The sequence below is a fragment of the Mitsuaria sp. BK041 genome, from assembly GCF_014193085.1.
In the GTDB taxonomy this organism is placed as follows: Bacteria; Pseudomonadota; Gammaproteobacteria; order Burkholderiales; family Burkholderiaceae_C; genus Roseateles.
This window is the reverse complement of record NZ_JACHYT010000002.1, coordinates 110,896-338,784: the sequence shown is the minus strand read 5'-3', so window position 1 is coordinate 338,784 and position 227,889 is coordinate 110,896. Positions and strand designations below refer to the sequence as shown.

General features: G+C 69.8%; 195 protein-coding genes, 1 tRNA gene, 1 other RNA gene and 1 CRISPR repeat array (2 of these 198 cut by a window edge). Of the genes, 114 read left to right on the top strand and 83 right to left on the bottom strand.

Annotation, left to right across the window (positions count from 1 at the left end; translation table 11 throughout):
- Positions 1–3,379, top strand: the 3' portion of a protein-coding gene (locus FHT38_RS17365) for a DUF3683 domain-containing protein (protein ID WP_404935744.1). 524 nt of this gene lie to the left of the window's left edge; 3,379 of the gene's 3,903 nt are visible here — the last part of the coding sequence; the start codon falls outside the window, past its left edge; it ends in the stop codon at positions 3,377–3,379.
- Positions 3,380–3,537: 158 nt separating this feature from the next.
- Here FHT38_RS17365 and FHT38_RS17360 read toward each other — a convergent pair whose 3' ends face one another.
- The 4 genes from FHT38_RS17360 to FHT38_RS17345 form a co-directional block, all read right to left on the bottom strand.
- Positions 3,538–5,472: a Cache 3/Cache 2 fusion domain-containing protein gene (locus FHT38_RS17360; RefSeq protein ID WP_183492679.1), complete on the bottom strand. Its 1,935-nt coding sequence runs from the start codon at positions 5,470–5,472 to the stop codon at positions 3,538–3,540.
- A gap of 280 nt (positions 5,473–5,752) precedes the next feature.
- A complete protein-coding gene (locus FHT38_RS17355) occupies positions 5,753–6,790 on the bottom strand; it encodes a tripartite tricarboxylate transporter substrate binding protein (protein WP_147240916.1) in 1,038 nt (345 codons plus the stop codon).
- A 73-nt stretch (positions 6,791–6,863) separates the two neighbouring features.
- Positions 6,864–7,379 carry a hypothetical protein gene (locus tag FHT38_RS17350; RefSeq protein WP_183482040.1) on the bottom strand — a complete coding sequence of 172 codons (516 nt, stop codon included), beginning with the start codon at positions 7,377–7,379 and terminating at the stop codon, positions 6,864–6,866.
- A gap of 420 nt (positions 7,380–7,799) precedes the next feature.
- Entirely contained in the window at positions 7,800–9,836 is a 2,037-nt protein-coding gene (locus FHT38_RS17345; RefSeq protein WP_183492678.1) for a M13 family metallopeptidase, read from the bottom strand.
- 412 nt (positions 9,837–10,248) lie between these two features.
- Here FHT38_RS17345 and FHT38_RS17340 point away from each other — a divergent pair, with 412 nt between their 5' ends.
- From FHT38_RS17340 to ubiE, 3 genes are all read left to right on the top strand, one after another.
- Positions 10,249–12,057 (top strand): S8 family peptidase, encoded by a 1,809-nt coding sequence (locus FHT38_RS17340; protein WP_183492677.1) that lies wholly within the window; start codon positions 10,249–10,251, stop codon positions 12,055–12,057.
- A gap of 212 nt (positions 12,058–12,269) precedes the next feature.
- Positions 12,270–12,704, top strand: a complete 435-nt coding sequence (locus tag FHT38_RS17335) for a gamma-butyrobetaine hydroxylase-like domain-containing protein (RefSeq protein ID WP_183492676.1) — start codon at positions 12,270–12,272, stop codon at positions 12,702–12,704.
- Between the two features lie 70 nt (positions 12,705–12,774).
- Positions 12,775–13,506, top strand: coding sequence for a bifunctional demethylmenaquinone methyltransferase/2-methoxy-6-polyprenyl-1,4-benzoquinol methylase UbiE (gene ubiE, locus FHT38_RS17330; protein WP_183482032.1), 732 nt, complete (start codon positions 12,775–12,777; stop codon positions 13,504–13,506).
- A 109-nt stretch (positions 13,507–13,615) separates the two neighbouring features.
- Here the strand turns inward: ubiE and FHT38_RS17325 are convergent, their stop codons facing one another.
- Complete coding sequence (locus FHT38_RS17325) at positions 13,616–13,870, bottom strand: hypothetical protein (protein ID WP_091726258.1); 255 nt, start codon at positions 13,868–13,870, stop codon at positions 13,616–13,618.
- 63 nt (positions 13,871–13,933) lie between these two features.
- A complete protein-coding gene (locus FHT38_RS17320; RefSeq protein ID WP_183492675.1) occupies positions 13,934–14,998 on the bottom strand; it encodes a flavodoxin family protein in 1,065 nt (354 codons plus the stop codon).
- A gap of 362 nt (positions 14,999–15,360) precedes the next feature.
- On the opposite strand from FHT38_RS17320, the gene FHT38_RS17315 reads away from it, so the two are divergent.
- Together FHT38_RS17315 and FHT38_RS17310 are read left to right on the top strand one after the other, a co-directional pair.
- Positions 15,361–16,080 (top strand): PEP-CTERM sorting domain-containing protein, encoded by a 720-nt coding sequence (locus tag FHT38_RS17315; RefSeq protein WP_183492674.1) that lies wholly within the window; start codon positions 15,361–15,363, stop codon positions 16,078–16,080.
- Between the two features lie 22 nt (positions 16,081–16,102).
- Positions 16,103–18,577, top strand: a complete 2,475-nt coding sequence (locus tag FHT38_RS17310) for a CehA/McbA family metallohydrolase (RefSeq protein WP_183492673.1) — start codon at positions 16,103–16,105, stop codon at positions 18,575–18,577.
- A gap of 144 nt (positions 18,578–18,721) precedes the next feature.
- Here FHT38_RS17310 and FHT38_RS17305 read toward each other — a convergent pair whose 3' ends face one another.
- From FHT38_RS17305 to FHT38_RS17280, 6 genes are all read right to left on the bottom strand, one after another.
- Positions 18,722–20,242, bottom strand: coding sequence for a TolC family protein (locus FHT38_RS17305; RefSeq protein ID WP_183493579.1), 1,521 nt, complete (start codon positions 20,240–20,242; stop codon positions 18,722–18,724).
- An 8-nt stretch (positions 20,243–20,250) separates the two neighbouring features.
- Positions 20,251–21,135 carry an HlyD family secretion protein gene (locus tag FHT38_RS17300; RefSeq protein WP_183492672.1) on the bottom strand — a complete coding sequence of 295 codons (885 nt, stop codon included), beginning with the start codon at positions 21,133–21,135 and terminating at the stop codon, positions 20,251–20,253.
- 128 nt (positions 21,136–21,263) lie between these two features.
- The gene (locus FHT38_RS17295; protein WP_091726238.1) at positions 21,264–21,482 is read right to left on the bottom strand and encodes a DUF1656 domain-containing protein; all 219 of its coding nucleotides are present in this window, start codon (positions 21,480–21,482) and stop codon (positions 21,264–21,266) included.
- The gene (locus FHT38_RS17290) at positions 21,479–23,707 is read right to left on the bottom strand and encodes an FUSC family protein (protein WP_183492671.1); all 2,229 of its coding nucleotides are present in this window, start codon (positions 23,705–23,707) and stop codon (positions 21,479–21,481) included. The genes FHT38_RS17295 and FHT38_RS17290 overlap by 4 nt, the downstream gene beginning before the upstream one ends.
- A 25-nt stretch (positions 23,708–23,732) precedes the next feature.
- Positions 23,733–24,239, bottom strand: coding sequence for a MarR family winged helix-turn-helix transcriptional regulator (locus tag FHT38_RS17285; protein ID WP_255488841.1), 507 nt, complete (start codon positions 24,237–24,239; stop codon positions 23,733–23,735).
- A 202-nt stretch (positions 24,240–24,441) separates the two neighbouring features.
- Positions 24,442–25,800 (bottom strand): MFS transporter, encoded by a 1,359-nt coding sequence (locus FHT38_RS17280; RefSeq protein ID WP_091726230.1) that lies wholly within the window; start codon positions 25,798–25,800, stop codon positions 24,442–24,444.
- Between the two features lie 214 nt (positions 25,801–26,014).
- Here FHT38_RS17280 and cyoA point away from each other — a divergent pair, with 214 nt between their 5' ends.
- The 8 genes from cyoA to FHT38_RS17240 all read left to right on the top strand — a co-directional run bounded on the left by cyoA (position 26,015) and on the right by FHT38_RS17240 (position 33,337).
- Entirely contained in the window at positions 26,015–27,091 is a 1,077-nt protein-coding gene (gene cyoA / locus FHT38_RS17275) for a ubiquinol oxidase subunit II (RefSeq protein WP_183482017.1), read from the top strand.
- Between the two features lie 67 nt (positions 27,092–27,158).
- Positions 27,159–29,153 carry a cytochrome o ubiquinol oxidase subunit I gene (gene cyoB / locus FHT38_RS17270; protein ID WP_147241098.1) on the top strand — a complete coding sequence of 665 codons (1,995 nt, stop codon included), beginning with the start codon at positions 27,159–27,161 and terminating at the stop codon, positions 29,151–29,153.
- Positions 29,154–29,191: 38 nt separating this feature from the next.
- Complete coding sequence (gene cyoC / locus FHT38_RS17265; protein WP_147241099.1) at positions 29,192–29,800, top strand: cytochrome o ubiquinol oxidase subunit III; 609 nt, start codon at positions 29,192–29,194, stop codon at positions 29,798–29,800.
- A complete protein-coding gene (gene cyoD, locus FHT38_RS17260) occupies positions 29,797–30,207 on the top strand; it encodes a cytochrome o ubiquinol oxidase subunit IV (RefSeq protein ID WP_091726214.1) in 411 nt (136 codons plus the stop codon). Before cyoC ends, cyoD begins: the two co-directional genes overlap by 4 nt.
- Entirely contained in the window at positions 30,207–30,983 is a 777-nt protein-coding gene (locus FHT38_RS17255) for an SURF1 family protein (protein WP_183492670.1), read from the top strand. Before cyoD ends, FHT38_RS17255 begins: the two co-directional genes overlap by 1 nt.
- 10 nt (positions 30,984–30,993) lie before the next feature.
- Positions 30,994–32,406, top strand: coding sequence for an ATP-binding protein (locus FHT38_RS17250; protein WP_183492669.1), 1,413 nt, complete (start codon positions 30,994–30,996; stop codon positions 32,404–32,406).
- Entirely contained in the window at positions 32,393–32,965 is a 573-nt protein-coding gene (locus FHT38_RS17245) for a response regulator transcription factor (RefSeq protein WP_091731416.1), read from the top strand. The genes FHT38_RS17250 and FHT38_RS17245 overlap by 14 nt, the downstream gene beginning before the upstream one ends.
- A gap of 81 nt (positions 32,966–33,046) precedes the next feature.
- The gene (locus tag FHT38_RS17240; protein ID WP_183492668.1) at positions 33,047–33,337 is read left to right on the top strand and encodes a nucleotidyltransferase family protein; all 291 of its coding nucleotides are present in this window, start codon (positions 33,047–33,049) and stop codon (positions 33,335–33,337) included.
- Positions 33,338–33,513: 176 nt separating this feature from the next.
- Here FHT38_RS17240 and FHT38_RS17235 read toward each other — a convergent pair whose 3' ends face one another.
- From FHT38_RS17235 to FHT38_RS17190, 10 genes are all read right to left on the bottom strand, one after another.
- Complete coding sequence (locus tag FHT38_RS17235) at positions 33,514–33,981, bottom strand: glycine zipper 2TM domain-containing protein (protein ID WP_091726202.1); 468 nt, start codon at positions 33,979–33,981, stop codon at positions 33,514–33,516.
- A 264-nt stretch (positions 33,982–34,245) separates the two neighbouring features.
- Positions 34,246–34,806, bottom strand: a complete 561-nt coding sequence (locus FHT38_RS17230) for an HNH endonuclease (protein WP_091726197.1) — start codon at positions 34,804–34,806, stop codon at positions 34,246–34,248.
- A 213-nt stretch (positions 34,807–35,019) separates the two neighbouring features.
- Positions 35,020–35,745 carry a response regulator transcription factor gene (locus FHT38_RS17225; RefSeq protein ID WP_310737428.1) on the bottom strand — a complete coding sequence of 242 codons (726 nt, stop codon included), beginning with the start codon at positions 35,743–35,745 and terminating at the stop codon, positions 35,020–35,022.
- A 69-nt stretch (positions 35,746–35,814) separates the two neighbouring features.
- Positions 35,815–38,799: a response regulator gene (locus FHT38_RS17220; RefSeq protein ID WP_183492666.1), complete on the bottom strand. Its 2,985-nt coding sequence runs from the start codon at positions 38,797–38,799 to the stop codon at positions 35,815–35,817.
- Positions 38,796–39,935, bottom strand: a complete 1,140-nt coding sequence (gene cheB, locus FHT38_RS17215) for a chemotaxis-specific protein-glutamate methyltransferase CheB (RefSeq protein WP_183492665.1) — start codon at positions 39,933–39,935, stop codon at positions 38,796–38,798. Before cheB ends, FHT38_RS17220 begins: the two co-directional genes overlap by 4 nt.
- Complete coding sequence (locus tag FHT38_RS17210) at positions 39,932–42,097, bottom strand: response regulator (RefSeq protein WP_183492664.1); 2,166 nt, start codon at positions 42,095–42,097, stop codon at positions 39,932–39,934. The genes cheB and FHT38_RS17210 overlap by 4 nt, the downstream gene beginning before the upstream one ends.
- 36 nt (positions 42,098–42,133) lie before the next feature.
- The gene (locus FHT38_RS17205) at positions 42,134–43,594 is read right to left on the bottom strand and encodes a CHASE3 domain-containing protein (protein ID WP_183492663.1); all 1,461 of its coding nucleotides are present in this window, start codon (positions 43,592–43,594) and stop codon (positions 42,134–42,136) included.
- Positions 43,595–43,610: 16 nt separating this feature from the next.
- Positions 43,611–44,177 carry a chemotaxis protein CheW gene (locus tag FHT38_RS17200; RefSeq protein ID WP_183492662.1) on the bottom strand — a complete coding sequence of 189 codons (567 nt, stop codon included), beginning with the start codon at positions 44,175–44,177 and terminating at the stop codon, positions 43,611–43,613.
- Positions 44,174–45,544, bottom strand: coding sequence for a protein-glutamate O-methyltransferase CheR (locus FHT38_RS17195; protein ID WP_183492661.1), 1,371 nt, complete (start codon positions 45,542–45,544; stop codon positions 44,174–44,176). Before FHT38_RS17195 ends, FHT38_RS17200 begins: the two co-directional genes overlap by 4 nt.
- Positions 45,541–46,077: a chemotaxis protein CheW gene (locus tag FHT38_RS17190; RefSeq protein ID WP_183492660.1), complete on the bottom strand. Its 537-nt coding sequence runs from the start codon at positions 46,075–46,077 to the stop codon at positions 45,541–45,543. Before FHT38_RS17190 ends, FHT38_RS17195 begins: the two co-directional genes overlap by 4 nt.
- Positions 46,078–46,359: 282 nt before the next feature.
- Between FHT38_RS17190 and FHT38_RS17185 the strand changes: the two genes are divergently transcribed.
- From FHT38_RS17185 to FHT38_RS17155, 7 genes are all read left to right on the top strand, one after another.
- Positions 46,360–47,097, top strand: coding sequence for a TetR/AcrR family transcriptional regulator (locus FHT38_RS17185; RefSeq protein ID WP_310737397.1), 738 nt, complete (start codon positions 46,360–46,362; stop codon positions 47,095–47,097).
- Positions 47,098–47,148: 51 nt separating this feature from the next.
- On the top strand, positions 47,149–48,939 hold the full coding sequence (locus FHT38_RS17180) for an acyl-CoA dehydrogenase C-terminal domain-containing protein (protein WP_091726165.1): 1,791 nt from the start codon (positions 47,149–47,151) through the stop codon (positions 48,937–48,939).
- A gap of 165 nt (positions 48,940–49,104) precedes the next feature.
- Entirely contained in the window at positions 49,105–49,560 is a 456-nt protein-coding gene (locus tag FHT38_RS17175) for a DUF2147 domain-containing protein (RefSeq protein ID WP_091726161.1), read from the top strand.
- Positions 49,561–49,611: 51 nt separating this feature from the next.
- A complete protein-coding gene (locus FHT38_RS17170; RefSeq protein WP_183492659.1) occupies positions 49,612–52,008 on the top strand; it encodes a 3-hydroxyacyl-CoA dehydrogenase/enoyl-CoA hydratase family protein in 2,397 nt (798 codons plus the stop codon).
- A 26-nt stretch (positions 52,009–52,034) separates the two neighbouring features.
- The gene (locus tag FHT38_RS17165; protein WP_091726153.1) at positions 52,035–53,249 is read left to right on the top strand and encodes an acetyl-CoA C-acyltransferase; all 1,215 of its coding nucleotides are present in this window, start codon (positions 52,035–52,037) and stop codon (positions 53,247–53,249) included.
- A 149-nt stretch (positions 53,250–53,398) separates the two neighbouring features.
- Positions 53,399–54,250, top strand: coding sequence for an alpha/beta fold hydrolase (locus tag FHT38_RS17160; protein ID WP_183492658.1), 852 nt, complete (start codon positions 53,399–53,401; stop codon positions 54,248–54,250).
- A gap of 52 nt (positions 54,251–54,302) precedes the next feature.
- Positions 54,303–55,064 (top strand): enoyl-CoA hydratase, encoded by a 762-nt coding sequence (locus tag FHT38_RS17155; protein WP_091726146.1) that lies wholly within the window; start codon positions 54,303–54,305, stop codon positions 55,062–55,064.
- Positions 55,065–55,142: 78 nt separating this feature from the next.
- On the opposite strand, the gene FHT38_RS17150 is transcribed toward FHT38_RS17155, so the two are convergent.
- A complete protein-coding gene (locus FHT38_RS17150) occupies positions 55,143–56,483 on the bottom strand; it encodes a dicarboxylate/amino acid:cation symporter (RefSeq protein WP_091726141.1) in 1,341 nt (446 codons plus the stop codon).
- 173 nt (positions 56,484–56,656) lie between these two features.
- Entirely contained in the window at positions 56,657–57,112 is a 456-nt protein-coding gene (locus tag FHT38_RS17145) for an acyl-CoA thioesterase (RefSeq protein WP_183492657.1), read from the bottom strand.
- A gap of 109 nt (positions 57,113–57,221) precedes the next feature.
- Between FHT38_RS17145 and FHT38_RS17140 the strand changes: the two genes are divergently transcribed.
- From FHT38_RS17140 to pyrC, 8 genes are all read left to right on the top strand, one after another.
- Positions 57,222–59,078 carry an ABC transporter ATP-binding protein/permease gene (locus FHT38_RS17140; RefSeq protein ID WP_183492656.1) on the top strand — a complete coding sequence of 619 codons (1,857 nt, stop codon included), beginning with the start codon at positions 57,222–57,224 and terminating at the stop codon, positions 59,076–59,078.
- An 11-nt stretch (positions 59,079–59,089) separates the two neighbouring features.
- Entirely contained in the window at positions 59,090–60,019 is a 930-nt protein-coding gene (locus FHT38_RS17135) for a LysR substrate-binding domain-containing protein (protein WP_091726131.1), read from the top strand.
- Between the two features lie 151 nt (positions 60,020–60,170).
- Entirely contained in the window at positions 60,171–61,064 is an 894-nt protein-coding gene (locus FHT38_RS17130) for an amino acid ABC transporter substrate-binding protein (protein ID WP_091726127.1), read from the top strand.
- A 121-nt stretch (positions 61,065–61,185) separates the two neighbouring features.
- Positions 61,186–61,920: an amino acid ABC transporter permease gene (locus FHT38_RS17125; protein ID WP_183492655.1), complete on the top strand. Its 735-nt coding sequence runs from the start codon at positions 61,186–61,188 to the stop codon at positions 61,918–61,920.
- Between the two features lies 1 nt (position 61,921).
- On the top strand, positions 61,922–62,587 hold the full coding sequence (locus FHT38_RS17120; protein ID WP_091726120.1) for an amino acid ABC transporter permease: 666 nt from the start codon (positions 61,922–61,924) through the stop codon (positions 62,585–62,587).
- A gap of 10 nt (positions 62,588–62,597) precedes the next feature.
- On the top strand, positions 62,598–63,332 hold the full coding sequence (locus tag FHT38_RS17115; protein WP_183492654.1) for an amino acid ABC transporter ATP-binding protein: 735 nt from the start codon (positions 62,598–62,600) through the stop codon (positions 63,330–63,332).
- 296 nt (positions 63,333–63,628) lie between these two features.
- Positions 63,629–64,114 carry a hypothetical protein gene (locus FHT38_RS17110; protein ID WP_183492653.1) on the top strand — a complete coding sequence of 162 codons (486 nt, stop codon included), beginning with the start codon at positions 63,629–63,631 and terminating at the stop codon, positions 64,112–64,114.
- A 24-nt stretch (positions 64,115–64,138) separates the two neighbouring features.
- Positions 64,139–65,173 (top strand): dihydroorotase, encoded by a 1,035-nt coding sequence (gene pyrC / locus FHT38_RS17105; protein ID WP_183492652.1) that lies wholly within the window; start codon positions 64,139–64,141, stop codon positions 65,171–65,173.
- Between the two features lie 64 nt (positions 65,174–65,237).
- Here pyrC and tehA read toward each other — a convergent pair whose 3' ends face one another.
- From tehA to FHT38_RS17090, 3 genes are all read right to left on the bottom strand, one after another.
- Positions 65,238–66,218: a dicarboxylate transporter/tellurite-resistance protein TehA gene (tehA, locus tag FHT38_RS17100; RefSeq protein ID WP_183481975.1), complete on the bottom strand. Its 981-nt coding sequence runs from the start codon at positions 66,216–66,218 to the stop codon at positions 65,238–65,240.
- A gap of 69 nt (positions 66,219–66,287) precedes the next feature.
- Positions 66,288–67,919, bottom strand: coding sequence for a 2Fe-2S iron-sulfur cluster-binding protein (locus FHT38_RS17095; RefSeq protein WP_183492651.1), 1,632 nt, complete (start codon positions 67,917–67,919; stop codon positions 66,288–66,290).
- A 28-nt stretch (positions 67,920–67,947) separates the two neighbouring features.
- The gene (locus FHT38_RS17090) at positions 67,948–68,499 is read right to left on the bottom strand and encodes a carboxymuconolactone decarboxylase family protein (protein ID WP_183492650.1); all 552 of its coding nucleotides are present in this window, start codon (positions 68,497–68,499) and stop codon (positions 67,948–67,950) included.
- Positions 68,500–68,601: 102 nt separating this feature from the next.
- Between FHT38_RS17090 and FHT38_RS17085 the strand changes: the two genes are divergently transcribed.
- The 4 genes from FHT38_RS17085 to FHT38_RS17070 all read left to right on the top strand — a co-directional run bounded on the left by FHT38_RS17085 (position 68,602) and on the right by FHT38_RS17070 (position 74,582).
- The gene (locus FHT38_RS17085; protein WP_183492649.1) at positions 68,602–69,498 is read left to right on the top strand and encodes a LysR family transcriptional regulator; all 897 of its coding nucleotides are present in this window, start codon (positions 68,602–68,604) and stop codon (positions 69,496–69,498) included.
- 628 nt (positions 69,499–70,126) lie between these two features.
- Complete coding sequence (locus FHT38_RS17080; protein WP_183492648.1) at positions 70,127–71,320, top strand: DUF4236 domain-containing protein; 1,194 nt, start codon at positions 70,127–70,129, stop codon at positions 71,318–71,320.
- A 119-nt stretch (positions 71,321–71,439) separates the two neighbouring features.
- Positions 71,440–71,778 carry a hypothetical protein gene (locus FHT38_RS17075; RefSeq protein ID WP_183492647.1) on the top strand — a complete coding sequence of 113 codons (339 nt, stop codon included), beginning with the start codon at positions 71,440–71,442 and terminating at the stop codon, positions 71,776–71,778.
- A 224-nt stretch (positions 71,779–72,002) separates the two neighbouring features.
- Positions 72,003–74,582, top strand: coding sequence for an AAA family ATPase (locus FHT38_RS17070; RefSeq protein WP_183492646.1), 2,580 nt, complete (start codon positions 72,003–72,005; stop codon positions 74,580–74,582).
- Positions 74,583–74,850: 268 nt separating this feature from the next.
- Here the strand turns inward: FHT38_RS17070 and FHT38_RS17065 are convergent, their stop codons facing one another.
- Positions 74,851–77,658, bottom strand: a complete 2,808-nt coding sequence (locus tag FHT38_RS17065) for a TonB-dependent receptor (RefSeq protein ID WP_183492645.1) — start codon at positions 77,656–77,658, stop codon at positions 74,851–74,853.
- 490 nt (positions 77,659–78,148) lie between these two features.
- On the opposite strand from FHT38_RS17065, the gene FHT38_RS17060 reads away from it, so the two are divergent.
- The 3 genes from FHT38_RS17060 to FHT38_RS17050 all read left to right on the top strand — a co-directional run bounded on the left by FHT38_RS17060 (position 78,149) and on the right by FHT38_RS17050 (position 81,924).
- Positions 78,149–79,369 (top strand): cyanophycinase, encoded by a 1,221-nt coding sequence (locus tag FHT38_RS17060; RefSeq protein WP_147242874.1) that lies wholly within the window; start codon positions 78,149–78,151, stop codon positions 79,367–79,369.
- A gap of 105 nt (positions 79,370–79,474) precedes the next feature.
- Entirely contained in the window at positions 79,475–80,917 is a 1,443-nt protein-coding gene (locus tag FHT38_RS17055) for a serine protease (RefSeq protein ID WP_183492644.1), read from the top strand.
- The gene (locus tag FHT38_RS17050) at positions 80,905–81,924 is read left to right on the top strand and encodes an FHA domain-containing protein (protein WP_183492643.1); all 1,020 of its coding nucleotides are present in this window, start codon (positions 80,905–80,907) and stop codon (positions 81,922–81,924) included. Before FHT38_RS17055 ends, FHT38_RS17050 begins: the two co-directional genes overlap by 13 nt.
- A 13-nt stretch (positions 81,925–81,937) precedes the next feature.
- Here FHT38_RS17050 and FHT38_RS17045 read toward each other — a convergent pair whose 3' ends face one another.
- The 4 genes from FHT38_RS17045 to FHT38_RS17030 form a co-directional block, all read right to left on the bottom strand.
- Positions 81,938–83,035 carry an acyltransferase gene (locus tag FHT38_RS17045; RefSeq protein WP_183492642.1) on the bottom strand — a complete coding sequence of 366 codons (1,098 nt, stop codon included), beginning with the start codon at positions 83,033–83,035 and terminating at the stop codon, positions 81,938–81,940.
- Positions 83,036–83,165: 130 nt separating this feature from the next.
- Positions 83,166–83,633 (bottom strand): GNAT family N-acetyltransferase, encoded by a 468-nt coding sequence (locus tag FHT38_RS17040; RefSeq protein ID WP_183492641.1) that lies wholly within the window; start codon positions 83,631–83,633, stop codon positions 83,166–83,168.
- An 87-nt stretch (positions 83,634–83,720) separates the two neighbouring features.
- An RNA gene (gene rnpB / locus FHT38_RS17035) (RNase P RNA component class A) lies at positions 83,721–84,056 on the bottom strand.
- A gap of 153 nt (positions 84,057–84,209) precedes the next feature.
- Entirely contained in the window at positions 84,210–85,184 is a 975-nt protein-coding gene (locus tag FHT38_RS17030) for a Gfo/Idh/MocA family protein (RefSeq protein WP_183492640.1), read from the bottom strand.
- 206 nt (positions 85,185–85,390) lie between these two features.
- On the opposite strand from FHT38_RS17030, the gene FHT38_RS17025 reads away from it, so the two are divergent.
- The 3 genes from FHT38_RS17025 (at position 85,391) to FHT38_RS25670 (ending at position 89,781) form a co-directional block, all read left to right on the top strand.
- Positions 85,391–86,608: a multidrug effflux MFS transporter gene (locus FHT38_RS17025; RefSeq protein WP_091726045.1), complete on the top strand. Its 1,218-nt coding sequence runs from the start codon at positions 85,391–85,393 to the stop codon at positions 86,606–86,608.
- A gap of 130 nt (positions 86,609–86,738) precedes the next feature.
- Positions 86,739–87,704, top strand: a complete 966-nt coding sequence (locus FHT38_RS17020) for a carbonic anhydrase (RefSeq protein WP_183492639.1) — start codon at positions 86,739–86,741, stop codon at positions 87,702–87,704.
- A 256-nt stretch (positions 87,705–87,960) separates the two neighbouring features.
- On the top strand, positions 87,961–89,781 hold the full coding sequence (locus FHT38_RS25670) for a methyl-accepting chemotaxis protein (RefSeq protein ID WP_175538321.1): 1,821 nt from the start codon (positions 87,961–87,963) through the stop codon (positions 89,779–89,781).
- Between the two features lie 118 nt (positions 89,782–89,899).
- On the opposite strand, the gene FHT38_RS17010 is transcribed toward FHT38_RS25670, so the two are convergent.
- Positions 89,900–90,529: a TetR/AcrR family transcriptional regulator gene (locus tag FHT38_RS17010; RefSeq protein WP_183493577.1), complete on the bottom strand. Its 630-nt coding sequence runs from the start codon at positions 90,527–90,529 to the stop codon at positions 89,900–89,902.
- Between the two features lie 260 nt (positions 90,530–90,789).
- Between FHT38_RS17010 and FHT38_RS17005 the strand changes: the two genes are divergently transcribed.
- From FHT38_RS17005 to FHT38_RS16870, 28 genes are all read left to right on the top strand, one after another.
- Positions 90,790–91,905: an MBL fold metallo-hydrolase gene (locus tag FHT38_RS17005; RefSeq protein WP_183493576.1), complete on the top strand. Its 1,116-nt coding sequence runs from the start codon at positions 90,790–90,792 to the stop codon at positions 91,903–91,905.
- Positions 91,906–92,279: 374 nt separating this feature from the next.
- Positions 92,280–92,720 carry a division/cell wall cluster transcriptional repressor MraZ gene (gene mraZ / locus FHT38_RS17000; protein WP_233218122.1) on the top strand — a complete coding sequence of 147 codons (441 nt, stop codon included), beginning with the start codon at positions 92,280–92,282 and terminating at the stop codon, positions 92,718–92,720.
- Between the two features lie 5 nt (positions 92,721–92,725).
- Positions 92,726–93,733 (top strand): 16S rRNA (cytosine(1402)-N(4))-methyltransferase RsmH, encoded by a 1,008-nt coding sequence (gene rsmH, locus FHT38_RS16995; RefSeq protein WP_183492638.1) that lies wholly within the window; start codon positions 92,726–92,728, stop codon positions 93,731–93,733.
- A complete protein-coding gene (gene ftsL / locus FHT38_RS16990; RefSeq protein WP_221213850.1) occupies positions 93,730–94,050 on the top strand; it encodes a cell division protein FtsL in 321 nt (106 codons plus the stop codon). Before rsmH ends, ftsL begins: the two co-directional genes overlap by 4 nt.
- Positions 94,050–95,855, top strand: a complete 1,806-nt coding sequence (locus FHT38_RS16985) for a penicillin-binding protein 2 (protein ID WP_183493575.1) — start codon at positions 94,050–94,052, stop codon at positions 95,853–95,855. The genes ftsL and FHT38_RS16985 overlap by 1 nt, the downstream gene beginning before the upstream one ends.
- 13 nt (positions 95,856–95,868) lie before the next feature.
- On the top strand, positions 95,869–97,380 hold the full coding sequence (locus FHT38_RS16980; RefSeq protein WP_183492637.1) for a UDP-N-acetylmuramoyl-L-alanyl-D-glutamate--2,6-diaminopimelate ligase: 1,512 nt from the start codon (positions 95,869–95,871) through the stop codon (positions 97,378–97,380).
- A 56-nt stretch (positions 97,381–97,436) separates the two neighbouring features.
- Positions 97,437–98,873 carry a UDP-N-acetylmuramoyl-tripeptide--D-alanyl-D-alanine ligase gene (murF, locus tag FHT38_RS16975; protein ID WP_183493574.1) on the top strand — a complete coding sequence of 479 codons (1,437 nt, stop codon included), beginning with the start codon at positions 97,437–97,439 and terminating at the stop codon, positions 98,871–98,873.
- The gene (mraY, locus tag FHT38_RS16970; RefSeq protein WP_091726023.1) at positions 98,863–100,041 is read left to right on the top strand and encodes a phospho-N-acetylmuramoyl-pentapeptide-transferase; all 1,179 of its coding nucleotides are present in this window, start codon (positions 98,863–98,865) and stop codon (positions 100,039–100,041) included. The genes murF and mraY overlap by 11 nt, the downstream gene beginning before the upstream one ends.
- A gap of 16 nt (positions 100,042–100,057) precedes the next feature.
- Entirely contained in the window at positions 100,058–102,001 is a 1,944-nt protein-coding gene (gene murD, locus FHT38_RS16965; RefSeq protein WP_255488839.1) for a UDP-N-acetylmuramoyl-L-alanine--D-glutamate ligase, read from the top strand.
- A complete protein-coding gene (gene ftsW / locus FHT38_RS16960) occupies positions 101,998–103,275 on the top strand; it encodes a putative lipid II flippase FtsW (protein WP_183492636.1) in 1,278 nt (425 codons plus the stop codon). Before murD ends, ftsW begins: the two co-directional genes overlap by 4 nt.
- Positions 103,272–104,390, top strand: coding sequence for an undecaprenyldiphospho-muramoylpentapeptide beta-N-acetylglucosaminyltransferase (gene murG / locus FHT38_RS16955; RefSeq protein WP_091726016.1), 1,119 nt, complete (start codon positions 103,272–103,274; stop codon positions 104,388–104,390). Before ftsW ends, murG begins: the two co-directional genes overlap by 4 nt.
- Positions 104,387–105,817, top strand: a complete 1,431-nt coding sequence (gene murC / locus FHT38_RS16950; RefSeq protein WP_183492635.1) for a UDP-N-acetylmuramate--L-alanine ligase — start codon at positions 104,387–104,389, stop codon at positions 105,815–105,817. Before murG ends, murC begins: the two co-directional genes overlap by 4 nt.
- Positions 105,814–106,821 (top strand): D-alanine--D-alanine ligase, encoded by a 1,008-nt coding sequence (locus FHT38_RS16945; protein WP_183492634.1) that lies wholly within the window; start codon positions 105,814–105,816, stop codon positions 106,819–106,821. Before murC ends, FHT38_RS16945 begins: the two co-directional genes overlap by 4 nt.
- A 43-nt stretch (positions 106,822–106,864) precedes the next feature.
- The gene (locus FHT38_RS16940; RefSeq protein WP_091726003.1) at positions 106,865–107,701 is read left to right on the top strand and encodes a cell division protein FtsQ/DivIB; all 837 of its coding nucleotides are present in this window, start codon (positions 106,865–106,867) and stop codon (positions 107,699–107,701) included.
- An 8-nt stretch (positions 107,702–107,709) separates the two neighbouring features.
- Positions 107,710–108,939, top strand: coding sequence for a cell division protein FtsA (gene ftsA, locus FHT38_RS16935; protein WP_091726001.1), 1,230 nt, complete (start codon positions 107,710–107,712; stop codon positions 108,937–108,939).
- Between the two features lie 123 nt (positions 108,940–109,062).
- Positions 109,063–110,298 carry a cell division protein FtsZ gene (ftsZ, locus tag FHT38_RS16930; RefSeq protein ID WP_091725997.1) on the top strand — a complete coding sequence of 412 codons (1,236 nt, stop codon included), beginning with the start codon at positions 109,063–109,065 and terminating at the stop codon, positions 110,296–110,298.
- Between the two features lie 315 nt (positions 110,299–110,613).
- Positions 110,614–112,773 carry a sensor histidine kinase gene (locus FHT38_RS16925; RefSeq protein ID WP_175538320.1) on the top strand — a complete coding sequence of 720 codons (2,160 nt, stop codon included), beginning with the start codon at positions 110,614–110,616 and terminating at the stop codon, positions 112,771–112,773.
- A gap of 24 nt (positions 112,774–112,797) precedes the next feature.
- Positions 112,798–113,733 (top strand): UDP-3-O-acyl-N-acetylglucosamine deacetylase, encoded by a 936-nt coding sequence (lpxC, locus tag FHT38_RS16920; RefSeq protein WP_091725987.1) that lies wholly within the window; start codon positions 112,798–112,800, stop codon positions 113,731–113,733.
- A 19-nt stretch (positions 113,734–113,752) separates the two neighbouring features.
- Positions 113,753–113,938 (top strand): hypothetical protein, encoded by a 186-nt coding sequence (locus FHT38_RS16915; RefSeq protein ID WP_091725981.1) that lies wholly within the window; start codon positions 113,753–113,755, stop codon positions 113,936–113,938.
- A gap of 487 nt (positions 113,939–114,425) precedes the next feature.
- The gene (gene cas3, locus FHT38_RS16910; protein ID WP_183492632.1) at positions 114,426–117,134 is read left to right on the top strand and encodes a CRISPR-associated helicase Cas3'; all 2,709 of its coding nucleotides are present in this window, start codon (positions 114,426–114,428) and stop codon (positions 117,132–117,134) included.
- Positions 117,124–118,743, top strand: a complete 1,620-nt coding sequence (locus tag FHT38_RS16905) for a type I-E CRISPR-associated protein Cse1/CasA (RefSeq protein WP_183492631.1) — start codon at positions 117,124–117,126, stop codon at positions 118,741–118,743. The genes cas3 and FHT38_RS16905 overlap by 11 nt, the downstream gene beginning before the upstream one ends.
- Positions 118,736–119,293 carry a type I-E CRISPR-associated protein Cse2/CasB gene (locus FHT38_RS16900; protein ID WP_183492630.1) on the top strand — a complete coding sequence of 186 codons (558 nt, stop codon included), beginning with the start codon at positions 118,736–118,738 and terminating at the stop codon, positions 119,291–119,293. Before FHT38_RS16905 ends, FHT38_RS16900 begins: the two co-directional genes overlap by 8 nt.
- 26 nt (positions 119,294–119,319) lie before the next feature.
- Entirely contained in the window at positions 119,320–120,504 is a 1,185-nt protein-coding gene (cas7e, locus tag FHT38_RS16895) for a type I-E CRISPR-associated protein Cas7/Cse4/CasC (protein ID WP_183492629.1), read from the top strand.
- 1 nt (position 120,505) lies between these two features.
- Positions 120,506–121,231: a type I-E CRISPR-associated protein Cas5/CasD gene (gene cas5e / locus FHT38_RS16890; RefSeq protein WP_183492628.1), complete on the top strand. Its 726-nt coding sequence runs from the start codon at positions 120,506–120,508 to the stop codon at positions 121,229–121,231.
- Positions 121,228–121,992, top strand: a complete 765-nt coding sequence (locus FHT38_RS16885) for a type I-E CRISPR-associated protein Cas6/Cse3/CasE (RefSeq protein WP_183492627.1) — start codon at positions 121,228–121,230, stop codon at positions 121,990–121,992. The genes cas5e and FHT38_RS16885 overlap by 4 nt, the downstream gene beginning before the upstream one ends.
- Positions 121,993–122,007: 15 nt before the next feature.
- Positions 122,008–122,901, top strand: a complete 894-nt coding sequence (cas1e, locus tag FHT38_RS16880; RefSeq protein WP_183492626.1) for a type I-E CRISPR-associated endonuclease Cas1e — start codon at positions 122,008–122,010, stop codon at positions 122,899–122,901.
- Entirely contained in the window at positions 122,873–123,190 is a 318-nt protein-coding gene (gene cas2e, locus FHT38_RS16875; protein ID WP_183492625.1) for a type I-E CRISPR-associated endoribonuclease Cas2e, read from the top strand. The genes cas1e and cas2e overlap by 29 nt, the downstream gene beginning before the upstream one ends.
- 55 nt (positions 123,191–123,245) lie before the next feature.
- Positions 123,246–126,507: a CRISPR direct-repeat array (repeat unit 29 nt; unit sequence GGTTGCCCCGCGTGAGCGGGGATGGACCC).
- Positions 126,508–126,801: 294 nt separating this feature from the next.
- Positions 126,802–128,736, top strand: coding sequence for a serine protease (locus tag FHT38_RS16870; protein ID WP_183492624.1), 1,935 nt, complete (start codon positions 126,802–126,804; stop codon positions 128,734–128,736).
- A gap of 30 nt (positions 128,737–128,766) precedes the next feature.
- Here the strand turns inward: FHT38_RS16870 and FHT38_RS16865 are convergent, their stop codons facing one another.
- The 7 genes from FHT38_RS16865 to FHT38_RS16835 form a co-directional block, all read right to left on the bottom strand.
- Positions 128,767–130,554 carry an ABC transporter ATP-binding protein gene (locus FHT38_RS16865; RefSeq protein WP_255488836.1) on the bottom strand — a complete coding sequence of 596 codons (1,788 nt, stop codon included), beginning with the start codon at positions 130,552–130,554 and terminating at the stop codon, positions 128,767–128,769.
- Complete coding sequence (locus FHT38_RS16860; protein WP_091725969.1) at positions 130,541–132,292, bottom strand: ABC transporter ATP-binding protein; 1,752 nt, start codon at positions 132,290–132,292, stop codon at positions 130,541–130,543. Before FHT38_RS16860 ends, FHT38_RS16865 begins: the two co-directional genes overlap by 14 nt.
- A gap of 40 nt (positions 132,293–132,332) precedes the next feature.
- Positions 132,333–133,247 (bottom strand): anti-sigma factor, encoded by a 915-nt coding sequence (locus FHT38_RS16855; protein ID WP_183492622.1) that lies wholly within the window; start codon positions 133,245–133,247, stop codon positions 132,333–132,335.
- Positions 133,248–133,257: 10 nt separating this feature from the next.
- Positions 133,258–133,791: an RNA polymerase sigma factor gene (locus tag FHT38_RS16850; protein ID WP_183492621.1), complete on the bottom strand. Its 534-nt coding sequence runs from the start codon at positions 133,789–133,791 to the stop codon at positions 133,258–133,260.
- A 39-nt stretch (positions 133,792–133,830) separates the two neighbouring features.
- Entirely contained in the window at positions 133,831–134,208 is a 378-nt protein-coding gene (locus tag FHT38_RS16845; protein ID WP_183492620.1) for a hypothetical protein, read from the bottom strand.
- A 155-nt stretch (positions 134,209–134,363) separates the two neighbouring features.
- Positions 134,364–134,561 (bottom strand): type II toxin-antitoxin system HicA family toxin, encoded by a 198-nt coding sequence (locus FHT38_RS16840; protein ID WP_091725953.1) that lies wholly within the window; start codon positions 134,559–134,561, stop codon positions 134,364–134,366.
- A 5-nt stretch (positions 134,562–134,566) separates the two neighbouring features.
- A complete protein-coding gene (locus FHT38_RS16835; protein ID WP_217648438.1) occupies positions 134,567–134,845 on the bottom strand; it encodes a DUF1902 domain-containing protein in 279 nt (92 codons plus the stop codon).
- 156 nt (positions 134,846–135,001) lie between these two features.
- Here FHT38_RS16835 and FHT38_RS16830 point away from each other — a divergent pair, with 156 nt between their 5' ends.
- Positions 135,002–135,508, top strand: a complete 507-nt coding sequence (locus FHT38_RS16830) for a cupin domain-containing protein (RefSeq protein WP_091725949.1) — start codon at positions 135,002–135,004, stop codon at positions 135,506–135,508.
- A 16-nt stretch (positions 135,509–135,524) separates the two neighbouring features.
- On the opposite strand, the gene ruvC is transcribed toward FHT38_RS16830, so the two are convergent.
- The 10 genes from ruvC to FHT38_RS16780 form a co-directional block, all read right to left on the bottom strand.
- Positions 135,525–136,073: a crossover junction endodeoxyribonuclease RuvC gene (gene ruvC / locus FHT38_RS16825; RefSeq protein ID WP_091725944.1), complete on the bottom strand. Its 549-nt coding sequence runs from the start codon at positions 136,071–136,073 to the stop codon at positions 135,525–135,527.
- 11 nt (positions 136,074–136,084) lie between these two features.
- Positions 136,085–137,071 carry a phosphatidate cytidylyltransferase gene (locus FHT38_RS16820; protein ID WP_183481893.1) on the bottom strand — a complete coding sequence of 329 codons (987 nt, stop codon included), beginning with the start codon at positions 137,069–137,071 and terminating at the stop codon, positions 136,085–136,087.
- Positions 137,068–137,697, bottom strand: coding sequence for a 1-acyl-sn-glycerol-3-phosphate acyltransferase (locus tag FHT38_RS16815; RefSeq protein ID WP_091725938.1), 630 nt, complete (start codon positions 137,695–137,697; stop codon positions 137,068–137,070). Before FHT38_RS16815 ends, FHT38_RS16820 begins: the two co-directional genes overlap by 4 nt.
- Positions 137,698–137,706: 9 nt before the next feature.
- Complete coding sequence (locus tag FHT38_RS16810) at positions 137,707–139,350, bottom strand: GMC family oxidoreductase (protein WP_183492619.1); 1,644 nt, start codon at positions 139,348–139,350, stop codon at positions 137,707–137,709.
- Complete coding sequence (locus FHT38_RS16805) at positions 139,347–140,756, bottom strand: coniferyl aldehyde dehydrogenase (protein WP_183492618.1); 1,410 nt, start codon at positions 140,754–140,756, stop codon at positions 139,347–139,349. The genes FHT38_RS16810 and FHT38_RS16805 overlap by 4 nt, the downstream gene beginning before the upstream one ends.
- A gap of 210 nt (positions 140,757–140,966) precedes the next feature.
- A complete protein-coding gene (locus FHT38_RS16800; protein ID WP_147240250.1) occupies positions 140,967–141,488 on the bottom strand; it encodes a porin family protein in 522 nt (173 codons plus the stop codon).
- A gap of 361 nt (positions 141,489–141,849) precedes the next feature.
- The gene (purH, locus tag FHT38_RS16795; RefSeq protein ID WP_183492617.1) at positions 141,850–143,430 is read right to left on the bottom strand and encodes a bifunctional phosphoribosylaminoimidazolecarboxamide formyltransferase/IMP cyclohydrolase; all 1,581 of its coding nucleotides are present in this window, start codon (positions 143,428–143,430) and stop codon (positions 141,850–141,852) included.
- Positions 143,431–143,547: 117 nt separating this feature from the next.
- Positions 143,548–143,781: a helix-turn-helix domain-containing protein gene (locus tag FHT38_RS16790; protein WP_091725921.1), complete on the bottom strand. Its 234-nt coding sequence runs from the start codon at positions 143,779–143,781 to the stop codon at positions 143,548–143,550.
- Positions 143,778–144,872, bottom strand: a complete 1,095-nt coding sequence (dusB, locus tag FHT38_RS16785; RefSeq protein WP_183492616.1) for a tRNA dihydrouridine synthase DusB — start codon at positions 144,870–144,872, stop codon at positions 143,778–143,780. The genes FHT38_RS16790 and dusB overlap by 4 nt, the downstream gene beginning before the upstream one ends.
- Positions 144,873–144,958: 86 nt before the next feature.
- The gene (locus tag FHT38_RS16780; protein WP_183492615.1) at positions 144,959–145,861 is read right to left on the bottom strand and encodes an ABC transporter substrate-binding protein; all 903 of its coding nucleotides are present in this window, start codon (positions 145,859–145,861) and stop codon (positions 144,959–144,961) included.
- Positions 145,862–145,882: 21 nt separating this feature from the next.
- On the opposite strand from FHT38_RS16780, the gene FHT38_RS16775 reads away from it, so the two are divergent.
- A complete protein-coding gene (locus tag FHT38_RS16775) occupies positions 145,883–146,365 on the top strand; it encodes a YqaA family protein (protein ID WP_091725908.1) in 483 nt (160 codons plus the stop codon).
- Between the two features lie 86 nt (positions 146,366–146,451).
- Positions 146,452–147,948, top strand: coding sequence for a carboxypeptidase M32 (locus FHT38_RS16770; RefSeq protein ID WP_183492614.1), 1,497 nt, complete (start codon positions 146,452–146,454; stop codon positions 147,946–147,948).
- A gap of 134 nt (positions 147,949–148,082) precedes the next feature.
- On the opposite strand, the gene FHT38_RS16765 is transcribed toward FHT38_RS16770, so the two are convergent.
- A complete protein-coding gene (locus FHT38_RS16765; RefSeq protein ID WP_091725900.1) occupies positions 148,083–148,712 on the bottom strand; it encodes a PEP-CTERM sorting domain-containing protein in 630 nt (209 codons plus the stop codon).
- Positions 148,713–148,867: 155 nt separating this feature from the next.
- Positions 148,868–149,491 (bottom strand): phasin family protein, encoded by a 624-nt coding sequence (locus tag FHT38_RS16760; protein WP_183492613.1) that lies wholly within the window; start codon positions 149,489–149,491, stop codon positions 148,868–148,870.
- A 150-nt stretch (positions 149,492–149,641) separates the two neighbouring features.
- On the opposite strand from FHT38_RS16760, the gene FHT38_RS16755 reads away from it, so the two are divergent.
- Positions 149,642–150,727, top strand: coding sequence for a zf-TFIIB domain-containing protein (locus tag FHT38_RS16755; protein WP_091725892.1), 1,086 nt, complete (start codon positions 149,642–149,644; stop codon positions 150,725–150,727).
- A gap of 9 nt (positions 150,728–150,736) precedes the next feature.
- Here FHT38_RS16755 and FHT38_RS16750 read toward each other — a convergent pair whose 3' ends face one another.
- The gene (locus tag FHT38_RS16750; RefSeq protein WP_091725887.1) at positions 150,737–151,714 is read right to left on the bottom strand and encodes a hypothetical protein; all 978 of its coding nucleotides are present in this window, start codon (positions 151,712–151,714) and stop codon (positions 150,737–150,739) included.
- A gap of 245 nt (positions 151,715–151,959) precedes the next feature.
- Entirely contained in the window at positions 151,960–153,000 is a 1,041-nt protein-coding gene (locus tag FHT38_RS16745; RefSeq protein ID WP_183492612.1) for a zinc-binding alcohol dehydrogenase family protein, read from the bottom strand.
- A gap of 150 nt (positions 153,001–153,150) precedes the next feature.
- Here FHT38_RS16745 and FHT38_RS16740 point away from each other — a divergent pair, with 150 nt between their 5' ends.
- On the top strand, positions 153,151–154,089 hold the full coding sequence (locus tag FHT38_RS16740) for a LysR family transcriptional regulator (RefSeq protein ID WP_183492611.1): 939 nt from the start codon (positions 153,151–153,153) through the stop codon (positions 154,087–154,089).
- A 15-nt stretch (positions 154,090–154,104) separates the two neighbouring features.
- Here FHT38_RS16740 and FHT38_RS16735 read toward each other — a convergent pair whose 3' ends face one another.
- The 3 genes from FHT38_RS16735 to FHT38_RS16725 form a co-directional block, all read right to left on the bottom strand.
- Positions 154,105–154,596, bottom strand: a complete 492-nt coding sequence (locus FHT38_RS16735; RefSeq protein ID WP_091725875.1) for a copper chaperone PCu(A)C — start codon at positions 154,594–154,596, stop codon at positions 154,105–154,107.
- 52 nt (positions 154,597–154,648) lie between these two features.
- Positions 154,649–155,560, bottom strand: coding sequence for a class D beta-lactamase (locus FHT38_RS16730; protein WP_183492610.1), 912 nt, complete (start codon positions 155,558–155,560; stop codon positions 154,649–154,651).
- Between the two features lie 153 nt (positions 155,561–155,713).
- Positions 155,714–157,189: a hypothetical protein gene (locus FHT38_RS16725; protein ID WP_183492609.1), complete on the bottom strand. Its 1,476-nt coding sequence runs from the start codon at positions 157,187–157,189 to the stop codon at positions 155,714–155,716.
- Between the two features lie 142 nt (positions 157,190–157,331).
- Between FHT38_RS16725 and FHT38_RS16720 the strand changes: the two genes are divergently transcribed.
- Positions 157,332–158,372, top strand: a complete 1,041-nt coding sequence (locus FHT38_RS16720; RefSeq protein WP_175538319.1) for a hypothetical protein — start codon at positions 157,332–157,334, stop codon at positions 158,370–158,372.
- 156 nt (positions 158,373–158,528) lie between these two features.
- Here FHT38_RS16720 and FHT38_RS16715 read toward each other — a convergent pair whose 3' ends face one another.
- Positions 158,529–159,338, bottom strand: coding sequence for an alpha/beta hydrolase (locus FHT38_RS16715; protein WP_183492608.1), 810 nt, complete (start codon positions 159,336–159,338; stop codon positions 158,529–158,531).
- A 256-nt stretch (positions 159,339–159,594) separates the two neighbouring features.
- Here FHT38_RS16715 and FHT38_RS16710 point away from each other — a divergent pair, with 256 nt between their 5' ends.
- A complete protein-coding gene (locus FHT38_RS16710; RefSeq protein ID WP_147242549.1) occupies positions 159,595–159,873 on the top strand; it encodes an AbrB/MazE/SpoVT family DNA-binding domain-containing protein in 279 nt (92 codons plus the stop codon).
- Entirely contained in the window at positions 159,870–160,304 is a 435-nt protein-coding gene (locus FHT38_RS16705) for a type II toxin-antitoxin system VapC family toxin (protein WP_183492607.1), read from the top strand. The genes FHT38_RS16710 and FHT38_RS16705 overlap by 4 nt, the downstream gene beginning before the upstream one ends.
- A gap of 1 nt (position 160,305) precedes the next feature.
- Here FHT38_RS16705 and FHT38_RS16700 read toward each other — a convergent pair whose 3' ends face one another.
- From FHT38_RS16700 to FHT38_RS16680, 5 genes are all read right to left on the bottom strand, one after another.
- Positions 160,306–163,605, bottom strand: coding sequence for an error-prone DNA polymerase (locus tag FHT38_RS16700; RefSeq protein ID WP_183492606.1), 3,300 nt, complete (start codon positions 163,603–163,605; stop codon positions 160,306–160,308).
- Between the two features lie 13 nt (positions 163,606–163,618).
- Positions 163,619–165,112 carry a DNA polymerase Y family protein gene (locus tag FHT38_RS16695; protein ID WP_183492605.1) on the bottom strand — a complete coding sequence of 498 codons (1,494 nt, stop codon included), beginning with the start codon at positions 165,110–165,112 and terminating at the stop codon, positions 163,619–163,621.
- On the bottom strand, positions 165,060–165,929 hold the full coding sequence (imuA, locus tag FHT38_RS16690) for a translesion DNA synthesis-associated protein ImuA (protein WP_183492604.1): 870 nt from the start codon (positions 165,927–165,929) through the stop codon (positions 165,060–165,062). The genes FHT38_RS16695 and imuA overlap by 53 nt, the downstream gene beginning before the upstream one ends.
- A gap of 136 nt (positions 165,930–166,065) precedes the next feature.
- The gene (locus FHT38_RS25665) at positions 166,066–167,370 is read right to left on the bottom strand and encodes a HAMP domain-containing sensor histidine kinase (protein ID WP_175538318.1); all 1,305 of its coding nucleotides are present in this window, start codon (positions 167,368–167,370) and stop codon (positions 166,066–166,068) included.
- Positions 167,371–167,377: 7 nt separating this feature from the next.
- Complete coding sequence (locus tag FHT38_RS16680; protein ID WP_091725845.1) at positions 167,378–168,061, bottom strand: response regulator transcription factor; 684 nt, start codon at positions 168,059–168,061, stop codon at positions 167,378–167,380.
- A gap of 345 nt (positions 168,062–168,406) precedes the next feature.
- Between FHT38_RS16680 and FHT38_RS16675 the strand changes: the two genes are divergently transcribed.
- On the top strand, positions 168,407–168,997 hold the full coding sequence (locus FHT38_RS16675) for a GNAT family N-acetyltransferase (protein ID WP_183481848.1): 591 nt from the start codon (positions 168,407–168,409) through the stop codon (positions 168,995–168,997).
- 45 nt (positions 168,998–169,042) lie between these two features.
- Here FHT38_RS16675 and FHT38_RS16670 read toward each other — a convergent pair whose 3' ends face one another.
- Positions 169,043–169,699, bottom strand: coding sequence for a Crp/Fnr family transcriptional regulator (locus FHT38_RS16670; RefSeq protein WP_404932661.1), 657 nt, complete (start codon positions 169,697–169,699; stop codon positions 169,043–169,045).
- Between the two features lie 327 nt (positions 169,700–170,026).
- Between FHT38_RS16670 and FHT38_RS16665 the strand changes: the two genes are divergently transcribed.
- From FHT38_RS16665 to FHT38_RS16625, 9 genes are all read left to right on the top strand, one after another.
- On the top strand, positions 170,027–171,973 hold the full coding sequence (locus FHT38_RS16665; protein ID WP_183493572.1) for an AMP-binding protein: 1,947 nt from the start codon (positions 170,027–170,029) through the stop codon (positions 171,971–171,973).
- Entirely contained in the window at positions 171,973–172,881 is a 909-nt protein-coding gene (locus FHT38_RS16660; RefSeq protein WP_091725836.1) for an ABC transporter ATP-binding protein, read from the top strand. Before FHT38_RS16665 ends, FHT38_RS16660 begins: the two co-directional genes overlap by 1 nt.
- A gap of 24 nt (positions 172,882–172,905) precedes the next feature.
- Positions 172,906–173,835 carry a branched-chain amino acid ABC transporter permease gene (locus tag FHT38_RS16655; RefSeq protein ID WP_183492603.1) on the top strand — a complete coding sequence of 310 codons (930 nt, stop codon included), beginning with the start codon at positions 172,906–172,908 and terminating at the stop codon, positions 173,833–173,835.
- Positions 173,836–173,865: 30 nt separating this feature from the next.
- A complete protein-coding gene (locus FHT38_RS16650; protein ID WP_183492602.1) occupies positions 173,866–174,930 on the top strand; it encodes a branched-chain amino acid ABC transporter permease in 1,065 nt (354 codons plus the stop codon).
- Between the two features lie 100 nt (positions 174,931–175,030).
- The gene (locus tag FHT38_RS16645) at positions 175,031–176,374 is read left to right on the top strand and encodes an ABC transporter substrate-binding protein (protein ID WP_183492601.1); all 1,344 of its coding nucleotides are present in this window, start codon (positions 175,031–175,033) and stop codon (positions 176,372–176,374) included.
- 14 nt (positions 176,375–176,388) lie between these two features.
- Complete coding sequence (locus FHT38_RS16640; RefSeq protein ID WP_183492600.1) at positions 176,389–177,195, top strand: ABC transporter ATP-binding protein; 807 nt, start codon at positions 176,389–176,391, stop codon at positions 177,193–177,195.
- Positions 177,196–177,240: 45 nt separating this feature from the next.
- Entirely contained in the window at positions 177,241–177,531 is a 291-nt protein-coding gene (locus tag FHT38_RS16635) for a hypothetical protein (RefSeq protein ID WP_183492599.1), read from the top strand.
- Positions 177,531–178,814 carry a phenylacetate--CoA ligase family protein gene (locus FHT38_RS16630; protein WP_183492598.1) on the top strand — a complete coding sequence of 428 codons (1,284 nt, stop codon included), beginning with the start codon at positions 177,531–177,533 and terminating at the stop codon, positions 178,812–178,814. The genes FHT38_RS16635 and FHT38_RS16630 overlap by 1 nt, the downstream gene beginning before the upstream one ends.
- 139 nt (positions 178,815–178,953) lie before the next feature.
- The gene (locus FHT38_RS16625) at positions 178,954–179,919 is read left to right on the top strand and encodes a tripartite tricarboxylate transporter substrate-binding protein (protein WP_183492597.1); all 966 of its coding nucleotides are present in this window, start codon (positions 178,954–178,956) and stop codon (positions 179,917–179,919) included.
- Between the two features lie 75 nt (positions 179,920–179,994).
- On the opposite strand, the gene FHT38_RS16620 is transcribed toward FHT38_RS16625, so the two are convergent.
- The 3 genes from FHT38_RS16620 to FHT38_RS16610 are packed head-to-tail and all read right to left on the bottom strand — an operon-like array spanning position 179,995 to position 181,851.
- A complete protein-coding gene (locus tag FHT38_RS16620) occupies positions 179,995–180,378 on the bottom strand; it encodes a VOC family protein (protein ID WP_183493571.1) in 384 nt (127 codons plus the stop codon).
- Positions 180,379–180,430: 52 nt separating this feature from the next.
- Positions 180,431–180,868: a D-aminoacyl-tRNA deacylase gene (gene dtd, locus FHT38_RS16615; RefSeq protein ID WP_183492596.1), complete on the bottom strand. Its 438-nt coding sequence runs from the start codon at positions 180,866–180,868 to the stop codon at positions 180,431–180,433.
- Positions 180,865–181,851 carry a cation diffusion facilitator family transporter gene (locus tag FHT38_RS16610; protein WP_183492595.1) on the bottom strand — a complete coding sequence of 329 codons (987 nt, stop codon included), beginning with the start codon at positions 181,849–181,851 and terminating at the stop codon, positions 180,865–180,867. The genes dtd and FHT38_RS16610 overlap by 4 nt, the downstream gene beginning before the upstream one ends.
- A 113-nt stretch (positions 181,852–181,964) precedes the next feature.
- Between FHT38_RS16610 and argB the strand changes: the two genes are divergently transcribed.
- From argB to tatC, 12 genes are all read left to right on the top strand, one after another.
- On the top strand, positions 181,965–182,879 hold the full coding sequence (argB, locus tag FHT38_RS16605; protein ID WP_091725796.1) for an acetylglutamate kinase: 915 nt from the start codon (positions 181,965–181,967) through the stop codon (positions 182,877–182,879).
- A gap of 136 nt (positions 182,880–183,015) precedes the next feature.
- Positions 183,016–183,804 (top strand): response regulator transcription factor, encoded by a 789-nt coding sequence (locus FHT38_RS16600; protein ID WP_310732152.1) that lies wholly within the window; start codon positions 183,016–183,018, stop codon positions 183,802–183,804.
- Between the two features lie 170 nt (positions 183,805–183,974).
- Positions 183,975–184,613, top strand: coding sequence for a nucleoid occlusion factor SlmA (slmA, locus tag FHT38_RS16595; RefSeq protein ID WP_091725790.1), 639 nt, complete (start codon positions 183,975–183,977; stop codon positions 184,611–184,613).
- 56 nt (positions 184,614–184,669) lie between these two features.
- Positions 184,670–185,623, top strand: coding sequence for an ATP-binding protein (locus FHT38_RS16590; RefSeq protein ID WP_183492594.1), 954 nt, complete (start codon positions 184,670–184,672; stop codon positions 185,621–185,623).
- Positions 185,616–186,098 carry an NUDIX domain-containing protein gene (locus FHT38_RS16585; RefSeq protein ID WP_091725781.1) on the top strand — a complete coding sequence of 161 codons (483 nt, stop codon included), beginning with the start codon at positions 185,616–185,618 and terminating at the stop codon, positions 186,096–186,098. The genes FHT38_RS16590 and FHT38_RS16585 overlap by 8 nt, the downstream gene beginning before the upstream one ends.
- A 46-nt stretch (positions 186,099–186,144) precedes the next feature.
- Positions 186,145–186,537, top strand: a complete 393-nt coding sequence (hisI, locus tag FHT38_RS16580; RefSeq protein WP_091725777.1) for a phosphoribosyl-AMP cyclohydrolase — start codon at positions 186,145–186,147, stop codon at positions 186,535–186,537.
- Between the two features lie 5 nt (positions 186,538–186,542).
- Complete coding sequence (locus FHT38_RS16575) at positions 186,543–186,911, top strand: phosphoribosyl-ATP diphosphatase (RefSeq protein WP_183481827.1); 369 nt, start codon at positions 186,543–186,545, stop codon at positions 186,909–186,911.
- Positions 186,908–187,309 (top strand): hypothetical protein, encoded by a 402-nt coding sequence (locus FHT38_RS16570; protein WP_091725769.1) that lies wholly within the window; start codon positions 186,908–186,910, stop codon positions 187,307–187,309. The genes FHT38_RS16575 and FHT38_RS16570 overlap by 4 nt, the downstream gene beginning before the upstream one ends.
- A 67-nt stretch (positions 187,310–187,376) precedes the next feature.
- A complete protein-coding gene (locus FHT38_RS16565; protein ID WP_091725766.1) occupies positions 187,377–187,724 on the top strand; it encodes a histidine triad nucleotide-binding protein in 348 nt (115 codons plus the stop codon).
- Between the two features lie 190 nt (positions 187,725–187,914).
- Positions 187,915–188,145 (top strand): Sec-independent protein translocase subunit TatA, encoded by a 231-nt coding sequence (gene tatA, locus FHT38_RS16560; RefSeq protein WP_091725763.1) that lies wholly within the window; start codon positions 187,915–187,917, stop codon positions 188,143–188,145.
- Positions 188,146–188,156: 11 nt separating this feature from the next.
- Entirely contained in the window at positions 188,157–188,642 is a 486-nt protein-coding gene (gene tatB, locus FHT38_RS16555) for a Sec-independent protein translocase protein TatB (RefSeq protein ID WP_091725760.1), read from the top strand.
- Positions 188,639–189,433 (top strand): twin-arginine translocase subunit TatC, encoded by a 795-nt coding sequence (gene tatC / locus FHT38_RS16550; protein ID WP_091725756.1) that lies wholly within the window; start codon positions 188,639–188,641, stop codon positions 189,431–189,433. Before tatB ends, tatC begins: the two co-directional genes overlap by 4 nt.
- A 110-nt stretch (positions 189,434–189,543) precedes the next feature.
- Here the strand turns inward: tatC and FHT38_RS16545 are convergent, their stop codons facing one another.
- Positions 189,544–190,989 (bottom strand): S41 family peptidase, encoded by a 1,446-nt coding sequence (locus FHT38_RS16545; protein WP_091725752.1) that lies wholly within the window; start codon positions 190,987–190,989, stop codon positions 189,544–189,546.
- Positions 190,990–191,311: 322 nt separating this feature from the next.
- Between FHT38_RS16545 and FHT38_RS16540 the strand changes: the two genes are divergently transcribed.
- The gene (locus tag FHT38_RS16540; RefSeq protein WP_091725747.1) at positions 191,312–191,653 is read left to right on the top strand and encodes a cupin domain-containing protein; all 342 of its coding nucleotides are present in this window, start codon (positions 191,312–191,314) and stop codon (positions 191,651–191,653) included.
- Between the two features lie 71 nt (positions 191,654–191,724).
- On the opposite strand, the gene FHT38_RS16535 is transcribed toward FHT38_RS16540, so the two are convergent.
- From FHT38_RS16535 to FHT38_RS16520, 4 genes are all read right to left on the bottom strand, one after another.
- A tRNA-Arg gene (locus tag FHT38_RS16535) sits at positions 191,725–191,799 on the bottom strand.
- A gap of 125 nt (positions 191,800–191,924) precedes the next feature.
- Positions 191,925–196,223, bottom strand: a complete 4,299-nt coding sequence (locus tag FHT38_RS16530) for a translocation/assembly module TamB domain-containing protein (RefSeq protein WP_183492593.1) — start codon at positions 196,221–196,223, stop codon at positions 191,925–191,927.
- Positions 196,224–196,227: 4 nt separating this feature from the next.
- On the bottom strand, positions 196,228–198,159 hold the full coding sequence (locus FHT38_RS16525) for an autotransporter assembly complex family protein (protein ID WP_183481818.1): 1,932 nt from the start codon (positions 198,157–198,159) through the stop codon (positions 196,228–196,230).
- Positions 198,156–199,349, bottom strand: a complete 1,194-nt coding sequence (locus FHT38_RS16520) for a VWA domain-containing protein (RefSeq protein WP_183492592.1) — start codon at positions 199,347–199,349, stop codon at positions 198,156–198,158. Before FHT38_RS16520 ends, FHT38_RS16525 begins: the two co-directional genes overlap by 4 nt.
- Before the next feature lie 132 nt (positions 199,350–199,481).
- On the opposite strand from FHT38_RS16520, the gene FHT38_RS16515 reads away from it, so the two are divergent.
- On the top strand, positions 199,482–200,774 hold the full coding sequence (locus FHT38_RS16515) for an EAL domain-containing protein (RefSeq protein WP_255488834.1): 1,293 nt from the start codon (positions 199,482–199,484) through the stop codon (positions 200,772–200,774).
- A 30-nt stretch (positions 200,775–200,804) separates the two neighbouring features.
- Here FHT38_RS16515 and FHT38_RS16510 read toward each other — a convergent pair whose 3' ends face one another.
- The gene (locus FHT38_RS16510; protein ID WP_221213847.1) at positions 200,805–201,773 is read right to left on the bottom strand and encodes a non-reducing end alpha-L-arabinofuranosidase family hydrolase; all 969 of its coding nucleotides are present in this window, start codon (positions 201,771–201,773) and stop codon (positions 200,805–200,807) included.
- Here FHT38_RS16510 and FHT38_RS25095 point away from each other — a divergent pair.
- On the top strand, positions 201,734–202,039 hold the full coding sequence (locus tag FHT38_RS25095) for a hypothetical protein (RefSeq protein ID WP_221213993.1): 306 nt from the start codon (positions 201,734–201,736) through the stop codon (positions 202,037–202,039). The genes FHT38_RS16510 and FHT38_RS25095 overlap by 40 nt on opposite strands.
- A 90-nt stretch (positions 202,040–202,129) precedes the next feature.
- On the opposite strand, the gene FHT38_RS16505 is transcribed toward FHT38_RS25095, so the two are convergent.
- On the bottom strand, positions 202,130–203,347 hold the full coding sequence (locus tag FHT38_RS16505; protein ID WP_183492590.1) for a hypothetical protein: 1,218 nt from the start codon (positions 203,345–203,347) through the stop codon (positions 202,130–202,132).
- Between the two features lie 17 nt (positions 203,348–203,364).
- Here FHT38_RS16505 and FHT38_RS16500 point away from each other — a divergent pair, with 17 nt between their 5' ends.
- The gene (locus FHT38_RS16500; RefSeq protein ID WP_183492589.1) at positions 203,365–203,682 is read left to right on the top strand and encodes a hypothetical protein; all 318 of its coding nucleotides are present in this window, start codon (positions 203,365–203,367) and stop codon (positions 203,680–203,682) included.
- A 253-nt stretch (positions 203,683–203,935) separates the two neighbouring features.
- On the opposite strand, the gene FHT38_RS16495 is transcribed toward FHT38_RS16500, so the two are convergent.
- The 4 genes from FHT38_RS16495 to FHT38_RS16480 are packed head-to-tail and all read right to left on the bottom strand — an operon-like array spanning position 203,936 to position 207,851.
- A complete protein-coding gene (locus FHT38_RS16495) occupies positions 203,936–206,116 on the bottom strand; it encodes a S9 family peptidase (protein WP_255488833.1) in 2,181 nt (726 codons plus the stop codon).
- Complete coding sequence (locus tag FHT38_RS16490) at positions 206,116–206,724, bottom strand: GNAT family N-acetyltransferase (RefSeq protein WP_091725728.1); 609 nt, start codon at positions 206,722–206,724, stop codon at positions 206,116–206,118. Before FHT38_RS16490 ends, FHT38_RS16495 begins: the two co-directional genes overlap by 1 nt.
- Before the next feature lie 49 nt (positions 206,725–206,773).
- Complete coding sequence (locus FHT38_RS16485) at positions 206,774–206,998, bottom strand: hypothetical protein (protein WP_091725725.1); 225 nt, start codon at positions 206,996–206,998, stop codon at positions 206,774–206,776.
- Positions 206,999–207,008: 10 nt separating this feature from the next.
- On the bottom strand, positions 207,009–207,851 hold the full coding sequence (locus FHT38_RS16480) for a MoxR family ATPase (RefSeq protein ID WP_099861416.1): 843 nt from the start codon (positions 207,849–207,851) through the stop codon (positions 207,009–207,011).
- 99 nt (positions 207,852–207,950) lie between these two features.
- Here FHT38_RS16480 and FHT38_RS16475 point away from each other — a divergent pair, with 99 nt between their 5' ends.
- The 7 genes from FHT38_RS16475 to FHT38_RS16445 all read left to right on the top strand — a co-directional run bounded on the left by FHT38_RS16475 (position 207,951) and on the right by FHT38_RS16445 (position 214,528).
- The gene (locus FHT38_RS16475) at positions 207,951–208,652 is read left to right on the top strand and encodes a c-type cytochrome (RefSeq protein ID WP_404935743.1); all 702 of its coding nucleotides are present in this window, start codon (positions 207,951–207,953) and stop codon (positions 208,650–208,652) included.
- A 146-nt stretch (positions 208,653–208,798) separates the two neighbouring features.
- Positions 208,799–210,025 carry an HD-GYP domain-containing protein gene (locus FHT38_RS16470; protein ID WP_183492588.1) on the top strand — a complete coding sequence of 409 codons (1,227 nt, stop codon included), beginning with the start codon at positions 208,799–208,801 and terminating at the stop codon, positions 210,023–210,025.
- Between the two features lie 99 nt (positions 210,026–210,124).
- Positions 210,125–211,090, top strand: a complete 966-nt coding sequence (locus FHT38_RS16465; protein WP_183492587.1) for an SDH family Clp fold serine proteinase — start codon at positions 210,125–210,127, stop codon at positions 211,088–211,090.
- Entirely contained in the window at positions 211,083–211,325 is a 243-nt protein-coding gene (locus FHT38_RS16460) for a hypothetical protein (protein ID WP_183492586.1), read from the top strand. The genes FHT38_RS16465 and FHT38_RS16460 overlap by 8 nt, the downstream gene beginning before the upstream one ends.
- 52 nt (positions 211,326–211,377) lie before the next feature.
- Positions 211,378–212,976, top strand: a complete 1,599-nt coding sequence (locus FHT38_RS16455; RefSeq protein ID WP_255488832.1) for an ABC transporter substrate-binding protein — start codon at positions 211,378–211,380, stop codon at positions 212,974–212,976.
- Between the two features lie 70 nt (positions 212,977–213,046).
- Complete coding sequence (locus FHT38_RS16450) at positions 213,047–213,976, top strand: urease accessory protein UreD (RefSeq protein ID WP_183492585.1); 930 nt, start codon at positions 213,047–213,049, stop codon at positions 213,974–213,976.
- 147 nt (positions 213,977–214,123) lie between these two features.
- On the top strand, positions 214,124–214,528 hold the full coding sequence (locus FHT38_RS16445) for a GFA family protein (protein ID WP_183492584.1): 405 nt from the start codon (positions 214,124–214,126) through the stop codon (positions 214,526–214,528).
- A 124-nt stretch (positions 214,529–214,652) separates the two neighbouring features.
- Here FHT38_RS16445 and mdoH read toward each other — a convergent pair whose 3' ends face one another.
- From mdoH to FHT38_RS16420, 5 genes are all read right to left on the bottom strand, one after another.
- Positions 214,653–216,821 carry a glucans biosynthesis glucosyltransferase MdoH gene (mdoH, locus tag FHT38_RS16440; protein WP_183492583.1) on the bottom strand — a complete coding sequence of 723 codons (2,169 nt, stop codon included), beginning with the start codon at positions 216,819–216,821 and terminating at the stop codon, positions 214,653–214,655.
- An 11-nt stretch (positions 216,822–216,832) separates the two neighbouring features.
- Entirely contained in the window at positions 216,833–218,422 is a 1,590-nt protein-coding gene (locus FHT38_RS16435) for a glucan biosynthesis protein G (RefSeq protein WP_175538315.1), read from the bottom strand.
- Between the two features lie 164 nt (positions 218,423–218,586).
- Positions 218,587–219,948 (bottom strand): sigma 54-interacting transcriptional regulator, encoded by a 1,362-nt coding sequence (locus FHT38_RS16430; protein WP_183492582.1) that lies wholly within the window; start codon positions 219,946–219,948, stop codon positions 218,587–218,589.
- A 34-nt stretch (positions 219,949–219,982) separates the two neighbouring features.
- A complete protein-coding gene (locus FHT38_RS16425) occupies positions 219,983–220,588 on the bottom strand; it encodes a hypothetical protein (protein WP_183492581.1) in 606 nt (201 codons plus the stop codon).
- On the bottom strand, positions 220,546–222,006 hold the full coding sequence (locus FHT38_RS16420) for an ATP-binding protein (RefSeq protein ID WP_183492580.1): 1,461 nt from the start codon (positions 222,004–222,006) through the stop codon (positions 220,546–220,548). Before FHT38_RS16420 ends, FHT38_RS16425 begins: the two co-directional genes overlap by 43 nt.
- A gap of 77 nt (positions 222,007–222,083) precedes the next feature.
- On the opposite strand from FHT38_RS16420, the gene FHT38_RS16415 reads away from it, so the two are divergent.
- The 6 genes from FHT38_RS16415 to FHT38_RS16390 form a co-directional block, all read left to right on the top strand.
- Positions 222,084–222,974, top strand: coding sequence for a LysR substrate-binding domain-containing protein (locus tag FHT38_RS16415; protein ID WP_183492579.1), 891 nt, complete (start codon positions 222,084–222,086; stop codon positions 222,972–222,974).
- Positions 222,975–223,108: 134 nt separating this feature from the next.
- Positions 223,109–224,305: a CaiB/BaiF CoA-transferase family protein gene (locus FHT38_RS16410; protein WP_183481783.1), complete on the top strand. Its 1,197-nt coding sequence runs from the start codon at positions 223,109–223,111 to the stop codon at positions 224,303–224,305.
- A 10-nt stretch (positions 224,306–224,315) separates the two neighbouring features.
- The gene (locus tag FHT38_RS16405; RefSeq protein ID WP_183492578.1) at positions 224,316–225,347 is read left to right on the top strand and encodes a hydroxymethylglutaryl-CoA lyase; all 1,032 of its coding nucleotides are present in this window, start codon (positions 224,316–224,318) and stop codon (positions 225,345–225,347) included.
- Between the two features lie 97 nt (positions 225,348–225,444).
- Positions 225,445–226,422 carry a tripartite tricarboxylate transporter substrate binding protein gene (locus FHT38_RS16400; protein WP_091725673.1) on the top strand — a complete coding sequence of 326 codons (978 nt, stop codon included), beginning with the start codon at positions 225,445–225,447 and terminating at the stop codon, positions 226,420–226,422.
- A 628-nt stretch (positions 226,423–227,050) separates the two neighbouring features.
- Positions 227,051–227,809: a hypothetical protein gene (locus FHT38_RS16395; RefSeq protein WP_091725670.1), complete on the top strand. Its 759-nt coding sequence runs from the start codon at positions 227,051–227,053 to the stop codon at positions 227,807–227,809.
- Between the two features lie 51 nt (positions 227,810–227,860).
- Positions 227,861–227,889, top strand: partial view of a CS1 type fimbrial major subunit gene (locus tag FHT38_RS16390; protein ID WP_091725668.1) — the beginning only. It continues 463 nt past the right edge of the window; 29 of the gene's 492 nt are visible here — the first part of the coding sequence; the start codon lies at positions 227,861–227,863; its stop codon lies beyond the right edge, outside the window.

Sequence of the window (227,889 nt, the reverse complement as noted above, 5' to 3'; positions counted from 1 at the left end):
TGATGCGACCGACTGGCGCGTCGAGTACCCCTTCGTCGTGCTGACGCCCGACACCGAGGCCGAGATGGCCGCGCTGGTGGCGGGCTGCTTCGAGCTCGGCCTGACGGTGATCCCGCGCGGCGGCGGTACCGGCTACACCGGCGGCGCGGTGCCGCTGGTCTGGAACAGCGCGGTGATCAACACCGAGAAGCTCGAGGCCATGCGCGGCGTCGAGATGAAGACGCTGCCGGGCCTGGACCGCGAGGTTCCCACGATCTGGACCGAGGCCGGCGTCGTGACGCAGCGCGTGTCCGACCTGGCCGAGCTGCACGGCTTCGTGTTCGCGGTCGACCCGACCTCGGCGGAAGCCTCGTGCATCGGCGGCAACATCGCGATGAACGCCGGTGGCAAGAAGGCCGTGCTGTGGGGCACGGCGCTGGACAACCTCGCCTCGTGGCGCATGGTCACGCCGGACGCGAAGTGGCTGGAGGTGGTGCGCGTCAACCACAACCTCGGCAAGATCCATGACGTCGAGGTGGCGAGCTTCGATCTCCACTACTACGACGCGACCGGCAAGACGCTGGAGCGCACCGAGCGCCTGGACATCCCCGGCCGCACCTTCCGCAAGGAAGGGCTGGGCAAGGACGTCACCGACAAGTTCCTGGCCGGCCTGCCCGGCATCCAGAAGGAAGGCTGCGACGGCCTGATCACCAGCGCGCGCTGGATCGTGCACCGCATGCCGGCGCATGTGCGCACGGTCTGCCTGGAGTTCTTCGGCAACCCGAAGGAGTGCGTGCCGTCCATCGTCGACATCAAGGACTTCATGTTCGGCGAGATGAAGAAGCCGAACGGCGCGATCCTCGCCGGCCTGGAGCATCTGGACGACCGCTACCTGAAGGCGGTCGGCTACGCGACCAAGAGCAAGCGCGGCGGGCTGCCGAAGATGGTGCTGATCGGCGACATCGTCGGCGACGACGCCGATGAGGTCGCGCGCGCCACCAGCGAGGTGGTGCGGCTGGCCAATGGCCGCTCGGGCGAAGGCTTCGTCGCGGTCAGCGCCGATGCGCGCAAGAAGTTCTGGCTGGACCGCAAGCGCACGGCGGCGATCTCGAAGCACACGAACGCGTTCAAGGTGAACGAGGACGTGGTGATCCCGCTGCCCCGCATGGGCGAGTACACGCTGGGCATCGAGCGCATCAACATCGAGCTGTCGCTGCGCAACAAGCTGGCGCTGGTGGAGGCGCTGCGCGCCTTCTTCGCCGCCGGCAACCTGCCGCTGGGCAAGAGCGACGACGCCGGCGAGATCCCCAGCGCCGAGCTGCTCGAGGACCGCGTGCAGCAGGCGCTGGCGCTGTTGGACGAGGTCGGCGCGCAGTGGCGCACCTGGATGCAGGAGCTCGACGTCGAACGTGACGGCGAGCGCTCGTTCTTCGAGCAGCTGCAGGACTACACGCTGCGCGCGAGCTGGAAGCGGCAGATCCTCAAGCCGCTGCAGGACGTGTTCGCGGGCGCCTCCTTCGCGCCGATCCTGGCCGAGTGCAAGCGCATCCACAAGGAGGTGCTGCGCGGCCGGGTGTGGGTGGCGCTGCACATGCATGCCGGCGACGGCAACGTGCACACCAACATCCCGGTGAACTCCGACAACTACGAGATGCTGCAGACCGCGCACGAGGCGGTGGCGCGGATCATGACGCTGGCGCGCTCGCTGGACGGCGTGATCTCGGGCGAGCACGGCATCGGCATCACCAAGCTGGAGTTCCTCAACGACGACGAGCTGGCGGGCTTCGCCGGCTACAAGGCCAAGGTCGACCCGGAAGGGCGCTTCAACAAGGGCAAGCTGCTGCGGCCCGGCACCGGCGGCCATGGCAGCCAGCACACCTTCGCCGACCTGACCAATGCCTACACGCCCAGCTTCGGGCTGATGGGGCACGAGTCGCTGATCATGCAGCAGAGCGACATCGGCGCCATCAGCGAGTCCATCAAGGACTGCCTGCGCTGCGGCAAGTGCAAGCCGGTCTGCGCGACGCATGTGCCGCGCGCCAACCTGCTCTACAGCCCGCGCAACAAGATCCTGGCGACCTCGCTGCTGGTCGAGGCCTTCCTCTACGAGGAGCAGACGCGCCGCGGTGTGTCGATCAAGCATTGGGAGGAATTCGAGGACGTCGCGGACCACTGCACGGTGTGCCACAAGTGCGTGAATCCGTGCCCGGTGAAGATCGACTTCGGCGACGTCACGATGAACATGCGCAACCTGCTGCGCAAGATGGGCAAGAAGAGCTTCAAGCCCGGCAACGCGGCGGCGATGTTCATGCTCAACGCGACCAATCCGGAGACCATCAAGATCGCCCGCGCGGCGATGGTGGGCGTCGGCTTCAAGGCGCAGCGCGTGGCCAACAGCCTGCTCAAGCGCGTGGCGCGCAAGCAGACCAGCGCGCCGCCGGCGACGGTGGGTGTGGCGCCGGTCAAGGAGCAGGTGATCCACTTCATCAACAAGAAGCTGCCGGGCGGATTGCCGAAGAAGACGGCGCGCGCGCTGCTCGACATCGAGGACAAGAACTACGTCCCGATCATCCGCAACCCGCAGAAGGCCTCGGCGGACGCGGAGGCGGTCTTCTACTTCCCCGGCTGCGGCTCGGAGCGGCTGTTCAGCCAGGTCGGCCTGGCGACGCAGGCGATGCTCTGGCATGCGGGCGTGCAGACGGTGCTGCCGCCGGGCTACCTGTGCTGCGGGTATCCGCAGCGCGGGTCCGGGCAGTTCGACAAGGCCGAGAAGATCATCACCGACAACCGGGTGCTGTTCCATCGCGTGGCCAACACGCTGAACTACCTCGACATCAAGACGGTGGTGGTCAGCTGCGGCACCTGCTATGACCAGCTGCAGGGCTACAAGTTCGAAGAGATCTTCCCGGGCTGCCGCATCGTCGACATCCATGAATACCTGCTGGAGAAGGGCATCCAGCTCGATTCGAAGCAGGCGTATCTGTATCACGACCCCTGCCACTCGCCGATGAAGCTGCAGGAGCCGATGAAGACGGTGAAGGCGCTGGTCGGGCCGGAGGTGATGAAGAGCGAGCGCTGCTGCGGCGAGAGCGGCACGCTGGGCGTCACCCGGCCGGATGTGTCGACGCAGGTGCGCTTCCGCAAGGAAGAGGAACTGCGCAAGGCCGAGGCGCAGCTGCGCTCGGCGGGGAAGGTGGGGGCGCAGGAGAACCTGAAGATCCTGACCAGCTGCCCGTCGTGCCTGCAGGGCCTGAGCCGCTACGGCGGGGACCTGCAGAACGGGCTGCTCGAGGCGGACTACATCGTGGTCGAGATGGCCCGCAAGATCCTCGGCGAGAACTGGATGCCGGAGTACGTGGCCAAGGCCAACAACGGCGGGATCGAGCGCGTGCTGGTCTGACGCGGCTGGCGCGGCAGGACACGCCCGTCACCCCAACCCTCTCCCCGCAAGCGGGGAGAGGGAGAAGTTGCCGCCGGGGCTTGCAGCCAGCGCGCTCGCCCGATGACTCCCTCTCCCGCTTGCGGGAGAGGGCAGGGGTGAGGGCCAGCAACCGCTGATCAGACCCGGAACTGGCCGACCTGCTCCACCAGCCGATGCGCCTGCTCCCGCAGGCTTTCGGCGGCGGCCGTGCTCTCCTCGACCAGCGCGGCGTTCTGCTGCGTGCCCTGGTCCAGCTGCGCCACGGCGCCGTTGATGCGCGTCACGCCCTGCGACTGCTCGCGGGCCGCGGTGGAGATCTCGCCAATGATGTCGGTCACGCGCTTGACGCTGGCCACGATGTCCCGCATCGCCTCGCCCGTGTCGCCCACCAGCTTGGCGCCGGACTCGACCCGCTCGCCGCTGGCCGTGATCAGCGCCTTGATCTGCTTGGCGGCCTCCGCGCTGCGCTGCGCCAGCTGACGCACCTCCGCGGCCACGACCGCGAAACCGCGGCCCTGCTCGCCGGCCCGCGCCGCCTCGACGGCGGCATTCAGCGCCAGGATGTTGGTCTGGAACGCGATCGAGTCGATCGTGCCGATGATGTCGCCGATCTGGCGGCTGGCCGTGCTGATCTCGTCCATCGTGGTCACCACCTGCGCGACCACGTTGCCACCGCGCTGGGCGGCGCGGTCGGACTCGCCGACCAGCTGATGCGCCTGCGCGGCCGACGCCGCCGTCTGGCTCATGGAGCTGGCGAGCTCCTCGAGCGCCGACGCGGTTTCCTGCAGGTGGCTGGCCGACTGCTCGGTCCGCGAGGACAGGTCGCGGCTGCCGGCGGCGACTTCGGCGGAAGCCGTGCCGATGGAATCGCTGGCCTGGCGCACCTCGTTGATCGTGCGCGACAGCTGCAGCCGCATGCGCTCGACGCCCGCGGCGAGCGCGCCCAGGTCATCCTGCTGGCGCACGAGGACCGGCCGCGTCAGGTCACCATTGGCGACCGCGCCGACGGCCTCGTTCAGGTCGGCCAGCGGCTGGCCCACCCAGCGACCCAGCATCCAGGTCACGCCCAGGCCGAGCAGCACCACCGTCGCCAGCATCAGGCCCCACAGCACCCACAGCGTGGTGTTGTGCGCCGCCAGCGCCTGCGCGCGCGAGGCTTCGGCGATCACCCACCAGCCGGTGGCCTGCGACTTGCGCGCCACCGCGAACGCGTCCTGGTAGCTGTCGCCGTAGACCGCCTGGACCTCCTCCAGCACGCCGTCGGCGTCCTCGGTCACCGTCTTGACGTAGCGCTCGGCCTGGTCGGCCGGCATCAGCTCCGACAGCTTCTTGCCCTGGGCGCGCGGATGCGCGCGCAGCAGCGCGTCGGCCGGCGTCTTGCCCGGATCGAGCAGGTACAGACCGCCGGAGCCGTAGAGCTTGACCGCGTCGGCCATCTTGACCAGTTCCTGGTGCAGCCCGCGCATGTCGAAGCCGATGTACAGGATGCCGACGACCTTGCCGCCCGCGTCCTTGATCGGCGAGTAGCGCGTCATGTAGGGCACCTTGAACAGCGTCGCCGGCCCGACATAGGTCTCGCCGGCCGCGAGCTTGGCGTAGGCTGCGCCGGCGCGGTCCAGCGTCGTGCCGACCGCGCGCGAGCCGTCTTCCTTCTTCACCGAGGTGGTGATGCGGATGAAGTCGTCCGTGCCCTTGCGCGCGAAGATCGTCGCGTTGCCGCCGGTCAGGCGCGTGAAGCGGTCCACCGCGTCGAAGTTGCCATTGAGCTTCTGGCCGTTGAAGGCCAGTTCGCCGTCGCCTTCCAGCGTGAAGGCCCCACCGGCGAAGTCGCCCGCCAGCACGTCGTACAGCCGGTTGGCCGAGTCGCGCGCGGTGCGGTCCAGCGCGTCGGCGACGCGGGCGACCGACGAGGCCTCGGCCGACATGTAGTCCAGCGTGCGCTGCTGCGCCTGGTTGGTCAGCACCCAGGACAGGGCGCCGCAGATGACGATCAGCAGCACCGCGATCGCGGCGCTCGACCAGATGGAAACGCGACGGGCCACCGTCGCGCGAACGGCGTTGTTGTTGTTCATGACAGGACGGCCGCGTCGCCGCGGGCGGGAGTGAGGGGAGGTCTCCTGGCGCGTCGTTGTCGTTTTGTCTTTGCGCCCGGTCAAACTTTATTCCCCTTGAGCCGTGCCGCGCAGCTTCCTGTGACCGCACTTCAAGGGATAACCCGCAGCTATTCGATCCCCCCGTGAAGTAATGCGCGGCCGTCTTCCGAGGGGAGGACAGCGCTATCGCCCGCCCGACGGCGACCGACCGGGCGGTCGGCTTTTCCTGAAGATCGCCCCGCAGCGGCGCCGGCCGCCCTCACTCGGCGGAGATGCCGCGGCTGCGGATCAGCGCATGCCACTTCTGGGTCTCGGCCTGGATGAAGCGCGCGAGGGACGCCGCGTCGCCGGGCGCGACCTCCAGGCCGAAATCTTCGAGCCGGGCCTTCAGGTCGGGCTGGGCCAGCGCCTTCGCCAGCTCCGCGCCCAGGCGCGAGACGATCGCCTCCGGCGTGCCCTTGGGCACGAACAGGCCCTGCCAGGCGCTGACCTCCACGCCGCTGATGCCGGTCTCGTCGAAGCTGGGCACGTCGGGCAGCGCGGCGATGCGCCGCGGCGCGAGCACCGCCAGCGCCTTGAGCTTGCCGGCGCGCAGGTGGGGCAGCGCGGCGGCGGTGTCCAGGATGCCCATCGGCACCACGCCGGCGATCAGGTCCTGGGTCGAGAAGGCCGTGCCGCGATAGGGCACGTGGACGATGTAGCTGTGGGTGCGGTCCTTCAGCAGCTCCATCGCCAGGTGGTGCGGGCTGCCGACGCCGGGCGACGCGTAGCTGTACTTGCCGGGCTTGGCCTTGATGGTCTCGAGCCACTGCTTCGCGCTGGTGAAGCCGGCGCCCGGGTTCACCACCAGCAGCAGCGGGAAGCGGGCCATGAAGCCGACCGGCGCGAAGTCCGACGGCGCGTAGGGCAGCTTCTTGTAGAGCGCGCTGTTGAAGACCATCGCGCCGTTGTCGCCGGTCAGGATCGTGTAGCCGTCGGGCGGCGACTTCGCGGCGTTGTCGGTGCCGATGATGCCGGCCGCGCCGGGCTTGTTGTCGATGACCAGGGTCTGGCCGAGCGCCTTGCCCAGCACCGGCGCGAGCTGGCGGGCGAGGAAGTCCGAACCGCCGCCCGCCGGGTAGGCCACGACCCAGCGCACCGGCCGGCTCGGCCAGCTGTCCGCGCGCGCCGCGCCGGGCCAGCCGAGCGCCGCGGCGCTGGCGCCGAGGGCACCGGTGATCAGCAGGGAGCGGCGCACGGCATCTGTGGCCGCATCGGTGGTCGCATCGGTGGCCGCATCGGTCTGATGGGTGGGCATGAAGGAGCTCTCCGGGTGGCGATGGCGGCCATCCTAGCCAGCCCCGCGAGCGCCCCCTTGGGGGACAACCCCATCAGCGCCCGTCGACCGCGGCCGCACTCGCGGCGATGTCGGCGGCGCCAGCGGCGGGCGGGGCCAGTTCCATCATCGCCACGCGCTGGTTCATGTCGCTGCCGCTGTCCTGGTTGCGGAACGCGATCTGCATCACGTAGAGCGTGTCGCGCTCGGCGCCCTGGCAGGCCAGGCTGCGCACCGCGCGACGCACGGCGGCCGCGTAGACCCAGGGGCCGCGGGACTGGTGGACGTCCGAGATGGTGCTGCCGTTGAGGCGGAAGCTCACCGTGGCCAGGCCTTCCTTGCCTTCGATGTACTGCTGCCGGGCCAGCCGGTCGAACAGCGCCTGGTCGACGCCGGGGCAGGTGGCGCGCACGTCGGTGCGCGGGATCTCGCCGGGGCGCCGGCCGGAGATCTCCACGCGCTGCAGGTCGTCGGGCGCGGCCTGCGCGGCGCCGGTGGCCAGCACGGCGAGGAGCGCGGCGAACGCGGCGCGGGCGAGGGTCGTGTGGGAGGGGCGGGTGGTCGCTTGCATGTCGTGCTCCTGAAGACGGGGGGACCGTCGTGGCGCGCTTCCTGGCGTCCATGCGATCGGTCTTTTTTCAGCGTAGGCAGCGCGGGCAGCGCCACCAAGCGGCGGGCGACCAAGCGTTGAAGGCGAGGGCTGGAGCGCCGCTTTGCCGCGACGAAACGCAGGCCGGCGCGATGAGCCGCGAATCGACTTTCCCCCGTATCCATCGGGTCAAAAGTCATGCCTGGCTCGGTCATCGGTCGGCGTATCGATCGATGTGACACGCAGGTGGCAAGACCTGTCCCCGCGCCCCGGCCCCGGCGATCCATGACTTCCGCCCACCCGTCCCGGAAGACAGGGGTCCCGAACGGCACGGGGCCCGCCACGCCTCACGGCGCGCGGGCCCCGCGACCACGACCCGGCGGGCCGCGGCGGACCTGCCGGTCACCAGACCTTGATCGGATCCGCGGCGACCATCGCATCGCCCGGCTTGCAGTCGAAGGCCTTGGCGAACTCCGGCATGTTGGACATCGGCGCGAGCACGCGGTACTTGCCCGGCGAATGCGGATCGGTGCGCAGCTGGTTCAGCAGCGCGGCTTCGCGCGACTTGTTGCGCCACACCAGCGCGTTGGACAGGAAGAAGCGCTGCTCGGGCGTGAAGCCGTCGATCTTGTCGGTCTTGCCGCTGCGACGCAGCGCGTTCTGCAGCGCGTCGAAGGCGATCGGCATGCCGGCCATGTCGGAGATGTTCTCGCCCAGCGTCAGCCGCCCGTTGATTGGCGTGCCCTTCACCGGCTCGTAGCGACCGTAGAGCGCCACCACCCGGTCCGCGAGCGCCTGGTAGTGCTCCGCGTCCGAGGCGGTCCACCAGTCCCGCAGGCTGCCGATGCTGTCGAACTGGCGGCCGCGATCGTCGAAGTGGTGGACGATCTCGTGGCCGATCACCATGCCGATGCCGCCGTAGTTCACCGCGTCGTCGGCCTTGGCGTCGAAGAAGGGCGGCTGCAGGATGCCGGCCGGGAAGGTGATCTCGTTGAGGCCGCCCGCCTGCGCGTTGACGATGTGGGGCGACATCGTCCAGCGGGTGCGGTCGCTCGGGCGGTCCAGGTCCTTGATCTGCTCGCCGTGGAACCAGGCCGCCGCGCGCAGCTGGTTGCCGGCGAAGTCCTTCGGATCCAGCGCCAGGCCCTCGAACCGGGGCCAGGTCGGCGGCGCGCCGATCTTGGGCTGCATCGCCTCGAGTTTCTCCAGCGCCTTGAGCTTGGTTTCCGGGCTCATCCAGCTCAGGTTCTGGATCCGCGTCTTCATCGCCGCCTTCACGTCGCCGATCAGCAGCGTCGCGCGGCGCTGCGCCTCGGGCGAGAAGGCCTTGGACACGAACAGCTCGCCCAGCGCCAGCCCGAGCGGGCTGCCGCCGGTGCGGCCGCCGATCATCAGGATGACCTCCTCGTCGCGCGGCGCGTGCTGCTCGAGCCCGTTGATGGCGACGCCGCGGTAGTCGAAATCGGCGTCCGCGAAGGCCTGGGGCAGGCGCGCGGCGCTGTTCTCGAGCACCCGCACCCGCAGGTAGGTCTGCCAGGTCGCCAGCGGGATGTGCTCGGCCATCAGCGCGACGCGGGTCATGAAGGTCGGCTGTGCCACGATCAGGCGCTCCACGCCGCCGGCGCGGGTGTCGCTGCGGGTCAGCGCCTTCAGGTAGGCCTCCCAGGCCAGGCCTGGCGCCTTCTCGGCCAGCTCCGGCGTCGTCATCGGGTTGTAGACCTTGAGCGGATCGCGCAGCTGCGCCCGCGGCACCGTGGCCTCAGCCAGCTGGGACTCGAAGCCCATCAGCGCGTCCAGCACCGCCGGCGTCGCCTCGAAGCCGGCCGAGGCCAGCAGCCGCTGCGCATACAGCCGGTAGGCGGCGCGCAGCTTCTTGGCGATGTCGGTGTCCTTGAAGTAGTCGTCGCGGTCGGGCAGGCCCAGGCCCGCCTGGCCCAGCGTCAGCACGTTGACCCGGGTGTTCTTGACGTCCGCCCGGACGAAGCTGCCCACCGGCGCGGCGATGCCGACGCGGCCCAGCTGCGCCAGCAGGTAGGGCAGGTCCTGCGCCGACTTCATCGACGCGATGCGGTCCAGCAGCGGCTTCACCGGTTTCAGGCCTTGGGCCTCGATCGCGGCCAGGTCCATGCCGCTGGCGTAATAGGCGGCGACCTGCTTCAGGCCCGGCGTCTTCTGCAGCGCCGGCTGGGCGACCAGTTCCGCGAGCGCCTGGCTCAGCAGCCGGTCGTTGGCCACGCGCAGCGCGTCGAAGCTGCCGATGCGGGTGCGGTTGGCCGGCAGCTCGGTGCGGTCGATCCAGGGGCCGTTCACGTAGTCATAGAAATCGGCGCAGGGCGAGACCTCGGTGGAGAAGCTTGCGACGTCGAGCGCGCGGGCCGGCAGGGCGCTCAAGGCCAGGGCGGCACCGGCTGCGACGGCGATCAGGCGTAGAGGAAACATGGTTATTTGTCACCAATGTGTGGCGAAAACGACAAGCCGCACAGGCTAAACGAGCCCCTTTTGCCCCGCCATCGGCGCCGTCCCGCGGATGGCTTCCGGCACCCCGGGCACGCCGTTCGCGCAGCCTCGCAAACTGCGCGCAAACCTTACGAATCAGGGCTTTAGCCGTAAGAAAGGGGCGATTGGCGGATCAAAGTGAGCATTTCGACACAAAACGGTTATAGGGGTATTCCTTCCTGTTAACTGTTGCAGGGGGGGCGGTTGTCGCCCGATCAGCTTCCTACACTGCGCCGCACACCGCTCGGATTGGGCCGATCGGCGTGCCCCGCCAGAGGTGCCAACGCGCCAGGGCGTCGGGCTTGGCGGACGTCGGGGAACCTGGCGTCGTTGGAAAACTCTGGAGATGACAAGCATGTTGCGATTGAACAAGCTCAGCTGCGCGCTGGCTCTGGGTCTCGTCACGATGGGCGCGGCCCAGGCGGGCGTGTCGTCGGTGGATGTGGACAAGGCCCCGCGGGAACTGAGCAGCCAGACCGACCGGCTGATCGTGAAATACAAGGACGGCAGCACCGTCGTGCAAGGGCGCCTGGGCGCCGCCGTCCAGGCGCAGCCGCTGGCCAGCGACGCCATCGGCGCCCGCACCGAGCGCCTGCAGCAGCTGGCCGCGCCGCTGGGCACCCGGCTGTCGCTGGTGCGTCAGATGGGCACCGGCGCCCACGTGTTCCGGCTGGACCGCCGGATGAGCATCGAGCAGCTCCGTGAACTGGGCGAGCGCATCAAGGCGCAGGACGCCAACGTCGAGTACGTCGAGCCCGACCGCAAGATGTACGCGATGTTCACGCCCAACGACACGAGCTACAACTCGCAGTGGGACCTGTTCGACAGCGTCGGCGGCATCCGCGCCCCGGCCGCCTGGGACCAGGCCACCGGCACCGGCGTCGTGGTGGCGGTCATCGACACCGGCTACCGGCCGCATGCGGACCTGTCCGGCCAGATCGTCGCGGGCTACGACATGATCTCGGACACCGCCGTCTCGGTGGACGGCAACGGCCGCGACAACGACCCCAGCGACCCCGGCGACTACAGCGCCGCCAACGAGTGCCAGGCCGGCGATCCGGCCTCGACCTCGAGCTGGCACGGCACCCATGTGGCCGGCACGATCGCGGCCAAGACCAACAACGCGCTGGGCGTGGCGGGCATCGCCTTCAACGCCAAGGTCCAGCCGGTCCGTGTGCTGGGCAAGTGCGGCGGCTACACCTCCGACATCGCCGACGGCATCACCTGGGCCTCGGGCGGCAGCGTGTCCGGCCTGCCGGCCAACGCGACGCCGGCCAAGGTGCTGAACCTGTCGCTGGGCGGCGGCGGCGCCTGCGGCACCACCACCCAGACGGCCATCAACGGCGCCCGCTCGCGCGGCGCGAGCGTGATCGTCGCGGCGGGCAACGAGAACCAGAACGCCTCCAACTCCAATCCGGCGAACTGCTCCGGCGTGGTGGCGGTGGCGGCCACCGACCGCTACGGCGCCCGCGCGTACTACTCGAACTACGGCTCGATCGTGGCGCTGGCGGCCCCCGGCGGCGACGTGCGCTCCAGCGCCAGCAACGGCATCCTGTCGACGCTGAACGCCGGCACCAGCACGCCGGGCGCGGACAGCTACGCGTACTACCAGGGCACCTCGATGGCCACGCCGCACGTGGCCGGCGTCGCGGCGCTGATGTACAGCGCCAAGCCCACGGCCACGCCGGACGAGATCACGGCCGCGCTCAAGAGCAGCGCCCGCGCCTTCCCGGGCACCTGCAGCCAGTGCGGCAGCGGCCTGCTGGACGCCAACGCGGCGGTCACCGCGATCAAGGGCGGCGGTGGTGGCGGCGGCACGGTCGCCGAGGTCGAGCCCAACGACAGCCGCACCGCGCCGCAGACGATCAGCGCCCCGGCCACGGTGACCGGCAGCCTGTCGACCTCCGACACCAATGACTACTTCAAGATCACGCTCCCGGCCGGCAAGACCCTGAGCGCGACCTTGACGCCGGCCAGCGGCAAGGACTTCGACCTGTACCTGCAAAGCAGCACCGGCACGCAGCTCCGTGCCAGCGAGAACGCCGCCGGCGCGGTCGACAGCTTCACCTACACGAACAGCGGATCGACCTCGATCACCGTGTACGTGCGGGTCCTCTACTACTCGGGCACCAGCGGGACCTACTCGCTGGGCCTGGGCTGGTAAGGAGCCGCCAACCAGGTTTGCCACTCTCCTCGTTTGGTAAGCCGGGTGCCTCGGGCCCGAACGGGGCTCCCGTTGAATCCCGCCGGTGCAAGCCGGCGGGATTTTTTTCATTCCCCCGGCGGGGAGGAGGGGCGGCCGCTCCCCCGGAAGGGGCCGCTACACTGCGGGGCTTGACCTCCCGCGCGCTCGCCGCGCCGCACCGCGCTTTCCCTATGGCCGGCCTCGACTCCACCACCCCGCTCCCCACCGACATCGTCGTGCACCAGCAGTCCAAGGTGCTGGAACTCGCCTTCAGCGACGGCGCGCGCTTCCGCATCCCGTTCGAGCTGATGCGGGTGTACAGCCCGTCGGCGGAGGTCCAGGGCCACGGGGCCGGCCAGGAGACGCTGCAGACCGGCAAGCGCGAGGTGTCCATCGTCGCGGTGCAGCAGGTGGGCCATTACGCGCTGCAGCCGCTGTTCTCCGACGGCCATGAGAGCGGCCTGTTCACCTGGGCCTATCTCTATGAGTTGGGTCGCGACCAGGACCGCCTGATGCGCGAATACGAAGACAAGCTGGCCGCCGCGGGCCTGGACCGTGACGCGCCGATGCCGGCGAAGGCGGCCGGTGGCCATTCGCATGGCGGCGGCGCTTGCGCCAGCCATTGACCGGCGTCGACGACCGGCCGACCGCCTTGCCGGCATCGCCCCGACGCCCCCCATTCAGCAGGACATCCCCATGAGCTCCACCCATTTCGGCTTCGAGACCGTCGACGAGACCGCCAAGGCCCGGCGCGTGCGCGGCGTCTTCGACTCGGTCGCTTCGCGCTACGACGTCATGAACGACCTGATGTCGATGGGCCTGCACCGCGCCTGGAAGCGCTACACGCTGGCCGTGGCCAACCTCAAGCCGGGCGACCGCGTGCTGGACATCGCCGGCGGCACAGGCGACATGGCGCGGCTGTTCGCGAAGAAGGTCGGCGAGCGTGGCATGGTCGTGCACACCGACATCAACGAGGCGATGCTGCGCACCGGCCGCGAGCGCCTGATCGACGAGGGCCTGGTGCTGCCCACCAACCTCTGCGACGCCGAGGCGCTGCCCTACAAGGACGGCTCCTTCGACCTGGTCTGCGTGGCCTTCGGCCTGCGCAACATGACCCACAAGGACAAGGCGCTGGCCGAGATGAACCGCGTGCTGCGGCCCGGCGGCCGGCTGCTGGTGCTGGAGTTCTCGCAGGTGGCCGAGCCGCTGCGCAAGCCTTACGACTGGTACTCCTTCAAGGTGCTGCCGCGCATCGGGTCGCTGATCGCCGGCGACGCGGACAGCTACCGCTACCTGGCCGAGTCCATCCGCATGCACCCACCACAGGCCGAGCTCAAGGCGCTGATGAAGAGCGTCGGTTTCGGCCATGTCGACGTGCACAACCTGACCGGGGGCGTCGTGGCCCTGCATGCCGGCATCAAGTGCTGACCTGGCCTGGCCCGGCGCTGCGGCGCCATCGCCATCGCCATGAAGAGGGCCCCAATAGGGGCCCTTTGCTTTTGGGCTGCCGCCCTGGGGGCGCCGAGCAGCGCGGGCGTCAGCAGGGCGACTTCCACTCCCTCAATTCGGTGGCGAGGATGGGATGTCCGTCCTCCTCCGCGCGGCGGGCGAGCTCGTCGACGTTGCGGTCGTTGACGTATTCATGACCGACGCCCTTCACGAGCTGGCCGTAGACGCTGTCGAGGTCGTCGGCATCGATTTCGGCATCGGTGGTGGGAAAGGGCGGCACGTCGGCCGGCAGTTCGGGCCGGAGTTGCTGCGTCGATCGGGAGGGCGAGTGGGAAGCGGCCATCGGAGTGCTCCTTGAGTCCAAGAGGTCGTGGAAGGGGAGGTCGTGCGGAATGGCAAGCCGCCGTCATTTCGGGCGGACGGCCTTGCGATTGGAACGGGGCAGCTTTCCCTCCCGCAACTGCTTGACCGCGTCGCCGACGAGGTCGGCCACCAGCCGGACCTCGCGCTGCAGGGCCTCGTCGCGGTCCAGCGCCTCGTGGCTGTCGTAGTAGGGCGCGTAGTAGCCGAGGTAGCGGTCCAGCCGGGACAGGTCGCCGGCGTCCACCAGGCCCATCCAGTCGAGCCAGTCGCCCAGGTTGCGGCGCTGCGCCTCGACGCCGGCCACGTCGCCGTGGACGACCAGGCCGTAGACCCGGCCCTCGAGGTGCTTCGGGTAGTGCCAGCCGCGGGCCTCGATCGCCTTGGCCTCCTCGACACGCTTGCCGTGGGTGGAGGTCGGGTCCGGGTTGCCGCCATCGGCGCAGACCAGGCGGTCGATCATCAGCTTCAGCGCGCTGGGTGACTGATACCAATAGGTGGGGGTGAAGAGGATCACCCCATGGGCGGAGACCCAGCGCTCGTAGATCTCGTTCATCCAGTCGTTGGACTGGCCCAGCGCATGGTTCGGATAACAGCTGCAGGGCCAGTGGCACAGCGGCATCGCAGTGGAGACGCAGCCCTTGCAGGGATGGATCTCGCGCCCGTATTCCGACGTCATCAGGCTGAGGTCCAGCACGTCGACGATGAGGTCGCGGCGGCCGAGCTGTTCCTTCGCGAGCTGCGTCAGGCGCCAGGTCTTGGACATCTCGCCGGGGCAGGAGCCGTCGTTGCGGTCGCTGCCGCAGACCAGCAGCACCCGCGAGCGGGTGGCGGGGTCGGCCCAGCGCTGCTGGGCCTGCTTCAGCCGTTGGTGGGTGTCCAGCCACTCGACCGAGGCCTCGTAGTCCGGATCCTGGAAGCCGTTGCCGGCGCGCCGGGTGATCGGCGCCTTGCGGCCTTCCTTCATCGCCTGCCAGGCGATCGTCTCCAGTCGCGCGATGGCCTCATGCTCGACGCGGTAGGCCGGATCCATGAACCGCCGCATGAAGCGCTCGTGGAATTGCTCGCGGGTCAATTCCGCCGGCTGCTGGCCTTTGCGGATCTCGGTCATCGACGGTCCTGGAGTGACGATGCGCCCAGTATTCGAGGCCCGGCGCCGACCGCTCGTCGGACGAGCACGGGTTGTCAGGCGGGCCTCGTCCTACGCGTTGCCCACCTTGGGGCGAGTTGCACCGCCCCCCGGACAAGGCCGCGTGACCCGCACCGCGACCGTGCGGATACCCCCTCGAATGCGGGGTGCGGCATTCCCTCCTCCGGGCTTCCCCGCAACCTGCTTGTCACCAAGCGACCCTACGCTCCGCCCGTTCCATTGCTGCGCCAAGTCAAGCGCACAAGCTCACAGATTTGCTGACAAAGTTTTGCCGTAAACGTTTGCGCAAACATTTGTTTTAACTATTGACGTCGAGGGTCGCCATGCATCTGAAATCCATCCTGCTCGCCGCCGGGCTGTTGCTTGCCGGGGCGGCCCAGGCCGACACCGTCGCGCTGTGGGGCTTCAATCCCGACCGCACCGGCACGCCGACCACCAAGCCGACCTACACCGACCATGGCGGCGCGTTCTTCGGCACGGTGGGCAACGTCACCACCACCTTCGCCAGCCAGTCGGGCTCGTCCGACACCACCGCGAACAGCTCCGCGCTGAACACCTCGGGCTACGCGGCGCAGGGCACCGGCGACCGCACGACCGGCGTGCAGTTCTCGGTCGACACCTCCGGCTTCCAGGACATCGTGCTGACCTTCGACCAGCGCAACAGCGGCACCGCGTCCGCCTGGACGGCGTTGCGCTACACCATCGACGGCGAGAACTGGGTCGAGGCGACCACCTTCCGCATGGTGCGCGACAGCGTCTTCGTGAAGGGCCTGGGTTTCGACTTCTCCGACATCGCCGGCGTCGACGACAACGCCAACTTCGCGGTGCAGCTGGTCAGCATGTTCGCGCCCAATACGCAGGCCTATGCCGGCACCAGCAACAACTACGGCACCGCCGGGACCATCCGCTACGACATGGTCCAGTTCGCCGGCTCGCTGATCCCCGAAGTCGTGCCGGAAGTTCCGGAGCCCGCCTCGATCGCGCTGACCCTGGCCGCCCTGGGCGCGATGGGCGCCGTGGTCCGCCGCCGCAAGCAAGCCTGAACAAGACCAAGGAGCCTTCCCCATGAGAGTCCGTGCCCTGATTGCCCTGACCGGTCGCGCCGCGCTGCGCGTCACCACGCTGAGCGCGATGGCCGTCGTGCTGACCGCCTGCGGCGGCGGCCTCAACGGCGGCGACAAGTCGTCCGCGCAGCCGCAAGCGGCGGCGCCGGACGACCGTGCGACCGCGCAGGTCGCCGATCCGGCGGCCAAGTACCCCGACCACCACGAGTTCGACGCCGCCCTCGACGTGCCCTTCACCGGCGCCGAGGCCACCGGCGCGCGCGCCTTCAAGGTCCACCTGGACTACGTCGGCGCACCCGCGGGCACGCTGCTGGCCTATCGCGTCGAGCTGCGCGCCCCGGGCGGCGCGCTCGTCAAGCGCTGGAGCGGTGTCGAGTCCTATGCCGGCGACGTGCGCACGGTCACGCTGGACTGGGCCGGCCGCGGCGACGCCAGCCTGGCCGATGGCGTCTACACCGCGACGCTGACCGCGCTCAGCGCCAAGGCGGGCACGGCGCTGAAGGCCAGCGGCGCGGACGCGCAGTTCGCCGAGATCCTGGCCGCGCAGCAGTCGGGCGACAGCCACGGCCATGCGGTCGAGCAGAGCTGGAACTTCGCCGTCGGCAAGCCGGTCAAGGTCGCGATGGGCACGCTGCGTCCGCTGGCGATGGGCGCCACCGGCGAGGCCGACCAGCGCGTGCGCGCACAGTCGGCGGCGGTGGGCGCGGGCTCCTGGCCCTACACCATCTACTACGGCAGCTTCCACGGCCAGACCAACGACTCCGACGGCGGTGGCGCGATCGGCAGCTGCAACTCGTCGCAGCCGGCGCAAAGCGGCGCCTACGGCCCCGACGTCGCCTTCCCGTATGCGAAGGACGCCGGGCTGGACATCTTCGCCAACACCGACCACAACCACTACTACGACGGCTCGTCCAGCACCAACACCAGCGGCAGCGCCACCGCGGCCAAGGCGCGCTACCAGCGCGGCCTGCAGATCGCGGCGGATGTCACCGCGGCCAACCCCGGCTTCCTGGCGATGTACGGCATGGAGTGGGGCGTCATCAGCAACGGCGGCCACCTGAACATCTTCAACAGCAACGAGCTGTTCTCGTGGGAATACAACGCGCAGAACGAGCTCTTCGGCGATCGCTACATCGCCAAGAACGACTACGCGACGCTGTACTCGGTGATGCGCGCGCAGGGCCTGGTGGGGCAGTTCAACCATCCGGACTCGAGCGGCCAGTTCATCATCAACGGCACCGACATGGCCTACAGCGCCGACGGTGACGAGGTGATGGTGATGGCGGAGGTGATGAACACCTCGGCCTTCTCGTCCAACACGACCGAGAGCGAGACCTCGCGCAGCTCCTACGAGGGCTCGTGGAAGAAGCTGCTGGAGCGCGGCTTCCACGTGGCGCCGGCGACCAACCAGGACAACCACTGCGCCAACTGGGGCAAGTCCTACACCAACCGGACCGCCGTGCTGATCCCGACCGGCACCGCGCTGAGCAAGGCCGCGCTGGTCGATGCGCTGAAGGCGCGCCGCGTCTTCGCGACGATGGACAAGCAGTCGCAGCTGATCTTCAGCGCCAACGGCCGGATCATGGGCGAGCGCTTCGACAACGCGGGCGCGCTGGCGCTCAACGTCGGCTTCTACAACCCGAGCGGCCGCACGGTGGTGTCGACCGAGATCTGGGAAGGCGTGCCGGGCCGCAACGGCACGGTCACGCTGCTGGGCAGCAACCCGACGGCGACCATCACGCCGGCCAACGGCAAGCACTTCTACTACGCCAAGGTCACGCAGGACGACGGCAAGGTGCTGTGGTCCGCGCCGATCTGGGTCAACCAGGGCGTCAGCGGCGGCGACACCACGCCGCCCTCGGTGACCGCGGCGGTGAACGGCACCACCGGCACGATCACCTTCTCCGCCACGGCGAGCGACAACGTCGGCGTGACGCAGGTCGAGTTCTGGCTGGACGGCGCGCTGCGCGAGGTCGACGCCACGGCGCCGTATTCGATCGCGGTCAACTCGACGCAGCTGACCAACGGCACGCACAGCCTGGTGGCCAAGGCCTACGACGCGGCGGGCAACACGACGACCTCCGCGCCGGTGAGCTTCAACGTCAACAACGTGGTCGACGCGGCGGACGAGGTGGAGCCCAACAACACGATCTCCGCGGCCAACGCGGTCGGCAGCCGCAACCAGCTGACCGGCTTCATCGGCAGCGCCAGCGACGTCGACTTCTTCAAGGTCACGCTGGCCGCGAACCAGCGGCTGCGCGTCGACATGACCGGGCCGACCTCGTCGAGCATCGATTACGACCTGTACGTGGTGAGGTCGACGGGCACGGGCCTGGCGCGCTCGGAGGCGGTGGGCAGCACCGAGTCGCTGACGTACCAGAACGGCACGAGCGCGCAGACGGTCTACATCAAGGTGATGTCGTACGCCGGCTCGAGCACCACGTCCCCGTACAAGCTGACCATCAGCTATCCCTGACGCCGCGACGGGCGCACCGCCCGCCTTCCCGCCTTGAAGAGAGCAGCCGCACGCAGCGCTGCTCTCTTTTTCTTTCTCCCTCTCCCGCTTGCGGGAGAGGGCAGGGGTGAGGGCCAGCGGCCGATGAAGTGCAGCCGCCTTTCCCTACTGCGCGCTGGTCGACTCCTCCACTTCCCACCCGCCGCCCAGCGCCAGGAACAGCTGGACCTGCTCGTCGATCAACGCGGCCTCGGACGCCGCCAGCGCCGCATCGCTCGCGGCCAGCGCGCGCTCCGCGTCCAACGCCTCCAGATAGCCGACCTTGCCGCCCTGGTACAGCCGCCGCGCCTGCCCCGCCACCGTCGCCGCCTCGTCGCGCGAAGCCTGCAGCGCCGCGCGCCGGTCCAGTTCTCGCGCGTACTGATTGAGCGCCGTCTCGGTCTCCCGCAACGCATTCAACACGACGCCATCGAATCTGGCCGCCGCCTGCCGCGTCCCCGCCTCGGCCTGCGCGATGCGCGCATCGGCGACGCCGTTGCTCGGCATCGTCCACGAGATCAGCGGCCCGAGGCTCCAGCTCAGCGTGTCGCTCCTGCCGAACCCGGCCAGCGTGCCTGCCGAGCCCGCCGACACGCCCAGCGTGATCTTCGGATACCGGTCCGCGATCGCCACGCCGATGCGCGCCGTCGCCGCATGCAGCTCCCGCTCGGCCTGGCGGATGTCGGGTCGCCGGCGCAGCAGCGCGGCGCCATCCCCGACCGGGATCGTGCCGGCGACGCGCGGCGCGAGGTGGCATTCGGCCAGCCCGCGCGGGAAGTCGGCCGGCAGCTCGCCGGTCAACGTGGCCAGCCGATACAGCGCCGACTGCCGCTGCGCCAGCAGCGGCGGCAACGCCGCCTGCAGCTGCTGGAGCTGGCTGCGCGCCCGCGCCGCGTCGATGTCGCCGACCCGACCCGCGCGCTGCAGCCGCTCGGTGACCGACACGGCCTCGCGCTGCAGGTCCACCGAGTGCCGCGCCGACGCCAGTCGCTGCCCCGTCGCGCAGGCCTCGGCATACGCGCGCGCCGTGCCGGCGGCCACGTTCACCTTGACGAGGTCCAGCGCCGCGGCGGCCGCTTCGGTGCTGGCGTGCGAGGACTCGATGGCGCGCCGGATCTGGCCGAAGAGATCGAGCTGGTACGACAGCCCGACGCCCGCGCTGTAGCGGAAGGTGTCTGGCGGCACGTAGTCCTTCTTCAGCATCGAGAGGCCCGACGGATGGCCGAAGCTGGGCCCGCCGTTGACGCTGATCGCGGGCCGCGCGCCGCCGCGCGCCTCGGACTCGAGGGCCTGGACCCGCTCGAGGTTGGCCGCTGCCTGTCGCAGGTCGGTGTTGCGCGCGAGCGCCTGCTCGACCAGCGCGTCGAGCGTCTGGTCGTGGAAGAGCCGCCACCAGTGCGGCGGCAGTGGCGCGTTGTCGAATGGCGCGGGCTTCGCTCCCGCCCCGCCGCCGTCCTGACCCTGACCCGGATCGGAGACCTCGCCGGCCCCGGCGGCCAGCGCGGCGCGTTGCTGCTCAAGGAAAGGCGCCGCTGCTGCGGGCTTCATGACGACGGCCTCCGCGGGCACCCGATAGTCCGGCCCCTTCGGCGCGGTCGAGCACGCCGCTAGCGCCGCCGCGGCCAGGATCACCAGCGCGTGCTTCATCGGACCGCTCACGATTTCGCTCCCCCAAGCACCTGCACCGTGACCGTCTGCCCGGCGACGAGCCGCTCGCCCTGCGGCAGCGGATCGAGCTTGACCCGCACCGGCACGCGCTGCGGCAGGCGCACCCAGTTGAAGGTCGGATTGACGCTGGGCAGCAGGTTCGCGCTGGTGCTGCGGTCGCGATCGGCGATGCCGGCCGAGAGGCTTTCCACGCGCCCCGTCAGCGCGCGGCTCGCGCCCATCGGCTTGACCTCGACGGCATCGCCGATGTGGATGCGCGCGAGCTTGGTTTCCTCGAAGTAGCCCTCGACGTAGAGCGAGTCCGCGTCGACGAGCGCCAGCACCGGGTGGCCGGCGCTGGCGTAGGCGCCCTGGCGCAGGTCGAAGTTGGTGATCGTGCCGGAGGAGGGCGCGCGGATCTCGGCGCGCGCGAGGTTGAGCCGCGCCGCGTCCACCGCGACCTCGGCCTGCGCGACGGCGGCGCGCGCCTGGTCGGCGCGGCTGCGCGTCTGCTCGCGCGATTCCTGCGAGACCAGGCTGCCCAGGCCGCTGTTGCGCTCGGCCTCGCGCAGCGACTGCGCGAGCGCGACCTTCTGTGCGGCGAGCTGCGCCTGCGCCTGGCGCAGCGCGAGCTCGTACCGCGCGCGGTCGACCTCGAACAGCAGCGCGCCGGCGGCGACGCGCTGGTTGTCCTGCACCGGCACGGCGGTCACGAGGCCGGAGACGTCCGGCGCGATCTGCACGACGTTGGCGCGCACGCGGCCGTCGCGGGTCCAGGGCTGGAGCTCGTAGCGGTCCCAGAGCTGCTGGGCCGCCCACAGCGCGCCGCCGACGGCGGCCAGCGTGACGGCCATCGAGATCACGCGTCGCAAGGGAAAGGAGGAAGGCTTCATGTCGTCGGGGTCGGCCAGGCCGGCATCGTTGATTGGGAAAGGCCACGCCGCGGTGAGGCGATGCGCGACAGGGCGGTTTCAGCGGAGTCCGGACCGGTGGGCCCTGCGGCTCCTTGCTGCGGGCGTCGTCACCCGGGTCCGTGCAGCACGCGCAGCGAGGCGTTGCTCAAGCCCCAGAGGAGCAGCAGGTAGATCGCCAGGTCGAACAGCGCGGGATGCCAGATCCAGCGGTAGGCACCGACCCAGGCCAGCAGCCGCCGCACGGCGGAGAGCGCGATCAGCGCGAGCGCCGCGAGCGGCATCAGCCACGGCAGGTAGAGGCCGAAGAAATCCACGGCGCCGGTCATGGCCGGTCCTCCTTGTCGTTGTCCACGGTGCGCGGCGGCAGCGCCGGCACGGGCGCATCCGGGAACAGGTTGCGACGCAGGCCCATCAGCGCGCCGGCCGCGGGATGTGCCTCGGCGGGCAGGTCGCCGGCGCCGGCGTAGGCCTCGAGCAATCCGGCGAGCGCGGCGTCCAGGCGCTCCAGCAGCGATGCCGGCGGTGCGTCGAACTCGTCGAGCGCGCCGGGACGGCCGTCGATGCGCGCGCGCAGCCAGTCGACGAGCGCGCTCAGCAGCGGCCCCAGCGGGCGCTGCGCCAAGGCCGGCAGTTGGCCGCGCACGCTTTGCAGCGCGACGAGGTCCGCGCCGATGCGCAGGTCGCGCAGCGCGTCGTCGGTGGGCACGCCCGGCACCGAGCCGCCCGACTGCGCGACGCGCGGCGCCAGCAGCGCGATGCGGTCGACCATGCGCAGCAGGTAGGCCTGCCCGCGGCCCGCCGGGCGCGGCAGGCGCGCGAGGTCGTCGAGCTCGCGCCAGGTCGCGCGCTGGATGCGGCGGGCGCTCCAGTCGGCGCCGACCGACCGCATCAGCCGCGTGACGCGCGCCGCGACGAAGATGCCGGCCAGCTGGCCCGACATCGAGTTCAGGTAGCTGGTGAGATCCGCCTGCGCGGTGTCGTGCATGACCAGGGTGCCCATGACGCCGAACAGGAAGGGCAGCGCCGCGCCGACGGTCGCCGGGCGGCCGATGAAGGCGCCCAGGAGGAGGAAGACCGGCGCGCACACCGCCATCAGCGTCCACATGTCCTGCACCAGCGGCAGCAGCACCAGCACGTAGAGCGCGCCGAAGGGCATCGACCAGAGCGTCCAGGCGAGGAAGCCGTTGATGGCCGGCACCGGGTCGTCCATGGACGCGAAGAAGCAGCAGAAGATCGCGGCCATCATCGCGGCCGCCGCGCCCATCGGCCAGCCGGTGAGGATCCAGAAGGCGCAGCACACGAGGATCGCGATCAGCGCGGCCGCGCCGGACCACAACGCCATGCCCAGGTCCAGGTGCAGCTTGGGCCCGTCCGGCGCGGGCACGGGCCGCGCGGGCACCGGTGCACCGGACAGGCCGCGGTCGATGTCGGCGCGCAGGTGGACGCAGTGCAGCCAGCCGTCGAGCAGCTCGCCGAGCCGCTGCGCCAGCGCGACGCGGAGCAGCCGCGCCCAGGGATCGCCGGCCAGGCGGTCGCGCGCGTCCGCGCCGGTCAGCGCGTCGAGCTGCGCTCGCAACGCGGGCAAGCGCGCCTCGGCCTGATCGGCGGGCAGCGTCAGCCAGGGACTGAGGCGATCCAGCAGCGCGCGCACGTCGTCCGGCAGGCCGCCATGCGCTTCGAGCGCCCGCAGACGATCCTCCACGCCGGCCAGCAGCGGCGTCAGCGCGGCCACGTGGTCCTGCATCGCATGCACCGCGTCGGCGGTCCAGCGCAGGTGGCTGGTGTCGAAGGGGATGTGGGTCGACAGCACCCGCAGCTGGGAGATGTCGCCGGCGACACGGCGCCGGTCGGCGCCGCCATCGCGGCGCGCGGCGATGTCGGTCAGCCAGGCGCGGGTGTCGCCCAGCGTGCGATCCAGCAGCCCCAGCACCGAGCCCGCCAGGCTGTTGGGCAGCACCAGGCTGTGTACCAGCGTGGCCGAGAGCACGCCCAGGCCGATCTCCTCGAGGCGGGCGACGGCGGTGTCGAAGATCGTCAGCGGCGTGTCCACCGCCGGGAAGCCGATCAGCGCCACGGTGTAGCCCGCCAGCATGAAGGCATAGGCGCGCGGCGTGCGGTCGCGCAGCGACAGCACCAGGCAGCCCGCCACCCACAGCGCCAGGGCCAGGCTCAGCAGTTCAGGCGCATTGGCCAGGCTCGGGACCAGCAGCACCGCGGCCATGCCGCCGACCAGCGTGCCCGCGACGCGGAACACACCCTTGGAGCGCACCGCGCCCGCCATCGGGTGGGCCACGATGTAGGCCGTCATCAGCGCCCAGAACGGCCGCGGCTGGCCGGCCCAGCTCGCCAGGAAGACCGCCAGCATCGCCGCGGCGAAGGCCTTGATCGAGAAGATCCATTCGGCGCGCGTGAAGCGGGGCCGCAGCGCGGCCGGCAGCTTCGGCGGCGCGGGTAGCCGGATCGCCGGCAGCCGCAGCGTAGGCAGCCGCAGCGTGGGTAGCCGCAGCGTGGGCAGCCGGATCGCGGGAAAGGAGAGGGCGGGGAACTTCATGGTCGGTGAGGCGCGACGGGCACCCTCACTTGCGCCGCGGCGGCACGGCCGGCGTCGGCGCGCCGACGCGCTCCGCCAGCGTGGAGAAGACGCGCAGCGCGGCCTCGACGTCGGCGTCCGCGATGCCTTCGTAGAGCTCATTGCGCAGGTCGCGCAGCGTGACCTCGATCTGCTCGCAGGCGTCCGCGCCCAGCGCCGTCAGGTGCAGCGTCCTGGCGCGACGGTCGTCGGGATCCTCGTGGCGCTCGATGTAGCCGCCGGTGATCAACTGGTCCACCGAGCGCGTCAGCGACGGCCCCTCGATGCCCAGCAGCGTCGCCAGTTCGCCCTGGCGCATGCCGTCGCCCTGACGGCCGATCATCACCAGCGGCCAGGCCAGCGCCTGCGACAGGCCCACGTGCGCCATCGCCAGGTTGGCGCGGGCGCGGTACGCCCGCTCCAGCACCGGCAGCATCATCCCGACCGTCATCAGCGCCGCTTCCCGCGCGGTGCGCGTCAGCGAGCGGGCCGGCTTGTCCTTGGAGGTGTTCATGCCGGCGAGTTTAAATAGTTAGCTTGCTATCTATTTCGGTGGGGTTATTGGGCGAATGGCGGAAGCCGGGAGCGGCTGGCAGGACGAGGCACCGTCTCGAGGCAGAAAGCAGAACGGCCGGTCTTGTCGACCGGCCGTTGTTATTTCGCGTCGCGGGCTGTCAAGCCCATGTCGCGGGTTCGGGGCTCATCGGCCCCGGGGATCAGTCCTTGTCCTTCATCTGGAGCATGCGGTTGGTGCGCAGCGCCACCAGGGTGACGATCGCGCCCGACAGCAGGTAGGCGGTCACCGCCCACAGGCCGAACTTCGCCGACAGCCCCAGCGCCACCAGCGGGGCGAAGGCCGCGCCGATGATCCAGGCCAGGTCGGAGGTCAGCGCCGCGCCGGTGTAGCGGAAGTGGGGCAGGAAGTTGGACGTCACCGCCCCCGAGGACTGGCCGTAGGACAGGCCCAGCAGCACGAAGCCGACCAGGATGAAAATGTTCTGGCCCATCGCGCCGCTGTCCAGGAGGATGGGCGTGAACAGGCTGAAGATCCCGATCGTCGTGGCCAGGGTGCCCAGCGTGCTGCGCCGGCCGATGCGGTCCGCGATCATCCCGGAGATCGGCATCGCCGCCGCCGCCAGCAGCGCCCCGATGACCTGCACGGTCAGGAACTGGGTGACGTTCTGGTCACCGTACAGCAGCACCCAGGACAGCGGGAACACGGTGACGATGTGGAACAGCGCATAGCTGGCCAGCGCCGCGAACGCGCCGATGAACAGCGTGGTGCCCTGCTGGGCGAACAGCTCGTCGGTGTCGCAGGGGTCGAGCTCATGCTCCTCCATGTTCTTCTCGTACTCGTGCGTCACCACCAGGCGCAGCCGCGCGAACAGCGCCACGACGTTGATCGCGAAGGCCGCGAAGAAGGGATAGCGCCAGCCCCAGCTCAGGAAGTCGATCGGATCCAGGCTGCTCCACAGGTAGGCATAGAGCGCGGCCGCGATCAGGAAGCCGATCGGCGCGCCGAGCTGCCCCAGCATCGCGTACCAGCCGCGGCGGCCTTCCGGCGCGTTCAGCGCCAGCAGCGAGGGCAGGCCGTCCCAGGACCCGCCCAGTGCCAGGCCTTGTCCGATCCGGCAGGCGGCCAGCAGGGCGATGGCCGCACCGCCCCAGGTGTTGAAGCCGGGCAGCACCGCGATCGTGCAGGTGGAGATGCCCAGCAGGAACAGCGCCACCGTCAGCTTCACGCTGCGGCCGAAGCGCCGCTGGATGTCCATCCCCACCAGCGTGCCGATCGGCCGCACCACGAAGGCCAGCGCCAGCAGCGCGAAGGCGTACAGCGTGCCCTCCAGCCGCTCCATGTGGGGGAAGAAGATGGACGGGAAGACCAGCACCGAGGCGATCCCGTAGACGAAGAAGTCGAAGTACTCGGACGCCCGCCCGATCACCACGCCGACGGCGATGTCGCCGGGGGCGATCGCGTCCTGCTCCTCCTGCGTGGCGACCCCGCTGCCTCGCGGCAGCGGCTGGCCCACGGTCGAGAGGTGTTGCCCGGCTGTCGAAAGGGTGCTGCTGTTCATACGTCTCCTACCTGGGACAAAATGTCCAATAGTTGGTTTGAGTCAATCGGGCAAAATCTGCGCCCGGCGTGCAACGGTCGACAAGTGTCGTTTTCCCCTTTATCGCTTTCCCTCCAGAGGAAACCCCAGGTTTCGGACGGCGGGAACCCACTGCCAGGTGCGGTGGTCAAAGGGGGCTCCGCGTGAACTACGCCTGCTGGTCTGCTGAAGTCCCATGTACCTCAAAGCCTCTCCAAAAACAAGTCTCGCCCGCCCACTCGCCCGTCTCGGGCTGCTGGCCCTGGCGCTGCCCCTGTCCGCCTGCAACATGGTCGTGATGAAGCCATCCGGCGACATCGCGAACCAGCAGGCGCAGCTCATCGTCGCCTCGACGCTGCTGATGCTGTTGATCATCGTCCCGGTGATCATCCTGACGCTGGTCTTCGCGTTCCGCTACCGGGCGTCCAACACGCAGGCGACCTACTCGCCGGAGTGGGACCACTCGACGCGCCTGGAGCTGATCATCTGGGGCGCGCCGCTGCTGATCATCATCGCGCTGGGCGCGATGACCTGGATCAGCACCCACAAGCTCGATCCCTTCCGCCCGCTTGAGCGGCTGGACGCGCAGCGTCCGGTCCCCGCCGGCGTGCAGCCGCTGACCGTCGAGGTCGTGGCGCTGGACTGGAAGTGGCTGTTCATCTATCCCGAGCAGGGCATCGCCACCGTCAACGAACTGGCCGCGCCGGTGGATCGCCCGATCCACTTCAAGATCAGCTCGTCGACCGTGATGAACGCGTTCTACGTGCCCGCCATGGCCGGCATGATCTACGCGATGCCCGGCATGCAGAGCCAGCTGCACGCGGTGATCAACAAGCCCGGCGTGTATGACGGCTTCTCGGCCAACTTCAGCGGCGATGGCTTCTCGCACATGCGCTTCAAGTTCCACGGCCTGTCCAACGACGAGTTCTCCGCCTGGGTCGAGCGCAACAAGGCCGACGGCGTCGCGCTGACCAAGGAGCTGTACCTGGACCTGGAGAAGCCGTCCGAGCGCCAGCCGGTGCGCCGCTTCGCCAGCGTCGCGCCGGGCCTGTTCGACGCGGTCGTGAACCGCTGCGTCGACGGCACCAAGATGTGCATGGGCCAGATGATGGCCATCGACGCCGCGGGCGGCGGCGGCAAGGGCGCGATCGACGGCCTGGCCAGCAAGCCCTGGAGCAACGAGCAGAAGCGGATCTTCGTGGCCGCGCTGTGCACGCCTGACAACGCGGGGCAGTACGCGTCGCAATGGCAGGCCTCGGCCACCCGTAATTGATTGGCGTCCCCCGGCGCGACCGCGATGAATCGCCGCGCCGGGACCGCAAGCACTACCGAGATCCAAGATGATTGACGCTCAAAAGCTCATCTTCGGACGCCTCAGCCTAGAGGCGCTTCCGCTCCACGAGCCGATCCTGGTCGGCACCTTCGCGATGGTCGTCCTGGGCGGCCTCTTCGTCCTCGCGATGATGACGAAGTACAAGCTCTGGGGCCCCTTCTGGCGGGACTGGGTGACCAGCATCGACCACAAGAAGATCGGCATCATGTACATCGTGCTGGGCCTGGTCATGCTGCTGCGTGGCTTCGCCGACGCGCTCATGATGCGCGCCCAGCAGGCGATCGCCTTCGGCGACCAGCTCGGCTTCCTCCCGCCGCACCACTACGACCAGGTCTTCACCGCCCACGGCGTGATCATGATCTTCTTCGTGGCGATGCCGCTGATCACCGGCTTCATGAACTACGTGGTGCCGCTGCAGATCGGCGCCCGTGACGTGGCCTTCCCCTTCCTGAACAACTTCAGTTTCTGGATGACCACCGGCGGCGCCGTGCTGGTCATGATGTCGCTGTTCATCGGCGAATTCGCGCGCACCGGCTGGCTGGCGTATCCGCCGCTGTCGGGCCTGCTCGCGAGTCCGGGCGTGGGGGTGGACTACTACATCTGGTCGCTGCAGGTGGCCGGGGTGGGGACGACGCTCTCGGGCATCAACCTGATCGCCACCATCATCAAGATGCGGGCGCCGGGCATGACCATGATGAAGATGCCGGTCTTCACCTGGACCTCGCTGTGCTCGAACATCCTGATCGTGGCCTCGTTCCCGATCCTGACCGCGGCCCTGGCGCTGCTGTCGCTGGACCGTTACGCCGGCACCAACTTCTTCACGACGGACCTGGGCGGCAACGCCATGATGTACGTCAACCTGATCTGGATCTGGGGCCACCCCGAGGTCTACATCCTGGTGCTGCCGGCCTTCGGCATCTTCTCGGAGGTCGTTTCGACCTTCAGCCAGAAGAAGCTGTTCGGCTACGCCTCGATGGTCTACGCGACGGTCGTGATCACGATCCTGTCCTACCTCGTGTGGCTGCACCACTTCTTCACGATGGGCTCGGGCGCCAGCGTCAACTCGTTCTTCGGCATCACGACGATGATCATCTCGATCCCGACGGGCGCGAAGATCTTCAACTGGCTGTTCACGATGTACCGCGGTCGCATCAAGTTCGAGGTCCCGATGTACTGGACCGTGGGCTTCATGGTCACCTTCGTGATCGGCGGCATGACGGGCGTGCTGCTGGCGGTGCCGCCGGCCGACTTCGTGCTGCACAACTCGCTGTTCCTGATCGCGCACTTCCACAACGTGATCATCGGCGGCGTGCTGTTCGGCCTGCTGGCGGGCATCTCGTACTGGTTCCCCAAGGCCTTCGGCTTCAAGCTGGACCCGTTCTGGGGCAAGGCCTCGTTCTGGTTCTGGCAGATCGGCTTCTTCGTCGCCTTCATGCCGCTGTACGTGCTGGGCCTGATGGGCGTGACGCGCCGCATGAGCCACTTCGACGATCCCTCGCTGCAGATCTGGTTCCAGGTCGCCGCCTTCGGCGCGCTGCTGATCGCCGCCGGCATCGGCTGCTTCCTGATCCAGCTGGTGGTGTCCTTCCTCAAGCGCGAGCAGCTGCGTGACGTCGACGGCGACCCGTGGAACGGCCGCACGCTGGAGTGGTCGACCTCGTCGCCCCCGCCGCAGTACAACTTCGCGTTCACGCCGGTGGTCCACGACCACGACGCCTGGCACGACATGAAGACCCGCGGCCACCAGCGCCCGGTCGGCGGCTTCAAGGAGATCCACATGCCGAAGAACACCGGCGCGGGCGTGATCCTGGCCGGCCTGTCGACGCTGTTCGGTTTCGCCCTGATCTGGCACATGTGGCTGGTGGCGGGTGTCGCCTTCGCGGTGACCGTGATCGCCGCGATCGTCCACACCTTCAACTACAAGCGCGACTACTACATCCCCGCCGATGAAGTGGCCAGCACGGAGGACGCCCGCACGAAGGTGCTGGCCGCCCAGGCCTGATTCCGCAGCGAGCGATATCCAACATGCAAGCAACGACCATGACGAACAACACCGGCGCGCCGGTGTTCTACGACAACGGCGACCACCATCCGCAGCACGGCACGCTCCTCGGGTTCTGGATCTACCTGATGAGCGACTGCCTGATCTTCGCGGTGCTGTTCGCGACGTATGCGGTCCTGGGCCGCAGCTACGCCGCCGGCCCGTCGGGCGCCGACCTCTTCGACCTGCCGCTGGTGGCGCTCAACACCGGCTTCCTGCTGCTCTCGTCGATCACCTATGGCTTCGCCATGATCAAGATGCTGGGCAACAAGAAGTCCGGCACGCTGGCCTGGCTGGCGATCACCGGCGTGCTGGGCCTGTGCTTCCTGGCGGTGGAGCTCTATGAGTTCGCGCACCTGATCCATGAAGGCGCGGGTCCGCAGCGCAGCGCGTTCCTGTCCTCGTTCTTCACGCTGGTGGGCACCCACGGCCTGCACGTCACCTTCGGCTGCATCTGGCTGGTGACGCTGATGGTCCAGGTGTCCAGGTTCGGCCTGACCAAGGAGAACAAGCGCCGCCTGATCTGCCTGTCGATGTTCTGGCACTTCCTGGACGTGATCTGGATCGGTGTCTTCACCTTCGTTTACCTGATGGGAGTGCTGCCGTGAGCGCCGACCACAACCACAAGCATGACTCGCACGGCCACGACCAGGGCCACGGCGGTCACGACCATGACCACGACGACGTCGGCTACCACGCCACCGTCAAGGGCTACCTGATCGGCTTCCTGCTGTCGGTGATCCTGACGGCCATCCCCTTCTTCCTGGTGATGACCAAGTCGATCGCCTCGTCGCAGGCGATGGGCATCGTGCTGCTGATCTTCGCGGCGGTGCAGATCGTCGTGCACATGGTCTATTTCCTGCACATGAACTCGAAGGTCGAAGGCGGCTGGTCGATGCTGTCGCTGATCTTCACGATTGCCGTCGTGGTGATCATGCTGGCCGGCTCGATCTGGGTGATGTTCCACCTGAACAGCAACATGATGCCGGTCCACGACATGCGCAACATGCCCTGATGACCACCGTTCATCCGGAACCGCCGCGGCCGCGCCGCAGCACCGCCTTCTGGGCGCTGCTGCTGGGCGCGGCCCTTTTGTTTGCGGCCTTCCTCGCGCTGGGCGCCTGGCAGCTGCAGCGGCTGGCGTGGAAGGAGGACCTGATCGCGCGGCTGGACAAGCGCCTGGCCGCCGAGCCGGAACGCGCGCCCGGCGCCGACCGCTGGGACGCGATCACGAAGGCCGGCGACGAGTACCGCAAGGTCGTGCTCAACGGCACTTTCGACCACTCGCGCGAGACCCTGGTCGGCGCGAGCACCGAGCTGGGCACCGGCTACTGGGTGCTGACGCCGCTGCGCACCGTGCGCGGCGACTGGGTGCTGATCAACCGCGGCTTCGTGCCACCGGAATTCAAGACGCGCGCGTCGCGCACCGCGTCGGAGACGCAGGGCGAGGACCGCGTCGTCGGGCTGCTGCGGCTGAGCGAGCCCGGCGGCAGCCTGTTGCGCAAGAACGATCCGGCGCAGGAGCGCTGGTACTCGCGCGACGTCGAGGCGATCGCCCAGGCGCGCCGGATCGTCGAGGGGCCCGTGGCGCCGTACTTCGTCGACGCCGCCGCGGCGGACGACCGCACGCGCTGGCCGCGCGGCGGGCTGACGGTGGTGCGCTTCAACAACCATCACCTGCAGTACGCGCTGACCTGGTTCGCGATGGCGGCGATGACCGCCGGCATCGGCATCTGGCTGTGGCGGGTCGAGCGCCGCCGCGCGCTCGGCTTGGACGCGGCCGCGGACTGAGGCCGCGACCATGCCGCTGAGCCGTCCCGATCCGGACGACGACCACCCCGACGACAGTCGCTACCTGGACGGCGCCGCCGGGGCGCTGGGCATCGAGGAATCCTCCGGCGAGGGCCGTGCGCTGCAGGCCGGCCGCAACAACCTGCAGCAGCTGGTGCAGCTGCGCTGGCTGGCGGCGGCGGGGCAGTTCGGCACCGTGCTCTCGGTGCACCACGCCTTGCACATCCGGCTGCCGATGCCGGAGATGCTGACGCTGCTGGCGGTGCTGGTGCTCTTCAACCTGGCCTGCTGGCTGCGCACCCGCTGGGTGCCCAGCGTGCGCAACGCCGAGCTCTTCGCCGGCCTGCTCGTCGACATCGCGGTGCTGAGCGGCCAGCTCTACTACAGCGGTGGCGTCACCAACCCCTTCATCTTCCTGTTCCTGCTGCAGATCGCGGTGGGTGCGGTGCTGCTGCCCTCGCGCTACATCTGGTTCACCGTCGCGGTGACGGGGGGCTGCTTCGTCGCGCTGACGCAGTGGCACCTGCCGCTGCTGGTGCCCGACATGGAAGGGCTGTCGCTGCCGACGCACTACATCGGCGGCCTGCTGATCTGCTTCGCGATCAACGCCTCGCTGCTGGTGATCTTCATCCAGCGCATCGGGCGCAACCTGCGCCAGCGCGACGCGCGCCTGGCCGACCTGCGCCAGCGCGCGGCCGAGGAGGAGCACATCGTGCGCATGGGCCTGCTGGCCTCGGGCGCCGCGCATGAGCTCGGCACGCCGCTGGCGACGCTGTCGGTGATCCTCGGGGACTGGTCGCGGATGGCGCCCTTCGCCGGCGATCCCGAGCTGCGCGAGGAGATCGAGGAGATGCAGGTCCAGTTGCGGCGCTGCAAGGCGATCGTCAGCGGGATCCTGATGTCGGCGGGCGAGCTGCGCGGCGAGGCGCCGGTGGTGACGACGCTGCAGGCCTTCCTCGACGACCTGGTGACGCACTGGCGCGCGACGCGGCCGCACCATGGCCTGGACTACCTGCCGGACGCCGGCCTGCCGAAGGTGCGCATCGTGTCGGACGTCGGTCTCAAGCAGATGATCGACAACGTGCTCGACAACGCGCTCGAGGCCGCGCCGGGCCAGCCGGTGTCGCTGCGCGCGCTGGTCGAGGACGGTCAGCTGGTGCTGCGCGTCACCGATCGCGGCGCTGGTTTCCTGCCGGAGATGCTGGAGCGTTTCGGCAAGCCGTATCAATCGAGCAAGGGCCGGGCGGGCGGCGGGCTGGGGCTGTTCCTGGCGCTGAACGTCGTGCGCTCGCTGGGCGGGCGCCTGCAGGCGCGCAACCGGCTGGCGGAGGAGGGCGGCGGCGCGGAGGTCGAGATCCGCATGCCCCTGTCCGCGCTCGAGCCTCTAGGACTGCCTGACAATGCCGCTCATGACGCCGGATGACCTTGCCGCCGATACCGACCGCCTGCTGTTGATCGTCGAGGACGACGACGCCTTCGCGCGCACGCTGTCGCGTTCGTTCGAGCGCCGCGGCTACCAGGTGCTGCGGGCGACGACGGTGGAGCAGGTGCAGAAGCTGCTGGCCGAGCGAGGCCCCGAGGAAGCGCCGGAGTACGCGGTCGTCGATCTGAAGCTCGCCGGGGGGGGCTCCGGGCTGGCCTGCGTGCAGACGCTGCACGAGCACGATGCCGAGATGGTGATCGTGGTGCTGACCGGCTACGCGAGCATCGCCACGGCGGTGGAGGCGATCAAGCTGGGCGCGCGGCACTACCTGGCCAAGCCGGCGAACACCGATGACATCGAGGCCGCCTTCGCGCGCGCCCAGGGCGATGCCGAGGTCGAGGTCACCGAGCGCGCGACCACCTCCATCAAGACGCTGGAGTGGGAGCACATCCACGAGACGCTGGCGGCGACGGACTTCAACATCTCGGAGACCGCGCGGCGGCTGGGCATGCACCGGCGCACGCTGGCGAGGAAGCTGGAGAAGCAGCGGGTGAAGTGAGGCGCCCGCCGCTCGTTTCGAGCGCTGCGCAGCGGCCTTATCCTGATCGTGTCGCGGCACAACGATACGAAAGGAAGATCGATGAAACCCTCGCAGGCGCTCGCCCTGAAACGTGACCTGATCGGCTCGATCGTGGCGCGTTATCCCACAACGAACTTGCGAGTCTTCGGATCCGCGCTGCATGGGCGGGATCGCGAGGGCAGCGACCTGGACCTGCTCGTCGACGCCTTGCCGAGCGCCACCCTGATCGACCTCAGCGGTCTTCATCTGGAGCTGGAGGACCTGCTTGGAGTTCCCGTGCATCTGCTCACACCGGGGGACCTCTCTTCGAAGTTCCGTGGTGAGGTGCTTGCTGAAGCGCGTCCGGTATGAATGTGAGTTTCGACATCAACCTTGATGTGGTGTGGCGGACGGTGAAGGTCTGGGTCCCTGAACTCCTGGCGAAGCTGCCTGCCGTGCGGGCGGCCGCGGTTGCAGCGATGGGCAGGGCGGATTCGCCATGAGAAAGGGGCCGCAAGGGCCCCTGATCGCCCACGAGCGCAGCCCGCTCAGTACGTGCGGGTCGCCGCCGGCGCGCGCACCACGCGGGCCTTGCCGCCGGTGGTGACGATGATCACCGGCTCGCCGGAGACCCAGTTCTCGTTGCCCTGCGCCTGGACGATCGCGCGGCGCTCGCCGTTGCGCAGCTGCAGCAGGATCTCGACCGCCTGTTCCTTGGTCACGCCGCGCTCGACCGCATTGCCGAGCGCCGCGCCGGCCACCGCGCCGAGCACGCCGACGATCACGCCCTCGCGGCTGCCACCGACGCTGCCGCCGGCCACGCCGCCGACGACCGCACCCGTCACCGCGCCGGCGCCGCTCTGCGAACCGTCCACCGTCACCGGCCGCACGGACAGCACCGTCGCATCCTGCACCTGCGACAGACGCTGCGCGTCACCGCGCTGGATCACGTCCGGGTTCGTCGTCGAACAGGCGGCCAGGGCGGCCACCAGGGTGGCAATCAGCAGCTTCTTCATCTCGTCTCTCCAAATCGATGTGCCGGCCAACGACGACCGGTGACATTCCGTTGACCGCGCAACAAGTCTTTACCTCGGCGCCCTCGGGCTTCGCGCGCAGCAATGGCGCGTGGGTCCACTCTACCGGTGCCGCCTTTGAAGGCTCTTAAGCGCGGCATAACACCAGCATCGTCAGCGCGGGAAAGGCACTCCGCCGCTCACGACCGCCCATGGCCGAAGACCGCGGGACCCCGTCGATCGCCGTCCATCACCGCCCCGCCCGCGTCACGATGCGTACAGCCGCGACGACCTGGGCACGCTCGCCAGCAGGAACTCCATCTGGTCGGCCAGGATGCGCCGGCCGCGCAGGATCATGTCCTCGTGCAGGCTGGGCACGTAAGGCAGGTAGAGCAGCGCCATGCGCGCCTCCTCGGGCGTGCGGTTGCCCTTGCGGCCATTGCAGGCGCGGCAGGCGGTGATGCAGTTCATCCACGAATCCCGCCCGTTGCGGGACACCGGCTGGATGTGCTCGCGGGTCAGCAGGTCGGCGTGGAAGCGGTGGCCGCAGTAGGCGCAGACATGCCGGTCACGCGCGAACAGCTTGAAATTGGACAGCGCCGGCGCCTGGCGCCAGGCGCGGCTGGGAATGGCGCCGCGCACGGCCACGATCGGGTGCAGCTCGATGCGGGATTGCAGGCCGGACAGCCGCTGGTAGCCACCGCGCAGCACGTGGAAGGGCTCGCCCAGCGTCCACGCGATCGCGTCGCTGGCATAGAGCACCGCTGCTTCCTTGGTCGAGATCCAGGCCTGCGGGCGGCCCGAGATGTCCAGCTGCAGAACGTCCACGGTCGTTGACCTCCAGCGACAAAGGGTAATCCAGTCGCAGGGGGCAACTCAAGTGCCGGACGCGCAGGGAAGCGCCGCCAGGAACGATATTCAGGCTGTTCGCCCAACATAGGCGCCCGATTGCCGAGGTTCAAGGCGCCGACCGACCTCGATCGAGGGGCTCGTCCGGGCCAGGCGCCGCGTCGCACCGTGGTCAAACGGTGCGCAGCGTCCTCACGGCAGGCGGCCGAGCGCGCGCAGCTCCGCGAGCGTGACCAGTCCCCCCGCCGACAGCGCGTCGTCAGGCAGCTGCGCACGGCCCAGGCGCAACGCCGGTCCCTGGAGCTCGGCGCGGTCGGCCAGTGGCGGGGCGTCCTCGCCGTCGATCTGGGCGATGCAGAGGCGGCCGCCGTCCGAGGTGCCGAGCCAGCCCACCAGGTCGCCACCATCCAGGCCGGTGATCAAGCGCGCCGCCAGCGGTTGCAGCGCCTCGGCGCTGCCGGCGAGCACATGCACGACGAGGTCGGAGCCGTCCCGCACCGCCAGCCGCACCATCTGGTCGAGGCGCTCGTGCAGGGCCGCCGCGTCGACGGGGCGCGGCGGCGGCACCTCCGGCTGTCCGGTCAGCTGCCGCAGCATGAGCTCGAGCTCCTCCGCCTTGTCGAAGAAGCCGTCGGCGCCGGCGGCCAGCACCGCGGCGCGATAGGCCTCGGTCTGGTGGGACAGCACATGCACCTGGCCGCGGTAGCCCTGCTTGCGCAGCGCCTTGAGCACCGCGATGCCCGAGCCGCCCTGCGCGAGCGACAGGTCCAGCAGCACCGCGTCCGGCTGCAGGTAGCCGATCAGCGTCAGCGCGGTCGCCTCGTCGGCCGCCTCGCCGACGACGCGCAGCCCGGGCACCGTGTCGAGCCGCTGCAGCAGCTGCCGGCGGATGGTGAAGGAGTCCTCGACGAGGACCACGGTCAATGGTGTCGCATTCGCTTGCATCGTGCTGTCGCGTTTCCCTCGTGTTTCCCTCGTCAGGGAGTGTCAATCGTCCAAGGGGTCGAGGTCGCCCCAGCTGGTGCGGCTGATCGCGCGTTTCACCTCGTCCATGAAATGGCCCCGCGGCCCGGCCGGCGTGCGCGCGCCCGGCGGCGCCGGCACCGGCGCGCCGCCGGCCGCGGCCGCGGCGGCCGTCTCGCGGTTGACGGTGGCGCGCTGCACATGGCGGTTGAGCAGCTCGCGGTCGCGCGGCGTCAGCTGCGACGCCGCCACCACGATCACCGGGATCGCCGCGGTCAGCGGATCGCGCTGCAGCGCCTCGACGACGCCGATGCCGTCGACCTCCGCCATCAGCAGGTCCAGCACGATCAGGTCGGGCACGTGGCGCCGGGCCAGCTCGATGCCTTCCTTGCCGCCGGTGGCGCGCAGCACCGAGAAGCCGGGCTGCGACAGGTGGGCGCTCAGCGACTGCAGGTCGCCGGGCGCGTCGCTGATCGCCAGCACCAGGAACTTGCGCGTCGCGGTCGGCTTGAAGCCGAGCATCTCCAGCTCCTTGCTCAGCGCCTTGCGCGACACCGGCTTGTGCAGCACCGCGGAGGCGCCCAGCGACAGCGCCACCTCCTGCCCCGCGTCCACCGACACGACGACCACCGGGATGTGTGCCCACCCCGGCAGGTTCTTCAGCCGCGACAGCAGCTCCCAGCCGTCCAGTCCGGGCAGGTTCACCTCCAGCGTGATCAGCTCGGGCCGCAGGTGCGGGGCGAGCTCCAGCGCCGCCTCGGCCGAGGCGACGTGCCGCACCCGGAAGCCCGCCGCCTTGAGCTGCGTCTGCATCAGCGCCGCGGCCTGCTCGTTGTGCTCGATCACGAGCGCCAGCGGACGCTCGCCGGTCTCGTCGGGCAGGATGACGTCGGGGATCACCGGCTCGCGCCACGGCAGCCAGCACGTGAAGCAGCTGCCCTTGTCGGGCTGGCTGCTCACCGCCACCGCGCCGTCGTGCAGCTGCACCAGGCGCGCCACCGTCGCCAGGCCCAGGCCGGTGCCCTCCACCTTGTGGGTCAGCACGTTGCGGATCTGGTTGAAGGGCTGGAACAGCTTGTCCAGGCCGTCCGGCGGGATGCCGATGCCGTTGTCGGTGACGCTGATCTGGACGAACTCGGCGTGCTCGCTGTCGGGCAGCTCGGAGCGCCGCCCGTTGGGGAAGCCCGGCAGCGCCTCGCGCGCCCGCGCCCGGGGCACCCGCCGCGCCTCGAGCCGGATGCTGCCGCCCTTGGGCGTGAACTTGGCCGCGTTGGACAGCAGGTTGTAGATGATCTGCCGCAGCCGGCGGCGGTCCACGCACAGCCGCTGGTGGCCGCCGACGCCGAAGAAGCTCATCTCGATGCGGTTGAGCCGGGCCCGTTCCTGCACGATCGCGAGCGCGTCGCGCAGCAGCTCGTCGAGCTCGACCGGCTCGATGTCCAGGTCGACGCGGCCGGCCTCGATCTTGGCCATGTCCAGCAGGTCGTTGACCAGCGAGAGCAGGTGCTGCCCGGCGTTGTGGATGTGGCCGCAGAACTCGGCCTGGCGATCGCTGACCGGGCCGGCCGCGCCGTCGCGCATCAGCTGGGCGAAACCGATCACCGCGTTCAGCGGCGTGCGCAGCTCGTGCGACATCGTCGACAGGAAGGCGGTCTTGGCGCTGCTGGCGCGGCTGAGCTCGGCATTGAGCTGCTCCAGCGCGTCGTTGCGCTGCTGCAGCGCGGCCAGCAGCTCGGCGCGGCTGTCCGCCAGCTCGCGCGCGGCGCGCGCCTCGGCCGCTTCCATCGCGCTGTTGTGCAGCTCGGCGTGGACGCGCCGGGCCTCGTCCTCGAACTGCTTGCGACGCAGCTGCGCGCGCAGCCGGGCCTTGAGCAGCTCGACCTCGCCGTTGGCCTTGACGACGTAATCGTCGGCGCCGGCCTCCAGGCCGGCCAGCATCGACGCGCGGCCCTCGAAGGCGGTGAGCAGCAGCACCGGGATGTCGCGCAGCGACGGCGCCGACTTGATGCGCCGGCAGGTCTCCAGCCCGCCGATGCCCGGCATCTGCACGTCCAGCAGCACCGCGTCCACCGCCTGCACCGCGAGCAGCTCCAGCGCCTGCTCGCCGCTGGCCGCGGCGATGACGTCGTAGCCGTCGTCGCGCAGCAGCGCGCCGAGCTCGGCCAGCACGTTGGCGCTGTCGTCGACCAGCAGCAGCCGCTTGGGCCCGAGCAGGCTGGCGCCCTGCTCGGGCAGGCTGGCCTTGGCGCTGCGCAGCATCGCGGCCACGCGCGCCAGGATCAGGTCGACGTCGTCCTGCTTGCGGGCGAAGGCGTCGGCGCCGGCCTCCAGCGCGCGCAGCTCGGCCTCGGGCCCCTCGTCGGCGGTCAGCAGCAGGCAGGGCGTGTGGCGCAGCGCCGGATCCAGGCGCAGCCGGCGGATCACCGCCGCGCCGTCGATGCCGGGCATGTGCTGGTCGACGATCACCGCGTTGGGCCGCAGCGCGGCGGCCTGGCGCAGGCCCTCCTCGCCGTGCGCGGCGGTGTGGATGTCGTAGCCGTGCGGCTCCAGCGCGTCGCGCAGCGCCTCGCGGAAGGTCTCGCTGTCGTCGATCAGCAGCACCGAGGCCGGTTGCGGCATGGGCGTCGCCTGGCGGGCCTGGCGCTGGCGGACCAGCTCGCGCGCCCGGTCGATGACGTAGAGGCGGTCATAGGGCTTGCCGACGTATTCGTCGGCGCCATGGGCCAGGCCGCGCAGCCGGTCGCTGGCCTGCGAGGCGTTGGACAGGATCAGCACGACGCAGTCGCCGCCCTGCGGCGCGGCGCGCAGCTCGGGCAGCCAGGCGGCGCCGTCGCCGTCGGGCAGCAGGTTGTCCAGCAGCACCAGCGCGGGCACGCCCTGGGCCAGCGCGGCGCGGGCCTGGGCCAGCGTGGCGCACTCGACGCAGTCGAAGCCGGCGTCCTCGAGCGCCTCGCGCAGGTCCATCCGCACCGTGAGGCTGTCCTCGACGATGAAGGTTCTCTTGTTCATTTGTGGGCTCCTCCCCAGGCCATGCCGCTCAATCCCATCAGGGCGGGGCCGATGTCGGACAGCGGCAGGATGCGCTCGGCGGCGCCCAACTGGGCGGCTTCGCGCGGCATGCCGTAGACCATGGAACTGGCTTCGTCCTGCGCCAGCGTCGCGCCTCCCGCGCGGCGGATCTCGAGCAGGCCCTGCGCGCCGTCGCGGCCCATGCCGGTCAGCAGCGCGGCGGCGGTGCCCGGGCCGTTCTCGGCGGCCAGCGATTCGAACAGCACGTCCACCGACGGCCGGCACGAGTGGCGCGGCGGCGCGTGGCTGAGTTCGAGCACGCCGGCGCGCAGCACCAGGTGGACGTCGGGCGGCGCCAGCACCACCTGGCCGGCCAGGTCGCGCAGGCGCTCGCCGCCCTGGGCGTAGCGCACGCGATGCGGCGTCTGCGCGTCCAGCCATTCGGCGAAGCCGCGGCTGAACACCGCATTGATGTGCATCACGATCAGCACCGGCAGCGGCGCCGGCGCCGGCATCGACTGCAGCACCTTCATCAGCGCGCCCGGGCCGCCGGTCGACGCGCCCAGTGCGAGCAGCGCGCGCGCCGGCGCCGGTGCCTGGGCGGCCGGCCCGGCGACGGGGCGCCCGCCCAGGCGAGCGCGCACATGGGTGATGACGCGGATCCGCGCCACCAGCCGCAGCAGCGTCACGTAGCGGCGCTCCCACTCGCCCGCGGGCGCGTTCGCGTCCGGCTTCTCCAGCACTTCGACGGCGCCGGCGGCCAGCGCCTCGTAGGTGCGCAGCAGCTCGCCGCGATTGGTCGACGACGAGACGATGAGGATAGGCGTCGGGCAGTGGGCCATGATGGCCTCGGTCGCCGCCTGGCCGTCCATGCCGGGCAGCATCATGTCCATCGACACGACGTCCGGCCGCAGCCGCTGGCACAGCGCCACGGCCTGCGCGCCGTCGTGGGCCTCGCCGACGACCTCGATGTCGCCGTGCGCGGCGAGCACCTCGCGGATGTGCGCCAGCACCGTGATCGAGTCATCCACGACCAGCACCCGCAGCGGCCGGGCCGGTCCGGGGGCGGCCAGCGGCGCTGCGCCGCCCAGTCCGCCGATGCCGCCACCGCCGCCAACGCCTCCTGATGCGCTCATGCGGCGGGCTCCTCGACGGCCGCGTCGTCGTCGACCGTGCCGGCCGAGCGCGCCATCAGCTGCGCGACCTGCGCCAGGAACTCGTTCTGGGCGAACTCGCCCTTGACGATGTAGCCGTCGGCGCCCACCGCCTTGCCACGGGCCAGGTCCTCGGGCGCGTTGCGCGAGGTCACCAGCACCGCCGGGATGTGGCGCAGCGCCGCGTCGCCGCGGATGCGGGCGACGAACTCGAAGCCGTCCATGCCCGGCATCTCCACGTCCACCAGGATGAGCGCGTAGCGCTCGCGCTGCGCCGCCTCCAGGCCGTCCTCGGCGGACGCGGCCATGTGCACGCGGTAGCCGGCGGCCTCGAGGATGCTCTGCTCGAGCATGCGGGTGGTCAGCGAATCGTCGATGACCAGGATGGTGCCGGTGCGCGGCGGCGCCGGGACCGGTCGTGGCCGCGCCTGGCGCGCCGCGGCGATCAGGCCCTCGGCGGCCAGCACCGGCACCGGCTGCTGGGCCGCGTCCAGCGCCAGGCCGGCGATCAGGGGCGACGGCGGCAGCAGCGCCGGCGGCGGCCGCAGCACGACGCTGGTGACGCCGTCCAGCGCGTCCACGCCCAGCGCCGCGCGCTGTCCGCCGGCGCGCAGCACCAGCGCCGAGCGCGGCGCCGCCGCGGTGGCCTGGCCCGGCTGCAAGGCGTCGGCCAGCGGGAGGTGAGGCAGCAGCTCGTCGCCGACGATCAGGTGCGCGCCGTTGAGCACCGGCCGTTGCAGCACGCACTCGACCGCGTCCAGCGGCACCCAGGCGGCGACCGTGCCGGCGCTCACGCGGATCGCGCGCAGCGCGGCCAGCTGCAGCGGCACGCAGAGCTCGACGGTCGTGCCTTCGCCGCGCCGGCTGCTCAGGGTCAGGCGTCCGCCGAGGCGGTCGGCCGTGTCGCGCACCAGGTCCATGCCGACGCCGCGGCCGGCCAGCGCGTCCACGCGCCGCGCGGTGCTGAGGCCGCCGCGCAGCAGGCGCTCGATCAGCGCGGCGTCATCGAGCCGCGCCGCGCCGGGGATGCCCTTGTCGATGGCGGTGCGCCGCACCGCCTCGAGGTCGAGCCCGGCCCCGTCGTCGGCGCAGCAGAACAGCACCTCGCGGCCGCGGCGCTCGATCCGCAACTCGATCCGGCCCTGCGGCGGCTTGCCGGCGGCGATGCGCTCGGCCGGCGGCTCGATGCCGTGCGCGACGGCGTTGCGCACCATCTGCACCAGCGCGCCGGAGACGGCGTTCAGCAGCGCCGCTTCCAGCTTGACGTCGCCGCCGTGGCCGGTGAGCCGGGCCTGCTTGTCCTGGGAGCGCGCGGCGTCGCGCGCGGTCCGCTGCAGCGGCGCGAAGAGCTGCGCGGCGGGCAGCAGCCGCAGCTGCTCGGCGCCATCGCGCAGCGCGACCAGCTCGCGCGCGAGCTGGCGCGCGCCGCGCTCGATCTGGTCCTCGAGCCGCGCCAGCGGGCCGGCCAGGGCCTCCTGCTGGCCCTGCAGGCCGGCACGCAGCTCGCGCAGCAGCGCCGCGGCGCGCTCGATCGGCGCGAGGTGCCCCTGCGTGCGCGCGATGTCGGCGAGCAGGCCGTCCAGCTCCTCGGGCATCAACTGGGGAATGGTCAGCATGGCGCCGATCGGATCCGGGTCCGCGGCGTCGGCCGGGTCGGCGGCGCCGGCATCACCGGGCAGGCCCGCGAGGCCCGTGAGGCCGGCGTCGACGGCGCTCGCGCCGGCCTCGGCGGAGGGGTCGGGGACGCGCTCATACGTCGCGGCCGCCGAACCCGAACCAGTGCCAGTGCCAGTGCTCGCGGCCCGGGGCGGCGTCGGCGCGCCGGCCGCCGCCGGGGCGTCCAGCGCGGTGATCGCGTCGCCGGCGGCGTCGATCAGCGCCAGCAGCGCGTCGAGGTCGGTGCGGCCGGGGGCCTCGGCACGGTCGCGCAACGGCGTCAGCAGGTCCTCGATCGCGTGCGCCTGCGCCGCGATGCCGGGCTGTCGCACCACGCTGGCGGCGCCCTTGAGCGTGTGGGCCAGTCGCAGCAAACGCGGCGGCAGGTCGGGCGCCGGCGCCTGCTCGGCGGCGAGCACGGCCTCGCTCATCTGCCGCAGCAGATCACGGGCTTCGATGCGGAAGAAGCGGTAAGGGTCCTTGGCCACGGCGCGCGGGGTGTCCGGTTCTTGAAGGGGTCGGGCTCAGGTCGGCTGGGCCTGCACCAGGCGCAGCAGGTCGCGGGACATCTCCGCCAGCTCGGTGGCCGTCTGCGAGGTCTGGCCGGAGCTGGCCTCGGTCTCCCGCGAGGCCTGCGCGGTGTTGGACAGCGCGACATTGAGCTGCTCGACCGCGGTGGCCTGCTGCTTGGTGGACAGCTCGATCTCGCGCGCCGCGTCGGTCGTGGTCACGACCTGGCCGGCGATCTTGGCGAAGGTGGCGGCCACGTCGTCGAACTGGCGCGCGCCAGCGTCGACCGCCTTGGAGCCGGTCTCCGTCGCCATCACCGTGGTGTTGACCGCGCCGCGCACGTCGTCGATCTGCAGGCGGATCTCCTTGGTCGAGGCGGTCATGCGGTCGGCCAGCTTGCGGATCTCGTCCGCGACGACGCTGAAGCGCCGGCCCGCGTCGCCGGCCACGGTGGCCTCGATGGTGGCGTTGATCGCCAGGATGTTGGTCTGCTCGGCCAGCTCGCCGACCAGGTCCATCACCACCCCGATCTGCTGCGACTTGCGGCCCAGGTCCAGCATGTGGTCGACCACCAGGTCGATCTGCCGGCGCATCGCGGCGATGGTCTCGCGCGCCGCCTGCAGGGTGCCGTCGCCGCCACGGGCCAGTCCGGCCGTCTGCTCGGCGATGACCACGACGCGCTGCGCGCTGTCGGCGATCTGGCGCGAGGTGGCCAGCAGCTCGGAGATGGTGGTGGAGATCTCCGTCATCGAGGTGGCCGTCTCGCGGGCGCCGGCGGCCTGCTGGTTCGCGGCCGCCTGCAGCTCCGCCGAGGAACGCTGCACATGCTTGACCGCCGTGCCCACCTGGCCGCTGAGCGCGCGGTTCAGCGTCAGCGCCGCCGCCAGCACCAGCAGTGCGCCGGCGACGGTGCCCCAGACGATGGCCATGCGCACGCTGGCGGCGGCCGACTCGACCTCCTGCGCGCGCTGGCGCAGCAGGTCGTTCTCCTCCTCCTCCATCTGGGAGATCACGCCGCGCAGTTCATCCATGCGGCGCTTGCCCTCGCCCAGGCCCTGGACGCGCATGGCCGCCTCGGTGGTGGACGTGCGGCGCGACTCGATGCGCTCCTTGTGCAGCTGCATCAGGCCCTCGATCATGGCCGTGGCCTGGTTCAGCCGGGCCTGCTGCGCGGGGTTGTCGCGGATGAGCGGCTTGAGTTCGGCCAGCTGCCGCGGCAGGTTGGCCACGGCATGCCGGTAGGGGTCGAGGTAGGGTTCCTCGCCGCTCAGCAGGTAGCCGCGCTGGCCGGTCTCCGCGTCCTTCATCAGGCTCATCAGCCCCTCGACGTGGGTCAGCGCCGCATGGGTGCGGGTGACCTGGTAGCTGGTCTGCGTCATCAGCTCGACGCCGCGATAAGCCACGGTCCCGATGAGCAGCAGCAGCGCGAAGGACAGCGCGAAACCCATCGACAGCTTTCTTCCGAAGGTCCACATGGCACGGTGCTCCCTGTCATCGGCCGGCGGCGCCGGCGCTTGTCGTTGTGGTGAAGGATCCCGCCGGCGGCTCGCCGGGCTGGCTGCCCGCGATGGCGGCGATCAGGCCTTCCAGCTCGATCAGCGGGCGCAGCGCGCCGCCGCAGCGGACCGCCCAGCCGGTGCCGGCCGCGTCGCTCTGCTGCAGGCGATCGCCAGGCGTCAGGCGCCATTGGCCGTCGAAGCCCTCGAAGGCGAGCGCCAGCGGCGCGGCGCGCGCGATGGCCCACCAGCGCACCGCCGTCGCGGTCCCGCGGCCGATCAGCGCGCGCAGGTCGTAAAGCGGCAAGACCTGCCCCTGATGACCGGCGAGCCCGAGCAGCCCGGGAGCGGTGGCAGGGTAGGGCGCGGCGGGCATGGCGGGTTGCAGTCCGGCCAGGTCGGCCAAGTTCAGGGCAAACGGGTCGCCGGCAATCCGGATGCCCAGGACATCCAGAACAGCGTCGTCATCGCCCAGCCGTCGCGGCTCGGCGAACGAGCGGTCGAAGGCCGCCCGCCATTCGTCGAGCTGGCCCTCCAGCGGGTCGGAGCGGTCGGGCGTCATGCGCGGGCCTCCTGGATCTCGTCGCGGCACAGGCGCCGCAGGTCGTCGCGTTCGAAGCCGCCGCCGAAACGCCGCAGCCGCTCGGGCGACTCGTCGTCCAGCAGCGCCAGCGCCCGCCCCAGTTCGCGCCGCGCGGCGACGATCTCGCCGCGACGCCGGGCCAGCAGGCCCAGGCGCAGGTGGGGCAGGGCGAAGGCGGCGTCCTTGGCGGCGGCGCGCTGGTGGTGCCATTCCGCCGCGGGGAGCTGGCCGCGCTCCTCCATCGCCAGCCCTTGCAGGAACAGCACCTCGGCCTGCAGCGCGGCCGGCGTCTGCGGCGCGATCAGCCGTGCGCAGGCGCGCAGGCCGTCCTCGATCTGGCCGGCCTCGACCAGCTGCAGCGCCTCGTCGAGCAGGGCCTGGTCGGCATGGTGGGCGGACGACGCGGCCTCGAACGCCGGCGCGTGCGCCAGCGGGGCCGTCGCCGGCTCCGGCACGGGGGTCGGCCAGGGAAAGGGCCAGGCGGGCGCCACGTCCGCGCCTTCGCGGCGATAGAAGAAGCAGCCATGCGCCTGGCGCAGCGTCAGCCCCGCGGCCTGCGCCTCGGCCTGGCCGCGCAGTGTCTCCGCATGGCCCAGGAACAGCACGCCCCCCGGTGCCAGCGCGCCGACCAGGTGCTGGATCGCCTGGCGCAGCGCCGTGGGCGCCAGGTACATCAGCACGTTGCGGCAGAAGATGATGTCGAAGCGGTCCGGTGTCCAGAAGGCGGCGTCGGGCTGCCCCAGCTGGCGGGGCTCGAAGCGGACCCGCTCGCGGATCGCGGGCAGCGGCGTCCAGACGCCCGGTTCGACGGCGCGGAACCACAGCTCGCGCAGTTCCGGCGGCGTCGCGCGCAGGCTCCATTCGCCGTAGCGGGCGGCGGCCGCGCGCGCCAGCGCCGCCGGGTTCACGTCGACGGCCAGCACCTGCCAGTCGACGCCCTGCGCCGTCAGGCCGGCGCGATGCAGCGTGATGGCCAGGGTGTAGGCCTCCTCGCCGCTCGCGCAGCCGGCCGAGAGCGCCCGCAGGCCGGTGGACGTCGCGCGGCGCACCATCGACGGCAGCAGGTCCACGCGCAGCGCGTCGAACTGCTCCGGGTGGCGGAAGAAGAAGGTCTCGCCGACCGTCAGCTCGGCGGCGAGCGCATCGAGCCGGGCGCGCGTCGGCGCCTGCTCCATCTGGTCCAGGAAGCGCGCCGGACCGCCCGGCCCGGCCACCCGCGCCAGCGCGGCGGCGAGCCGGTCGTCCTGGCGGTCGTCGAACTGCAGGCCCAGGCGGGCGGAGAGCAGCGTCCGCAGGCGCGGCAGCAGCGAAATCAGGGCGGCATCGGACGGCGACGTCCGCGTCATGAGGCCGCCTCCTGGTGGCCGATGGCGTCGCCGCTGTCCGCTGGCGAGAGGGCCGCGGTCGGCGGCAGGTCATCCGGAAGCAGCCGGGCCTGGTCGAGCACGGCGATCAGTTCATCGTCGCGCTCGGCCAGCGCGGTGACCGCACCATGGTCGCGGTCGCGCAGCAGCGGGGGCAGGGCGCGAAGTTGCTCCGCCGCGAAGGTCTGCAGGCCCAGCACCTCGGCGACCGCCAGCGCCACCCGGCGTTCGCCGGCGCGGACGACGACATAGCGCCGGACCGGCGCCGCGCCGGGCGGCGGGGGCGCTCCGGCCGCGCCGGCGTCGGACAGGCCCAGCAGGCCGGCCAGGTCAACGACCGGCAGCCAGTCGCCGCGGATGCGCGCGAGCCCCTGGACGTGAACGGCCGGCGACATGAGCGGCCGCAGTGGCTGGGGCCGCAGCGTTTCCTCGACGGCGTCCAGCGGCAGGCCACATAGCCGGGATCGCGCCCGGCACACCAGAACCCGGAACACGCCATTCGATGGCTTGTGCATTCTTCTGGCTCCCTGTTTGCGCCAGTCTATGCCGGCGTCGGGCGGACGGGCGTTGCCGAAGGTCACTGGCCGGCGCGCCCGCGAGTCACCCAGCGTGGCAGAGAAGCGAACGCTTCGATGTCGGGTAAACCCTCGGATGTCGCCCGACCTCTCCCTGCCGACTCGGGCGAGCGGCCCAGCTTTTTTAGGTCTGCACCACTAAAAAGGGGTGGGCAAGGATTGCCTTTCCGACCCGGAACTGCTCAAAATAGAACGATCGTTCGTTTTATTATTCCGGGCATCGTGTCCACCTCTCCCGTCACCGCCGCCAAGTCCGCCGCCGTCGCGCGTCGTGGCGCCCGTTCGCTCCAGAAGGGCCAGCAGACGCGCGCCGCGATCCTGGACGCGGCGCTTGGGCTGGCCTCGCACATGGGGCTGGAGGGCCTGTCCATCGGCGCGCTGGCCGATGTGACGAAGATGAGCAAGTCCGGCGTCTTCGCGCATTTCGGCTCGCGCGAGGAACTGCAGATCGCCGTGGTGCGCGAGTATCACGCCAAGTTCGAGGAAGAAGTCTTCTATACCGCGATCCGCCAGCCGCGCGGCCTGCCGCGCCTGCGCGCGCTGTTCGAGCGCTGGGTGCACCGCACCTCGGTGGAGGTCGACTCGGGCTGCATCTACATCAGCGGTGCGGTCGAATTCGACGACCGGCCCGGCCCGGTGCGCGACGCCCTGGTCGGCATGGTGCGCGACTGGCACGCCGCGATCCGCAAGGCCATCCTGCTGGCGCAGGAGGTCGGCCACCTGGTGCCGGAGGCCGATCCGGATCAGGTCCTTTTCGAGATGCACGGCCTGATCCTGTCGCTGCATCATGACGCGCGTTTCCTGCGCAGCCCCGGCGCGCTCGCCCGCGCCCGCACGGGCCTGGAGCGCATCCTCGACAGCTTCGCCACGCCGGCCGGCCGCAAGGCCGATGCCCAGACGCGGCAGACGCCTCCTCACTCCGCCTCCGCGAGCCCGGCCCCGAGCCGCAAGCGCGCCTGAGCGGGGCGAGTCCCTTTCGATCCCTTCACAGAACCATTCAGGAGAGTCCTCATGCCTCAGTACACCCCGCCCCTGCGCGACATGAAGTTCGTGCTGCACGAGCTGCTGCACGCGGTCGACGAGCTGAAGCTGCTGCCCGCGCATGCCGAGGTCGACGAGGACACGATCAACGCGGTCCTGGAAGAGGGCGGCAAGTTCGCCGCGGAAGTGCTGACCCCGATCAACCTGTCGGGCGACCAGGAAGGCTGCACGCTGGACAAGTCCACCCATGAGGTGAAGGCGCCCAAGGGCTTCAAGGAAGCCTACGCGCAGTACGTCGAGGGCGGCTGGCCCGCGCTGTCGTGCGACCCGGCCTATGGCGGCCAGGGCCTGCCGGTGCTGCTGAACCAGTGCATGTACGAGATGATGAACTCGGCCAACCAGGCCTGGACGATGTACCCGGGCCTGAGCCACGGCGCCTACGAGGCGCTGCATGCGCACGGCACCGACGAGCAGAAGGCCACCTACCTGCCCAAGCTGACCTCGGGCGTGTGGACCGGCACGATGTGCCTGACCGAGCCGCACTGCGGCACCGACCTGGGCCTGCTGCGCTCCAAGGCCGAGCCGCAGGGCGACGGCACCTACAAGATCACCGGCCAGAAGATCTTCATCTCCGCCGGCGAGCACGACCTGGCCGAGAACATCGTCCACCTGGTGCTGGCGCGCCTGCCGGACGCGCCGGCCGGCTCCAAGGGCATCTCGCTGTTCATCGTGCCCAAGTTCAAGGTCAACGCCGACGGCTCGCTGGGCGAGCGCAACCCGGTCTACTGCGGCGGCCTGGAGCACAAGATGGGCATCCACGGCAACGCCACCGCGCAGATCGTGCTGGACGGCGCCGTCGGCACGCTGGTGGGCCAGCCCAACAAGGGCCTGCAGGCGATGTTCGTGATGATGAACGCCGCCCGCCTGGGCGTGGGCAACCAGTCGCTGGGCCTGACCGAGGTCGCGTACCAGAACGCCGTCGCCTACGCCAAGGACCGCATCCAGATGCGAGCGCTGTCGGGCCCGAAGGCGCCGGACAAGCCGGCCGATCCGATCATCGTCCACCCCGACGTGCGCAAGATGCTGCTGACCGCCCGCGCCTACGCCGAAGGCGGCCGCGCGCTGTCGGCCTACGTGGCGCTGCAGCTGGACAAGGCCCTGTCCAGCGACGACGCCGACGAGGCCAAGGCCTGCGAGGACGAGGTCGCGCTGCTGACGCCCATCATCAAGGCCTTCATCACGGACAACGGCTGGATCGCCACCTCGCACTGCATGCAGGTCTTCGGCGGCCACGGCTACATCCACGAGTGGGGCATGGAGCAGTTCGTCCGCGACGCCCGCATCAACATGATCTACGAGGGCACGAACACCGTGCAGTCGCTGGACCTGCTGGGCCGCAAGATCCTGGGCAACAACGGCGCGACGCTGAAGAAGTTCGGCAAGAAGATCGCCGAGTTCGTCGAGGAAGAGGGCACGAGCGAGGCGATGCAGGAGTTCATCAACCCGCTGGCCGACATCGGCGACAAGGTCACCAAGCTGACCACCGAGATCGGCATGAAGGCCTTCCAGAACCCCGATGAAGTCGGTGCCGCCGCGGTGGACTACCTGCGCGTCGTCGGCCACCTGTGCTTCGCCTACATGTGGGCGCGCATGGCCAAGCTGGCGCTGGAGAAGAAGGACTCGGGCGATCCGTTCTACACCGCCAAGCTGGCGACGGCGCGCTTCTACTTCGCCAAGCTGCTGCCGGAAACCGCGAGCCTGATCCGCACCGCCCGCGCCGGCCTGAACCCGCTGATGGAAATGGACGAGGCGCTGTTCTGAACGACAGCGTCGCGGGCGCCTCCTCGAGCGGGGCGCCCGCGTCCCCCTACGGCGGACCGGGTTCCGCCCGGCGCGATTGACGCGCCGCGACCCGGGCCCGCAACATCGCGCATCGACGCGTCCGGCACAGGGCGCGGCTGTACAGAAGAAACGGAGAGAGACACGATGAAACCGCTGTTCGCCACTGCCGTCGCCCTGGGCCTCGGACTGTCCGCCAACCTGGCGCTGGCCCAGGCCGCGACCACGCCGGTGGGCGTGTGGAAGACGATCGACGACGAGACCAAGCAGGAGCGCTCCACCGTGCGCATCAGCGAGGTCGGCGGCGTGCTCACCGGCAAGATCGAGAAGATCACCGATCCCACCAAGCAGACCGCCAAGTGCGACGAATGCGCCGACGAGCGCAAGGGCCAGCCCATCCTGGGCCTGACCATCCTGCGCAACGTCAAGAAGAACGGCAACGACGCCGAGCTCTGGGACGGCGGCGACATCCTCGATCCGGGCAACGGCAAGGTCTATCGCGTCCGCCTGCGTCCGATCGACGGCGGCAAGAAGCTCGAGGTCCGCGGCTTCGTCGGCATGCCGCTGCTGGGCCGCACCCAGACCTGGATCCGCGTCGAGTAAGCGACGCCAGAACCCCATCCCTACATCCCAGTGATGTCCATTGGAGAAACCATGAGTCGATTCCAAGTTCGCAAGGTCGCCGTGCTCGGCGCCGGCGTGATGGGCGCGCAGATCGCCGCCCATCTGGTCAACGTGAAGGTGCCGGTCGTGCTGTTCGACCTGCCTGCCAAGGAAGGCCCGAAGAACGGCATCGTCACCAAGGCCGTCGAGGGCCTGAAGAAGCTCAAGCCGGCGCCGCTGGGCGTGGCCGAGAACGCCGCGCTGATCCAGCAGGCCAACTACGAGGAGCACCTGGAGCTGCTCAAGGACTGCGACCTGATCATCGAGGCCATCGCCGAGCGCATGGACTGGAAGCTGGATCTCTACACGAAGATCGCTCCGTTCGTCGCGCCGCACGCGATCGTCGCGTCCAACACCTCGGGCCTGTCGATCACCAAGCTGTCGGAAGTCCTGCCGGAATCGATCAAGCCGCGCTTCTGCGGCATCCACTTCTTCAACCCGCCCCGGTACATGTACCTGGTCGAGCTGATCAACACGCCGACCACCAATCCTGAAGTCATCGACCAGCTCGAGAGCTTCGTGACCTCGGCCGTGGGCAAGGGCGTCGTGCGCGCCAACGACACGCCCAACTTCGTCGCCAACCGCGTCGGCATCGCCGGCATGATGGCCACGATGATCGAGGCCGAGAAGTTCGGCCTGTCCGTGGACGTCGTCGACGACCTGACCGGCAAGAAGCTGGGCCGCGCGTCCTCGGGCACCTTCCGCACCGCGGACGTGGTGGGCCTGGACACGATGGCGCACGTCGTCAAGACGATGCAGGACAACCTGAAGGACGACCCCTTCTATTCGACCTACGCCACGCCCAAGGTGCTGGCGGGCCTGATCGAGAAGGGCGCGCTGGGCCAGAAGGCCGGCGCGGGCTTCTACAAGAAGGTCGGCAAGGATATCCAGCGCCTGGACTTCGCCACTGGCGAGTACGTCGCCGGCGGCGGCAAGGCCGACGAGATCGTCGCCCGCATGCTGAAGAAGCAGCCCGCCGACCGCATCAAGCTGCTGAAGGAATCGAGCAACCCGCAGGCGCAGTTCCTGTGGTCCATCCTGCGTGACTCGTTCCACTACGTGGCCGTGCACCTGGACACCGTCGCCGACACCGCGCGCGAGATCGACTTCGCCATGCGCTGGGGCTTCGGCTCGCAGCAGGGCCCGTTCGAGCTCTGGCAGGCCGCGGGCTGGAAGCAGGTCGCCGAGTGGGTGCAGGCCGACATCGACGCCGGCAAGACGCTGTCGAGCGCGCCGCTGCCCAAGTGGGTCTTCGAGGGCCCGGTCGCCGAGAACGGCGGCGTGCATTCGAAGGACGGCTCGTGGAGCGCCAAGGAAGGCAAGTTCAAGCCGCGCGCCAAGCTGCCGGTCTACGAGCGCCAGGCCTTCCCCGAATCGCTGGTCGGCGAGGGCGCGGTGGAGCCGCTGAAGGCGGGCACCGAGGAGTTCAAGAACGACGAGGTCCGCGTCTGGTCGCTGGACGGCGAAGTGCTGATCGCCTCGATCAACTGCAAGCTGCACCTGATCAGCCCGACGGTCACCGAGGGCCTGCTCAAGGCGGTCGAGATCGCCGAGGCCAAGTACAAGGGCCTGGTGATCTGGTCGCCGGACGACGTGTTCTCCGCCGGCGCCAACCTGGAAGCGCTGATGCCGGTCTTCATGGCCAAGGGCGCCAAGGGCATCGCGCCGGAAGAGAAGAAGCTGCAGGACATGATGCTGCGCGTGCGCTACGCCAACGTCCCGGTCGTGGCCGCGATGCGCGGCCTGGCGCTGGGCGGCGGCTGCGAGCTGGCGGTGCACTGCGCCCGCCGCGTCGCGCACATGGAGTCGTATGTCGGCCTGGTGGAAGTGGGCGTCGGCCTGATCCCGGGCGGCGGTGGCCTGACCTACATCGCGCGCCGCGCGGCGGAGATGGCCTCGGCCGGCAACGCCAACGCGGATATCTTCGCCTTCCTGAAGGATGGCTTCACCAACGCCGCGATGGCCAAGGTGGCGACCTCCGCGCTGGAAGCGCAGAAGCTGGGCTACCTGCTGGACGGCGACGTGATCGTCCCCAACAAGGATGAGCTGCTGTTCGTCGCCACGGCGCAGGCCAAGGCGATGGCGGACTCCGGTTACCGCGCGCCGCTGAAGGCCAAGTTCCCGGTCGCGGGCCGTTCCGGCATCGCCACCGTGAAGTCCTCGCTGGCCAACATGCGTGACGGCGGCTTCATCAGCGCGCACGACTTCCATCTGGCCTCGCTGATCGCGGACGTGGTCTGCGGCGGTGAAGTCGAAGCCGGCTCGCTGGTGACCGAGGAATACCTGATGTCGCTGGAGCGCAAGCACTTCTGCTCGCTGCTGGAGCACCCGAAGACCCAGGAGCGAATCATGGGCATGCTGCAGACCGGCAAGCCCGTGCGCAACTGATCCGAGCGGCACACAAGGAATCAATCATGAGCAAGCAAGTTCAAGACGCCTACATCTGCGCCGCCACCCGCCTGCCGATCGGCAAGTCGGGCCGGGGCTACTTCAAGAACACCCGTCCGGACGAGATGCTGTCCCGCGTGATCCAGGCCGCGATGGCCCAGGTCCCGGGCCTGGACCCGTCGGTCATCGAAGACGCGATCATCGGCTGCTCCTTCCCGGAAGGGGAGCAGGGCATGAACATCGCCCGCGTGGCGGCGGTGCTGTCGGGCCTGCCGAACACGGTCGGCGGCGTGACGGTGAACCGCTACTGCGCGTCGGGCATCACCGCGCTGGCGATGGCGGCGGACCGCATCCGCGTCGGCGAGAGCGAAGTGATGATCGCCGGCGGCGTGGAGTCGATGTCGATGGTGCCGATGGGCGGCAACAAGCCCTCGTTCCCGCCGGCGATCTTCGAGCGCGACGAGAACATCGGCCTGGCCTACGGCATGGGCCTGACCGCCGAGAAGGTCGCCGACAAGTGGAAGGTGAGCCGGCAGGCGCAGGACGAGTTCGCGCTCGAATCGCATCGCCGCGCGCTGGCCGCGATCGAAGGGGGCTTCTTCAAGGACGAGATCACCCCATTCGAGATCAAGGACCGCCAGCCCGACCTGAACGGCGATGGCGTGATCGTCAAGTCGCGCACGGTCGACATCGATGAAGGTCCGCGCAAGGACACGTCGATGGAGGGCCTGGCCAAGCTCAAGCCGGTGTTCGCCGCCAAGGGCAGCGTCACGGCGGGCAACAGCTCGCAGACCTCGGACGGCGCGGGCGCGCTGATCGTGGCGTCGGAGGCGGCGGTCAAGCGCTTCGGCCTGACGCCGCTGGCGCGCTTCGTGTCCTTCGCGGTGCGCGGCGTGCCGCCGGAGATCATGGGCATCGGCCCGATCGAGGCGATCCCGGCCGCGCTGAAGCTGGCCGGCATCAAGGCCGAGGACCTGGGCTGGGTCGAGCTGAACGAGGCCTTCGCGGCGCAGTCGCTGGCGGTGCTGAATGACTTGGACGCGAAGGGCATCGTGTTGGACCGCACCAAGGTGAACCCCAACGGCGGCGCGATCGCCCTGGGCCACCCCCTGGGCGCGACCGGCGCGATCCGCGCGGCGTCGGTGATCCACGGCCTGCGGCGCACCGGTGCGAAGTACGGCATGGTCACGATGTGCGTTGGCGCCGGCCAAGGCGCGGCGGGCATCATCGAGCGTCTGTAAGCGCTACTGCGACGGGCGCTGGCCCTCACCCCCACCCTCTCCCGCAAGCGGGAGAGGGAGCAATACCGGTGGCAGCGCTCGCTCTTCTACCCCCTCTCCCGCTTGCGGGAGAGGGCAGGGGTGAGGGTCTTCGGGCTGGGGAGATCGTGATGATCAGTTTCCAAGCGGACGACGGATTCGAGCTCCAAGGCCATCTCTACGGTGACCCTGCGACGGCCAAGGCGGGCTTGCTGATCGCCCCCGCCATGGGCGTCGAACAGCGCTACTACGCCGCCTTCGCGCGCTGGATGGCGTCGCAGGGCTGGCTGGTGCTGAGCTTCGATTACCGCGGCATGGGCGCCTCGCGGCCCGAGTCGATGAAGCGCTCGCTGCGCGGCCTCGACGCCGACATCCGCACCTGGGCCGAGCATGACGCCGCCGCGGCGCTCTCGCATCTCAACAAGCTGCTGGGCGACGACCGCGAGATCCACTGGCTCGGCCACAGCCTGGGCGGTCAGATCCTGGGCCTGCTCCCCAACCGCTCGCGCGTCTCCCGCGCGGTGACGGTGGGCTGCGGCAGCGGCTACTGGCGCGAGAACTCGATCGGCCTGCGCCGCTACGTCTGGTGGCTCTGGTACGTCATCGTCCCGCTCGCGCTGCCCCTCTTCGGCTACTTCCCCGGGCGCAAGCTGCGCAAGGTCGGCGACCTCCCTCGCGGGGTGATGGCGCAGTGGCGCCGCTGGTGCCTGGACCGCGAGTACATGATGGGCGAGGGCGGCGACGCGCTGCGCGCGCAGTACGCCTCGCTGTCGGTGCCGATGCTCTCGCTCGCGTTCACCGACGACGAATTCATGTCCCGCCGCAACACCGAGTCGCTGCACGGCTTCTACGCCGGCGCGCATCCCGAGCTGCGCCGCATCGCGCCCAAGGACATCGGCGAGCGCCGCATCGGCCATTTCGGTTTCTTCCGCGATCGATTCGAGCGCAGCCTGTGGCCGCAGGTGAGCGCCTGGCTGGCATGATCGCGGCCATTCCCAACGGCATCAACGGCCTTACCCAGCAGGAGAGTGCTCCATGAGCATCAAGACCGCCATCGTCAACGGCGTGCAGACCATCGAGATCGCACGCCCCGAGAAGAAGAACGCGCTGACCCGCGCGATGTACCAGGAGATGGCCGACGCGCTGGTCGCGGCCAACGCCGAGAACAGCGTGCGCGCGGTGCTGATCCAGGGCCAGCCGCAGATCTTCACGTCGGGCAACGACATCGAGGACTTCATGGGCAGCCCGCCGCGGGACGAGGACGCGCCGGTGTTCCAGTTCATGCGCGCGATGATCGGCTGTGACAAGCCCATCGTGGCCGCGGTGAACGGCGCGGCGATCGGCATCGGCACGACGCTGCTGCTGCATTGCGACTTCGTCTACGTGGCCGACGACGCGCGCCTGGCGATGCCCTTCGTCAGCCTGGGCCTGGTGCCCGAATTCGGTTCCAGCCTGCTCGTGCCCAAGCTGATGGGCCCGCGCCGCGCGGCCGAGAAGATCCTGCTGGGCGACCCGTTCACCGGCGAGCAGGCGGTGGAATGTGGCATCGCGAACGCGGTGCTGCCGGCCGGCGAAGTGGTCGCGCAGGCGCGCCGCGTGGCCGAGCGCTTCAACAAGCTGCCGCCGAGCGCCGTGCGCGAGAGCAAGCAGCTGATGCGCCGCGCGACCAAGGAGCAGCTGCTGGAAACCATCCAGGCCGAGGCCGAGATCTTCGGCGCCCGCCTGCGCAGTCCCGAGGCGATGGAAGCCTTCCAGGCCTTCTTCCAGAAGCGCCAGCCGGACTTCTCGAAGTTCTGATCGAGAGCGGCAGCCAGGCCGCTCCAGACGACACAACGGGCGCCGCGGCGCCCGTTGTCGTTCATGCACCGAGTCCGCTCACGCCGTCTCGGCCGGCCCGGCCACGCGGATCGGCAGGTCGTCCGGGTCGATGGTCTTGCCCGACAGCGCCAGGTCCAGCGCATCGTGGTCCAGCGCGCGCTCCCACTTCGAGACCACGATCGTCGCCACCGCATTGCCGATGAAGTTGGTCAGCGAGCGGCATTCCGACATGAAGCGGTCCACGCCCAGGATCAGCGCCATGCCCGCCACCGGCACCTCCGGCACCACCGACAGCGTCGCCGCCAGCGTGATGAAGCCCGCGCCGGTCACGCCCGCCGCGCCCTTGGAGCTCAGCATCGCCACCAGCAGCAGCGTGATCTGGTGACCCAGCGTCAGCTCGGTGTTGGTCGCCTGCGCGATGAACAGCGCCGCCAGCGTCATGTAGATGTTGGTCCCGTCCAGGTTGAACGAGTAGCCCGTCGGGACGACCAGGCCCACCACCGTCTTCTCGCAGCCGGCCTTCTCCATCTTCTCCATCAGCGACGGCAGCGCCGACTCCGACGACGAGGTGCCGAGCACCAGCAGCAGCTCCGCCTTCAGGTAGCGGATCAGCTTGATGATCGAGAAACCGCACAGCCGCGCGACGATGCCCAGGATCACCAGCACGAACAGCAGCGCCGTCACGTAGAAGCTGCCCACCAGCATGCCCAGGTTGAGCAGCGAGGCCAGCCCGTACTTGCCGATGGTGAACGCCATCGCGCCCAGCGCGCCGATCGGCGCCGCCTTCATCAGGATGTGCACCATCCGGAACACCGGCGCGGTCAGCGCCTCGAAGAAGTTCAGCACCGGCTTGCCGCGATCGCCCACCAGCGCCAGCGCGATGCCGAACAGCACCGCGACGAACAGCGTCTGCAGGATGTTGCCGTCCGCCAGCGCGCCCACCAGCGACTTCGGGATCACGTCCATCAGGAAGCCGACCAGCGTCAGGTCATGCGTCTTCTCGACGTAGCGATGCACTTCCTTCTGGTCCAGGTCCGCGACGTTGACGTTCATGCCGTGACCCGGCTGCACCACGTTCGCCACCACCAGGCCGACGATCAGCGCCAGCGTCGAGAAGAACAGGAAGTAGGCCATCGCCTTGCCGAACACCCGGCCGACGCGGCTGAGCTGCGTCATGCCCGCGATGCCGGTCACGATGGTCAGGAAGATCACCGGCGCGATGATCATCTTCACCAGCTTGATGAAGGCATCGCCCAGCGGCTGCAGGGTGACGGCGAACTTCGGCTCGAAATGACCGAGCAGGATGCCGATCACGATCGCCACGACGACCTGCAGGTAGAGATGGCGGTACCACGGCACGGCGACGACCGGCGTGGCGGAGGCGGAAGGGGACAGCATGGGGACGGCTCCGGTTGAGGGCGCCGCTGGCGCCGTCACCGGCGTGGCTCGGCACCCAGGCGGCGCAGTATCCCACCCGCATCCCGGAGCCGGCTGCGGAATCTACGTACAAACCCTGGTGGCGGGACGCCCATTCGCACGCGCGGCCGCGGTCCCCCGCTCGCCGCGTCCGCCTAGGCTTCGCCGATGACCCGCGACTTGCCTTCGCGGTCGATCGCGACGTAGGTCAGGTTGGCCTCGGTCACCTTGACCACATGCGGATTGGCGGGGTTGCGCTCGGCGAAAACCTCGACATGCACCGTGATCGAGGTACGGCCGATGCGGGTGACCTGCGCATAGAAGCTCAGCAGGTCGCCCACCGACACCGGCTGCTTGAAGATGAACTCGTTGACCGCCACCGTCGCGATCCGGCCGCGAGAGATGCGCGCCGGCAGCACCGACCCGGCCAGGTCGACCTGCGCCATGATCCAGCCGCCGAAGATGTCGCCGTTGCCATTGGCATCGGCCGGCATCGGCATCACGCGCATCACCAGTTCGCGGGGGCCGATCGTCTCCGGGGAGAGCAGGCTGGAGGTCGAGGCGGGCGCGGTCGGCGCCGCGGGGGCATTGGGAACGGTGGAGTCGCTCATGATCGGCAAACGGTGACAATGGCCGGCATTGTCGTCCAGCATGTCCGGCCCCGCCAGCGCAGGCGCCGGACCCGAGGCCCGACCCCACGACAGTCCAGCCCCTTCGTCCATGCGCCGCTCCACGCTCGCCGGCACCTCCGCGCCGACCCCCGTCCCCTCGTCCTCCACCGCGCCCGAGTCCCGGGGCGACTGGCACACCATCGGCCGCCTGCTGCCCTATTTCTGGCGCTACCGCTGGCGCGTCGGCCTCGCGCTGGCCTTCATGATCGGCGCCAAGCTGGCCAATGTCGGCGTGCCGGTGCTGCTCAAGCAACTGGTGGACAGCCTCGACCTGCGGCCCGGCAGCGCGCAGGCGCTGATGGTCGTGCCGGTGGGACTGCTGCTGGCCTACGGGATGCTGCGCCTGTGCACCTCGCTGTTCACCGAGGCGCGCGAGCTGATCTTCGCCAAGGCGACCGAGGGCGCCTCGCGCAGCATCTCGCTGCAGGTCTTCCGCCATCTGCATGACCTGAGCCTGCGCTTCCACCTCGAGCGCCAGACCGGCGGCATGACCCGCGACATCGAGCGCGGCACGCGCGCCGTGCATGCGCTGATCTCCTACTCGCTCTACAGCATCTTCCCGACGCTGGTCGAGGTGGTGCTGGTGCTCAGCCTGCTGGCGCTGAAGTTCGACGTGCTCTTCGCCTGGATCACCGGCGCGGCGCTGGTGTTCTACATCGGCTTCACCATCGTGGTCACCGAGTGGCGCACCAAGTTCCGCCGCCAACTCAACGAGCTGGACTCGCACGCGCACAGCAAGGCGATCGACTCGCTGCTGAACTACGAGACGGTGAAGTACTTCAACAACGAGGACTTCGAGGCCGCCCGCTACGACCAGAGCCTGGAGCGGCTGCGCCGCGCGCAGCTGAAGTCGCAGACGACGCTGTCGCTGCTCAACAGCGGCCAGCAGGTGATCATCGCGGTGGCGCTGGTGGCGATGCTGTGGCGCGCGACGCAAGGCGTCGTCGCCGGGCAGATGAGCCTGGGCGACCTGGTCATGATCAACGCGTTCATGATCCAGCTCTACATCCCGCTGAACTTCCTGGGCGTGATCTACCGCGAGATCAAGCAGAGCCTGACCGACCTGGACAAGATGTTCGGCCTGCTGGCCCGGGAGCGCGAGGTCGCGGACGCCCCCGGCGCCCAGCCGCTGCGGGTGGCCGGCGCGTCGGTGCGCTTCGAGGACGTGCACTTCGCCTACGAGCCGCAGCGGCCCATCCTCAAGGGCGTCAGCCTGGAGATCCCGGCGGGGAAGAAGGTCGCGGTGGTCGGCCCGAGCGGCTCGGGCAAGAGCACCCTGGCGCGGCTGCTCTACCGCTTCTACGACGCGCAGTCCGGCCGCATCGCGATCGACGGCCAGTCGATCGCCGAAGTCACGCAGCACAGCCTGCGCCGGGCGATCGGCATCGTGCCGCAGGACACGGTGCTGTTCAACGACACCATCGCCTACAACATCGCCTACGGCCGCCCCGAGGCGACGATCGAGGAGATCGAGGCCGCGGCCAAGGCCGCGCACATCCACGCGTTCATCCAGGCGCTGCCGCAGGGCTACCAGACCATGGTGGGCGAGCGCGGGCTCAAGCTGTCCGGCGGCGAGAAGCAGCGCGTGGCCATCGCGCGCACGCTGCTCAAGGATCCGCCGATCCTGATCTTCGACGAGGCGACCTCGGCGCTGGACTCGCGCAACGAGCGCGCCATCCAGGCCGAGCTCGAGGCCGCCGCGCGCGACAAGACGGTGCTGGTCATCGCGCACCGGCTCTCGACGGTGGTCGATGCCCACGAGATCCTGGTGATGGAGCAGGGCGTCATCGTCGAGCGCGGCACCCATGCGGCGCTGTTGGCGCGGCGCGGCCGCTACGCGCAGATGTGGGCCCTGCAGCAGGACGGGCAGGACGCGGTGGCGGCGTCGGCGGCCCCTCACGGCTAAACTCCCGCGCCGTGGAAACCAAATGGCTTGAAGACTTCGTGAGCCTGGCGGAGACGCGCAGCTTCTCCCGCTCGGCCCAGCTGCGGCATGTCACGCAGCCGGCGTTCTCGCGCCGCATCCAGGCGCTGGAGGCGTGGGCGGGCGTCGATCTGGTCGACCGTTCGTCCTATCCGACGCGTTTGACCGCGGCCGGCGAAACCCTGCTGGGCCAGGCCGTGGACCTGCTCGGCAACCTGCAGGCCACGCGCAACATGCTGCGCAGCCACCAGTCGGCGGGGCAGGACATGATCGAGTTCGCCGTGCCGCACTCGCTGTCCTTCAGCTTCTTCCCGCACTGGCTGATGGAGCTGCGCCAGCGCTTCGGCGAGGTGAAATGCCGGCTCAACGCGCTCAACGTCCATGACGCGACGCTGCAGCTGAGCGAAGGCAACTGCGACCTGCTGGTCGTCTACCACCACCCCAGCCAGCCGCTGCAGCTCGATCCCGAGCGCTACGAATCGGTCTCGCTCGGCCACGAGACCCTGGCCGCCTATGCGAAAGCTGACACAGGCGGCGCGCCGATGTTCCGGATTTCCGGACACCCGGGCCAGAAGATCCCCTTCCTCAGCTACGCGTCCGGCGCCTACCTCGGGCGATTGGTGGAGCTGATCGTCAAGGACGCCGCGCAGCCGCTCAACCTGGAATCGGTCTTCGAGACCGACATGGCCGAGAGCCTCAAGGCCATGGCGCTGGAGGGCCACGGCCTGGCCTTCCTCCCGGCGAGCTCGGTGAAGAAGGAAGTGAAGGCGCGCCGCCTGGTGCGCGCGGCCGAGCCGGGCCAGTACGAACTGAACATGGAACTGCGGATGTACCGCGAGCGCCAGGGCTCGGCGCGCCGCGTGAAACCGGTCGCGCAGGCGCTCTGGAATTTCCTGACGCACGCCGCCGCCGGGCAGGCATGAAACCTGCATATGTAAGCCGTGCAACACCTCGAGATGCGTGATACTCCCTACCCTGCAAAGCAGCCGCTCATGGTCTGCTCTGCCGGTTGGGCGGCTCACCGGTCGAGCCTCCCTCGAATCCGCTTTTGAATCCGAACAAGCAGGAGCAACTATGAAGAAGGCATTGCTAGTCCTGGCCCTTGGCGCGGCGTTGGTTGGCGTGGCGCAAGCCGACACGCTGAAGAAGATCAAGGACACAGGCAGCGTGACCATGGGCGTGCGCGAGTCCTCGGGCGCGCTGTCGTACACGCTCGGCGACGGCAAGTACGTGGGCTACCACGTCGAGATCTGCCAGCGCGTGCTGGCCGACGTGCAGAAGCACCTGGGCCTGTCCAAGCTGGACATCAAGTACCTGCCGGTGACCTCGCAGAACCGCGTGCCGCTGGTGCAGAACGGCACCGTGGACATCGAGTGCGGCTCCACCACCAACAACATGACCCGCGCCAAGGACGTGGCCTTCGCCGTCACGACCTACGTCGAGGAAGTGCGCATCGCGGTGAAGGCCGATTCGGGCATCACCTCGATCGCCCAGCTCAACGGCAAGACCGTCGCGACCACCACCGGCACCACCTCCGTCCAACTGCTGCGCAAGCACGAGCGCGCCAACGGCGTGGACTTCAAGGAAGTGCTGGGCAAGGACCACGCCGACAGCTTCCTGCTGCTGGAGTCGGGCCGCGCCGACGCCTTCGTGATGGACGGCCAGATCCTGGCCGGCAACATCGCCAAGTCGCGCAATCCGGCGGGCTTCAAGATCGTCGGCGAAGTGCTGTCGGTCGAGCCGATCGCCATCATGATCCGCAAGGACGATCCGGCCTTCAAGAAGGCGGTGGACGACAGCATCAAGGGCCTGATGAAGTCTGGCGAGATCGCCAAGCTGTACGACAAGTGGTTCATGCAGCCGATCCCCCCGACCAACACCAAGGTGGGCCTGCCGGCGACGGCGGCGACCAAGGACGCCTGGGCGAACCCGAACGACAAGCCGGTCGAGGAATACGCCAAGAAGTAAGCACGGTTCCCTGAGCGCAAGGCGCCCCGCGGGGCGCCTTGTCGCAAGGGGGCGACCGGAGACTGGAAGGGCCGCGGCAGCGCATGCGGGCGGCCCTTCGCATTGATGGATGGAGCACGCCATGGCGAGCTGGGATTGGCAGTTGTACTGCACAGACATGGTGACCGAGGAGGTCGCGCCGAAGTGTTTCGGCGCCCCCGGTTATGAGACTTACCTGGACGCGATGATCCACGGCTGGGGCTGGACGATGTTCGTCTCGGTCCTGGGCCTGCTGGTCGCGCTGGTGGCCGGATCGCTGATCGGCATCCTGCGCACGGTGCCCAACAGGAAGCTGGCGATGTTCGGCGAGGCATGGACGGAGCTGTTCCGGAACATCCCGCTGATCGTCCAGCTCTTCATCTGGTATCACGTGATCCCGCGCCTGTTCCCGATCCTGGACCTGCCGCCCAGCGTGCTCGTCGTGATCGCGATCGGCCTGTTCACCTCGGCGCGGATCTCGGAGCAGGTCAAGGCCGGCATCCTGACGCTGCCCAAGGGCCAGCGCTACGCCGGCCAGGCGCTGGGTCTGACGCTGCCGCAGACCTATCGCCATGTGCTGCTGCCGATGGCCTTCCGCATCGTCATCCCGCCGCTGACCAGCGAGAGCATGAACATCGTCAAGAACTCGGCGGTGGCCTTCGCGGTGAGCATCCCCGACCTGGCGCAGTTCGCGCTGCAGGCCTCCGAGCAGTCGAGCTTCGTGCAGATCTTCCTGCCCGTGACGCTGCTGTACTTCATCTCGGCCTATGCGATCAACCGCCTGGCCAAGATGATCGAGTGGTACGTGCGCGTGCCCGGCATCCTGGGGGCGAAGTGACATGACGCAACTCGACTTTTCGTTCCTGACCTGGGAGGTCCTGTCCTCCTTCGTCGCCAAGGGGCTGTGGTTCTCGATCCAGCTGACCTTCTCGGCCATGATCGGCGGCATCGTGCTGGGCACGATCCTGGCGCTGATGCGGCTCTCGGGCAAATGGTGGCTGGAGCGGCCGGCGGCGATCTACGTCGACACGCTGCGCTCGATCCCGCTGGTGATGGTGATCCTGTGGTTCTTCCTGCTGATCCCCTACATCGCGGGGCCGCTGGGCGCGGAGAAGACGGCGCTGATCACCTTCACGCTGTTCGAGGCGACCTACTACTCCGAGATCATGCGCGCGGGCATCCAGTCGGTGCCCAAGGGCCAGGTCTTCGCGGGTTACGCGCTGGGCATGAACTACAAGCAGACCATGGGCCTGGTGGTGCTGCCGCAGGCCTTCCGCAACATGCTCCCGGTGCTGCTGACGCAGACCATCGTGCTGTTCCAGGACACGTCGCTGGTCTACGCGATCGGTGCCTACGACCTGCTCAAGGGTTTCGAGGTCGCCGGCAAGAACTTCAACCGGCCGATGGAGACCTACCTGGTCGCGGCCGTCGTCTACTTCGTGATCTGCTTCAGCCTGTCCATGCTGGTCCGCCGGCTGCAGAAGAAGATCGCCATCATCCGCTGAGGTCCGCCCCATGATTGAAATCAAGAACATCTCCAAGTGGTACGGCCCGTTCCAGGTGCTGACCGATTGCTCCACGACCATCCAGAAGGGGGAAGTCGTGGTGGTGTGCGGCCCGTCGGGGTCGGGCAAGTCCACGCTGATCAAGACGGTCAACGCGCTGGAGCCGATCCAGGCGGGCGACATCGTCGTCGACGGCACCAGCCTGACGGCGCCCAAGACCAACCTGCCCAAGCTGCGTTCGCGCGTGGGCATGGTGTTCCAGCACTTCGAGCTGTTCCCCCACCTGTCGGTGACGGAGAACCTGACGCTGGCGCAGGTGAAGGTGCTGGGCCGCAACATGGCCGACGCCAAGACCCGCGGCCTGAAGATGCTGGAGCGCGTGGGCCTGATGGCCCACAAGGACAAGTTCCCGGGCCAGCTTTCGGGCGGCCAGCAGCAGCGCGTGGCGATCGCCCGGGCGCTGTCGATGGACCCGATCGTGATGCTGTTCGACGAGCCGACCTCGGCGCTGGACCCCGAGATGGTGGGCGAGGTGCTGGACGTGATGGTCCAGCTGGCCAATGAGGGCATGACCATGATGTGCGTGACGCACGAGATGGGCTTCGCCAAGAAGGTCAGCCACCGGGTGATCTTCATGGATGCCGGCAAGATCGTCGAGGACTGCACCCGCGACGAGTTCTTCGGCAACCCGGACCAGCGCTCGCCGCGCGCCAAGGACTTCCTGGCGAAGATCCTGCAGCACTGATCGCGGGCGCCCGAGGGCGTCCCACGCACTGCCTCGAAGGCCCGCCCCGCAAGGTGCGGGCCTTCTTCATTCCGGCTGTCCACGACGCCTGTGCGGTGCTCACTCGTCCACGGCATGGATGTCCAAAAGACTCCTGGTCGAGGTCAGTGACGGCCGGCGAGGGGCTGCGAACAATCGGTCCCATCGCGATTCGGCCGGTGTGTGGCGAGTCGCACGAGGCGCGAGGTGATCCGTGCGGGAATCCGCCCGTGGGGTCAGGCCGTGCGTCGATCCACGAGTCGTCAGGAGGTCACCGGATGGGCGCACAGCATCGCAGCCATTTCAGCCATTCATCGCCGGGCTCCCAGGCGAAGAGGGCCCAGCGCTGGCCGAAGGAGGAGTACGTCCGGCGCGTGGAGTACGACGCGAAGAACGATGCATTGCTTCAGACGATCCGTGCCGACATCGCCGGCATGCGCAGCGAGATGCGCACGGAGCTTTCCGCGATGCGGGTGCAGATGGAAAGCCGCTTCTCGGCGCTGACGGTGGAGATATGCGCCGTGCGCAGCGAAATGCGGGCGGAGGTCGGTGAGCTGAAAGGCGAGATCAAGGGGCTGAAGGGAGAGATCGGAGGGATCAAGACCTCGATCAAGGTCATCATGGGCGTCCTCGCCCTGCTGGCGGGCATGGGGGCCCTGCAGCTCCATCCCGTGATCCGGGCCATGTCCGCCGCAGCCCCGGCGCAGAAGGCGCTCGCGATGTACACCGTGCCCGCGCCGATGACGCCGGCCAGTGCGCCGTGAGGTGGGGTGCGACAATCCCGCCCCATGAGCGAAACCCTAGTCCTGACCCGTCCCGACGACTGGCATGTGCACCTGCGCGACGGTGCCGCGCTGCAGAGCGTCGTTCCGTACACCGCGCGCCAGTTCGCGCGCGCGATCGCGATGCCCAACCTGAAGCCGCCGATCACGACGGCCGAGCAGGCGCAGGCCTACCGCGAGCGCATCCTCGCCGCCGTGCCCGCCGGCGTGGACTTCGAGCCGCTGATGACGCTCTACCTGACCGACCGCACACGCCCCGAGGAGATCGCCGCCGCGAAGGCGGCCGGCGTGGTCGCGCTCAAGCTCTATCCGGCTGGCGCCACGACCAACAGCGATGCCGGCGTCACCGACATCCGCAAGACCTACGCCACGCTCGAGGCCATGCAGAAGGCCGGCCTGCTGCTGCTGGTGCATGGCGAGGTCACCGACGGCGACGTCGATGTCTTCGACCGCGAGGCCTTCTTCATCGACCGCGTGATGACGCCGCTGCGCAAGGACTTCCCCGAGCTGAGGGTGGTCTTCGAGCACATCACGACCAAGGAAGCCGCGCAGTACGTGACCGCGGCGGACCGCTTCACCGGCGCGACGGTGACGCCGCAGCACCTGCTCTACAACCGCAACGCGATCTTCATGGGCGGGCTGCGGCCGCATTACTACTGCCTGCCGGTGCTCAAGCGAGAGGAGCATCGCCTGGCGCTGATCCAGGCCGCCACTTCCGGCAGCCCGAAGTTCTTCCTCGGCACCGACAGCGCGCCGCATGCGTCGGTGATGAAGGAGAACTCGGTGTGCGGCGCCGGCTGCTTCACCGCGCTGTCCGCGCTCGAGCTCTATGCCGAGGCCTTCGAAGCCGCGGGCGCGCTCGACAAGCTCGAGGCCTTCGCCAGCTTCCATGGTGCCGACTTCTACGGCCTGCCGCGCAACACGACGCAGGTCACGCTGCGCAAGACCGAATGGACGCTGCCCGAGTCCGTCCCCTTCGGCGAAGCCGCGCAGCTCAAGCCGCTGCGTGGCGGCGAGGCGCTGCGCTGGAAGCTCGACTGAGCGCGACACCGCGGTCCACCGCGGCGTCAGGACGCGCCGCGGCGCGCTGCTGATTCACCCCGAATCAACTGGCCGCCGGCGCCACCGGCGCGGGCGCGCTGGCGGACGCCGGCTTCGGCCGCAGCGCCCACACCACCGAAGCGATCGAGAGCCCGGCGATGACCAGGTTGCTCATGGTGAACAGCACCGGCGCGAGCGTGGTGAAGACCGGGTCGTGGCCGCGCTCGGCGAAGCGCATGGTGCCGGTGGAGATCGCGGTCGCGCCGAAGGTGAATCCCCAGTACGACAGCGTGAACGGCTGGCGGATCCACGGCATCAGCCGCAGCACCATCAGCGCCTGCACGATCGCGTAGCCCAGCAGCATGCGGGCGATGAGGTCCGGCGGGCCGACGGTGACGGCCGCGTAGGCCAGCAGCGCGACCGCCGGCGGCGCCATCTGGATGCCCACCGTCGGGCGCAGCGCCGGCGGCAAGGGATCGACGGTCAGCAGGCGGCCCAGGATGATGGACTCCTGGACGATCCAGGCCAGCACGCCGGCACCGAAGAACAGCTGCCCCCAACTCGGCCAGCCGAGCGCCGACAGCGCGATCGCGGACACCAGGTTGGCGCCGACCGTGGGCAGGTAGAGCACGGGCGTCGTCGTCTTCGGGTCGCGTCCGCCGCGCCACTGGCCGCCGTGGCGCCACAGGCCGAAGAGCAGCGAGGCCGCCGCGCCGAGCAGGATCAGCGCCGTCCCCACGCCGTGCGCATGCGGCAGCACGCCGATGCCGGCGAGCATGGTCGCCACCGGCACGAGTGCGATGAAGCAGCAGAGGATGGGATGGGCGGCCTCGGCCAGGGCCTCCTCGCGCGCGGCGATCCACTTGATCGCGAATCGGACCAGCAGCACCGCCCACACCGTCACCGCGACCGCCATGACCGACTCGCCGATCCAGGTGGGGAAGCCCCACAGTCGCGAGGCCACGCGCCAGCCGTTGCCCAGGCCGGTCAGGCCCAGCACCATGCTGAAGTAGGAGGCGGGGACCGCCCATCGGGATGCGTTCATCGGGGTGCTCCTGCGCGCGCTGCGGCCGGCGAGGTCATGGGACGAGCGGACTGTAGCCGTGAACATCGCTCAGAGCTCGAGCGTCAATTCATCGCCGTCCGCTCTCGAGACGCAGACGCACATCAACTGCTGATCTGCCTTCTGCGCGTCGGTGAGCACGTCGTCGCGATGCGCGGGCGTGCCGGCGACCACGCGCGTGGCGCAGGTGCCGCAGTTGCCGATGCGGCATGAGGCCGGCACTCGCACGCCCTGCGCTTCGGCGACCTCGAGGATGGAGCGGTCCTTCGGCACGAGCAGGTCCTTGCCGCTGCGGACCAGGTGGACGACGAACTCGCGGTCGCCGGGCTTGGCGCGGTCGGCACTGAACTTCTCGGCGTGAACGCGCGCGGCGCTGACAGCGGCCTGCCGCGCGGCCGCCGACACCGCGTCGATCAGGCGCGAAGGCCCGCAGACGTAGACATGATCGGTCTCGCCCAGGCCGAGCATCAGCGCCTCGACGTCGAGGCGCTGTCCCTCGTCCTTCGCGTGGACCTTCACGCGCTCGCCGAAGGCGTCGACCAGCTCACCCAGGAACGGTGCCTGCGCCCGCGAGCGCACGGCGTAGTGCAGCTCGAAGGCCGCGCCCCGCGCGACAAGCGCATGCGCCATCGCCTTGATCGGCGTGATGCCGATGCCGCCGGCGATCAGCACCGCTCGATGCGCTGTCTCGGCGAGCGAGAAGAGCGTCCGCGGCATCGAGGCGTTGAGCCGCAGCCCGAGCCGGAAGTCCTCGTGCACGGCCAGGGAGCCGCCGCGTCCCTCGGGCTCGCGCTGCACGGCGATCTCGTAGGCATCGGTGCGATGCGGGCTGGACGCGATCGAGTAGCTCCGGGTCGAGTCGGTGCCATCAGCCAGGCGCACGGGTAGGTCGAGGTGGGCGCCGGCGACCACCGCCGGCAGCGGCGATCCGTCGGCGGTCCTCAACTCGAAGGCCCGCACCGATGGCGTGAGCTCGCGCACGCCGGAGATCGTCAGCGCGAGCGGCCCGTCGCCAAGCGATGGCGGCGGCATTGACGCCGACGGCGCCTGCGAAGCGGCCAGCGCCGCCGCCTTGGCATCACTCAACTGCGCCTTCAGCTTCTGCACCTGCGCGCGCAGTGGGGCGGTGAGCGACGCAACCTCGGCCTCGGTGAAGCGCGGCGTGATGTGCTGCGGACAGTTCCAGTCCCAACCCTCGATGCGGATCAGGAAGGCGCGTTCGACGGTCGCGCCATAGGCCGGATCACTCACCGCGGCGATGGCCTCGTCGCCCTGCGGGCTGACGCCGGCCTCGACCAGCTCCACGCGTCCGAGCAGCTTCAGCCGGCGCCGATTCGGATAGTCCACGACGATCATCGAGAGGCGGTCGTCCTTGCGCAGGTTGCCGACGCTCAGGTACTGCACATTGCCGCGGAAGTCCGCGAAGCCGATGGTGCGCGAATCCAGCACCTTGAGGAAACCCTTCGGCCCGCCGCGGTGCTGCACGTAGGGCCAGCCGGTCTCGCTGACCGTGGCCTGGAAGAAGTGGTCGGCCTCGGCGAGGAACTGCGCCTCGCGGGGCGTCAGCGCCTCGCCGCGGTCGCTCATCGTGTCGAGGAAGGCGTACTGCTCGCGGCTGCCTTTCTCCGCCTGGACCTCGCGGACCGTCGGGGTGAAGGTGATGTCCGAATAGGCGCGTCCCATGATGAGCTCCCGGTGAGGATGCGGACCTTCAGGCCGCGGTCGGCAGTTCGAGCTTGACGCTCGGGAAATCGATCTCGACCAGGCTGGCCTTGCCCAGGATGTTGGTCAGGAAGTTCATGCCGACGTGCGTGATGATCTCGACGATCTGCGCCTCGTCGACGCCGGCGGCGCGCAGCTCGGTCAGTTCCAGCGCGGACACCTCGCCGCGCTTGTCCATCAGGCTGCGCGCGAATTTCAGGATCGCGGCGGAGGTGTCGTCGTCGCTGGTGCCGGCGCGGGCCGCGGCGATCTCCTCGGCCGACAGGCCGGTCTTGCGCCCGATCGCCGTGTGCGCGGAGACGCAGTACTGGCAGCCGTTCTGCTGCGCCAGCGCCAGGGCGATGCGTTCGCGGTCCAGCGGGTCCAGGCTGCCGCCGTTGGCGATGCCGTGCAGGCCGAGGAAGGCCTGCAATGCGGTGGTCGAGTTGGCGAAGACCTTCAGGAAGTTGGGGACCATGCCGAGCTGGCCCTGGATCGCGTCGAGCAGGCCTTTCTGCTCGGGCGTGGCGGTGGCGGGTTCGACGACGTGGATGCGGCTCATGGAGTTTCTCCGGTGGGTTGAGGGTGAGCGGATGGTGGCCCTCGCGGTCCGCGGAGAGAATCGGCGCGGCTGGGAAATGACTCTTTCTGGATCAGAAAAGATATGGACAAGCTCGATGCCATGGCCATCTTCGTGGCCGTCGTTCAGGAGGGCGGGTTCTCCGCGGCGGCGCGGCGGCTCGGCGTGTCCGCGCCGGTGGTCACGCGCGCGGTGAGCGAGCTCGAGGCGGCGATGAACGTGCGCCTGCTGCTGCGCACCACGCGCGTGGTCAAGGTCACCGAGGTCGGCGAGCGCTACGCGCAGGACTGCCGGCGCGTGCTCGGCGAACTGGAGGAGATCGAGCAGGCGGCGAGTGGCTCGCACGGCGCGGTGCGCGGCAAGCTCGTCGTCAGCGCTTCAGTGATGTACGGACGGCTCAAGCTGAACGAGGTGGTGCTGGCCTACCTGGCGCGTTATCCGGAGACCGAGGTCGAGTGCCGTTTCCTCGATCGCAATGTCAATCTGCTGAGCGAGGACGTGGACGTGGCGATCCGCATCGGCGACCTGCCGGATGCTTCCTTCCACGCGGCGCCGCTGGCCTCGGTGCGGCGCATCCTGTGCGCGTCGCCCGCGTACCTGAAGCAGCACGGGACGCCGAAGCAGCTGAAGGACCTCGCGAAGCACTCGGTGATCGCGGCGCTTGGGCTGGAGCCTGGATCGGAGTGGAAATTCCGTGAGGGCGCGGGCGTGGACGCGCCAACCGTCGCCGTGCCGATCCGCGCGCGACTCGCCACCAACAGCAATGACCACGCCATTGCCGCGGCGTGCGATGGGTTTGGCCTCACTCGTGTGCTGTCGTACATGGTCGAAGAGCAGATCGCTTCAGGGGCGCTCGTGGAGGTGCTCTCGAAGTTCGCACCGCCCGCCGTGCCGGTGCAGGCGTTGCAGCATCAAGGGAAGCGGGCGTCGCGCAAGGTGAGGGCGTTCATTGACCTGGCGGTGGAGCGGTTGAGGGGGTAGGGCGCCGCCGCGAGCGCGTCACGTGGACGACCGGTGGCTTGACCGGCGCGTAGCGGCGGGGCTTCCGCTCGATGAAAGGGGTGGACCGAGTCCTCGGTACGCTCACTTTGACGATCTGGGCCGAGTGGCCCGGGATGATGCGTGATCAGGCTTGCGTCCGCCTTCCAGACATTCCCGTACCGATGTGGTCTCCAAGCGAGAGCCTCCGAATGGCCGCGGCGCTGGGAGAAGAATCTGTTAGCGAATTCTGAACTGCCCGCGATTTCCAATGGATGGGCAACCCTCGAGTGGTGTGGCCAACGCCGGCTGGGGCGACCTCGCGGCTGAGGGCGTGAGGACGACCATCGAGCGCCAATCAGTTGCCTGGGTCGAAGAGAAGGCACCGGCTTGCTGCTTGGTGGACCGCCCTTCTCGAGCGCGGCGGCCCTACTGCTTGGCTCCGCGGCACACTGACTGGCCCCGCTTGGCTTCCTCCCCCCCTCTCTGAGCGGTTGCCTCTCCCCGCGCGCGTCGATATGGTCTAGCGCAATCTAGCGTTCTAGATGCCATTGCGCTACAGCGGTGGTTCGGCCCCCATGGGCCCATGGAGCGCTCACAAGGGTTCTTAGAGACCTGTCAGGGAGGCGCCATGACCTGGCGATTCAGGAAGAGCTTCGCCCCACTGCCCGGGGTGCGCGTCACGTTGTCCAAACGCGGCATCACTACATCGGTGGGGGCCGGACCGGTCAGGCTTTCGGCAGGACCGCGCGGCACGGCACTGGCCGTTAATGTGCCTGGTATTGGCGTTTCCTTCCGTCAGCCTCTGAAGACAGCGTCTTCCGAAGAGCCAAAGCGGCAATCCGCGCTCAGCGTGTCTAGCGGAATCGATTTGCCCGCATGGTCTCCGGAACCGATTGCTCCGCCCGATCCAATGCCTACGCTGCATGGCACTCCTACTATGGATGCGATTCAGAGCGGCAGTTCTTCGATGATGACGAGCCCGGGCCTCGCCGCATTCAAGGCTTCTCTCATGGGCGCCGAGGCCCTGTATGCGGCCACCGAGAGGGAACTGGTCGAGGCGAGGGGCGTGGAACAGAGCCTTGTCGAGCATTACGAGAGCTGGAATCGCGGCTGGTTTCTCAAGCGCGTAGCGAAGAAGCGGTTCGGGGAGCTTCGCGATGCCGCTGAAGAAGGCACGGCCCGGCGGGCGGAATTGGATGAGCAATTGCAACTGTCGCGGCTGAGCACACAGTTCGAAATGTCCGATGGAGTGGCCAAGGCATTCGAAGAACTGTGTCGGGCCTTCAGTACGTGCTCCTGTTCCCAGCGCATCTGGGACAACGTTGCGCACCGGGAAACCAACCGCGTAATGGAACGCACCACCGCCTCGCGTATCGTGGACCTGAAGCCAGTGAAGTTCCGACTCGGGAAGTGTTCCGTTATCGATGCGCCCATGGCGGTACCGCATCTGGAGAACGCCAACGGAGGCGACATCTTCCTCTTCCCCGGATTCATCCTTTATCACGCCGCGTCCACCAACTACGCGCTTGTGGAGTTCGGTGACTTCGAGCTGAAGGTGTTCGCGAGCAGGTTTCACGAAGAAGGGTCGGTCCCGTCGGACGCGGAGCAGGTCGGAACCACTTGGGCGAAAGCCAACAAGGACGGGTCACCGGACAAGCGATTCAGAGACAACTATTCCATCCCTGTAATGCGGTACGCGACGCTGACGTTACGCTCAAGCTCCGGGCTAAACGAAGAGTACATGCTGAGCAACGTGCAGTCCGCATCCGATTTTGAGATTGCTTTCGCGCGTCTGCGAACCGAGGTGGCAGCGACAGGGTGAAGTGGAAACTCGGATCGATGCCAACGCTGGCAGTGGGCAACCGGCTTGCACGCCGATCTCCACAAACCGCGGCGTCTTCGCCACCGGCTGCGGTGATACCTCCAACACGAACGGTGCTGATGCTGGACCACTTTGACCATCGTGCTGACCGCCATCGACCACTGCTGCTGGTCTTTACCGCGCTGCGGATCCTGGCCGGCGCCACTTGCGTTGCGCCCCAGCACTCCGGGCGATTCAGCATCGGCGCCGCTCTTGATTTGAGCCGCGGCTACTGCTTAAGGCTGGGGCGGTCGGTCGAGCCTTGCGTGACTAACAACAGCTTGATCGGGAATCGGTCGTTCGCTGCGCAGCAGCAGCTCGACGCGCAAGCACCATTCCGCCATGGCAGGCAGGATCACTATGGCCTTTCTTCAGCACGCCGCGAAAGTGCTGACGACCAGCATCGAAGAAGGCGGTAGCGGTACCTGACGGCCAGCGCGGTCTTGATGTTGCCCAGCCCCGGGTTTACCGCGATGGAAGAGCATTCTTGACTCTGGCCGCCGCCCCTGGTGACGTGCGGTTCATGCAGGCTCGCTCTGCGCATTTTCGATGCGCGTCGTAGAGAAGGCACCCCACATCCTTGACGCCGCATCGGCGGCGCCGGCTAACATGAATAGTGGGTGCCTCACCTAGGGAGATAACAATGAGCACGGTTCACGAGGACACGAAGGCTTGGCTGCTCAGTCAGCAGGATTGGCTTCAGGAGGCAGCAGACCGGCTGCTGAGTTCCGGCCAGCTCCACGAAGAGGACCTGAATGCGACCGCGGAGCTGATTAAGACTGAGGACGGGCGCAAGGTGACGAAGCACCATGCCTTTACATCGCTAACCCAGGCCCCCGTCGCGTCGGGCGAGCTTCGGCTCTTCGGTATTTCCGAGGTTGAAGGGATTGAGAACCTCTCGCCCAAGTCTCCGTTGGACTTCGGCAAGGGCAATCTCGTGGTCGTCTACGGCCACAACGGCTCTGGCAAGTCCGGCTACACCCGAATACTCAAGCGCGCGAGCGGCAAGCCGCGGGCCGCGGCACTGAAGGCCAACGTCTTCGGAGACCCGCCAAAGGTCCGCCAGTGCAAGATCGACTACGGGCAGGGAGCTAGCCCGGCATCTCTGGTGTGGCTTGCTGACAGTGATGCCGTCCCAGCCTTGCGGGCCGTCGACATCTTTGACAGCGACGAAGCGGTGCACTACCTCACCAAGGAGAGCTCGGCGGGCTACGTGCCGCCTCTGGTGCTGATGTTCGAGCAACTGGCAGCTGCGTGCGACGGCATTAAGGCAAAGCTGCAGACGCAGCAAGAGAAGCTGGTCAGTGCGCTGCCGGCAGTTCCTCAGGAGTACGCGGGGACGGTTCCCGCAGGTCAGTACACGAAGCTGCGGCACACGATGACGCAGGCGGATATCGACCAGCTCACGAGCTGGACGGAGGCTCAGGCCAAGACGCTCCAGGACCTGGTCGATAGGCTCAAGGTCGCCGACCCCGCGGCGGGCGCTACCCAACGCAGGGCCAAAAAGGCTCAACTCGAGAAGATCATCGCCGCTCTCGGCCAGGGAACTATTGCTTTCGGATCTGCAGGCGTCCAGAGCATCCGCACGCTTCATATGGCGGCAAAGGACAAGCGTCGAGTCGCTTCTGAGGCAGCGACAGTCAGCTCCGCGCTTCTAGACGGAGTCGGACAGGCAACCTGGCGTGCAATGTGGGATGCCGCGCGGGAGTACTCCCAGACGGCGTACCCGCAGAAGCAGTTCCCAGTGACCGACAAGGCGCGTTGCTTGCTTTGCCACCAAGAGCTTCAGCCCGATGCACAGCAGCGGCTTCAAGACTTCGAGCAGTTCGTTGGAAGCAAGCTTGAAGCTGAAGCCAAGACGGCTGAGAAAGCTCATGCCGACGCGATCACAGCTTTGCCAGTACCACCGACCGACGAGCAGCTCACGACGCAGTGCGCTGCTGCCGGGCTGGACGAAGCTGCGTGGCTGGATGAACTGAAGGTGTTCTGGGCACCCACACGCTCGACCTATGCAGCACTTGTGGCGAAGGAGGCGAATGGGGCGGCAGTGGCGGCTCCAGACGTGGCGCCTCTCGCAGCCAAGCTGCAGGCTCGAGCAAAGGGCCTTGGCGACGAAGCGCTCCAACTCGACAAAGACGCCAGAGAGTTCGACCGCGCGAAAGCTGCCAGGGAGAAGCTCGCGCTAGAGGCTCAGAAGTGGATCTACCAGCAGAAGGCCGCCGTCATCAAAGAGGTCGAGCGGCTGAAGTCCTGGCAGGACTTCGAGACCTGGAAGGGTTTCGCCAACTCGCGCAAGGTCTCGATGAAGGCTGGTGAGGTGACCGAGAAGATCATCACCGAGGCCTACGTCAAACGGTTCAACGCCGAGCTGGAAGCCCTTGGTGCGAAGCGAGTGCGTGTGAGCATCGTTAAGACCCGCATCGAGCGCGGCAAGGCCATGCACCAGCTCAAGCTCACAGGTGCGAAGAGCGGCGACGACCCCGTTGGAGTGCTCAGCGAAGGCGAGCGGCGCATCGTCTCCCTTGCAGCTTTCCTGGCAGACGTCACCGCCAAACCTCATGTCGCGCCATTTATCTTCGACGATCCCATCTCGTCCCTCGACCACGACTTCGAGTGGGCGGTAGCCAAGCGACTGGCAGAGCTCGCCAAGACCCGCCAGGTCCTAGTATTCACTCACAGGCTGTCGCTGTATGGCGCAATGGAGGATGTGGCTAAGAAGAACGGCGAACAGTGGAAGAAGGACCACCTGGTTCAGCGATGTATCGAGGCCTATTCGGGCTCTGCGGGCATTCCCGTGCCCGAGACTGTGTGGACACTCCGGACAGACAAGGCAAACAACCTGCTGCTCACTCGCCTTCAAGCCGCCAAAAGGGCCGGAGACGGTGGAGGTAGCGAAGCCTATCGGGCCCTGGCGCAAGGCATCTGCAGCGACTTCCGCAAACTGCTTGAGCGAACGGTCGAAGACGACTTACTCAACGAGGTCGTCAAGAGGCACCGACGGAGTGTGACGACGGAGAACCGACTATCCGCGTTGTCTGCAATTGAACCTGCCGACTGCGCGAAGATCGACGGCTTGATGACCAAGTACTCCTTTTATGAGCACAGTCAGTCGATGGAGGTTCCGGCCTTCATCCCCGACGAGCCCGAGCTACGTGCAGACATTGAAGCGCTCAAGGCATGGCGCGACGACTTCGAAAACAGGAGCAAGAAGGCTCTGGGCTAGGCGTCATATGAAACGACAAGGACGTTGCATCGCTAGTGTGGTGCGCGGAGCTGTTCTGCACTGTTCTTGAAGCTGCGACCAGCGCCGACTTTGCTCGCGTCGCTGCGCTCCGTCAGCTCACCTTGACGGGGCGCAAGGCCACTGTGCCGAATGTCTGCTTGGTGCCAGTCAGCGTGAGTTCGCCTGCTCGGATCGACGGGCAGCAATCGCTGCAGACCGGCCACCGCCTCAGCCAGTCTCGGCACCCCACACCTCACCCCATCCCCGCTCACCTGAACTGATACGACGCCGCCAGGTAAAAGAACCTCCCCCGCGGATCCGTATAGCTCGGGTCATAACCCGAGATGAAGAAGTAAGCCTGGTTCGAGAACGGCGGTGCCGTGTTGAACAGGTTCTTCACTCCCGCCCGGAGCGTGAGCGCGGCGGTCGCCTCCCAGCCACCCGACAGGTCCCACAGCGAATACGCCTTGACCTTGTTCTTCCCCACCACCAGCCCCGTGTTGGTATCGATCGCCGAGTTCTGGTCGTCGTAGCCGCTGTAGAACGAGTTCGCGAGGTTGACGCTCCACGGACCGCGCGACCAGTCGAAGTTGACCCGATGCCGCCACCGCTGCACGACGCCGTCGGTGACGAAGCGCCCGAGGTTGCTGATATAGGGATCGCCATCGCCGGTCTGCTTCTTCGAGCTCAGCGTCAACGTCCCCACCAGCTTGACGCCGAAGCGTCCCATCGCGGTCGCCGGCGAGCGGTACTGCAGCGTGATGTCCAGTCCGGACGCCTTCTGCTTGCCGCGGTTCTCCTTGCGCAACTCGATGAAGCAGATCTCGGAATCGTCCGGGTCGTAGTCGCAGCCCGCAATGCCTTCGTCCTCGTTGTAGCGGTGCACCAGCGGCTCGTACTTGTCGAGGTTGGCGAGGATCACGTCGTCGCCCAGCGTGCTGATCAGATCGCGCTTCTCGATGCGCCAGTAGTCCAGGCCGAAGCTCCATGCCGGCGTCGGATCCGCGAGCATGCCGATCGAGAACTGCCGCGACTTCTCCGGTTTCAGGTTGGCATTCGAATAGGTCCGCGTCTCCCAGTTGTTGGCGCAGAAACCCAGGTCGTTGTCGTTCTCGCGCATGCACACCGGATCGGGCAGCGTCGCCGTCTCTCCGGTCTTCACCGAGCGGTACAGGTCGTTCATCGACGGCGCGCGGAAACCGGTCCCGGCCGAAGCGCGGAAGGTCAGGTTGTCCAGCGGCGCATAACGCAGGCTGACCTTCGGATTGGTCGTGGCGCCGACCTTCTGGTAATGGTCGTGGCGCAGCGCGAATTGCAACTCCCACGCCTTGGTGATCGGCGCGAGCAGCTCGCCATAGGCCGCCCACACCTTGCGGGAATTGTTGGTGAACTGCGCGTCGCCCGGCGTCGGGTCGCCGACGATCTCGTCCGAGATCAGCAGGTCGCTCGCCGCCGACGAGGACTTCTCGCGCCGCAGTTCGCCGCCCAGCGCGATCGCCAGGTCGCCGCCGCCCAGCTTGACCAGGCTGCGGGTGAACTTGGCGTCGAGGCTGTCCATCGATCCGCGGGCGCGGCGCACTTCCTGGTTGATGTTGTTGTCCCGCAGGAAGGCCAGCCCGGCCTCGCTCGACGGACCGAAGGGATTGAGCAGGCCGTCCGCGAAGGCCTGCATCGTCTCGGTGTAGGGCAGGTAGCCGCGCACGTCGCGGTCGGACACGCGGTTGACGCTGTGGTTGTAGCCCCAGTCGTAGTCCCAGGCGCCGAGCGTGCCCGTCATGCCGACGACGATGCGGCTGCCGGTGCTGGTCAGTTCGCTCGCGCGCGGGCCGGCCTCCAGCATGCGCGTGCGCACGGTGATGAGCCGGTCGTCCGGCAGCGCGTCGCCCAGGCCGGTCGCCGCCAGCGCCGGGATCATCGAGACATCCAGGTCCGCGTCGATCCGGTTGCTGGTGCCGACGTACCAGCTCTTGCTGCGGGTGTAGGCCGCCTCGATGAAGGCCTCGTGCCGGTCGCCCAGCTTGAGCACGCCGCGGCCCAGGAAGCTGCCCTTGTCCGTCTTCGGATAGAGCTCCAGGTCGCGCATGTAGTCGTAGGTGCAGCCGTCGACGCCGCCGATGCCGTCGGGCAGGTAGAGGGAGTGCGGCGGCTGGCAGGTCGGCGCGCTCAGGTTGATCGTGCGCGTGGTGATGGGCCGGCCATTGATCGCGAAGCCCTGCGACTCGAGGTAGTCGCGCTGGTCGCCCGAGAGCCGGATGTTGCCGGGGAAGCTGGCCGAGGACAGCAGGTGCGGCAGTCGCTCCGGGATGCGCAGGTCGGAGATGAAGTCGCGCTGCGAGGTGCGCAGCGCGCCGGTCTTCTGCAGGTCCAGCACGCCCATCAGGTTGAAGCCGTCGCGCGCCAGGTCGCCATGGCCGGCGGCGATCGACGCGGTGCGCTTGCCGGCGCCGCCCTCGCCGGACTTGCCCGCGTAGACGTCCAGCTGCACGCCCCGGTAGTCCTTGCGGGTGATGAAGTTGATGACGCCGCCGATCGCATCGGTGCCGTAGATCGCGGACGCGCCATCGAGCAGCACCTCCACGCGCTCGATCGCCGCGGCCGGGATGTTGTTGAGGTCGACGCCGTTGTCGTCGCCCGGCGAGGCGAAGTTGGCCATGCGCCGGCCGTTCAGCAGCACCAGCGTCGACGAGGTGCCCAGGCCGCGCAGGTTGGCCGAATTGAAGCCCATCTGGTCGCGGAAGCCGCCGGTGCCGATGCTGACGCCGTCGGTGAGGTTGTTGCTGAGCGAGGAGACCGTCGCCATCAGCTCGGCCGCGGTGGTGACGCCGGCCTTGACGATGTCGTTGCGGGTCAGCACCTGCACCGGCAGCGCCCCCTCGTCGGCAATGCGCTTGATCGCGGAACCGGTGATCTGCACCCGCTGCAGCTGTTGCGGCGGGGCGGAGGCGGCGGCCTCGGGCGCGGCGACCTGCGCCTGCGCGAGGCCGCAGAGCGCGCCCAGCGCGGCGACCGCGCAGGCTCGCGGCAGGCTCGGTGGGCACGGCGGACGTTTGGCGACACGGGGGGAAGGGACGGTCATGGCGGGCTCCCTGAGGCCGTTGGGGGATGGCTCTGACGGACCAGTCTAGGGACCGGCCCGGCACCGGCAAGGGTGATCTCCCGGGACAGTCGCGACGAAGCAACTGCGGTGTGACCAACAGTCACCCGCCGGTGGGGACGCGACGCTATCGTTGCCCTCCTGCGCTCCCCCCTTCGTCCGATCCGCCCCGTCATGGGGCGGCTTCCTCCGGTTACGTGATGCCGCCGGTCCGCGGCGTGAGGCCTTGACGATGTTCGATCGCTGTTCCCTGCGTCGCGTAGCCGGCGCCCTCGGCCCGGTGCTGGTCCTGGCCGCGATGACGGCCCGGGCGGCCGCTCCCACCGCGCCCGGCGCGCCGACGCCCGCCAGACCGGCCGCGACCAGGCCCGCCCTCGTCGCTCCCGCGCCGGCAGCGCCCGCGGTGCCCGCGGCGTCCGTTCCCCAGGCAACGCCTGGCCCTGGCGCCGATGTCCCCATTAAAGGCCACGCGATGGCGATCGGCGGCGCCCTGAAGGCGGACAACGACGAGGTCTGGAACCGGCTGATCGCGCTGGCGGGCGGGCGCGGCGCGCGTTTCGTCGTCTTCGGCACGGCCGCCGAGGACCCGGAGGCCAGCGCCAAGCAGGTGGTCGAGCAGCTGCAGCGCCGCGGCGCGGTGGCCGAGGCGCTGCCGGTCGCGCCGAAGTTCTCGTGGGTCGACCTGAACAAGGTGGTGCGCGACGCCGCGCTGATCGCCAAGGTGCGCAACGCCAAGGGCATCTTCTTCACCGGCGGCTCACAGGAGCGCATCGTCGACGTGCTCTTCCCGGGCGGCCACTCGACGCCGATGCTCGATGCCATCTGGGACGTCTACCGCAAGGGCGGCGTCGTGGCTGGCACCTCGGCGGGCGCCGCGATCATGAGCACGGTGATGTTCCGTGACGCGCCCAGCGTGATCAGCATCCTCAAGGGCCAGTGGGAGGAGGGCAAGCAGATCGACCGCGGGCTGGGCTTCGTCGGGCCGGGGCTGTTCGTCGACCAGCACTTCCTCAAGCGTGGCCGCTTCGGCCGCATGGTGCCGCTGATGCTGGCCAAGGGCTACCAGCTGGGCCTGGGCGTGGACGAGAACTCCGCCGCCGTGATCCGCGGCGACGAGGTCGAGATCCTCGGCCACAAGGGGGCCTTGCTGGTCGACCTCAGCGAGGCGAGCTCGGATCGCGCGCTCGGCGTCTTCAACCTGAAGAACGCCAGGCTCACCTACCTCGATCACGGCGACCGCATGAACCTGCGCACGCGCGGCGTGACGCCGTCGGCGCTGAAGCTGCGCGGCCAGAAGCTGGAGCCCGGTGCGCCGGACTACAAGCCCTACTACACGCTGCCGCAGTTCTACACGGACATGCTGGGCGACTCGACCATCTCGACGGCGATGTCCATCCTCATCGACAGCGTGCAGCCGGAGTTCCGCGGCCTGAGCTTCGAGGCGGCGCCCAAGGCGGGCGATGCGCTGGCCGACCTCGGTTTCCTCTTCCGCCTCTACAAGGGCCCCGGCAGCATCGGCTGGAGCACCGACGAGCTCGGCCCCGAGGACTACACCGTGGTCAACCTGTACCTGGATGTCACGCCGGTGCGCATGCCGCAACCGCTGTTCGGCCCCTGGCCCGGCGACCGGCGCCCGCGGCAGTCCGCCACACCGGAGGAGCCGCCGGCCGGCGAGCGCCCGCAGCAGCCCTGAGGCGACGCAAAGCCGCTAGCATGCGGCGTTCGCTCATTCCTGGAGTCTGCTGCGTTGTCGCGAAATCCTCTCACCCTTGGGCGGGCCCTCGCCCGGGCGGCCACGTTGCTGGTCGCGGTGGCGCTCGGCCTGCCCGCCGCGGCGCAGACGCGCCCCGCGCCGGAGGCCCAGCCGGCGCCCTCGCCGCAGCGGCCGCCCTTGTCCGCACCGCCCGTCGTCGCGCCGTCCGTCGTTGCGCCGCCCGCCAGCGCCCCGCAGCCCGGCACGGCCGCGGCCAGCCAGGCGATGGCCTCGGCCCCGGTCTCCGCCAGCGCCCGCCGGCTCTATGACCGCAGCCGCGCCCAGCTGCTGCAGGTCCGCACGCTCTTCAACGGCAGCCAGGCCTCGGTGGGGTCCGGCTTCGTCGTCAGCGGGCAGGGCCACGTCATCACGAATTACCACGTGATCAGCCAGCATGCGCTCGAGCCCGAGCGCTACCGGCTGCAGTACCAGACGCCGGAAGGCGACGGCGGCGACATCGTCCTGCTCGACTTCGACGCCCGCCGCGACCTGGCGCTGCTGCGCATCGTCGCCAAGGGCGGCGATGCCAAGGCCGATCCCAAGGGCGTCGTCGCGCGCATGACGGCCACGCCGCTGGCCTTCCGCAAGGCCGACCAGCCGCTGGCCAAGGGCGAGCGCATCTACTCGATGGGCAACCCGCACGACGTCGCCTTCGCCGTGGTCGAGGGCACCTACAACGGCCTGGTCGAGCGCAGCTTCGATCCGCTGATCTACTACTCCGGCTCCATCAACCCCGGCATGAGCGGCGGCCCGGTGCTGGACGAGGACGGCGAGATCGTCGGCATCAACGTGTCGACGATGATCTTCGCGCAGCAGATGAGCTTCCTGGTGCCGGCGCAGCACGCCGCCGCGCTGCTGGCGCGCAGCCGCGACGCCGCGCCGATGAAGGGCGCGGCCTGGCCCAAGCTGCGCGAGCAGCTGATGGCCTACCAGGAGGAGCTGTCGCGCAACTTCCTGGCCCAGCCCTGGCGCACGCTGACGCACCCGCGCTACCGCTTCCCGATCCCGCAGGAGCAGTACATGCGCTGCTGGGGCAGCGGCACCTCCGCGGACGCGCAGGGCCTGCAGATGCAGCGCACGCAATGCCGGATGGAGCACGCGCTGTTCATCAGCGAGTCCCTGCAGACCGGCTACTTCGGCGTGACCGAGGAGGTCTACGACGGCAGCAAGCTGGGCGCGGTCCGCTTCTCGACGATCTATTCGGCCAGCTTCCGCAACGAGCGCCTGGGCGGTCCCGACCGCGACCGCACCGCGCCGTACTGCCGCGAGGACTTCGTCCAGCAGAAGGACGGCCCGCCGCTGCGCGCGGTCGCCTGCCTGCGCGCCTACCGCAAGCTCGACGGGCTGTTCGACCTGACGGTGCTGGTCACCAACGTCGACGCCGCGACCGAGGGCGCGCTGGGCCGCTTCGACGCCCGCGGCGTCAGCTTCGCGAATGCCACCCAGCTGACGCGTCATTACCTGCAAGGATTCGCATGGACGCGGTGATCGAGATCGTCGACCGGGACGGTCATTGCCGGGAAACCCACAAGGTGCGGGCCTGGCCGCTGCGCATCGGGCGCTCGCCCGACTGCGACCTGGTGCTGGCCGATCCGCACCTGGCCGGCGCCCATGCGCTGCTGCACTGGGACGACGCCGGGACGGACGCGGCGCCGGCCGCCTCGGGCCCGGTGCTGGAGCTGCTGCCCAGCCACAACGGCGGCTGGCTCGACGGCCACCGGATCGCCGCCGGCAGCCGCGCGGCCTGGCCGTCGTCGGCGCTCCTGCAACTGGGCACGACCCGGCTGCGGCTGCGCACCTCGCTGGACCCGCTGCCGGCGGAAAAGCCGATGAACCGCGCCGACGAGCCGGTGCGACGCGACGCCCGGCCGTCGTGGGCGCTGCCGGCACTGCTGGCGGTCTGGGCGCTGCTGCTGTGGGGCTCGAACTGGGCCGCCAACGACGGCAGCGCGACCTGGGTCGACACCGTCAGCGCGCTGCTGGCGCCGGTGGGCGTGGCGCTGATCTGGGCCGCGCTGTGGGCGCTGGTGACGCAGCTCTTCCGGCACTGGTTCGCGTTTGGCGCCCACCTGTGGCGGGCGCTGGTGGCGACGGTGGCGATGCAGCTCTTCGACCTGCTGCTGCCGCTGCTGGCCTACATGTTCAACCTGCCGCGCCTGCTGGCGCTGGAGACGCTGGTGATGTCGGTCGGCGCCGCGCTGCTGCTGTGGTGGCATGCGACGGTGGTGTGGCCGCGGGCGTCGCGGCGGCTGGCGGTGGGCATCGGCGCGATGTGCATCGTCGGCCTGGTGCTGACCGTCGGCCGGCGCACCGAGCAGCAGTACTGGCTGGGGCCGAATTACATGGCCACCCTGTCGCCGCCAGCCTTGCGCGTCGCCACGCCGCAGCCGGTGGACAGCTTCATCGACGGCATGGCGCGCCTGGAGGCACCGCTGCTGAAACAGGCGGAGAAGCGCAACGACCAGACGGGCGGCAGCGGCGACAACGAGGAGTGACGAGCGGCGTCGCTCAGGCCGCGATCGCGGGCGCGGGCACGGCCGGTGGCGAGCGCCGCCGCCGCAGCCACGCGACCACCGGCAGTTCGAGGCAGCGCCCGATCAGCCAGCCGCCGGTGACGGCCGCCAGGACCGCGATCGAGAAGACGAGCGCCTCGGGCAGCGCGTGATAGAGGCCGACCTTGGCCATCGACGCGAGCACGATGTTGATCAGCAGGCAGTGCGCGAGGTACAGCGAGTACGAGGCCGCGCCCAGCTGGACGAGCAGCGTCGGCACGCGCACCGGTCGGCGCCGCTCCATCGCGACCAGCGTCGCGAGCACCAGCGCCGAGGCCAGCCCCAGCGCCACGCGGCCGCCGAAGGCATGCGGCCCCTGCGGCCCGAGCCGTTCATAGAGCACCGCGGCGACGAAGGCCGCGGCCGCCAGCAGCCATTGCCCCCGCACCAGCGGCAGCGTCGCGCGACGTGCCATCAGCCCGGTGGCGACGCCCATCAGGAACTGCAGGCAGTGCGGATCGCCGAGCTTCCAGGGCAGGGCGGCCGGCAACTGGCCGAAGGCCTGCGCGACCACCAGCGCGGCCCACAGCGCGTACAGCGCCAGGCCGCCGCGCAGGTGCAGCAGCAGCACGCATAAGCTCAGGTAGAAGAGCACCTCGTACTGCAGCGACCAGGCCACGCCGACGTATTCCGGCGCGCCACCGCCGATCCACAGCAGCAGCGTGCCGGGGAGGTCGTCGGCGCCCAGTTCCGAGACCGGCGTGCGCCCGGTCGCCAGACGGGCCAGGATCGACGGGCCGGCGGTCATCGCCAGCACCATCCAGTAGATCGGGAACACGCGCACGAAGCGCTTCCACAGGTAGCCCGGGCAGCGCGCCGCGCCGCCGCCGAGCTCCGCGTGGTGGACGAAGGTGATGATGAAGCCGCTCAGGACGAAGAAGAAGTCGACGCCGGCATAACCGAAGTCGAACAGGCCGCCGAGCGCGACCTGGCCCGAGAACTGCGGCACCCGCATCAGGTGCGTCGCGTGCATCAGCACCACCGCCAGCGCGGCGATCGCGCGGGCGGCCTCGATGGAGGCGAGCTTGGGAGCGTGGCGGTCGGTCGGGGCCATCGGGCGGCGCTGCTGCGGGAAAACCAGGGCAGACCGCACGGTATGTCGACGCCGGCCCGCGTGGCCGTCGCCCGTCCCCCAGGGCGGGGGAACTCGTCGAGGGGACTAGGTTCTAGGGGGGAGGGCGGCCTCAGGCCGACAGGCGCTTTTCCATGAAGACGGACAGCGGGTCGTCGGTGTAGTCGCCGAAGGGAGCGCGGCGGTCATAACCCAGGCGCTCGTAGAGCTTGAGTGCCTCCGGCTGGTGCACGCCGGTTTCCAGGCGCGCCAGTCCGATGCCTCGTGCCCTGAGATGGGACTCGAGCTCTTCCATCAGCACCTTGGAAATGCCGCGTCCCCGGAAATGCGGTTGGACGAAGACCCGCTTGATCTCGCCGTATGGGCCGTCGGCATCGTCGTCGACGACCTTCACCGCCGCGCAGCCGGCCAGCCATTCCGCGAGCCAGACGCCAATGAAGCGCACCTGCGGCTGGGCCAGCGCCTGGGGATCCAAGAGGTGGTTGCTTTCGCCGGGGTAGAGGGCCGCCATGTACGCGTCCGACTGCGCCAGCAGGGACATCGCGGCGGGGCTGTGGGGGTCCAGGGGTTCGATCTGCATGCCTGCACGGTAGCAACCGATGTGCCCAGTGCGCGGGAAATCCCTGAAAGCCTTTGCAAGCCAACGTTCGCTTGCAAATCGTCATAAAGGTGAAGCAAGCCGATAGGCCGGATTCTGTGCGCGGCTCCTCTTGCGATTCGCCGCGTGACCGCCATTCATCTGGGCCGGGCATCACTGCCCGGCTCGGTGCCACCTACCCGCCAGCTCTGCGAGCCGCATCAACGCTGGCCTACTTGGTGTTGCTGCGCGTAGAGATTGCCCGTTTCACCCGAAACCGGCTTGCACCGGTCCCGACTCGTCTCTGTTGCTCTGATCCTCGGCTTTCGCCGGGCAGCCGTTAGCTGCTACGCCGCTCTATGCAGTCCGGACCTTCCTCCAGTGCCGTGTTTCCACGCTTGCACCAGCGGCGGTCTGGCTTGCTTCACGGGGCGAGAGTTTAACCGCGTGGCCGCCTCGGCTTCGCTTTGGGCGCCCCGCGTCGTTGCGAATCCTCACCATAGCTGAGCTATGGCTCCGGTTCGCGCCTAGCGGGGCATCCCAAAGCGAAACCGCTTCGGCCACGCGGTGCGTTTGGTGTCAGGACTTGCCTGCAAGGATCGCTTCGATGGTTTGCTGGACTGCGAGCGCTTCGGCGAAGCCGGGCAGGCTGTGCGAGCGGCCTTCCAACATCGCGGCCCAGTGACCGAGCTGGTCGGTCATGCCGTTCATGCGCAGGGTCTCGGCGTCGCCCAGGCTCTGCACACGCTCGCCCTGGCGCTGCTGCGTCACGCCGAACCAGTCCCGCAACTCGATCTCGCCTTCGCTGGCGCGCCACAGCATGCGGTTGTCGTCCGCGCGCTCGCCGCCGATGCCCGCGCTGATCATGACCGGCACGCCCGCCGCGCTCAGCTCCGCCTCGACGGACAGCTCCGAGCCAATGCCGTCCGCCGGATACACGACCTCGCTGCGCACGACGCGCGCCGGGCCCAGCACCCGCTGCAGCACGAAGATGAAATGCGACAGCACCTCGCGCGTGAAGCCGCCCTCGGCGCGCTGCGACAGCCAGGCGCCCGCGCCGGCCTGCCAGGGCCGCGGCCAGGCGGCGAAGCGCAGGTCGATGCGCACATCCAGCAGCGCTCCGAGCGGCCGCCGCGACGCCGCGCCGAAGGCCAGCTGCAACTGCGCCAGGCCGGTCGACGACGCGAGCGAATAGTTGACCGCGGCCCGGCGCCGCTCCTGCTCGATGCGCTCGATGCAGGCGCGGGCGGCGGCGAAGTCGGTGGTGAGCGGCTTCTCGCACAGCACCGGCAGCCCGGCGTCGAAGGCACGCTCGGACAGCGCGATGTGCGGCCCCGGCGGCGTGGCGATGTACAGGCCGTGCAGGCCGGGCTCGCGGATCAGCGCCTCGGCGCTGCTGGCGGCGCGCAGCATCGGGTCGTTCGCCAGCACCTGCGCCAGCACCACCGGGTTCTCGTCCCAGACCTGGGTGACGCGCAGTCGCGCATGCCCGGCCAGCCGCGCCAGCATCCGCTGGCCCATCACGCCCAGTCCCACCACCCCAATGCTCAACACGCCTGGCACCGCCGTCTCCGCCCGAAGTTCCGCAAAAGCCCCGCAGTGTAGGGGGGCCGCCACAGCGCGGGCCGCCGCTCGGCGGACCCGGGCGACTCGCGCACGCCCGTCCCGCAAGCGGTGTGCCCGGGCGGCATGACGGCCGGTGCGACAGGCCGGGCGGAGGTATCGTCGGCGGCTTCTCGCACGCTCGCATCGCCCCACGCATGAATCCCGAAGCCAGCCAACTGTGGCGCGCGCCACGCTGGGCCCTCGCCATCCTGCTGGCCGCGCTGGCCACGGTGGGGCCCTTCTCGATCGATACCTACATCCCGGCCTTCGCCGGCATCGCCAAGGCGCTCGACGCCACGCCGATCGAGATGCAGCAGACCCTGTCCGGCTACCTGCTGGGCTTCGCGGTGATGAACCTGTTCCACGGCGCGCTGTCCGACAGCTTCGGCCGGCGCCCGGTGGTGCTGTGGGGCATGGCGGTGTTCGCGCTGTCGTCGATGGGCTGCGCGCTCGCGGGCAGCATCGGCCAGTTGGTGTTCTGGCGCACCGTGCAGGGCCTGTCCGCGGGTGCGGGGGTGGTGGTCTCGCGCGCCATCATCCGCGACATGTTCCCGCCCTCCGAGGCGCAGCGGGTGATGTCCCAGGTGACGATCTTCTTCGGCCTGGCGCCCGCGATCGCGCCGATGATCGGCGGCTTCCTCTACGTCCACGCCGACTGGCACGCGATCTTCTGGTTCCTGGTCTTCGTCGGCGCGCTGCTGTTCGCCGTCACCTGGCGCCTGATGCCCGAGACGCTGCACCGCGACCACCGCCAGCCCTTCCACGTCGGCTCGCTGCTGCGCGGCTACCGCTCGCTGGTGGGCAGCCGCCGCTTCCTGCTGCTGGCGCTGGCCAGCGGCATCCCGTTCAACGGCATGTTCCTGTACGTGCTGGCCGCGCCGGTGTTCCTGGGCGAGCACCTGGGCCTGGCGCCCACGCAGTTCTTCTGGTTCTTCCTGTTCAGCATCGGCGGGATCATGGGCGGCGCCTGGCTCAGCGGCCGCCTGGCTGGCCAGATCGCGCCGCGCAAGCAGATCCGGCGCGGCTTCTTCATCATGGGCTTCACGTCCATCGCCAACATCGTCTGCAACCTGACGCTGCCGCACAGCGTGTTCTGGGCCTTCCCGCTGATCAGCAGCTTCGCCTTCGGCTGGGCGCTGATGGTGCCGGTGGTGACGCTGCTGGTGCTGGACCAGGCGCCCGAGCGCCGCGGCATGGCGTCTTCCCTGCAGGCCTGCATCGGCAGCGCCGCCAACGGGCTGGTCGCCGGCGTGCTGGTGCCGCTGGTGATGCATTCCATGCTGACCCTGGCCCTCGCCTCGGCCGGGATGATGTGCATCGGTCTGGTCGCCTGGACCTGGGTCAAGCGCGAGGTGTCCACGCCCGCGGCGTGACGTCCGCCCGCCGGTCACCCTCAAGAAGGCCGGCCATCCTCCGAAATAGGGAAGGTGCGCCGGACTCGCGTCCGGGCGCCGTCGCGCATCCCGCCGACGGCGGGCACACCGAAGTCCTGCGGAGCGATCCATGTCCCACCGTCCCGGCCTCGGCACCTGGTTGCCGGCCGTCCTGTGTCTGTCCCTGCTGTCCGGCGGCCCGGCCCTGGCCGCCGACGCGCCCGCGCCCAAGGCGGCCACCGCCGCCGAGGCGGGCGAGCCGCTGCGCGACCGCCTCGCGGAGCGCCTCAAGGACGATGCGGCCAGCCTCAAGCTGAACGCGAAGAAGGCGCCGGCCGACGTCCGCACGAACAACCCGGTCGACCAGCGCGCGCGCCGCGCGGCGGCCAAGCCGGCGGCGGCGGCCTCGGCCGCCCGGTCGACCACGCCCTGGGCCTACACCGGCGAGGGGGCGCCCGACCGCTGGGGCCAACTCGAGCCCGAATTCCGCCAATGCGCGATCGGCACCCGGCAGAGCCCCATCGACCTGCGCGACACCATCAAGGTCGACCAGGAGCGCATCCGCTTCGACTACAAGTCCAGCGCCTTCTCGGTGGTGGACAACGGCCACACGGTCCAGGTGAACGTGGCGCCGGGCAACTCGCTGCAGATCATGGGCCGGCGCTACGAGTTGCAGCAGTTCCATTTCCATCGCCCCAGCGAGGAGCGCATCAACGGCCGCCAGTACGACATGGTGGCCCACCTCGTCCACAAGGATGCCGAGGGCCGGCTCGCCGTCCTGGCGGTGCTGCTGGAGCGCGGCCAGGATCAGGCGCTGATCCAGACGGTCTGGAACCACCTGCCGCTGGAGCGCGGCGACACCTACAACGCGCCGGTGCCGATCGACCTCAACCAGCTGCTGCCCGCGGAGCGGGGCTACTTCTCCTACATGGGCTCGCTGACGACGCCGCCCTGCACCGAGGGCGTGCTGTGGCTGGTGCTGCGCCAGCCGGTGCAGCTGTCGACCCAGCAGATCTCGGTGTTCTCGCACCTGTACCCGATGAACGCGCGGCCGCTGCAGGCGCAGTCTGGCCGCCTCATCAAGGAATCGAACTGAGGGCCCGCGCCCTCGATGGCTGAGCCGTGGGAGCGTTGTCTCCCGCTTGGGCCGACGCCGTGACGAGCGTCACGGCGTCGGCCGTCTTCTTGGTGGAAACCCTTGGTTATCGCTGGCGCTCACCGCACAATCCCGGCCGCCGCGCGCCAGAAGCCATCACGCGTTTGATCTTGGTCATGGACGGCGCGGCCGGAACCTCAATTGCCCTTTCCCTCCGTGGAGGGGCGCCCCATCCCCCCAGGACACCCCCGCCGTGATGAAGACCATCAAGTCGCGCCTGATCGCGATCAGCATCCTGATCGTCGTCGCCGCCGTCGCGCTCGCCACCTTCGCCAGCTACTGGGCCGTGCGCGATCACGCCCGTCGCCAGGTGCAGGCCCAGTTGACCGACCTCGCCACCGCCAACGCCAACGGCGTTGCCGCATGGGTGAAGACGCAGAAGGACGTGGTCGCCGCGATGGCGCCGGCCGCGCAGCTCGAGGACCCCCGTCCGGTGCTGACGCAGGCGCTGCAGTCCGGGCGCCTGGATCTGGCCTATGTCGGCGGCGCTGACAAGCGGATGATCTCCATCCCCGACCGCCAGCGTCCCGCCGACTACGACCCGACCGGCCGCGGCTGGTACAAGCTGGCCTCCGCGACCGACCAGCCGGTGATCACCGCGCCCTACGTGGCGGCCTCCAGCAAGAAGCTGGTCGTGACCTTCGCCAGCGCGGTGCGCGCGGGCGGCGAGCTCAAGGCGGTGACCGGCACCGACGTGGCGCTGGACGACATCGTCGCGACGATGAAGTCGATCAAGCCGACCGCCAGCGGCTTCGCGATGCTGCTGGACAAGCAGGGCACCGTGATCGCCCACCCGGACGCGGCCCTGACGCTCAAGCCGGTGAAGGACCTGTCGGCGGCGATCGACGGCGCGCTGCTGACGACCGCGCACGGCGACGAGCCGACGCTGGCCGAGGTGGGGGAGCATCGCTTCTTCCTGAAGGCCGTGGATGTGCCCGGCACCGACTGGGTGCTGGTGGCCGCGGCCGAGCGCAACGAGGCGCTGGCGGCGCTGTCGGACGTGCTGCGCAACGCGGGCCTGACGATGCTGGTGGTGACGGCGGTGGCGGCGCTGGTGGCGGCCGCGGCCGTCGGCGCGCTGCTGAGCGGCCTGGCCGGCATCAAGCGCGCGATGAACGACATCGGCGCCGGCGAGGGCGACCTCAGCCAGCGCCTGCAGGTGCGCGGCGAGGACGAGATCGCCGACATCTCCCGTGGCTTCAACCAGTTCGTCCACAAGATCGAGCAGGTGATGCTGCAGGTGCGCGAGACCAGCCAGTCGATCGCGGTCGCCTCGCGCCAGATCGCCGCCGGCAACCACGACCTGAGCCAGCGCACCGAGGAGACGGCCAGCAACCTGCAGGAGACGGCCAGCTCCATGGAGGAGCTCAACAGCACCGTCGCCAACAGCGCCGCCAATGCCGACCAGGCGCGCCAGCTGGCTGACACCGCCAGCCGCGTCGCGCGCCAGGGCGGCGAGGCGATGGGGCAGGTGGTCTCGACGATGCAGGAGATCAGCACCAGCTCGCGCCAGATCGGCGACATCATCGGCGTCATCGACGGCATCGCGTTCCAGACCAACATCCTGGCGCTGAACGCGGCGGTGGAGGCGGCGCGCGCCGGCGAGCAGGGCCGCGGCTTCGCGGTGGTGGCGGGCGAGGTGCGGGCGCTGGCGCAGCGCTCGGCCGGCGCGGCCAAGGAGATCAAGTCGCTGATCACCGCCAGCGTCGAGCGTGTCGAGACCGGCACGCGGCAGGTCTCGACCGCCGGCGAGACGATGAACGAGGTGGTGGGCAGCGTGCAGCGGGTGGCGCAGATGATCGGCGAGATCAGCCACACCGCGCAGGAGCAGAGCCACGGCATCGGGCAGGTCAACGTGGCGGTGGCGCAGCTCGACCAGGTCACGCAGCAGAACGCGTCGCTGGTCGAGGAATCGGCCGCCGCCGCCGAGAGCCTCAAGGACCAGGCCCAGAAGCTGGCCGACGTGGTCGGCACCTTCCGCCTGAGTGCCGGTCAGTCCGGACCTACGGACTTCTGACCCACCCGCCAGCGTCGCCCACAAGCCCAGCCCCCTTCGAGGAACTCCCTCTCCCCGCCGGGCGGGGAGAGGGTAGGGGTGAGGGGTCTCCCCGGCGAACGCCCAAGAGGGGGGAACTTCAGCCCCCCGCTTCCACCGCGTAGAAGCACAGGAACATGTCAGCCGCCGAATCCGCGACCTGACGCTGCTGCGCCGCGTCCAACGGGAGCTGCCCCATGGTGATCTGCGGCCAGAACGCGAAGCCCTTGACCAGCGCCTGCAGCTGCGCCGCTGCGAAAGCCGCGTCGCCGGCCTTCAAGCGCCCGTCGGCCATCGCCGCACGGATCCACACGGTCAATCCCTCTTCGCGTCCCCCCAGCCGGCCCAACATGTCCCGCGCCCGCTGCGGCGCGTGGATCGCCTCGGCGATCAGCACCCGCGCCAGGTCGAGGAACTGCGGGTCGCCGCTCATCGCCAGCTTCTGGTCGATGAGCATCAGCAACTGCTCGCGCAGCGGGCGGTCGGCGCGGTAGGCCAGCGTCACCTGCGCCTCCGTCGCGGCCCAGAGGCGCTCCAGGATCGCGTCGAACAGCGCGTCCTTGCCGCTGAAGTGGTTGTAGACGGTGCGCTTGGACACCTGCGCCCGGCCTGCGATGCGGTCCATGTTCGCGACCTCGAAGCCATGCTCGCGGAACTCCGCGATCGCCGCGTCCACGATCGCCTGGCGCTTGCGGTCTGTCAGGCGCATCCGCTCGGCGTCGCCGCCCATCGCCTCGTCGGCAGGCGGCTCGACGGCAGGGCTGGGAGCGGGGAGAGGGGCGTCGGCAGTCATGGGGCGCAATCTTACACCGGGGAGTTTACTTTTCCGGCTCGCCTGCCTACACTCGCCAAAACTACACTGTGTAGTGCAAGTTTCAGATGAGCCTGACCCCCGTCCTCCGTTCGCTGCTGCCGCTGTCGCTCACCGCGCTGAGCGGCGTCGTCGCCGTCCTGATTGTTGGAGCCCTCGCCATGACCGCTTCCCGTGTGATGTCCTCGCCCACCCCGGTGCCCTCGAATGGGCCGTCCACCCCCGCGCCGGAGGGAGGCCAACCCTCCCGCGAGCAGTCGCCTCAATGGGCGCAGGGCCGGTTCCACAATCCGGCGGTCGAGCCCGAACAGGGCTTCTGGAAGATGCTCGGGATCTTCTGGGATGTCATGTTCCACAAGCCCGCCGGCACCGTGCCGGACCGGCCGATCGAGGTGCAGGCGCTGACCAAGGACCAGTTGCTGGCCGCGCCCGACCGGACGCTGTTCCGGCTGGGCCACTCGACGGTGCTGCTGAAGCTGCGCGGCCGCTTCTGGCTCACCGACCCGGTCTTCTCGGAGCGCGCGTCGCCGTTCTCGTGGATGGGGCCGAAGCGCTTCCACGCGCCGCCGATCGCGCTCGACGAGCTGCCTGAGATCGAGGCGGTGATCCTCTCGCACGACCATTACGACCACCTCGACCACGACACCGTGCTGGCGCTGGCGCCCAAGGTCCGCCGCTTCCTGACGCCGCTGGGCGTGGGCCAGCGCCTGATCGACTGGGGCGTGCCCGCGGCCAAGGTGCAGCAGTTCGATTGGTGGCAGGGGACGTCGATCGCCGGCGTGCAGTTGACGGCCACCCCGGCGCAGCATTTCTCCGGCCGGGGGCTGAGCGACCGCAACTCGACGCTGTGGGCCTCGTGGGTGCTGATAGACGGCGACCTGCGGGTGTTCTTCAGCGGCGACACGGGCTACTTCGACGGCTTCAAGGCGATCGGCGAGCGCTTCGGCCCGTTCGACCTGACCCTGATGGAGACTGGCGCCTACGACCCGCGCTGGCCCTACGTGCACATGCAGCCGGAGCAGACGATGCAGGCGCACATCGATCTGAAGGGGCAGCGGCTGCTGCCCATCCACAACGGCACCTTCGACCTGGCGATGCACCGCTGGCAGGACCCGTTCGAGCGCATCAGCGCGCTGGCGCGGCTGCGCAAGGTGGAGCTGGTGACGCCGGTGATCGGCGCGCCGATGGCGATCGAGCAGCCGGGACCGACGCCGGCCTGGTGGCAGGGCGGCGTGGTCGACGCGACAGCGACCGCTGCCACCCCGTCCCCCGCCGCGTCTTCGGCGATGCCGTGATCCCAGCGCTGCGGCGCGCTCCGACTGAACGAAAGCCCGGCCAGTGCCGGGCTTTTTCCTTTCTCCCACTTTGTTCCCCTTCCGGCGGCCGCCGGAGGGGTGGGGCGGCTCCGATCTCGCACCGATCGGGGAACCCGCGCCTTGCCGCAGCGGTGCCGGCGGCCACGGTTTCAAGCGGGTACGACTGCCGATTTCAGTTGATCCATCACTTCCACACCGTTTGTTAAGTCCTTCATTTAGAACGACTTTTATTTTGCGCAATGGCGTGAGAATGCTGGCTAAGTAATTGATTTGATTGGGAAAAACGCCAAATTTCCTTGACCGGCGCCGGTCTCGCCATTAAAGTGGGAGAAAGTGCAATTCGGTGGGGCAAAGTGGCGAATGTCGTGTTTCAGGGGGCGAGTGCCTTGGCGTTGGACGCCAAGGGGCGCTTGACCGTCCCTGCGCGGCACCGCGAGGTCCTGCAGGCGCTGTGCGGCGGCCAGCTGACGCTGACCAAGCACCCGGAAGGCTGCCTCATGGTCTTCCCCCGTCCCGCCTGGGAGCAGTTCCGCGACAAGGTCGCCGCGCTGCCGATGTCCGCCGCCGGCTGGAAGCGCGTCTTCCTCGGCAACGCGCAGGATGTCGAGATCGATGCCGCCGCCCGCGTGCTGATCGCACCGGAACTGCGCGCCTCGGCCGGACTGCAGAAGGACACCATGCTGCTGGGCATGGGCAGCCACTTCGAGCTCTGGGATGCCCAGGCCTATGCCGCGCACGAGGCCGCCATCATGCAGTCCGAGATGCCGGCCGTGCTCCAGGACTTCAGCTTCTGAGCCTCATGAGCGAGCAGTCCACCCCCGCCGCCTTCACCCACACGACCGTGCTGCTGCACGAGACGGTCGACGGCGCGTTCACGACACCCGCTGGCATCTACGTCGACGGCACCTTCGGACGCGGCGGCCATTCGCGGCTGCTGCTGTCGCGGCTCGGGGAGGAGGGGCGCCTGATCGCGATCGACCGCGACCCCGAGGCGGTCGCGGCCGCGACCTCCGGACCAACGCGGGTCGACGACCCGCGTTTCCACATTTGCCACAGCGCGTTCGCCGACATGGCCGCGCAACTCGACGCGCTGGGCGTCGGCCTGGTCGACGGCATCCTGCTGGACCTGGGCGTCTCCAGCCCGCAGATCGACAACCCGGAGCGCGGCTTCAGCTTCCGCTTCGACGGCCCCCTCGACATGCGCATGGACACGACGCGGGGCGAAAGCGCCGCGGACTTCATCGCCCGGGCGGAGGTGTCCCAACTCGCACAGGTGATCCGCGACTATGGCGAAGAACGGTTTGCTCTCCCGATTGCAAAGGCGCTTGTGGCTCGCCGGGAAGGTGGGCGTCCTGTCCGGACAACCGCCGAGCTTTCCCAAGTCGTGGCTGGTGCGGTCAAAACCCGCGAGCCGGGCAAGGACCCTTCAACGCGCACATTTCAGGCTCTACGGATATTCGTCAACGCCGAGCTTGAGGAACTGCAGCAGGGATTGAACGCGGCGCTGGCGCGGCTCAAGCCGGGCGGCCGGCTGGCGGTGATCAGCTTCCATTCGCTGGAAGACCGCATCGTCAAGAACTTCATCGCCTCGCACAGCAAGGAGGAGTTCGACCGCCGCGCCCCCTTCGCCGCGCCCAGGCCGCAACCGCTGCGCGCCATCGCCCGCGTCATGCCCAGCGAGGCCGAGGTGCAGGGCAACCCGCGCGCGCGCTCCGCGATCCTGCGCGTGGCCGAGCGCACCGAGGCGCCGATCCCGGCGCCGGCGCCCGAGTCCACCGGCAAGCAGAAGAAGGGAGGCCGTCGATGATCGGCCGTCTGAACCTGCTGCTGCTCGTCGCGGTGATGGTCTCCGGCATCTACATGGTGCGCAGCGCCTACGAGTCGCGCCGGCTGTTCACCGAACTGGACCGCGCGCAGACCGAGGGCCGCCGGCTGGAGGCCGACTACCAGAAGCTGATGGCCGACCGCCAGGCGCAGGCGACCAACCTGCGCGTGGAGCAGGTCGCGCGGGAGCGGTTGAAGATGCGGCCCATCTCGCCCGCGATCACCTTCAATCCGGACGCGCCGGCGATCGAAGCCAGCGGTGTGCGCGGCATGCGTGCCCCGCAGGGAGCGGCGCGGTGATCGGCAGACTTGGCAAGAAGCTCGGCCAGGGCGCGCGCGGCGCGGCCCGCAACGCGCCCACGCGCGGCGTCAGCTATTCCAGCAGCCCGCTGCTGGCGTCCAAGACGCCGCCGTGGCGGTCGCGCTTCCTGGTCGCGCTGGTGGGCCTGGCGTTCACCGGCTTGCTGGCGCGCGCCGCCTACATCCAGCTGATCGGCGAGGACTTCTTCCAGCGTCAGGGCGAGGCCCGCTACGCCCACAAGATGGAGCTGCCGGCCAGCCGCGGCAAGATCAGCGACCGCAGCGGGCAGGTGCTCGCCGCCAGCGTCGCGGTGCCGTCGATCTGGGCCTTCCCCAAGGAGGTCGACACCGATCCCGAGAAGCGCCGCCAGCTCGCCAAGATCCTGGACATGTCGCGCGCCGAGCTCGACAAGCGGCTGGATCCGAACAGCCGCTTCGTCTTCCTGCGTCGCCAGGCCGACGACGAGACCGCGCGCAAGATCAAGGAGCTCGGCCTCAAGGGCGTGTTCCAGGACCGCGAGTACAAGCGCCAGTATCCCGAGGGCGAGGCCGCCGCGCACATCGTCGGCTTCACCAACATCGAGGAAAAGGGCCAGGAGGGCATCGAGCTGGCCTTCCAGAAGGACCTGCAGGGGCGCGACGGCTCGCGCTCGGTCGTGCGCGACCGGCTGGGGCGCGTCGTCGAGGACATCGGCGAGCGCGTGCCCGAGACCAACGGCAAGGACATCGAGCTGTCGATCGACGCCAAGGTGCAGTTCTTCGCCTACCAGCGCGTGCGCGACGCGGTGGCCGAGAACAAGGCCAAGGCCGGCTCGGTGGTGGTGCTGGACGTGCATACCGGCGAGATCCTCGCGCTGGCCAACTACCCCAGCTACGACCCTGGCCACCGCCAGAATCTGTCCGGCGAGCAACTGCGCAACCGCGCGCTGACCGACGTCTTCGAGCCCGGCTCGACGATGAAGCCGTTCACCGCCGGCCTGGCGCTGGAGACCGGCCGCGTGCGTCCCGACACGATGCTGAGCACCGGCCCGCGCAGCGTGGTGATCTCGGGCTGGTCGCCCACCGATGCGCACCCGCACGGCGACCTGACCGTGCAGCAGGTGATCCAGAAGTCCAGCAACATCGGCGCGGCGCGGCTGGCGCTGATGATGCAGCCGCGCGAGATGCACGAGATGTTCACCGCGATCGGCCTGGGCCAGCGCCCGCAGATCGACTTCCCCGGCGCGGTGACCGGCAAGCTGCGGCCGTGGAAAAGCTGGCGGCCGATCGAGCAGGCGACGATGAGCTACGGCTACGGCCTGTCGGCCTCGCTGCTGCAGCTGGCGCGCGCGTACACGGTGTTCGCGCGCGACGGCGACATCATCCCGATCACGATGACCAAGCATCCGGCGGACCAGCCGGTGGTGGGCATCAAGGTCTTCAGCCCCAAGGTCGCCGCGGAGATCCGCGGCATGCTGCAGATGGCGGCCGGCCCGGGCGGCACCGCGCCGCAGGCGATGGTCCAGGGCTACAGCGTCGGCGGCAAGTCCGGCACCGCCCACAAGCAGGAAGGCAAGGGCTATGCGAGCCACAAATACCGTTCCTGGTTCGTGGGCATCGCACCGATTTCCAAGCCGCGCATCATCGTGGCGGTGATGGTCGACGAGCCGAAGAACGGCCAGTACTTCGGCGGCGCCGTCGCCGGACCGGTGTTCAGCCAGGTGGTGGCCCAGACGCTGCGCCTGCTGGGCGAGCCGCCCGACCTGGACGTCAAGCCGCAGATCGTGGCGCAGCAACGGCTGCAAGCCGTCGACGAGAGTTTCTGAGCGGGCACGAACCATGTTGATGCACCTGAAATCCCCTGAAGCCGCCGCCCGCTGGCTCCTGGAATGGACGCCCAGCGGCCAGCTGCGCACGGACAGCCGCGCCGTCGGCGCCGGCGACGCGTTCATCGCCTGGCCCGGCTACGCGAAGGACGCCCGCCAGTTCGTCGCCGGCGCGCTGGCCGCGGGCGCGGCGACCGCGCTGGTCGAGCACGCCGGCGCGGCCGAGTACGGTTTCACCGACGCGCGCATCGCGTCGCTGCCCGACCTCAAGGCCAACTGCGGCCGCATCGCCTCGGCCTTCTACGGCGAGCCCAGCCAGCGGCTGAGCGTGCTGGCCGTGACCGGCACCAACGGCAAGACCTCCAGCGCCTGGTGGATCGCGCAGGCGCTGACGCTGCTGGGCGCGCGCTGCGGCGTGATCGGCACGCTGGGCGTGGGCCAGCCGCCGGTGCCGGGCGCGACGACGAATGCTTCGATCGAGGCCACCGGCCTGACGACGCCCGATCCGGTGCGGCTGCAGGAAGCCTTCAAGCGCATGGCCGACGACGGTTTCGGCGCCTGCGCGATCGAGGCCTCGTCGATCGGCATCGAAGAACACCGGCTGACCGGCACTCACATCCAGGTCGCGCTGTTCACCAACTTCACACAGGACCACCTGGACTACCACGGCGTCATGGACGCCTACTGGGCGGCCAAGCGCAAGCTCTTCGCGTGGGAGGGCCTGAAGGCCGCGGTGCTGAACCTGGACGATCCCAAGGGCGCCGAACTGGCGGCCGAGCTGGGCGCCGCGGGCCGGCTGGACGTCTGGACCTACGGCCTGGACCGCGCCGACGCGCGCCTGAGCGCCACCGAGCTGCGCCATGACGCGCACGGGCTGGCCTTCACGCTGCGCGAGGGCGCCGCGTCGGTGCCGGTGCAGACCGGCCTGATCGGCGACTACAACGTGTCCAACCTGCTGGGCGTCATCGCCGGCCTGCGGGCGCTGGGCCATGGCCTGGACGACATCGCCCGCGTGGCGGCGCTGGTCACGCCGGTGCCGGGCCGCATGCAGCGGGTGGGCAGCGGCCGCGAGCTGCCGCAGGTGGTGGTCGACTACGCCCACACGCCGGACGCGCTCGAGAAGGCGCTGGGCGCGCTGCAACCGCTGGCCGCGGCGCGCGGCGGCGCCTTGCGCGTCGTCTTCGGCTGCGGCGGCGACCGCGATCCGGGCAAGCGTCCGCTGATGGGCGCAATCGCGGCGAAGCTGGCGGCGCAGGTCGTGCTGACCAGCGACAACCCGCGCACCGAGGATCCGCTGAAGATCCTGGCCGACATCGAGGCCGGCCTGCCGGCGGATGCGGCGCGCGAGGTGATCGCGGACCGCGCCGTGGCGATCGCGCACGCGGTGGACCAGGCGGGTGCGCGCGACGTCGTGCTGATCGCCGGCAAGGGCCACGAGGACTACCAGGAGATCCACGGCGAGCGCCGCGCGTTCTCCGACGTGCAGGCCGCGCGGGCCGCGCTGATCGAAAGGGCGGGGCTGTGAGCGACGCCACCACGACCATCGCCTCGACCGCGCCGGGCGCGCCGGCGGTTCCCTTCATGACGCTGGGCCGCGCCTTCGCGCTGCTGTCGCCGCTGCTGCCAGCGACCACGCTGGTCGGCGATCCGGCCACGCCGCTGCTGCGCGTGCACACCGACACCCGCACGCTGCGCGCCGGCGACCTGTTCGTCGCGCTGCGTGGCGAGCGCTTCGATGCCAACGACTTCCTGGCCCAGGCCAAGGCCAGCGGCGCCGCCGCGGCCCTGGCCGAGCGCGGCCTGGCCGAGGCCGGCCTGGACGGACTGCTGGTGCCCGACGCGAAGGTGGCGCTGGGCCTGCTGTCGCAGGCCTGGCGCGAGCAGCAGCACCTGCCCGTCATCGCGGTCACGGGCAGCAACGGCAAGACCACGGTGACGCAGATGATCGCGTCCATCCTGCGCGCCTGGCTGGGCGACGCGGCGATGCTCGCGACCGAGGGCAACTTCAACAACGAGATCGGCGTGCCGCTGACGCTGCTGCGCCTGCGCCAGAACGAGGTCGTGTGGCATCGCGCCGCGGTCGTCGAGCTCGGCATGAACCACCCGGGCGAGATCGCGCCGCTGGCCGCGATGACGCAGCCGACGGTAGCGCTGGTCAACAACGCGCAGCGCGAGCACCAGGAGTTCATGCACACGGTCGAGGCCGTCGCGCGCGAGAACGGCGCGGTGATCGGCGCGCTGGGCACCGCCGGCGTGGCGGTGTTCCCGGCCGAGGATCCCTGCGCGCCGGTGTGGCAGGAACAGGCCGCCGGCCGCGGCACGCTCAGCTTCGCCCTGCAAGGCCAGGCCGACGTGATGGGCCGCGCGCAGTGGGTCGCGCCGACCGAGGCGAGCGCCGCCGCGGGCGCCGCCGGCCACTGGGCGATCGAGATCCTGACGCCGGCCGGCACCGTGCCGGTGGCCCTGGCGATGGCCGGCCAGCACAACGTGCGCAACGCGCTGGCCGCGGCGGCCTGCACGCTGGCGGCCGGCGCGCCGCTGGCGGCGATCCGCGACGGGCTGCAGGCCTTCAAGGCGGTCAAGGGCCGCTCCGCGCTGCAGACGGCGGTGTGGCAGGGCCGCCGCGTCACGCTCATCGACGACAGCTACAACGCCAACCCCGACAGCGTGCGCGCCGCCATCGACGTGCTGGCCGAACTGCCGGGCGCGTCCTGGCTGATCCTCGGCGACATGGGCGAGGTCGGCGAGCAGGGCCCGGCCTTCCACCAGGAGGTCGGCGCGCATGCGGCGGACCAGGGCCTGTCGGCGCTGTGGACCGCCGGAGCCGCGGCGCGGGATGCCGCGTCCGCCTACGGCGCGGGTGCCCGCGCGTTCGACAGCGTCGCCGAGCTGATCGGCGCGCTGAAGGACGCGCCGCAAGTACAGAACATCCTCGTGAAGGGCTCGCGCTTCATGAAGATGGAACAGATCGTGGCCGCCTTGCAGTCCGGCGGCCCAGGAGACCCCCATGCTGCTTAGTCTGGCCCAGTGGCTGCAGACCTATTTCCCTGAACTGGGGTTCCTGCGCGTCTTCCAGTACATCACCTTCCGCGCGGTGATGGCGGCGCTGACGGCGCTGCTGATCGGCCTGGCCTTCGGCCCGTGGGTGATCCGCCGCCTGACCGAACTCAAGATCGGCCAGCCGATCCGCGAGTACGGCGTGCAGCAGCACCTGGCCAAGAGCGGCACCCCGACCATGGGCGGCGTGCTGGTGCTGATCGGCATCGGCATCTCGACGCTGCTGTGGTTCGACTGGTCCAACCGCTTCGTCTGGGTGGTGATGCTGGTGACCATGGGCTTCGGCCTGATCGGCTGGGTCGACGACTACCGCAAGGTCGTCAACAAGGACCCCGAGGGCATGCGCTCGCGGGAGAAGTTCCTGTGGCAGTCGATCATCGGCCTGATCGCCGCGATCTACCTGGCCTTCAGCGTCTCGGAGACCAGCTTCCTCGGCGTCGTGCAGCTGTTCTTCCGCTGGGTCACCAGCGGCTTCTCGACCGAGCTTCCGCCCAAGGCCGACCTGATGCTGCCGTTCTTCAAGTCGATCAGCTATCCGCTGGGCGTGTTCGGCTTCATCGGCCTGTCCTACCTCGTGATCGTGGGCACCAGCAATGCGGTGAACTTCACCGACGGCCTGGACGGCCTGGCCATCATGCCGGTGGTGATGGTGGGCTCGGCGCTGGGCGTCTTCGCGTACGTGACCGGCTCGTCGGTCTACAGCCGCTACCTGCTGTTCCCCTACATTCCGGGCGCCGGCGAGCTGCTGATCTTCTGCGCCGCGCTCGCGGGCGCTGGCCTGGCCTTCCTGTGGTTCAACGCGCATCCGGCGCAGGTCTTCATGGGCGACGTCGGCGCGCTGGCGCTGGGCGGCGGCCTGGGCACGCTGGCCGTGATCACGCGCCAGGAGATCGTGCTGGGCATCATGGGCGGCGTCTTCGTCGCCGAGGTGCTGTCGGTGATGCTGCAGGTGACCTGGTTCAAGTACACGAAGAAGAAGTACGGCGAGGGCCGGCGCATCTTCAAGATGGCGCCGCTGCACCACCACTTCGAGAAGTCGGGCTGGAAGGAGACGCAGGTCGTCATCCGGTTCTGGATCATCACGATGCTGCTGTGCCTGGTGGGCCTGGCCAGCCTGAAGCTGCGCTGATCGGGACGCGACGACGATGACCCCGATCCGCTTCCCCACCCTCTACCAGGACCGGCACGCGTTCGTGCTGGGCCTGGGTGATTCCGGGCTCGCGATGGCGGCCTGGGCCGCGCGCCTGGGCGCGCGCGTGACGGTGTGGGATAGCCGCGAGCAGCCGCCGCAGCTCGCTGCGCTGCGCGAGCGGCTGCCCGAGGCGGCCTTCGTGCATGGCGAGTTCACGCCGGAGCTGCTGGCCTCGATCGATCACAGCTGGGTGCTGCTGAAGAGCCCCGGCCTGTCGCCGCTGGATGCGCGGCTCAAGCCGCTGCTGGCACGCGCCGAGGAGATCGGCCTGCGCGTGCGCGGCGAGCTGGAGCTGTTCGCGCAGGCACTGGCCGAGCTCAAGACGCTGTACCGCTACGAGCCCGGCGTGCTCGCGATCACCGGCACCAACGGCAAGACGACGACCACCAGCATGACCGCGCTGCTGGTCGAGCGTGCGGGCCGCCGCGTGGCGATGGCCGGCAACATCGGCCCGACGCTGCTGGGCACGTTGAGCGACGCGCTCGACAAGGAGCCGATGCCGCAGCCGAAGGAGGCCGAGATCGAGGCCGTCGTCGACCTGGCGGTCGAGGCGGTGAGCGCAGCCCCGGGCTCGGACGCGGCCGAGGTGCCGAACGCCGAGGCGCTGCTGGCGCCGGTCGATGCGTCCGCCGAAGCCTCCACGGAAACACCGGCCGAGGCATCCGAGGAGGCGCTGCTCGAAGCGCCGATCGAAGCGACGGCCGATGCGCCGGTCGAAATGCCAATCGAGGCGCCGACGGAAGCGCCCGTCGAGACGCTGGCCGCGCAGGCCCCGGCCGACGAGCGCAGCGCGCTCGAGGCCGTGGCCGAGCTGCTCGACGAGCAGCCGCTGCCGATCAAGCCGCCACCGCCCAAGCCGGCGGAATTCGAGGTGCTGCCGCAGGTCTGGGTGCTGGAGCTGTCGAGCTTCCAGCTCGATGGCGTGAAGGGCTTCGAGCCCAGCGCCGGCGCGGTGCTCAACATCACGCAGGACCACCTGGACTGGCACGGCGACATGCCGGCCTACGCGCGGGCCAAGGGCCGCATCTTCGGCGAGCACGGCGTGCTGGTGATCAACCGCGACGATCCCGAGGTCGAAGCGCTGGTGCCCGCGCCGGTCGTGGTGAAGCAGGGCCGGGGCCGGCCCGCCAAAACCGTCGAGCGCGAGGTGGTCCGCTTCGGCCTGGACGCGCCGCGTCGCCCGGGCGACTTCGGCCTGCTGGTCGAGAACGGCATGGCCTGGCTGGTCCGCGCCCGCGAGCAGGAAGAGGAACTCAAGGGCCTGAAGCGCCGCAAGGACGACGAGGACGAACTGCTGATCCAGCGCCTGATGCCGGCCGACGCGCTGCGCGTGCGCGGCCGCCACAACGCGGCCAACGCGCTGGCGGCGCTGGCGCTGGCCTCGTCGATCGGCTGCCCGCTGGCGCCGATGCTGCACGGCCTGCGCGAGTACCGCGGCGAGCCGCACCGCGTCGAGTTCGTCACCGCGATCAAGGGCGTGGACTTCTACGACGACTCCAAGGGCACCAACGTCGGCGCGACCGTCGCGGCGGTGATGGGCCTGGGCGCCGACCGCGCGCCGGCCAAGCTGGTGATGATCCTGGGCGGCGACGGCAAGGGGCAGGACTTCTCCCCGCTGGCCACGCCGATCGCGCTGCATGCGCGCGCGGTGGCGCTGATCGGGCGCGACGCGCCGCAGATCGAGGCGGCGCTCCAGGACAGCGGCGTGCTCATGCATCGCCATGAGTCGCTCGAGGCGGCGACGCACTGGGCGCTCGCGCAGGCGCAGTCCGGCGACAGCGTGCTGCTGAGCCCGGCCTGCGCCAGCCTGGACATGTTCCGCAACTACGCCCATCGCGCCGAGGTGTTCATCGCCACCGTGCGCGAGCTGGCCGAAGACGAGGGCTTCGTCGGATGAGCGCCGCGACCGTCCTCGAGCAGCTCAACGAGCGCGTCCGCGCGCTGCTTTCGCGCCGCCCGGCGACCGCTGGCGGCGCTGGCGGCGTCGACGTGCCGGTGCGCGACTGGGTCTCGACCTCCGCCGGCCAGCCCACCCGCATCCTCGGCTTCGACCTGACGCTGGTCTGGGTCGTGCTGGCGCTGCTGGCGCTGGGCCTGCTGATGGTCTATTCGGCGTCGATCGCGCTGCCGGACAACCCCAAGTTCGCGAAGTACGCGCCGATGCACTTCTTCGTGCGGCAGAGCCTGTTCATCGCGATCGGCCTGCTGGCGGGATGGATCACCGTGATGGTGCCGGTGAGCTTCTGGGAGCGCCACGCGCCCAAGATCTTCGTCATCGCGCTGGCGCTGCTGATGATCGTGCTGATCCCGCATGTGGGCAAAGGCGTCAACGGCGCGCGCCGCTGGCTGCCGCTGGGCGTCATGAACTTCCAGCCCTCCGAGCTGGCCAAGCTGGCCATCGCGATGTACGCGGCCAACTACATGGTCCGCAAGATGGAGGTGAAGGAGAACTTCGTGCGCGCCGTGTGGCCGATGGCCGCCGCGCTGGCCTTCACCGGCATGCTGCTGCTGGCCGAGCCGGACATGGGCGCCTTCATGGTGATCGCGGCGATCGCGATGGGCATCCTGTTCCTGGGGGGCGTCAACGGCCGCATGTTCTTCCTCAGCGTGGCGGTGCTGATCGGCGCCTTCGTGCTGATGATCACCTTCAGCGACTTCCGCCGCGAGCGCATCTTTGCCTACCTGAACCCGTGGGACGAGAAGTACGCGCAGGGCAAGGCCTACCAGCTGACGCACTCGCTGATCGCCTTCGGCCGCGGCGAGTTCTTCGGCCAGGGCCTGGGATCCAGCCTGGAGAAGCTGCACTACCTGCCCGAGGCCCACACCGACTTCCTGCTCGCCGTCATCGGCGAGGAGCTCGGCTTCATCGGCGTGGCGATCGTGATCTTCGCCTTCTTCTGGCTGTCGCGCCGGCTGTTCCACATCGGCCGGCAGGCGGTGGCGCTGGACCGCGTCTTCGCGGGCCTGTATGCGCAGGGCATCGGCATCTGGATGGGCGGCCAGGCCTTCATCAACATGGGCGTGAACCTGGGCGCGCTGCCGACCAAGGGCCTGACGCTGCCGCTGATGAGCTACGGCGGCTCGGCCACCGTCCTGAACTGCATTGCATTGGCGATCTGCGTGCGAATCGATATCGAGAACCGACAGTTGATGCGAGGGGGGAGGGCATGAGTACTCGCCACCTCGTCGTGATGGCCGCTGGAACGGGCGGGCATGTGATCCCGGGGCTCGCGGTCGCGGCCGAGATGCAGCGCCGCGGCTGGACCGTCTCCTGGCTCGGCACCGAGGCCGGCATGGAGAACAAGCTGGTGCCGCCGTCGGGTCTGCCGATGGACCGGTTGTCCTTCGCCGGCCTGCGCGGCAAGGGCCTGAAGCACTCGCTGCTGGGCGTCGTGCGGCTGTTCAAGGCCTTCGCGCAGAGCGCCAACATCTTCGCCGCCCGCAGGGCCGACGCGGTGCTGGGCATGGGCGGCTATGTCTGCTTCCCCGGCGGCCTGATGGCCTGGGTGATGCGTCGCCCGCTGATGCTGGTGAACGCCGATGCGGCGCTGCTGCTGTCCAACAAGGCGCTGGCGCCGGTGGCGCGCAAGATCGCCTTCGGCTTCGACGGCCTGGCCGCCGCGCAGCAGAAGAAGAGCGTCGTCACCGGCAACCCGGTGCGCGCCGAGATCGAGGATCTGCCCGCGCCCGAGCTGCGCTTCGCCGACCGCAACGGACCGCTGAAGGTGCTGGTCGTGGGCGGCTCGCTGGGCGCGCGCGCGATCAACGACGTGCTGCCGCAGACGCTCGCGCTGTGGGACGAGCACCAGCGCCCGATGGTCACGCACCAGACCGGCGAGGCCAACTTCCCGCTGGTGCAGGCGGCCTACGCCAAGGCCGGCGTGCAGGCCGAGGTCGTGCCCTTCATCACCGACATGGCCACGCGCCTGGCCGAGGCCGACGTGGTGATCTGCCGCGCCGGCGCGGTGACGGTGTCCGAGCTGTGCGCCGCCGGCGTCGCCAGCATCCTGGTGCCGCTGGTCGTCAGCACGACCTCGCACCAGCGCGACAACGCGCAGTACATGGCGCAGCATGGCGCCGGCACGCACCTGCCGCAGGGCGAGCTGAGCGCGCAATCGCTCTTCGACCTGTTGCAGCAGCCGCGCGAGCACTGGCTGGCGATGGCCTCGAAGGCGCGCTCGCTGGCGCGTCCGCGCGCGGCCTCGCGCGTGGCCGATGAACTCGAGGCGCTGGTCGCCGCCAAGGGCGCCCGCTCCGGCGGCGCCGGGAACGGAGCGCGCGCATGAAGCACGCCATCCAGCACATCCATTTCACCGGCATCGGCGGTGCCGGCATGAGCGGCATCGCCGAGCTGCTGGCCGCGCAGGGCTACCGCGTCAGCGGCTCCGACCAGGGCGAGAGCGACACCACGCGCCGCCTGCGCGCGCTGGGCGTCGACGTGCAGATCGGCCATGCGGCCCAGCATGTCGGCGACGCGCAGGTGCTGGTCAAGTCCAGCGCCATCAAGGCCGACAACCCCGAGCTGATGGCCGCCCACCAGCACGGCATCCCCGTCCTGCTGCGCGCGCAGATGCTGGCCGAGCTGATGCGGCCGCGCCTGGGCATCGCGGTGGCCGGCACGCATGGCAAGACGACGACGACCTCGCTGCTGACCACGGTGATGCTGCAGGCCGGGCTCGATCCGAGCTACGCGATCGGCGGCCAGTTGCTGGCGGCGGGCGCGAACGCGGCGCTGGGCAGCGGGCCGCACATGGTGGTCGAGGCCGACGAATCGGACGCGTCCTTCCTGCACCTGCTGCCGCAGCTGGCGATCATCACCAACATCGACGCGGACCACATGGACACCTACGGGCACGACATGGCCCGTCTGCGTCAGGCCTTCGTCGACTTCCTGCACCTGATGCCCTTCTGGGGCGCCGCGGTGCTGTGCGGCGACGACGCCGGCGTGCGCAGCATCGTGCCGATGGTGTCGCGCCCGGTGGTCCTGTACGGACTGGGCGAGGACAACGCGGTGCGCGCGACCGAGGTGCGCGCCGAGGCCGGCGGCGGCATGCGCTTCACCGCGCTGCGCCGCGACCGCCAGGGGCGCGAGTTGCCCGCGCTGGACGTGCGGCTGCGCCTGAACGGGCAGCACAACGTGCTGAACGCGCTGTCGGTGATCGCGATGGCGATGGAACTGGGCCTGGACGATGCCGCGCTGCTGCAGGGCTTGGCGAACTTCGGCGGCGTGGGCCGGCGCTTCCAGTCCTATGGCGAGCTGCCGGTGGCGGCGGCCGATGGCGTCGCGGGCACCGCGCTGCTGATCGACGACTACGGCCATCACCCGGTCGAGATGCAGGCCGTGCTGCAGGCTGCGCGCGGCGCCTATCCCGGCCGCCGCCTGCTGCTGGCCTTCCAGCCGCATCGCTACACCCGCACCCGCGATTGCTTCGAGGCCTTCGCCGAGGTGCTGTCGCAGGCCGACGGCGTGCTGCTGACCGAGATCTATGCCGCCAGCGAGTCCCCGCTGCCCGGCATCAGCGGCGAAAGCCTGGCGCGCGCGGTGTCGGACCGCGGCACCGTGGCCGGCTTCGTCGGCGACTGGCAGGGGCTGCCGCAGGCGATCGCCCACCAGGCGCGCGCCGGCGATGTGGTGATCGTGATGGGGGCCGGCTCGATCGCCGCCGTTCCCGCGCGCACCGTTGAACTCATGACGAAGGGAGGCCGCGCATGACCGCAGCCCTCGACACCCACTCGACGCTCTCTCAGCAGCTGGCCATCGGCCGCATCGACGCCAAGGCGCTCGGCAAGGTGGCCGTGCTCTTCGGCGGCGACTCGGCCGAGCGCGAGGTCTCGCTGATGTCGGGCAGCGGCGTGCTGGCCGCGCTGCAGTCCGAAGGCGTCGATGCGCACGCCTTCGATCCGGGCGAGCGCAACCTGCTCGAACTCAAGGCCGAAGGCTTCCAGCGCGCCTTCATCGCGCTGCACGGCCGCCACGGCGAAGACGGCACGGTGCAGGGCGCGCTCGAGCTGATGGGCATTCCCTACACCGGCTCCGGCGTGATGGCCTCGGCCATCGCGATGGACAAGATCACGACCAAGCGCGTCTGGCTGGCCGACCAGCTGTCCACGCCGCGCTGGGTGAGCCTGCGGCGCGACGAGCTGCAGCGCGAGCGCGTGCGCACCGTGCCGGACGAACTCGGCCTGCCGGTCTTCGTCAAGCCGCCGCACGAGGGCTCGTCGATCGGCGCGACCAAGGTGATGGGGTATTCGGACATGCAGGCGGCGGTCGAGCTCGCGGCCAGGTACGACGCCGAGGTGCTGTGCGAGGAGTTCGTCGACGGCGCCGAACTGACCTGCCCGGTGCTGGGCGAGGGCGCCGGCGCCATCGCGCTGCCGGTCATCGAGATCCGGGCCGAAGGCGGCAACTACGACTACCAGAACAAGTACTTCACCGACACCACGCAATACCTCGTCGGCCAGTTGCCGCCCGAGGAGCAGGCCCGGGTGCAGCAGCTGGTGCTGGCCGCCTACCGCTCGCTGGGCGCGCGCGGCTGGGGGCGGGTCGACGTGATGCGACGCAGGTCCGACGGCCAGCTCTTCCTGCTCGAGATCAACACCTCGCCGGGCATGACCTCCCACTCGCTGGTGCCCAAGGCGGCCGCGGCCGTCGGCATCTCCTATCCCAAGCTGTGCCTGTACCTGCTGTCGCAGGCGCGGCTGGACAGCCAGGCCTGAACGCCGGCTGACAGGACACCCCCGAGCCACCGCCACCACCCCCATGGGCGCCACCTTCACCCACACCGCCAGCCCGCTGCCGCCGGACATCCGAGTGATGAACGGGGTGGCCGGCCTGCTGCTGCTCGCCGTGGCGCTGGCCGCGGCGGCGGTGGGGGTGCATTGGCTGGCGCGGCAGCCGGCGTTCTCGATCAAGTCCATCACCGTCGAGGGCGACGTGAGCCGCAACAGCAGCGCCTCGCTGCGTGCGAACGCGCTGCCGCGGCTGTCGGGCAACTTCCTGACGATGAACCTGCAGCAGGCGCGCGCCGCCTTCGAGGCCGTGCCCTGGGTGCGTCATGCGACGGTGCGCCGCGTCTGGCCGCTGCACCTGGTGGTGGCGCTCGAGGAGCACCGCCCCGCCGCCTATTGGGAAACCAAGGCCGAGAACGCCGATGCCGACAGCGACGCGGTCGTCGATACCCGGCTGGTCAACAGTTTCGGCGAGGTCTTCGAGGCGAATCTGGGCGATGTCGAGGACGAAGACCTGCCGACCCTGGCCGGGCCGGCCAAATCGTCGGCGGCGATGCTGGCGATGTGGCGCCAGCTCGATCCCATGACCCACGGGAAACTGGATGAAGGGGTGGCCCGGCTGGATTTGTCGGGTCGCGGTTCCTGGAAGGCCACGCTGGAAAAGGGAGCGGTCGTTGAACTCGGCCGGGGCAGCGAGGCTGAAGTCGTGGCCCGGTTTGGCCAGTTCATCGCCAGCATTCCGCAGATCACCGCCCGCTACCGCACGTCGCTGGTATCGGCGGACCTCCGCCACGAATCCGGATATGCGGTCCGGCTCGCCGGCGTGACGACGGTTACCACTGCGCCCAAGGGCGCCAAGAAGAATTGAGGACAGGCATGGCCAAGGAATACAAGGATTTGGTCGTCGGGTTGGACATCGGCACCGCCAAGATCATGGCGGTGGTGGCCGAGGTGATGGGGGACGGCCAATTGCGCATCGCCGGCCTGGGCGTGGCGCCCAGCCATGGCCTGAAACGCGGCGTCGTGGTGAATATCGACGCCACCGTCCAGTCCATCCAGCAGGCGCTGAAAGAGGCCGAAATGATGGCCGACTGCCGGATTTCGAGGGTTTACACCGGGATTACCGGCAGCCATATCCGCGGCCAGAACTCGACCGGCATGGTCATCGTGCGCGACAAGGAAGTGACGCCGGTGGATGTCGCCCGGGTGGTGGAAACCGCCAAGGCCATCAATATCCCGAACGACCAGCGCCTGTTGCTGGTGGAACCGCAGGAATTCGTCATCGACGGCCACGAGGTCAAGGAGCCGATCGGCATGAGCGGCGGCCGGCTGGAGGTCAAGGTCCATATCGTGACCGGCGCCCAGAGCGCGGCGGAAAACATCGTCAAGTGCGTCCGCCGCTGCGGGCTGGAGGTCGAGCAGCTCGTACTGAACCCGAGCGCCTCCAGTTTGGCTGCACTCACTTCCGACGAGCGGGACCTGGGCGTGGCGCTGGTCGACATCGGCGCCGGCACCACCGACGTGGCGATCTTCACCGGCGGATCGATCCGCCATACCGCGGTGATTCCGATTGCCGGCGACCTGATTACCAGCGATATCGCGATGGCGCTGCGCACCCCGACCAAGGACGCGGAGGAAATCAAGGTCGAGCATGGCGTGGCCAAGCAATTGCTGGCCGATCCCGCCGACCAGGTCGAAGTCCCGGGTTTGGGCGACCGGGCGCCGCGCATGCTTTCCAAACAGGCACTGGCCGGGGTGATCGAACCGCGCGTGGAGGAAATCTTCTCCCTCGTGCACCAGGTCATCCGGGATTCCGGCTACGAGGAACTGCTGTCCTCGGGCATCGTGCTGTCGGGCGGTTCATCGGTCATGCCGGGCATGGTCGAACTGGCCGAGGACATTTTCCTGAAACCGGTGCGCCGCGGAAATCCGACTTACGGCGGCGCGCTGTTCGACATGGTTGCCAATCCCCGTTCGGCGACCGTGATGGGATTGTTGGAGGAAGCGCGGCTCTCGCGCACACGGGGATTCAAGGCGGCGCAGCAGGCGGGTTCGGTGAAGACCCTGTTCGGCCGCGCGAAAGACTGGTTCCTGGGAAATTTCTAAGAAGCCGGAACTCATCGGCTCACGCTTTCTTTACGACGTTCGAGGGTTTTGCCCCCTAAAAAAGGGCCGATCCCACTTCTATTTTGCTGATGGCAACTGCACAATATGGACAGGAGGTTTGATATGGCGATCGAGATGATCGAAGAGTTTGATCAGGGCACCCAGATCAAGGTGATCGGCGTGGGCGGCGGCGGCGGCAACGCGGTCGAGCACATGATCAGCCAAGGTGTCCAGGGCGTGGAATTCATCGTGGCCAACACGGATGCCCAAGCCCTGAATCGTTCCAAGGCCGATCAACTCCTGCAACTGGGCCATACCGGCTTGGGCGCCGGCGCGAAACCCGAGGTCGGCAAATCGGCCGCCGAGGAAGCGGAAGCCCGCATCCGCGAATCCATCACCGGCGCGCACATGCTGTTCATCACCGCCGGCATGGGCGGCGGCACCGGCACCGGCGCGGCGCCGGTGATCGCGCGCGTGGCCAAGGAGATGGGCATCCTGACCGTCGGCGTGGTCACCAAGCCGTTCGAGTTCGAAGGCAACCGCCGTGGCAAGGCCGCGGACCTGGGCCTGCAGGAGCTCGAGGCGAATGTCGATTCGCTGATCGTCGTGCTCAACGACAAGCTGCTGGAAGTGCTGGGCGACGACGTCACGCAGGACCAGGCCTTCGCGCACGCCAACGACGTGCTGAAGAACGCGGTCGGCGGCATCTCCGACATCATCCACATGCCGGGTCTGGTCAACGTCGACTTCGAAGACGTGAAGACCGTGATGAGCGAGCCGGGCAAGGCGATGATGGGCACGGCCGTCGCGGCCGGTCCGGACCGCGCGACCAAGGCCGCCGAAGGCGCCGTGGCCTGCCCGCTGCTGGAAGGCATCGATCTGTCCGGCGCGCGTGGCGTGCTGGTGCTGATCGCGGCGAGCCGCAACAACTTCAAGCTGGCCGAGAGCCGCAACGCGATGACCGCGATCAAGCGCTACGCCGCTGAAGATGCGCACATCATTTACGGCACCGCCTACGACGAATCGCTGGGCGACCAGCTGCGCGTCACCGTGATCGCGACCGGCCTGAGCCAGCGTTCCGCGGCGCGCCAGCAACCGCAGCTCGTCGTCCAGCAGCCGCAGCTGCGCACCGGCACCGACAACATGCCGGTGCTGACGCAGCCGGTGGTGATGCCGGGCAGCGCCGCCGCTCAGGGCGCGCCGGCCGCCGCGCCGATGACGGCTTCGGACTTCGGCGGCATGAGCGTGCCGAGCGTGTGGCGCCACGGCCGCACCGCCGCCGCGAAGGTGGAGGCGCTGTCGTCCAACGGCATGGACGAGATCGAGATCCCGGCCTTCCTGCGCAAGCAGGCGGACTGAGACCGACCTCTTTCTCGAACGCCATCAGCTTGAAGGCCATGTCCCCTCGCGGGGGCATGGCCTCTTTTGCATTTCGGAAGGCGGAAGGACGGCGTCGCTGCGCCCCCATCCTTCGGGGGGAGGCTGTTGCAATTGAATGCTCGTGCCGCTGCGTGAACTTCGGCACACTGGCGCCCGATCACAAGACAGAGCGAATGCATGGTCCAGGGCGAGGATGGAATGTCGGCGGCGAGTGGGCCGGTCGCGCGGGTGCGGCAGGCATGGATGTCGCGTTCCTCGAAGCCGTCGATCCTGGCGTCGTCCATGGCGTCGTCCATGGCGCCGTTCCTCTTGCTCATGGTCTTCGCGCTGATGCTCGCGGCGCCGGTCACTGCGTGGTCTCAAGGGCGTGGCGCGAGTGGCGGTCAGATCGGTCCACCGGGCGATGCCGACAGCGGGACGCGAGCCGCACCGGGCGGCCCGGCCTCGAACGGGACGGCCTCGAGCTCGATGCCGCTCACCGGGGCGACGCGTGACACGCATGCCACGCGGGCGTCGCCCCTGGGGCCGGCGCGACCGGTGCCCGACAGCGGGCCGGCCGCTGGCGCCCAGCGCGCGACCGAGGCCGAGGTCGCGACCAGCGAGTGGACGCAGGACCAACTGAAGGCCTGGTGGCGCGCGCTGCGCGTGATGGACGGCCAGGATGGCGCGCTGCCGCAGGCGCTGCTGCCGCCGTCGGACCCCGCCGCCTGGCAACCGGTGCGGCTGCCTGAATTCCAGCAGCGCGAGGCGACCACCACCACCGGCGCCGCCCCGCGCTTCCAGATGCGCTGGTACCGCCTGCGCTACGCGGCGCCTAACGGGCGCTGGCCCACCAGCGTCGCGCTGTACATGCCGCGCCTGGTGGCGTTGGCCGCCGCCGTGCTGGTGAAGACCGACGACGGCTGGCGACCGGTCTTCGACAACCAGTCCGGCGCGCGCGAGCAATGGGTGCGGCCCTTGTGGGTGGTGCTGCCGGCGGCGCTGACCGAGATCCAGCAGGCGCGCGAGATCGAGGTGGTCATCGCCGTGCCGGTGATGCAGGCCGGTTATTACTCGGTGTCCAGCGTCTGGCTGGGCGCGCGCGAGGACCTGGAGCCGCGCCACGATCGCCGCTGGGTGCTGCAGATCGGCGTGCCGCAGGCGACCGGGCTGACGCTGGTGACGCTGGGGCTGTTCGCGCTGCTGCTCTGGTTCAAGCGCCGCGAGGATTCCTCGTACCTGCTGTTCTCGCTGGCCACCGTCGCCTGGCTGGTCCGCAACCTGCATTACCACCTGGACCTGCCGCGCACCCGCGACGCGCTCGAGTGGTTCTGGTGGGTGACCCATGCCTCGATGTCGTGGGTGATGCTGTTGACCTTCCTCTTCGCGCTGCGCTTCGCGCGGCAGCGCTTCGCGCGCTTCGAGCGCGGCATGGCGCTGTTCGTGCTGGTGTCCAGCCTGGCGTCGATGCCGCTATGGGGGCGCGGCTTCGACGCGCTGGTGCTGCTGCACATCTGCAATGCGGTGGTGGGCCTGGCGGGCACCGCCTTCGTGGCGAGCGTCGCCTGGCGCCAGGGCACGCGCGAGCTGCGGGTGATGGCGGCGGCGCTGGTGATCGGGGTGGCGCTCGGCGTCCATGACCTCGGCCTGCTGGCGGGCTGGTGGTGGCCGGAGCATGTCTACCTGATGCCGTTCGCGACGCTGGTGATCCTGGCGAGCTTCCTGTATGCGGTGCAGTACCGCTACATCGAGGCGCTGCGCCAGGTCGAGCGCGCCAACGAGGACCTGGCGCAGCGGCTGGAGGAGCGCAGCGTCGAGCTGCGCGCGCAGCACGACAAGCTGCGCGAGGTCGAGCGCCAGCAGGCGCTGCTGCTGGAGCGGCAGCGGATCATGCAGGACATGCACGACGGGCTGGGGTCCTCGCTGCTGTCGGCGATGGTCGCGGTGGAGCAGGGCACGATGCCGCAGGAGCAGGTGGTGGACGTGCTGCGCGAATGCGTGGATGACCTGCGGCTGGTGATCGATTCGCTGGAGCCGGTCGGCCACGATCTGGTGTCGCTGCTGGCGACGATGCGCTACCGGCTGGGCAAGCGGCTGCAGCTGGGCGGCCTCAAGCTGGAATGGGACGTGCACGACCTGCCGCCGCTGGAATGGCTGGAGCCGCCCGACGCGCTGCATGTGCTTCGCCTGATGCAGGAGGCGCTGACCAACGCGCTCAAGCATGCGCGGGCGTCGCGGGTGCGGGTGGTCACGCGCGACCTGGGCAGGCGCGTGGAGATCCGGGTCGAGGACGACGGCGAGGGCTTCGACGTCGGCACGATTTCACAGGGGCGCGGCCTGCGTGGCTTGCAGCGCCGGGCGAAGGTGCTGGGCGGGTCCCTGCGGGTGGACAGCAGCCTGGGGCACGGCACGGTGGTGACGCTGCGCTTGCCGGTGGCGCGCGCGGACCATGAGGCCGTCGTCCAGCAGGGTTGACCCCGATTTGGGAGAATGCCGCCCATGCTCAAGCAACGCACCATCAAATCGCTGACCCGCGCGGTCGGGGTCGGCATCCACAGCGGCCAGAAGGTGGAGATCACCTTGCGGCCCGCGGCGCCTGGCACCGGCATCGTGTTCCGTCGGGTGGACCTGGCCCAGCCGGTCGACATCCCGGTCAACACGCACAGCGTCTGCGACACGCGCATGGCCACGACGATCAGCCCCGGCGGCGATCCCGGCCAGCCCAAGGTGCAGACGATCGAGCACCTGCTGTCGGCTTGCGCGGGCCTGGGCATCGACAACCTGCTGATCGACATCAACGCCGACGAGGTGCCGGTGCTGGACGGGTCGGCGGCGAGCTACGTCTTCCTGCTGCAGAGCGCGGGCATCGAGCTGCAGAACGCGCCCAAGCAGTTCCTGCGGGTGAAGAAGCCGGTGGAGGTGCGCAAGGGCGAGGGCAAGAGCCTGATGTGGGCGAAGCTGGTGCCGCATCACGGCTACACGCTGAGCTTCCAGATTGAGTTCGACAACCCGGCGGTGTCGGCGACGGGCCAGCATTACGTGTTCGACATGGGCAGCGGCCAGTACAAGCGCGAAATCGCCCGGGCGCGCACCTTCGGCATGACCAAGGACATCGAGCTGATGCGCTCGCGCGGGCTGACGCTGGGCGGCAGCATGGACAACGCGATCGTGGTGGACGACTACCGCGTGCTGAATGCCGAGGGGCTGCGCTACGACGACGAGTTCGTGAAGCACAAGATCCTGGACGCGATCGGCGACATGCAGGTGGTGGGACATCCGCTGCTGGCGGCGTACACCTCGTTCAAGGGCGGACATGCGCTGAACAACCTGCTGCTGCGCGAGCTGCTGGCGGACGCGGAAGCGTACGAGATCGTGACCTTCGAGGACGAGCGCGACGCGCCCGCGGGGTTCGCCGAGCTGGCGCCGGCGTGGTGAGCGCACCGGACCCGCTCACATGCTGATCGTCCGCACCGTCATCGCGCTGCTGCTCGTGGCGGGGCTGCTGTGTTTCGCGCTCTACATCGCCACCAAGCGCCCGGTCTGGCGCCGCCGCGCGATCCTGCTGATCAAGTGGACCGTGATCGCGGGCATCGGCGCGTTCTCGGTGCTGATCCTGGAGCGGTTGATCCTGCTCGTTTGAGACGCATCACCGAAGCGGTGAGAGAAGCGCGATGGATCTCAGACGACCCATCCGTGTCCGCCGGTGGCGCATGGCCCCGCCGCTGCAACTTTTCTGCCGCTGGTCCTGACTCGGGAGCGGCAGCCATCTGTTCGCAATGTCAGACGCCGTGAGCTGACGCCGACCGCCGCAGATTGGCGTTTCCCCGATCACACCCACGTATCGCAGTCGTTAGATTGGCTTTGATCCGATAAGAGAACACGAGCGGATCGCATCGCGCCCGACTGAGGCGCGTCAGGGAGGAGCCATGACATCGAGGATGCGCCGTATCCATGGGGCGACAACGTCGACCCGTGTCATCTCTCATCGCGCGACGGCGGTGACAACGAGGCTTGTGGACCTGCCGCGATGTCTCGCATCGACGCCACAGATTCAGATTGAACCGGCAAGCGCAGCCTAGGCACTCGGCTTCGGTCGCTCATTTCGAGCAGATTCACGAGCCCGCCAAATGCCCTCGATGTTCACGCCCTGGGGAAAGCTGAGTCGAGCGTCGGACGGAACGGTGACAGCGCATTCGCTGCTGGACCACATGACCGACGTCGCGGCCGTCCTGGAGCAGCTCATGTTGCTGCCCGCGATATCGCGAGCACTCGAACGGACTGCCGGCCGGGCCCTTTCACCCGTGGACCGTGCCCGCCTGGCGGTACTGGGCTTTCTGCACGACATCGGCAAGGCCAATGCCGGCTTCCAGGGGCGCTACTGGTCAAGCACGGCTGAGCGGCCCTCGGGCTGGCATGCCGCTGCGTGCGGGCATGGCGGCCAGGGCTGGGCCATCTTCTCCGGCGCGCTTCATGAAGCCCCGCGTCTGCTTGCCGGACTGCCGATTTCTCGCATGGAGATGTGGGGGAGCACTGTGCTTCCGCTGCTTCATGCCAGCATCAGCCATCACGGGCGCCCAGTGGCGCCAGACAGCGCCGAGGCCATCTGGCGACCCGTGCAAGGCCAGGACGGCCCCGTCTATGACCCCGCGGAAGCAATCTCCGAGATGGGCCGCGCCATGCAGGCGCTGTACCCGGTGGCCTTCGAGCCTGACGGGCCATCGCTGCCGGACGCAGCCGCGTTCGGCCACCTGTTTGCCGGCCTCGTGCAACTGTCGGACTGGCTCGGCTCCGACACGCGAGAAGGCTTCTTTCCCTACAGCCGCCCCGGAGAGCAACGTGGTGAGACCGCGCCTCATCGCGCCCGCCACGCGCTGCGAGCCATTGGTCTCGACGTCGGCGATGCAGCCATGCGTCGTCGGGTCGTCCACGCTGACTTCACCCGGGCGTTCGGCGTTCCGGAGGCGAGACCCATGCAGGCCGCGATGGCGTTGGACGACATCGGCCCTGTGGTCGTGCTCGAGGCTGAAACCGGCAGCGGCAAGACCGAGGCCGCGCTCTGGCGCTTCCTGCATTTGTGGCGTGCAGGCGTCGTGGACGGGCTCTACTTCGCATTGCCGACGCGAGTCGCGGCGACCCAACTCTACGAGCGCGTGCAGGCCTTCGTGCAACGGGTCTGGGCCGAGGCGGCGCCTGTGGTCGTTCGCGCCCTGGCCGGCTATACCGCCGCGGATGGGCATACCTATGAGCCGCTACCGGGGTTCCGGGTGCTTTGGCACGACGAACCCGGCGATGCCGACGCGGAGCGCCGTTGGGCCGCGGAATCTCCAAAGCGCTACCTGGCTGCGACGGTCGCGGTGGGCACGGTGGACCAAGCCCTGCTCGGAGCCCTGCAGATCAAGCATGCACATCTGAGGCAGGCTCTGCTGGCTCGAAGCTTGCTCGTCATCGATGAGGTGCACGCGTCCGACGCCTACATGACACGCATGTCCGAGCACCTTCTGCGCGCTCACGTGGCTTGCGGTGGCCAAGCATTACTGCTTTCCGCCACGCTGGGCGCAGTGGCGCGCACGCGCTATCTGGATATTGGCGGCAGACCTCGAGGTTCCTGTGTTCCTCCGCTCGCTCAGGCCGTGGCACTCCCTTATCCCGCAATTGGCAGCGGGGGCGCCAGCGGTCCGGAACTTCGCGCGGTCACAGGCAATCCGCGCCACAAGACCGTGCATTGGGAAGCGCTGGACATCATTGACGAGCCGGATCGCGTCGCCGCGATAGCGGTGCGCGCCGCAGCCCAGGGCGCTCGTGTGCTGGTAGTACGCAACACCGTACCCGCCGCGGTGGCGACCTTGCGGGCTGTGGAGGGGCTCAATGCCGCCGAGGGGCTTGATTGCCTGTTCCGCGTCGGTGGCGTCAGCACCCTGCATCACAGCCGCTTCAGTCGGCAGGACCGACCGCTGCTTGACGGTGAGGTCCAGGCGCAGATCGGCAAGCGCCGCACGATTCCAGGAGGTCGCATCGTCGTGGGAACACAGACCTTGGAGCAGAGCCTGGACATCGATGTGGATCTGCTCATCACCGACTTGTGTCCCATGGACGTTCTGCTGCAACGGCTCGGTCGCCTGCACCGCCATGCGCGCCCCAGTCAGGACGCGCCAGACGATCGGCGGCCATCGGGCTTCGAGCAGCCCCGTGCTTGGATCCTGGTCCCAGCAGGGCATGACCTGTCGCCGATGCTTCGGCGGCAGCGTCATGGCATCGGTCCGATTCGCGCGAGGGGGCAAGCGATGGGAGGCGTCTACGTCGACCTCCGCGTGCTCGAGGCGACGCGTCGGTTGATCTCGGCGGCGCCGACCCGTGATATCCCTGCCGACAACCGCCAGTTGGTCGAACTGGCCACGCATCCCGAAGCCCTGGATGCGATCGCGCACGAATTAGGGACCGAATGGGTGGCGTTCGGCCAGGAGTACGAAGGAGCGCTGGCGGCGACTAAGACGGTGGCCAACCTGCACGCCGTGCCGTTCGACAAGCCGTTCGGGGATGTGCCGTTCCCGGAGAACGAGCTCGGCATCGGCAGCCGCTTGGGTGCGGCGGACCGGCTGGTCACGTTTGCGGAGCCGGTCCCGACCGGACCATTCGGCCACCCGGTGGACCAACTGGCCTTGCGGCATCACCAGGTCCCGCCGGGGCTTGCCCCGGACACGGCCGCCGAAGGCGTGCAGCACTTGCAGGATGAACCGGGATTCACCTTTCGTCTTGGCGAGGCGCGCTATCGCTACAGCCGACTGGGCGTCGAGCGATTGAAGCCGAACACCGAGGAGAACCTCCATCATGCGTCATGACTCGGCGACCTTTGACCTGCAGAGCTGCTTGCTGGAAGAGCCGCTCATCCGGTGGCGTTGCGTGGCGGACGGCAAGTTGCAACGCAGTACCCTTCCAGCGCTGATGGCGGCGATGGCTGCCGACCAGGTCCGGGACTTCCCGGCGCTGAGGCCGCATCAGCGCCATCCCTGGCACGCGTTCCTGACCCAGTTGGCCGCCATTGCGCTGCATCGGGCGGGGCGGACGCAGGGGTGGACGGATGCCGCGGATTGGCATCGGGGGCTGTTGGCCCTGACGCCGGACGATCCGGACGGCTCGGCGTGGTGTCTGGTGGCGCCGCCGGATGTGCCTGCTCTTTTGCAGGCGCCAGTGCCTGGCGAGCGTGTCGAGGATTGGAAGAATCTCCTGCAGGCGCCCGATGAACTCGACATGCTGGTCACGTCGAAGAACCATGACGTGAAAGGCGCACGAGCGCGGTCCGCCGAGGCCGACGACTGGCTGTTCGCGCTCGTCAGCCTGCAGACCCAGGAGGGCTTTCTCGGGGCCGGCAATTACGGGATCTCGCGCATGAATGGTGGCTTTGCCAGTCGACCGGGTGTCGGCATCGCGACCCGAGGCGCGTGGGGTCAACGATGGTTGTCCGATACCCAACGGCTGCTGGCTCAGCGAGCGCGGATTGCGGACGAGCAAGGGTACGCCTCGGATCACGGGCATGCGTTGCTCTGGTTGGTGCCCTGGGCGGGAACCACATCACTGGACATGTCGTCGCTGGACCCGCTTTATGTGGAGGTTTGCCGTCGCGTCCGACTGTTGAGTGCCAACGGCGCCCTCGTGGCACGCGTCACGGGAAGCAAGGTGGCCCGCGTGGCGGCGAAGGAGCGCAGTGGCGTCACCGGCGACGCGTGGACGCCGGTGGAGACGTCCGAAGGCAAGGCCTTGACCGTATCGGCCGCCGGTTTCGAGTACCGGTTGATGAGCGAATTGCTCAGCGGCGGCCGTTTTGCACACGGCGCGGCGTGGTCTTTGGACGAGTGGCCGGCGGATGCGGCGTTGGAGGTTGTGGCCCAGGCCACCGTGAGGGGGCAGGGCAAGACCGAGGGCTATCACGAGCGTCGCGTTCCGGTGTCGCCGAAGCTGCGTCAACTGTTGGCTGGACCGCAGCGCGTGGCGGTTGCCGAAATCGCGAAGCACCGGATCGCGGCGATTGCCGCGGTACGCAAGCTCGTATGGAGTTCGCTGTCGCTGTTGTTTGCCAACGGCGATGCGGACGTTCGCAATGACGGCATCAGCGAGCGCGCCAATCGCTTCGCGCGGCCGTTTGAGGCGCGGGAGGATGCACGCTTCTTCACTGACCTTGCTCTGGAGGTTGAGGCGGAGAACGAAGCAAGGTCGCCCGAACGTCTGCGGTGGCTGTTGGGGCTGGTGGACCGCGCGGAGGCCGTGCTCGTCGAGGCGTTCACTGCGGGCCCACGCAGCGGCATGCAGCGCTACAAGGCGCAGTCCGCCGCGCTGTCGCGCTTCCACGGGGCTCTGCGCGGCTCCAAACCTGTCCTGCCTGATCTGGCTCATCACTACGCGCAGCAGCGGCAGGTCGCCAGCCCGCGAGTGGAAGGAGAACGCCATGAATGAGCAATCCGTCGCTGCCGCCGTGGGGACGTCGGCAACGGTCCCGCCGATCGTGCCCCCGACGAATGCGCTCGGCGCATTGGCCACCTACGTCCAGCGTGCGGGTGCGGGCGAACGGGCCGCATTGGCTCGACTCACGCCGGACGCTCTGCGTCCGCACGAGATCGCGGCGCTATCACGAGCGCTGTTGTTCGCCGGTCTCGAGCCCGAGACATGGCGCGCTGAAACCTGGCCGCGTTGGGCACTCGTCGCGCACGGCATGGCGCTGTCCGGACACGACGGCCGGGGGCGACTGGGGGCCCAACTGGCCCAGGCCGGTGTTGCCGAGTCGCGCGTGACCAAGTTGCTGACGGCTCGTGGCGAGGCATTCCGTCAACTCGTGCCGCGCATGCTGCGCTTGCTCGCAAGCAAGCGCATCGCACCCAACTGGTTCGAGTTGGGCGAGCTTGTGCTCAAGGAGGGCAGCAGCGAGCGCGACGACCTTGAACGGGCAGAGCAACTACGGTTGCGAATCGCCAGCGCGTATTTCTCGGCGGAAGCCGCCAAGGGCTGAACCCCCACTCATCCATCGGAGAACCCATGATCGTGCCCCGCTTCATCCAGATTCACACGCTGCACAACTACCCTGCGGCCTTGCTCAACCGCGACGACGCTGGCCTTGCCAAGCGGCTGCCCTATGGCGACGCAATGCGCACGCGAATCTCCTCGCAATGCCTGAAGCGCCATTGGCGCGTGGCCGACGATGCCTTTTCGCTGAACCGGCTCGATGTGCCGATGGCCGTGAGGTCACGCGAGATACCACGCCTGATCCGCGACCGGCTGATGGCGAGCGGCCTCAGCGAAGCACTGGCCCAGACAGCCGTGGAGGGATTGCGCGCCGGTGGCCTGGTGGACAAGGCCAAGGACCTCAAGGGCCGGGAAGCGCTGGAAACGGGTCAGGCGGTGTTGCTGGGCCACGCCGAGATCGATTACCTGGTGAAGCGCTGCGCGGAACTCGCTGCGGAGCATGGCGAGGAGAAGGCGCTCAAGACCGCCGTCGCGGCCTTTCTCAAGGATGAGAAGAAGAACATCGAGGCGATGCGGCTGGGGAGCGGCCTGGAGTCGGCGCTGTTCGGCCGCATGGTCACGTCGGACGTCCTGGCCAGTCGGGACGCGGCGGTCTACGTGGCACATGCCTTCACCGTGCATGAGGCACAGGTGGAGAACGATTACTTCACCGTTGTTGACGATCTGCTTCGCGAGGCGGGCGAGTCGGGGTCCGCCGGCATCTTCGACACGGAGCTGGCCAGTGGGCTCTATTACGGGTACGTGGTGGTCGATGTCCCGCAACTGGTGGCCAACCTTGAGGGCGTGAGCATCCATGACTGGGCGGCTACCTCCGTCGACCAGCGCACATTGGCGGGCCGAGTCGTGCAAAACCTGTTGCACCTCGTCGCCACGGTCAGCCCTGGCGCGAAGCGCGGCTCCACGGCGCCATTCGAATGGGCCAAGTTCATGTTGGTCGAAGCGGGCGACTGGCAGCCTCGCAGCCTTGCCGGCGCGTTCCAGAGTGCGCTGCCGTTGACGCAGCCCGCGTTGCGGCAACGGGCGGTGCAGTGCATGGCCGACGAGATCGGGCGAATGGACGAGGCCTACGGTGCCGCCTTGGCTCGACGGTATCTGGCGCTGGACGACGTGTCGGTGCCCGGCGGCCGCCGCTTGCCGCTCCAGGGGCTGGCCGAATGGGCGCAGGCTGCGGTGATGCAGGCTGCCGTGGAGGTGTGACGTGCCGCGCCATCTTGTGTTGCGGCTCGCGTCCCCGCTGATTGCGTTTGGCGGCGAGGCCATCGACAACCGCGGTGTGATACGCGACTTCCCGGCGTTGTCGATGCTCACCGGACTGATCGCCAACGCGCTGGGTTGGGATCGCAGCGAGGGCGTCCGGCACGACGCGCTTCAACGACGGTTGCGGATGGGTGCGGCGCTGGAACCGGGCTCGCGTCGATTGCAGGACTTTCAGACAGCCCAGTTGGGCGCTGGCGACATGGGGTGGACAACGTCCGGGCAGCCGGAGGGGCGTGACGGCGGTGCCAACACCTATGCCGGCCCGCATCTTCGCTACCGGGATTACCACGCCGACCTGCGCGCGTGGGTGGTGTTGCAGTTGAGGCCGGCGGAGGAGGCACCGACACTGGACGACGTTGCGCTCGCGTTGGATCGACCGGTGCGGCCGCTGTTCATCGGCCGAAAGCCGTGCTTGCCGTCCGACCGTCTCGTGGCGGGCTGGCTCGAGGCGGATCACCTGCTGGGTGCGCTGCAAGCGGTGGTGGCCAGGCACGGTGCTCGGGCGGGCGATGGCTGGCGCGCTCAATGGCCTGATGGCGAAGAAGGCTCTGTCGCGTTGGGTCAACGCTCCGATGTTTGCGATGAGCGGAACTGGCGCAGCGGTTTGCATGGAGGTTGGCGCTCCGTGCGCGAGGCGGTGCTGAATCCTGCGGGAGGCGCTGCATGAGCGCGAGAGAACTGCACCTGCTGCATACGCGTCCCGACGCTCGGCTGCTGGCCGCATGGGTGGCGAGGCACCATGCCCGGCATGAGCGTCAGGCGGCGGATCTGGGTGATGCGTTGCACGGGCTGCTGCGTGCGGCCTTTGGCGAGGCGGCACCGCAACCATTTCGCTACCTGGATGAGGAGCGGGGGCTGCTCGCTTACACGCGGCTGGGCGCGGAGGAAATGGCGGCACAGGTGGCGCTGGCCGATCCCTTGGCGGCCGAGACCTTGGGGCTGGGAGCGTCCGCCCGGCATGAAGGCTACCGATTGCGAGCGTTCCCGACATGCTGGCGTGTCGGGCAAGTGCTTGAGTTCGAAGTGCGCGTGCGTCCTACGGTGCGCGGCGCGAAGGGCGAGCAGGACGCGTTCCTGCATGCCGTGTCCAAAGCGCAAGGCGCACCACTCCAGCGCGAAGCGGTCTACGAGCAGTGGTTGCGAGAACACCTCGCCGCGAGGCAGGGCGCATCACGCGAGATATGGCAGGACGCGGTCGCCCTGGAGGAGGTGCGGCTGGCGGGTTACCAACGTTTGGTCATCGTGCGGCGCTCGCAGGCGCCAGAGGGGGAAGCTCGACGTGCGCGAGCGATCGACGGACCGGATGTGCTGCTGCGAGGGCGACTGCGCGTGATCGAGCCGGATGGCTTCGCGCATCTGCTGGCCCGCGGGGTGGGGCGGCATCGATCGTTCGGATTCGGGATGCTGCTGCTGAGTCGGCCAAGCTGATCGCGGGGCCTCATCGTGCTCAAGGGCCGACTCGGACTCGAGACTGCGCGGATCCCACACGCAGACCGCCACGGGTTGCTGTGGCTCTCCCGCGGGGAACTGTGTGTGGTGGACGGGTGCCTGCACTTCCAGCGTGGACGGGACAGTCCGACCCCGACCGTGGAGCAGATCCCGCATCAGTCGGTGTCGATGATCCTGCTGGGGCCGGGCAGCAGCGTCACGCAGGATGCGCTGAGGCTGTTGGCACGGCATGGCACGTTGATGGCTGCGGTGGGGGAGGACGGCGTGCGCAGCTATACCGCCCTGCCATTGCTGCCCGACCGATCCGATGTGGCTCGTCGACAAGCCGAGTTGTGGGGCAATCCACGGCGACGCATCAGCGTGGCGAGGCATATGTATGCGCTTCGGCTGGGCGAAGTACTGCCGCACCGGGACCTGGACACGCTCCGGGGCATCGAGGGGGCGCGGGTCAAGAACTTCTACAAGCTGATGGCGGCGAAGCACGGTATTCGGTGGGAGGGGCGCCAGTACGACCGCGCTGATCCGAATGCCGCGGACCTGGCGAACCAGGCGATCAATCACGCGGCCACGGCGGTTCAGGCTGCCGCTGCGTTGGCGGTGCAATCGCTGGCTGCGTTGCCTCCACTGGGATTCATTCACGAGGATTCCGGTCAATCGTTCGTGCTGGACATTGCGGACCTGTTCCGCGACACGGTGACGTTGCAGATCGCCTTCGTAGCGGCCAAGCGCGCGGAGCAGGTGGACGAGACCATCGATCGGCTGGTTCGACGAGAAGCGGCGGCGGTGTTTCGCAAGCAGCAGGTGATTGGCGGAATGATCGATCGCATCAAGCAGGTGCTGCGGATGGAAGAGGCGGGAAATGGCGCTGGTGACGATCGTGATTCGTGATGCCGCTGACCGCGTCCACGGCTTCCTTTCATCCGTGATGCTGGAGGTAGCGACGAATGTGTTCGTTTCTCCTCGCATGAGCCCACGCGTGAGGGAACGAGTCTGGACCGTGATGAGCGAGTGGCACCTCCACGAACCTCGGGGGAGTGTGGTGATGGTTTGGCGAGATCTCAATGCTGTGGGTGGCGTTGGTGTCGCCAACCTGGGAGAGCCGTCCCGGGACCTCATCGAAGCCGACGGGATGTGGCTCGTACGGCGACGAACCACGGCGACGAAAACCGCTCTTTAAAATTTCGAGCGCATTTCGGACTTTCCTCTTTCGTGACCTGGAGTTACGCGAGAGAGGTTGCCCCGCGTGAGCGGGGATGGACCCTACTCGCACACCGGCGCGGCGGCCAAGCAAGTGGTTGCCCCGCGTGAGCGGGGATGGACCCTGACCGGCTTCAGTAAGACCACGATCTACCGCGGTTGCCCCGCGTGAGCGGGGATGGACCCGCTCGTCTCAGCCCGGTCACGTTCCCATCGCCGGTTGCCCCGCGTGAGCGGGGATGGACCCGATGCCCCGCTTCTCCAGATAGACGTCCACGGGGTTGCCCCGCGTGAGCGGGGATGGACCCTTCCAAGTCGTCTGGAATGGCGCACCCAATCTGGTTGCCCCGCGTGAGCGGGGATGGACCCTGCGAAGTTGCGGATGTTCGTTCGGTTCTTCGGGTTGCCCCGCGTGAGCGGGGATGGACCCCGCGTTGCTCACCCTCAAGCGCGCCGGCGCCCGGTTGCCCCGCGTGAGCGGGGATGGACCCGCTGGCCAGAAGGCGGAACGCTTGCCGGGCTGGGTTGCCCCGCGTGAGCGGGGATGGACCCGCGCGAGCGACATGCAGGTGCGCCGTTGGGACGGTTGCCCCGCGTGAGCGGGGATGGACCCACCCCCTGCGCGGTCAATCGCAGAAGAGCAGCGGTTGCCCCGCGTGAGCGGGGATGGACCGCAGACGCCGCTCGACTCGTGGACTGCTTCTCCGGTTGCCCCGCGTGAGCGGGGATGGACCCCAGTTCGAGGTCTCGCAGAGCTTCACCGGCACGGTTGCCCCGCGTGAGCGGGGATGGACCCGGCAGCGAGATCTGGTTCGGCGGCCTCGACGAGGTTGCCCCGCGTGAGCGGGGATGGACCCCGCCAGTCCACGCTGAGCATCCCCGGCTGGACGGTTGCCCCGCGTGAGCGGGGATGGACCCCGAGCTCCATTTGAGGCCGTTCTCCCCGTCGAGGTTGCCCCGCGTGAGCGGGGATGGACCCCATCCTGGCTGCGCGCCGCGCGCGCGGACATCGGTTGCCCCGCGTGAGCGGGGATGGACCGTGCCCGCCGACGGCATGGATCACGGTAGGAACGGTTGCCCCGCGTGAGCGGGGATGGACCCCGTGTGGGCCAGCTCGCGCTGCGCCGCGCGGAGGTTGCCCCGCGTGAGCGGGGATGGACCCGTCAAAGCCGTCGGGCCACTCAATCCATTGCCGGTTGCCCCGCGTGAGCGGGGATGGACCCTCCATGGACCTCCGCTCTTACACCGAAACACTGGTTGCCCCGCGTGAGCGGGGATGGACCGTGCTGCCGACACGGATGACCCAATAGGCCGGGGGTTGCCCCGCGTGAGCGGGGATGGACCCCAGTTGGTGGCATCGACTGCGGGGCTCATCAAGGTTGCCCCGCGTGAGCGGGGATGGACCCCACAGCCAGCGCGTGATAGCTGCCATCGGTCGGGTTGCCCCGCGTGAGCGGGGATGGACCCGGCGAGGTGCGGCACAACTCGTTCCAGAGCCAGGTTGCCCCGCGTGAGCGGGGATGGACCCCGGAGCAGTTCACGCGCAGCACCCACACCAGCGGTTGCCCCGCGTGAGCGGGGATGGACCCGCCGCAGATCGTGCACACGAAGCCATCGAGATGGTTGCCCCGCGTGAGCGGGGATGGACCTCGAACTGGCGGCCGGGCCAGCAAGAGGAGCGCGGTTGCCCCGCGTGAGCGGGGATGGACCCGTCCCCTACTACCAGTCGACGGAGCCAAGCCCGGTTGCCCCGCGTGAGCGGGGATGGACCGTCGACGTGGGGCCCGAAGAAGGAGCAGTACACGGTTGCCCCGCGTGAGCGGGGATGGACCCGCAGTAGCGGACGGTCGTTGGCCGCCACAGACGGTTGCCCCGCGTGAGCGGGGATGGACCCGTGACGAGCGCGTCCTCCATGCTCTTGGCCGCGGTTGCCCCGCGTGAGCGGGGATGGACCCGACTGGGGCGTCAAGCCGGGGACCTGGATCCCGGTTGCCCCGCGTGAGCGGGGATGGACCCGACACGACGGGCGCCTTCGTGGCGACCAAGACGGTTGCCCCGCGTGAGCGGGGATGGACCCGTGGCGTAGTCCGGGGTCATGGCTCGATCAGGGGTTGCCCCGCGTGAGCGGGGATGGACCCAGATGCGGATACTGCGCCGCCCGAATGGCATCGGTTGCCCCGCGTGAGCGGGGATGGACCGTGCGCGGCACGAAGGCGCAGCAGTTCCAAGACGGTTGCCCCGCGTGAGCGGGGATGGACCCGATCAGGCTGCTCGGCATGGCTTCCCCTTCAAGGTTGCCCCGCGTGAGCGGGGATGGACCCAAGGGACAGATGCTCACCCTTGACCAGCTCCGGGTTGCCCCGCGTGAGCGGGGATGGACCCGATGGTGATATCGGGTGCTCGCATGCGACCGTGGTTGCCCCGCGTGAGCGGGGATGGACCCACCATGAATGCAGCGTTGCGCGCCCTCGGCTTGGTTGCCCCGCGTGAGCGGGGATGGACCCCACGAGTAGCACTCCCACGGATGGCCGCGCTTGGTTGCCCCGCGTGAGCGGGGATGGACCCCATAGTGCAGCGCATCCTGTCTACTATGGTTCGGTTGCCCCGCGTGAGCGGGGATGGACCCACGGGACAGCCGCGGGCGCCCCTTATCCGAGCGGTTGCCCCGCGTGAGCGGGGATGGACCGCGCGCGGTGATCCAGGTCGAGCCGGAGCACTGGGTTGCCCCGCGTGAGCGGGGATGGACCCACGCCGCTGCTGTTGGTGGTCACGCCGGTCTTGGTTGCCCCGCGTGAGCGGGGATGGACCCATGCAGCTTTGCCTGAGGCCCGGTGATGGTGCGGTTGCCCCGCGTGAGCGGGGATGGGCCCAAGCAACTCGAAGGGTCTCTCAGCCGGCAAGCGGTTGCCCTGCGTGAGCGGGGATGGACCCACGTCCGACGAGCGCGAGAAGACGCCCATCGAGGTTGCCCCGCGTGAGCGGGGATGGACCCACGCCATACGGCCTGGTCCACGGAATGATCGAGGTTGCCCCACGTGAGCGGGGATGGACCACCGCGTAGCGCTACACCGCTGCCAATGGCTTCGGTTGCCCCGCCTGAGCGGGGATGGACCTCGACCAAGCTGACGCTGGGCCGCCTGGTGGAGGGTTGCCCTGCGGGAGCGGGGATGGCCCCTTCTTCGTGAGCATCGACAAGGCGGTGCTGCTTGTTGCCCCACGCGAGCGGGGATGGACACGCCGGTGAAAGCGCTCCAGCGCTCGCTCGCCTGGTTGCCCCGCGTCAGCGGGGATAGACCCTTCACGGTCAACGACACCGGCTCCGTGGAGGTGGTTCCCCCACGTGCGTGGGGAACGGATCCATGTGGCGGCAGCCTGCGGTCGATCCCCTTGCGCGGTTGATCCTGCTGGTGTGACCCCCTGACCGGCCGCCGCCCGCTGCTTCATCCTTCTTCACCCGCTCGACACCACCGGGCAGCTTGTCGACCTCAGCATCCCCCAGCGGCCGGGCCTTCCTCCGGTCGCCATACGGGGGGATGTATGAAAAGGGCACTGGCGGCAATGGTCCGCTTCGGCGGTGTTGGCATTCTTGGCTTGCAGTTCTGCGCTGGCGCCCTCGCGGCGCCGCTGGAGCCCGACATCCAGCGCCAGGTGCGCGAGGCCACCTTCGAGGTCGTCGTGCCCAAGCCGGCCGAGGAGTCCATCCGCTACGACAAGCCCTGGCACGAGCTGCTGCCCTATCAGATGCGCGCCGACAAGTACGTGTCGGTCGGCACCGCCTTCGCCATCGGCGACCACCAATTCGTCACCGCCATGCATGTGCTGATCGCCTCGTTCGGCGATTCGCGCGGCGAGCCGATGCTGCGCGACGCGGCCGGCAAGCTCTATCCGATCGCCCAGGTCACCAAGGGCTCCGTCGACCAGGACTTCGCGGTGTTCACGCTGGCGAATCCGCCGGACAGCGTCGCCGCGCTGCCGCTCAACGAGAAGCCGGTGCTCAACGGGACGGTCTATGCCGTCGGCAACGCGCTCGGCGAGGGCGTCGTCATGCGGGAAGGGAACTACACCTCCGACACGCCGGAGGAGGACAGCGGCCGCTGGTCGTGGATGCGCTTCTCCGCGCCGATCTCCGGCGGCAACAGCGGCGGACCGCTGGTCGACGCCTCGGGCCGCGTGATCGGCATCGTGCGGGCGATGCGCACCACCGAGAACACGCTCAACATCGCCGTCCCCATCGCGCTCGTGAAGCGCGCGCCCGACGGCGTGGTGAGCGCGGACACGCGCGGCGTCACCGGCTTCGCCGTCTTCGACAAGACGCGATCGGCACGCTTCAAGGTCGACATCCCCGCGCCCAAGCGCTTCGCCGAGCTGTCGCAGGCCTACATGAAGGCGGCCGACGAGTTCAATGCCGCCCAGCTGCGGGACCTGCTCGCCGAGAACGCCAACGACACCTTTCCTCGCGGCAGCGGCAGCGACCGGCTGCTGCATGGCTTCTACGAGCGCAGCGCGCCCGGCATCGTCGTGCAGAACGGCAACGGCGACTGGGTGATCACGCAGCCGCACTACACGCGGCTCGATCTCGGGCACGAGGGCTGGCAGGATTCGGCCGAGTTCAAGGGCTACCTGGTGTTCCACCGGCACCGGCCCGAGGGCATCGATCCGACCAAGTGGTATGCCGATCCCCGCATGGTCAGGGACCTGGTGCTCAAGGCGTCACCGGGCACCATCCACGTCAACGCCGAGACGATCAAGGTGGCCTCCTTGGGCAACCCGACCGAGGACACCCGCTTCACCGACGGCTGGGGCCGGGTCTGGCAGGTGCGGCTCTGGCACGTCACGACCTGGTTCGGTAGCGACTGGATGATGGCGTTCGACCTGCCGGTGCCGGATGGCTCGGTCGGTTTCGAGGCCCGGGCGGGCGCGCTGGGCCTGGCCGGGCAGATCGACCGGATGAAGCGGATGACCGGCTTCTTCGCGGCCTCCTACGAAGGCAAGCTGTCCGACTGGAACCGCTTCCTGCAGCAGGGGCCCCTGCTGCCGAAGCCGCTGGTGGAGCCGGTGCTGAAGGTCGACTACGGACGCAGCTTCGCGTTCGACGACCGCCGTCTGGCGTTCACCTACGGGCCCGAGCTGCAGAAGATCGAACCGGGTGGTCGGCTGCGGCTGGACCTCGCCTTCCAGCACGCGCCCGCGGGGGATGAACTCCGCATCGCCGGTGTCGTGGCCTACAACCCCGACGAGAAGACCGAGATCGATGTGTTCCGGCACGGGACGCCCGCCGAGTCCGGCAGCGAGGCGGTGAAGCGCGAGTGGAGCAAGCGCCTGCGCCACGCGCATCCCTATGACGGCGTCGCGGTGAGCGCGAACGACCGGCAGATCATCAGCGCGATCCCCGGCGTCGCGGACGCGCAGCCCGCGCCGGAGGTGCTCTACACCTTCCAGTACCGGGCGGAAACCGGCACGCCGCAGGACCAGATGAAGGCCAAGCTCGACCTGCTGATGCAGGCGGCGAAGGTCAGCGAGCATTGATCCGCGGGGCTGCATCCGGCCCCGCCCCGCTCACTCCTCCAGCGCCTGCAGCTGCACCAGGCGCTGGTAGATGCCGCCTTCGATCGCTATCAGCGCCTCGTGCGTGCCGCGTTCGGACAGGCGGCCGTGGTTGAGCACCACGATCTGGTCGGCATCGCGGATCGTCGACAGGCGGTGCGCGATCGCGATCACCGTCACGCGGCCGCGCAGCGCGCGCAGTGCCTCGCCGACCTGCGCCTCGGTCGCGCTGTCGATGTTGGCCGTCGCCTCGTCGAGCAGCAGGATGCGCGGATTCCCGGCCAGCGCGCGTGCCAGCGCGATCAGCTGCTTCTGTCCGGTGGACACCGCCAGCCCCCCGTCGCCGAGCCGGCTGTCATAACCCTGCGGCAGCGCGCTCAGGAAGTCATGCGCCCGCGCCGCGCGAGCCGCCGCCTCGAGCTGCTCGTCGGGGATCGCCCGGCCCATGCGGATGTTGTCGCGCACGCTGCCGGCGATCAGGTAGGGCTCCTGCGGCACCAGGCCGAGCGCCTCGTGGAAGGTCTCGTCCGGCAGTTGGGCCAGCGGCTGGCCGTCGATCAGGATGCGGCCCTGCTGCGGTTGATAGAAGCGCAGCAGCAGCGCCAGCAGCGTCGACTTGCCCGAGCCCGTGTGGCCCGCGATGCCGACGAAGCTGCCGGCGGGGATGTCCAGATCCAGGTCGCGCAGCACCGGCTGCTCCGGCGTGTAGGCGAAGTGCAGGTGCTCGAAGCGGATCGCGCCGGCGCCGACCACCAGGTCCGGTCGGTGCGAGCGCGGCTCGGACGGCTCGCGCAGCAGCGCGCGCACCCGCGATGCCGCCACCAGCGCCTGCTGCAGCTGGCTGAACTGCATCGTGATCTGGATCAGCGGCTCGACGACCCGGGCGATGTAGGCCAGGAAGGCGTAGAGCAGGCCGACCTCCATCCCCGACAGCTCGCGCTGCCCGAAGCCGTAGATCACCGTCACGATCAGCAGCACGTTGAGCAGGTCCAGCGCCGGCCTCAGCAGCCAGGCATTGGCGCGCAGTTCCTGCACGCGCGCCTGCAGCTGAGCCTGGTTGGCCGTCTCGTAGCGCGCGGCGAAGCGCTGCGCGGCGCCGGCCGACTGCAGCATCGCCATGCCGGCCATGCTCTCGGCCATCTGCGCGTTGAGCTCGGCCCGCAGCGCCCGCGCCTTCTGCACCGGGCCGCTGCTGGCGCGCTGGTAGAGCCAGATGATCCCGGAGCTCGCCGGCACCAGCGCCAGCACGATCAGCATCAGCCGCCAGTCCAGCCAGGCCATCGCGACCAGCGCGCCGGCCACGACGATGGTCGAGTCCAGCATCACGAACAGCACCTGCCGGTACAGGTTGTTGACCGCGTCCGTGTCGTTGGTGATGCGGCTCAGCAGCTGGCCGGTGATGCTGCGGTCGAAGAAGGCCATCGGCTGCGCCAGCACATGGGCGTAGACCTGCTCGCGCAGGCGCAGCACCGAGCGCTGCGCGACCGCCGCCATGCGCCGCAGCTGCGCGTAGCGCAGCAGACTCGCGGCCCAGCCGGCCAGCAGCATCGCGCCCAGCAGCAGCGCCATCGGGCCGAGCGAGAAATCGCGCGGCAGCACGTGGGCGTCGATGAAGTGCTTGCCGAGGATGGGCCCGATGGCCTCGAGCGCGGCCGCCACGACCAGCCAGCCCAGGCCCTTGGCCAGGCCGCGGCGCTCCGGTGCGGCGGCCTGCGCGAGCAGCGCCAGCGCCTCGCGCGGCGAGTGGCGGTCGGGCTGCGTCTTGCTGTCCGTGCCGGACGCGGTCTCAGGCGGCGTCAAGGCTGGCCTCCAGTTGTTGATAACGCCATTGGCCGGCGTACCAGCCGCCCAGGGCGATGAGGTCCTCATGCCGGCCGCGCTCGACGATCCGGCCCTGCTTCAGCACGACGATCTCGTCGGCCTCCATCACCGCCGAGAGCCGGTGGCTGACGATCGCCAGGCTGCGCTCCGGATGGCGCTCCCGCAACTCGCGCCAGTGGTCCAGGATCTGCGTCTCGGTGCCGCTGTCCACGGCCGACAGCGCGTCGTCCAGCAGCAGCACCGGCGCCTGCGCCAGCAGCGCCCGCGCGATCGCGACGCGCTGGCGCTGGCCGCCGGACAGCGTCACGCCGCGCTCGCCGACCAGCGTGTCGTAGCCCTGCGGCAGGCGCGCGATGTCGTCATGGACGGCGGCCAGCTCGGCCACCGCCAGGATCTGCTCGCGCGTCGCGTCCGGGCGCGCGAGCCCGATGTTGTCCGCCACCGAGGCCGAGAACAGGAAGGGCTCCTGCGGCACCCAGGCCAGCCCGCGCCGCAGTGCGTCGAGCCGGATCTCCGGCGCGGGCACGCCGCCCAGGCGCACCGCGCCGGCATCCGGTTCGTACTGCCGGAGCAGCAGCCGCAACAGCGTCGACTTGCCCGAGCCCGTCGCGCCGACGATGCCCAGCGTGCGGCCCGGCGGCAGCGTCAGCGTGATGTCCTCGAGCGCCGGCTGCGCCATGCCGGGATAGCGGAAGGACACGCGGTCCCAGGCGATGTCCGCCTGCGCGGGCAGCTCGCGCGTGCCGGTGTCGACGAGGCCGGCCGGTGCGTCGAGCACCGGCTGCAGCCGCGACCACGCGGCGCGGCCGCGCTCCAGCAGCGACAGCACCCAGCCCGCCGCGAACATCGGCCAGATCAGCTGGCCCAGGTACATCGTGAAGGCGGTCAGCTGGCCGATGGTGATCAGGTTTGTGCCGACCAGCCACGCGCCCACGCCCAGCGCGATCACCGTGGCCGCGCCCAGCGACAGGCCGACGGCGGGTTCGAACATCGCCTCCCAGCGCTGCGCCTGGTAGGCGGCCGCGCCGGCGTCGCGCGCGAGCTCGCCGAACTGCGCGCGGCTGCGCCGCACGAGGCCCAGCGCCCGCACGGTGCGCACGCCGGCGAGGCTGTCCTGCACCTGCTGGTTCAGCGCGGAGAAGCGCGTCAGCGAATCGGACCAGGCGACATGGACCTGCGTCGAGATGCGCCAGAACGCATAGGCCATGAAGGGGAAGGGCACCAGCGCGGCCAGGCCCAGGCGCCAGTCGACGCCGATCGTCATCATCCCGAGCACCAGGATCAGCGTCAGCGAGCCGTCGAAGGCGGCGAGCAGCGCCTCGCCGGCGGCCATCTCGATGGCGTCGACGTCGTTGGTGGCGAGCGCCATCAGATCGCCGGTGCGCTGGGCGTGGAAGAAGGCCGGACCCTGGCGCGTCAGTTGGGCGTAGAGGCGGGTGCGCAGCTGCCGGCCGAGTTCATAGGCGGTGCGGAACAGCGCCAGGCGCCAGCCCACGCGCAGCAGGTAGATCGCCAGGCCGGCGAGCACCAGCAGGCTCAACTGGGCGATCAGGTCCCAGCCGGCGAGGCGGTGCGCGACGAGCGCGTCCACGACATGGCCCACCTGACGCGGGATCCAGACCGTCAGGACGGCGATGGTGCTGAGCATCAGCGCGCTGGCGGCATAGGGCCGCCAATGGCCGCGGATGTGGCCGGCGATCAGGCGTGTGAGCGACATGGCGGCGCATTGTGCCCGCCGGACTTTTCATGCCGAAAGGTCAGGGCGATGAGGCCGCGCGGGCAATCATGCCCATGCGGGCATGGACCAGGTCGGCGAGCACGCGCAGGCGTCTCTCGTCGAAGTTGCCGCTGAGCGCGTAGGCCAGCTTGCCGTCGATCCAGTACAGGCTGCGCGTCGTGCTGCCGCCCTCGGTGCGCTGCGTCAGGCGGAAGGCGACCGGGGCTTCCGGTGATGCCGCGCCGGTGCTGACGTACAGCGTGAAGCGCTCGCCGGCGTCGTTCTCGTACATGAACTGCGCGCGGGCCAGCGCGCCGCCGACGGAGGGGTCGTCGCTCGCGGGCAGCAGGCGGCCGCCGACCAGCTTCCAGCCGTAATCGCGCAGCACCGGGGTGTACAACTGCGCGCCCAGGCGCTTGCTCAGCCATTGGACGAGGTGGTCCGCCTGGTCGGCACCGACCTCGACGGGGTGGCGCTTTTCCGGCTGGTAGACGGCGTGGGCGATGGCGGCGTCGCGGACGTATTCGGGGACGGTTGGATCGCGGCCCGCCGCACGCGCGGCGGCTTGGGCGGCGGCCTGCGCGGCGGCCTGCTGCTTGCCCTGCCACCAGCCGTGACCGCCCCAGCCGCCCGCGGCACCCGCGCCCAGGCCCAGCGCCAACAGCAGCGCGGCGGCCCAGGCGCGCGGCCAGGGGGGGGAGGGCGAGGCGACGACGGCGGCCGTGGCCGGCGGGTGCAGCGCGGCGCTCAGGCGCGAGGGCACCGGTTCGTCGAGCCAGTCGCGATGCAGCGCCTGCAGGGCTTCGCGTTGCTCGCGCCAGGCCAGTACCCGCTGTGCGGCGCGCGGCTGGCGCAGCAGCCGGTCGGCGACTTCGGCGGCGTGGGAGGGGTCGAGTTGCCCGTCCACGTAGGCGTGGAGCGTGGCGTCGTCGAGTTCGTGGTCGTCGTGCGTCATGGCGGGGCGCTCATTTCACCACTCGCAGCGGGGGCCGGGCCGGCGCGACGCCGTCCATCGACTGCCGCAGCCGCTCCCGCGCGCGGGACAGCCGCGACATCACCGTGCCCACCGGCACGTCCAGCACCTGGGCGGCGGCCTGGTAGCTGAGTTCCTCGACACAGACCAGCAGCAGGATCTCGCGCGAGGCGGCGGGCAGCGCGGCCAGCGCCCGCTCGAGGTCCAGGCGCAGGGCCACCTGCTGCTGCGGTTCATGGACCAGCGGCTGCGGCGTGTCCTCGTCGTCCAGCGAGTCGTGCAGGGCCTCGCGGGCATCGCGCCGCTGGTTCAGGTAGAGGCGATGCATCAGCGTCAGCAGCCAGTTGCGCAGCGCATCCAGGCGCGTGGGGCCGGGCTCGGCATGGAACAGCGCGCCCTTGCGGGCCGCGCGCTCGAGCGTGTCCTGGAGCAGGTCGTCCGCCCGCGCCGCGTCGCCGCACAGCAGCCGCGCGTGGCGGCGCAGGCGCGGCAGCAGCGGCAAGGCTTCGTCGAGGACGAGGGGCATGGGACGGACGGCCTGCGGTCGCGGAAACAGGGGAGCGGTTCAGGGCTTCGCCGTGTGCCAGACCTGGTTGATGCCGTCGCCGCTGCGGTCGCCGGGCTTGGCGTCCTTGACCCAGAAGTACAGCGGCTTGCCCTTGTAGGCCCACTGCTTGGAGCCGTCGTCTCGCGTGATGATGGACCAGTCGCCGCTGGCCTTGTCCTCGGCGCGGGCCATCAGCGGCGGCCAGTTGGTCGCGCAGGGCCCGTTGCAGACGCTCTTGCCGGAGCCGGCGGCGTCCTTGTCGAAGGTGTAGAGCGTCATGTCGTTGGCGCCGACCAGCGCGCCGTCCTTGGCCATCGCGGGAGCGGTCTGCGCGGTGGCGAGGCCGGCGGCGGCCATCAGCAGCGCGACGGCGGTGAGCTTGAGGGTCTTCGTCATGCGGGGTCTCCTGGGTTGGGATCAGGTGGGGGTATTGCATGAACACGGCAGGAAGGCCGGTTATTCCAACTGACTTTCGTCCTTCCGGCGAGGGATCGCCATGGTGGCGGCAGGCCATTGCGATCCGCACCGGGCGCGACGCCCGCGGGGCTGTCTCAGAAGTGCTTGGCCAGGCCGGCCTGGCGCAGGACCGCGTTGGCAAGGTGCCTCGACTTGATCTGGTGATCCACCGGGAAGCGGAGACGGCTCAGCGGGGAAAACCAGATGTCGTGATCGCCCTTGCCGCGGCGCTCGAAACAGCAACCTGCGGCGCGGAGCATCCGGACCAGCTCCGGCGTGAAGCTGGCGCCCATGGGACTCAGCGCAGGTGGATCGAGGTGCTGCTGACGCGCCGCGCCAGCACTTCCATCGACAGCTCCGGACCGTCGGGAAGATGGCCGTTCGCTTCCAGCAGTTCGGGCACGAGGACCTTCAGCTTCGCCTCGAGTGCCTCGAGCGTCTCCGCCTCGGTGGCCAACCCAGGCACGTCCTCCGACGTGGCGACCCAGACCGAGGCCTCGGGATCCCAGTCGGCTTGGATCTGCAGCGGGCGTTTCATTCGCGGATCGTACGCCACCGTCAGTTGGATCGAATGCATGGGTGAACTCCTGCGGTCAGTGGAGGAAGAGCCACATGCTAAGAATCCCTCGCGCTGGCGTCATTGACTTGGGTTTGCCGACGACGGGGGGACACGCTAGCCTGCGATCCCGGGTTCAAGTCAGCCCGCCCCGTCGTCGCGCAAGGAGACCCCCGCATGAACGATCGCGCCCAGGCGCTCGCCGCCCAACTGATCCGCAATTTCCATGAAGTCGAGCTGACCGCGTTCAAGCGGGAGCCGCTGTACGAGTCGCGCTTCGCGCGGCTGGCGCGCGGCACCGCCGCGAGCAAGCTCGGCGCGTCCTACGACATCGTCGAGCCGGGCAAGACCACCTGCCCCTACCACCTGCATCACGCGCAGGAGGAAATGTTCATCGTGCTGGAAGGCTCCGGCACGCTGCGCGTGGCCGGCGAGCGGCTGCCGATCAAGGCCGGCGACGTGATCTTCATCCCCGCCGGTCCCGAGTACCCGCACCACATCATCAACACCTCGGACGCGCCGATCAAATACCTGTCCATCAGCACGATGGAGCAGCCCGAGATCTGCGTCTATCCCGACTCCAACAAATTCATGGCCGAGGCCGGCATCGGCGGCGACCGCCCGTTCGAGGCGCTGCGCAAGGTCGGCGAGGGCGACCTCGACTACTGGCACGACGAGCCCTGAAGCGCCGCCCTGGGCCTCAGTAGGTGCGCGAGCCCTTGAACTGCGCGTGCTGGCGCCGCTGCAGCGTGGTCTGGCGGCTCATCGCGTCGAAGGACACCCGCGCATGCGCGTCCATGATCGCGATGCCCAGCGCGTCGGCCGCGTCCTTGCCCGGCTCGCCGGGCAGCGCCAGCAGCCGCGCCACCATCGCCTGCACCTGCGCCTTGGCCGCGCCGCCGTGACCGGTGATGGCCTTCTTCATCTGCACGGCGGTGTACTCCGACACATGCAGGTCGCAGGACACCAGCGCCGTCAGCGCCGCGCCGCGCGCCTGGCCCAGCAGCAGCGTCGACTGCGGGTTGACGTTGACGAAGATGATCTCCACCGCCGCGCAGGTCGGCTGGTAGCGCGACACCACCTCGCGGATGCCGTCGTAGAGGATCTTGAGCCGGCCGGGCAGGTCGCCGGTCGGCAGCGCGTTGGTCTTGATCGTGCCGCTGGCCACGTAGGCCAGGCGCGGCCCGTCCGCGTCGATCACGCCGAAGCCGGTCGTCTGCAGGCCGGGGTCGATGCCCAGGATGCGCATGGCGGATCTCCTCAGGTCGCGGCGCGGAAGTACCACCGCACCGAATGGAAGAACACCGGCGCCGCGAAGCACATGACCGCGATGCGGTCCAGCAGCCCCACCGCGCCGGTGATCGCGCTGCGGTTGCCCCAGGCATGGATGCCGGCGTCGCGCTTGAGCGCCTGCATCACGAAGACGCCGAAGCTGCCGCACCCGGCCGCGATGAAGGCCGCGATCGCCGCCTGGCCGGCCTTGAAGGGCGTGATCCAGTAAAGCAGCGCGCCGGCGACGGCGGCCGTGAACGCGCCGATCCACCAGGCCTTCATCGTGAACGAGCGGCTGATGCGGCGCGCCACCGGCCGCGCGCGGAAGCGGCTGGTCGCGACCGCCTGGGCGATCTGCCCGCAGGCCACCACCGCCACCAGGAAGAACAGCAGGAAGGCGCCGCGCCCCTGGTACTTGGGGATGTCCAGCAGCAGCAGCGCCGGCGCGTGCGACAGCCCGTAGACGCAGACCATGATGCCCCACTGGATCTTGGCGTTGCGCTCGAGGAAGCGGCCGGGATCGTCCGCCAGCGCGCTGGCCACCGGGATCGCCAGGAAGCCGTAGACCGGGATCAGCACCGAGAACAGGTCGAAGTGGCGCGTGCCCACCAGCACGTACTGCAGCGGCAGGATCACGAAGAAGGCCATGATCAGCCCGCGGTGGTCGGCGCGGCGGGTGTGCAGCAGGGTGATGAACTCGCGGAAGGCGAGGAAGGAGAACACGCCGAACAGCAGCGTTGCGCCGACCGGTCCCGACACCCAGGCGGCCCAGAACAGGCAGGCGCCGACCCACACCATGTTGAGTTCATGCCGGAACCGCGCCCAGCGCGCCTGCCAGGCTTCCTGCTCCTGCTCGGGCCGCTCGCGCAGCGACCACAGCACCGAGCCGATGCTCACCAGCAGCAGCGCGCCGAACAGCACGACGAACAGGAAGGCGACCTGCTCGCCGGTGTTCAATGACTTGAGCCACCTCATTCCTTCCACCCTCCCGGACGCAGCGCCATCACGGCGGCGCGGGCGCGTTCCAGGAACGCGCGCTTGTCCTCGCCGGGCTCGATGCGGATCGGCGCGCCGAAGGTGACGGTGCAGAGGATGGGCACCGGCACGACCTCGCCCTTGGGCATGACGCGCTGGACGTTGTCGATCCAGGTCGGGATCAGCTGCACCTCGGGGAACTGCTCGGAGAGGTGATAGAGGCCGGCCTTGAAGGCCTGCGGCGCGCCCTTGTTGGAGCGCGTGCCCTCCGGGAAGATGACCAGCGAGTCGCCGCCCTGCAGCGCGTCCACCAGCGGCTCGAGCGGATCCTCGTCCGGCGTGGCGCGGGTGCGGCTGACGTAGACGGCGTTGAACACGGCGGTGGTGAGCCAGGTCTTGAGCGCGGAGCTCGTCCAGTAGTCGCGCGCGGCGATCGGGCGGGTACGCGCGCGCAGTTCGCCGGGCAGCGAGGCCCAGATCAGCACCCAGTCGAAATGGCTCTGATGGTTGGCGAAGTAGATGCGTTGTTCCGACGTCGGCGGGCAGCCTTTCCAGTGTCCCTGGGCGCCGGTGATCAGGCGCGCCAGCCAGGACAGGAACAGGCCGGTGATTTCGGCAAGGACCATGGGGCGCGATTATCCCTGCTGGATCATCGCGGCCGCCTTCTCGGCGATCGCCACCACCGGCGCGTTGGTGTTGCCGCTGACGACGCTGGGCATGATCGACGCGTCCACCACGCGCAGCCCGTCCAGGCCGCGCACCCGCAGCCGCTCGTCCACCACCGCCAGCGCGTCAGCGCCCATGCGGCAGGTGCCCACCGGGTGATAGACGGTGTCGACGCGCGCGCGCAGCAGCGCTTCGATCGCCTGGTCGTCGTCGTTGCCAGAGCCGGAGCCGTTGCCCTTGCCGTGGTCGCCGACGTTGGCGCTCCACAGCTCGCGCCGCCACAGCGCCAGCATCGCCGGCGCGCGCATCAGGTCGCGCGTCAGCTTGTAGCCCTCGATCAGCTCGCGCACGTCCTCGGGGTGGTCGAGGAAGGCCGGATCGATGCGCGGCGCGGTCAGCGGATCGGCGCTCGCCAGCGTCAGGGCGCCGCGGCTGCGCGGACGCAGCAGGCACACGTGGCAGGACATCCCATGGCCCAGGTGCAGTCGCCGCGCATGGTCCTCCACCAGCGCCACCACCAGGTGCAGCTGCACGTTGGGCGCCGGCAGGCCGGGGCGCGTCGAGAGGAACCCGCCGCATTCGGCGAAGTTGCTGGTGACGAGGCCGCGCCGCTCGCGGCGGTAACGCCGGGCCTGCTGGAGGAAGGACCAGCCGCCGCGCAGCGACAGCCCGGCCAGTTCGAGCCGGTCCGAGGCGTAGCCGAAGACGAAGTCCGGATGGTCGTGCAGGTTGCGACCGACGCCCGGCAGGTGGTGCGCCACCGGCAGGCCCAGCGCCTGCAGCGCGGCGCCGTCGCCGATGCCCGAGCACATCAGCAGCTGCGGCGACTGCAGCGCCCCCGCGCAGACGAGCACCTCGCGCGCCGCGCGCAGCATCCGCCGCTGGCCGCCTTGCAGCACCTCCACGCCGATCGCGCGCCGGCCTTCCAGCACCAGCTTCAGCGCGCGTGCGCCGGTCTCCACGCGCAGGTTGGGCCGCTGGCCGAGGATCGGATGCAGGTAGCCGCGGGCGACGCTCCAGCGCTCGCCCTCGTGCTGCGTGACCTGGTAGACGCCCAGGCCCACCATGTCGTCGCCGTTGAAGTCCTCGCGCACCGGATGGCCGCATTCACGCGCGGCGGCTAGCCAGGCCGCGTGCACCGGGCTGTCGGTGCGCAGGTCGCCGACGCGCAGCGGGCCGTCCTGCCCGTGCCACGGCGCGCCGAAACGCGCGTTGCGCTCGGCCTTCACGAAGTACGGCAGCAGCTCGTCGTAACCCCAGCCCGGATTGCCCGCCGCCGCCCAGGCGTCGTAGTCGCTGCGATGTCCGCGCGTGTAGACCATCGCATTGATCGCCGAGGAACCGCCCAGCGCCTTGCCGCGCGGCTGGTAGCCGCGCCGCCCGTTCAGGCCGGCCTGCGGCACGGTCTCGAAGCCCCAGTTGTTGAGCTTGGCCGCGACCTGCAGCACGCCGGCGAAGGGCGTCCGCGTGATCCAGCCGTCGCCGCGGCTGCCGGCTTCCAGCAGCAGCACGCGGCAGGCGGGGTCCTCGCTGAGCCGGCTGGCCAGCACCGCGCCCGCGGAGCCGCCGCCGACGATCACGATGTCGGCGTCGACGCGGTCCGCGGCGCTCATGTGATCTTCTTCAGCAGGCCGAGCAGGCGGTCGAAGGTCCGGCCATAGGGCGGATGGAACAACCGGGTGCCGGCGAAGCGCGTCTGCAGGAAGACCGGCTTGAGCTTGCTGAAGGTGTTGAAGCCCCACACGCCGTGATACGCGCCCATGCCGCTGGCGCCGACGCCGCCAAAGGGCTGCTCCTCCTGGCCCAGGTGCCAGATGCAGTCGTTGACGGTGACGCCGCCGGCCACGGTGCGGGCCAGCACGTCCTCGCGCGCGGCCCGGTCCTCGCCGAACCAGTAGAGCGCCAGCGGGCGGTCGCCGGCGTTGACCTGCGCGATCGCCTCGGACACATGGCCGTAGGGCACGATGGGCAGCAGCGGGCCGAAGATCTCCTCGCGCATCACCGTCATGTCGGGCGTCGTGCCCAGCAGCAGCGTGGGCACGAGGCGGCGATCGGCCGGTGCCTCGTCGTGCGTCGGACGCAGCGTCGCGCCGCGGGCGCGGGCCTCGTCCAGCAGGCCGCGCAGCCGCGCATGGTGGCGCGGGCTGACGATGGCGGTGTAGTCGGGGTTGCCGTCGATGCGCGGATAGAAGCGCCGCACCGCCGCCACGATCGCGTCGGCCAGCGGCTGCACCAGCTCCTTGGGCGCCAGCACGTAGTCCGGCGCGACGCAGGTCTGGCCGGCGTTGAGCAGCTTGCCGAAGGCGATCCGCTCGGCGGCCAGCGCGAGATCGGCGCTGCGGTCGACGATCGCGGGCGACTTGCCGCCCAGCTCCAGCGTCACCGGCGTCAGGCGCTGCGCCGCGGCCTGCGCCACCAGCCGGCCCACCGGCGTCGAGCCGGTGAAGAACAGGTGATCGAAGGGCAGGTGGGTGAAGGCCTTGCCGACCTCGGCGTCGCCGGTGACGACGGTCATCTCGTCGGGCGCGAAGTGCTGGGCGACGAGCCGCGCCATCAGCTCGGAGGTCGCCGGCGTCAGCTCCGAGGGCTTGATCATCACGCGGTTGCCCGCGGCCAGCGCGGCGAGCGCCGGCGCCATCGCCAGGTAGTACGGATAGTTCCAGGGCGCGACGATGCCCACCACGCCGAGCGGCTGCGGCATCAGGCGGTTGGATGCGGGCAGGAAGTGCAGCGCGGTCGGCGCGCGACGCACGGCCATCCAGCGCTTGAGGTGCCGGATCGCGTGGCGTGCGCCGGACTCGACGGTGAAGAGGTCGGCCAGCAGGCTCTCGTGCCGCGAGCGGTGGCCGAAGTCCCGGGACATCGCCTCGGCCAGGTCCTGCGCATGCGTGGCGGTCATGCGCCGCAGCCGCTCCAGCCGGTCGCGACGCTGCGCGAGCGAGGGCAGGCGTTCACGGTCGAAGGCCGCGCGCTGCTGCTCCAGGATCAGGTGCAGGCGCTCGTGCAGGGCTTGGTCCATCGCGTGTCTCCGCCGGATGCTTGGAATGAGCCGAAGGCTATGCGCATTCGCGTGGCGGGCCAAGCGCGTCGACCCTGGGCTAGAGGGGCGCGACTAGCCGCGGCGGATCCGGTGCGTGCCGGCGCGCAAAAAGAAAAAGCCCGGCCGGAGCCGGGCTTTCAATTCGGGCCGATGAGGGCCCGGTCGGATCGCGCGAGGCGATCGCGACGATCAGAAGCGGTAGCCCACGCTCAGCGTGAAGCCGTCGGCCTTGACGTCGTCCTTCTTGTAGTAGCGCATGTAGTCCACGGCGCCGTAGAACGACTTGTCGAAGTTGTACTTCGCGCCCAGACCGTAGGCGAAGCTGCCGTCGCTGTCCGAGGCCGAGACGCCGGCTTCCGAAGCCTTGATCTTGCTGTCGGCGTAGCCCAGGCGGCCGAACACTTCGAACTGGTCGAAGGCGTACTTCGGGGTCACGAACAGGCCGACGCTGCGCGTGACCTTGTACTTCACGCCGTCGACGGTGTCGTCGGACGCGCCGAAGGCGAACATGCCTTCCAGGGCGACGTTCGGGTGCAGTTCGTAGCCGACGATCGTGCGGATCAGGCCCGGCTTGATCGACGCGCCGTCAGCCTTCAGCTTGATGAAGGTGTAGCCGACTTCGCCGTAGAACGGGTTGGCGGTCGCGGTTTGGGCTTGAGCGGCGCCGGCGGCCAGCAGGGCGGCGGCGACGATGGCGGAAATCTTGGTCATTCGAATACTTCTCTCTAAAGAAAAATCGCATCTCGGCGATGCGGGGGCGAAAGGTATCAACGCCGCACTTGGCCGGTCAATGGAAGAGGTCACGCTCCGGTAAAAAAGTGCATACGGAGTTGCAGGCCCGCGACGCAAATGAGTGGGTGCCTAGGTTCCGCATCCCCAATCAGAGTGGGTCCGCTCTGCAGAACGTACATGCATTGATGCAGTCTTAACGGCAGAGATGCGTCAGGGATGCGCCACCCGCGACGGCACCGGCGACGATGACGCGCCAAGCAAAAGGCCCGGCGCGAGGGCCGGGCCTGAAGCGGCGCGGAGTGCGCGCGGGGCGGGCAAGACCCGGCCCCGGCGCAGGCGCTCAATGGCGGAAGTGGCGCACGCCGGTGAAGACCATCGCGATGCCGCGCTCGTTGGCCGCGGCGATGACTTCGTCGTCGCGCATCGAGCCGCCCGGCTGGATCACGCAGGAGGCGCCCGCGTCGGCCAGCACGTCCAGGCCGTCGCGGAACGGGAAGAACGCATCGCTGGCCACCGCCGAGCCGGTCAGCGCCAGGCCGGCGTTCTCCGCCTTGATCGACGCGATGCGCGCCGAGTCGATGCGGCTCATCTGGCCCGCGCCCACGCCCAGCGTCATGCCGTTGCCGCAGAACACGATCGCGTTGCTCTTGACGTACTGCGCGACGGTCCACGCGAACATCAGGTCATCGAGCTGCTGCGCCGTCGGCTGCAGCGTGGTGACGACCTTCAGGTCGGCCTTGGACAGGAAGTGGTTGTCGGCGGTCTGCACCAGCAGGCCCGAGCCGACGCGCTTGACGTCCTGCGCGTTGCGGCCCTGGTCCCAGGGGCGCGCGCCGCCCGGCGGCAGCGCGATCTCGAGCAGGCGCACGTTGACCTTGCCCTTGAAGATCTCGCGCGCCTCGGCGCTGAAGGACGGCGCCATCAGCACCTCGACGAACTGCTTGGACACCAGCTCGGCCGCCGCGCGGTCCACCTCGCGGTTGAACGCGATGATGCCGCCGAAGGCGCTGGTCGGGTCGGTCTTGAAGGCCTTGGCGTAGGCGTCGGCGGCGTTCGCCGCGACCGCCACGCCGCAGGGATTGGCGTGCTTGACGATCACGCAGGCCGGCGTGTCGAAGCTCTTCACGCATTCCCAGGCGGCGTCCGCGTCGGCGATGTTGTTGTAGCTGAGCTCCTTGCCCTGCAACTGCTTGCCGGTCACCAGCGAGCCGGGCGCCGGATACAGGTCGCGGTAGAGCGCGGCGGTCTGGTGCGAGTTCTCGCCGTAGCGCAGGTCCTGCACCTTCACGAAGCTGCTGTTCATCTGCGCCGGGTACTCGGCCAGCAAGCCGTCGTCCAGGCGCGCGCTCAGGTAGTTGCTGATGGCCGCGTCGTACTGCGCGATGCGGTTGAAGGCCGCCACCGACGCGGCGAAGCGCGTCTTGTCGCTGGTCTTGCCGTGGGCCTTGAGTTCCTCGAGCACCTGCGCGTACTGCGACGCGTCGGTCAGCACCGTCACGTCCTTCCAGTTCTTGGCCGCGCTGCGGACCATGGCCGGGCCGCCGATGTCGATGTTCTCGATCGCGTCCTCCAGCGTGCAGCCGGGCTTGGCGACGGTGGACTCGAAGGGATAGAGATTCACCGCCAGGATGTCGATCGTGTCGATGCCGTGCTGCTGGATCGCGGCGACGTGCTCGGGCAGGTCGCGGCGCGCCAGCAGGCCGCCGTGGATCTTCGGATGCAGCGTCTTGACGCGGCCGTCCAGCATCTCGGGGAAGCCGGTGTGCTGGGCGACCTCGGTCACCGGCAGGCCGGCGTCGGCCAGCAGCTTGGCGGTGCCGCCGGTGGACAGCAGACGCACGTTCAGCGCATGCAGCGCCTGCGCGAATTCAACGATGCCGGTCTTGTCGGAGACCGAGATCAGGGCGGTGAGTTGGGCCATGAACATTCCTTCGATGCGGGGGGATTCGGGTGTGACCAAGCGGAACGCGGAGATCCGGCTTGGCCGGGCTCCTGCGCTCGCCCCTTGAGGGGCCGGCGGAAGCCGGTAGGGGTGGTCTTAGATCAACTTATGCTCGACGAGCTTGCGGCGCAGGGTGTTGCGGTTGATGCCCAGCCACTCGGCGGCCTTGCTCTGGTTGCCGTCGCTGTGCTGCATGACGACCTCCAGCAGCGGTTTCTCGACGAGCCGGATCAGCATCTCGTGCATCGAGTGCGGCGCCTCGCCGCCGAGGTCGCGGAAGTAGGCCTCCAGGTTTTCGCGGATGCAGGAGTCGATCGGTTTGGGCGTCATGCCGTGAGCCTTCTTTCTTGGTCTTCGTCTTGGTGTTGTCCGTCGTTCGCGGCGTCATCGGCGGCCGGCACGTAGGGCAGGCGCTCGTGGTGGGCCGCCAGCGCATCGAGCCAGTCGGTGAGCGCGCGGACCTGGTCGTCGCAGGTCTCGAGCGCGTTCATGCGGCGCCGGAAGTCTTCGCCGCCGGGCAGCGCCCGCACCGCCCAGCCGATGTGCTTGCGCGCGCTGCGCATGCCGGTGAGCTCGCCGTACAGCGCGTAGTGGTCGTGCAGGTGCTCGACCAGCCAGCGCTTGGCGTCGGCGACGCGGGGCGCCGGCAGTTCCTCGCCGGTGGCGAGGAAGTGCGCGATCTCCGCGAAGATCCAGGGCCGCCCCTGCGCCGCGCGGCCGACCATGATCGCGTCGGCGCCGGTGGCGGCCAGCACTTCGCGGGCCTTGCGCGGGGTGTCGATGTCGCCGTTGGCGACGACCGGGATGCGCAGCGCGGCCTTGACCGCGGCGATGGTGTCGTATTCGGCGTGGCCGGTGTAGCCCTGCTCGCGGGTGCGGCCGTGCACGGTCACCATCGCGATGCCGGCGGACTCCGCCGCCCGGGCCAGCGCCACCGCGTTCTTCTCGGCCTGGCACCAGCCGGTGCGCATCTTCAGCGTCACCGGCACGCCGCGCGGCACGCAGGCGGCGACCACGGCCTCCACGATCTGCAGCGCCAGCGCCTCGTCCTGCATCAGCGCCGAGCCCGCCCACTTGTTGCAGACCTTCTTGGCGGGGCAGCCCATGTTGATGTCGATGATCTGCGCGCCGCGGTCGATGTTGTAGGCGGCGGCCTCGGCCATCATGGCCGCGTCGGTGCCGGCGATCTGCACCGAGATCGGCGCCGGCTCGCCCTCATGGTTGGCGCGGCGGGAGGTCTTCAGGCTGTTCCACAGGTCCTTGCGCGAGGTCACCATCTCGCTGACCGCGTAGCCCGCGCCCAGCTTCTTGCACAGGACGCGGAAGGGCCGGTCGGTCACGCCCGCCATCGGGGCGACGAACAGACGGTTCGGCAGGACGAAGGAACCCAGCGTGAGCGTGCCGGGCAGCGGCGTGGACATCGGGAGCGGTGCGGAGGCTGCACAAAAAAGAGGCAGAAGTATACCGCTCCGGCTTCCCCTCCCGATCCCTCCGGCGGGTGGGGCCGTCAGGGCGACGGCTGCTTGCGCCAGAGCACGAAGCCCTGCTCGACCAGCCGGTTCATCACCCGTTCCTGCGACAGCTTGTAGACCGCGCGGGCGAGGCGGCCGCGCAGCTCGGGGGTGTTGCAGCGCGAGCGGTGGGACAGCGTCAGGTACAGGCCCTCGCGCGCGATCGCCGGCAGCAGCGGCTGGATCGCCGGCCCGCCGTTGCGCGCGACATAGGCCTCGGCCGGCGTGTCCTCGTAGATCAGGTAGTCGGCCCGGCCGCGCTGCAGCATCTGGATCGCCTGCTCGATGCTGGCGACCTGGCTGATCTTGAGCGACTGGCGCGCGTAGTTGTCGAACTCGACGCCGAAGCTGTTGTTGATCACCGTGACGCCCAGCTTGGGCGCGAGGTCGCTCCAGCGCTTGTACGCCACCGGTGCGGCGCTGCGGGTCCAGATCACGCTGCGCGTCTCGCGGAAGGCCGGGTGGAAGTAGTCCATGTACTCCGTGCGCGGCAGCGTGAAGAAGGCGCCCGCGATCAGGTCGATGCGGCCGGCGCGCATCTCCTCCTGCACCCGGCCCCAGGGGCCGACGTAGCGGGTCTCGACCGGGATGCCGATCTCGGCCGCGAGCCACTGCATCAGGTCGGCATTGGCGCCGACCAGCTTCTGCTCGTCGGCCGGGTCGCGCCACAGGTAGGGCGGGTACTGGGGGTTGCCCGAGGCCACCAGCAGCGGACAGCCCGGGATGGGCGGCAGCGGGTTGGCCGGACCGGGCGCCGCGCTTGCCTGTGCGGAAGCGGCCGGCGGGGCGGTCTGCGCCCGCGCGGTCGCGGCCGGGGACAGGCGGCCGTCGTGCCCCGGACCCGCGAGGGCCAGGCCGATCAGCGCGAACGACGAGACGGCAAGGCGGCGCAAGGACATGGTCTTCAGATAATCCCACGCATGGAAGCTTGGCTGCAACACATGATTCACCTGATGCTGGAGACCCTGGCTCTCCCGCAGGTGGGCCTGGGCGCGGTGTTCGTCGTGGCGCTGGTGTCGGCGACGCTCCTGCCGATGGGATCGGAACCGGTGGTGCTGCTGCTGGTGCATGCGAAGCCGGAGCTCTTCTGGCCGGCGATCCTCGTGGCCACGGTCGGCAACACCCTCGGCGGCGCGATCACCTGGTGGATGGGCTACGGCGCTGAGCGCGCCTACGAGGCGGCCGTGCATCACTCGCCGCGCGACCAGCGGGTGCTCGGCTGGCTGCGACGCTTCGGCGCGAAGACCTGCCTGATGAGCTGGCTGCCCATCGTCGGCGACCCGCTGTGCGCGCTGGCGGGCTGGCTGCGTCTGCCGTTCTGGCCCTGCGTCGGCTACATGGCGATCGGCAAGTTCGCCCGCTACCTGCTGATGACCTCGGTGGGTGTCGCGATGCTGGACTGAGCGCGGCGCCGCGCCCGGCCGGACGTGACTGGAGGGACCCTGCGCCGACGCTTGCACAATGCGGGGCACCGACAGGAGACCCCGCCATGAGCACCCCCCGCACCCCGGCCTATGACGCCTTGTGCCAGCGCCACCAGCGCATCCACCGTCTGTCCCACCTGCAGTCGATCGCGTCCTGGGACCAGTCCGCCTTCATGCCGTCGCGCGGCGCGCAGGCCCGCGCCCAGGCGCTGGCCGAGATGGACGGCTTGCTGCACCAGCTGGGCACCGACCCGGCGCTGAAGCAGCTGCTCGACGAGGCGGCGCAGGAGCCGCTGGACGATGTCCAGCGCGCCTCGCTGCGCGAGATGCGCCGCGTCTGGCGCTCGGCCAACGCGGTGCCGCAGCGGCTGGTCGAGGCGCGCTCGCTGGCCAACTCGCACTGCGAGCATCAATGGCGCCAGCAACGCCCGGCCAACGACTGGGCCGGCTACGTCGAGAACCTGCGCCCGGTGGTGCGTTACGCGCGGGAGGAGGCGCAGTACCTCGCCGACGACGCGGGCCTGAGCCGCTACGACGCGCTGCTCGACCAGTTCGAGCCGGGCATGCGCTCGGCGGAGGTGGACCGCGTCTTCGGCGACCTGCGCCAGTGGCTGCCGGGGCTGATCGGGCAGGTCATGGACCGCCAGGCGCGCGACAGCGTCATCCACCCGCAGGGGCCGTTCCCGGCGGCCGCGCAGCGGGCGCTCGGACTGGACGCGATGAAGCTGCTGGGCTTCGACTTCGAGGCCGGCCGGCTGGACGAGAGCGCCCATCCGTTCTGCGGCGGTGTGCCCGAGGACGTGCGCATGACCACGCGCTACCGCGACGACAGCTTCCTGCAGAGCCTGACCGGCACCATCCACGAGACCGGCCACGGCCGCTACGAGCAGAACCTGCCGCGCGCGTGGCTGGGGCTGCCGGTGGCCCGGGCGCGCTCGATGGGTCTGCACGAGAGCCAGAGCCTGTCCTTCGAGATGCAGCTGGCCGCGCATCCCGGCTTCGCCGGCCTGCTGCAGCCGCTGGTGGAGCGCCACCTGGGCCGTCAGCGCGGATTCGCCGCGGACAACCTGCACAAGCTGATGACGCGCGTGGCGCCGGGCTACATCCGCGTCGACGCCGATGAGGTCACCTACCCGGCCCACGTGATCCTGCGCTACGAGATCGAGCGCCCGCTGATCGAGGGCGAGATCGAGGTCGAGGACATCCCCGCGCTGTGGGACCGCAAGATGCAGGAGCTGCTGGGCCTGGACACGCGCGGCAACTACAAGGACGGCTGCATGCAGGACGTGCACTGGGGCTGCGGCCTCTTCGGCTACTTCCCCTGCTACACGCTGGGCGCGATGTACGCGGCGCAGTGGTTCGCGACGATGCGCCGCGAGCGGCCGACGCTCGACGAGGAGATCGCGCGCGGCGAGCTCGCGCCGGTCTTCGACTGGCTCAAGGACCGCATCTGGTCGCAGGGCAGCCGCTGGGAGACGCCGGAGCTGGTGCGACGCGCCAGCGGCGAGGCGCTGGCGCCGGCGCACTTCCGCCGCCACCTGGAGACGCGCTACCTGGGCTGAGGCGCCGGGCGCGCGCCATCGCGCCGCCCAAGAGAAAGGGCACCCCGTGGGGTGCCCTTGTCTCCGTGCGCGTCCGCGGTCTCTACCCCACGTCGCGCTCCCAACGAGTCGTCGAGGACCCGCTTGTCCTGGTGTCAGGCCTTGCCGCCCTTGCGGCGGCGGGCAACGAAGCCCATCGCGCCCAGGCCGGCCAGCATCAGCGCCAGGCTGTGCGGTTCCGGCACGGCGGAGGCGTTGCCGCCGGCGCTCAGCGTCGACACCACCACGTTGTCCAGCGAGGTGCCGTAGGAGTCGCTGCGGCCGGTCGCGCCGAAGCGCAGCGTCATCGGGCTGCCGGTGCCGGTGAAGGTGGTGCTGAAGGTCTGCCAGGTGGTGTCGGTGTTGTTGCCGACCTTGCCGCTCAGGTCGCCGATCTGCCAGGTCAGGCCGTTGCTCACCGCGCCCTGGTTGTCCGGGCGGTTGGTGTAGGCGAAGCTCAGCGTGTACGAGGCGCCGGCCACCGTGTTCAGCGTCTGGCTGATCCAGCTGTTGGTGGTGGTGTCCAGCTCGGTGAAGTTGCTGCCGTTGAAGGCCGAGCCGGCGACGTTGTTGCGGATTTCCAGCCCGTGCGGGCCGACGGTCCAGCCGACGACGCTGTTGACGATGGCATAGCTGCCATTGCCGATCACGGTCGACTCGAAGCTGCCGTTGTTGACCAGGTTGACGGGCGCGGCCAACGCGAACAGCGGAGCGGCGAGGAGGGAGGCTGCAATCAGACGCTTCATGGCGGCGGGACTCGGAAGTTCGACAAGGGGCGCGCAGGAGGTCTGCGCTTGTGTCGAATTGTTCGAGGCCGCCCGCCGCCTGCCATCCCCCTGTGCGCTGGGGATGCCGAAACGATTCGTGACGTTTCGCACGCCACGCGCGCCGCTTCAAGGGGTCAGGCGGTGCGTGCGCGAGGCTTGGCCGCCTTGGTCGACTTGGCCGCCTGGACCGTCCGGGCCTTGGGCGCCTTGGTCTTGGGCGATTCGGTTTTTGGGGATTCGGACTTGGCGGATTCGGCCTTGCGCGATTTGGCCGGTTTGGCCGGTTGGGCCTTCGCGCCCGGCGCTGCCTGGGCGCGCAGCATCGCGACCTCGGCGGCCAGCGCCTCGACGCGGGCCTGCAGCCGGGCGACCTCTTCCGCCGCCGGCATGCCCAGCCGGGCGAGCGCGCGCGCGACGCGGTCCTCGAAGATCGATTCCAGCTTGTCCCAGTGCTGGCCGGCGCGGCTGCCGACCTCGCCGGCCAGGTCGCTCATCCGGCGCGCGGCGCTGTCGAGCTTCTCCCCGGCGCCGCGCATCGGGTCCTGGGCCTTGGCGCTGTCGCCGGACAGCTTGTCCAGCATCGCGCCGCCCTGGTCCTGCGCCTTGGCGAAGGCGGCCAGGCCCGCCGACCAGATCTGCTGCGCCGAGGCCTTGACCTGCTCCGCGAACGGCGTGTCCGCGACCTTCGCCGAGGCGGCGTCCTTGCGGCGGCCTTTCGCCGGCTTCGGGGCGGCCGTCTTCTGTTGCTTCTTGACCATGGGCGTTCCTTGTCGTCGCGGGGCGGCGGCGTTGACCTCCGCCGCTCGTCGAGAACCGGACTATAGGGCGCGTGCCGCGCGTCACGATGACGCGCCTGACGTGCGCAACCCCCCATCGGGGCGAACGGCGCATGGACCAGAATCCCGGCCATGTCCTTGCCGACCACCACCCCAGGCCGCCGCCCGGGCGACGACTTCCCCGACACCGTGCCGGAGGCGCCCCCGCCGCTGCCGCCGTTGGCGATGGACCCCGACCTGCCGCTGCGCAAGGGCGCGCTGGTCGACTGCCCGCAGTGCCGGGCCCCGATGCGCCACCTGAGCCTGCCCGGGCATCACGCGCCGGCGACGGTCGACATCGACCACTGCGGCCCTTGCGGACTGGTGTGGTTCGACGCGCGCGAGTCGGTGCACCTGTCCCCGGCCGCCTGGATCCAGCTGCTGCGCGACCTGCACCGGCTGCGCCAGGCGGACGTGCCGCACGCGCCGAGCCGGGCCTGCCCGCTCTGCGCGAAGGCGCTGAAGGAGGTCCGCAATCTCACGCGCTACGGGCGCTTCCCGGTGCTGGAGTGCGGTGGTTGCGGCGGCCACCTGCACAGCCAGGCCGGCATGTTGGCCGAGCGCGGCTTGGTGCGGCCGCTGCTGCCCGCCGAGCGCGGCGCGCTGCAGGCGGAGCGGCGCCAGCTGTGCTGCCTGAGTTGCGGTGGCCCGGCCGACGGCAAGGGCGAGGACTGCCCGTGGTGCCGGAGCCCGCTGGTGATGATCGACATGCCGCGCCTGACGAACGCGCTGCGCCGGCGCTCGCCCTCGGAGCCGCTGCTGATGCCCAGCGGCGGCAAGCCGGTCGGCTGGGCCTGCCGCGGCTGCGGCGCACCGATGGATCCGACGCGCGAGACGCGCTGCGGGCATTGCCATCACGCGGTGGTGGTGCCGTCGCTGGAGGAACTCGGGCCCTTGCTCGATGCGCTCGAGCACGACGGGCGCGTCGCCGAGGACGAGGTGGAGCAGGAACGCCGCCGCCGGCTGGCCTCCTATGTCACTCCCAGCGATCCGGCGGGCGGCAAGCATGGCCACTTCTGGCGAGGCGACTACGAGAAACGCTACGACCGGGAGAACGCCCGCCGCGACCGCGGAGGCGCCCGCGAATGGCCGAGCTCCGGATGGCCCGAATCCAGCGGCGGCTCGCCGCCGACGCTGGTGGAGATCGCGCTGCGGATCGCCGCGCTGCTGCTGCGCTGAGCGGGCCGCTCAGAGTTCCAGCAGCCCGATCGGCTTGGTGCAGGCCGGCGGTGTGCCGCCACCGCGCACGACGAAGGGCAGCTCGCCCCACGGACCGGAGTCGCGCGGGCAGCCGTTGCGCAGCGTGCCGCCGGGGCAGGCGCAGCCCTTGGTCTTGACCAGCTTGTCCAGCGTCTGCGACTGCTGCGGATTGAGCTTGGGCAGGTCGTGGCGGAAGACCAGCTGCAGCGCCGTCGTCGGCGCCGGCGCGTCCAGCGTCGGCACCGGGCCCAGCAGCGTGGCCATAGCCTGGGTCTCCTTCAGCGCCGCCGCGGGCTTCATGCCCTTGGCTCGCCGCAGGTAGTTCAAGGCCACCTCCATCGCCGCGTAGCCGCGCGCGGCCGAGGCGGTGAAGGGCTTGCGGAAGGCCGCGCCGTAGGTGTTGGCCACCTGGTCCCAGCGGCCGCGGTCGACCGTCAGCACCGGACACAGCACCGCGTCCACGCGCTCGGACAGCGTCGCGTCGAAGTCCATCCAGCACGAGGTCCGCGCGCTGATCCGCAGCCCGGTCTGGCGGCGCAGGTCGGCGGCGATCTTCTCGCCGGCATTGAGCTCGATGCGGCCCAGCTGCAGCTGCAGGTCCTGGTCCTTGACCCGCTCGGCATTGCTGGAGATGAAAGGGATGCCGGCCGCCTTCAGCGCGTCGGCGCCGGCGTTGATCTCGCACCAGTTGCCCAGCACCAGGTCCACCTTGGCCTTGATGAATTCCTGGGAGATCGCGTCGGCCTTGCGGGCGTCGCAGCCGCTGTCCTTGATGACCAGCTTGGGCGCCGCGTCGCCGGGCCAGGTCTTGAGCGCGAGCGTCATGCCCAGCTGCAGTTCCTCGGCCTGCGCCGTGCTCGGGTAGCTGCCCGGCAGGATCACGCCGATGGTGGCGGCGGTGGCCGAGGCGCCGGCGCACAGAAGGGCCGCCGGCAGGACGGCGGCCAGGACCTTGCGGATGTTCATGACGATCCCTCGCTCTGCATGGCCGTGGTCGGCCGTTGTTGATTCGCCGGACGCGTCGTGGCGTCCGAGGCCGCAGGTATCGCCTGCGCGAGGCCGTCGCGCACTGGAGGTTTTCCCGAGCCGCGCGCCAATGAAAACGCCCCGGCGGGCCGGGGCGGTAAGACGTCACAACTGTGACGAGAAGTGCGGCATGCGCGCAACGCGGACCTCGCGGCCCCGACGTTCAGGCCGCGCTCAGGCCCCGTTCAGGCGGGCCAGCCCTGCAGCACCAGCTTGCCGCGCTGGCGCTGGCTCTCCTGCAGCGCATGGGCGCGCCGGAGGTGCTCGGCGGAGATCGGACCGACGACGTCGGCCAGCGTCGTGCGCAGCTGCCCCGCGTCGACCAGCGCCGCGACCTCGGCCAGCAGCCGGCCCTGGGCGGCGATGTCGTGCGTCACATGCATGCTGCGCGTGAACATCAGTTCCCAGTGCAGCGACAGCGACTTGCCCTTCAGTGCCATCACGTCGATGTCGCCCGGACCGAAGTCATCGATCAGCGCCAGCTTGCCCTGCGGTTCGAGGGCCTCGACCAGGCCTGGGAAGTGCTGCGGCGTGTGGGTCAGGCTGGTGACGTAGCGCAGCGGCGGCGCGCCGTCGCGCTGCAGGGCGGCGATTTGCGGCGCGATCGGCTCGCGGTGGTTGATCACGTGATGCGCGCCCAGCGAGCGCAGCCAGCGGCCGCCTTCGCCCTCCGGCTCGGAGCTGGTGCCGACGACGGTCAGGTGGGTCTGGCGTCGTGCCAGCTGGACCAGGATGGAGCCGACGCCCCCCGCCGCGCCGGTGACCAGCAGGCTGACCGGACGGTCCGCCTGCTGCTGCACCTGCAGGCGGTCGAACAGCAGTTCCCAGGCGGTGATCGCGGTCAGCGGCAGCGCGGCCGCCTCGGCGTCGCTCACCGTCGTGGGCGCGCGGGCCGCGATGCGGTGGTCGACGCACTGGAACTGCGCATTGCTGCCGGGGCGGGTGATGTCGCCGGCGTACCAGACCCGGTCGCCGACGGCGAAGCCGCTGACCTCGGGCCCGATCGCGCGCACCGTGCCGACCGCGTCCCAGCCCAGGATCACCGGCGTCGTGCCGTCGGCGCTGGCGCGGCGCACCCGGATCTTGGTGTCCACCGGATTGACGGCGACCGCGGCGACCTCGACCAGCAGGTCCTTCGGTCCGGGGGCGGGCAGGGGCAGGTCCAGGTCGAGCAGCGACTCGGACGCGGTAATGGGCAATGACTGGAAGTAGCCGACGGCTTTCATGAGACGACTCCTTTTAAGGATTGGGAGACAGGAAGAGGGGATGACGATCCGCAGGGGACGGATGGTGCGCGCTTGGGCAGAATCAATGAAGTCTGCTGAATGGCTATCAGTTTCAAGCCTGGATTGAAGATTCCCCGAGGAGGACGGCTCATGGACATCGAGAACACCGCCGAGCTGCGCCTGCTGATCGAGTGCGCGCGGGGCGGCAGCCTGACGGCGGCGTCGCGCGAGATGGGCATCACGCCAGCGGCGGCCAGCGCGATGCTGAAGAAGCTGGAGGCGCGGCTGGGCGTGCGGCTGGCCGAGCGCAGCACGCGGGCGCTGCGGCTGACCATGGCCGGCGAGCGGTTGCGGGACTATGCGCAGCGGGCGCTGGAGCTGCTCGACGAGGGCCTGGCGCTGGTGTCCGAGGGCGAGGGCCCGGCGGGCAAGGGCCGCGGCAGCCAGGCGGCCCTGCGCGGGCGCATCCGCCTGAGCGCGTCCAGCGACCTGACGCGGCGGGTGCTGCTGCCGCTGCTGGACAGCTTCCTCGACCGCCACCCGGGCGTCGAACTGCAGCTCAGCGTCGGCGACGCGCTGCAGGACGTGGTGCGCGACGAGGTGGACCTGGCGCTGCGGTATGGCGAGCTGGCCGACTCGCGGCTGGTGGCGCGCAAGCTCCATGACGGACGCCGGCTGCTGGTCGCGTCGCCGGACTACCTGAAGCGGGAGGGACGGCCCACCCATCCCGGCGAGCTGACGCAGCACGAATGCATCCGCTTCAAGATCGGCGACCGGCTGGAGCGCGAGTGGCGCTTCTGGCGTCGCGACGCGATGCAGGCGGCGCCGGTGGAGGTGTCGGTGCAGGGGCGGCGCACCGCCGACGATGGCGGCATCGCCCACCAGTGGGCCCTCGAAGGGCGGGGGCTCACCTACAAGAGCGACCTCGACATCCGCGACAGCCTGGCCAGCGGCGCGCTGGTGGAGGTGCTGCCCGAGTGGGTCGGCCGTCCGATGCCGCTGCATGCGCTGATGCCCAGCCAGCGCTTCCTGCCCTTGCGGCTCAAGGCGCTGGTGGATCACCTCGCGCAGGGGCTGCGGCGCCCCTGAGCCGCGGTCGCGCGCTCAGTGCTTGTGGTCGCCGTGGCCCGCGTGCGGGTCCTTGGCGTCGGGGGCGGTGACCGGGCCGGTCCGGGCCGGCGCCTGGACGGTGACGGTCGAGCGCGATTTGTCGGCGCCCTCGAAGACCAGCGTCAGCGGCACCGCGTCGCCGGTCTTGAGCGGGCCCTTCAGCTCCATCAGCATCACGTGATAACCACCCGGCTTCAGGTCCACCGGCTTGCCGGCCGGCACCGCCAGCGCGCTGACCGGCCGCATGCGCATCACGTTGCCGTCCATCGCCATCTCGTGCACCTCGGCCACGCCGGCGACCGGCGAGCTGATCGACACCAGCTTCGTGTCCGTCGGCGACTTGATCTGCATGAAGGCGCCGGTGGACTTCTGCTGCGGCACCGTGGCGCGGACCCAGGCGTCGCTGACGACGACCTGGGCCTGGGCCAGTCCGGCGACCAGCAGGAGGGGAAGGAGGGCGGCGCGGGCGAGAGCGGGGGACTTCATCGGGGGGCGTCCAATCGGGGTTGTCGGCGATCGGGCGAGTATCGGCGATCGCTCACGGCCTGGCGGGCTCCAGCGCGCCGAGCGCGCGCAGCACGCGCTTGGCGATCTCCTCGCGGCGCGGGGCGAAAGCCGCATCGGTCATGTCCAGGTTGAGCGCGAAGTAGACCGGCCGCGGGTCGCGGTCCTGCTCGACCCAGCCGACGAACCAGCCGATCGGCCGCGGCCGGGCGTCATCGGCCCAGCCGGTCTTGGCGTACATCCGCCAGCCGGGGCCCTGCTCGCGCAGCAGGACCTTGTGAGCGATGTCGTAGGTCCGGTCGGACAGCGGCAGCGCGCGGTCATGCACGCGGCGCAGGAATTCCACCTGGCCGACCGCGGAGATGCGCAGGTCGCCGTCGAGCCAGAAGCGATCGCCGACCGGGCCCGCGATCGCGTTGCCGTAGCGGAAGTCGCGCAGGAACTGCTGCACCGTCGGCTGGCCGACCTGCCGGGCCAGCGACTGGAACACCCACACCGCCGAGACCCGGTAGGCCGAGGCCAGCGTCTGGTCGCGGTTCCAGTCGGCGATCCGCCGTTCGGTGCCGTCCCACTTGAAGGGCTGCGTCTCGTCGACCGCGGCGCCGGTCTCCAGCGCGATCAGCGACATCGGGATCTTGAAGGTCGAGGCGGGCAGGAAGGTCTCGAAGGCGCGCACGCTGTCCGAGGCGATCCAGCGATGCGCGCGGGTGTCGAGCACGGCGATCGTGCCCGCGGTGCCGAGCTCGGCGAAATGGCGCTGCAACTCCGGGCGGGTCTCCCAGCGCTCGCGCTGGTCGGCGGGGACGACGGCCAGGGCGGCGGGCGCGGAGGTCGTGGCGGACGGGGCTGGAGTGGGCGTCGCGCCGCCCTGTGCGAACGAGGCGCGGCAGGCGGTGAGCGCGAGGCAGACGAGCAGGGCGCCGGTCGACAGACGGGACAGGGTCATGGAGGAACTCCGTGCGGTGATCGAGGCCGCCAGTGTCCGGAGTCCGCCGCGCGGCGCCGCGTCGAAGTGCGGTTACGGGCGTTGCGCCGGCAGCCTGCGACCTCGGCGCGGTCGATCCCGCGCTGCGCGGGCGCTGCGATGGATTGCTTCGGCTCAGGCGCGGCGGGTGCGCGGCATCAGCGTCTCTGCCTCGTCGAGGTAGCGGCGCCGCGCGTCCTCGTCGCGCAGCTTGCGGGCCTGCAGCCGGGCCTGGCGCACCAGGTCGGTGGCGCTGAAGGCGTCGCCTTCGTCGAGCGCATGGCGGGCCCACAGCAACAGGAAGGCGCAGCGCTGGTCGGCGGGGATCTGCGAGTGGCGCGCGCGGCAGGAGGCCCAGCGCTGGGCCGCGAGGTCGTTGAAGGAGACCGCCGGCAGCGGCAGGCCCTGCGCCGAAGCGAGGCGCTGGAGCGCGGCGAAGTCCAGCCGGCCCAGCGCCGCCAGGCGCAGCAGGAAGATGGTGTTCAGCAACGAACTGCGTCCGAGCTGCCAGCGCGCGCACAGCGCGTCGCTCAGCAGCAGCCAGCGCAGCGCGTCCTCGATGCCGGGGCCTGCGGCGGGCAGCAGGCCGGCCTCGACGAGCTGGCCCAGCGTGTTGGACAAATTGGCGGCGCAGACCTGCAGCGCGTCGGGCAGGCCGGCCAGCGAGGCGGCGCGCAGCGCGTCGCCCAGGCTGGCCAGCGACTGCGTCGCCAGCGCCGCGTCGCCGCGGGCCAGGGCGAGTTCGCGCAGCACGATGCCGCGCAGGTTGCCGTGATCGCAGCGCAGGGTGGAGTCGCTGGCGAGCGCCTCGGGGTCGACCTCGTCGAGCTTGTCCAGCGCCGGCGCGGCCTGGCCGAGGCTGCCGTACCAGTGCCAGGCCGCCAGGATCGCGACGCGGGCGCGCAGCTGCCGGCGTTCCAGCCTCGGCAGGCGGCCGTGGTTGAGGGCCTGGCCGAGTTCGCGCAGCTCATCCTGCAGCGCGGCCCAGTCGCCCAGGCGGCGCGCGATGCGGGCGCGGCGCAGGCCGAGCGCGGCGGCCGCGGCGTCGTCGCCCTCCGGCACGTGCGGCGCGGCTTGCTGGAGCGCGAGCCGGGCGGGGTAGAGCTCGCCGCGGTCGAGCAGGTAGTCGGCGCGCGCCAGCGCCTCGGCATAGGCCAGCGGCAGCAGCGGCGCGGCGGCCGGCGCGCGCACCGGGCGCTGCTGGCCGAGCCAGCGCGCGAGGGCTTCGCCGGCGGCGGGCTCGCCGTCGATCTCGACCTGGCAGCGCGCCAGCAGCGGGGCATTCAGCCAGAACGGACCGCTGCTGCGGGCGCTGGCTTCGATCAGCGCGGCCAGCGGGCCGTCGTCCAGCAGCGCCAGCGCGCGCCAGACCTGGGTGCGATGCAGCTCGGCCATGCCGGCGATGCGCTCGCGCAGCTCGGCGCGCGAGCAGGGACTGTCGACGCGGGCCAGGCCCTGCTCGTGCGCCTGCAGCAGCGCGGCCAGCAGGCGCGGCAGCAGGCGGTTGCGCAGCTCGGGCAGGCCGTCGATGCGCAGGCCGTGCGGCAGCAGCTGGAGGCGATGCGTGACGCCGTCGGCGACGGGCGCGGAGGAAACGATGGCAACAGTCATGGGTGGCGCATTCTGCGCGGGCCGCGCGGTCGGTGTGACGGCATCGGCGTAACGGGCGTTACGGCGGGACGTTACGGCGCCGGGTTACGGTCTCGGGTCCGCCCTTTGCCAGCAGACCTCATCACCACTCGAGGGGATTGCGATGGTCGCGAACGAAGCCTGGTATGCGGGCGAGAGCAGCGTCGGCGGAGCCTACCCCGCCCGGGGGACGGTCTCGGCGGTGTCGTGGGGCGCGGTGCTGGCCGGTGCGGCCGCGGCGGCGGCGCTGTCGCTGATCCTGCTGCTGCTCGGCGTCGGGCTGGGCCTGGCCGCCGTGTCGCCCTGGGGCGGCGATGGCGCCAGCGCCGGCACGCTCGGCGCGGCGGGCATCGCGTGGCTCGCCTTCACGCAATTGGCGGCGTCGGGGCTTGGCGGCTACCTGGCCGGACGGCTGCGGGTGCGCTGGCGCGGCACCGATGCCGACGAGGTCCACTTCCGCGATACCGCCCACGGCCTGCTGTCCTGGGCGGTGGCGACGCTGTTCACCGCGGCCACGCTGACGGCATCGGTGGGCGCGATCGCGGGACTGGGCGTGAAGGGCGCGGCGACCGCAGCCGGCGTCGCGACGGCCGGCGCGGCGGCGACAGCGACGACGGCGACTGCGGGGACATCGCCCGAGACCGACGGCACCCTGGCCGAGCGCGGCGCGGAGGGCCGGGCGGGCTCGGATCCGCTGGCTCGCGACGATCTCGGCTATTACGTGGACACGCTGCTGCGGCCCTCGCTCACCGCGACCGCCGGCGCTGCGCCGGCCGGGGCCAATCCGGCGACGCTGCGCGGCTGGCCGGACGCGTCGATGGCGCATGCGGACGAGCAGTCGTCCGCCGCGCTGCGACGCCTGGTGGTGCGGGCGCTGCGTCATGAGGGCCGCCTGTCCTCGGACGACACGCGCGCCGCCTCGCAGCTGGTGGCGCAGCGGACCGGCCTGACGCAGGCCGAGGCCGAGCGGCGCGTGACCGAGACGCTGCAGCGCGCCCGCGCCGAGGCGCAGGCGCTGGAAACGCGCGCCCGCGAAGCCGCGGATGCCGCGCGCAAGGCGACGCTGGCGGCGGCGCTGTGGATGTTCGTGGCGCTGCTGATCGGCGCCTTCACCGCGAGCCTGCTGGCCACCATCGGCGGCCGGCAGCGCGACCTCATCGATTGAACCAAGGAGAGCTCGCATGCGATCGCTGTTGCTGTACCTGCTGGGCGTGCCGATTCCGATCATCATCCTGATCGCCTTGATTCGGTAGCGCGTGGGGCGGCAGGGCGCCTCCCGGCGCCTGCCGCTCGCAGAGCGCTGCTCAGCGCTCAGCGCCGATCAGTTCAGCGACTGGACGGCGTGCGCGGGTTTCGCCTCGGTGGCGTCGCCGTAGGGGCGCCACGCGCCGGGCGCATGGGCGAGCCGGTCGGCGACCACCTTCAGCACCGCGGGATTCCACACCAGACCGCAGTGGCTGCCGTCGACCTCGACGTTCTCGATCATCGGATGGTCCTCGCGCTGCACGCAGGCCTGCCAGGCGACGACGCCGTCGCTGCGGCTGTAGATGGCGGTGGTCGGCACCTGGGGCGCGGCCAGGAGGCGCGCCTTGAAGTCCTCGTCCAGCACCGGCAGCGCGCCGTTGATCCAGCGGTAGAGCAGGCTGACGTTGGTCTGCGCCGCCTCGCCGGTGATCGGCGTGCCGATCGTGATGACCTGCCGGACGGGCAGCGCGATGCGCTTGGCGATCTCGCGCGCGTAGATGCCGCCCAGGCTCCAGCCGACCAGCGAGACCGCCTGCGGCTGGTCGGTGACCAGCGCCTCGATGTCGGCGGCGAGGGCGTCGAGCCAGCGGTCGATGTTCCCCACCGGCCCGGTGTTCAGGCCGCGGCCCCAGTCGCGCGCCGCGTAGCCGAGGCCGTGGCAGAAGCCCACCAGCGGCGCGATCGACTGCGCGTCGGCCGCCAGGCCGGGGAACACGATGACGGGATGACCGTCGCCGGGCGGATGACCGCTGCGGTCCATCAGGCGGCAGCTGGCGTATTCCATCGCGGCACGCAGCGGCTCGATGCCGAGCAGCGCCCAGGAGGGCGACGGGATGAGCGGCGCCGCGACGGGCAGCGCGCGGGCACGGACGGCGATCTTTTTCATGATGTCGGGGCCGGCCAGGCCATCGGGACGGGCGGGTCGGCATGAGGACCATTGAGCCGATCTTTCCGCAAGGACCGGCCCCTTGGGTACCCCCGGAGGACGCATTGCGCCGTCGGACGGAACCTACAGCCGAGGGATCCGCAGGGGGAGGCCGCGCGTTCTCTCCCACCGTTGACGGAAGTCAGGGGGAGAGGCGGTTTTTCGATGGCGTGCGGGGCTAGTCTTCCGGGTCCATCAACGCATTAGAGGGTTGTTCATGAGCATCGTGATGATCGATTTGCTGCCGATGACGGTGTCTCAGCGTCGTACGGTCAAGCTTGAACGGTTGGTGCTCGATCACCTGAAAGTCCGGCCAGGCGGAAAGATCGAGGTCGACCTGCTGCCCAACGGCTGCTGCGTTCTTCGAGGTGGACGGACCGGCGATATTCGAGACCTTCTTGGCATCCTTGCGGGAGTGCCGCGGGGGCGCCCAGGGGCGGTATCGATCGACGAGATGAATGAGACCATCGCGAACGGATGGGCCGGAGAGCCATGAAGGTGACTGTTGATACCAACGTGCTGGTCCGGATCGCCGTCATGGACGACCTGGATCAGGCTCGTGCCGCAATGCGATTGCTGGGTGACGCAGAGCTCGTGGTTGTCCCGGTGTCGTGTCTCTGCGAGTTCGCCTGGGTGCTTGGACGCTCGTACAAATTCGAAGCGGGCGAGATTGCCCAGGCGATTCGAACGCTTGTGGAGAAGCCCTGTGTCAAGGTCAACCTGTTTGCCGTTACCGCAGGGCTGGCGGTGCTCGACCTCGGGGGCGATTTCGCCGATGGGGCGATCGCCTGTGAAGGGCGTCTTTCGGGTGGAGAGGTGTTCATGACGTTCGACAGGGCTGCCTTCAAGAAGCTCAAGTTGCTTGGGGAGAAGGTAGCGTCGCCACGTGATGTGGTTTCCGTCGACGCGTCGGTGGCGTTCCAGTGATCTAGTGAAAATCCCGGCTCTCCGTCCTCAAGCGTCCCAGCATCGGGGTCAGGTCTTCCATGTGCCCGGCGATCAGGTTGCGGACCTCGCCGCTGCGCTGCCATTTGCCCTTCACCGCCATCAGCCGCGAATGCAGCATGACCTGGCGCTGCCGCTGCCACAGCGCGCGGTGCACGATGACCTGGATGTCCCCGGTCTCGTCCTCCAGAGAGATGAAGATCGTCCCCTTGGCCGTCGCAGGCTGCTGCTTGACCGTCACGATCCCGCAGCCGCGCGCCGGGCGGCCATCCGGCAACTCGTTCAGCTCCTGTGCCGACATCCAGCGCTGCTCGCGCAGCATCGGCCGCAGCAGCGACAGCGGATGCCGCCGCAGCGTCAGGCCCAGCGATGCGTAGTCGAAGACGATCTCCTCGCCCTCCGGCGCCTGCGGCAACGCCAGGAAGTCCTCCTGCACCGGCGCCGTCGACAGCAGCGGTGGCGGCGCATGCTGCGCGGCCGCGTCCCACATCTGCTGGCGCCGATGGCCGCTCAGGCTGGTCAGCGCGTCGCCCGCCGCCAGCATCGTCATCTGCTGCTGGTTCAGGCCGGTGCGGCGCGCCAGGTCTTCCGCGTCGTTGAACGGGCCGCGTCTGCGCTCGAGGCAGATCGCCGCCGCCGAGGCCTGCTGCAGGCCCTTCACCAGCCGCAGTCCCAGCCGCACCGCCACCGGCGCCGCGTCGATCGCCAGCGCTTCGTCCGACTCCAGATAGGGGTCGCCGTCCTCGTCCTGCGCGATGCCGTCCTGGTCCAGCGGCCGCGCATCGAGCGCCTCGGTGTCCTTGCCGCGACGCGTGGGCCGGATCACGCGGCCATCGGCACGCTCCAGCGTGCAGTCCCAGTCGCTGTGCATCACGTCCGGCGGCCGCACCTCGACGCCGCTGCGCCTGGCGTCCTGCACCAGCTGACTCGGCGAATAGAAGCCCAGCGGCTGCGCGTTCAGCATCCCCGCCAGGAATTCCGCTGTCCGGTGCTTCTTGAGCCAGCTGCTCGTGTAGACCAGCAACGCGAACGACGCGGCGTGCGACTCCGGGAAGCCGTACTCCGAGAAGCCCTTGATCTGCTCGAAGATCTGCTCCGCGAAGGACACCGGGTAGTCGCGCGCGCGCATCCCTTCGATCAGCTTCTCGCGGTATTTCCCCAGGTCGCCCTTGCGCTTCCAGGCCGCCATCGAGCGCCGCAGCTCGTCGGCCTCGCCGCCGGTGAAGCCGGCCGCGATCATCGCGATCTGCATCACCTGTTCCTGGAACACCGGCACCCCCAGCGTGCGGTCCAGCACCGATTCCAATCCGCTCGGATAGACCACCGGCTCCAGCCCCTGTCGCCGCTGCAGGTAGGGATGCACCATCCCGCCCTGGATCGGACCGGGCCGCACGATCGCCACCTCGATCACCAGGTCGTAGAACTTCTCGGGCTTGAGCCGCGGCAGCATGCTGCGCTGCGCCCGGCTCTCGATCTGGAACACGCCGATCGTCTCGGCGCGCTGGATCATCTTGTAGGTGGCCTGGTCCTCGGCCGGAATGTCCTTGACCTCGAAGGGAGCCCGCTGGCGCTTGCCGATGAAGTCCAGCGTCTTGCGGATCGCCGTCAGCATGCCCAGCCCCAGCACGTCGACCTTGAGCAGTCCGACCGCGTCGAGGTCGTCCTTGTCCCACTCGATCACGGTGCGGTCCGGCATCGACGCGTTCTCCACCGGCACCATGCGCGTCAGCGGTCCCTGCGTCAGCACGAAGCCGCCCGGATGCTGCGACAGGTGACGCGGGAAGCCGAGCAGCTCCGAGGTGATCTCCACCAGTTGCCGCACCGCCAGGTCATTCGCGTCCAGGCCCGATTCGCGCAGCCGCTCCGCGTCGATGGTCTGGCCGTCCCACCACTGGTGGTTGCCGCACAGCGTGTCCAGGGTCTCCGGCTCGAAACCCAGCGCCTTGCCGACGTCGCGCAGCGCGCTCTTGACCCGGTACGAGATCACCACCGCCGCCAGCGCCGCGCGCTCGCGCGTGTACTTGCGGTAGAGGTACTGGATGACCTCCTCGCGGCGCTCATGCTCGAAGTCGATGTCGATGTCGGGCGGCTCGTTGCGCTCCTTGCTGATGAAGCGCTCGAACAGCACCTGCATCCGCTGCGGATCGACCTCGGTCACGTGGGTGCAGTAGCAGACGATGGAATTGGCCGCGCTGCCGCGCCCCTGGCACAGGATGCCCTGCGAGCGCGCGAAGTGGACGATGTCGGCAACGGTGAGGAAGTAATGCTCGTAGCGCAGCTCCTCGATCAGCGCGAGCTCGCGTTCGATCTGCTCGCTGACCGCCGGAGGAATGCCGTCGGGCCAGCGCCGGCCCGCGCCTTCGTAAGTCAGGCGGCGCAGGTGGCTGGCCGGCGTCTCGCCGTCGGGCACGACCTCCGAGGGGTAGTGGTAGCGCAGTTCGTCGAGCTTGAACTCGCAGCGGGCGGCCACGCGCAGGGTCTCGGCCAGCAGTTCGGCGGGGAAGGCCAGCCCGAGCCGGCCCCGCGCGCGCAGGTGGCGCTCGGCGTTGCGGTCCAGCGCCTGGCCGCACTCGGTCAGCGGCCGACCCAGCCGGGTCGCGGTCAACACGTCCTGCAGCGGTTTGCGGCTGCGCACATGCATGGTGACGTCGCCGACGGCCACCAGCGGGATCTCGGTCAGCGCGGCCGCCTCGCGCAGTCGCAGCAGACGGCTTTCGTCGTCGAGCTCGCGGGTCTGGGTCACGCCCAGCCAGCAGCGGCCGGTGAAGCGCGACAGCAGCCAGCGCGACATCGCCAGCAGCGGCGCGGCCGCCGCATGCCGGTCCGCGCAGGCGATGACGACGCAGTCATCCAGTGCCTGGGGGCCGATGTCGTCGATCGTGCAGCGGTAGCTGCCCTTGTCGGCCGAGCGCCGCAGCCTTGAGATCAATTGGCACAGGTTGCCGTAGCCGTTCAGGTTGCAGGCCAGCGCCACCAGCGTGAAGGGGGCCGCCTCGTCCGGACCGGCGCCGTCGCGCGGGTCGATGCGGAACTGGCTGCCCACGAGCAGCTTCAGCCCATGCTGCTTGGCGGCCACGTGCGCGCGCACGATGCCGGCCATCGAGCATTCATCGGTGATCGCGAGCGCGCTGTAGCCGAGTTCCCTGGCGCGCTCGACCAGTTCCTCGGGCCAGCTGGCGCCCTTGAGGAAGCTGAAGTTGCTCAGGCAGCGCAGTTCGGCGTAGTCCGGCAGCGCGGGTGGCGCGGGCAGTGCGGCGGCGGGCAGGGCAGGCGGGGCGGTCATCGCTCGACCCCGTTCAGGCGTAGACGCCGTGCAGGAACCAGGCGCTGCCGCCATCGTCCAGCGGTTGCCGGAAGATGGCGACGACGCCGGCGCTGTCGTTGACCGCGATCCAGTAGTCGCGCACGACGTTGCGGTGGCCGACCGCCACCATCGCCGCGTCGTCCTGTGGCACGAGCGCGGTGAAGGGCGGCGCGGTCTGGTCCCGGGCGCCGGCACCGGTCCCAGTCCGAGTCCCAGTCCCAGTTGCCGCGTCCGCTGGCGCGCGCGCCGGCAGGCGGTCCCACCAGCCGCCCTCGACGCGGTCGGGACCGACCAGCAGTGTCAGCGCGCCCTGGTAATGCGGCCGGTGTTCGCGCAGCGCCAGGCGCAGCGGCGGCTCCAGCAGGAAGCCGGGTTCGGGCATGGACGGCGCGGGCCGCGTCGCCAGACGCCGGCGCCCCGTGCCCGAGGCGCCGGCGCGCTGGCCGTCGGTGGCGGGCTGCCAGCGCGTCATCCATTCGAGCCGGTGATCGTCGCCAGGCGCCGGCTGCATCACCCGCTCCGGGCCCAGGCGCGCGGCGATGCGCTCCAGCGTCAAGTAGAGCGTCTCGCCGGTGCGCACCGTGTCGGGCAGCAGCGAGGCGCTGTCCTCGGTCATGGCCTGGACGCCGATCGCCTCCAGCCGCAGTTCGCCCACCGGCGCCAGCAGCTTCGTCTTGGCCAGGTGCTCGGCCATCAGCCGGCAGAAGTGCTCGAGCGCGCGGATCGGCTCGGCGGTGCGGATCGTCAGCGATCCGCCATCGCCCGCGTCCTTGGCGCGCATCGAGTCGTGCACCCAGTGCAGCGTCACGCCGGTCGCGCCGGCATGGCGCGCCGCCAGCCAGCCGCACAGCCGCATCAGCAGCGGCCTCGCGCCCAGCAGCAGCGCCGGCGCGTGGTCCACGCGGCCGGGCAGCTCGATGCGGGCGTGGAAATCCTCCGGCAGCACTTCCCAGCGGTGCGCCTCCGGACGCAGCCCGTAGGCCTGGTCCAGCTTCGCCAGCAGCGCCGCGCCGAAGCGCCGGCTGATGCCGCCGCGCGGCAAGGCCCGCAACTGGCCCAGCGTGTTGATGCCGGCACGGCTCAGCGGCTCCGCATGTTCGGCGCCGGCGCTCAGCGCCTGCAGCGGGAGCGGATCCAGCACCGCCTGCAGCAGCCGGCCGCCCAGGTCCGGCACGCCGCAGCGCGCCAGCACCAGCGCGGCGGTGGCCGTCGGCGCCCAGCCGATGCCGACGGCGCCCAGGTCCGGCGCCTCGTCGGCGATGCGCGCCTGGAGCGCGCCCCGGCCGCGGAACAGCCGCAGGCTGGCCTCGACCTCCATGACGACGGCGTCCTCCATCAGCGCCACGCGCGGCGTGAACTGCAGGCACCACACGGCCAGCCCCGCCTGCGCCTCCGGACAGATCCCCCAGGGATGGTCTGGCGGCGCGGCCGGATCAGCGGACGGCGCCGGCGGACGAGGCGGCAGGATCAGGGCGACCCACAACATCGGTCAGCTCCGGGAACAGGGCGAGCGGCTGCGGCGCGCGCGAGGATTCGGACAAGGCGGCGGCGGACGCTGCGGCGGGCGCGGCTTCAGTCGCGGCGGGCATGACCGGCGCGAGTGGCGCGAGCGGCGCGACGGGGCGCATCGTGCTGGGCCGCATCACCCGGGGCGTCAGCACCCGCTCGAGCCCGCCCGGGATGGACGCCAGCCGCAGCGGCGTCTCATGGGCGGGGCCCTTGCGCTTGAGGATCAGGACGTCCAGCGCCCAGTCGACGTCGATCGTCACCTGCAGCCGCAGCGGCGCTGGCGAGGGGTCGTGGCGCGCGGCCAGCGGCCGGAACAGGAACACCGGCCCCTCGAAGGACTGCGCCAGCACCTGCAGCCGCCGCAGCTGTTCCGGCGCGGCCTGCGGCATCCAGGCCAGCACCGCGCCGGCGGCGTTGGACTTGATCAGCTGCTCGGCGCACCAGAGCCGCTCCGAGGGCGCGCGCGCGTCGATCCAGACCAGGTGGCGCTCGTCCAGTCCCAGGTGCATCAGGCCGGGCAGGTGCGGGCGCTTGGGCGGGCCGACCATCGCCACCGCGGCGCCGTCGGCGACCACGCGTCGCAGCGCCGGGCCGGCCAGCCGCCATTCGGCCAGCGAGAACTGCGGCAGCAGCAGTTCGGTCAGCTGGCGGCCGGGCCAGCCGCCGCCGGGCAGTTCCGCGTCCAGCGCGTCGAAGCCGCTGGGCCAGACCGTGTCGGTGCCGCGGCCCAGCGCGTCGCCGCGCCAGACGGCCTCGGCCACGGCGGGGGGAAGGGGCAAGGGCAGGGCGGACATGGCGGGGCGGTCGGCGGAACGATCAGCGAGACGGTCGGCGGAAGAGACGACAACGCCGGTCGTGACACCGGCGTTGGGAGCTGTATATGCATACAGTATAGGTGGGACGGCCGACCCGTCCAGCGGATGTCGCGCTTCAAGTGGGGAGAATGTCCCGCTCCCTGGACGCCTGCCCGAAGCTCAGCGCGAAGCGCGTCCCGCCGTTGGCGGGCGCCTCCAGGCTGACGGTCCAGCCCAGGTGCTCGGCCACGCGCTTGACGATGGCCAGGCCCAGCCCGGCGCTGCCGGCGCCGGCCGGGTCCACCTGCATGAAGCGGTCGAAGATGCGATCGCGCACCGCCGGCGGGATGCCGATGCCGGTGTCCTCGATGACGACCCGGCCGGCCTCGAGCCGGATGTCGACGCGGCCTTCCTCGGTGAACTGGCAGGCGTTGCGGATCAGGTTGCCCAGCGCGATCGCGGCGAGCTCGGGCCGCGCCGGCACTTCCAGGGCGGCATCGGCGGGAGCGGCATGCAGCGTCATCTCGACGGCCTTGCCCTTGAGCAGCGGCCGGCAGCGCTCCATCTCCTGGCGCAGCAGCGGCAGCACCGCGGTCGGCGGCGCGCCGATGCTGGCCGGATCGCGCGACAGCAGCAGCATCGCGACCACGCGTTCGCTGGTGTCGGCGGCGGTGCGGCGGATGCGCTCGGCCAGCTCGACCATGTCGTCCCGGCCGTGCAGGCGCGCCTTCAGGACCTCGGCGGCGCCCAGCATCACCGCCAGCGGGGTGCGCAGCTCATGGCTGACGTCGCCGGTGAACCAGCGCTCGCGGTCCAGGTAGCGCTGCTGGGCCTCGGTCTTGGCGGCGAAGGCGCGCGACAGCACGCCCAGTTCGTCGGTGGAATCCTGCAGCGGGTACTCGCGCGGCGCGGCGCCGGTTTCCACCGCGCGCGCCAGCGCGGTCACCGGCGCGACGATGCGGCTCGCGGTCAGTTGCGCCAGGAACAGCGCCAGACCCAGGCAGCAGACGAAGGCCAGGCCCAGCAGGCCGTAGACGCCCGCCTCGATCTTGGCGAAGTCCTCGTCGCGGTCGGTCAGCACGAAGACCGGGCCGAGGTCGTTCCGGACCAGCGCGCTGACCAGCTGGCCGTCCTGCGGCAGCGTGTACTTGCCGGGCGGCTTCCCGCGCAGCGGGGCCGGGATCTCCGTGCCGCGGTAGAGCGTGACGCTGGGCGGCAGGTCGGGCTCCAGGCCCTGCCGCTCGCGGGCGATCAGCTCGTCGGCGGTGCGGCTCAGGCGCTGGTCGATCAGGCGGTCCTCGATGCTCGAGGCGATGCGCACCGCCGCCACGGCGAAGGCGCCGCAGACCAGCAGGGTCAGCAGCAGGAAGGCCGCGGCGACGCGCGTGCGCAGCGTCGTCGGCGCGGCGGTGGAGCGCAGGCGCCAGGGGGCGCGGGTCACGCGGGGCTCATCCCGCATCGGGCGACACCAGCCGGTATCCGATGCCCGGATGGGTCTTCAGCAGCGGGACGGGGAAGGGCTTGTCCAGCGCCGAGCGCAGCGCGTGGATGTGGGTGCGCAGCGCATCGCTGTCGGGCGGGTCGTTGCCCCAGACCTCGCGTTCCAGGTCCTCGCGGCGGACCAGCTTGGGGGCCTCGCGCAGCAGGGCCGAGAGCAGCTTGTAGCCGGTGGGCGTGAGCTGCAGCGGCTTGCCGGCGCGGGTGGCTTCCAGCGTGTCGGGGTCGAAGCTGACATCGGCGTAGCTCACCGCCGAGCTCAGGTTCAGCCCGTGGGAGCGCCGCATCAGCGCCTTGAGGCGGATCTCCAGCTCGACCAGCGAGAAGGGCTTGACCAGGTAGTCGTCGGCGCCGCTCTCGAAGCCGGTGACCTTGTCGGCGATGGTGTCGCGCGCGGTCAGCATCAGGATGGGGGTCGGCCGGCGGAAGTCCTTGCGCAGGCGCCGGGCCACGTCCAGCCCGTCCAGGCCGGGCAGGGTCAGGTCCAGCACGATCGCGTCGTAGGAGCCGGCGGCGGCCTGCGCCAGCCCGCCCAGGCCGTTGCGGGCCACGTCCAGCTCGTAGCCCATCGGCTCGAGGTAGGCGAACAGGTTGGCGACGATGTCCGGGTTGTCTTCGATGACCAGCAGCTTCATGACGAGGCTCACGTTCCTGCGGCGCCGGGCGCCGCGTCGTCCTGGGGAGGGAGCCCGGATGGGGGGAAGTCCCCCGCCGGGCCCGCGGATGCCGGGAATGCTATGCGAGTCGGCCCGCGCCGACCTGTCGCTGGGCTGTCGCCCGGCGCGGCCGGGGTAACGGCCCCGGGAGCGGCCTTGGGATCGGCGCAAGCAGCGGGCGATCTGCGCGCAAGGGGCCAAAACTTCCAGGGTTCCAACGCCTTCGTCACCTTTCGTGACGCAAGTCCCGCTGCCGTCACCGACCGAGCGGTCGGGAGATGACTTGAAACGCGGCGCGGGCGCATAATTTGCGGGTTAACCCCTATGCTTGCCCCCCTCTTCTCCATCCCGGCCGTCGAGCGGCTCACCCACACGCCCCGGCTGACCCTGCGTCCGCCCGCGGCGGCGGACGCCCGGACCTTCCGCGACCTGCTGTGCGACCCGGCGAATCGTCGATTCGAATCCGGCGGTCCCGCCATGTCCGAGCGGCTGGAGCAATGGCGCGGGCTGTGGGCGCGCGACGGACTGGGGCCGTGGGCGGTCGCGCTGCGCGAGCAGCCTTCGCTCGGCGCGATCGGCTTCGGCGGCCTGAGCCGGGGACGGATCTGCGGCGCGCCGGCGCTGCTGCTGGAGTTCCACTTCCTGTCCGACCACTGGGGCCAGGGGTATGCGGCGGAGATGTCGCTGGCGGCGTTGGCGCTGGCCTTCGACAGCCTGCACGCGACCTCGGTGCAGGCGCTGCTGGCGCCGGGCAACACCGCGGCGCGCAAGACGCTGGAGCGGGTCGGGCTGCGGCTGACCGGCTCGGTCGCCGAGCATCCGGGCGAGGCGGCCAGCCTGCTCTACGAGATCAACGCCGCGCAGTACGCCGCGCACCCGCCGGCGCAGCCCGAGGCGACGCCGTTCGGCGCCTGAGGCCGGCCGGCCCCGCGCCCGCGGACCGACGTCACCCCGGCGCCGCTACTGCTGCGGATACACCCGCAGCCCCGCCAGGTCCAGCACCCGCAGTCCGCCATACTCGACCGCGATGAGCCGCTGCGCCTGCAGGTGGCGCAGGGCCTCGTTGACGCGCTGACGCGAGAGCCCCACCAGATGCCCCAGTTCCTGCTGCGTGATGCGCAGCAGCCCGTTCACGCCGGGGTACAGCTGGGGATGGAACAGCGCTGCCAGGTTGCGGGCGACGCGCAGGTCGGGATCGCTCTGGCGGTCGATCTCGCGTGCGGCGATGAACTGGCCCAGCCGCTCGTTGAGCTGGTTCAGCACGTAGCGGTTGAAGGCCAGGCTGGTCTCCAGCAGCTCATGGAAGCTGTCCAGCGGCAGGCCGGCGACGACGCTGCGGCGCAGCGCCTGGATGTTGTAGCGGTAGGCCTCGCGCTTGAGCAGGGTGCCCTCGCCGAACCAGCCGCCCGGCGGGACGCCGGTGAAGGTGACCTGGCGCGCCGCCGCCTCGTCGTTGCTCATCTTGAGCAGGCCGTCGATGACGCCGAACCAGAAATTGGCTTCGCGCCCGATGCGGCAGATGCGCTCGCCGACCTCCACCTCCGCCACCTGGATGCTGGCGGAGACCCGCTCGCGCAGTTCCGGCTCGATCGCCTTCAGCCAGGGAATGGCGCCCATCTCCTGCGCGCTCGCGGCCCGCGCCCGCAGCCGCAGCGGCTGCGTCGGCACGGCCCCCGACAGGGACGGGTGCAGGGGCGGCGGGGACGGCGAACCCAGCGCGGCGCGGACAGCGGTGTCGGTGATCGAGGCCATCCCCCGTTCATCGCGCCGGCGCATGACAACAGCCTGACGCGCCCCCCTGGGGAAAACGCTGCCCCGAACTCTCCCTAGGAATGTCGTCGCAACGACAACACGGCGTCAATGAGCCGGCCTACAGTCCATTCACCCCGCGGCATGAGCGCCTCCACCAGAGACGGCGACAGCGGGGACCACAAGGAGACGACGGTGGACCAGACCTTCCCCCGCTTGCTGCTCGCCCATGCACGGCAGCGCCCCGGCGCGCCGGCGCTGCGCGAGAAGGAGCTCGGCATCTGGCAGACGCTGGACTGGGCCGGGCTCGCGGCGCTGGTGCGTGATCTCGCGCACGGCTTCGCCGCCGCCGGCATGGTGCGCGGCCAGCATCTGGTGGTCATCGGCGAGAACCGGCCGCGGCTGTACGCGGCCATGCTCGCCGCGCAGTCGCTGGGCGCGATCCCGGTGCCGCTGTACCAGGACGCGGTGGCCGCCGAGTTCGTCTACCCGCTGCAGAACGCCGAGGTCGCCTTCGCCGTCGTCGAGGACCAGGAGCAGGTCGACAAGCTGCTCGAGATCCGCGACCAGTGCCCGGCGCTGCGCCGCGTCTGGTTCGACGATCCGCGCGGCCTGCGCCATTACGCGGCCGACGGCCTGGGCTCGATCGACGGCCTGTGCGACGACGGCCGCGCCCATGCGATGCGCCATCCCGGCTGGTTCGAGCGCGAGGTCGAGGCCGGCCGCGCCGAGGACGTGGCGGCGATGTTCTTCACCTCCGGCACCACCGGCCACCCGAAGGGCGTGGTCCACACCCATGCGACCTTGATCGACCGCGCGCAGGCGGGCGCGCGCTTCGACCGCCTCACCCACGACGAGGAGGTGCTGGCCTACCTGCCGTGCGCCTGGATCGGCCAGAACATCTTCAGCTACGCGCAATGGCTGGCCTGCGGCTACGTCGTCAACTGCCCCGAGTCGGCCAGCACCGTCAGCATCGACCTCAAGGAGATTGGCCCGACCTACTACTTCGCGCCGCCACGCGTCTTCGAGGGCCTGCTCACCAGCGTGATGATCCGCATGGAGGACGCCGGCGCGCTCAAGCGCTGGCTCTTCGCGCGGTGCATGGCGCTGGCCCATCGCGTCGGGCCCGCGCTGATGGACGGCCAGCCGGTCGGCGCCTGGGAGCGCTTCAAGTACCGGCTCGGCGACCTCGCCGTCTACGGGCCGCTGCGCAACGCGCTGGGCTTCTCGCGGGTGCGCGTGGCCTACACCGCCGGCGAGGCCATCGGCCCCGACCTGTTCAGCTTCTACCGCTCGATCGGCATCAACCTCAAGCAGCTCTACGGCTCAACCGAGACCGCGGTCTTCGTCTGCCTGCAGCCCGACCACGAGGCCCGGTCCGACACCGTCGGCGTGCCCATCGACGGCGTGGAGATCAAGCTGGCCGAGAGCGGCGAGATCCTGGTGCGCTCGCCGGGCCTGCTCAAGGGCTACTACAAGAACCCCGAGGCGACGGCCGAGGTGCTGGGCGCCGACGGCTGGTACCGCACCGGCGACGCGGGCTTCCTCGATGCCGGCGGCCACCTGAAGATCATCGACCGCGCCAAGGACGTGGGCCGCCTGCGCGGCGGCGCGCATGACGGCGCGATGTTCGCGCCCAAGTACGTCGAGAACAAGCTCAAGTTCTTCGCCTTCGTGAAGGAGGCGGTGGCCTTCGGCGATGGCCGCGACCGCGTCTGCGCCTTCGTCAACATCGACTTCGAGGCCGTCGGCAACTGGGCCGAGCGCCGCAACCTGCCCTACGCCGGCTACACCGACCTGGCCGGCAAGCCCGAGGTCTACGCGCTGATCCGCGACTGCGTGGAGAAGGTCAACGCCGACCTCGCGCAGGACGAGCGTCTGGCCGGCAGCCAGATCACCCGCTTCCTCGTGCTGCACAAGGAGCTGGATGCCGACGACGGCGAGCTCACCCGCACCCGCAAGGTCCGCCGCGGCGCGATCGCCGACAAGTACCGGGTGCTGATCGAGGCGCTCTACGACGGCCGGCCGTCGCAGTACATCGAGACGGCGGTCCGCTTCGAGGACGGCCGCACCGGCAGCGTCGCCGCCGACCTGCGCATCGAGGAGGCCCGCACCTTCTCGCCCACCCGGAGGGCCGCCTGATGAGCGCCATCGCCACCGCGCCGGGCTCGGCGCTGTTCCAGGATGCCCAGGCCGCCGCGGCCGTCGCCGATCCGGGCGCGCCCGCCGCGAGCGAGTCGCCCGCCGCGCAGCGCCGTGTCGGCGAGGTGATCCTGGAAGTCAGCAACATCACGCTGTCCTTCGGCGGCGTGAAGGCGCTCAACGACATCAGCTTCGACGTCCGCGAGCACGAGATCCGCGCCATCATCGGCCCCAACGGCGCGGGCAAGAGCTCGATGCTGAACTGCATCAACGGCGTCTACCAGCCGCAGCAGGGCCGGGTGCTGTTCCGCGGCGAGGACGTGCGCCGGCTGAGCCCGCGCACGCGGCTGCGCCGCATGGCCGAGATGGGCGTGGCGCGCACCTTCCAGAACCTGGCGCTGTTCAAGGGCATGAGCGTGCTGGACAACATCATGAGCGGCCGCAACCTGCGCATGCGCACCGGCCTGTTCGCACAGGCCTTTCGCAATCCGTGGTGGAGCCCGGCGGAGCGCGAGGAGATCGCGCACCGCGAGCACGTCGAGCGCATCATCGATTTCCTCGAGATCCAGCCGTATCGCAAGACGCCGGTGGGCCGGCTGCCCTACGGGCTGCAGAAGCGCGTCGACCTGGGCCGCGCGCTGGCGATGGAGCCCAAGGTGCTGCTGCTGGACGAGCCGATGGCCGGCATGAACGTCGAGGAGAAGCAGGACATGTGCCGCTTCATCCTGGACGTCAACGACGAGTTCGGCACCACCATCGTGCTGATCGAGCACGACATGGGCGTGGTGATGGACATCAGCGACCGCGTGGTGGTGCTGGACTACGGCCGCAAGATCGGCGATGGCCGGCCCGACGAGGTCCGCGCCAACGAGGACGTGATCCGCGCCTACCTCGGCGCCTCGCATTGACGGCAGGACGCAGGAGCGATCGACATGGGCTTCTTCCTCGAAACGCTGATCGGCGGCCTGATGACGGGCATGCTGTATTCGCTGGTGGCGCTGGGCTTCGTGCTCATCTTCAAGGCCAGCGGCGTCTTCAACTTCGCGCAGGGCGCGATGGTGCTGTTCGCGGCGCTGGCGATGGCGCGTTTTGCCGAATGGATCCCGCGCTGGACCGGCCTGAGCGGCAAGCTCGCCGTCAACCTGCTGGCCTTCCTCGTGGCGATGGCGCTGATGGTGGCCGTCGCCTGGCTGATCCAGAAGCTGGTGCTGTCGCGCCTGGTGAACCAGGAAGGCATCACGCTGCTGATGGCCACGCTGGGCATCACCTACTTCCTGGACGGCTTCGGGCAGACGTTGTTCGGCTCGGACATCTACAAGATCGACGTGGGGCTGCCCAAGGACCCGGTGTTCCTCATGGAGCAGAGCTTCCAGGGCGGCGTGATGGTCAACCAGGAGGACCTGGCGGCCGCGCTGATCGCCGCGGTACTGGTCGCCGCGCTGTCGCTGTTCTTCCGCTTCACCGGCACCGGCCGGGCGCTGCGCGCGGTGGCGGACGACCACCAGGCGGCACAGTCGATCGGCATCCCGCTGTCGCGCATCTGGGTGATCGTGTGGAGCGTGGCGGGCTTCGTCGCGCTGGTGGCCGGCATCATCTGGGGCTCCAAGCTGGGCGTGCAGTTCTCGCTCTCGCTGGTGGCGCTCAAGGCGCTGCCGGTGGTGATCCTGGGCGGACTGACCTCGGTGCCGGGCGCGATCATCGGCGGGCTGATCATCGGCGTCGGCGAGAAGCTGTCGGAGATCTACATCGGTCCGTCGCTGGGCGGCGGCATCGAGATCTGGTTCGCCTACGTGCTGGCGCTGGTCTTCCTGCTGCTGCGGCCGCAGGGCCTCTTCGGCGAGAAGATCATCGACCGCGTCTGAACGGCCCGAACGCCTGAAACGGAGAACGACATGCTCTATCGCGAGAACGGCCAGTTCAAGACGAGCTACGGCGCGGACCAGCAGATCTTCCCGATCGCGCAGGACCGCGTGGCCATGGGGCTGCTGCTGGCGCTGGCGCTCATCGTGGTGCCGGGGCTCGCGAGCGAGTACCTGCTGCGCGCGATCCTCATCCCCTTCCTGATCCTGTCGCTGGCGGCGCTGGGCCTGAACATCCTGGTCGGCTACTGCGGGCAGATCTCGCTGGGCACCGGCGGCTTCATGGCGGTGGGGGCCTACGCGGCTTTCAACTTCCTGGCGCGGGTGGACGGCATGCCGGTGGTCGCCGCCATCCTGCTGGGCGGGCTGTGCGCCACGGTGGTGGGCGTGCTCTTCGGCATCCCGTCGCTGCGCATCCGCGGCCTGTACCTGGCGGTGGCGACGCTGGCCGCGCAGTTCTTCTGCGACTGGGCCTTCCTGCGCATCAAGTGGCTGACCAACGATTCGCCCTCGGGCTCCGTGGGCGTGTCGGGGCTGTCGGTGCTGGGGCTGCCGGTGGAGACGCCGGTGCAGAAATACCTGTTCTGCCTGGCCTTCGTGCTGGTGTTCGGGCTGATCGCCAAGAACCTGGTGCGCGGGCACATCGGCCGCAGCTGGATGGCGATGCGGGACATGGACGTCGCCGCCGCCGTCATCGGCATCCGGCCGATGGCGGCCAAGCTCAGCGCCTTCGCGGTCAGCAGCTTCATCGTCGGCGTGGCCGGCGCGCTGTGGGCCTTCATCCACCTGGGCTCGTGGGAGCCGGCGGCGTTCTCCATCGACCGCAGCTTCCAGCTGCTGTTCATGGTGATCATCGGCGGGCTCGGCTCGATCGCCGGCGCCTTCTTCGGCGCCGCCTTCCTGGTGGTGCTGCCGATCGTGCTGGACAACCTGCCGTACTGGTTCGGCATCCCGATCGACACGGCGCTGGCCTCGCACCTGACCACGATGATCTTCGGCGCGCTGATCGTGTTCTTCCTGATCGTCGAGCCGCACGGCCTCGCGCGGCTCTGGCAGATCGCCAAGGAGAAGCTGCGCCTGTGGCCTTTCCCACATTGAAAGCCGCATTGATTCCGCATTGATTCCGCAGTTCCCCCGCAGTCCTTCCGGTTCCGACACATTCAACAAGGCATCACGAGTGCCACCAGGAGACAGACCGATGAAGCCGAACAAGACCTCGACGATCGCGGCGCGCGCCGCGCTGATGCTGGCCGCCGCGGCCAGCCTGCTGGGCGGCTCGGGCGCCGCGCTGGCGCAGGCCAAGGAGCAGTTCATCCCGCTGCTGGTCTACCGCACCGGCCCGTATGCGCCCAACGGCACGCCGTGGGCCAACGGCAAGCAGGACTACCTGAAGCTGATCAACGCGCGCGACGGCGGCATCAACGGCGTGAAGATCACCTTCGAGGAATGCGAGACCGGCTACGCCACCGACAAGGGCGTCGAGTGCTACGAGCGGCTCAAGGGCAAGGGCGCATCGCTGTTCGATCCGCAGGCCACCGGCATCACCTTCGCGCTGACCGACAAGGTGCCCACCGACAAGATCCCGCTGGTGACGCTGGGCTACGGGCTGTCGGCCTCGCAGGACGGCAATGTCTTCAAGTGGAATTTCCCGATGATGGGCAGCTACTGGACCGCCGCCGACATGCTGATCCAGCACCTGGCGAAGAAGGAGGGCGGCTTCGACAAGCTCAAGGGCAAGAAGATCGCGCTGGTCTATCACGACTCGCCCTTCGGCAAGGAGCCCATCCCGCTGCTGGAGGAGCGGCAGAAGATGCATGGCTTCGAGCTGGTGAAGATCCCGGTGACGGCGCCCGGCGTCGAGCAGAAGTCGGCCTGGCTGCAGGTGCGCCAGCAGCGTCCGGACTACGTGCTGCTGTGGGGCTGGGGCGTGATGAACTCGACCGCGCTGAAGGAGGCCCAGGCCACCGGCTATCCGCGCGAGAAGATGTACGGCGTGTGGTGGGCCGGCGCCGAGCCCGACGTCAAGGACGTGGGCGAGGGCGCCAAGGGCTACAACGCGCTGGCGCTGAACGGCTCGGGCCAGCAGGCCAGGGTCATGCAGGACATCCTCAAGTATGTCCATGAGAAGGGCCAGGGTAGCGGGCCCAAGGACGAGGTCGGCTCGGTGCTGTACACGCGCGGGATGATCATCTCGATGCTCAGCGTCGAGGCGATCCGCCGCGCGCAGGAGCGCTTCGGCAAGGGCAAGGTCATGACCGGCGAGCAGGTGCGCTGGGGCCTGGAGAACCTGTCCATCGACCAGAAGCGGCTCGACGCGCTCGGCCTGGGCAACCTGATCCGGCCGATCTCCACCTCCTGCCAGGACCACATGGGCTCCACCTGGGCGCGCGTCCACACCTGGGACGGCAGCAAGTGGAACTTCTCCTCCGACTGGCTGCAGGCCGACGAGCAGATCATCAAGCCGATGGTCAAGGCGGCGGCGGACAAGTACGCCAGCGACAAGAAGGTCACCCGCCGCACCCCGGCGGACTGCCAGAGCTGAGCCCGGAGCGCGCCATGACCAAGGTCCTCCTGAACGTCAACGGCATCGAGGTCATCTACAACCACGTGATCCTCGTGCTCAAGGGGGTCTCGATGCAGGTGCCGGAAGGACGCATCGTGGCGCTGCTCGGCGGCAACGGCGCCGGCAAGACCACGACGCTGCGCGCGGTGAGCAACCTGCTCGCCGGCGAGCGCGGCGAGGTGACCAAGGGCTCGATCGAGCTGCGCGGCGAGCGCATCGAGCGCCTGTCCACCTCCGCCATGGTCGACCGCGGCGTCATCCAGGTGATGGAAGGCCGTCACTGCTTCGCGCACCTGACGATCGAGGAGAACCTGCTGACCGGCGCCTACACCCGCAAGGACGGCAAGGCCGCGGTGGCCGAGACCCTCGAGAAGGTCTACGCCTACTTCCCGCGCCTGAAGACGCGGCGCGGCTCGCAGGCGGCCTACACCTCCGGCGGCGAGCAGCAGATGTGCGCGATCGGGCGCGCGCTGATGGCCAATCCCAAGATGGTGCTGCTGGACGAGCCCTCGATGGGCCTGGCGCCGCAGATCGTGGAGGAGGTCTTCGAGATCGTCCGCGACCTCAACCAGAAGGAGCGCACCACCTTCCTGCTGGCCGAGCAGAACACCAGCATGGCGCTGCGCTACGCCGATTACGGCTACATCCTCGAGAACGGCCGCGTCGTCATGGATGGCGAGGCCCAGGCGCTGCGGGACAACGAGGACGTGCGCGAGTTCTATCTCGGCATGGGCGGCACCGACCGCAAGAGCTTCCGCGACGTCAAGAGCTACAAGCGCCGCAAGCGCTGGCTGGCCTGAGGCCCGCCAGCGCGCCCTGACCGGAGATCCAAGGGAGAGCAGTTCATGGACAACGACTTCTTCGCGCCACCGCCGTTCAAGGTCGAGGAGGCGCTCGTGCAGCTCCGCCGCGCGCTGCGCGACCTGCGCCAGCTCACTGAGCGCGGCGACAGCTGGAGCTTCGAGGGCAGCGAGGTCCTCCGGCTGTCGGCCGGCGACGGCCAGATCACCGCGCAGTTGGCGAAGAAGCCGATGCGCAGCCCCGACTGGGAGACCCGTGCCTGCCGCAGCGCCGCCGACGTGCGCAAGCTCCAGGACGACCTCAAGCGCCGGCTCGCGCAATGGGCGGACGAGTGATGGCCGCGGAGTTCTACGACACCCTCGAGGCCCGCGACCCCGCGCTCCGCGAGGCCGCCCTGATGGCGGCCCTGCCGCACCAGATCGCCAACGCGCGGCAGCACACCGAGGCCTTCGCCGCGCTGCTGGCCGAGGTCGAGCCCGACCAGGTCCGCAGCCGCGCCGCGCTGGCCCGGCTGCCGGTGACGCGCAAGTCGGAACTGCTGGCGCGCCAGCAGGCGGTGCGCGCCGACGGCGGACGCGGCGCCTTCGAGCCCTTCGGCGGTTTCTCGACCATCGGCTGGCGCGGCCTGAAGCGCGACACCGGCGCGCGCCGCGTGTTCCAGTCGCCCGGCACGATCTACGAGCCCGAAGGCCTGGGCCGCGACTACTGGCGCGTCGGACGCGCGCTGCACGCGGCCGGGCTGCGCGCCGGCGACCTGGTCCACAACTCCTTCAGCTACCACCTCACCCCCGCCGGCGCCATGATGGAAGGCGGCGCCGAGGCGCTGGGCTGCACGGTCTTCGCCGGCGGCGTCGGCAACACCGAACTGCAGCTGCAGGCGATGGCCGAGCTGCGGCCCCATGCCTACGTCGGCACGCCCAGCTTCCTGAAGATCCTGCTCGACAAGGCGGCCGAACAGGGTCAGCCGCTGTCGGTGCGCAAGGCGCTGGTCAGCGGCGAGGCCTTCCCCGCCGCGCTGCGCGACTGGTGCGTCGAGCGCGGCGTGACCGGCTTCCAGTGCTACGCCACCGCCGACCTGGGCCTGATCGCCTACGAGACCTCGGCCCGCCAGGGCCTGGTCGTGGATGAGGGCGTCATCGTCGAGATCGTCCGCCCCGGCACCGGCGACCCCGTGCCCGAGGGCGAGGTCGGCGAGGTCGTCGTCACCACGCTCAACCCGGATTACCCGCTGATCCGCTTCGGGACTGGCGACTTGTCGGCGGTGCTGCCGGGCACCTGCCCGACCGGGCGCACCAACCTGCGCATCAAGGGCTGGATGGGGCGCGCCGACCAGAGCGCCAAGGTGCGCGGCATGTTCGTGCATGCCGGCCAGGTCGCCGAGGTGCTGCGGCGCTTCCCGCAGGCGCGGCGCGGGCGGCTGGTCGTCGAGGGGGAGATGGCGCAGGACCGGATGACGCTGCGGGTGGAGACCGACGGCGCCGTCCCCGAGGGCCTGGCGGACCAGCTGGCCGTCGCCTTGCGCGAGGTGACCAAGCTGCGGGGCGAGGTGGCCTTCGTCGCCGCGGGCGCGCTGCCCAACGACGGAAAAGTCATCGAGGACCTGCGCAAGTTCGACTGATTTCCCGCTGTTTCGCGGCAGATGCCCGGGTCCCAGGCCCCGGGGGATCCCGGCTTACGTAGTTTCCGAAGGTTGCAGGGAAGGGCGGCGACCTAGCATCCGCGCCATCACCCACACCTCCATCGAGGAAGAGACAGCCATGAAGAAGACCTTGCTCGCCTGTGTCGCGTTGCTGAGCGTCGGCGCCGCCTGGGCCGAATATCCCGACAAGCCGGTGACCATCGTCGTTCCGTTCGCCGCCGGCGGCCCGACCGACAAGGTCGCCCGCGACCTGGCCGAGGCGCTGCGCAAGCCCCTGAACGCGACCATCGTGATCGAGAACGTCGGCGGCGCCGGCGGCACGCTGGGCGCCACCAAGGTGTCCAAGGCCGCGCCGGACGGCTACACCCTGCTGCTGCACCACATCGGCATGTCGACCGCGCCGGCCCTGTACCGCAACCTGCAGTACAAGACCCTGGACGACTTCGAGTACCTCGGCCTGATCAACGAAGTGCCGATGACGCTGATCTCGCGCCCGAACCTGCCGGCCAACAACTACGCCGAGCTGCAGAAATGGCTCCATGCCAACCAGGGCAAGATCAACCTGGCCAACGCGGGCCTGGGATCGGCCTCGCACCTGTGCGGCCTGCTCTACATGAGCACGATCAAGATCGACATGACCACCGTCCCCTACAAGGGCACCGGCCCGGCCATGACCGACCTGATCGGCGGCCAGGTCGACATCATGTGCGACCAGACCACCAACACCACCTCGCAGATCGACGGCGGCAAGGTCAAGGCCTTCGCGGTCTCGACGCCCAAGCGCCTGGGCGGCTCGCTGGCCAAGCTGCCGACGCTGGACGAATCCGGCGTGAAGGGCTTCAACGTGTCGATCTGGCACGGCATGTACGCGCCCAAGGGCACGCCCAAGGCGGTGCTGGAGAAGATCAATACCGCGCTGAAGACGGCGCTCAAGGACGCCGACTTCCACAAGCGCGAGGAAGCGCTGGGCGCGGTGATCGTGACCGACAACCGCGTGAACCCGGCCGAGCACAAGAAGTTCGTCGAGGCCGAGATCAACAAGTGGACCCCGGTCATCAAGGCGGCCGGCCAGTACGCTGACTGATCGTCGATTGATCGCCGACTGATCGCCCCGCAAGCCCGCCTCCTGGCGGGCTTTTTCATTGCGGCGGGCGCCGCGTCACGCCGGCGAGCGGCAGACCACCGACAGCTTGTTGCCGTCCAGGTCGCGGAAGTAGGCCGCGTAGAAGTTGGGCCCGTAGCTCTCGCGCAGGCCGGGACGGCCTTCATCCCGGCCGCCGCCGGCCAGCGCCGCCGCGTGGGCCGCGTCGACCTGGGCCCGCGTCGAGGCGGCCAGTCCCAGCATCGTGCCGTTGCCGGCGGTCGCGTCCAGGCCGTTGAACGGCTGCACTATCCACAGCTGGGTCTCGCCGCCCTCGGGGCCGTAGCCGACCATCTCGTCGTCCGCGTAGCCGGGCTTGAGCCCCAGCGGCGCGAGCACCGCGTCGTAGAAGGCCTTGGCCGCGCGGCGGTCGTTGCTGCCCAAGGTCACGTAGCTGATCATCGTTGGCTCCCCCTTCATCGGGTGGTCGTTCAAGTCGTCGCTCGGAGGTCTGTCACATCCGCATCGGAATGGTCACCGGCCCGTCGTTGACGAGGCTGACCTGCATGTCGGCGCCGAATTCGCCAGTGTGCACGACCGGATGCTGCGCCCGGGCCGAGCGCACCAGGTGGTCGTAGAGCCGGCGGCCGAGCTCGGCGGGCGCCGCGCCGGTGAAGCTGGGCCGGTTCCCGCCGGAGGTGTCCGCCGCCAGCGTGAACTGCGAGACGACCAGCAGCCCGCCGCCCACGTCCTGCAGGCTGCGGTTCATCTTGCCGGCCTCGTCGCTGAAGATGCGCAGCTTCAGGATCTTCTGCAGCAGCTTGTCGGCCACCGCCTCGTTGTCCTGCGGCTCGGCGCAGACCAGCAGCAGCAGGCCCGGCCCGATGCGTCCGGTGCAGCGGTCGCCGACATCGACCCGGGCTTCCTTCACGCGTTGGAGCAGCGCGATCATGCCTGTCCTTCCTTGGGGGTGGGCGGGGTGAGGGGGGAGGGGGCGCCGGGGGCGTCCTTCGGGGTGTCCTCCTGCGCCTGGGCCTGGACCTGGGCCTCCCGCGCGGCCTGCTCGGCGAAGCGCGTCTCGACATTCACCGGCAGCAATTGGATGCTGGCGCGGATGCCGGGCAGCGCGCGCATCAGCGCCTGCTCGACCTCGCCGCGCAGCCTCGCGGCCTCGCCCAGCGTCCAGCGCGCCGGCACGTGCAGGTGGAAATCGACATAGCGGCGCTGCCCGGCCACGCGAGTGGCGACATGGTCGAAGCGCAGCTCCGGCGACGCGAAGCCCTTCAGCACGGCGGAGATCGCCTGCTGGTCCTCGGGTTCGAGCGCCATGTCCATCAGGCCGGCGGTGGAGCGCCACATCAGGTGCATCGCCTCGCGCAGGATGTTCAGCGCCACCAGGATGGCCAGCACCGGATCCAGCCAGGTCCAGCCGGTGAGCAGCACGCCGACCAGCCCGGCCACGACGCCGACCGAGGTCCAGACATCGGTGAAGAGGTGGCGCGCGTCGGCTTCCAGCGCGATCGAGCGGTGCTCCCGCGCCGCCCGCAGCATCTTCCAGGCCAGCGCGCCGTTGATCGCGGTGCTCACCAGCGACAGCACCATGCCCACGCCCAGCGCCTCCAGCGGCTGCGGCGTGCGCAGCCGCTCGATCGCGGCCCAGCCGATCCCCAGCGCGGCCACCAGGATCAGCGCGCCCTCGAAGGCGCTGGAGAAGTACTCCGCCTTGTGGTGGCCGAAGGGGTGGTCCTCGTCGGGCGGGCGGCGGGCGATGGTCACCATCGCCAGGCCGAAGAGCGCGCCGGCCAGGTTCACCCCCGATTCGAGCGCGTCCGACAGCAGGCCCACCGAGCCCGTCCACCACCAGGCGGCCGTCTTCAGGGCGATGGTCAGCACTGCCACGAGGACCGAGAGCTTCAGGTATTGCTGCACTTGCATGGCGTCGATTTTGCCGGTCCTAGAATGGCGCCCGTTCGACTTGCGCGCCCTCCCTGGAGCGCTCCCCCCACCACCCCTTCCGCCACCCCCTTCCGCCTCTTCCGGACAGCACCATGAGCAACACCCCGCCCGTCCACGACGCCGACCTCAGCCACATCCCGCCACGCGACAAGGCGGAGCTGCTGTCCCAGGCGCTGCCCTACATCCGCAAGTACCACGGCAAAACCATCGTCATCAAGTACGGCGGCAACGCGATGACCGATCCGGCGCTGCAGCAGGACTTCGCCGAGGACGTGGTGCTGCTCAAGCTGGTCGGCCTGAACCCGGTGGTGGTGCACGGCGGCGGTCCGCAGATCGAGGATGCGCTCAACAAGCTCGGCAAGAAGGGCCACTTCATCCAGGGCATGCGCGTCACCGACGAGGAGACGATGAGCGTCGTCGAATGGGTGCTGGCCGGCGAGGTGCAGCAGGACATCGTCGGCCTGATCAACGTCGCCGGTGGCAAGGCCGTGGGCCTGACCGGCCGCGACGGCGGCATGATCCGCGCCAAGAAGCTCAAGCTGATCGACAAGGACGATCCGGCCAAGGAGCACGACGTGGGCTCGGTCGGCGACATCGTCGCGATCGACCCCAGCGTCGTGAAGGCGCTGCAGGACGACCAGTTCATCCCGGTGATCAGCCCGATCGGCTTCGGCGAGAGCAACGAGAGCTACAACATCAACGCCGACGTCGTCGCCGGCAAGCTGGCCGAGGTGCTCAAGGCCGAGAAGCTGGTGCTGCTGACCAACACCCCCGGCGTGCTCGACAAGCAGGGGAAGCTGCTGACCGACCTCTCGGCCCGCGAGATCGACGAGCTCTTCGCCGACGGCACGCTGTCCGGCGGCATGCTGCCCAAGATCGCCTCGGCGCTGGACGCGGCCCGCAGCGGCGTCAAGGCGGTGCACATCATCGACGGCCGCGTGCCCCACGCGATGCTGCTGGAGATCCTCTCCGAGCAGGCCTACGGCACGATGATCCGCTCGCATTGAGCTGAGTTCGTGCTCTGGGGGCGTCCCCGGCGCTCCCCCAGAGGGGCGGAATTCCCCACCGAGCCCCCTCCGAACGAGGGGGCTCGGTCGTTTCCGGGAGCGTGCTTTGCCCTCGCGTAACGCTCAGGAGTCGGGGATGGTCGAAGGTCATACCACTGCAAGCTGGGGATTGCCGCTGAAAGACGCGACATCCCAGAATGCGCCCCGCAGCGGCTCCATAGCCGTGAGGGATTGCATGTCACTGTTCAGCGTCTTGATCGTCGAAGATCAGCTTCGCTTCCGCGAAGCGTTCGCCCATGCCCTGGAAAAAGCGCCGGACATCCGTCTGGTGGGCATGGCCACCGATCTCCAGCAGGGGCGGAAGATGTTCGACCAGACGCGTCCCGACGTGTTGCTGGTCGACCTCGACCTGCCCGGCGGCAGCGGGATCGAACTGATCCGCCATGCCGCGCATGTCGCGCCGGAGTGCGAGGTGATGGTCATCTCGGTCTTCGGCGACGAGCAGCATGTGCTCTCGAGCATCGAGGCCGGCGCGACCGGCTACCTGCTCAAGGACTCGCTGGCGCTGGACCTGCCCGGCCAGCTGCGCTCGCTGCGCGCGGGCGGCAGCCCGATCTCGCCGGTGATCGCGCGCCGCCTGCTGCTGCGCCTGGCGCCGCAGGGCGCGGGCGCCCATCCGCGCGGCTTCGGCGAGTCGGCCCCGATGCCACTGGTCGACGAGCAGGTCGTGGCGCTGTCCGAGCAGGAATCGCGGGTGCTGCACCTGGCCGCCAAGGGCTTCACCTTCGACGAGATCGCGCAGTTCATGAATGTGTCGCCGCACACGATCATGACTTACGTGAAACGCACCTACCGCAAGCTGCAGGTGCGCTCCAAGGTCGAGGCCATCTACGAGGCGCGGCGCTTGGGCTGGCTGCGCGACTGACCGGACCGGGGTCGCGCCCGCGGCCAGCGCAGCGGCTCGACGCGTGGCCGTGCAGTCGCATCCTGGCGTCGGGCCGCTGATCGCCGACCGCCGGCCCGTACGGCGTCCGTTATCGGCGTCAAGGCGGTGTTCGGGCTGTGCCAGAATCGCCGCACACTTCGGCCCCTCCCATGCACACCAGCCCCCCGGATACCTCGGACTCCGCCGCCGCCAAGCCGGCCGAGCTGCCACGCAAGCGGCTCAAGCCGGGGGAGCGTCGGGTGCAGATCCTGCAGACGCTGGCCAGCATGCTGGAGCAGCCCGGCGCTGAGCGCGTCACCACCGCCGCGCTGGCCGCGCGGCTGGAAGTCAGCGAGGCCGCGCTCTACCGGCACTTCGCCAGCAAGGCCCAGATGTTCGAGGGCCTCATCGAGTTCATCGAGACCAGCATCTTCTCGCTGCTCAACCAGATCGCCGAGCGCGAGACGGATGGACTGGCCCAGGCGCAGCGCATCGTCGCGGTGCTGCTGCAGTTCGGCGAACGCAACCCGGGCATGGCCCGCGTGATGGTCGGCGACGCGCTGGTCTACGAGAACGAGCGCCTGGTCGCGCGCATGAACCAGTTCTTCGACAAGGTCGAGTCCTCGCTGCGCCAGGCGCTGCGTACCGCGGCCGAGGCCTCGGGCTCGAGCACCCCGACGGTCGAGGCCCAGGCGCAGGCCTCGGTGCTGGTGAGCTTCATCATCGGCCGGCTGCAGCGGTATGCGCGCTCCGGCTTCAAGCGGCTTCCCACCGAACAGTTGGATGCCGCAATGCGAATGCTCGCCTGAGTCCGGCCGCCGCCCAGCGCCCGCCGACCGGGGGCGCGGCCCCTACACTCGGCCCCATGTCCGACGCCCTTGATGCCCTGCTGCGGCGCGCCGACGCGCTGCTGAGCCGCCTGGAGGCCGTGCTGCCCCAGCCCCTGACGCCGCCCGACTGGGAGGCGGCGGTCGCCTTCCGCTACCGCAAGCGCGGCGCGAGCGCGCGGCTCGAGCCGGTGCGCCACCTGTCGACGATCCGCCTGGCCGACCTCAAGGAAGTCGAGCCGCAGAAGGAGCGGCTGCTGCGCAACACCCGCCAGTTCGTGCAGGGCCAGCCCGCCAACAACGTGCTGTTGACCGGCGCGCGCGGCACCGGCAAGAGCTCGCTGATCAAGGCCTGCCTGAACGAGTTCGCCGGCCAGGGGCTGCGCCTGATCGAGGTCGACAAGGCCGACCTGGTCGACCTGCCGGACCTGGCCGACCTGGTCGCCGACCGGCCGGAGCGCTTCGTGATCTTCTGCGACGACCTCAGCTTCGACGAGGGCGAGGCCGGCTACAAGGCGCTGAAGTCGATGCTGGACGGCTCGGTGGCCGCCGCCACCGACAACCTGCTGATCTACGCGACCAGCAACCGCCGCCACCTGCTGCCCGAGCAGATGAAGGACAACCTCGGCTACACCCATTCGGAGCGCGACGGCAACGTCGAGGTGCATCCGGGCGAGGCGGTCGAGGAGAAGATCTCGCTGTCCGAGCGCTTCGGGCTCTGGATCAGCTTCTACAGCTTCAGCCAGCAGGAATACCTGGCGATCGTGGCCCAGTGGCTGTCGCACTTCGGCCTGGATACCGCCCGCATCGAGGCCGCGCGCCAGCCGGCGCTGGTCTGGGCGCTGGAGCGCGGTTCGCGCTCGGGCCGCGTCGCCTACCAGTTCGCCCGCGACCTGGCCGGCCGCGGCGGTGCCGATGAAGGCATGGCGCCGGTCGCGTCCGTCGCTGCGACCGCGGACCGCGACGCACCGGAGGGCCTCGACCATGTCTGAGCCGCAACAGGCCAATCCGCACAGCCCGTCCGCCGCCACCGACCGTGTGCCGGTGGACGTTGCCGTCGGCGTGCTGGTGCGCCGCGAGGCGGGCGGCCGGGAGACCGAGTTCCTGCTGACCTCGCGCCCCGAGGGCAAGGTCTACGCCGGCTACTGGGAGTTCCCGGGCGGCAAGCTCGAGGCGGGCGAGACGGTGGAGCAGGCGCTGCGCCGCGAGCTGCACGAGGAACTCGGCATCACCATCGGCGCGGCCCACCCCTGGAAGATTGAGCTGATGGAGTACCCGCATGCCAAGGTGCGGCTGCACTTCTGCAAGGTCTACGAATGGACCGGCGAGTTCGAGATGCGCGAAGGCCAGGCCATGAGCTGGCAGCACCTGCCGGTGCAGGTCCAGCCGGTGCTGCCGGGCACGATCCCGGTGCTGCAGTGGTTCGCGGCGGAGCGCTTCCATGTCGGGCTCACCCATGTCGTCTGAGGGCGCGCGACCGGCGGCGTCGGCAGGGCCGGACTACACTGCCGCGATGGACTGGCTCGATCAGATCAAGTGGGACCGCGACGGCCTGGTGCCCGTCATCGCGCAGGAGCAGGGCTCCGGCGACATCCTGATGTTCGCGTGGATGAACCGCGAGGCGCTGGCCCGCACCGCCGAGCGTGGCGAGGCGGTGTACTGGAGCCGCTCGCGCCAGAAGCTGTGGCATAAGGGCGAGGAGTCCGGCCATGTGCAGCAGGTCCACGGCATCCGCCTGGATTGCGACAACGACGTGGTGCTGCTGACCATCACCCAGCACGGCCATGAGCCCGGCATCGCCTGCCACACCGGCCGCCACAGCTGCTTCTTCCAGAAGCTCGAGCAGGGTCGCTGGACCACCGTCGAGCCGGTCCTCAAGGACCCGGCCACCATCTACAAGGCCTGAGCGCGATGAGCACCGACAACACCGCCGCCGGCGCGTCCCTCTCGCGGGACGTGCTCGCGCACCTGGGCGACGTGGTCGCGCAGCGCCGCGCCGAGGGCGATCCCGACAAGAGTTATGTCGCGAAGCTCTTCGCCAAGGGCCTGGACCAGATCCTCAAGAAGGTGGGCGAGGAAGCGACCGAGGTCGTGATCGCCGCCAAGGACGGCGCGCCCGACAAGTTGGTCTACGAAGTCGCCGACCTGTGGTTCCACTCGATCGTGGCGCTGGCCGCGCTCGACGTGCGGCCCGAGCGGGTGCTGGCCGAGCTCGCCCGCCGCGAAGGCCTGTCCGGCCTCGAGGAATTCGCCAGCAGACAAGCACAGGAGCGCCCATGACCGAGTCGTTCGATCCGCCACCGCCGTCCGTTGCCCTGGATCCGCAGCGCGAGGCCAGTCTGCGCACCGTCGGCATCATCAGCTACGTGCTGCACGCGATCGTCGCCATCGGCGCACTGCTGCCCGGCGTGCAGGCCAGCATCGTGCTGCTGATCGTCGCGGTGATCGTCGACCTGGTGAAGCGCGACGAGGCCGTCGGCACCTGGCAGGCCACCCACTTCTCCTGGCGCCTGCGCAGCGTGCTGTGGTGCGGGATCCTGTACGTGGTGACGATCCCGCTGTGGCTGCTGTTCATCATCCCGGGCTGGATCGCCTGGTGCCTGATCTCGATCTGGTTCCTGTACCGCATCGTGCGCGGCTGGCTGGCGATGAACGACCGCCGGCCGATGCCGACTTGAGGCAGCGCCTCGCCGCGCCCGCCCTCCGCCTGATTCCGGTTCGCCGCAATTCCCGACCGCCGCCACCATGAGCCACGACCCCAACTGCATCTTCTGCAAGATCGTCCAGGGCCAGATTCCCGCCAGGAAGGTCTACGAGGACGACGACCTGATCGGTTTCCACGACATCCACCCGTGGGCGCCGGTGCATTTCCTGCTGATCCCCAAGCAGCACATCGCCAGCATGGCCGACCTGCAGCCCGAGCATGCGCCGCTGCTGGGCAAGATGTCGGTGCTGGTGCCGCGGCTGATGAAGGAACTGGGCGTCACCAACGGCTTCCGCACCGTGGTCAACACCGGGGCGGACGGCGGTCAGGAGGTGTTCCACCTCCACATGCATGCGATCGGCGGGCCTCGCCCCTGGTCGAAGGGCTGAACGCCGCCCGTTTCGCCCGCAACCGCCCCGGAAAGCCAGCGCCGGCCGCTCGATATACGAGGGGTTGCGTTCGCCCAGCGGGTAGGGTGAGGCGCATAAGCCGCTGATGCGGGCAGGGAGGGGCGCAGATCGCCGGTATGGCTGTCATGAGCGCCCCTTAGAATTTCGACTTCCGACTCTGGAGAATGTCATGGGTAGTTTGAGCATCTGGCACTGGCTGATCGTGCTGGTGGTCGTCATCGCCGTGTTCGGCACCAAGAAGCTGCGCAACGTCGGCGGCGACCTGGGCGCCGCGGTCAAGGGCTTCAAGGACGGCATGAAGGACGGCACCTCGTCCGACGCGCCGCCGCAGCAGGTGGCCAACACCAACAAGGCGGCCGATCCGAACACCGTCGACGTCGACGCCAAGACCCGTAGCTGAGTGCGACCCGCATGGTCGATTTCGGCTTCGACAAGCTGATCCTGATCGGCGCGGTGGCGCTGGTCGTGCTCGGTCCTGAGCGCCTGCCGCGCGTGGCCCGCACGGTGGGCACGCTCCTGGGCAAGGCGCAGCGCTACGTCGCCGACGTGAAGGCGGAAGTGAACCGGTCCATCGAACTGGAGGAACTCCAGAAGATGAAGGGCCAGTTCGAGACCGCCGTCAGCGACGTGCACGCCAGCGTCCAGGAGCAGGTGGATTCCGCCAACCAGGCGCTGCAGTCGACCTGGTCCGACCTGTCCGTCGACGGCACGTCGGCGGATGGCTCGATCGGCGGCTACGCGTCGCCGGTCCCGGTCTACGCGCATCCGAAGAAGAACTGGCGCCTGAAGCGGGGCGCCACGCCGCTCTGGTACAAGCAGCGGCTGGGCGTGAAACGCCATGCCCAATCCGGCGCGGCCCGCGTGGCGCGCTTCCGTCCTCCTCGCCGAGCCTCATGAGCAGCCCCCAAGAAGACGAACTGGCCGGCACCGAACAGCCCTTTGTGTCCCACCTCATGGAGCTGCGCGACCGGTTGATCCGGGCGCTGCTGGCGATCGGGGTGGCCTTCGGCCTGCTGTGCGCCTGGCCCGGCCCCGGCGGCCTGTTCGACCTGCTGGCCGTGCCGCTGGTGTCGCACCTGCCGCAGGGCAGTTCGATGATCGCGACCAACGTGCTGTCGCCCTTCCTGGTGCCGCTGAAGATCACGCTGCTGGCGGCCTTCCTGCTGGCGCTGCCGGTGGTGCTGTACCAGGTCTGGGCCTTCGTCGCGCCGGGCCTGTACTCGCACGAGAAGCGGCTGGTGATGCCGCTGGTGGTGTCCAGCACGCTGCTGTTCTTCGCGGGGGTGGCGTTCTGCTACTTCTTCGTGTTCGGCAAGGTCTTCACCTTCATCCAGAGCTTCGCGCCCAAGAGCATCACCGCCGCGCCGGACATCGAGGCCTACCTGGGCTTCGTGATGAACATGTTCATCGCCTTCGGCGCCGCCTTCGAGGTGCCGGTGGTCGTCGTGGTGCTGGCCCGCATGGGCATCGTCACGGTGGCGCAGCTCAAGCAGTTCCGCGGCTACTTCATCGTGCTGGCCTTCGTCATCGCGGCCGTGATCACGCCGCCGGACATCGTCTCGCAGCTCGCGCTGGCGATTCCGATGTGCCTGCTGTACGAAGTCGGCCTGTGGGCCGCCGGCGCCTTTGCCCGCTACACCCGGGCGCCGGACGATACCGAAGAACACAAGGGCACGACGGCCGGTTGAGACGGCACGAGCCCTCAGCCAGGACCCCAAACAAGAACGCCCGGTGCACTGCACCGGGCGTTTCTCATTGGGGGCGGGAAGGCGGCTCGTCGGCCGCCGGCCGATGCGGTTCACTCCGTCTTGGCTTCCGCCTTGCGTTCCTGGGCCACCTTGGAGACCGCCACCGGCTTGCCCTGCAGCTGGTTCAGCGCCTGGCGCAGCGGGAAGTCCTCGCTGCTGCCGAACTCGGGCAGCGGCTTGGGCGGCTCGGCGCGCTTGGCGTAGTCGGCCTCCAGCTTCTGGCGGCGCTCCTCGCGGATCTTCTCGAGTTCCTTCGAGCGCGCTTCTTCCGTCTTCTCGTCGGCGCTGTGCAGGTGCTTCTCGAGGTCGGCCTCGCGCATGCGCAGCTCGGCGAAGACGTTGCCCTCGGCGGTCTCGTCCAGCGGGATGTCCGGCACGATGCCCTTGGCCTGGATCGAGCGGCCGCTCGGCGTGTAGTAGCGGGCGGTGGTGAGCTTGACCGCGGTGTCCGGGCCGAGCTGGCGCACCGTCTGCACCGAGCCCTTGCCGAAGGTCTGCAGGCCCATCACCGTCGCGCGCTTGTGGTCCTGCAGCGCGCCGGCGACGATCTCGCTGGCCGAGGCGGAGCCTTCATTGACCAGCACCACCAGGGGCACGCTCTTGAGCGCCTCGGGCAGGCGGCGCAGCGGGTCGCCGGAGCCGCGGCGGGCGTAGAAGTCGGGATCGGCGCGATAGCTGGCCTTGGACTCGGCGAGCTGGCCGTTGGTCGACACCACTTCCACGCCCTTGGGCAGGAAGGCCGCGGAGATGGCGACGGCGCCTTCGAGCAGGCCGCCCGGGTCGTTGCGCAGGTCCAGCACGACGCCCTTGATCTTGGGGTCCTGCTTGTAGAGGTCGGCGAGCTTCTGGGTGAAGTCCTCGACGGTGCGGTCCTGGAACTGACTGACGCGGATCCAGGCGTAGCCCGGCTCCACCATCTTGGCGCGCACGCTCTGGACGCGGATTTCCTCGCGCGTGATCGTGATGGGGAAGGTGCGGCTCTCCGACTTGCGGTAGATCGACAGCGTGACCTTGGTGGCGGGTTCGCCGCGCATCTTCTTGACCGCCTGGTCGAGCGTCAGGCCGCGGACCGCGGTGTCGTCGATCTTGCTGATCAGGTCGCCGCTCTTGAGGCCGGCGCGGAAGGCGGGGCTGCCTTCGATCGGCGAGACGATCTTGACCAGGCCGTCCTCCATGCCGATCTCGATGCCGACACCGACGAACTTGCCGGAGGTGCTTTCGCGGAATTCCTTGAAGCTCTTCTTGTCGAAGAACTGGGAGTGGGGGTCCAGGCCGCTGACCATGCCGGAGATGGCATCGTTGATCAGCTTCTTCTCGTCGACGGACTCGACGTAGTCGGACTTCACGATCCCGAAGACGGCGGCGAGCTGCTGCAGTTCCTCGAGCGGAAGGGGGCTGGTCGTGCTGCGCGCATTGGCTTGCAGCTGCATCGTCGTCATGACCCCGGCCATCGCTCCCAACGCGACCCAGCCCGCGACTTTCAGTTTGGCGCCCATGATGAAAAACCTTGAATCAGTACAGCCTGGCTGCTTGGCGCCGCTTGTTCGTCCCCGTTGCGCGGGACGGAACAAAGGCGTTCCCAGTATATGCGTCGGGCAAAAAGGCGGCCCGGCATGAAAAGTCGGTTTACCCCGCTTTTACGCGTACCGCGCGCAATCCTGGCGCTTTGCCGATCCCGTTCGTCACGGGGGGCGATGACTTCGGGCAGGGGAGGGCCGCGCCGGGGGTGCGCGTCGCGCCGGTCGGTGCCATGATGGCCCGATCGCCAGCCGCGGCGCGGACCCGCGCCGCCGTCGTCAGCCCTTCAGGAGCAGAGCCATGGCCTTGCCGCATGCCGCCCCCGCCCAGCCGATCGATGTCGCGCCGCTTGGCGCCGCCTTGTCCGGGACACCGTCCTCCGCGCTGTTCAAGTCGGAGGGCCTGGAGGTGATGCGGGTGGTGCTGCCGCGGGGCAAGTCGCTGCCACCGCACAAGGTGGACGGGGAAATCACGCTCCATTGCCTGGAAGGCGAGCTCGAACTGAGCGTGCTGCGCGACGGCGCCGAGCAGCGCCAGCGCTTGCGCGCGGGGCAGCTCTGCTATCTGGAGGGCGGGGTGGTGCACGGCGTGACCGGCGTCGTGGACGCGTCGGCGCTGGTGACGATCGTGCTGAAGCGCTGAATGGTGCGGAAGCGCTGGAGCCGCTGAAGCGCCGGCGGCGTGGGAGCGACGCGAGACCGGCGCGAGGGCGCTGGTCCCTCCGACAGGAATCGAACCTGTATCTGCCGCTTAGGAGGCGGCCGTTCTATCCATTGAACTACGGAGAGCCCACGCAGCGCCCGGGCGGGCGGCTGCGCGAAAGCGGCGGATTCTCGCATGGAAGGAGCGCCTGGCACGCGGCCGCTCGGCCTCGGCCGCGCCACAGGTTTGCTACAGGCCCGCTACAGCCCCGCTACTCCCACTTCCATTGCCAGATCACGTCCAGCCCCTGCTGGTACTCGCTGGCCTGCGCCCGCAGCGTGAAGCGCTGCGCGAGCTTGTAGATCACCTGCCAGGAGCCGGTGGTCGCGTTCAACCCGCGCTCGTAGGCGACGAAGACGTTGCGGCTCACCTGCTTGCCCAGCCGCACGACGGTGCCCCGCGCGTCGTCGCCCTCGCCGCTGAAGGACAGCTCGTCCAGGCCGATGTTGTGGATCAGCTTGTCGCTGGCGCTCTCGCCGTCGCCGCTGATCAGCGCCATCGCGGCGCGCTGCATCAGCGCGGTGTCGCTGCGGCCGAGGTTGTCCGGCGAGCGGCCCAGCACCAGCCAGGACAGCTTGTTGGTTTCGCTCATGTCGGGCTCGGAGTAGAGCCGGATCCGCGGGCTGTTGGCCGTGCCGGTCACGGTCACGCCCACGCGCACGTCCTCGTTCTCCATGCCGGGGCGGATCGCCAGCACGTCCAGCCGCGGGTTGTCCAGCGGCCCGACGAAGCTGAACACGCCGCGCTCCACCACCAGTTTCTGGCCGTAGGCGTTGAAGGTGCCGCCTTCGCTGCGGACCTCGCCGGTCATCTGCGGTCTCGGCTGGCCGTCCTGCGCCACATGCAGCAGGCCGCGCAGGCGCGTGTCGATGCCGTAGCCCTTGAGCTGCAGCCGCCGGCCGAGGTCCAGGTCGAGGTCCAGCTTGAGCCGCATCGGCTTGCCGCTGCCGTCCACCGCCTTGGGCGGCGCGCTCTGGCGCACGACCTGCACGTCGCTGTCGAGCTGCGGCGCGTCGCCACGGGAGAAGTCGAAGAGGCCCTCGACGACGACGAACTGGCCCTTCAGGTCCAGCAGCTGTGCGCTGGCCTTGAGCTGCGCGGCGCCAGTGGCGACGACGCGCCGGTCCACGCGCTGCAGCAGCGCGAAGGTGTCCGCCTTCAGCGAGAGCTCGGCGCTGGGCTGGGCGCCGAAGCGCAGCGTGCCGTCCATGTTCACCGTACCGTTGCCGGCCCGGGCGCTGAACTTCTCCAGTCGGGCCTCGCGGCCGCTCATGGTCAGCGCCAGCTCGCCCTGCTGCATGTCCACGCCCATCAGCGGATTGCGCAGCGAGAGCTTCTGCGCGCCGGCCTGGCCGCGGATCTCGGGCGCGCCCAGCGTGCCGCCGAAGCTCAGCGTCGCCGCGAGGCTGCCGCCCAGGCGCCAGCCGGCGGGCAGCCACGGGCCCCAGTTGCCCATGTTGTCGACCTTGGCCTCGATGCCGCCTTCGAGCTTGGCGCCCGGCGTCGGCAGCGCATGCGCGTTGGCGGCGCGGAAGCTCAGGGCGCCGCCGACGGCGCCCATGTTCTCGCCGGCCACGCCCTGCACCAGGTGCCACACGCCCTGGTCGGCGATCACGCCCAGGCGCAGGTCGGTCAAGCCCAGGCGCTGGGTGCTGACTTCGTCGGTGACGGTCAGGTCGCCGCGGGTGCGCTCGATCATCGCGTCCACCGTCAGGCCGCGCGCGTCGCGTCGCGACTTGAAGCGGCCTTCGATCTGGAGGTCGCCGCCCCAGCCGAAGTCCGGCTGCAGCTTGTTCAGCACCGGCGCCGCGGCCAGCGGCTCCAGCGCGGCCTGCACGTCCCATTCGCCCGAGGGCAGGTCGGACCGCGACGAGCTCTGCCAGTTCATCCGGTCCCAGCGCAGGCCGGCGCCGAGCAGCTCCATCCGCCCCGGCGCCAGCGCCGCCTGCCGCGGATCGAGGCCGCGGTCGAGCCGCAGCGCCAGTGCCAGCGGCCCGGCCTTGAGCAGCGGCGTCGGCTGCTGGCTGGCTTCCAGCGCGAGCGCCAGGTTGCGGGCCTGCCAGTTCGCGCCCTGGCGCCAGGCCTGCAGCGGATCGGTGTCCAGCGCGCCCTCCAGCGCGAGCCGGGCGCGAGCGCCCTGCGGGTCCAGCGGCACGGTCTGGGCGAGGGTGCCGCCCGCGCCGCTCGCGGCCTGCGCGCGCGCGACCACCTTGGTCGCGGTGGGCTGCGTCAGCACCGGCGGCAGCGGGACCTGGCCCTGCGTGGTCAGGGTCAGGCGATGCTGGGCCCAACTGCCCGACAGCTCGAGCTGCAGGTCGTCCAGCCGCGTGCTCTGCTGCGGCAGGCGCAACTGGCGGAGTTGCGTCGTCCAGGCGAGGCGGGCGTCCTTCAGGCTGGACAGCGACCACTGGCCCGAGGCGGCATCGAGCTGCAGCGCCGGCCGGCTGCCGGAATTCGCCGGCAGGCCCGGCACGCCGGACAGGCCCAGGCCCTGCAGCTGCCACTTGCCGTCGCTGCCGTACTGCACCTGGCGGGCGCCGGGCTGGACCAGCACGACGCTGGCCTGCGCCTGGGCGCTGCCGACGATCGTCGCCTGCGGGAAGCGGGCGCGCAGCATCGGCTGCAGGCTGGCGAGCTTCGGCGCGTTCAGCTCGATCGAGAGGTCGACCTGTTCGCGACGGGCCGAGGCGTTGATGCGGCTGCGCGCCTGCAGCGTGGCGTCCGCCAGTTTCAGGTCGGCGAACAGGTCCGGCGCGGTCGCGCCGTTGCGGCTGTAGCGAAGCTGGCCGCTCAGCGGCAGGCCTTGCCACTGGCTGGGCTGCAGGTCGAACTCGGCCTTGCCTTGCGGCCAGAGGCTGCCGCGCACCGATTGCAGCGTCGCCTGCAGGCGGCCGTTGAGCGCCTGCGGCAGTGCGCCTTCAGCCAGAGGCTCCGCGCTCAGGCGGCGCGGATCCAGCCCCTGCACCGAAGCCTCCAGCCGCGTCTTCCAGCCCTCGGCGAGGGAAAGTACCTCGTTGAGGGTGAACTCGCCCTCGGCCTTCAGCGTCGCCGGGCCGGAGCGGGCCTGCAGCCGCTGCAGCGCGACGGACCGCTGCCGAAGCTCGGCCGCCAGCGTCATTTCCAGCGGCGCTTGCAGCTTGCCCTGGCCCAGAACGCCGGCCAGGTCGCCCTCGACCGTCAGGACCGGGTCGGCGCCCCGTGCGGCCAGGCTTGCCGGGGTGCCCAGCTTCAGTTCGCCGCGGGCCTGGACCAGCGGCCATCGTGCATCGATCTGGCGGCTGTCCAGGCCGGTCAGGCGCAGCGTCAGCGCACTGCCGCCCGACTGGCTGGTCTGGCCGACGGCCTGCAGTCGTCCGCCGCCGGCCAGCTGCGCATCGAGCCGCGGCAGGCGCAGCCGGGTCCAGTTCGACGGGTCCAGCAACAGGTCCAGCTGGAGCGCGCGCAGCGGCAGGCGGTCCTGGTCGAGACGGCCGGCCGCGCCGTTGTCCAGGTCGGCCTTGACGCTCAGCGACCGGTCGGCGTTCGGCGTCATCGTGACCAGGCCGGTCAGGCCGGTGCGCGGCACGCCGTCGGTGCCGGGCAGCAGCGCGGCCAGATCCAGGTCCTGCGCTCGCGCCTGCAGCTGGGCGACGGGGAAGGGCGCGAAGGCCTGCAGCCGCGCCTGCACCTGCAGCCGCTGCCTTGCCGCCTCGAGCGAGCCCTTCAGCGTCAGGTCCGCGAGCGGTCCGTCCAACTGGAACGGCGCCGTCCACGGCAGCTCGCCGGTGGGCTGGCTCAGCGTCCAGCGGCTGGCGAGCTTCAGGTCGTCGCGCGTCGCGATGCGAGCCTCGCCGGCGAGGGTCAGTCCTTGCCAGGCCAGCGACCTGACCGTCAGCGCGTGCTGCTGGCCGCCGTCGCTGCCCAGCGCCGCGCTGCCGCGCAGGCCGCGCAGGGGCTGGTCGAGGCCGGGCGCGAAGAGCTCGCCGATCTCGAGGTCGGCGATCGTGATGGCCACCGGCGACAGCAGGCTCAGCGGCGGCTTCGCCGGCTCGGTCGACGCGCTGGGCGCCATCTGCACCCGCAGCCGCGCGACGGCCAGCCGGTCCGCCCGGACCTCGCCCCACAGCAGCGGCGACCGGTTCCAGGCCAGCCGCACATTGCGCCACTGCAGCTGCTCCAGGACGATGCGGTCCTCGGTGCCGGGCAGCACCAGCTCGGCGCGGTCGACGTCGAAGTCGCCCAGCAGGCGACCACGCGCCTGCTGCAGCGTCAGCCCCGGCACCTTCGCGAGCACGTAGGCCGTGCCGCCTTCGGTCTTCAGCGCCCAGACCAGCGCCAGCAGCAGCAGGCCGACCAGCACCGGCACGGCCAGCAGCACCCACAGCAGGCCGCGGCCGCGTCGCCGACGGCGCAGCCGTCGGGCCGCGTCGCCGTCGTCGGTCGGGTTGGTGGGGCCAGCAGGCGCGGGCGCGGCGGCGGGCGTCGCGCCGGAGGGCGCGGGCGGCGGGAGATCGTCGCGGGGATCGCTCATCGGATTACAGGCTGATCGCCACGCTGAAGTGCAGGCGCCACTTGTCCACCAGGTTGCCCTTGGCGAAGTCGAAGCGCAGCACGCCGACCGGGCTGCGGTAGCGCAGGCCGGTGCCGTAGGCCCAGGCGGGGTGGTAGTCACCCCAGTTCTGCGCGGCCTGGCCGGCGTCGAGGAACAGCGCGCCCATCAGCTGCGGGATGCGCGGCGTGAGGGGGTGCGAGACCTCGACGCTGCCGTTGAGCAGCACGCGGCCGCCGGTCTGCGCGCCGGTGGAGTTGACCGGGCCCAGGTCGTTGTAGCCGTAGCCGCGCACGCTGTCGTCGCCGCCGGTGCGGAAGCGCAGCGCCTCGGGCAGGCCCAGCTTGCCCTTGGCCAGGATCTGGCCGCCTTCCAGCCGGGTCGAGAACAGCCAGCGGCCCGACAGCGGCGTGTACCAGAACACCTTGCCGGTGGCGCGCGCGAACGGCCCGTTCTTCTCCGACGAGCTGTCGGCCCAGCCGCCGCCCACCGTCATCGTCGCGCTCCAGCCCTTGGTCGGCAGCACCCGCGAGTCCAGCCGGCGCCAGGTCATCTGCTGGTTCAGCGAGACCGCGCCAGCCACCGTCGTCGGGATGTCGGGCTTGTGCTCCCAGGCGCGCAGCACCTCGATGTAGGTCAGCCGGTCCTCGGGCTCGGTCTCCTTGGCGTAGCCGAGCCGGGTGCTCAGGTTGAGGTTGACCTGGTCGTTGTCGTCGATGCGCTCGACCTTCACCAGCGCCAGGCTGCGCTGCATGTTGGGCTGCGGGTGCGAGCTGATCTCGGTGTCCAGCGCCTGGCGCACGCGCGAGAGCTCGAGCTTGCTGCGCTCGCGGATGTTCAGGCCGAAGGGCTTGCGGTGCGTGTATTCGATGCTGGTGCTCGGGCCGTCGACGGTCCGGTAACCGACGCCCAGCGTCACCTGCTGGCGCGCCGCCTCGCGGATCTTGACGGTGACCGGCACCTCCACCGTCTCCGCGCCGGGCGGCGGCGTGACGCTCTCGGGCTGGATCTCGACGCTGGCGCTGTCGAACAGCTGCGTGCCCAGCAGCCGCTCCTGGAAGTCGAGCAGCAGCTTCTCGTTGTAGGGCTGATGCAGCTTGTAGCCGGCCAGGCGGCGCACGCTGTCCTCGGGCTGGTGCTTCAGGCCCTCGACCGTCAACTCGCCCAGCGTGAACAACGGCCCGGTCTCCAGCGTCACGGCGATGTCGACCTGGTTGTCGTCGGCCTGCACGACGGCCTCGCTGTGCGTCATCCGCGCCAGCGGATACCCCTGCGCGCGGGCGCGGGTCAGCAGCGCGTTCTTGGCGGCCGCCCAGTCGCCCTGGCTGAAGCCGGTCTGCGGCTGCAGCAGCCAGCTCTGGGTCAGCGTGCGTTCGAGCGCGCCGGCGAGCTTGTCGCCGCGCTCCGCGGCGATCTTGAGCGGTCCCTCGATGCGCAGGTCCATCTGGCGCACCAGCGCGCGCGGGCCGGTCTCGACGATCAGGCGCAGGTTGCGCACGCCGTCGTTCAGGTCGCCCACTTCCTCGGTCCTGACCTTGGCGTTGAAGTAGCCGGCGGTCTCCAGCAGCTTGGTCGCCTGCTCGGGCGCGACGGCGGCGAGCCGGCGCAGCTCGGCGGCGGTCAGGCGCATGTCCTCGGGCGTGTCGCGGAAGCGCGCCAGGTCCAGGTGCTGCATCAGCAGCGCGCGCAGCTCCGGTGGCGCCTCGACGGTCAGCTCGTAGGCGGAGATCCGGCGCCGCGTGACGTTGGGATTGGCCTCGTCCGGCTCCTCGGTGGCGGCGACCTTGAGTTCGGCCTTGCGGTCGGTGGGCAGCAGCGAGCAGCCGCCCAGCATCGCGCCCGCCGCGCCGATCGCCACGATCGGCAGCAGGCGCCGCAGAAGCCGGAGGAACGAGGGCGTCGGTAGCGTCGCCGTCATCGGTTGAGCACGCGCATCGCCTGTTCGAGGCCGCCCATCGTGAGCGGCATCATGCGTTGCTGCATCAGCTGCTGGATCAGCGAGATGCTCTGGCGGTACTGCCAGACCCCGGCCGGCTCGGGGTTGATCCAGACGTGCCTGGTGAAGTGGCTGGTCAGCCGCTGCAGCCATTCGGCGCCGGCTTCCTCGTTGTTGTATTCGACGCTGCCGCCGGGCTGCAGGATCTCGTAAGGGCTCATCGTGGCGTCGCCGACGAAGATCAGCTTGTAGTCGCGGTTGTACTTGTGGATCAGGTCCCAGGTGGAGGTCTTCTCGCTGAAGCGGCGCCGGTTGTTCTTCCAGACGAAGTCGTAGACGCAGTTGTGGAAGTAGAAGAACTCCAGGTGCTTGAACTCGCTCTTGACCGCGGAGAAGAGTTCCTCGACGCGATGCACGTGCTCGTCCATCGTGCCGCCGACGTCCATCAGCAGCAGCAGCTTCACTTTGTTGTGGCGCTCCGGAATCATGCGGATGTCCAGCATGCCGGCGTTGGCGGCGGTCTTGTGGATGGTGTCGTCCAGGTCGAGCTCCAGCTCCGAGCCCTCGCGCGCGAAGCGGCGCAGCCGCCGCAGCGCGACCTTGATGTTGCGGGTGCCCAGCTCGATGCCGTCGTCGTAGTCCTTGTAGGCGCGCTGCTCCCAGACCTTGACCGCGCTGCGCTGGCCGCCCGGGCCGCCGATGCGGACCCCGCGCGGGTTGACGCCGCCGTTGCCGAAGGGGCTGGTGCCGCCGGTGCCGATCCAGCGGCTGCCGCCTTCATGGCGCTCCTGCTGTTCCTCCAGGCGCTGGCGCAGCGTGTCCATCAGCTCGTCCCAGTCCAGGGCCTTGAGCTGGGCGAGCTGCTCGGGCGTGAGCTCGCGTTCGAGCTGCTTGGTGAGCCATTCCTGGGGCAGCGCCTTGAACAGGTCGCCCATCAGTTCCACGCCCTTGAAGTAGGCGGCGAAGGCACGGTCGAACTTGTCGAACAGGGCCTCGTCCTTGACCAGCGCGGTGCGGGCGAGCGCGTAGAACTTGTCGACCGTCGGGCCGCTGCCGCCCTCGGCGCGGTCGTCGAGCACGCCGGCCTTCAGGGCTTCGAGCAGGGTCAGGTACTCCTTGACGGAGACGGGCAGCTTGGCGGCGCGCAGCGTGTAGAAGAACTGGATCAGCATGGGCCTCCCCCTGAACTCCGGGGCATCCGGGCATTATCCATGCCGGTTGACCGGTCCGCGGGCGTAGCATCGGCGGCACGCACGGGTCCGCGGCCGCGGGACCGCGGAGCTTCCAACGTTGGGATCGGGTGCATGGATCACGGTCAAGGCCACGGCGACGACAACGCCGAAGTCGAGGCGATGCTGCAGGCGCTGTACGGCGCGGTGCGCGAGGAGCGCGGCCGCTGGGTCGGCAGCTACGAGAACTACCGGCTGACCAGCGCGTTCCAGCCGGTCTACGGCTATCCGCACCGCCGGCCGGTCGGTTATGAAGGCCTGATCCGCGTCGAGGACGACCGCGGCCGGCCCATCACGCCGGTCACCGCCTTCGACGGCGTCGGCAATTTCGACCAGCAGGTCTGGCTGGACCGCCTGTGCCGGCTGCTGCACGTCCACAACTTCGTCGCGCAGCGGCAGCCGGACTGCTGGCTGTTCCTGAACATCCACCCGGCCGTCTTCAACCATGCCGCGCTGCAGGTGCGGATGCTGGCGCGGGCGGTGGAGGTGGTGCATCAACTGGGACTGCCCACGCACCGGCTGGTGTTCGAGGTGACCGAGGACGTGATGGCGCGCGACGACTCCTTCGAGGACGCGGTCGAGGCGGCGCGCGCGACCGGCTGCCTGCTGGCGCTGGACGACTTCGGCGTCGGCCATTCCAACTTCGACCGCATCTGGCGCATCCGTCCGGAGATCGTCAAGCTGGACCGTTCGCTGCTGGTGCGCGCGCGCGGGTCGCGGCGCATGGCGCGGGCGCTGTCGCAGATGGTGGCGCTGCTGCATGACTGCGGCTCGCTGGTGCTGCTGGAGGGCATCGAGACCACCGAGGACGCGCAGATCGCGATGGATGCGGACGTGGACCTGGTGCAGGGCTTCGCCTTCGGGCATCCGGCGCCGTTCCTGCGCGACGAGGAGGGCGTGTCCGCGCTCGAGGACGTCTGGGGCCTGTTCAACGAGCGCCAGGCGCGGCGGCAGCGGGAACACCAGGACCGGCTGACGCCGTTCCGCAGCGCGCTCGCGCTGGCGCTGGGACCGCTGCAGCAGGGCCGGTCGCTGGCCGAGGCGTGCCAGGCCTTCCTGCGGCTCGAAGGCGCGCAGATGTGCTACCTGCTCGACGAGGAAGGTCGCGAGCTCGGCCCGCGCGCGGTGCCGGCCACCGGGCCGGCCGGGATCGATCCGCGCTTCCTCCCGATGGCGCGCGCCGGCGACGCGCGCTGGGCGCGCCGTCCCTATTTCCGCCGCGCGGTCGAGACGGTCGGCGAGATCCAGGTCACCCGCCCCTACCTGAGCCTGCACGGCGCCCGGATGTGCGTGACGGTCTCGGTGGCGTACCGGCAGGACGGCCGGTTGCGGGTGCTGTGCGGGGACGTCGACTGGAACGAGGCGTGAGCGGCGCGGCGTCGCGTTGCGGGGGCCGGTTCATCGCGCCTTGAGCACGCCCAGCCGATACGGCAGCCGGTCGTAGTCCGCCGTCGACGTTGCCGATGCCGGGTCGACGCCTTGATACAGGTACTGCATGTTGCAGGCGTTGATGGTCAAGGTCTCGTCGTGACCGGCGCGGATCATTTCGCCGTGGCTGATGTCGTTGGTCCAGCGCGGGCCGTCGAACGACACATTCGCGGCGCCTGCGAACGGGGCCGACTGCTTGTCCGCCAGCGCCGTCCACGGGCCATCGAGGCTGGTCGATGTCCAGGCGCGGAAGTAGCGCGGCCCGTAGGCCTCGACCAGCAGCAGGTACTGGTTGGTGCCTTCCACCTTGTAGACGTTGCTCGCTTCGAACAGGCGCGGCGCCTCGTCCGACATCACCGTCTCGTAGCCCGAGAAGTTGGGGAAGTTGCCGATGGGGGTCTTGGAGCGATACAGCTTGCCGTTGTCCGCGGAGAAGAACAGGTGGCAGTTCTCGCTGTCGCAGATGACCCAGTAGTCGAGCGCCTTGGGCGGTCCGCCGCTGAGCAGGGGCTGGGGCGCGGCCCAGCCGTCGGGATTGGCGATGTCGGTGTTGGTGGAGTACTTGGCGCCCCACTGCGAGATCAGGTACCACTTCTTGTGCGGCCGGAAGTAGAAGACCTGCGGCGCGACGGCGTCGCCCACCGGCTTGCCGGCCAGCGGCACCTGCACCGCGCTGGCGGCCTTGGAGAAGTCGCTGAAGTTCAGATAGACGGCGCTCCAGGCGTTCCTGGACGTATCGAAGACCGTGGCGAAGACGTGATAGAGATCGTTGTAGCGGACGATCGTCGGATCCTTGATGGACACGAAGCTGGCCGACTGCGGCGCGATCAGGGGCTGCGTGGAGGTCCATGAGAACGAGGACGGCAGGGCGCAGGGAGCGGGCGCCGGCGCAGACGGGGGTGCTGGTGCCGGATCGGGCGCAGGAGCAGGAGCAGGCACCGGTGCAGGAGCGGGCGCAGGCGCAGGCGCAGGCGCTGGTGCTGGTGCTGGTGCCGGTGCAGGTGCAGGTGCAGGTGCCGGTGCAGGTGCAGGTGCAGGTGCGGGAGCAGGCGCTGGTGCCGGTGCCGGTGCCGGTGCCGGTGCCGGAGTGGGCGAAGCCGCGGGAGCGGGGGCTGGGCTGTTGGCGGTCGGCGGATTGGTCGGGTTGCCGTCGCTGCCACCACCACAGGCCGTCAGCAGGAAGGGCACCAGCGCCCAGCCCCTGACGAACGCCGACAGGATCCGGGTGGTGCGGGGCGGTTCAACCTTGCATGCGCGAGAAATCATGGCGGCGGGGCGGTTGATCGAGAGAAGGGTCAGTTCGTTTTCCCGACGAAGGTCGTCACGCCATACGCGATCGGCGCGGTGAACCGGCCCTGCGCCACCGGGATCGATGCCGGCACCTGCTTGGACGCCGACCCGAGCGACAGGTTGCCGTCCGTGCCGATGGCGCCCAGGGCCGTGTCGGCCGTCACGTAGGCCGACACGGCGCTGCCGTCGGCGCCGGGGACGGCGAAGGTGCGTGTCGTCGCGGCGCCCGCGTTGATGGCGACGACGGCGAACTCGCCGGTGGCGGGGTTCTTGAAGGCGGTGATGAGGAGTCCCCCAGCACTGCCGTCGACGCCGATCCGCACCCACCCCGGGCGCACGAAGCGCGAATAGTTGCCCAGGGCGAAGAGCCGCTTGGTCAGCTGGAAGTCGCCCTTCTTGCCGATCAGTCCCTCGTTGTCGTCGTTGATGCCGTTGAGCCACCAGTAGTGCCAGGCGGTGACGTTGCCCGAGACGATCGCCTCGTTGATCCAGCCGCCCACCTTCAGCGCATTGGCGATGGAAGGATCGAAGGCCTCGAAGGAGGACTGCTCGGTCTCCCACAGCGGCTTGTTCAGCGGCTGGTACTTGCCGACGCCGCCGTACTGGTGGGTGGCGTAGATGCCGACGTAGCCGCGGGCCGTGGGGTCGGCGTCGATGGCCGAGGCATAGCTCCAGAGCTTGTCCCAGGACGCCGATTCGGGCGCCAGGATCCGGGGCGGCGAGGGCAGGTTCAGCGCGGCGACCGCCGCCCCGAGCCGGCCGACGAAGGCGGCCATGTCGGGGAAGCTGTACAGGCACATGTCGTAGAGGCCCTTGGTGTCGAAGTCCGGCTCGTTCTGGGCGGAGATCGCGTACAGCGGAGTGCCGACGTTGCCGTTGAAGTTGGTCACGAACGACGCGAGGGTGGTGGCCCAGGTGGCATAGGCGTCGCTGCGCAAGGAGCCGGAATTGAGGTCGCCCGTCGTCTTCAGGCTCGCCGGCGGCGACCAGGGGGAAGCCCACACCTTGGCGCCCCGCGCGATGGCGAGCTTCGCGTTGTTCCAGGTGGAGAAGGTGCCACCGTCACGATTGATGCCCATGCGCAGCAGCGACAGCCCGATGCCGGAGGACGTGCTGAAGTACAGGTCCGCCTGCGCGCCGGTCAACGGGCCATGCCAGGCATCGGAGGCGCCGAAGCCGTCCATGGTCTGGTGAAGCTCGGTCCACTTGAGGGTGAAGTCCACCGCGGAGGCTGGCGCTGGTGCTGGTGCTGGTGCTGGTGCCGGAGCTGGTGCCGGAGCTGGAGCCGGAGCTGGAGCCGGAGCTGGAGCTGGAGCTGGAGCTGGAGCTGGAGCTGGCGCGGGAGCAGGTGCCGGAGGCGGAGCTGGTGCGGGAGCAGGTGCCGGAGGCGGCGCTGGTGCCGGTGCCGTGGAAGGTCCGGGTGCGGGGGAGCCGGAAGTCGACGGTGTCGGGGCGGCGCTGTCGCTCCCCCCGCCGCCGCACGCCGCCAGCGTGGAAGCAACCAGGAGGCTCAACAGGGCGAATTGCGAGGACGCGCGGCCAGTGCTTGCGGACATGACGAATCAGGCGGGGAAGACGAGACGCGCGGATTCTTGCGGACACGTCGCGTTCGTCCCACCGTGGGCGTCACGATCACCGGCGCGATCGTTTCATTGCCATGGCCCCGCAGCGACATGGGCGAGGACGCCCCAACGCGGGCGAAGGCCGCGCGAAGCGGCTTGCCGTCGAGCAGCGGATGAGGCTGCTCACGCCATCAAAACGAATTGGTGATGATTTGGTTGGATCCGACTGGCGCGGGCGCGACACGTCTCTTACGCTCTCTTGCGTCTTGCACGTGGCGCGTCCGCCTCGCCACCAGTCAGCGAGGCCTTTCGGGGCTGGTCATGCCGCTTCAGCCAGTCGAAGAACTCCCCGTACCAGAGCTTCGAGTTCCGCGGCTTCATGACCCAGTGGTTCTCGTCCGGGAACCACACCAGCCGGGCGGCGATGCCCTGCGCCTTCAGCGTGTTGTAGTAGGCCAGACCCTGCGCGTCGGGCACGCGGTAGTCGAGCTGGCCGTGGATGACCAGCGTGGGCGTGTTGAAGTGCTGCGCGTAGCCGATGGGACTCTGCGACGCGACCTTGGCCGGATCCTTCCAGTAGGCCGTGCCCAGCTCCTTCGCATGCCACAGGTAGGCGTCGTTGGCGAACATCGCCGTCCAGTCGTAGCAGCCGGCATGGCAGACGTAGGCCTGGTAGCGGCCGGCCGGCACATGGCCGTTCATCCACGCGACCATGTAGCCGCCGTAGCTGCCGCCCGTGGCGAAGACCCGCTTCGGGTCGGCCCAGGGCTGCTGGAGCAGCAGGTCGGTCGCGCGCTCGACGTCCTCCAGCTCGAGCTCGCCCCAGCGGCCGGTGATCGAGTCGGCGAAGCGATTGCCGAAGCTCGATGAGCCGTGGTAGTTCACGCAGGCGACCACGTAGCCCGCCGCCGCCATCGCCTGGTGGTTCCAGCGCCAGTGCCAGCTGTCGCCCATCGCGGTGTGCGGGCCGCCGTGGATCAGGTGCATCAGCGGCGCCTTGGTCTTGCGGCGCGGGTCGAATCCCGGCGGATAGTAGAGCCACATCTGCACCGGCTCGCCGAGCGCGCCCTCGTACCAGCGCTCCTCGACGGCGCCGAAGGCCAGCGTCGACAAGGCCTCGTCGTTGAAGGACTCGATCCGGTGCAGCACCTGTTCCGCGGCATCGCCTTCCCGGTCGACGACGGACAGCCGCGGCGGGAAGCTCGCGCTGTCATGCAGGACGACCAGCGTGCCGGCCTCCAGCGCGAAGGCGCCGACATGGCCGCCCTCGCACAGCGGGAAGGCGTGCAGCGTCTTGACGTCGAAGCGGTAGAGGTGGCGGCGGCCGCGCTCCTCGGCGCAGAAGAGCACGCCCAGGTCGTCCTCGTCCCAGCGCAGCGGCGCGGCGACCTCCTGGTCCCAGTCCTCCGACAGCACCGCCCAGTGGCCATGGGTGTCCAGCACCGCCAGCTGCTGCGGCATCGTGTGCTTCAGCCCCTGGTGACAGGCGACGAACGCGATGTGGTGCCCCGCATGGCTGTACACCGGCGCGACCAGGTCCCAGGCCGGCTCATGCAGCAGCACCTGGACCCGGCCGGAGCGCACCTCGACCTCGGCCAGCGCGTTGCGGTGCTCCAGCGTCTTGGGCGTGTTGGGGTCGAAGCTGAAGACGATGCGGCGGCCGTCGGGCGAGATGTCGAAGCTGTCGGCATCCGGCTCGGCGCGGCTCAGTTCGTAGTCGGTGCCCTCGAAGAGGTCGCGCACCTGGCCGCTGTCCAGGTCGACGACATGCAGGTGCGGCACGCGGCCCATCGGCAGCGCATGGTCCCAGAAGCGGTAGAAGCCTTCCTCGGTGACATAGGCCGAGTCCTTGCGATCCTTCTCGGCCTGGCGGCGCTGGGCCTGCGCGGCCTGGCCCTTGAGCGCGGGATCGACCCAGGACACGAAGGCCAGGCGCCGGCCGTCCGGGAACCACTTGAAGGCCTCGACGCCGAACGGCATCTTCGTCACGCGGCGCGCCTCGCCGCCGTCGGGCGGGATCACGTACAGCTGCGGGGAATCGTCCTTGTCGCCCTGCTGGTCGCGGCGCGCGACGAAGGCGACGAGGTCGCCCTGCGGGCTCCAGCGCGGCTGGCCGTCCTTCTCGCCGGCGGAGGTCAGCGGACGCGCATCGCCACCCAGCGTGGACAGCAGCCACAGCGAGGTCGCGCCCTGGTTCTTCTCCATGTCGAAGCGCGTCACCGGCACCACGGCCTGGGCGCCGTCCGGCGACAGGCTGGGCGCGCCCAGTCGCGCCAGCGACCACAGCGCGTCGACGTCCAGGGCCTTGAGCGCCATCGTCGCGCGGGCGCGCTTCGTGGTGGCCCGCTTGGCGCGCTTGGCGGTCTCGCCCTTGGCCGTGTCTCGCTTGGCGGTGTCTTGCTTGGCGGTGGTTTTCCTGGACGTGGCCATCAGGCGCTCCGGGGCTTGTCGAGTTGCCATTGCAGGTGGTTGCGGACCGTCGGCCATTCGGCCGCGGTGATGCTGTAGACGCAGGTGTCGCGCAGCGTGCCGTCGGGCATGCGCAGGTGCGAGCGCAGGATGCCGTCGAGCTGCGCGCCCAGCCGCTCGATCGCGCGGCGGCTCTGCGTGTTCAGGCGATGGGTGCGGAACTCCACCGCGATGCAGTCGAGGGTCTCGAACGCATGCTGGAGCAGCAGCAGCTTGCACTGCGTGTTCAGCGCGCTGCGCTGGCAGGACGCGCGCGTCCAGGTGGAGCCGATCTCGACGCGGCGGTTGGCCGCATCGATGTTCATGTAGGTCGTCATGCCGGCGGCCCGGCCCTGCGCGTCGAAGACGGCGAAGGGATTCATCGTGCCGGCGTCGCGCAGGCCCAGCCGGCGCTCGATCTCGGCGGCCATGCGCTCGGGCGCCGGCACGGTCGTGTACCAGAGCTTCCACAGCGCGCCGTCGTCGGCGGCCTCGGCGAGCGCCTCGCGGTGCGCGGGCGACAGCGGCTCGAGCCGCGCGTGCGGGCCGGCCAGGGTGACCGGCGCGGTGAAGGGAGTGGATGCGGTCATGCGATCGGGCCGACCCCGCGGCCGGCGGTGGAGGGAAGGAGTGGGGCGCTCAGCCCTTGCCGCCGAGCAGCAGCCGGCGCAGCAGCCAGCGGCAGCCGCCCATGCCGGCGAGGATGGTGAGCAGGCCCAGGATCTGCGTCGTGCCCCAGCCGGGCGCGCCGATGAATTCCCAGCCCAGCGCGCGGCCGACCAGCAGGCCGATCACGCCGCCGCCCACGAAGCCCAGCGCGTCCGCCAGCGCGGCGCGCCAGGCGGCATTGAAGTCCTGGCTCATCGCGGCGGCCTCAGCGGTTGCGGCTCTGCATGTAGACGAGCTTCTCGAACAGGGTCAGGTCCTGCTCGTTCTTCAGCAGCGCGCCCACCAGCGGCGGGATCGCGACCTTGTCGTCCTGCGTCTGCAGCGCCTCGGCCGGGATGTCCTCGGCCAGCAGCAGCTTGAGCCAGTCGATCAGCTCGGAGGTCGAGGGCTTCTTCTTCAGCCCCGGCAGCTTGCGCACGTCGTAGAAGGTCTTCAGCGCCGCCGCCAGCAGCTCCTTCTTGAGGCCCGGGAAGTGGACGTCGACGATGGCCTGCATCGTGTCGGCCTCGGGGAACTTGATGTAGTGGAAGAAGCAGCGCCGCAGGAAGGCGTCCGGCAGTTCCTTCTCGTTGTTGGAGGTGATGAAGACCAGCGGCCGGTGCTTGGCGCGCACCCACTCGCGGGTCTCGTAGACGTAGAACTCCATCCGGTCGAGCTCGCGCAGCAGGTCGTTGGGGAACTCGATGTCGGCCTTGTCGATCTCGTCGATCAGCAGCGCCACCGGCGTGTCCGAGGCGAAGGCCTGCCACAGCGTGCCCTGGACGATGTAGTTCGAGATGTCGCGCACCTTGTCGTCGCCGAGCTGGCTGTCGCGCAGGCGCGAGACGGCGTCGTACTCGTACAGGCCCTGCTGCGCCTTGGTCGTGCTCTTCACATGCCACTGCAGCAGCGGCAGTCCCAGGGACTTGGCGACCTCCTCGGCCAGCAGCGTCTTGCCGGTGCCCGGTTCGCCCTTGACCAGCAGCGGCCGCTTCAAGGTGATGGCCGCGTTGACCGCCAGCATCAGATCCGGCGTGGCGACGTAGTCCTGGGAACCTTTGAATTTCATGAGGGGTTTCTCTAGCGCAGCGGTGAAAACCAGTATATAGGGCCCCCCCTATAATCGCGCCGCCCCAAATCCTCGAAGATCGGGACCATGAGAAGACAACTGCAGATCTCCCTCGCGTTGATGCTGGCCGGAAGTGCGTTTGTTGTATCCGCTCAGTCCAACGCCCCTTCGTCGCCCGCGCCGGGACAAGCGCCGGCCGCGACCCCACCCGCCGCGGCAACACCTGGCCCCCAGGCGCCGGTGCAGGCCAAGGTGGCCATGTGCATCGGCTGCCACGGCATCCCGGGTTACCAGGCCACCTTCCCCGAGGTCCACAAGGTCCCGATGATCGCGGGCCAGAACGCCAAGTACATCGCCTCCGCGCTGACCGCCTACGCCAAGGGTGACCGCAAGCATCCGACGATGCGCGGCATCGCGCTGCCGCTGGGCGACAAGGACATCGCCGAGATCTCCGAGTACTACGCCGGCCTGGCCCAGGTCGAGGCGGTGCCGGCGACGGTCGAGGCGCCCGCCGACGTGAAGAAGCTGCTCGACAAGGGCGCCTGCGCCAGCTGTCATGGCGCCAACTTCAGCAAGCCCATCGACGGCACCTATCCGAAGATCGCCGGCCAGCACGCCGACTACCTGTACGTCGCGCTCAAGTCCTACCAGATCCAGGGCAAGCCCTATCACGGCCGCAGCAACGCGGTGATGGCGGGCCAGGTCAAGCAGTTCACCCACGCGGAACTCAAGACGCTGTCCCAGTACCTGGCCAGCTTGCCGTCCGAACTCCGTACAGTCCCGCAGTCCCGGTTCCGCTGAACCGTGGCACGCTGAGGCCGGGCTCCCGGCCGCGGCGCGAAGACAATCACGAACCGCCCCGAGGGGCGGTTTTTTTCATGGTCGCCTGACTGTGCGAGCGCCGGGGAGGGCGCCATACTGTGTTGTCCTGGACGAAAACGCCAGTCATGCTGAAGAAGATTCCGACGTCGGATGTCAAGCTGGGCATGTTCCTGCAGGGGATGGAGGGCTCGTGGTTGTCCCATCCATTCTGGAAGACCAAGTTCGTCCTGACGGATCCCGAGGACCTGAAGGCCTTGAAGGCGAGCGGCGTGCCTTTCTGCTGGATCGACGCCTCCAAGGGGCTGGACGTGGCGCCCCCGGCGGCGGCCCAAGGCGCGGCGCCGGCCGCGCCCGAGGCTCCGGCGGTGGTGCAGGCCGCGCCCCGGCTGGAGCTCGGGACCGCGCCGGCGTCGATGGGCGAGGAGCTCGAGCGCGCGTCGCAGGTCATGCAGCGCTCCAAGCGCGCGGTGATGAACCTGTTCGGCGAGGCCCGGCTGGGCAAGGCGATCGACGCCGAGCAATGCCTGCCCCTGGTGGCCGAGGTGGCCAGTTCGGTGGAGCGCAATCCGTCGGCGCTGATCAGCCTGGCGCGGCTCAAGACCAAGGACGACTACACCTACATGCATTCGGTGGCGGTGTGCGCGCTGATGGTGTCGCTGTCCCGCCAGATGGGCCTGGACGAGGCGCAGACCCGCGAGGCCGGCCTGGCCGGGCTGCTGCACGACGTCGGCAAGATGGCGATGCCGCTGAACGTGCTGAACAAGCCGGGCGCGCTGACCGATGCCGAGTTCGCGATCATGCGCGACCATCCGACGCGCGGCCACGAGATGCTCAAGGAGGGCACCTCGGTGCCCGAGGCGGCGCTGGACGTGGCGCTGCGCCACCACGAGAAGATGGACGGCAGCGGTTACCCCGGCAAGCTCGCGGGCGAGCAGATCAGCCTGCTCTCGCGCATGGGCGCGGTGTGCGACGTCTACGACGCGATCACCTCGAACCGGCCCTACAAGAACGCCTGGGATCCGGCGTCCTCGCTGGCGCGGATGGCGCAATGGACCGGCCACTTCGATCCGCGCGTGTTCCAGGCCTTCGTCAAGTGCGTGGGCATCTACCCGGTCGGCACGCTGGTGAAGCTGCAGTCGGGCAAGCTCGCCGTGGTGCTGGAGCAGAACGCGACCGCGCTGACGGCGCCGCGGGTGCGGGCGTTCTATTCGACCAAGTCGCAGATGCCGATCCCGACGCAGGTCCTGGACCTGTCCTCGCCCGGGGCGACGGACCGCATCATCGGCCGCGAGGATCCGGCCACCTGGGGCTTCCAGAAGCTCGATGAACTCTGGCAGACGCCGGCGGGGTGAGCGTCGGCGCAGGCGCCAACGGCATGTCTCGGTAGGCGGACCAGACTCGATTGAGTGGAGGGCTCCGAGTTTCGAGGCGAAGGTCTCCTAGTCAGGGTCATGGTCCTTCCGAACGCGCCGCTCGAAGATGCGGACCTCGCGCCGATGTCTGGCGCTGGAGGGCATCCGATGGCAGTGAGTTGGAAGGATGAAGCGGACGGCGTGGAGAACGATGTCGCCGGGCCGGCGGAAGAGAGCGCGGAACCCGTGTCGCCTCTCATGCCGCCCTATGACGTGGTGACCTACACCGGTGAGGTATCAGTTGCCGGCTATGAACGACTGAGCTCCCTGGTTGAGACCGGGAAGACGCACGACGATGTGCTGCTCGTGCTCGAGACGGCCGGCGGTGACCCGGATGCTGCGTTTCGAATCGCACGGGCATTGAGCCACCACTATCGGCAGATGCATGTGCTGATCCCCCGCTATTGCAAGAGTGCGGGGACGCTGATCGCGTTGGGTGCCTCGGCGCTTTACATGGACGACAGGAGCGAACTGGGCCCGCTTGACGTTCAGGTCTTTCGTGGCGACGAGCTGGGTGTGACGAGTTCAAGCCTTGAGCAACTGACGGCGGCCAACATCCTCTTGGCCCAGTTCATGACGGCCTTCCAGGTGTCCTTGCTGGACCTGTCCGAACGTGGCCTCTCCACACGCGTGGCGTCCGAGATTGCCGCGGACATCGCGGCGAAGCTGCTGCGGCCAATGGCGGAGCAGGTGAACCCGCAACGATTGGCCGAGATGCATCGTGCAATGACGATCGCGCATGCCTATGGCCGGCGTCTTGCAGAACGAGGGCGCAACGTCGAGCCGGGCGGTCTGGCCGAGCTGGTTGCTGGCTATCCGTCCCACTCCTTTGTCATCGATCGGAAAGAGGCGCGGCGACTGCTGCGCAACGTCTGGCCCGTGGACGAGGGACTTCGGGCCATCGTGGACCGATGCCGCACTCGCCCACTTGACGACCACGACGGTGGCCCCGTCGTCTCGGTTCATGGTTTCCCATTTGCATTCGAGGGGTGCATCCATGTATGAACGACTCAATCCACTTGATCTGCTGATCCACAGCAAGCGGGAAATGCTCAAACAGATCCTCACCTTGTATCCCGGCCTTTTCGACCTGGATCGCAAGCCGGGGTCGCCGCTCGCCGCGCGGCGGCAGGAGGAGCGGTGGGCCTCATATTCGCAGGAAGGGGCCAGCCCCTGGAGTGCGCGACGCGTTGTTGCGGCAATCCGAGAACCGTCCGGAAAGACCCCGACCACCCGCTGACCACTGCCTGCCTACACTCGGCCGACATTCACAGAGTCGTCGGGAGACCGGGATGACGCGCATGCTCATGCTGCTGGCGCTGTGCGCCGGCGTGGTCGGTGGGGCGGTCGGCGCGGCGTCGACCGCCGCGGCGCAGACGCTGCGCTGGGCCAGCCAGGGCGATGCCCAGACCATGGACCCGCACTCGCAGAACGAGAGCCTGACCAACGGGATGAACTCGCAGGTCTATGAGCGCCTCACCGCCCGCGACCGGCAGCTCAACATCGTGCCGGGTCTTGCCACCGAATGGACGCAGATCGGCCCGCTCGTCTGGCGCTTCAAGCTGCGGCCCAACGTCCGGTTCCACGATGGCTCGGCCTTCACCGCGGACGACGTCGTCTTCTCGCTGCAGCGCGCCAAGGCGCCGACCTCCCAGCTCGCGGTCTACGCCAACGCGGTCGGTACCGCCCGCAAGATCGATGAGCTCACCGTCGAGATCACCCAGCCGCGCTTCAATCCGATCTTCCTGCAGCACCTGGACCTGCTGTTCATCATGAGCAAGTCCTGGAGCGAGCAGCACAAGGTCACGCGCCCGCTCAGCTTCAAGGACAACGAGGAAAGCCACGCCAGCTTCAACGCCAACGGCACCGGCCCCTTCATGCTGGTGCGCCGTCAGCCCGGCATCCGCACCGTCTACAAGCGCAACCCGAACTGGTGGGGCCGCTTCGAGGGCAACGTGCAGGAGGTCCAGTTCACGCCGATCTCCAACGACGCGACGCGGCTGGCCGCACTGGTGTCGGGCGAGATCGATCTGCTGCTGGACCCCGCGCCGCGCGATGTCCCGCGGCTGCGCGCCACGCCCGGCGTGCAGGTGCTGGAGGGGCTCGAGAACCGCCTCGTCTTCATCGGCATGGACCAGGCGCGCGACACGCTGGTGTACGGCCGCGCGCCGGGCGGCAGAAACCCGTTCCAGGACCTGCGCGTGCGCCGCGCGATGTACCAGGCCATCGACATCGAAGCCATCCACAAGCGCCTGATGAACGGGCTGTCGCAACCCACCGGCGGCCTCACGCCGTCACCGCTCGGCGCCTATGACGATCCGGCACTCGAGACGCGCCTGCCGTTCGACCTCGCCGCCGCCCGCAAGGGCATGGCCGACGCCGGCTATCCCGACGGTTTCGAGGTCACGCTGGACTGCCCCAACAACCGCTACGTCAACGACGAGGGCATCTGCCTGGCGCTCGCCTCGATGTGGGCGCAGATCAAGCTCAAGGTGAAGGTCAACGCGATGCCGCGGGTGCTCTATTTCCCCAAGCTGGAGCGCTACGAGACCAGCCTCTACCTGATGGGCTGGGGCGGCGCGATCACCGATGCCGAGACCATCCTGACGCCGGTCTACCGCAGTGACGACAAGGCCTCCGGCGCCGGCTTCTACAACTACGGCCGCTCGCGGAATCCGAAGTTCGACCAGCTCGCGGCCGCGTCCTCGGCCGAGGCCGATCCGGTCAAGCGCGAGGCGCTCATCAAGGCGGCGCTGCAGGAGTACCGCGAGCAGCTGCATGTGCTGCCGCTGCATCGCCAGGCCGCGCCCTGGGCGCTGCGCCAGGGCGTGAAGGCGGTGCATCGCGCCGACAACTGGCTGGACTACGCCTGGATCACGGTGCCGAAGTGAGCCTTGCCCAGCGGCGCGGCGTCGATGGCGCGGATGCGCCTAACATCCGCCGCCTGCCTCCTGCGCCGTCATGACCGCGACCTTCGATCCCTCATTCCCGTCGACCTCCTCTTCGCCGAGCCCGGCCAGCCCGGCTTCGTTCGCGACGACGGCCGCCCCGGCCCAGCGGCAGTGGCTGGCCCGCCTGGGCGCCGACTACCGCCTCGAGCGAGGACGTTGCGTCGTCAGCCATGAGCACGATGGGCCGCTGCGCCTGCTCAAGAGCCTCTACCCGGAAGGCGACGCGATCTGCCACAGCGTGCTCGTCCATCCGCCCAGCGGGCTGGTCGGCGGCGACACCCTGGACATCGCGGTGACGGTCGGCGAGGGCGCCCATGCGCTGGTGACCACGCCCGGCGCCACGCGCTTCTACCGCAGCCCGGACGGCGCGCCCGCCACGCAGCGTGTGCGGGCGACGCTGGGCGTGGGCGCGCGCCTGGAATGGCTGCCGCTCGAGGCGATCGCCTACCCCGGCTGCGAAGCGGTCAACGAGGCGCGCTTCACGCTGGCGCCGACGGCCGAATTGCTGGCCTGGGACATCACCGCGCTCGGGCTGCCCGGCGCAGGGCAGCCGTTCTCGAGTGGCCGCTTCCTGCAGCACCTGGAGATCCCCGGCGTCTGGCTGGAGCGCGGCCGGCTGGACGCGGTCGACGCGCTGCTGATGGACGGCGAGCTCGGCCTGGCCGGGCAGCGTTGCCTGGGCACCCTGGTCTTCGCCAGCGGCGCCGCGCTGGATCGCGATCGCCGTGAACGCGCGCTGGACGCGGTGCGCGCGTTGATCGACGCCGATCCGCTGCGCGCGAGCGCCGGCGCGACCGCCGCGCAGGACGGCGTGCTGGTGGTGCGGGTGCTGGGACCGGTGGTCGAGCCGGTCGCGCTGCTGCTGCGGCGTTGCTGGGCCGCCTGGCGTCACGCCTTGTGGGACCTGGACGGCACCACGCCCCGCTTGTGGGCGATGTAGCCAGGCCCTCGCCGCGCGGGCCGCATCCCTCGGAGAGGGGACGGCGATTCATGTCGGTGTGGCAACGATGTCTCAGATTGGTAGCCAGCGCCCCGGCGCTGCGCTTAGCATGGCCGCTCCACGTCCGGTCTCCAGGGAGGTGATCGCATGGCTTCACGTACCGCTTCGTGCAGTTGCGGCCAATTGAAGATCGTGGTGCAGGGAGAGCCGTTGGGAACCGGCCTCTGCCACTGCCTGGCGTGCCAGCGCCGCACGGGCAGTGTCTTCGCGGCGCTGGCGGCCTTTGCCGAACCCTATGAGGTCATCGGCATCGCGACCGAATTCGTGCGCGCCGGCGATCAGGGCGCCCGATTCCGATTCCATTTCTGCCCGGTGTGCGGCAGCACCGTCTTCCACACGGAGGAGGGGGTCGAGGGATCGGTCGGCGTGGCGGTGGGGGGATTCGGGGATCCGGATTTCCCGCCGCCGCAGGACTCGGTCTACACCTGCCGCATGCATGGCTGGGTCCGGCTGCCGCAGGACGTCCGGGCCTACGACCGCGATCCGATGTAGCGCCGCGGCGTTGACCGCATCGATCCCGGGCACCCCGCCTCCGCCATGACTCTTCGGCGAGGCGCCCGGGCCGATGGGGCGGGACTCAACGGCGGGCAGCGGCTTGCGGCAGCTTGAGGCGGCCTCAGGCGGCCAGGCGCAGCTCGGGACGGACGATCGGCGCCTCCGCCACGGGGCGCAGCGGTTGCGCCAGTCGCAGCAGGTGGCCCGGTTCGCTCAGGAAGCGCATGCGCTCGGCGTTGCTCATCGCGTCGAGGGCGCCAGGCTGCGCGCTCAACTGGTCCAGGCGCTGGCGACGCACCTGCGCGCGCATGCCCTGGCCCACGTCGCGGCGGCCCATCGCCTCGGCCGCCAGCGCGGTCAGGCGGCGGCTGGCGAGCAGGTCCGCGAAGCCGGGAAGGTGGCGCTCCTGGCGGCCATAGGCCCAGGCGTTGCGCAGCACGGTCGGGGTCTGGCTCTCTTCAGGGATCAGCAGCAGGCCGGCGCGGCGCATGCGCTCGCCCAGGCGGGCGCGGCTGGACAGCACGGTGATCGGTGCGGCCAGCAGCAGCGGCAGCGCGATCGGCGCGATCCAGATCAGCGTCGACGGGCTCAGCGCGCCGATCGCCGCGGCGATCACGCCGGTGATCGCGCTGATGCGGCCGTAGGCGGCGAAGGCCTCGCGCCAGGACACGTCCTCGGCGGCCCGCGGCGGCGACTTCCAGTCCAGCGAGATGCCGGTCAACGCGACCACGCAGAAGATCGAATGGGCGACCATGCGCAGCGGCGCCTGCAGCAGCGACATGCCGGCCTCGGTGGCGCAGGAGGCCAGCAGCTTCAGCGTGCCGCCGTACTGCGACTGCTCGCCGCGCAGGATCAGCGCGGCCACCGACAGCAGGCGCGGCAGCACCAGCATGCCGATCGTGCCTAGCCACAGCGCGGCCACGCCCGGGGCCAGCGAACCGTCTTCCATGAAGGGCTGGAAGGCCTCGTTGCCGCCGACGTTCCACAGCAGCACGCCCAGGCCCACGTACAGCAGCCACAGCGGCGCGGCGAGGTAGGACAGCGCGCCGGTGACCAGCATCGCGCGGTGCACGCCGTGCAGGCCGGGCTCGGCGATCAGACCGGCGTTCTGGATGTTGCCCTGGCACCAGCGGCGGTCGCGCTGCAGCTCGGCCAGCAGGTGCGGCGGCTGCTGTTCATACGAACCCGGCAGGTCCGCCACCAGCCACACCTGGTAGCCGGCGCGGCGCATCAGCGCGGCCTCGACGAAGTCGTGCGACATGATCTCCTTGCCGCGCAGCGGCGCCAGCGCGCAGTGCTTCATGAAGGGCTCGACGCGGATGATCGCGTTGTGGCCCCAGTAGTGCGCCTCGCCCAGCTGCCAGAACTGCATGCCGGCGGCGAACAGGCGCCCCGTCACGCGGCTCGCGAACTGCTGCGCGCGGGCATGCGGCGTATCGTGGCCGCAGACTTGGTTGGCGGCCTGCAGGATGCCGGCGCGCGGGTTCTTTTCCATCAGGCGCACCAGGCCCAGCAGGCAGTCGCCGCTCATGACGCTGTCGGCGTCCAGCACCACCATGTAGCGGTAGTTGCGGCCCCAGCGGCGGCAGAAGTCGGCCACGTTGCCGGCCTTCTTCTTCACCCGGCGCTGGCGCCAGCGGTAGTGGATGCGGCCCCGGCCGGCGAACTGCGCGCGCAGCTCGGCCCAGGCGGCCAGCTCCTGCGTGCGGCATTCCGGATCGGAGCTGTCGGACAGGATGTAGACGTCGAACAGCCGCAGCGCGCCGGCCGCCGCGAGCGACTCGCAGCTGGCGCGCAGGCCGGCGAAGACGGTGGTGACGTCCTCGTTGCAGATCGGCATGACCAGCGCGGTGCGGGCGTCGGCACCCAGCGGCTCGTTGCCGGCGTCCTTGATCGAGATGGCGTGACGGTCACCGCGCAGCATCACCCAGAAGCCCATCACCGCGGTGACGCAGCCAGCGCTGACCCAGGCGAAGAGCAGGGCGAACAGCGCCAGGTGCACGCACTGCAGCGCGAAGGCCCAGGGATCGCTGGCCCAGCCGTTGTGGGTCTGCCAGAGCACGCCGGTGGCCAGCGCGGTGGCGCCGGCGATGGACAGCTTGAGCGCGTTGCGCCGGTTCCGGGCCGCGGTTTCCCAGGCCTGAGGCGGCTCGGAGGCCGGCAGCGACTCGACCGGCGGCGTGCGCTGGCCCCAGGGCCGCGGCACCATCGCGCCGCGCTTGATGGCCGGCGCGCTCGGGCCGACCGGACCGGGGGCCGAGGCGGCGGGATGCAGGGCGGAATGCGTCATGTCGGGCTCCTTCACTGGGGAGGAAGAATCAGGCTCCAGGTCTCGGTGAGGACCTGCTGCTTCGTCTGGAGGAAGCCGCGCAGCTCGGTCGACTGACCGGGGCGCAACTGCTTGATGCGGACGGCCATGCGCCAGCCGCCGGTGACCGGATTCGGATAGGCGTTGACCTCGGTCACCTCGCCGTTGGCGTTGGTGCTGGCGATGGCCTTGACCTCGGCGCCGGGCTGCAGCGCGGCCAGCGACGGGCCTTCGAAGTCGACGATGAACTGCTGCTCGTTCTTGTCGAGCTTGGCGTAGCTGTAGCCGGTGCGGGTCTGCACCGCCCAGGCGCCGGGCGGACGCTGCTGCTGCTCGCCCTGCAGGTGCAGGCGGTACGAGTAGTCCAGCGGCTGGCCCGGGGCCGGCTGCTTCGCCGGGACCCAGTAGGCGACGATGTTGTCGTGGGTCTCGTCGGGCGTGTGCAGCGACATCAGCTCGACCCGGCCCGGCCCCCAGTCGCTGGTGGGCTCGACCCAGGCGGAGGGCCGCATCTCGTAGCGGGCCTCGGTGTCCTCGTAGCTGGAGAAGCGGCGGTCGCGCTGCATCAGGCCGAAGCCCTTCACGCCCGGCAGCGTGAACGAGGTGGTCAGCGTGCCATTGGGATTGATCAGCGGGCGCCAGATCCACTCGCCGCTGCTGCTGGCCACCATCAGGCCGTCGCTGTCATGGACCTCGGGCCGGAAGTCGCCCTTCTGCGGCTGGTTCTCGCCGAACAGGTACATCGAGGTCAGCGGCGCCAGCGCCAGCGTCGCCACCGGGGCGCGCATGAACAGGCGCACGCGGGTCTCGACGACGGTCTCGGCGCCGGGCTTGATGACGAAGGTGTAGGCACCGCTGGCGCGGGGCGAGTCCATCAGCGCATGCACGGTCAGCGTCTTGGCGTCGGCGCCGGGGCGCTCGATCCAGAACTCGCTGAAGCGCGGGAATTCCTCGCCCTTGCCGCCGACCGTGTCGATGGCCAGGCCGCGTGCCGACAGCCCGTAATGCTGGTTGGCGCCCAGCACGCGGAAGTAGCTCGCGCCCAGGAAGACGGCGAGCTCGTCCTTGTACTTGTCGTTGTTGAGGTGGTAATGCGCGCGGAAGCCGGCGTAACCGACATCGCCCCACTTGCCTGGCGAGAGCTGGCTGTTCTTGCCGTAGTCGAAGTCCTCGCGCTTGAACGGGACCGGCCGGGCCTGGCCGCCAACGATCTCGTTGATGCGCACGGCCTGGGTCTGGTAGTGGCCCAGGTGGAAGAACATCAGCTCGAAGGGCAGCCGCTCCTGGCGCCACAGCGCGCGATCCGGCTTGAAGCGGATGTCGCGCATCTGGTCGTAGTTGAGCTGCTTGAGCTCGGCCGGCAGGTTGTCCGGCGGCGCGACGTAGGGCTTGGCCGCCAGCCCCTTGGCGCGTTCGGCGATCTCGTCGAAGCCGAAGGCCTGGGCGGCGGAGGCCGCGGCCAGCAGGGCGGCGCCGACGGCCAGCCCGATGAACGATCCGATCCACCGACGTTGGTCAGCCTGGCGGCGAGCGCTGGTCGCCGGGATGCGGGCCTGAGGGGTGAGGGCGTGAATAGTTCGCATGTGGCGGGCCTTTCTGCAAGGCCCGTGCCACTGGCGATTTCTCTTTCAAATCAACAACTTACGCGTTTTGTGCGCTGCCGCACCGTGAATTTTCTGTCGCCGGGCGGCGACGCTGACGGTGGGTTTTTCTGCAAGTTGTTGATTTTGAATGAATTTTCTTGTCGCTATTCGGCGACAGGTCCGTCGGACCGGAACATCGAGGGCTCCAGTCCGTTGCGCTGCAGCAAGCGGTAGAACTCGGTCCGGTTGCGGTCGGCGAGCCGCGCGGCATCGGCGACGTTGCCGTCGGTGAGCTTGAGCAGGCCGACCAGGTACTCCCGCTCGAAACGCTGTCGCGCTTCCGCGTAAGGAAGTACTTCGACGCTGGGCGAGCGCAGCGCGCGCTGCACCAGCGAGAGCGGGATCAGCGGCGAGGTCGCCAGCGCGCTCACCTGCTCGACGACGTTGTGGAGCTGGCGCACGTTGCCCGGCCAGGAGGCCATCGTGAGCGCCTTGAGCGCGTCGGGCGCGAAGCCGTTGAGGCGCTTGTCGTACTTCAGCGCGAGCTTCTGCAGGAAGTGCTGCGCGAGCAGCGGGATGTCCTCGCGGCGCTCGGCCAGGCTGGGCAGCGTCAGGCTGACGACGTTGAGCCGGTAATAGAGGTCCTCGCGGAATTGCCCTTCGGCGAGCGCGGCCTCCAGGTCGCGGTGGGTGGCCGACAGGATGCGCACGTCGACCGGCACCGATGCGCTGGCGCCGACCGGGCGCACCTGGTGCTCCTGCAGCACGCGCAGCAGCTTGACCTGCAGCGGCAGCGGCATGTCGCCGATCTCGTCGAGCAGCAGCGTGCCGCCGTCGGCGGCCTGGAAGAGGCCGCGGTGGTTGGCCAGCGCGCCGGTGAAGGCGCCCTTGACGTGGCCGAACAGTTCCGACTCGAGCAGCGGCTCCGGAATCGCGCCGCAGTTGACGGCGACGAAGGGCCGCTTGGCGCGCGGGCTGGCGGCATGGATCGCGCGGGCCAGCAGCTCCTTGCCGGAGCCGCTCTCGCCGCGGATCAGCACCGGGGCCTGCGAGGCCGCGACCAGGCGCGCCTCGGCCAGCACCTCGGCCATCACGTTGGAGCGGCTGACGATGGACTCGCGCCAGGCCTGGTCGGGGCTGTCGTCCTGGTGGACCGCGGTGAGGGTCAGGGCTTGCGCGATGGTGTCCAGCAGGGCGCGACCGTCGAAGGGCTTGGTCAGGTAGGTGTAGACCCCCTGCGCGGTGGCGGCGACCGCGTCCGGGATGGTGCCGTGCGCGGTCAGCAGGATCACCGGCAGCGCCGGGTGGCGCTCGCGGATGGTGTTGAACAGCGCCAGGCCGTCCATGCCGGGCAGCTGCACGTCGCTGAGCACCAGCGCGGGGCGTTGCACGTCCATCTGCGCCAGCGCGGCCTCGGCGCTGGCCACGGCGGTGACGTCGTAGCCGGCCGCTTCCAGCCGCATCGACAGCAGCTTCAGCAGGTCGGCGTCGTCGTCGACGATGAGGAGTCTCGCGCCTGCGCTCATGCGCTTGCCTCCGAGGAGCGGCCCTGCTCTTCGCTCATGGCTTGTCGAGCGCCGAGCGCGGCCCGCCGAGGCTGCGTTCGATCGCCTTGAGCGCCTCGAGCTTGCGGTTGGCGTCGTCGAGCCGCCGTTGCAGGTCGTCACGGACCTGCTTGGTTTTCTCGAGCTCGCCTTCCATGCGCCGCTGCTCGGCGACGCGGTCGGCGAGGAACTGGGCGATGGGGCGCCACTCGTTGGCCTCCGGCCGGGCGTCGCGCAGCACCTGGTCGAGCAGGGTCTGGGCGCGGAAGGTTTCGCCGTTGTTGTGGCTGAACATCAGCGCCAGCGCCAGCTGCACCGCGTTGCCGGGCGGCAGCGTGGCATCGTCGCGCGGCGCGACTTCCTGGCCCAGCTCGAGCGGGCTGAGCTGGCGCAGGCGGTCGTTGGCATTGAGCACGATGCGCGCCGCGTTGTCGGTGGGCGCCACGACGGGCACCTGCACCGGCACCTCGACGCGGACCTCCTTGACGATGGTGCGGGGCGGCTGCTGCGCGCAGCCCGCCGCGAGCAGGGCCACCGCCACCGCGGCGACGGCGGCAAGCGGGACGGGTGGCCGCGCGGTCAGGCGGTGAGGGACTTCAGGGACCGTGGCGTGTGGGCGCATGGCAGCGTGATTCTGAAATGTGCGCCCTGGTCGGCGGGCAGCAGGTCGATGTGACCGCCATGGGCGGCGATGTATTCGGTGACGATGGACAGGCCGATGCCGGTGCCCTTGAGGGCATCGTCGGGCTGGCGCTCGCCGCGATAGAAGGGCTCGAAGATGCGGGCCTGGTCCGCCGGCGCGACGCCCGGGCCGTCGTCGCGCAAGTCGATGGTGAGCTGGCCGCCCTGGCGCGCGAGGTCGATGTCGACGTGGCCGCCGGGCGGGGCGAAGCGTATCGCATTGGAGAGCAGGTTGCCGACCGCGGCCGCGATCTTGGCCGGGTCGACCTCCGCTTCGAGCGGGCCGCCGGACAGGCGCACTTGCAATCCGCGTGCCTGCCACTGCAGGCGCTGGTGGTCGATCGTGCCCTGGATCAGGGACACCAGTTCGGTGCGCTGCGGCTTGAGGTCGCGGGCCTCGAAGGCCGCGGCATTGAAGCGCAGCAGGTCCTCGATCTGGCGCTGCAGCACGGCGGTGTTGTCGCGCAGGATGCGGGCGACCTCCTTCTGCTTGTCGTTCAGCGGCCCGGCGACCTCGTCCTCGAGCAGCGCGGTGCCCTCGCGCAGCGCGGCCAGCGGCGTCTTGAGCTCATGCGAGACATGCCGCAGGAAACGCGCCTTGTCGGCATCGAGCTCGGCCAGCCGCAGGCGCAACCAGTCCAGCCGCTGGCCCAGCGAGCGCAGGTCGGCCGGGCCGGGGATCTCGATGCGGTCGTCCAGGCGGTTCTCGCCCAGGCCGGCGATGGCGCGCTCCAGGCGCCGCAGCGGGCGGGTCAGGAAGATGCCGAACACCAGCGACAGCAGCGCGGCCACGGCGATCGCGCCGAGGACCTGCTGGCCCAGCAGCACGCGGCCGTTCTCGAGCTTGTCCTGCAGCACGCGGTTGCTGGTCTCGGCATGGCGGCGGACGTCCTCGGCCAGGCCGCCGGTCAGGCCGCCGAGCTCGCGGAAACGCGTCATCAGCTCGGTCTCGCGCCTGCGCGCGTTGGCGGGGAGGGCGCGCGGGCTGTCCAGCAGCGCGCGGATCTCGTCGAGCTTGGCTTTCCACGCCTCCAGCGGCGCCGGCGTCAGCCCCTGCGCGCGCAGCAGGCCCAGCACGTGCTCGGCATCGTCGGCATCCTCCTCGAAGCGCCTGCGCAGCGCCTGGTCCTCCAGCACCGCGTACTGGCGCGCGGCGCGCTCCATGCTGACGCCGCGATCGCCGAGCTGCTGCACCTGACCGCTCATGCGGGCGGCGCGCACGACGGCCTCGCGGCTCTGCATGGTCAGCCGCTCCAGCGTCAGCAGCCCGCCCAGCGACGCGGCGGCGAGCAGGCCCGCGATCGACAGGAAGCCGATCAGCAGCATCTGGCGGAAGGACATGCGGTGGAGGCTGAACATCGGCCGGCATGTTAGCGGCGGCCCCGCGCTCCCCGCGCCGTCCGGGGCGGCGGATACGGATGGATACTCCGGCGGCCATGAACCTGCATCGCGTCGATCTCGTCTCGCTGTCGCTCTTCGCCCTGGTGGCGCGCACCGGCAGCATCAGCCGCGGCGCGGCGCTGGCCGCGCTGGCGGTCGGCGCGGCCAGCAAGCGGCTGAGCGACCTGGAACACGCGCTGGGCACGACGCTGCTGGAGCGGCACTCGCGCGGCGTTTCCCTGACCGAGGCCGGGCTGGCGCTGCAGCGCCATGCGCAGCGCATCCTCAGCGACGTGGACCAGATGACGGCCGACCTGTCGGACTACGCGTCGGGCCTGACCGGCGTGGTGCGGCTGTGGGCCAACACCTCGGCGGTGACGCAGTTCCTGCCGGCGCAGGTCTCGGGTTTCGTGCGCGACAACCCGCGCATCCGCATCGAGCTGGAGGAGGCGGACAGCCACGAGATCGTGGTGGCCGTGCTCGATGGCCGCGCCGACCTGGGCATCTTCGCGGACCGCACGCCGGCGCTCGGGCTGCATGTCCTGAACTACCGCCAGGACCGGCTGGTGCTGGTGGCGCCGGCCGGCCATCCGCTGTCCCGCCGCAAGGCGGTGCGCTGGGTGCAGGCGGTCGAGTACGACTTCGTGACGCTGGCCAAGGCCACCTCGCTGCACAAGCGGCTGGAGATGGAGACCGAAACCCTGGGCCGGCGCCTGAAGAACCGCATCCAGGTCCGCAGCTTCGACGCGATGTGCCGGATGGTGGCGGCGGGCATGGGCATCGCGGTGCTGCCGGACGTGGCGGTCGAGCCGCTGCTCAAGCCGCTGGACCTGCGCCGCGTCGCGCTCGACGAGCCCTGGTCCGATCGCCGGCTGCTGATCGGCGTGCGTGACCTCGACGGCTTGCCGCGCCATGTGCGCGTGTTCATCGACCATCTCTGTTCCTGAGACCCTCGCCCCGAGGGTGAACCCCGATCCGCTTTCGCGACCCGCGAAAGCAGCCGCCGCGACTCCCGCCTTCCGCTCAGCGGCGTGCTTTCCCAGAATGCGCCTCCGTCACCAGGACCAGGAGGGCACGAGCCATGGAAGGACTGCAGGCGCTGCAAGGATTGCGCGTCGTCGAGATGGGCCAGTTGATCGCCGGCCCGTTCGCCGGCAAGACGCTGGGCGATTTCGGCGCCGACGTGGTGAAGATCGAGGCCCCCGGCAGCGGCGACCCGCTGCGCAACTGGCGAATGATCCAGGACGGCACCTCGGTGTGGTGGCAGGTCCAGTCGCGCAACAAGCGCTCGATCGCGCTCGACCTGCGCCAGGCGGACGGCCAGGACATCGCCCGGCAGCTGATCGCCGAGGCCGACGTGCTGATCGAAAACTTCCGCCCCGGCACGCTCGAGGGCTGGGGCATGTCCTACGAGGACCTCGCGAAGACCAACCCCGGCCTGATCATGTTGCGCATCAGCGGCTACGGCCAGACCGGCCCGTACCGCGACCTGCCCGGCTTCGGGATGATCGGCGAGGCGATGGGCGGCCTGCGCCACCTGACCGGTGAACCCGGCCGCGTGCCGGTGCGCTGCGGCATCTCGATCGGCGACACGCTGGCCGCGCTGCACGGCACGATCGGGGTCCTGACGGCGCTGTACCACCGCAAGGTCAATGGCGGCCGCGGCCAGGTCATCGACGTGGCCCTGACCGAGGCGGTCCTCAACGTGATGGAGAGCCTGATCCCCGAGTACAGCGCCTTCGGCGCCGTGCGCGGCCCGGCGGGCTCGGCGCTGCCGGGCATCGCGCCGTCCAATGCCTATGCCTGCGCCGATGGCGTCGTGCTGATCGCCGGCAATGGCGATTCGATCTTCAAGCGGCTGATGCAGGTGATCGGCCGCGAGGATCTGGCCCGGGACGAGACGCTGGCCAACAACGCCGGCCGCGTCGCGCGCGTCGAGGAGATCGACGCCGCGATCGGCGCCTGGGCAGCGACGCGCACCGTCGAGCAGGTGCTGGCGCCGCTGGCCGAGGCCAGCGTGCCCGCGGGCCGCGTCTACACCGCCAAGGACATCGTCGAGGACCCGCACTTCCGGGCCCGCGACATGATCCTGCGCCAGCCCACCCGCGACGGTCATGAGATCGACGTGCCGGGCATCGTGCCCAAGCTGATGGGCACGCCCGGCGCGGTGCGCCGCGCCGCGCCGCGGCTGGGCGGCGACACCGACGAGGTGCTGCGCGAGATCGGCCTCACCGCCGAGCAGATCGCCGCATTGCGCGAGCGCAAGATCGTTTCCTGAGGGCGTCCCGATGACCGCTTCCAACGCTTCCGCCTCCACCGGCACGGCGGTGCCGCGCTCACCGTCCGATGTCTGGACCGGCGCCGGGCGTCGCGTCTTCATGCAGGACGTCGGCACCCGCGACGGCCTGCAGGCCGAGGCCGTCTTCGTGCCCACGGCCGACAAGATCGCGCTGGTCGACGCGCTGTCCGAGGCGGGCCTGGCCAAGATCGAGGTCACCGCCTTCGTCTCGCCCAAGGCCATCCCGGTGCTCGCCGACGCCTCCGAGGTGATGCGCGGCATCACCCGCCGGCCTGGCGTGGTCTACACGGTGCTGGTGCCCAACGTCCGCGGCGCCGAGCGCGCGATCGAGGCTCGCGCCGACGAGCTCAACCTGGTGATGTCCGCCAGCGAGAGCCACAACCTGGCCAACCTGCGCATGACGCGCGCGCAGTCCTTCGCCGGGCTGGCCGAGGTCGCCGCGATGGCGCATCGGGCCGGGACCGCGGTGAACGTGTCGCTGTCCTGCGCCTTCGGTTGCCCGATGGAGGGCGACGTGCCGGTCCAGACGGTGCTGGGCTGGTGCGGCCATTTCATCGAGCAGCTCGGCGCGCGCGGCGTGACGCTGTGCGACACCACCGGCATGGCCTACCCGACGCAGGTCGTCGCGCTGGTGCGGGCCTTCCGCGAGCGCTGGCCCGCCACCGAGTTGACGCTGCACTTCCACAACACGCGCGGCATGGGCCTGGCCAACGTGATCGCCGCGATGGACGCAGGCGCGGACCGCTTCGACGCGTCGCTGGGCGGGCTGGGCGGCTGTCCCTACGCGCCGGGCGCGACCGGCAACGTCTGCACCGAGGAGATCGTGCATGCGCTGCAGTGCATGGGCTGCGACACCGGCGTGGACCTGCCGCGCCTGATCGCCGCGGCCAGGCGCCTGCCGGCGCTGATCGGCCACGCGGTGCCGAGCCAGATCGTCAGCGCCGGGCGCCGGCTCGACCTGCATCCGCGGCCGCGCGATTTCGAGGCGATCCGCGAGCGCGCGCTGGCCCGCGACGCCTGATGGCACGGCGGCACCGGGGCGCCCGCCCACGCGTTGCCCAGCTTCTTTCGATCCCAACGACAACGCCGCCACGAGCGGCCCTTTCTGGAGACAAGCCATGAACCCGACCCGCCGCCGCGTCACCGCGGTTGCCATCGCCGCCGCGCTGCTGGTGCCCTTGCAGGCCGCGCAGGCCCAGGCGCCGTATCCCAACAAGCCGATCACGATGCTGGTCGGCGCCGCGCCGGGCGGCACGACGGACATCGCCGCGCGCATGCTCGCCGAGCCGCTGGGCAAGGCGCTGGGCCAGACGGTGGTCGTCGACAACCGCTCAGGTGCGAGCGGCGCGCTCGCGGCCGTCGCGACCAAGCGCGCGGAGCCGGACGGCTACACGATCCTGATGCAGTACTCCGGCTATCACGTGATCACGCCGCACATCCAGAAGGCCGCCTGGGACCTGAAGGACCTGCGTCCCGTGGCCAACGTGCTGACCGCGCCGCAGTTGATCGTCGTGCGCGAGGGCGTGCCGGTGAAGACCGTGGCCGAGCTGGTCGCCCACGCGAAGAAGAACCCCGGCAAGCTGTCCTTCGCCTCCTCGGGCAATGGGTCGCTGCAGCACGTGACCGGCGTGATGCTGGAACAGCAGGCCGGCATCCAGATGATCCACGTCCCCTACAAGGGCACCGGCCCGGCGCTGCAGGACCTGCTGGGCGGCCAGGTCGACCTCACCTTCGGCACGCCGCCGCCGTTCATGCCCTTCATCGCGTCGGGCAAGCTGCGCGCGGTGGCCGTGACCGGCAAGGAGCGCCTGAGCTCGCTGCCCGATGTGCCGACCGCGACGCAGGCCGGGCTGCCCCAGCTGGACGCCGGTTCGTGGTTCGCCGTGTTCGCGCCGGCGAAGACGCCGCAGGCGGTCGTCGACAAGCTGACCGCCGAGATCCAGAAGATCATGGCCACGCCCGAGTTCAAGAAGAAGGCCGCCGAGCTGGGCGCGACGGCGGACTACATGAATCCGCAGCAGTTGCAGGCGCACAGCGACGCCGAGTTCCAGCGCTGGGGCAAGGTGATCGGCTCGGCCAAGATCCAGGCGGACTGAGCAGACGTCGCTTCAAGCCGTGCGCCGCCCCTCATGCGGCGCCGTCGGGACCGCCCTGTGAAGGCGCAGCCTGATCGCCCCCTCCCGCCGTCGTGCGGGGCGTTCCACATCTGACGTGTCGGCCTTACCCAGACGCCGACCGCGCGCCCTCGGGTTTCATCCGCCTGCGCTATGCAAGCGACCGCGACCCTCACTGCGGCAGCCCTTCGAGGGCCCGCCGGCAGCTAGCCAGTCCTTGCAGCAGCACGGCCGTGCGGCGCGGCGAACCTGCGTGAGCAAGCGCCAGGCGCGATATTGACTTGATCGAAGACCTGGTCCCCCGGGGACGATGCGTAAGCCGGAGGCGGACGCGTGCTCAATCCCATCCGCGGGAGCGGATTCCGTGCTCATGCCTCGCGTGCGTGAACCATTGCGCATTGCGCCGTGCCGGGAATGTTTCAAGGAAGGCTGGGGATCGGTGAAGGGGACGCTCTTGACAAATGTCAGAGGCGGGCACTCGACGCGGAGGAACCCATCACTGGCACCGGGGACTGACGTGCCTGTCGTCGCACCCCTCTCTGATCGCCGACACCGCCGTTGAGCGGGAAAGGCAAGGGGCTCGCGAACGGGTAACTTTTCCGGAGCGCATATGCCCTTCATTCGTGATCTCTCCCGCCGGCTGGCGATCGCATCGGCGTTTGCCGTGCTGACGACCGTTGCGCAGGCTGCGCCGTCCATCAGCATCGGAACAATGTTCGACTACCTGGGCCCGTCCCGCAGCACCCTCCTCAAGCAGGTGCGGAACAGCGGCGATACGACGGCTTTCGTCCGCATCAGCGTCAGCGAGATCGAATATGGCGAGGCAGGCGCAACCACGGAGCATCCGGTCGATACACGGCGCTTGAGCGCGGGCATCGGCGTCGGGCTCATCGCAAGTCCCGCGCGCCTGATCGTGCCGGCCGGCGGCATTCAGTCCACACGGCTGCTGTTCCGGGGGACGCGCGACAAGGAGCGCCACTACCGCGTCCGCTTCGTCCCGGTGCTCCCCGAAGCCGGCGACGAGTTCCTGCTGGGCGACGAGGAGCGCGAGCGCATTCGCGCGCCGCTCGCGGCGGGCGTGAGCATCCTCACGGGCTATGGCGGCATCGTCATCGTCCGCCCCGATACCCCTCGTTTCGACACCCGCGTCGATCAGGGGGAGGACCGCGTCGTCCTTCGCAACGAGGGCAACAGCACCGTGGTGCTGGATGCGCTGACCGTCTGCGACGCGTCAAAAGAAAACTGCACCGCTCCCTCGGTGCGGCATGTCAGACCCGGTGGTCGGCTGGAACTGGAGAAGCAGTCCGGCCATGGGGTTCTGTTCACTCTCTTGGAGGGAGACGAGCGGCGCGAAATGCACTTCTGGTGAGTTCGCCCGCCCGTGTTTGTTCACTTTCAACTGTTTGATCTGGAGATACGAATGCTCAATCTTTCCCGCACCTTCAAGGC

Coding starts and splice junctions, on each gene's coding strand:
- FHT38_RS17360 (WP_183492679.1), bottom strand. CDS start 5,472: ATGAACAACAACAACGCCGTTCGCGCGACGGTGGCCCGTCGCGTTTCC.
- FHT38_RS17355 (WP_147240916.1), bottom strand. CDS start 6,790: ATGCCCACCCATCAGACCGATGCGGCCACCGATGCGACCACCGATGCG.
- FHT38_RS17350 (WP_183482040.1), bottom strand. CDS start 7,379: ATGCAAGCGACCACCCGCCCCTCCCACACGACCCTCGCCCGCGCCGCG.
- FHT38_RS17345 (WP_183492678.1), bottom strand. CDS start 9,836: ATGTTTCCTCTACGCCTGATCGCCGTCGCAGCCGGTGCCGCCCTGGCC.
- FHT38_RS17340 (WP_183492677.1), top strand. CDS start 10,249: ATGTTGCGATTGAACAAGCTCAGCTGCGCGCTGGCTCTGGGTCTCGTC.
- FHT38_RS17335 (WP_183492676.1), top strand. CDS start 12,270: ATGGCCGGCCTCGACTCCACCACCCCGCTCCCCACCGACATCGTCGTG.
- ubiE (WP_183482032.1), top strand. CDS start 12,775: ATGAGCTCCACCCATTTCGGCTTCGAGACCGTCGACGAGACCGCCAAG.
- FHT38_RS17325 (WP_091726258.1), bottom strand. CDS start 13,870: ATGGCCGCTTCCCACTCGCCCTCCCGATCGACGCAGCAACTCCGGCCC.
- FHT38_RS17320 (WP_183492675.1), bottom strand. CDS start 14,998: ATGACCGAGATCCGCAAAGGCCAGCAGCCGGCGGAATTGACCCGCGAG.
- FHT38_RS17315 (WP_183492674.1), top strand. CDS start 15,361: ATGCATCTGAAATCCATCCTGCTCGCCGCCGGGCTGTTGCTTGCCGGG.
- FHT38_RS17310 (WP_183492673.1), top strand. CDS start 16,103: ATGAGAGTCCGTGCCCTGATTGCCCTGACCGGTCGCGCCGCGCTGCGC.
- FHT38_RS17305 (WP_183493579.1), bottom strand. CDS start 20,242: ATGAAGCACGCGCTGGTGATCCTGGCCGCGGCGGCGCTAGCGGCGTGC.
- FHT38_RS17300 (WP_183492672.1), bottom strand. CDS start 21,135: ATGAAGCCTTCCTCCTTTCCCTTGCGACGCGTGATCTCGATGGCCGTC.
- FHT38_RS17295 (WP_091726238.1), bottom strand. CDS start 21,482: ATGACCGGCGCCGTGGATTTCTTCGGCCTCTACCTGCCGTGGCTGATG.
- FHT38_RS17290 (WP_183492671.1), bottom strand. CDS start 23,707: ATGAAGTTCCCCGCCCTCTCCTTTCCCGCGATCCGGCTGCCCACGCTG.
- FHT38_RS17285 (WP_255488841.1), bottom strand. CDS start 24,239: ATGAACACCTCCAAGGACAAGCCGGCCCGCTCGCTGACGCGCACCGCG.
- FHT38_RS17280 (WP_091726230.1), bottom strand. CDS start 25,800: ATGAACAGCAGCACCCTTTCGACAGCCGGGCAACACCTCTCGACCGTG.
- cyoA (WP_183482017.1), top strand. CDS start 26,015: ATGTACCTCAAAGCCTCTCCAAAAACAAGTCTCGCCCGCCCACTCGCC.
- cyoB (WP_147241098.1), top strand. CDS start 27,159: ATGATTGACGCTCAAAAGCTCATCTTCGGACGCCTCAGCCTAGAGGCG.
- cyoC (WP_147241099.1), top strand. CDS start 29,192: ATGACGAACAACACCGGCGCGCCGGTGTTCTACGACAACGGCGACCAC.
- FHT38_RS17255 (WP_183492670.1), top strand. CDS start 30,207: ATGACCACCGTTCATCCGGAACCGCCGCGGCCGCGCCGCAGCACCGCC.
- FHT38_RS17250 (WP_183492669.1), top strand. CDS start 30,994: ATGCCGCTGAGCCGTCCCGATCCGGACGACGACCACCCCGACGACAGT.
- FHT38_RS17245 (WP_091731416.1), top strand. CDS start 32,393: ATGACGCCGGATGACCTTGCCGCCGATACCGACCGCCTGCTGTTGATC.
- FHT38_RS17240 (WP_183492668.1), top strand. CDS start 33,047: ATGAAACCCTCGCAGGCGCTCGCCCTGAAACGTGACCTGATCGGCTCG.
- FHT38_RS17235 (WP_091726202.1), bottom strand. CDS start 33,981: ATGAAGAAGCTGCTGATTGCCACCCTGGTGGCCGCCCTGGCCGCCTGT.
- FHT38_RS17220 (WP_183492666.1), bottom strand. CDS start 38,799: ATGAACAAGAGAACCTTCATCGTCGAGGACAGCCTCACGGTGCGGATG.
- cheB (WP_183492665.1), bottom strand. CDS start 39,935: ATGAGCGCATCAGGAGGCGTTGGCGGCGGTGGCGGCATCGGCGGACTG.
- FHT38_RS17205 (WP_183492663.1), bottom strand. CDS start 43,594: ATGTGGACCTTCGGAAGAAAGCTGTCGATGGGTTTCGCGCTGTCCTTC.
- FHT38_RS17200 (WP_183492662.1), bottom strand. CDS start 44,177: ATGACGCCCGACCGCTCCGACCCGCTGGAGGGCCAGCTCGACGAATGG.
- FHT38_RS17195 (WP_183492661.1), bottom strand. CDS start 45,544: ATGACGCGGACGTCGCCGTCCGATGCCGCCCTGATTTCGCTGCTGCCG.
- FHT38_RS17190 (WP_183492660.1), bottom strand. CDS start 46,077: ATGCACAAGCCATCGAATGGCGTGTTCCGGGTTCTGGTGTGCCGGGCG.
- FHT38_RS17180 (WP_091726165.1), top strand. CDS start 47,149: ATGCCTCAGTACACCCCGCCCCTGCGCGACATGAAGTTCGTGCTGCAC.
- FHT38_RS17175 (WP_091726161.1), top strand. CDS start 49,105: ATGAAACCGCTGTTCGCCACTGCCGTCGCCCTGGGCCTCGGACTGTCC.
- FHT38_RS17170 (WP_183492659.1), top strand. CDS start 49,612: ATGAGTCGATTCCAAGTTCGCAAGGTCGCCGTGCTCGGCGCCGGCGTG.
- FHT38_RS17165 (WP_091726153.1), top strand. CDS start 52,035: ATGAGCAAGCAAGTTCAAGACGCCTACATCTGCGCCGCCACCCGCCTG.
- FHT38_RS17160 (WP_183492658.1), top strand. CDS start 53,399: ATGATCAGTTTCCAAGCGGACGACGGATTCGAGCTCCAAGGCCATCTC.
- FHT38_RS17155 (WP_091726146.1), top strand. CDS start 54,303: ATGAGCATCAAGACCGCCATCGTCAACGGCGTGCAGACCATCGAGATC.
- FHT38_RS17150 (WP_091726141.1), bottom strand. CDS start 56,483: ATGCTGTCCCCTTCCGCCTCCGCCACGCCGGTCGTCGCCGTGCCGTGG.
- FHT38_RS17145 (WP_183492657.1), bottom strand. CDS start 57,112: ATGAGCGACTCCACCGTTCCCAATGCCCCCGCGGCGCCGACCGCGCCC.
- FHT38_RS17140 (WP_183492656.1), top strand. CDS start 57,222: ATGCGCCGCTCCACGCTCGCCGGCACCTCCGCGCCGACCCCCGTCCCC.
- FHT38_RS17130 (WP_091726127.1), top strand. CDS start 60,171: ATGAAGAAGGCATTGCTAGTCCTGGCCCTTGGCGCGGCGTTGGTTGGC.
- FHT38_RS17125 (WP_183492655.1), top strand. CDS start 61,186: ATGGCGAGCTGGGATTGGCAGTTGTACTGCACAGACATGGTGACCGAG.
- FHT38_RS17120 (WP_091726120.1), top strand. CDS start 61,922: ATGACGCAACTCGACTTTTCGTTCCTGACCTGGGAGGTCCTGTCCTCC.
- FHT38_RS17115 (WP_183492654.1), top strand. CDS start 62,598: ATGATTGAAATCAAGAACATCTCCAAGTGGTACGGCCCGTTCCAGGTG.
- FHT38_RS17110 (WP_183492653.1), top strand. CDS start 63,629: ATGGGCGCACAGCATCGCAGCCATTTCAGCCATTCATCGCCGGGCTCC.
- pyrC (WP_183492652.1), top strand. CDS start 64,139: ATGAGCGAAACCCTAGTCCTGACCCGTCCCGACGACTGGCATGTGCAC.
- tehA (WP_183481975.1), bottom strand. CDS start 66,218: ATGAACGCATCCCGATGGGCGGTCCCCGCCTCCTACTTCAGCATGGTG.
- FHT38_RS17095 (WP_183492651.1), bottom strand. CDS start 67,919: ATGGGACGCGCCTATTCGGACATCACCTTCACCCCGACGGTCCGCGAG.
- FHT38_RS17090 (WP_183492650.1), bottom strand. CDS start 68,499: ATGAGCCGCATCCACGTCGTCGAACCCGCCACCGCCACGCCCGAGCAG.
- FHT38_RS17085 (WP_183492649.1), top strand. CDS start 68,602: ATGGACAAGCTCGATGCCATGGCCATCTTCGTGGCCGTCGTTCAGGAG.
- FHT38_RS17080 (WP_183492648.1), top strand. CDS start 70,127: ATGACCTGGCGATTCAGGAAGAGCTTCGCCCCACTGCCCGGGGTGCGC.
- FHT38_RS17075 (WP_183492647.1), top strand. CDS start 71,440: ATGCTGGACCACTTTGACCATCGTGCTGACCGCCATCGACCACTGCTG.
- FHT38_RS17070 (WP_183492646.1), top strand. CDS start 72,003: ATGAGCACGGTTCACGAGGACACGAAGGCTTGGCTGCTCAGTCAGCAG.
- FHT38_RS17065 (WP_183492645.1), bottom strand. CDS start 77,658: ATGACCGTCCCTTCCCCCCGTGTCGCCAAACGTCCGCCGTGCCCACCG.
- FHT38_RS17060 (WP_147242874.1), top strand. CDS start 78,149: ATGGCGATCGGCGGCGCCCTGAAGGCGGACAACGACGAGGTCTGGAAC.
- FHT38_RS17050 (WP_183492643.1), top strand. CDS start 80,905: ATGGACGCGGTGATCGAGATCGTCGACCGGGACGGTCATTGCCGGGAA.
- FHT38_RS17045 (WP_183492642.1), bottom strand. CDS start 83,035: ATGGCCCCGACCGACCGCCACGCTCCCAAGCTCGCCTCCATCGAGGCC.
- FHT38_RS17040 (WP_183492641.1), bottom strand. CDS start 83,633: ATGCAGATCGAACCCCTGGACCCCCACAGCCCCGCCGCGATGTCCCTG.
- FHT38_RS17025 (WP_091726045.1), top strand. CDS start 85,391: ATGAATCCCGAAGCCAGCCAACTGTGGCGCGCGCCACGCTGGGCCCTC.
- FHT38_RS17020 (WP_183492639.1), top strand. CDS start 86,739: ATGTCCCACCGTCCCGGCCTCGGCACCTGGTTGCCGGCCGTCCTGTGT.
- FHT38_RS25670 (WP_175538321.1), top strand. CDS start 87,961: ATGAAGACCATCAAGTCGCGCCTGATCGCGATCAGCATCCTGATCGTC.
- FHT38_RS17010 (WP_183493577.1), bottom strand. CDS start 90,529: ATGGGCGGCGACGCCGAGCGGATGCGCCTGACAGACCGCAAGCGCCAG.
- FHT38_RS17005 (WP_183493576.1), top strand. CDS start 90,790: ATGTCCTCGCCCACCCCGGTGCCCTCGAATGGGCCGTCCACCCCCGCG.
- rsmH (WP_183492638.1), top strand. CDS start 92,726: ATGAGCGAGCAGTCCACCCCCGCCGCCTTCACCCACACGACCGTGCTG.
- ftsL (WP_221213850.1), top strand. CDS start 93,730: ATGATCGGCCGTCTGAACCTGCTGCTGCTCGTCGCGGTGATGGTCTCC.
- FHT38_RS16980 (WP_183492637.1), top strand. CDS start 95,869: ATGTTGATGCACCTGAAATCCCCTGAAGCCGCCGCCCGCTGGCTCCTG.
- murF (WP_183493574.1), top strand. CDS start 97,437: ATGACGCTGGGCCGCGCCTTCGCGCTGCTGTCGCCGCTGCTGCCAGCG.
- mraY (WP_091726023.1), top strand. CDS start 98,863: ATGCTGCTTAGTCTGGCCCAGTGGCTGCAGACCTATTTCCCTGAACTG.
- murD (WP_255488839.1), top strand. CDS start 100,058: ATGACCCCGATCCGCTTCCCCACCCTCTACCAGGACCGGCACGCGTTC.
- ftsW (WP_183492636.1), top strand. CDS start 101,998: ATGAGCGCCGCGACCGTCCTCGAGCAGCTCAACGAGCGCGTCCGCGCG.
- murG (WP_091726016.1), top strand. CDS start 103,272: ATGAGTACTCGCCACCTCGTCGTGATGGCCGCTGGAACGGGCGGGCAT.
- murC (WP_183492635.1), top strand. CDS start 104,387: ATGAAGCACGCCATCCAGCACATCCATTTCACCGGCATCGGCGGTGCC.
- FHT38_RS16945 (WP_183492634.1), top strand. CDS start 105,814: ATGACCGCAGCCCTCGACACCCACTCGACGCTCTCTCAGCAGCTGGCC.
- FHT38_RS16940 (WP_091726003.1), top strand. CDS start 106,865: ATGGGCGCCACCTTCACCCACACCGCCAGCCCGCTGCCGCCGGACATC.
- ftsA (WP_091726001.1), top strand. CDS start 107,710: ATGGCCAAGGAATACAAGGATTTGGTCGTCGGGTTGGACATCGGCACC.
- ftsZ (WP_091725997.1), top strand. CDS start 109,063: ATGGCGATCGAGATGATCGAAGAGTTTGATCAGGGCACCCAGATCAAG.
- FHT38_RS16925 (WP_175538320.1), top strand. CDS start 110,614: ATGGCGCCGTTCCTCTTGCTCATGGTCTTCGCGCTGATGCTCGCGGCG.
- lpxC (WP_091725987.1), top strand. CDS start 112,798: ATGCTCAAGCAACGCACCATCAAATCGCTGACCCGCGCGGTCGGGGTC.
- FHT38_RS16915 (WP_091725981.1), top strand. CDS start 113,753: ATGCTGATCGTCCGCACCGTCATCGCGCTGCTGCTCGTGGCGGGGCTG.
- cas3 (WP_183492632.1), top strand. CDS start 114,426: ATGCCCTCGATGTTCACGCCCTGGGGAAAGCTGAGTCGAGCGTCGGAC.
- FHT38_RS16905 (WP_183492631.1), top strand. CDS start 117,124: ATGCGTCATGACTCGGCGACCTTTGACCTGCAGAGCTGCTTGCTGGAA.
- FHT38_RS16900 (WP_183492630.1), top strand. CDS start 118,736: ATGAATGAGCAATCCGTCGCTGCCGCCGTGGGGACGTCGGCAACGGTC.
- cas7e (WP_183492629.1), top strand. CDS start 119,320: ATGATCGTGCCCCGCTTCATCCAGATTCACACGCTGCACAACTACCCT.
- FHT38_RS16885 (WP_183492627.1), top strand. CDS start 121,228: ATGAGCGCGAGAGAACTGCACCTGCTGCATACGCGTCCCGACGCTCGG.
- cas2e (WP_183492625.1), top strand. CDS start 122,873: ATGGCGCTGGTGACGATCGTGATTCGTGATGCCGCTGACCGCGTCCAC.
- FHT38_RS16860 (WP_091725969.1), bottom strand. CDS start 132,292: ATGTCGCTCACACGCCTGATCGCCGGCCACATCCGCGGCCATTGGCGG.
- FHT38_RS16855 (WP_183492622.1), bottom strand. CDS start 133,247: ATGACGCACGACGACCACGAACTCGACGACGCCACGCTCCACGCCTAC.
- FHT38_RS16850 (WP_183492621.1), bottom strand. CDS start 133,791: ATGCCCCTCGTCCTCGACGAAGCCTTGCCGCTGCTGCCGCGCCTGCGC.
- FHT38_RS16845 (WP_183492620.1), bottom strand. CDS start 134,208: ATGACGAAGACCCTCAAGCTCACCGCCGTCGCGCTGCTGATGGCCGCC.
- FHT38_RS16840 (WP_091725953.1), bottom strand. CDS start 134,561: ATGGGCGCCAGCTTCACGCCGGAGCTGGTCCGGATGCTCCGCGCCGCA.
- FHT38_RS16835 (WP_217648438.1), bottom strand. CDS start 134,845: ATGCATTCGATCCAACTGACGGTGGCGTACGATCCGCGAATGAAACGC.
- FHT38_RS16830 (WP_091725949.1), top strand. CDS start 135,002: ATGAACGATCGCGCCCAGGCGCTCGCCGCCCAACTGATCCGCAATTTC.
- ruvC (WP_091725944.1), bottom strand. CDS start 136,073: ATGCGCATCCTGGGCATCGACCCCGGCCTGCAGACGACCGGCTTCGGC.
- FHT38_RS16820 (WP_183481893.1), bottom strand. CDS start 137,071: ATGAGGTGGCTCAAGTCATTGAACACCGGCGAGCAGGTCGCCTTCCTG.
- FHT38_RS16815 (WP_091725938.1), bottom strand. CDS start 137,697: ATGGTCCTTGCCGAAATCACCGGCCTGTTCCTGTCCTGGCTGGCGCGC.
- FHT38_RS16810 (WP_183492619.1), bottom strand. CDS start 139,350: ATGAGCGCCGCGGACCGCGTCGACGCCGACATCGTGATCGTCGGCGGC.
- FHT38_RS16805 (WP_183492618.1), bottom strand. CDS start 140,756: ATGGACCAAGCCCTGCACGAGCGCCTGCACCTGATCCTGGAGCAGCAG.
- FHT38_RS16800 (WP_147240250.1), bottom strand. CDS start 141,488: ATGACCAAGATTTCCGCCATCGTCGCCGCCGCCCTGCTGGCCGCCGGC.
- purH (WP_183492617.1), bottom strand. CDS start 143,430: ATGGCCCAACTCACCGCCCTGATCTCGGTCTCCGACAAGACCGGCATC.
- FHT38_RS16790 (WP_091725921.1), bottom strand. CDS start 143,781: ATGACGCCCAAACCGATCGACTCCTGCATCCGCGAAAACCTGGAGGCC.
- dusB (WP_183492616.1), bottom strand. CDS start 144,872: ATGTCCACGCCGCTGCCCGGCACGCTCACGCTGGGTTCCTTCGTCCTG.
- FHT38_RS16780 (WP_183492615.1), bottom strand. CDS start 145,861: ATGTCCTTGCGCCGCCTTGCCGTCTCGTCGTTCGCGCTGATCGGCCTG.
- FHT38_RS16775 (WP_091725908.1), top strand. CDS start 145,883: ATGGAAGCTTGGCTGCAACACATGATTCACCTGATGCTGGAGACCCTG.
- FHT38_RS16770 (WP_183492614.1), top strand. CDS start 146,452: ATGAGCACCCCCCGCACCCCGGCCTATGACGCCTTGTGCCAGCGCCAC.
- FHT38_RS16765 (WP_091725900.1), bottom strand. CDS start 148,712: ATGAAGCGTCTGATTGCAGCCTCCCTCCTCGCCGCTCCGCTGTTCGCG.
- FHT38_RS16760 (WP_183492613.1), bottom strand. CDS start 149,491: ATGGTCAAGAAGCAACAGAAGACGGCCGCCCCGAAGCCGGCGAAAGGC.
- FHT38_RS16755 (WP_091725892.1), top strand. CDS start 149,642: ATGTCCTTGCCGACCACCACCCCAGGCCGCCGCCCGGGCGACGACTTC.
- FHT38_RS16750 (WP_091725887.1), bottom strand. CDS start 151,714: ATGAACATCCGCAAGGTCCTGGCCGCCGTCCTGCCGGCGGCCCTTCTG.
- FHT38_RS16745 (WP_183492612.1), bottom strand. CDS start 153,000: ATGAAAGCCGTCGGCTACTTCCAGTCATTGCCCATTACCGCGTCCGAG.
- FHT38_RS16740 (WP_183492611.1), top strand. CDS start 153,151: ATGGACATCGAGAACACCGCCGAGCTGCGCCTGCTGATCGAGTGCGCG.
- FHT38_RS16735 (WP_091725875.1), bottom strand. CDS start 154,596: ATGAAGTCCCCCGCTCTCGCCCGCGCCGCCCTCCTTCCCCTCCTGCTG.
- FHT38_RS16730 (WP_183492610.1), bottom strand. CDS start 155,560: ATGACCCTGTCCCGTCTGTCGACCGGCGCCCTGCTCGTCTGCCTCGCG.
- FHT38_RS16725 (WP_183492609.1), bottom strand. CDS start 157,189: ATGACTGTTGCCATCGTTTCCTCCGCGCCCGTCGCCGACGGCGTCACG.
- FHT38_RS16720 (WP_175538319.1), top strand. CDS start 157,332: ATGGTCGCGAACGAAGCCTGGTATGCGGGCGAGAGCAGCGTCGGCGGA.
- FHT38_RS16715 (WP_183492608.1), bottom strand. CDS start 159,338: ATGAAAAAGATCGCCGTCCGTGCCCGCGCGCTGCCCGTCGCGGCGCCG.
- FHT38_RS16710 (WP_147242549.1), top strand. CDS start 159,595: ATGAGCATCGTGATGATCGATTTGCTGCCGATGACGGTGTCTCAGCGT.
- FHT38_RS16705 (WP_183492607.1), top strand. CDS start 159,870: ATGAAGGTGACTGTTGATACCAACGTGCTGGTCCGGATCGCCGTCATG.
- FHT38_RS16700 (WP_183492606.1), bottom strand. CDS start 163,605: ATGACCGCCCCGCCTGCCCTGCCCGCCGCCGCACTGCCCGCGCCACCC.
- FHT38_RS16695 (WP_183492605.1), bottom strand. CDS start 165,112: ATGTTGTGGGTCGCCCTGATCCTGCCGCCTCGTCCGCCGGCGCCGTCC.
- imuA (WP_183492604.1), bottom strand. CDS start 165,929: ATGTCCGCCCTGCCCTTGCCCCTTCCCCCCGCCGTGGCCGAGGCCGTC.
- FHT38_RS16680 (WP_091725845.1), bottom strand. CDS start 168,061: ATGAAGCTGCTGGTCATCGAAGACAACCCGGACATCGTCGCCAACCTG.
- FHT38_RS16675 (WP_183481848.1), top strand. CDS start 168,407: ATGCTTGCCCCCCTCTTCTCCATCCCGGCCGTCGAGCGGCTCACCCAC.
- FHT38_RS16670 (WP_404932661.1), bottom strand. CDS start 169,699: ATGGGCGCCATTCCCTGGCTGAAGGCGATCGAGCCGGAACTGCGCGAG.
- FHT38_RS16660 (WP_091725836.1), top strand. CDS start 171,973: ATGAGCGCCATCGCCACCGCGCCGGGCTCGGCGCTGTTCCAGGATGCC.
- FHT38_RS16655 (WP_183492603.1), top strand. CDS start 172,906: ATGGGCTTCTTCCTCGAAACGCTGATCGGCGGCCTGATGACGGGCATG.
- FHT38_RS16650 (WP_183492602.1), top strand. CDS start 173,866: ATGCTCTATCGCGAGAACGGCCAGTTCAAGACGAGCTACGGCGCGGAC.
- FHT38_RS16645 (WP_183492601.1), top strand. CDS start 175,031: ATGAAGCCGAACAAGACCTCGACGATCGCGGCGCGCGCCGCGCTGATG.
- FHT38_RS16640 (WP_183492600.1), top strand. CDS start 176,389: ATGACCAAGGTCCTCCTGAACGTCAACGGCATCGAGGTCATCTACAAC.
- FHT38_RS16635 (WP_183492599.1), top strand. CDS start 177,241: ATGGACAACGACTTCTTCGCGCCACCGCCGTTCAAGGTCGAGGAGGCG.
- FHT38_RS16630 (WP_183492598.1), top strand. CDS start 177,531: ATGGCCGCGGAGTTCTACGACACCCTCGAGGCCCGCGACCCCGCGCTC.
- FHT38_RS16625 (WP_183492597.1), top strand. CDS start 178,954: ATGAAGAAGACCTTGCTCGCCTGTGTCGCGTTGCTGAGCGTCGGCGCC.
- FHT38_RS16620 (WP_183493571.1), bottom strand. CDS start 180,378: ATGATCAGCTACGTGACCTTGGGCAGCAACGACCGCCGCGCGGCCAAG.
- dtd (WP_183492596.1), bottom strand. CDS start 180,868: ATGATCGCGCTGCTCCAACGCGTGAAGGAAGCCCGGGTCGATGTCGGC.
- FHT38_RS16610 (WP_183492595.1), bottom strand. CDS start 181,851: ATGCAAGTGCAGCAATACCTGAAGCTCTCGGTCCTCGTGGCAGTGCTG.
- argB (WP_091725796.1), top strand. CDS start 181,965: ATGAGCAACACCCCGCCCGTCCACGACGCCGACCTCAGCCACATCCCG.
- FHT38_RS16600 (WP_310732152.1), top strand. CDS start 183,016: ATGGTCGAAGGTCATACCACTGCAAGCTGGGGATTGCCGCTGAAAGAC.
- slmA (WP_091725790.1), top strand. CDS start 183,975: ATGCACACCAGCCCCCCGGATACCTCGGACTCCGCCGCCGCCAAGCCG.
- FHT38_RS16590 (WP_183492594.1), top strand. CDS start 184,670: ATGTCCGACGCCCTTGATGCCCTGCTGCGGCGCGCCGACGCGCTGCTG.
- FHT38_RS16585 (WP_091725781.1), top strand. CDS start 185,616: ATGTCTGAGCCGCAACAGGCCAATCCGCACAGCCCGTCCGCCGCCACC.
- hisI (WP_091725777.1), top strand. CDS start 186,145: ATGGACTGGCTCGATCAGATCAAGTGGGACCGCGACGGCCTGGTGCCC.
- FHT38_RS16575 (WP_183481827.1), top strand. CDS start 186,543: ATGAGCACCGACAACACCGCCGCCGGCGCGTCCCTCTCGCGGGACGTG.
- FHT38_RS16570 (WP_091725769.1), top strand. CDS start 186,908: ATGACCGAGTCGTTCGATCCGCCACCGCCGTCCGTTGCCCTGGATCCG.
- FHT38_RS16565 (WP_091725766.1), top strand. CDS start 187,377: ATGAGCCACGACCCCAACTGCATCTTCTGCAAGATCGTCCAGGGCCAG.
- tatA (WP_091725763.1), top strand. CDS start 187,915: ATGGGTAGTTTGAGCATCTGGCACTGGCTGATCGTGCTGGTGGTCGTC.
- tatB (WP_091725760.1), top strand. CDS start 188,157: ATGGTCGATTTCGGCTTCGACAAGCTGATCCTGATCGGCGCGGTGGCG.
- tatC (WP_091725756.1), top strand. CDS start 188,639: ATGAGCAGCCCCCAAGAAGACGAACTGGCCGGCACCGAACAGCCCTTT.
- FHT38_RS16545 (WP_091725752.1), bottom strand. CDS start 190,989: ATGGGCGCCAAACTGAAAGTCGCGGGCTGGGTCGCGTTGGGAGCGATG.
- FHT38_RS16540 (WP_091725747.1), top strand. CDS start 191,312: ATGGCCTTGCCGCATGCCGCCCCCGCCCAGCCGATCGATGTCGCGCCG.
- FHT38_RS16530 (WP_183492593.1), bottom strand. CDS start 196,223: ATGAGCGATCCCCGCGACGATCTCCCGCCGCCCGCGCCCTCCGGCGCG.
- FHT38_RS16525 (WP_183481818.1), bottom strand. CDS start 198,159: ATGACGGCGACGCTACCGACGCCCTCGTTCCTCCGGCTTCTGCGGCGC.
- FHT38_RS16520 (WP_183492592.1), bottom strand. CDS start 199,349: ATGCTGATCCAGTTCTTCTACACGCTGCGCGCCGCCAAGCTGCCCGTC.
- FHT38_RS16515 (WP_255488834.1), top strand. CDS start 199,482: ATGGATCACGGTCAAGGCCACGGCGACGACAACGCCGAAGTCGAGGCG.
- FHT38_RS16495 (WP_255488833.1), bottom strand. CDS start 206,116: ATGGCCACGTCCAGGAAAACCACCGCCAAGCAAGACACCGCCAAGCGA.
- FHT38_RS16490 (WP_091725728.1), bottom strand. CDS start 206,724: ATGACCGCATCCACTCCCTTCACCGCGCCGGTCACCCTGGCCGGCCCG.
- FHT38_RS16485 (WP_091725725.1), bottom strand. CDS start 206,998: ATGAGCCAGGACTTCAATGCCGCCTGGCGCGCCGCGCTGGCGGACGCG.
- FHT38_RS16480 (WP_099861416.1), bottom strand. CDS start 207,851: ATGAAATTCAAAGGTTCCCAGGACTACGTCGCCACGCCGGATCTGATG.
- FHT38_RS16470 (WP_183492588.1), top strand. CDS start 208,799: ATGCTGAAGAAGATTCCGACGTCGGATGTCAAGCTGGGCATGTTCCTG.
- FHT38_RS16465 (WP_183492587.1), top strand. CDS start 210,125: ATGGTCCTTCCGAACGCGCCGCTCGAAGATGCGGACCTCGCGCCGATG.
- FHT38_RS16460 (WP_183492586.1), top strand. CDS start 211,083: ATGTATGAACGACTCAATCCACTTGATCTGCTGATCCACAGCAAGCGG.
- FHT38_RS16455 (WP_255488832.1), top strand. CDS start 211,378: ATGACGCGCATGCTCATGCTGCTGGCGCTGTGCGCCGGCGTGGTCGGT.
- FHT38_RS16450 (WP_183492585.1), top strand. CDS start 213,047: ATGACCGCGACCTTCGATCCCTCATTCCCGTCGACCTCCTCTTCGCCG.
- FHT38_RS16445 (WP_183492584.1), top strand. CDS start 214,124: ATGGCTTCACGTACCGCTTCGTGCAGTTGCGGCCAATTGAAGATCGTG.
- mdoH (WP_183492583.1), bottom strand. CDS start 216,821: ATGACGCATTCCGCCCTGCATCCCGCCGCCTCGGCCCCCGGTCCGGTC.
- FHT38_RS16435 (WP_175538315.1), bottom strand. CDS start 218,422: ATGCGAACTATTCACGCCCTCACCCCTCAGGCCCGCATCCCGGCGACC.
- FHT38_RS16430 (WP_183492582.1), bottom strand. CDS start 219,948: ATGAGCGCAGGCGCGAGACTCCTCATCGTCGACGACGACGCCGACCTG.
- FHT38_RS16425 (WP_183492581.1), bottom strand. CDS start 220,588: ATGCGCCCACACGCCACGGTCCCTGAAGTCCCTCACCGCCTGACCGCG.
- FHT38_RS16420 (WP_183492580.1), bottom strand. CDS start 222,006: ATGTTCAGCCTCCACCGCATGTCCTTCCGCCAGATGCTGCTGATCGGC.
- FHT38_RS16415 (WP_183492579.1), top strand. CDS start 222,084: ATGAACCTGCATCGCGTCGATCTCGTCTCGCTGTCGCTCTTCGCCCTG.
- FHT38_RS16410 (WP_183481783.1), top strand. CDS start 223,109: ATGGAAGGACTGCAGGCGCTGCAAGGATTGCGCGTCGTCGAGATGGGC.
- FHT38_RS16405 (WP_183492578.1), top strand. CDS start 224,316: ATGACCGCTTCCAACGCTTCCGCCTCCACCGGCACGGCGGTGCCGCGC.
- FHT38_RS16400 (WP_091725673.1), top strand. CDS start 225,445: ATGAACCCGACCCGCCGCCGCGTCACCGCGGTTGCCATCGCCGCCGCG.
- FHT38_RS16395 (WP_091725670.1), top strand. CDS start 227,051: ATGCCCTTCATTCGTGATCTCTCCCGCCGGCTGGCGATCGCATCGGCG.